Origin of the sequence: Arthrobacter roseus (assembly GCF_016907875.1) — a bacterium.
Lineage (GTDB): Bacteria > Actinomycetota > Actinomycetes > Actinomycetales > Micrococcaceae > Arthrobacter_J > Arthrobacter_J roseus.
The window spans coordinates 1,995,904-2,226,589 of record NZ_JAFBCU010000001.1; the positions used below are offsets into that span (position 1 = coordinate 1,995,904).

A 230,686-nucleotide genomic window follows, 5' to 3' on the forward strand; every position below is an offset into this window, starting at 1 on the left:
CCACACGACCGAGCTGCTCGCGGCACTGGAACGCGCCGAAGCCACGCTGTCCAGCACACTGCCGACCATCTCCGGAACCGTGCACCTGACCATGTTCCAAAGCACCGTGCTAGCCCTGATGCCAGCCACCCCTGGAAACCTTGCGCGCCGAACATCCCGGCATCCGCGTCGAGATCACCCAATACGAACTTGAGACGACTCTACACAAGCCGTGGGCGCGTGACTTCGACCTCGTGGTCACCGAACAATACCCATGCCACGCGACACCACACTACCTGGGCTTGGATCGGCGTCCCCTAACGCTGGACTCCATTCAGCTGGGAGTGTCCACGAACACCACCAGCCCACAGGCGGTGGACTCACTGAAGCAGGCGACCGCCCTGCCCTAGGTCATGGAACCGCACGGGACCGCGGTTGCGGCGGATCGAGGTGCCCTCGCGCCCGCTGCGGACCAACCTTCACCGCGGCCCATGAATCCAGTACTCAGAATCCCGCCATCACGGCGGGCGGTGCACAAATCACTGGAGAACCACCAAAGCACTCGGCATCCCCCGAAATGGCGACAGAAATGGCCGTGCTCAGGGCAGGGATATGGGTACTTGAAAGATGACCAGGTCGGGCCGGTAGGCCTGCCCCGACTGCTGGAACCCATCCATGGAATCCAGCTCTTTTTCCCATCCGCTGGCCGAGCTACTGACATCGTTATGTTCTTCGTGGCTGAAGAAGGGGTGACTTGTGAATTCGTCGAATATCCGACGCCAAGCCGCCACCGCGCCCGGTAACAATCGTATAGGGAACATCTCCGGCAGAGACGATCCGCTCCTGCGCTGCCTTGCCTTGGTAGTACCCCATTCCGCTAAGGGCGGGAGCCGCCACGTTGATGATGGAGAGCAGCACGAGATGGGAGACGTGAGCTCGTTTCGCGGCGGCGACGACGTTGGTACTCATCCAGCCCAGGACATTGATGGCTTTGCGGGCGCTCATGGTTGTGTAGTTGGTGCAGTCGACGACGGTATCAGCGCCGTCGAGCGCTTGATCAAGGCCTTTCCTCGATGCCGTGTCCACACCGTTGGCGCGCATAGCTGGGACGGCGTCGTGCCCCTGGTCCCGCAGTCGCTCCGCGACGAGCGCGCCCATGGTTCCGGATGCTCCGAGCACGACAATTTTCATGGGACCTTCTTACCCCATAGCTTGGTCAGGCGCGATGACAGCAGCGGATGGAATTGTTCCAGCCTCCGTACAGTTGGCATCAGTAATCATCACGACGTCGAAAGGGTTCCGGCATGACCGTCAATTCAGCCCAAGACAGTGCTTCTCAGGACCGCGCGTCCCAGGACAGCGCAGCCTTCATCCCGGAAGCGGGAACTATCACCATGTTTACAACGAGCTGGTGCGGTTACTGCCGACGTCTGAAGTCGCATCTGGACACGCAGGGCGTTGGGTACCGGGAGGTCAACATTGAAGATGTGCCCGGTACTGCAGAGCTTGTTGAATCGCTCAACTACGGCAATCAGACTGTACCCACGGTTCTGTTCCCGGATGGCAGCGTTGCCACTAACCCCTCGGCCGCAGATGTAGAAGTGCGATTAGGGCTTTAGCTCTCACCTCGTCATACTTCAAACCGCCTAAGATGAAATGGCAGGCGCGCAGTTGCGGGCTAAGCCGCAAGTGAGAGGACAAACCGTTGGTTCACAAGGTCAAGGCAGCAGTGGCTCACGCCAAGAACGAACCGGTCAAGATCGAGACGATTCTGGTCCCGGATCCAGGACCAGGTGAGGCTCTGGTAGACATCCTGACCTGCGGTGTCTGCCACACGGATCTTGCGTATCAGCAGGGCGGCATCAGCGATGACTACCCGTTCCTCCTTGGACACGAGGCCACCGGTGTTGTCAGCGCCGTAGGTGAGGGCGTTACCGAAGTTGTGGCAGGCGACCGCGTCATCCTGAACTGGCGCGCTGTCTGCGGCGAATGCCGTGCCTGCAGACGGGGTGAACCCCAATATTGTTTCGATACGCACAACGCCACGCAGAAGATGACCCTCGAGGACGGCACGGAGCTCAGTGCCGCACTCGGCATCGGTGCCTTTGCTGAGAAAACCCTCGTTGCCGCTGGACAGTGCACCAAAGTTGATCCCGAAGCGGATCCGGCAGCTGCCGGGCTTCTGGGCTGCGGGATCATGGCCGGCATCGGCGCCGCCATCAACACCGGCAACGTCCAGCGCGGCGACTCCGTTGCCGTCATCGGCTGCGGCGGAGTGGGCACAGCGGCTATCGCGGGCGCACGCTTGGCGGGCGCGACGACGATCATCGCCGTCGATCTCGACGACGCAAAAACCTCGAGGGCCAAGGAATTGGGCGCCACCCACACCATCAACTCCAAAAACGAAGACCCGATCGAGGCCATCCGGAAGCTCACCGGCGGTAACGGAGCTGACGTCGTCATTGACGCCGTCGGGCGCCCGGAAACCTACAAGCAAGCCTTCTACGCGCGCGACCTCGCCGGTACAGTGGTTCTGGTAGGTGTGCCGACGCCAGAGATGAAACTTGAGCTGCCGCTGCTGGATATTTTCGGCCGGGGTGGTTCGTTGAAATCGTCCTGGTACGGTGACTGCCTGCCCTCGCGCGACTTCCCGATGCTCATCAACCACTACCTCAACGGAAATCTCGATCTGGACGCTTTCGTGTCTGAACGCATCGGAATCGATGACATTGAAGTGGCGTTCGACAGGATGAAAGCTGGCAAGGTACTTCGATCGGTGGTGGAACTCTGATGATCACTATTGATAACGCTGTTACGTCAGGAACGTTTTCGCTCGACGGCGGCACATGGGATGTGGATAACAATGTCTGGATTGTGGGTGACGACAATGAGTGCATCATCATCGACGCACCACACGACATCCAGCCAATCCTGACAGCAATCTCGGGACGTACGGTGAAGGCGATCCTGCTCACCCATGCCCACGACGATCACATTGGGGCAGCACTGGAGCTACAAAAATCCACGGGCGCACCGATCCATCTCCACAGCGAGGACCGCATGCTGTGGGACCGGGTCTACCCGGATCATGCCCCCGATGGTGACGTCGCCGACGGTGACACCTTCGACGTTGCTGGAGTTCAACTAACAGCGCTGCATACGCCGGGGCACTCCCCCGGTTCAGTCAGTTACCACTTACCGTCAGAGAAAGCGGTGTTCACCGGCGACACATTGTTCAACGGCGGACCTGGGGCCACTGGCCGCTCCTACAGTGATTTCCCGACCATCATCAATTCAATCCGGGACCGGCTCTTCGTGCTTCCTGGCGAGACTGTGGTCCGGACAGGTCACGGCGATTCAACGACCATCGGAGCAGAATCACCTCACCTTGAAGAGTGGATCCGGCAGGGAGCCTGAATCTACCCAACCCGCTCGGTGAGCCAAGGCCAGGAACGTTCGTGCAGTGACGCATAGTCGGCGTAGGCATCCAATACTGCTGCCCTAACGTCCTCAACACAAAGCCCTGGCACCAGGTCTTCCGCGGCACCCGCCGTCGTCGTGTCCCAGACGAGGTCAAGCGCCGAATAAACGTCGGTGAGGACATTCCGGATCGGAGCTGAATTTTCGACGACGATTACAGATGAGAACATCCACGCGCCGGCAACAATGCGCTGGGCTGTCCCTACCAGTTTCACCTCTGGGCCCGACGACGGCGTGCCGTGGACACTGAATTCCCCAGGGCAATACTCCCCGGGGATCTCTCCCATGGCAGCGTTCACGCCGACGCCGCGCAGCGCTCTGGCCAGCAGCTCACCGAAAAAGCGGAACCGGTCGCGAGAACCGGCCACGGCGTCGTCGTGCGGTTCAAGGTGATCTACCACGAGGCAGCCCGGGTGGTAGGCGGCCGCGCGCCCGCCAGCCTTGCGCACGAGCGGTTCGTATCCTGCCGACCGGCTAACGTCCTGGGCCTCGACGAAACCCGACAACCGCACATCACGTTGCCCAAAAGCCATCGTTTCAACCGGCCGATAAACCCGCAATACCGGTCCCAGACGCCCCGTTTTTACCGCGCTCAGGATACGCAGTGCGTAGTCCAGATCCTCTGCGGCTCCGAGCGGTTGGGACTGGAAGATAGTGGATAGCTGATCGACCTGGGCGAATAATTTTCTGCTGTTGTTATCCGCAGTGCCGGCCATGTGGCTCAGGTCTTCCGGACGGTCAGGATCTGCTCCGCCCGGCCAAACGGTCCCCGAACGTCATGCAGGATAGTAGACGTCAGGCCGATCCCGTCCTCACCAAACGTCACGCGGTTGTCGAGACCGAGCCAGGGGCCCTTCGGCTTCCGGTGCATGTGAATTTGCAGATCCAGATTGGGAAACATGTAGCTGTCCTTGCCCGGCCGGACCCTGGAGGCGATGCCGTTGGCCGTATCCACTAGCCCCATCAGCCGCACCAGGTCCGACGTCGGGACGCCCTCCACCATGTCGTAGGGGCTACGGATCCACACCTGGCCACGCCCGGGGCGATGGCCTTCTGCCACCCTCAGGTCGAGGGACTCAATATAGCCACCGGGCCATTCGCTCATGCCCGTCCAAAGTTTTGCTTCGTCTGGACCCTGCATCGCATGGTCCTCAACGGCGGCGACGTCAGAGGTGTCCGCTGTTTTCAATCGCCATGCCGTAGCGCGGATGGCCGTGCGTCCCTTGGCAACTATTTCTGCCTGCACAAGTTCGATGGTCTTGCCCGGACGAATAACTTCCGCGGACACTGTGAACTCACCAGCATGGATCATTCCGAGAATGTCATAGCTGATCCGGGCCATCCGCATATCTTCGCGGGGGCTGCACTGCTCCAGTGCGTAGGCCAGAATTCCGGATGCAGGAGCCATGTGCTGCTCCTCGGGATTCCATGCGCCCTGCGCGTGGATAGTGGACTCAAATGTGTTGCCTCCCAGATGGCGGTAATACGATTCGGCGGTCATGGGGCTCCCTCAACGATGGCTGCTTCCAATCTATTTGACCCGGCGAAGCCGGACAAATCCGGGTGAGGTTGCCGAGTACCGTCTAGAAGTCCCAGTCGTCGTCTTCCGTGTTGACGGCCTTGCCGATGACATAGGACGAACCCGAACCTGAGAAGAAGTCGTGGTTCTCATCCGCGTTGGGTGAGAGCGCCGACAGAATGGCCGGATTCACATCCGTCACGGTGGCCGGGAACATCGCTTCGTAGCCAAGGTTCATCAACGCCTTGTTCGCGTTGTAATGCAGGAACTTCTTGACGTCCTCGGCAAGCCCCACGCCGTCGTACAAGTCGTGCGTGTACTGAACTTCGTTGTCGTAGAGCTCGTACATGAGTTCGAACGTGTAGTCCTTGATCTCCTGCCGTTTCTCAGGACTGACCTTTTCTAGCCCGCGCTGGAACTTATAGCCGATGTAGTAACCATGGACTGCCTCGTCCCTGATGATGAGCCGGATCAGGTCTGCCGTGTTCGTCAGTTTGGCCCGTGAAGACCAGTACATGGGCAGGTAGAAGCCGGAGTAGAAGAGGAAGGACTCCAATAGAGTCGAAGCCACCTTGCGCTTCAGCGGATCATCACCCTGGTAGTAGTCCATGACAATCCGCGCCTTCTTCTGCAGATTCTCGTTCTCTGTGGACCAGCGGAACGCCTCGTCAATTTCTTTGGTGGAGCACAGCGTGGAGAAAATCGACGAGTAGCTCTTGGCGTGTACGGACTCCATGAACGCGATGTTCGTGTACACCGCTTCCTCATGAGGTGTCAGGGCATCGGGAATCAGGCTGACGGCACCGACGGTTCCCTGAATCGTGTCCAGCAGCGTAAGCCCCGTGAACACCCTCATGGTCAACTGCTGCTCCTGCGGCGTCAGCGTTGCCCAGGACTGCACGTCGTTGGACAGCGGGATCTTCTCTGGCAGCCAGAAGTTGTTGACCAGCCGGTTCCAGACCTCAACATCTTTCTCATCCTGGATACGGTTCCAGTTGATGGCATCAACGTGGCTAACCAGTTTCAACTTTTCGGTCATGGCTACTTACCTCTCAAAAAATGTATGGGTGGAGCTGAAGCGGGGGAAGTTACAGCATGCAGCTGACACAACCCTCAACTTCAGTCCCCTCCAGGGCCAGCTGCCGCAGGCGAATGTAGTAGAGGGTCTTGATTCCCTTCCGCCATGCATAGATCTGGGCCCTATTGATGTCACGCGTGGTTGCCGTGTCCTTGAAGAACAGCGTCAGCGACAGGCCTTGATCAACATGCTGCGTAGCGGCGGCGTAAGTATCAATGATCTTCTCGTACCCGATTTCGTACGCGTCCTGATAATAATCCACGTTGTCATTTGTTAAGTACGGGGCCGGGTAATAGACGCGGCCGATCTTGCCCTCTTTACGGATCTCGATCCGCGCGGCAACAGGATGGATCGACGACGTCGAGTTGTTGATGTAGCTGATCGAGCCTGTTGGCGGCACCGCCTGAAGGTTCTGGTTGTAGATTCCGTGCTTCATGACGGATTCCTTCAGCTCGCGCCAATCATCCTGAGTGGGGATGTGCAGACCCTCGAAGAGTTCTTTGACGCGCTCCGTCTGGGGCACCCACTCGTTATCCGTGTACTTGTCGAAGAACTCACCCGAGGCGTACGTGGACTTCTCGAAACCGCCAAACGTTTGTCCGGTCTCCATCGCCAGGAGATTGGATGCACGAACGCAATGGTAGAGGACCGTATAGAAGTAAATATTCGTGAAGTCCAGACCCTCTTCGGAGCCGTAATGGACACGCTCCCGCGCCAGAAAACCATGCAGGTTCATCTGGCCCAGACCGATGGCGTGAGACTGCTCATTGCCCTTGGCGATCGAGGGAACCGAGGTGATGTTGGACATCACGGATACGGCTGACAATGACCGGATGGCCGTCTCTATGGTGGATCCGAAGTCCGGTGAGTCCATGGTCTTCGCGATATTGAGCGAACCCAGATTGCACGAGATGTCCTTGCCTATATCGGCGTAGGAAAGATCGTCGTTATAGGTGGTTGGCTGCGAAACCTGCAAGATCTCAGAACACAGGTTGGACATGATGATCTTGCCGTCGATCGGGTTGGCCCGGTTCACCGTGTCCTCGAACATGATGTACGGGTAGCCCGATTCAAACTGGATCTCCGCCAGCGTCTGGAAGAATTCACGCGCCTTGATCTTAGACTTCTTGATCCGCGAATCATCCACCATTTCGTAATACTTCTCAGTCACAGAAATATCGGAGAAAGGAACGCCATAGACCTTTTCGACGTCGTACGGCGAGAAGAGGTACATGTCCTCGTCAGTCTTGGCGAGCTCGAAAGTAATGTCCGGAATGACCACGCCTAGGGAGAGCGTCTTGATACGGACCTTCTCATCCGCGTTCTCGCGCTTGGTGTCGAGGAAGCGGTTAATATCCGGGTGGTGCGCATGCAGGTAGACAGCCCCGGCGCCCTGTCGTGCGCCGAGCTGGTTTGCGTACGAGAAGCTGTCTTCGAGTAGCTTCATGACAGGGATGACACCGGAGGACTGGTTCTCGATCTGTTTGATCGGGGCACCGACCTCGCGGATGTTTGTCAGGGCAAAGGCGACGCCGCCGCCGCGCTTGGACAGCTGCAGTGCCGAGTTGATGGACCGGCCGATCGATTCCATGTTGTCTTCGATACGCAACAGGAAGCATGAAACCAGCTCACCGCGCTGCTTCTTTCCCGCATTGAGGAAGGTGGGCGTTGCGGGTTGGAACCGGCCTTCGACAATCTCGTCCACCATACGGGTAGCGAGATCCTCATCCCCACCGGCCAGGTGCAGCGCCACCATGCACACACGGTCTTCATAACGTTCTAGGAAGCGCTTGCCGTCGAAAGTTTTCAGCGTATATGAGGTATAAAACTTGAAAGCGCCAAGGAACGTCTCAAACCGGAACTTCTTCTTGTACGCGTGAGCATAAAGGTCGCGGATGAAGTTCATGGTGTACTGATCCAGCGTCTCGCGCTCGTAGTACTCGTTCTTGACGAGGTAGTCGAGTTTTTCCTCCAGATCGTGGAAGAAGACAGTGTTGTTGTTGACGTGCTGGAGGAAGTACTGGTGTGCTGCCTCGCGGTCCGCCTCGAACTGGATTTCGCCGTCGGAACCGTAGAGGTTCAACATGGCGTTCAGCTCGTGGTACCCGAGCCCCTTGTAGGCGTCCGGCAACGGAGTCTCCCCACCGACGTTGATCATTTCTGGTTCTGCCACTGTTGTGTCCAAAACTTTTCCAATCCCTTGTTTACACGGTCCACATCCTCAGATGTGCCCATCAGTTCAAATTTATAGAGGACGGGGACGCTGCATTTTGCGGCCACTACATCGGCCGCCCGACAGTAGGTTTCCCCGAAGTTTGTGTTGCCGGCGCCTATAACTCCGCGAAGCAATATCCGGTTTGATTCGACGTTGAGGAACTTGATGACTTGCCTGGGCACGGCCCCTTTGCCGGAGACTCCCCCGTATGTGGGAAGTACAAGGACGAAGGGGCGCGAGGCGAGCAGAGTTGATTCACGCGTAAAAACCGGTATACGTGCCATGGACACATCGAGTTTTCGGACAAATCTGTGGGTGTTCTCTGAAACTGACGAAAAGTAAATGAGAGAAGACCTCGTCACCGACGCGAGATCCTCGTTGACCTCTGCGCTGCGTTCATTAATGAGTTCAGCTTTCATCAGACCCAGCTCCGGAGGACTACGTCAGGCTATGCGACGGATGTGGCCGCGCTGAGGCCGAGGGAATCGATTTTGTCCGGGCGGAAGCCTGACCAATGATCCTGCTCAGTGACCACAACGGGTGCTTGCATGTACCCCAATGCGCGCACCTGCTCAAGCGCCTCCGGGTCCTGGGAAATGTCTACGCTGCGGTAGGTGATTCCCTTCCTGTCCAGCGCGCGGTAAGTAGCGTTGCACTGCACACACGCTGGTTTCGTGTAGACCGTAACAGTCATGTCGTTCTCCCCTTGTGAAGTCACTGATTTTTGGGTTGCGCCGAAAGCCTAAACAACGCGTTTGCCGTATTTCCAAAAGGCGAAAATCGTTGTCCTGAAACCGGTTCCGCAAGCAACCGTTTGCATACCTAGATACTACATCTAGTGCATGCCATCATCCGGAACCCCAAGATGATGTATTACACGTATGTCATTCCCGCCGGTGATCGTCCACAAGAAATCCACAGGCATGAGTGCCCAGAAACCGCGTGAACAGCACGTTCTGAGCGCCTCGTCCACAACCTGTGGACCACGTTGCGCACAGGTAAATAACTTAAAGTCATGACCGTGTCGGATCCACCCCGGCGTGTCGCCACTACGTCAGCCGGAGACACTACTGCATCAAAAAAGGACGGGTACCAGCTATCACCGGTACCCGTCCTATCCCACGTAAATTACTTAGTCACGGCCACACGGGCCCGTGATACCAGCGAGCCGGTAGACGAACGCCGCCATCGCTTCCCTACTTGTTCCTTCCAGCCTGTGATATATGCCATCAGGGTAGCCGGTCGTGACACCGACATCCTTGAGCCAGGAGATTTCATGGTGGAACTGATCCCACGTCGGCACGTCTCCGAACGGGCGGGAATCAGGTGCCTCATAGGTACGGGCTGATTCCACATCACAGACATCGCCAGCGAACCGTTTCATGAAGGCTGCCATTGCGTCTCGGTTGACCGGAGTAACTGGACGGAAGGTTTTGTCGTGGTACCCATTGGTGAGTCCAACTGATTCCATCCAGGAAATCTCTTTGTAGAACAGGTTGTTAGTCGGTACATCCTTAAACGGTGACACCTTCGGCGCATCGAACGTGGGTTCGCCAGCCAGCCTGTAGAGGAAGGCCGCCATCGCGTCCCGGTTGACCTTCACCAACGGCCGGTATGTTCCATCCGGGTAGCCCGTCGTCAGAACCTGATCCGACATCCAGTTGATCTGTTCCTCGAACTTCGTACCGGGAATGTCACGAAAACGTGGCCCCGGCGTCGGCGTCGGAGTGGCCGTCGCGGTCGGGGCCGGCGTCGGCGTCGGAGTGGCCGTCGCGGTCGGGGTCGGCGTCGGCGTCGGTGTCGGAGTCGGTTCCGAACCCTCGCCCGAATCGATGACTACAGAGGTTGAACCCGGATGATCACCGTAGGTGATCATGCCTTGGTACGTCGTGTTTGGATCGAGGTCTTTCCACGAAATATCGAATTCTGTAGCCTCCCCCTTCTTCACATTGACTTCTGTTGGGGTTACCGTCAGCGGGTGTTCGCTCGCGCCGTCCGTCACCAACATGGTCGACAGGTCAAAGGGAACGGTCATACCCGAGCCCATGCTCCACGCGTAGATATTGAACCGGTATGTTCCTGCCGCGGGGTCTTCCAGAACAAGCTTTTCATCGTCGGCAGCAGATGCCCCGTCGTTGAAAAATTCTGCCCAGAACTTGCCGGACTCAGCCATCCTGAACCCGTAAAAGTCCAGGTCAGCCCCTTCGATAAGCCCGTCGAGTGTCACTGTGAGTTGCGATACCCCCTCCGGAACCTCCATGGAGAAACTCAGTGTTTCCTCCGTTGAGGCAAGCTCACCGCTGTGTTCGCTCTCAGGAGCGCTCGTATCACCTTCAACCGGGAAGCTGAAGCGCCCAGAGACAGGGTATCCGTCAGTGGCAGCGAAAGCTTTGGCGCTGAACAAGCCAGCAACCTCAGGAACCACCACACCGTCAGCACCAGCAGTGATCCCGACCGTCGCGGATCCGTTCGTACCAGTGGCCGCAATAGACTCCGGAACAATCAATGCACTGGGCTTCACTGCGAGCGGCATGCGAACGTTGCGCGCGTTGTCACCTTCCAGCGTCAGGTATCCGGTAGAGAATTCATTCACGGGTGCGGTGGTGTGGGCGAAGGCGATGGTGAAGAACTTTTCCTGCCCGGCCTTATCGAAGGTCAGAGGTGACGGGCTAACGGTGACGTCGAATCCCGGCAGGTCAGCACTGGCTGTATACGTTCCGGCCTCGGTGGCCTGGACCGTTCTGGTGATTTCTCGGACGCCGGCCATCGATCCGACGGCGATGGAGGGAAGGTTCAGATCCGTTCCGTTGATCGGTTCGGCGCCCGTATTGAATCCTGCCCATTTCAGGTAGCCGTCCCAGTCCGCTATCCCCGCGGGGAAGTACAGCCCGGGGTTGAGGAACTCTTCGGGGTTGACCTGCCCGGCACGCTGCGCGAAGACGTCCTGGGTGGACTCGCCGGCCTCGTTGACGAGGTCATAGGCGCTGGTCATCAGGGCCGATTTCACTTCGGCAGGCGATGCGTTCGGCTTGTTTCCCAGATAGAGAGCGCCGAGACCTGCGACGTGAGGTGACGCCATCGAGGTTCCCGACATGAAGACGTGCTGGGATTCAGCATCCGCAGCGTTCGCCCCAGCAGCGAGAACTCCTGTACCAGGGGCCCCGACGTCGGGCTTGAGCAGGTTCTGCCCATCCACGGTGATTGGTCCCCGACTGGACGAGGGAGCGATCTGCGGTGCTGGGATATCGAGTGGAGTTTCAGGTTCTGCCACGAACGCCGCCGTGGCGCCGGCGGTTGCCGCATACGTTTTGACCGCGTCATAGTAGTCCACTTCAAGGTGGACGGTTGGGACAGCGAATCCAATCGCATGAATGCCGGTTGATCCCCCGGGAGCGTTGATCATGACCATGCCTATTCCACCGGCGCGCTTGACCTCAGCGGCCTTTTCAACCAGCGCCACTGCACCACGGTCGCAGACAACGATGGTTCCTGTAGCCTTTGCAGAATCCAGTGATTTGGCGGCGCAGAGCTCCGGAGCTTCCACTCCAACGGAACCGACGACGGCGGCATTGACGAGCGATGTTGAGGGTACCCCGTCAAGGGGTACACTCACCGATGCGCCGGTGATGCTAGTACCGTCGCCCAGATTAACACCGGACTGCGGGGTGGTATACGTGGTGTTGGCTACGGTGGTAATCCATGGTGATGCGTTGTCCAGTGTTGAGGCACCGGGTCCGGAGTTACCGGCTGCCACGGCTACAAAGATTCCTGCATTTGCGGCGGCGAGAAATGCCCTGTCCGTGATCTCGACGGTGCTGCTGGCTGCAGCACCACCCATGGAGTAGTTGAGGACATCGACGCCGTCCTCCACCGCTGCATCGATGGCGCCCAGGATGTCCAGCATGCTGCATCCTGCGGAGTCGATTCCCGTCCAGCACGCCTTGTAGGCAGCGATTTTAGCTGCCGGCGCGACGCCGGAAATCTTCTGGACAGCGCCATTATCGAGTACCGCGTCTACGCCGAAGTTCCCGGCTGCAGTGCTGGCGGTGTGCGAGCCGTGACCGCTTCCGTCCCGGGGCGACTCGTACTCACCGGCGTCGACTGGTGCGATCTTGCCCACGCCGTATCCACCGACGAAATACCGGGCTGTGATGAGTTTCGTGTTGCAGTCATCAGCCGTGAACTGCACGCCGGTCTCACACGCACCAGAGAATGTTCCGCCGTCGGATTTCTCGAAGACTATGGAGTCTCCGTCAAGATGAGGGACTGCGCCGGGATCACTTGTCAGAGGCGCACCCGCAAACGAAGGATTCTCGGGAGCGATTCCGCTGTCAATAACTCCCACGACAATGCCTTTGCCAGCATTGTCGACGCCGCCCAGGCTCTCCTAGACCCCGCCTTTACCGTTGGCGTCATCACCTAGTCCCAGAAAATCGGTAGTTGAACGCTGCAGTTGAAGCATCGCGTCAGGTTCAAGACCGGCAACATTCTCGTTGGCGGCCAGGCGGGCGGCTTGGTCTGCCGTCAATTCCGCCGCGAAACCATTGGTTGCCATTGTGTAGTGGTACAGCGGGGCCACTCCCACGGCGGCTGCGACGCTGCTCTGCTTTTTCTCCAGAAACGCCGAGTAGCTCACGACCGGAACGGAACTGGCCTCGAGGACCTTACCGTTCGCGGGCGCAGTTGCCGCCATACCGTTGATTCCGCCATCGTAGGTGCTGACCGCTGGGGACTTCAGCGTGATGAGGTACTTTCCGGCGGCGAACGCGGACGCACCTGAAACGTCATCGGGCAGGATCGTTCCCGGTGCGGCCTGGGCTGCACCGGCAAGGCTAGCCACCGTCATGGACAACGCCGCCACTGCGGCAAGTGTCCGCAACGATCGGGTTCTGGTGCGCCGGTCAGGACGCAAGGGCATGTGCTCGTTCACAATTCTCTATTGATTCGTAAGACGAGTTCGGCTCCTGACGAGGAGCGACTCCTAATATCTACCGCCATGCCGGATCGTGTGATCCACAATACATAACGCTCGTCAGTCTAAGGTGGATACAGCAGCATGGGACCAAATTTTGTGGACGGACTACGCTGAACTACTGAAGCTCAGGGAAAGGAACACTGGTGGTAAATCCGATTCACCTGCGTACGCTGCTTGAAGTCATCCGTTCCGGCTCGTTCGCCGCCGCAGCAAACCGCCTGGGATACACCGCATCAGCTGTATCCCAGCAGATGTCCGCGCTCGAGCGTGACAGCGGCGTCCGCCTCTTTGAACGGGCGGCCAGAAGCATTGCGCCCACGGAAGCCGCCGTCGTCATGGCCCGCCACGCCGCGAAGGTCCTCACCGACCTTGACGCCCTGATGGCAGCAACCACCCGAACAGAACAGGGCACCTCACAGGAACTTCGGCTAGGCATCTTTCCGTCCCTGGCCACCTATGCACTCCCCCGACTTCTGCGAGCCCCAGAATGGCGCGACCTCGGCATCAATCTGAAGGTATACGTTGCCGAACCGTCGCAAACCATTCAGGGGCTGCGCTCGGGTGGTGAACTTGACGTCGCCCTTGTCTATCAGGTGGGACAGGGCGGGCTCGCCTGGCCCTCCAGCGTGAGCCGGCAGTGGATTGGCGACGATAATTTCAGGGTAGTCCTCCCGGAATCCTGGGGAATCCGCCCGGGCTCAGAGGTTACAGCGGCGCAACTGAGCGATATGCCATGGATAGTTCACCACCCAGGCACCAGCGACGCCGCCGTCATTGAACGGCTCTTTGCCAGCTGCAACCTCCACCCACGTGTGGTCTCGTACTGCGACGATTTCAACGCGTGTCTGGAAATGGCATCGGCCGGCCTCGGTGCGTCGCTGGTGCCCGAACTTGCCATGGTTCACAAAACCGAGGGCGTGGTGGTCCTCGATGTTCCGGAGATCCGTCTGGCCCGCAGCATTTTTGCTCTACTCATCAATGACAAGCAGACGGCGCGTGTCCGCCTCTTCATGGACCGGCTGGCCGATGTGCTGCGGGAGCAGAGCATAGCGCCCCGCCACGGTCCACTCAAACGCTAGCGCCCATCCTTTCCCGGATCTGAGAAACCGCTTCGACAAGGTTCGCCAAGGATGCCGTCGTCTCGGCATAGCCCCGCGTTTTGAGACCGCAGTCTGGATTGACCCACAGTTGACGTTCCGGCAGGTTCTGGACAGCAGTCTCGAGCAGACTGGCGATTTCCTCCGCCTCTGGGATTCTTGGAGAGTGAATGTCATACACGCCAGGGCCTACACCACGCCCGTAACCATGCGCGGCCAGGTCAGCGACCACCTCCATTCGCGAGCGCGCGGCCTCGATACTGGTCACGTCGGCGTCGAGCGCATCGATCGCGCCGATGATCTGACCGAACTCTGAGTAGCACAAATGGGTATGGATCTGCGTGCGGTCCCCCGCTCCGGAGGTAGCCAAGCGGAAGGCCTTGACTGACCAGTCCAGGTACTCGGCCCTGTCGACTTCCCGCAGTGGCAGAAGTTCGCGCAGCGCAGGTTCGTCCACCTGAATGATGGGGGTGCCTACATCCTCAAGGTCGGCAATTTCATCACGCAGGGCAAGAGCGACCTGCCTGGCAGTTTCATCGAGGGACTGATCATCGCGGACAAACGACCAAGCGAGGATGGTTACGGGGCCAGTGAGCATACCCTTGACCGGTTTGGTGGAGAGCGATTGTGCGTATTGGGTCCACTCCACGGTAATCGGTGTCGGACGGTGAACGTCGCCCCAGAGAATCGACGGCCGTGTGCAGCGGCTGCCATAAGACTGGACCCAGCCGTATTCGGTGACAGCGAATCCGTCCAGGTTCTCGGCGAAGTACTGAACCATGTCGTTGCGCTCGGGTTCGCCATGCACGAGAACGTCCAGTCCGAGGTTGTCCTGAAGTTCAATGACGCTGCGGATTTCTTCCTTCATGATCGCTGTGTACGCCGAGAGCGCGATACGGCCGTTTTTTACTCTGGCTCGTGCCGACCGGACAGCGGGTGTCTGCGGAAAGGAACCGATGGTGGTGGTCGGCAAGAGAGGGAGCCGGAGCGCTTTCGTTTGGACCAGCTGTCTCAGTGGGTAGGGCGAACGGGTGAAGTCCGCGGGTGCCAGGGCCGCTATACGGGCTCGGACATCGGTTCTGCGTACTCCGTCAGCGGTGGAGCGTTCGCCGAGGATCCTGTCAGATTCATTGATTTCTTGATCGATTGCGTGCGGGTTGCCGACCAGCCGCGCCAGAGTGAGCGTCTCGTCCACCTTCTGGTCCGCGAATGCCAGCCACGTCCGTAAGCGAGGAGGGAGCCCGCTCTCATCCTCGACGTCGTGGGGTACATGCTGCAAGGACGTTGACGTCGACACGGACAGATTCCGGGTTACCGCCTCCAACCGCGCCAGTCGGCGTGCGCCCAACGACAGATCGGCCTTCCAGACGTTGTGCCCGTCCACGAGCCCGGCGACGAGCACCGTCTCGCCTAGTTCTGCCAGGTCATCTGTGGAGGGAAGCCCGCCCTTGAAAATATCCAGATGCAGCGCATCAATAGCAGTACCGGCCAGAGCTGGCAGCAAGGGTCCAAGCGATCCGTAGGAGGTTGTGACCAGCAGTTTCGGTCGCTGCTGACACGCCGCGAGCCTGGTATAAACGGACGTCGTCACGGTGGCCAGTTCTTCCGGTGAAATGCGTTGGTCCGCGGTCAATGCGGGTTCTTCAAGCTGCACCCACTGTGCTCCGGCGGTCTTCAATCGTTCCAGAAGTTCTCCATACAACGGGAGAAGATCGTCGAGCCTTTCCAGGGGGTCAAACCCCTCAGGGGCGGAAGAGCATGCCTTGCTCAAAAGCAGGAACGTCACGGGCCCGATCAGGACCGGCCTCGTGGTGAACCCGGACTCGAGGGCCTCTACGAAGGTGTCCTCTATCCATCGGTTGGCCAGGCGGAATGGTGTCGCGGGACCGATCTCGGGAACCAGGTAGTGATAGTTGGAGTCAAACCACTTGGTCATTTCCAGCGGCGCGCGCTTACTGTCCCCGCGTGCCAGCGTGAAGTATGCGTCCAGCCCCAGCGTGCCGTCGTCGAACAGGTCGGAAAAGCGCTCAGGGACAGCGCCCAACGCGACGGCTGTGTCGAGCACCTGATCGTAGTAGGAAAACGTGGCGGGTATGGATGAGTCGTGCGGCCCCAGACCGCGGCGGACCAGATGACGATAGGTATCGAGACGCAACTGCGTAGCTACTCTGTGGAGCTCCGGTGCATCAGTGGTTCCATCCCAGTAGGCTTCCACTGCTCGTTTGAGCTCCCGACGCCGGCCAATGCGGGGGTAGCCGTTGATCGTTGCTGTGGGGAATTCGTGGCTCATGGTCGTGTACCTGTCTGTGTAGTGGTTTTTTGCCTGCGCGTCGTTGCCGTGTGCGGACGCTTGAGATCGAGCTGTTCCAGTACCTCTAACGCGGCAGAATGTTCGTTGAACGTGTAGAGATGGAGCCCCGGGGCGCCAGAGTCTAAAACATCACTGATGAGATCGACGGTGGCGCGTATCCCCATTCGCTGCTGGTCGCCCCGGTCCCCCGCGCTGATGAGCTGGTCCCGGAGTTTTTGATCCATTTCCAGCCCAGCGAGCTCAACCAATCGGTCGAGCCGGCGGACGTTGGTCAATGGCATGATGCCGGGAATGATGGGGATGACCACGCCCGCGCGACGGGCGGCGGAGACAAGGCTTTTGTACTGCCCGGGTTGGAAGAACACCTGCGTAATGGCAAAGTCCGCTCCCGACCCCTGTTTTGCCAACAGGACCTCGATGTCGTGGCTGAAACTTGGCGATTCCGGATGCTTGACGGGATAGGCAGCGACACCGACTGCCAGCCGCCCGGCGCAGAGTTCCGCGGCACGGCGTCGCTCTACCTGCCGGATAAGCTCCACCAGCTGCTGGGCATACCGCAGGCCATGACTCGGCGTCTGTTCGTCGTCCATCCGGTCCCCACGCAGGGCGAGAACTCCCCTGACACCACTGGTGATGAGCTCATCAACTATTCCTGCGAGCGTTGTCCGGTCTGCTCCGGTGCAGGTCAGATGCGCCAATGGTTTCAATGTCGTTTCATGGCGCAGCCGGTCAAGGAGGCCGACGGCGATGTCTCGGTTGGACCCAGATGATCCGTAGGTGACGGAGACAAAATCCGGTGCCGTGGTTTCGAGTCGGCGGATGGTGTCCCAGAGATGTGTATTGGCTGTGGTGTTCCGTGGCGGATAGAGCTCATAGGAGAGCGCCAGGTAGCTGACTGATGCTTGGTCCAGGCCTTCTGGAGGTGATTTCGGGTATGGCGGTGCCAGAGTCGGTGGAGACATGTTTTTGTCCTTGGTGTGGGCCGAGCGGTTCCGATGCGGGCGTGACGCGAATAGCGCCGAGCGCACTGAAACCGATTCGGTATTGGCTGTATGGAAAGGCGCAAGAGTTTTTTGGCGTGCGACCGCACCACCACATTTATCCTGCGCGTGCATCAAATGTCAGGCCCACATGGGGGCACCCACACCTTCGTCAGAGAAGGTCGCTGACCCGTTACCTTGGTAACTGTTGAGAACGCTATCGGGGGTTGATAGCAGGTTCAAATTTTTTGGTCACAGATTACGCCAACATGACGTACCTAGGGGGGTGCCCCTATCTGCTTCGTCAAGGGTTTTGCTGGGTAGTTCCAGATTTCATTCGATGCAGATTCTAGGCATGGCGAGGCGGACCCTCTTGGCTGGATATCGTTGCCAATCGGGCCAGGCGAGGTCTCGTATCAGGCTGCCAGTGCTACCCGTTCCTGGTAGATGGTCCCGTCGCGCAGCATCGCGAACAGGACATTGCAGCGGCGTCTGGCCAAGGCGATAACGGCTTGGTTGTGTCTCTTGCCTTCGGCGCGTTTGCGATCGTAGTAGGCCCGACAGACAGGGTCATGCAGGGACGCGAATGCTGAGAGGAACAGTGCCCGTTTCAGGATCTTGTTGCCTCTGCGCGAGGAGTGATCTCCGCGAATGGAAGTACCCGATCTCCAGGTCACCGGGGCGAGCCCGGCATAGGAACCCAGATGCCCGGCGGTCTTGAAGTCCTTGCCCGTGACCTCGGTGAGGATCCTGGCTTCTGTCCTGACGCCGACCGCCGGTAGAGACGTCAGGAGGACGTGAAGAGGGTGAGCCTCCACGATGGCCTCGACCTGTTCCAGGACTTCGGCGCGGGCGGTGCGGGTTTGCGCGAGGGACTTGGCGAGCTGCGGCAGCACAATCGCGGCTGCGTTGGTGCCCGAGACGACGACGCTCTGCTCGTCAAGGGCCGCGAAGACCTCGGCTGCCCAGCGTTTACCAGCCCGTGGCGCGTGCTTGCGCAGCAGGGTTTCGACCCTCGCGTGGCCGGCCTTGCGCAGTGCTGCGGGGGTTGGATATTTGGCCAGCAGTTCAGGCATCGCCTGATGGGCAAGGTGCGGGCCGATGACCCGTTCCAGGGCCGGGTGGATCTGTGTGAGCAGGCCACGGATCCGGTTGGAGGAGGCGGTGGCTTGCTTGGCTAGATCATCGTCGAAACCGCAAAGCATCGATAGCTCCGCAACCTGCTCATCGGCAACTTTCACCGAGCGCAGGGTATGGGGCATCGTGCGTGCTGCTTCAGCAATTATGAATGAGTCTCGAGCATCCGTCTTAGCCTCGCCGGGGTGCAGGTCAGCGATGCGGCGCATCGCTAGTCCGGGAAGGTATCCGACCAGGATGCCTTCGGCCTGGGCCACGGCGACCGGCAAGGCGCCGATGGTCGCCGGCTGGTCGACCACGAACAGCGCGCGGCCGTGCTTGGCAAGGGAGCAGATGATTTCCTTGAGTTTGGCTTCATCCTGGGGCAGGGCCTTGTCCAGGAGCTTCTTTCCCGCCCGATTCAGGGCAACTGCGTGGTGGTCGGTCTCGCCGACGTCGACACCGATGAAAACATCGATGAGTTCATGTTCGTTAATCAATGCCAAACCTCCGAAAACCTTGGTCGTGCCCACGGATGTGACGGTGCTGGCATGTCCTACGGCTCCAAGGCTCGGCATCCACGTTACGGCCGATCTCGACAGTGTTTCCCGCCCTAATCCGGCCCCTATTAGCGATATCCCTGGCGCCTATCGGTCACCGGTGACAGCACCCCCCGGATCATCGATGACTGGGGGAATTAATCATGCCGGGACCGACAGGCCAGCAACCCCAATTCTTGCTCACTGAGGGGCTACTAAAAAGGTAACGGGGGTTACCATCCAACCCGTGGTGGTGCGTCTCCGCTGCGTCCTGGAGCTGTTCGTGGCGGCGGGTGTCTTCACGCAGCTGCGCCGAATCCCTTTTTTGCTGTTGGATTTTTTTGAGCTTGCCCGTTGATTCCTCGGGTTCGGCTTTCGGTGGTTGAGCTGTGGTCTCTGCCGGGTTGTTCTTGGTTGGTGTGTTCTGTTCTAAACGCTTCCGTGCAGATTCGAGTTTCTTGCCGGCTTCAGCGTTGTCCTTCTGAAAGCAGCGCTCGGGTGTGGCTTCGATGACCTCTAGTTCGCGGGTATAGGCGCTGTGTTCTCGACTGGAGTGCTGATCGCCCATCGATTCCAGGCTGAGAACGAGGTTGGTGCGGACTCTGCACTCGAATGGCCCACTGGCGTGGTTCAGCGCTGATTCAAAATTCTCAACGGCCTCAGTGTGGTGGGAGTTGTCCGCGCTGGAAATAGCGTCCTCACCGGTGTCCGGGTCCGTGATGTAATCCCCTGGTTGAGTTTCGCCGGCACCATAATTCTGCAGCATGGGCCCGCCGTCCGGTGTCCCCTAGCCGAGGACGGCCCCTCCGGTAACCAGGGAACCCACGACGTCGAAGCGTTCCGGAGGACTGCTGGTCGTATGTTCGCCATCGCCCAGATAGTAGACAAGCCGGGCCCGGTCCGGTCTCCGCTCGTAAGCAGCCGAGAGTGAGTCCCGTAGCAAATCCCTGCCCCGTGACACGCTGCTGCCCTGAGAGTAGAAGGCGATCTCCGGTTCCGTCGTGTCCACGAGGATGAACACGTCTACGTCGGCTGCCGCCGCCGGCCCGGTATCGGCATCGCCCACTCCCGGACGTAGGAGGGCAAGCGCCACGAGGACTGCGATTCCCGCCCGCACCAGCCAAGCTCCCGACCGCAAACGGCGCTGCCGGCGCGCCAGCATCCACTGAAGCAGCGCGAACCCGAGCATCAAAAGCACCATCGCGAGCAACACCGGCCATCCGCTGCCAGGATCCAGACTCACCGTTCCGCCCTCCACACCAGCACCAGCACCAGCACCAGCACCAGCACCAGCACCAGCACCATGAAGAAGTCTTGGCCACAGCATGAGAATCATTGACCAGGTAGTACCTGCCGCCCGTGCCCTCAACAGACTCCTGCATCTCCATCGATTCGGCATTACCTCGGGACTGCATTTCCCGTTGGTCGCCATTGATGCCATAGACCCGGATTCCCCGCTCCAGGGCAAGAGCAGCAGCTTCGGGGAGAGTGAAAAGTGACTTACCGGTCAGTTGATTGTCAGTGGCCAGGATGACTGAACGCGAGCGCTCCTGTTCCGGCAGGTCAAAGGACGTGAGGCAGGAGGCAAGGCCATCGCCGATCAGAGACGTTCCCGTTCCGCCATAGGTTCCCGCGAAGTAGCGGTAGCTGTCCTTGGAGTGGGTGAGCGCATCGTGGGCTTTGTCTAGCTGTTGCTGGATATACACGTCATTGTCGGTCAGCGGAAATACTTGGACGGCGGCGCTGTCGAAGATCACCAGGCCCACTCGTGAGGATCGCCAAAATCCGTTGGCGTATCGAGCACGACTACCGCGAACTGAAAACCGGCCTCGGCCTGGACCACTTCGAAGGCCGGACCTGGCTCGGCTGGCACCACCACGCCACCCTCGTCACCGCAGCCCATCTGTTCATCACCACACTGCGCCTAACGCGCCCAAAAGCGCCTGGGGCAGCCTGAGTCTCAACGGTATCCTCCGCGAGCTCCAACACCTCGTCGCCGTCAGGACCGGATACTGCCCCTACTGCCACCCACGAACACCAACCTAACTAAGTACTGCTAGGCGCCGCGGACAAAGAGGTGGCTTCCCTGTCGGACCCGACAGGGAAGCCGACAAACGCCGCGACGTCGTCGATTACTCCTTCAACACCTTCAAGCAATGGCGAGGACTCGCTATACGATACGCAAATTCGACCTCACCTATGGCGGCGGAGTCGTCCTCCGCACCATCACCATCTGGCTCAAGGAATTAGGAGACACAGGTTGGGTCCCTTGGTGCTGGAACAGGACGATTCCCTGGCCGCCGCTGACCGGCGCATCATTCCCGCACAGCTACGTGTCCACGACAACAGAGGCCTGCGGTACACGCATATACGCCGTAACGAGGAGCCCCTGCTGTGGGCCGGCGACGTCGTCGCGTGGTGCTTCCAAAACGGCGGACCCTGGGGGCAGGCCTCGAACCAATGACTGCCTCGCCGCGGTCTGAGTTCCACCGACCAGCGGAGCACCCGACGGGCTTCCACCAGGACCGATGGACGTCCGATAAGCCGATCCCCTTATGCAGTGCGTTGTCCCTCCCCTTTCGGGCTATTCCCAACGTCGAACAGCGGCCCGTACGATGAAACTTAGGTCGCTTTGAGAGGAGCGCAGGTGGTACTCAGCGATGCTGACCATAAAGATTCCAAGTCCATCGCAGGACCAGTGAAACAACGACTTCGATGGCCACTTGCTATATGCATTCTCCTCATTGGAGCGGCCAATGGTGTTCTGATCTTGGTTTCGGCGCCGGTTTGGGCAAGGCTGATTCCGGTCTGGGTCGGTTTGGTCATTCTGATCGCCCTGCTGGCGGTAATACTGAGCCAACATGCCAAACGGAGCGGTATACAGCGGCGGGGGTCCGAGGAGAAGTCGTATTGGGGGTGACCAACGTGGATGGGGCTGCATCCAAACGTCGAAAGTGTGTTGCTCTGAGGGATGGCAGATTCTGGCGGTCAACCGGAGCTGCCGTGCCGCTCACCCCTGGACCGGTTCCGCCGCAGGTGGCCCTGCCAGGGAGTCTTGGTCTCCGGGGAGTGGGCCATGCACGACCTATACCGGGCAGTGAGATCGTTCGGCAACCGCGGAACTGACCGAGCCTAGATGCAGTCCCGTGAAGCCACCGTGACCCCGGCTTCCGACCACGACCATCGAAGCGTTCTTACTCTCCTCGATAAGTACCTGCGCAGCCGAGCCGCACCTGATGACATTTTCCACTGGACGGGGTGGTTCTGCCCCGAAGGCGGATTCCAGTGCCTCGGCAAGTACGCTGCTGGCGATCTCATCCGGATGCCAATCAACAGGGACATAAGCATCAAACGTCATCGGATACTGCCACACCGCGACGGCGCGCAGTGAGCTGCCAGCCAGTGGAACAAGATGAGCAGCCCACCGTAAAGCGGCAATTGACGATGCGGACCCATCAACCCCCACCACGATAGTGCCCTTACCTGTGGTCTCTGTGCCCTCACGCTCCATAAGTACCTCCGTGCATGTAGATGTTGATCAATTCCAGCTTTCACTCAGTCCTAGGCGTTAATCATTACCTTGAGCGCTTTGGTTTCGGCCGCGCGGCTGAACACATCGTAGGCCTCAACGATTTCCGCGAGGTTGAACGTGTGGCTCACGAAGTCTTCCGTGACGATCTTTTTTTGCGCCACCATTTTCAACAATATGTCCAGCGTGTTCGTGTTGACGAGCCCCATGCTGATGTTGATATTTGAGATCCACAGTTCCTGCAACGGCAGTTCCACCGGCTTGCCGTGCACGCCAACATTTGCCACATGTCCGGCGGGTCGAACGATGTCCAAGCACATCGCAAAGGTTTGCGGAATGCCTACCGCCTCGATCGCGACGTCAACGCCGAGCCCGTCGGTCAGGGCCAACACCTGCTGCTTCCAGTCCTTATCACTGGAGACGACCGCATCCGTGGCACCAAGCGCCTTGGCCTTCTCCGTCCGATTAGAGTCCAAGTCAATGGAGATAACCTTGGACGGACCGTACAGCCCGACCGTGGCGATCACCGCAAGGCCGACCGGACCCGCTCCAATCACCGCGACCACGTCGCCAGCCTTGACCTGCCCGTAGCGGACCCCGATTTCATGACCGGTTGGGAGAATGTCTGATAGCAATGTGCCCTGCTGCGGGGACACTTCCTCGGGCAGTAGATAGACCGACGTCTCGCCGAACGGTACGCGCACGTACTCCGCCTGCGTGCCGTCTATCAGGTGGCCGAAGATCCAGCCGATGCCGGGTGCGCCCTCGGCCGCGAGGCAATGTGAGAATACACCCTGTTTGCAGTATCCGCAGTGGCCGCACGCCGAAACGCAGGAGAGGATGATCTGGTCTCCAACTTTCAGAGTGGTCACGGCCGCTCCGACCTCGGTGATCGTGCCCACCCCCTCGTGGCCAAGAATCCTGCCTCGCGTGACGGCAGGAACATCACCCTTTAGAATATGCAGATCGGTTCCGCAGATCGTCGTCGTGTCGATTTTCACGATAATGTCGGTCGGCTCCTTGATGACCGGATCCGGCACATCCTCCCACGACTTTTGATTCGGTCCTTTATAGACGAGTGCTTTCATTTTTATTCGCCATCCTTCATGGGCTGGATATGCTCCGTTATCTCCTCTCATTCTTGCTCCTACGGCTGCGGCTGGCTAGGGTAACGGGGCCGGTTACCCGCCCGCGCCGTTTGCGAGCACTCTGGACCCGCCCCATCGCATCGGCCGCTGGCCGCGGCCAGCGGACTTAAACTTGTCGCACCCACTGGGAAGACGCGTCAGACAGCCGCTATCCCTGGCTGTAGGCGGCGGATTCCTTGGCGCAATGCTGGCCGGAGCCTGGCTGCGGTAATAGGGAAGCGAACCATCTCCTCGCGTGCGCGCCAGCACACGGGGACAGAGAAAGCTCTTCCGCAGATGAGAGCGGGTACTGGGGGTGCGTTTGGGGGTGCAGTCAAGGCGCTCTTCCGTGCGATTGCCGATTTGATTGCCGCGATCTTCAGCATCTAGCCACCGTGTTTCGTGCGCGATGATGGGATGCCCGTTCCTGGTTGAACGGTGCCGTGAAAGTACCAATGCCATGCTGACCCCCTGTAGTTCACTCCTCCGCGTACTGGCCTGTGATCGCTCGTAGCTTGAGGAGGGAGCGGGCGCAGTTCATCCCACTCTTCAGTGCCAAGGTGATCGCGCCACTGGCGCTCAATGCCTTCCTCCTCCTACCCGGCGCTTGCGATGGCGGGATTCTATTGATCGAAGCAACACCTACTTTCAGGGTGGTTCGATATGTATCTCAGTTCCGTATCAGCAACAGGTGTCGGGTTTCTTGCCGCGACCAGGGACGGGCATGGTCTCAAACGCGCCGCCCGGGAAGCGGGCATCAGTGACGACTTCACAGAGGATCACCATGTCCCGTATCGCAGAACGCAAACTGACATTGGACGCTACTAATGCTCCGGCAGGTGTGCTTGGTGCTACCGCACCCTAACGATGCCCTGCAGTCGACGGCCAGGATTCGGCACCTACAGGGTTGCCGGAATGACCTGCCGCACTGCGGGCATCGCGTCGCCGCCGTGGTGCCTCAACGTCAAGTTATTTGTGTAAGTGATGAGCATCTTTTTTAGTTGAGGTATTCGTCGAGTCGTTCCGGGTAGGTGATGGCGAGGTGGCCCAGAGCCTGGGTCCAGCCCGATGTGGCGGCTCCTTCGACGAGGTGGTTTCCAGCGGATTCCTTGTTAGTTTTCCGGCTCTTGCGGCGTTCGGAGGCCCGTTTGTCCTCGATGTTGCAGATCGAGAGTCAGAGCAGTTTCACGGCGGCCTGGTCGTTGGGGATCGACCACGAGTGCTTCACCTTCGGCCTGACAGCCGATGAGGTAGCTTGCCTGGGACAGGTCTTCGTCGTAGATGCGCCCCCGCCAAAACGGACTCGCCACCGCGTTGCGGGAACTAGGAAGACTGGAACGGACCCTCTTCCTGCTGGACTGGCTCCAAAACCCCGGCCTGCGCCGGAAAGTCACCGCCGGACTGAACAAAGGCGAGGCCCGGAACACCCTGGCAAGAGCGGTGTTCTTCAACCGGCTCAGCGAAATACGCGACCATTCCTTCGAACAACAGCGCTACCGTGCCAGCGGACTAAACCTCCTCACGGCAGCCATCGTCCTCTGGAACACCGTCTACCTCGACCGGACCATCACCAACCTGAACAGCGACGGCCCCACCACGGACCCGGACCTCCTGCGGTTCCTCCCTCCCCTGGGCTGGGAACACATCAACCTCACCGGCGACTACACCTGGCCACGCGCCAACCACATCAAACCCGGCAAATACAGGCCACTACGACGATCCGGAAAACCTTAGCGTCGGATATTTCACTTTTTCACAAGCCACCCCTAGGTGCGCGCGGGCAGTTGCTCTCTGGACGCTCGAGACCGGAAGGCAACAAAAAGTCCGGCGCCTGTCAGAAGCACCAGCAGGATCAGCCCCAGGATCAACCCCACCGGCGAGTACTGCTCCGGTGGGAACAGTCCATCCGTTGCGGTACAGGGAAACGAAAGACTCAAGGGGTGCCCCGCCGGTGCTTCTCGAGCAGCGCGATCGCACCCGCCACCAGCTCCGGCGTTCCACTGATGCTCGATGACGCCGTGCCCGTCCTACGCAGCAGGGACTCCATAGCTTCCCGACGGGCATTCTCAGCTACACGGTATTGTGCAACAACTGAGGCACGCAGACGTCCCAGCAAGGCCTCCAGTCGCTCACCCGCTTCGGGCTCATCGGCAATCACCACCAACAGAGTCCGACGACGGATGTGCCGGCTCACATACTCGAGCTGAGTCAGCAACGCTCCTGAGGCATTGTCAACCGAATGAGGGTCGATGTCACTTATAGCGCGGAGCAGCACCTCCAACTGCGTCTCACTACCGTTGAACGGATGGACCGTGGTCGATGTTGCTGGACCCGAGACCATGCCGATGGGATCTCCGTGGCGGATGGCGATATGGCGCAGCACACCGAGTGCATTCTCGGTGGCATCGAGCCGGCTCTCCCCTGCCTCAGTGACGGCAGACATCAGGCAGCCAGTGGGCACCACAAAAAGGACATTGTGGTGTCGCGCCGCAACATAGCGCCGGATCAGTGGGGCGCCGTGTCTGGCCGTCGCTTTCCAGTCAATATCGCGAACCTCATCACCCGGCGCGTAAGCCCGCAGGTCCTCAAAGTCCAGGCTGCGCCCCTTGAACGTCGATCCGTACCCGCCGTCAAGAAGTGCTCTCGATCGTCGATGCGCATGAATGAACACCCGCGACCTGACATCGTTCAGCAGTGTAAGCATGCGTTCAGGGTGTCCGGACGGTGGCCAAGAGGGCGTCCACCACGTCATCCTGTGTGACGCCCGCAGCAACAGCCTCGAATCCGAGAATGATGCGATGCCTCAGGACCCGGTGCGCCAGTTCCTTGATGTCCTCCGGCAGAACATGATCCCGGCCCTGGAGAAGTGCCACACACCGTGCGGCTCGACTGAAGGCGATACTTGCCCGCGGGCTGGCCCCCCACTGCACCATGCGGACAAGCTCAGGGGTCAAGAGCCCTCCGGGATATCTCGTGGCATGAACGAGAGACACAATGTACTCGACCAGCGATGCATCGAGATAGATCCGCGGAACGTCGGCCTGCAGGCGAAGGATTTCATCACGCCCGACCACCGGATCCATGTGGCCCTCCAGCCGGCCATCATGCACCCTGCGTACTACCTCGGCTTCCTCGGCCGCAGAGGGATACTGCAGCCGTTCCTTGAACAGAAACCGGTCCAACTGCGCCTCCGGCAACACGTAGGTCCCCTCCTGCTCGATCGGATTCTGGGTTGCCAGCACCAGGAAAGGCGACGGCATCGGGTAGACGGCACCGCCAATGCTCGTTTGGCGCTCCTGCATCGCTTCGAGCATTGCGCTCTGCGTCTTGGAACTAGACCGGTTGATTTCATCCAACAGGACAATGCTGGCATGCACCGGGCCCAGCTCGGTCTTGAATGTTCCCGTGCCAGCGTTATAAATCTGCGTTCCCACAATGTCGCTGGGCAACAGGTCAGGCGTGCACTGGATCCGGCTGAACGACACCGCAATGGCATCTGCGAGAGTCTGAGCCGCCGTCGTCTTCGCCAGGCCTGGAACGGCTCGTGCATTCATGACTCCCAAAGTAGAGGCTCTCCAGCACCCATAGCCTAACGAACACGCTGACACGGCAACGTTTGCAACCTGCATACTTAGGACATGGCAACCCCTCCCCAAGCGGCATCCACGGCGCGCTGGTTCCGTCAACGGTTCATGCCGTTAGCTACCCACCACAGACTTCTACTGGCCCTGAAATCTGCCCTGGCTGGAGCCCTCGCCTGGTGGGTTGCGCTCCTCATGCCTGGAGTGGCCGCGGAATTCCCGTACTATGCGCCAATCGGCGCCATGGCCGCCATGTACACGACGGTAGGCGGCTCCATCAAACAGGGCATGGAGACACTCGTCGGGCTGGGATTTGGAATCCTCGTGGCGTTCCTCGTCACGCAGGTTGCCGCGCCGAATATGTGGACAGTCGCACTTGTCGTCGGTATCGGCGTCCTGGTTGCCGGACTGCCACGCATGGGTGCGGGCAAAGACCTCATACCGACAGCGGCACTAATCGTCATGCTGCTTGGGGACCAAGACCCCAACGGATTCTCTCTTGGCTACTTCATCCAGATGCTCGTGGGCGTCGCTGTGGGACTCCTGGTCAACTCAACTCTGTTCCCCCCGCTCCACCTCAACGGCGCCGTCAATGGTCTTGCCGAACTGCGATCAACCCTGAGCCTCCAGCTCGACGACATGTCAGCGGCCATTCTGGAATCATGGCCGCCTGAGCACCAGGAGTGGTCCAAACGCGGCGACGGTCTGTCTCAGCTGAGTCGGAAAGTGCACGACGCCGTCGCCCTCGCAGAGGTCAGCCAGAAGGGAAACTTCCGCCGAAAAATTAACAGACGCGATGTCAACGCGGACGTCGATCTGCTCAAAGCCCTCGAACGCACAACATTCCACGTTCAGGATGTTACCGAAATTCTGGCCAGCGCCATTTGGGACAGTCCGGATGAAACCCCGGTCAGCCAATCGACAGCAGACCCGTTGTCCAACGCCTTCGCCGCATGTTCGACAGCCATCAGCGAATGGGATCCCGAATCAGAGAGTTACCGCGTAGCCGAGGACGCCGTCCATGAACTCCAGCGGGCACTCAACACAACAGCACGCAAGGACGAAGCCATACAAACCACGGCATCGCTGGCCGTGAGCCTGCGCCGCATGCTCTGGGCCATCAGAACATAATCGACTTAGGGGCTCGTGTCAGCGGCATCTTCGGCATCAGGGACCTCTGGAACTCGGTCACGATCCGAGGCAAGGAATCCCAGATCTTCAAGCTTCTCAGAAATACCCGCGCCGTCCGGCGCGTAAATCCATGGTGCATCCGAACTGTGATCCGCTGTGTCGCTGGACCGGCCACCAGCCAACACCGCTTCTCCAACAGAGAGCTGACGAATCGCCACCGCTGTGACGTTCTCAGGATGGGTGCGGCTGAACTCAGCGTAAATCGCTTCGTCGTGCTGCCCGTCATCTCCTATCAGCAACCACTTGATATCTGGAAACTCGCGAGCCAGCCGTGCCAAAGAAGACCGCTTATGTTCCAGTCCGCTACGGAACCAACGATCGAGGGTTGGGCCCCAATCCGTGAGAAGCAACGGTCCCGCCGGATACAGGTTCCGAGACAAGAACCGCGTTAATGTAGGTGCAACATTCCAGGCGCCCGTGGACAAGTACAACACTGGCGTCCCTCGATGCTGCTGTGTGACTCGCTCCATCATCACAGCCATCCCCGGAGTGGCATTACGTGCGTGCTCATCCACCACAAATGTGTTCCACGCCGCCAATAGTGGACGCGGCAATGCCGTCACCATGACCGTATCGTCAATATCCGAAACGACACCGAATTCCGCGTCATCGGAAATGACAAACACCGTGGACTCAACTGTTGCTGAATCATCTGAGGTCAGTCGTACAGTATTGGCACCGAGTTCCAGCCGAACGGGAATCCGAACATCTATGACTCCCCCGCGGTCCGCGCTGACACGATGGGTTTCACCGGCAACTTCCACTGTGACCGTGGCGTAGCGAATGGGCGGGCTCATGAAGTTGCGCCACCCACGGATTCCCTCCCGGAGAGTTTTCAACGCTTCAGGGCCGTCTTTGCGCACTGATTTGGACAAGACCACACGACCCAGAACACGAATCCACGATGTACTGCCGTAGCCGGTATAGGGCAACACGGTGCGCACATAGCCTTTTGCGAGCGAACGGCGGATCTGCCAAGCTTGCAGAGCGCTTTCAAGCCGAACTGCCAGGTGTTGTGGTTCTTCCGGGCCCTCTACATGGGTCTTAGATTGCATGGGGTCAGTCTTTCACGATTCTGTACCGCACCGCCGAGCGCCGTTGTACCTCAGGGCGGAAGAACGAAAAAACCGCCTCGGATTATCTCATCCGAAGCGGTTTGTCCTTGGTACTGATGGTTCGTGTAAACCAAACCCATCTGGTGGAGCTGAGGGGACTCGAACCCCTGACCCCCTGCATGCCATGCAGGTGCGCTACCAGCTGCGCCACAGCCCCGTTTCCGGTGTGCTTCCAAGCAAGGACTTGCCTCATGTTTCATGGAGGCCCCTCGAAGCAACTCCTTTACTTTAGAGGATTGGCCCCTGCGATACAAAATCGTCCCGAGCTAACCCTCCACTGGGGATGCGGGAAGCCCCGCTAACCCCACATTGTGTTCGGTAAGGTGCCATCGGGTGAGCAGAGCGCCCCTACCAGGGATCACTGACGTGGATACCTCAGCGCGTTCATCCAATTCCTCAAGAACGGACCAATGACAGTTCGTGACTCCCGAAATGACGCCCCAGTACTCCTGAGGTAGGCCAAGGACGGCAGCAAGAGCTACCCGGATGGCCCCTCCGTGGCTGACTATCAGCAACGTTTCATCCGGTGCCATTTCTTCTACCGCCTCCAGCACAGCGGCTGCCATTCTTTGCCCAACGTCTACACGCCGCTCGCCTCCGCCTGCCCGAGCTGTCACGGATCCGGCATGCCACTTTGCCTGCTCCTCCGGAAACTGCTCACCGATCTCTGCGAACGTTTTGCCTTGCCACCGCCCCGCATATGTCTCTCGGAGCCTAGCGTCCGTTGTTAGCTCAAGCCCGCAAAGCGACGCCAGCGCGGTGGCCGTCTCCTGTGCCCGAAGCAGGTCCGAGGAGACTATCCGGGACGGCGCCAGTTGCTGGAGCAACAGCGCAGATCGCCTCGCTTGGTCGCGACCAGTGTCATCGAGCGGGATATCCTCCTGCCCCTGAAATCGTCCTTGAGAGTTCCAATCGGTGCGGCCGTGCCGCCAGAACACGACGCGCCGCCGGACCCGATCCGGGTCCCACGACGGCCTGCCGCTCATTGGTCGACCGGACCTGAAACTGGTGCGCTCAATCCCAACTCAATGAGGGGTGAGTCATTGTACAAACGCTCAAGAGCGTAGAAGATGCGGTCTTCTTCGTGCTGGACGTGCACAACAATGTCGCCGAAATCCAGTAGCACCCAGCGTCCCTCGCGACGCCCCTCGCGTCGAATGGGTTTGCGATCAACCTCCGACAGTGCCTCTTCTACCCCGTCGACAATTGCGTTCACCTGCCGCTCATTTGAGGCAGATGCGACGAGAAAGATGTCAGTGATCGCAAGACGGGCACTCACATCGATCGCCACTATGTCCTGCGCGAGTTTGTCCGACGCAGCCTGGGCCGCAGCCTTCGCCAGGGCAATCGATGAATCAGTAGCGCTCACAGTTCTCCTTGTTTTCAATCAACGGCCCATGCCGCCGAAAATCATTAGCATTCCAAACACTATGGCCACAGCACCAAGCCCGATGACAGCAATTTGCATCAACAGATGACTCTGGATTCGCGCACCCGCTGCCGTAACGGCATCCAACGGATCTAGCCCGTGGGCTGTCTTGGCACCAATCGGACCTGCTCTCGGTCCGGTATCTTCCGGTTCAGGATCCCAGTAAGTTCCGGATTCGTCCGTTGTGGGTACCGGTGAACCCGTGGGAACTTTCGTCGCCGTGGTGGATGGCCGAACTGGCGGCAGACTTCCGGTGCATACAGGAATATGCGTTGTCCCCGGCGCCCGCAGGGTGACTGAGCGGTCGACGCCGGGGCGATGAGCGTAGTCAATCGGTGCGATCATTCCCAGGTTGTGTGCGGTGGTCGGGTCATTGCGTTCGGAACGCGCTTGCTCATTTTCGCGTGACAGACGCTCCATGTTCTCAGCCCGCCGGTTCAGGACTGCAGCACGCTCCGCCAACGCCTTCTGCTCGGCGAGGACTGCTAGGTCCACCGAGAACGGGTTTTCTTGTTGCTGTGAGGCCAGCGCCGCCGCTTGATTCTGAGCCTGCCCCATGAGAGCTTCCCGTGCAGCCAGCGCTTGCTCGATACTCATCCGCTCCTGGGACTCACCCTCCGGGGATGTAGAAGGAGAACTGTCCGGTACCTGACGTCGATGTCGTCGGCCTCCGCTGGCTCCCAATGATTGGGTGTCCAGCGGCGCTTCTGCGGACTCAATCTCATCGGGTAGGGCTTCGGCCTGAATGTCATGGTCCGACGGCAGCTGGCCATCACTCTGCGAATCCTCCGCTGACGAGTCCAGATCCGTGTCCACTTCAGCGGTCTCTGCGCGTCTCATCCGCAACTGACGGCGAGTTGGTGGCTCGGGGTCTACTGGGCTTGACGGCTCTGCCAACGATTTGTAAGCCTGCAACGCTTCTCTGCTACGCGCCCTTGCCTGCGACTCTCGTTCTACAGGAGCGGAAATCTCAGTGCTTGGGTCGACGGATGAACCGGTTTCGACGTTGGGCGCGACGGATAAAGGTTCCGGAGCCGGCACTGCCGATTCCGGTAGCGACTCCGCTTCCACGCGACGCTGCCTCAGGGCCTTCCGACTGGGAATCGGCCCGTTACCCTCACTCATTTCCTCATCACCCGGAATTGATCGTTACATTCTGACTGTTGATGTGACCGGACAGATCTGCTGGCCGGTACAGACGGTGTTTGGCGATGTATTGAACCACACCGTCGGGTACGAGGTACCAAACAGGTGCACCGTCAGCCACCCGGTCACGACAGACCGTTGAAGATATCGCCATGGCGGGTACCTCCAGCAAGCTGACGTCGCTCCGACCCAAGTCGTGCAGTTCATGCCCTGGTCGGGTTACCCCCACAAAGTGTGCCAACGACCACAATTCCTCGACGTCTTTCCACGAAAGGATCTTCGCCATGGCGTCCGCTCCAGTGATGAAGAAGAGATCCGCTTCCGGACGCGCCGCCTTCAGATCCCTCAGAGTCTCTATGGTGTAAGTCGGTCCGGCTCGGTTGATGTCCACTCTGCTCACCGTGAAGCTCGGGTTTGAAGCCGTGGCGATAACTGTCATGAGGTACCTGTGTTCGGCCTCACTCACACTCTTGCCGGCCTTCTGCCACGGTTCTCCCGTGGGCACAAACACCACTTCATCGAGCTCAAACACCGAAGCCACCTCGCTTGCTGCAACGAGGTGGCCGTGGTGGATTGGGTCGAATGTGCCACCCATAACCCCCAACCGAAACGGCCGGGAGCTCGCGTTATCCGCGACACTTCGCCTCGACTGCCTCACTTCAGGAATGTGATCCAGGAACATCGTGATTGCTGGGGTGCTGCTTGTGCGGATCCGTGTGCTCAGGAACGACTTCGTGGCGTTTACCAACACTCGTGAACGCGATGGTGACAAACATCAGGAGTAGCAAGGCACCCATGATGATCGCCGCGTACATGACAGGCGGCATAGGCAATTCTGTGTGATGCTCGGCCTTCTCACTCACCGTAAGCGCCGCGCCGTATAGCTGGTTCAGCATGGATCTCCCCTTGAGAGCACTGTTCGGCCGGTTACCCCGACCCTTGACGTTTAGCTCTATGGTACGCCAATGCTACTGACGGACGTGCCCATCTCCCTGTACGATCCACTTGGTTGTTGTGAGCTCCCGCAAGCCCATGGGGCCACGCGCATGCATCTTCTGGGTGGAAATTCCCACTTCCGCGCCGAGGCCCAACTCACCGCCATCAGTGAAACGCGTGGAAGCATTGACGATCACCGCAGCCGATTCGATATCGGAAATGAACTGCTCCGAATTCGCAAGGTTGTTGGTCACAATCGCCTCAGTATGCCCTGAGGTCCACCGACGAATATGTTCAACCGCTTCGGGTAGCGAATCCACCACTGCTACGGCCATATCCAGATCCATGTACTCCATGGCCCAGTCCGCGTCAGTCGCAGTTTCGGCGTTGATTCCCGCGGGCAACAGGGCACGGGTTCTGCTGTCCACGTGGAGGCGGACCCCAGCTGCATCGAGCGCCGCCAGAACAGCAGGAGCAGCAGCGGCATCCTTATGAATCAGCAGCGTTTCAGCTGTGTTGCATACGCTCGGACGGTGAGTCTTCGCGTTGACAATGATACTGACGGCCATCTCTTCGGAGGCTGATTCATCCAGGAAGATGTGAACATTGCCCTCCCCCGTTTCAATAACGGGAACGGTAGATTCTGTGACGACGGTCTGAATCAAGTCGTGGCCTCCGCGGGGAATGAGCACATCCACACGGCCTCGAGCCTTCATCAGGGCATTCGCGCCCGGGCGTCCATACTCGTCAACGCTCTGGACCGCGTCGGCCGGAAGGCCCGTGCGATCGAGGGTGTCCCGGATGATCCCGAGTAGCGCCTCGTTGGTGTTTGCGGCGGCACTGCCCCCACGCAAGATGACGGCGTTACCGCTCTTCAGGGCCAAGCCCGCGATGTCCACGGTGACGTTGGGCCGAGCCTCGTAGATGGCTGCCACAACCCCCATCGGTACGTGTACCTGACGCAACCTCAACCCGTTAGGCAGTGTCTGTCCCCGAGCAACTGAACCCACGGGATCCGGCAACCCCGCTAGATTCTCCAGTGACGCGGCAAGGCCAGCAATACGCTCCGGTGTGAGGCTGAGCCTGTCCAGCAGCGCTGCCGAGGTGCCCCGTTCCTTGCCGTTTGAGATGTCTTTTTCATTGGCAGAAAGGATGGCTGCCTGCCGGGCCACGAGTGCCTCGCCGATGGCTCGAAGTGCTCGATCCTTCCACGACCTGTTTGCTTTAGAGACAATCCGCGAAGCCGTACGGGCACGGTCTGCGATGGTATTGACGGCCGCTATTACATCGACCTCGTTGGTTTCGCCTGCTGTGGCGTCTATCTGCTGTGTACTCACGTTATTCACCTTTCAGATTGGCACGGAGAGGTTGAAAAGTTCAGGACGTCGGGAGACGTTTTCGGAGCAACACCAGGTCATCTACATGGACGACCGATCGCTCATATTCATGGCCCAATTCTTTTGCCAGTTCACGGGTGGAACGGCCCAGCATCTGAGGCAGCTCCTTGGAGTCATAGTTCACCAGCCCATGTGCGATGGCGACGCCGTGCTGATTAGTGATTGCAACGGGGTCACCCGACTCGAAATTCCCTTTGACTTCCACTATGCCGGCAGGTAATAGAGACCTTCGCTTTTCTCCCACTGCCTTGGCTGCGCCGTCGTCGACAATAAGTGACCCCTGGATACGAGCCACATGTTCAAGCCACAATTTCCGGATAGGTTTACGGCGTCCCTTGGCACTGAACCACGTACCGACGTCCTTTCCGGCGAGAGCGTCTTCTGCGTTATCGGTTGACGTCACCAGCGCTGGGATGCCCGAGCTGGCCGCGATGATCGCAGCTTCAACCTTGGTGGCCATCCCGCCGGTGCCGGTACCTGCAGCACCGGTGCTTCCGATGTTGACCCCTTCGAGGTCTTTCGGTCCACTGACCTCAGGGATACGCTTTGCTCCGTCCTTCGGAGGCCCGTCGTAGAGAGAGTCGACGTCCGACAGGAGCACCAGTACGTCAGCCTTGACGAGGTGAGCCACCAGCGCCGCGAGTCGATCGTTGTCTCCGAACCTTATTTCCTGACTTGCGACGGCGTCATTCTCGTTGACGATCGGCACCACACCAAAATTCAGCAACCGCTCCATGGCGCGGTGGGCGTTGGTATGATGCGATCGTCGCATCAGGTCATCAAGGGTCAGCAGTACTTGCCCAACGATCACGCCGTGCGCTGCGAACGCATCGTGATAGCGGGCCATGAGGAGTCCTTGGCCAACGCTGGCTGCTGCTTGCTGAGAAGAAAGATGCCTGGGCCTCGATGTGAGACCCAAGGGTGACACCCCCGCAGAAATCGCGCCGGATGAGACCAGGATGATCTCGATGCCTTCTTTGCGTCTTGCGGCAATCACGTTGGAGAGCTTCACCAAGGCTTCATCCGATATGCCACCGGCAAGGGACGTCAGCGAAGACGAACCCACTTTCACGACTATGCGTTTTACCTGCGGCAGGGACGATCGGGTCTTTATGGCGCGTCTTGCGGTCATCGATTCCTTTGGGTTGTCGTGCCGGCATGAGGAGCACAGTTGGTTCGTTCGGTTGGGCCCCCGTCCCTCGGGCTCGGGGCTCATGCCTCTCAGACTGGCCGGCTAGTCGGTCGGTCCGGATTCTGTTCTGGGTTTGGGTTCGGGTTCATCGGCCTGCTCCTCTGGCCACACGCCGGTTTTGCGTTCCGCTTCTATGTCGGCGCGAGTGGCTGCGCGGGCGTCTTTGCGTTCCTGATGCTCTTGGCGCTTCTGATCGCGAGTTGGGCGAACTAGTTCTTCGAGGCGTACGTCCATTCCGCGCGGAGAAGACAACAGCTCAGCACCGGCCATCATGGTTGGTTCCCAATCAAAGACGACAGCATCATCATCACCAATGACCACGGTATCGCCAGGAACGGCTCCGGTCTTGAATAGCCGTTCTTCGACCCCGAGCTTCGCCAGACGGTCGCCCAGGTACCCAACTGCTTCGTCATTACTGAAGTCGGTCTGCTTAACCCATTTCTCCGGCTTTTCACCCAATACCCGGAACAGCGGCTCCAGGTTTTTTTCTTCTTTGCGTATGGTGAACGCAGGCGCATTCACAGAACGCGGTCTGAGGACCACGGGAGCGATGACAGGAGGAGCAGTTTCAACGGCCTTCCGAGCTTCACCAACAATCTCGGCCATGGCGAAGCCCAGTTGACGAAGTCCCTCATGACTCGAAGCGGAAACCTCAAAGACTCTGTACCCGCGCTTCTCCAATTCAGGACGCACGAATCCGGCCATATCGCGGCCATCGGGAACGTCCACCTTATTTAGTGCGACCAAGCGTGGTCGTTTGTTCAGGGGAACAACTTCGCCGTCCGAGCCCGCATAACTCATATCCACCGCATAGCGGTCCAGCTCCCCCTCAATGATTTCGAGGTCTCCAATGGGATCGCGGTCCGTCTCCAGTGCAGCGCAATCCAATACATGGACGATTGCTGCGCACCGTTCAACATGGCGTAGGAAGTCATGCCCGAGGCCGCGCCCTTCACTGGCGCCCTCAATCAACCCAGGTACATCAGCAACGGTGAAACGTACTTCTCCGGCCATCACTACACCGAGATTCGGAACGAGGGTCGTGAAGGGATAGTCGGCTATTTTTGGCCGGGCAGCACTCATGGCCGCAATCAAACTCGATTTGCCAGCTGAAGGGAACCCCACGAGCGCCACGTCCGCAATGGACTTGAGCTCGAGGAGAATGTCGCGCTCGTCCCCTTGCACACCGAGGAGGGCGAATCCAGGAGCCTTGCGTTTCTGCGATGACAGGGATGAGTTCCCAAGCCCGCCTTGGCCACCTGAACTGGCTACGAACTCTGTTCCGTCACCGACGAGATCCGCGAGGACCGTTCCGTCCTTCGTTTTGACTACGGTCCCTTCCGGAACCGGCAGAATCAGAGTCTCGCCTGTTTTGCCGTTACGCCAGTCGCCCATTCCGGGTCCACCGCTCGGTGCATGACGGTGCGGTGCATGGTGGTAATCAAGCAGGGTGGTCGCCTGCGAATCCACCCGCAGGATGACGCTACCGCCGTCTCCACCATTTCCTCCATCGGGTCCACCCAATGGCTTGAATTTCTCGCGCTTGACCGAGACGCAGCCGTGCCCGCCGGCGCCGCCGGATACGTGCAGGACAACTCGATCAACGAAGTTAGCCACGCGATTCTCCTCTGTTGCATTCACATGCGATGAAACTACTGATGAGTCTAATGGACGCCATGGGGCACCCAAAAAATGACCTCTTAAAAGCCAATGGGACGGACCAAAAGTGGTCCGCCCCATCGCTGAGGTCCGAAAAACTACTCGGCGGAAACAGCCGATTCCGCGCTGACAGCTGCGGTGTTCACGATGTTCACTACGCGGCGACCACGGCGGGTACCAAATTCCACGGCTCCGGCTTCGAGGGCGAACAGGGTGTCATCCCCGCCACGGCCTACTGCAGCACCTGGATGGAAGTGGGTGCCACGCTGGCGAACGATAATCTCGCCCGCCTTGACGACCTGTCCACCAAAGCGCTTCACGCCGAGGTACTGGGCGTTGGAGTCGCGTCCGTTGCGAGTGGAACTCGCACCCTTCTTATGTGCCATGTGCTTTGCCTACCTTTGGTGACTTCTAAATCTACGGAATATCTGAATGGGAAACGTCCGCAACTATGCGATGGACGTGACCTTGACCTTCGTCAGTGCTGAACGGTAGCCTTGGCGCCGCTTGTACCCGGTCTTGTTCTTGAACTTCTGAATGACAATCTTCGGTCCACGGAGGTTCTCGACGATCTCGGCGGTAACCGTGACCTTCGCGAGATCTTCAACTGCGGACGTAACCTTGTCGCCATCAACCAGGAGCAGAGCAGGCATCTCAAAGGTGCTGCCGGCATTACCGGAGACGCGGTCAAGGGTAACTAGGTCTCCGACAGAAACCTTTTCCTGGCGGCCGCCAGCGCGGACAATCGCGTACACCACTTGGGAACTCACTTCTCTAGACGTTTAGTACTTTTCTGCGCACTATCCCCGGCCTTTTTGGTAACCGGATCTGCGCTGTGCATTCACGCCCCGGCAAATGCGGCTGGAAGACGTTCGCACCGAAGATCAAGATTACGCGAACCCGCCTCACTTGAGCAAATCATCAGGTGGACAGCGAGTCGAGAAATTGGATTTATGGAAACAAATGATGGAAATGATGGATGGGGCCGTTGCCAAGACCAACCTTCAGTTCCTCCGCATGCTGCAATGAACCGTAGAGCCAGGGTTTGACGATGGCGAGCGAGGCCGCCCAATCCTGATGCCGTACCTGCTCCGTGGCCATGGCCGCTGACAGTGAGCAGCCGGTACCGTGCGTGTGGCGTGTCAGAACACGTTGCCCCGGTACCTCCTGAACAATAATATCGGCTGCACTATTGACTATCGCGTCGGGGCATTGGGCGCCGTCGAGGTGTCCGCCCTTGACCAAGACCGTGGTTTTTGTCTGCTCCGAGAGAAGGCGGCCCTGCTCCAGCGCATCCGGCCAGGTAAGTGCGCGCGCAGTACCTGCCAACACCGCGAGTTCCGCAAGATTGGGCGTGACAAGTCCGGCACTCGACACAAATGCGCGAAGAGCCTCCTCCGCGGCGGGTTGCAGAAGCCTGTCACCGCTGGTTGCGATCATGACGGGATCAAGAACGACGACAGCGGGGCGGATACGGTCCAGCCATTTTTGCACCGCAGAGATAATCCCGACGTCAGCAAGCATGCCGATCTTGACAGCATCGATGACAACGTCATCGCTGACGGCATTCAGCTGTTCCTCAAGAAACTCGATGGGCGGCGTATGAACGGAACGCACTCCACACGTGTTCTGCGCGACGAGGGTGGTCACCACCGCCATGCCATAGCCACCTCTGGCCGCAATACTCTTGAGATCTGCCTGGATACCGGCGCCGCCGGTTGGGTCCGTCCCAGCAACACTCAGTACACGAGGCACTGCAATGGGAGTGCTTGCACTATGCGAACCCTGGTCGACCGTGACTTGGCTCTGCGTGGTATCCAAGGACGGCAACCTCCGCTGGTGACTATATGACGCCCTTCACCCTATAGCACTCAGGCCCTGTGATGCGGGGCTGATAGCCGCACCACAGGACCAATGAGCCTCAACTACAGTACCAATGAGCCTCAACTACAATTCGGACGCAGGCACACCAACGCCAAGGATCAACGGCTCCGCAGCGGAAACAACGGGCCGGTCCTTCTCAGCGGTCTTCTCCGGCACTCGTTCGGTGCTCGTGAAGCGACTGCCCGAACCTTGAGGAACTGAAGACTCCTCGCTGACGGTGGTGATAGCGACGGAGTCACCTGCGCCCTGTGCACTGCTTGCGACGCGCCGCGGTCTCCGGCGTCCGGTTCGTTGCGGTGCAGCCTCTTTGACCACCCCTGATCCTTTGGCAGGATGCCGGTCGAAGGCCTCCGTGAGGCTGTCCAGCGTGAGTCGTTCGCCGTCGCTGGCCTCTTGATCTTTGGCTGAATCAGCGGATTGCGGAAGCACCACCGACTCGCCGTTCAGCGTCACGACGTGGGTTTCATCCCCGGCTTCGTCAGACGTTTCGTGACCGTGATGCGTCGCTGCAGCGATACTGGTCAACGCAGCACGGGTCGCTTCAGCGCGGGCATCCCGCTCAGGATCCTGAGTGCGAGGCTCCGCAGGCAGGGCTTCCTGGGGTTCAGCCTGCTGCTTTGGCTGCTTGCCACGTCGCTTGCGTTCGTTCCTGGACTGCTTTTCTTCCTGGTGCTGTTGGTGATTGTCAGTACTGACTGCTGGGCCACGCTTGTGCTCCACGGGCTCGTCATGAGTGACAACGCCCCTACCCGCACAATGCTCACAATTCTCTCCGAAGACCTCTAGAAGTCCTGTGCCCATGCGTTTACGGGTCATCTGGACCAGGCCCAGAGTGGTCACCTCTGCGACCTGATGTTTGGTGCGGTCGCGGCCCAGGCATTCGACCATTCGACGGAGCACGAGGTCACGGTTAGCTTCCAGGACCATGTCAATGAAGTCGATAACGATGATTCCGCCAATATCCCGCAGACGCAGCTGGCGGACAACTTCCTCCGCTGCTTCCAGGTTGTTCTTGGTGACCGTCTCCTCAAGGTTTCCGCCGCTGCCGGTGAATTTCCCGGTATTGACGTCAACGACAGTCATGGCTTCCGTGCGGTCAATCACCAGTGATCCACCAGAGGGCAGGAATACCTTCCGCTCCAGAGCCTTGGCAATTTGATCGTCAATGCGGTGAGCGGTAAAGATGTCCTCGTTGCTCGTCCACTTTTCCAGCCGACCAACTAGGTCCGGGGCAACATACGTTACGTAGGCTTCAATGGTGTCCCACGCTTGTTCGCCAGAGACCACCAGCCGGGAGAAGTCCTCGTTGAACACGTCGCGGACAACTTTGATGGTCAGATCCGGCTCGCCATAGAGCAGCTCTGGAGCAAGCGTCTTGGTCGAAGTAGACTTCTGCTCAATATTCTCCCACTGGGCGCGAAGACGGTTGATGTCATTCATCAACTCGTCCTCGCTGGCACCCTCCGCGGCCGTACGGACTATGACGCCCGCATTGGCGGGAAGATGGTCCTTGAGGATCCGCTTCAACCGGTTTCGCTCGACGTCGGGCAATTTGCGGGAAATGCCCGTCATGGAACCACCTGGCACATAGACCAGATAACGCCCCGGCAACGAGACTTGGCTGGTCAGACGCGCGCCCTTATGGCCCACAGGGTCCTTTGATACCTGCACCAGAACAGAATCACCGGACTTCAGTGCGAGCTCGATCCGGCGCGGCTGTCCGTCGAGTCCCGCAGCGTCCCAATTCACCTCGCCGGCATACAGAACGGCGTTGCGCCCGCGTCCGATGTCAACAAATGCTGCTTCCATGCTGGGCAGCACGTTTTGCACCTTACCGACGTAGACGTTCCCGATCAGTGAGTCCTGTTGTGTGCGGGACACAAAGTGCTCGGCCAGGACACCGTCTTCTAGTACGCCGATCTGGATCCTGTCGTCCCGTTGCCGGACAACCATGTGGCGGTCCACGGATTCGCGTCGAGCAAGGAACTCAGCCTCAGTGATGACCTGACGGCGTCGTCCAGAATCCCTGGAATCGCGGCGCCGTTGCTTTTTAGCCTCAAGTCGGGTTGATCCCTTGACACTCGTGACCTTGTTGTTGACCGGCGCTTCTGCAGGCTGCCGAGGAGCGCGGACGCGGGTCACAGTGTTGGGTGGATCGTCGTCTCCGCCACCGGTCAATTCCAAGTCCTGTTCACCTCGACGACGGCGACGACGCCTACGTGAGGTAATCGATCCGGCGTCCTCGGCTACTGTCTGCTCTTCAGGACCGTCACTTGCGGTGCTTGCAGTGGTTGGTTCTTGATCCTTGGTTTCGGTTTCCGTACTTTCCTTACCCCGGCCGCGTCCGCGCCGACTACGACGGCGTCCGCGTCCTGACTCTGCGTCGTCTTCGGCAGAGCTGCCGGAATCATCCGGTGCGACGATCTTCGCTGCTGACTTGCGCGCAGCGGCAGCCTGTACCGCCGTGAGGTCCGGGGCTTGGAAAAGCAGAGACATGCCGGATTCAGGCGCTACCGAATCTTCAGATTCAGCTTGTGCCACAGGAGATTCCGTATTCGGTGCCAGCTGCACCATCGATTCCTGGGTTTCGGAGTCAGGGTTAGTGTCTGCCTCAGTTTCCTTCGGGACCTTTTTCACTGCAGTCTTTTTTGGAGGAGACTTCTTGGCTGCTGTTTTCTTGACCACGGTAGTGCGACGACGGACCGGTTTTGCTGTGTCCGTCTCGCCGGGCTCACCTGCCGCTTCGGCTGTGTCGGTGGAGTCCGGCGTGGCGGTTTTCGAAACCGGCTTTTTGCGGGCTCGCGGCGCCTTTTTTAGCGGCGCAGATGTTTCTTCTTCGCGGTTGTCCGACTGATTCTCGGACTGAGCGGATGATTCCACTGTTTCATTTTCCATTTTTAACTATGCCTTAACCCGTGCGACGCCAGCCACATTCTGGTGTACCCGGGTATTCTCAGCCGGCCGTCCGCAGGATCTATGCCCATGCGCCAGCCGGAAATCGTCAACATATCATCCGAGGTCGTGCCAACTATGGGGCACGGAATCACTCTGAGACCAACGGCGCTTTTCCTTGCTACCCGAAACCTATTGAGCGGTAGATCGACCGGCGGACTTTGGGCCGCGCCATTACTATTGACGCGTGCGACCAAAGGCATCGCTGGCAGAACTGGAAGCGTGTCGTTGGACCGTAGACGGTATGTGGTCCCGTCTCCAGCCAATGACATTGTCTCATACGCTCGATCAAGAGGCTGTTGCTATGCCACCGTGGCGAAAAAGCTCAAAGACCACCCCGACGGCGTATCCTTGCAACCAGCATGAAGTCCGAAATGCCCCAGACGAAAAGAGAGAATACGTGGCTGCCCCCGCTAACGGTTCCACCGAAATATCTAGTGATGAAGTGGATACTGCCACTGGTCCGGGCTTCGCGCGGCAAAGAGGATTCGCTGTCCTGCTCTTGGTCACCGGCATTTTCTCCTGGTTCGCTGCCTCCTTGTTGGTTCTGGAACGTCTTGCACTCTTCAAGAATCCAAACCACGTAACAGCCTGTGACGTCAACCCGTGGATTTCATGCGGAGCCGTCATGGAGACCCCACAAGCTGCGGTCTTTGGTTTCCCGAACCCACTCATAGGTGTGGTGGCATTCGCCGTCGTCATCACCACCGGCGTGGCGATGTTGGCGGGCGCGCAGTTCGCTCGTTGGTATTGGATCGGGATGCAGGCTGGGGTCACCCTCGGAATGGCATTCATTGTCTGGCTGTGGTTTCAAGCTCTTTTCGTTATTCATGTTCTCTGCCCCTACTGCATGGTTGTCTGGGCCATGATGTCCTTCCTCTTCGTGTTGCTGACCGCAAGAAACGTCATACACGGGGTAATTCCAGCCCCCACCAAAGTCACTAGGTTTTTGACGGACTGGGCATGGGCTCTGGCGACGCTGCTGGTCGTAGCCTGTGCTGCGTCGATATTCTTCAGCTTCATTGGAGTTTTCAGCGCTGCTTGAACCATGGGAACAATCTCAAACAGCGAAGGCCCGGAGCTAATGCTCCAGGCCTTCTTGCTGTCTTGATGTTTATCCGAACCAGATACCGATTTCGCGTTCCGCCGACTCCACCGAGTCCGAACCGTGAACGAGGTTCTGCTGGACCTTCAGGCCCCAGTCACGGCCGAGATCACCGCGTACGGTCCCAGGGGCTGCCGCGGTGGGTTCCGTGGACCCAGCCAGTGAACGAAAGCCCTCGATGACGCGCTCACCCTCGAACACCGCTGCTACAACGGGCCCTTCGAGCATGAACTCCACCAGGGGCTCGTAGAACGGCTTGCCGACGTGCTCGGCGTAATGCTTTTCGAGCTGTTCGCGCGTCGCGTTCATCATCTTCAACTCCGCGATCCTGTAACCCTTAGCCTCCACTCGGGACAAAATAGCGCCGCTGAGCTGACGCCTGACGCCGTCGGGCTTAACCAATACCAGTGTGCGTTCAGTAGTCACATGTACTCCTTGGTCTTTGTCCTGAATCACTGCGTTCCAGCTTATCCCGGTTGTTGTCCCGGGGTTTCCTCCGGCTGCGCAGCGGCCCACTCGCGCTGAGCTTCATCACGTTCCACATTTTCCCGATCAAGGCGACTACCAGTATTCAAGGCGTACCACCAGGCAGCCGCGAACAAGATACCCACAAAAAACATCATCGGTTCCACGAACCCAGTTGCAACGATAAGCACCTGTAGGACCCAACCGGTCTTCAGTCCTGCCGAGCGCGATATGAAGGCGCAGGTAGCGATCAGAGCCACACTGAGGAGAGCACCGCCGGCCAACAGTAGTCCTACCGGGTACTCATCTCGGTGCAGGCCAAAGGAGACCAGAGTGCCGAACAGGACCGCAAATGCTTCGAGAACCAAAACGGTCGATGCAAAAAGTGCTTTGACCGAACGCCGTTTCTTCGGCATGTCCGGGTGCCATTCGCGCTGGGCCTTCGTCATTCTTGCCATGGTGTCACTTCCCCAGCAGAGTTCGGGCTTCGGCCACTACCGTGATGGAGCCGGTGATGAGAATACCGCCTGCCAAGTCATTGCCAGCTTCCGCCCGCTCAACCGCCCACTCTAGGGCGTCATCGAGCTTCTCGGCTACGTGGACGTCCTCGGACGGGAAGCCGGAAGCAACAGCCATTTCGCCAAGCTCACCCGCCGGGATGGCGCGGGGAGAACTCGACTGAGTCAGACAGATTTCCGCTGCGAGATCGCCAAGTTCCTGTCGCAGCTCGGCCAGAATTGACACGGCATCCTTCTCCTGAAGAACGCCAACCACCAGAATCAGTTTGCTGAAGCTGAATGCTTCCTTGACCGTCTCGGCAGCAACTTTGGCTCCGGCAGGATTATGAGCGGCATCCACCAGAATCGTCGGCGCAGTCCTGAGTACTTCCATTCGGCCAGGTGAGGTGACCTTGAGCAGTCCTTCCCGCAGGACCTCGAGGTCAAGTTGGCGTTCACCACCACCGAGAAACGCTTCAAGGGCAGCCACTGCCACAGCCGCGTTCTGCGCTTGATGGGCGCCATGTAGTGGCAACATCAGGTCGGCGTACCTTCCTGCTATCCCATTAATCGTCACCATCTGACCGCCAACAGCGACGGTTCTGGATTCGAGGCCGAATTCCACGCCCTGAAACTTAAACGGGACGTCAACCTCTCGGGCTTTCTCCAGCAAGACCTGCGCTGCTTCCGGTGGTTGTCCGGCCGAAATCAGATAGCCTCCGGCCTTGATGATCCCGGCCTTTTCAGCGGCTATGTTCTCAACGGTGTCACCCAGCAGTTCAGCATGGTCAATGGAAATTGGAGTAATCACCGAAACAACGCCGTCGGCTACATTCGTTGCGTCCGTGATGCCGCCTAGGCCCACCTCAATAACCGCAACGTCTACCGGTTCGTCGGCAAAAACAGCGAATCCCAGAACAGTCAGGCACTCGAAATACGTCAGCCGGGGCTCTCCCGCGGCTTCCAGTTCGGCATCAACGATGTTCAGATATGGACGGATTTCGTCCCAGATGCGCACAAACGTTTCATCACTGACCGGTTCACCGTCAATGCTGATCCGCTCCGTGACACTCGAGAGATGAGGGCTGGTAAAGCGCCCCGTTCGTAGATCGTGTCCGCGCAGAACGGTCTCGATCATCCGTGCAGTAGATGTCTTGCCATTGGTGCCCGTGATGTGGATGACCGGCACAGCTCTCTGCGGCTCACCCAGAATCTCCATGACCCGGAACAGTGGCGCGAGCCGTGGCTCCATCTTGTTCTCCGGCGCCCGGCCCAGAAGCTCCGCATAGACACTCTCCACCGAAAATTCATCGATCATTTGACTACCTCCACGCGGACTTCGACGGCAGCGGTGCCCGTGTCATCCAGTACCAGTTCATTGGTGAGCGTTTCTGTTGTGATGAGATCAACATTGCGGTCCAGGGCTCGCGCTGTTCCAGCATCCGTGCGCACCGTGGTGGTAACTCGGTCGCTGATGTTCAAACCGGCGTCGCGCCTAGCCTGCTGGATAGCCCGGACAACATCGCGAGCCGTGCCCTCTGCGGCGAGCTCTGCCGAAACATGGGTGTTCAGGACAACGAACCCGCCACCTGGTAGGACACCCACCGCCTTCGAATCCCCCGTGTTTCCGGTCTGCACCACGGTCTCCAAGCTGTACTCGTGTTCCTGCAGCACCAATCCGCCAGCGGTGACGCCGCCTTTGTCGTTGACACTCCAGTCACCAGATTTGGATGCCTTGATGGCGCTCTGCACATTCTTACCCAACCGTGGACCGGCTGCGCGCGCATTGACCACAAGCTTCTGGGTGATGCCGAACTCGGCTGGTTCAGCATCTGCGGAGTCAACGAGCCGAACGACTTTGATATTGAGTTCATCGGCCATTATCGCTTCAAAATGTCCCGACAGCGACGTAGCCTCTGGGGCTACCACCGTCATGGAGCCCAACGGCAGCCTGACTCGAAGGTTCTCGGCCTTACGCAGGCTGGAACCGACCGAACAGATCCGGCGCGTGAGCTCCATCCGGTCCACGAGATTTGGCTTTGCCGGGAAGAGGGACACATCAGGCCAGTCCTCAAGGTGCACGGACCGGTTGCCGGTCAAACCGCGCCAGATCTCCTCGCTGACCAGCGGCAACATGGGGGCGGCAATACGGCAGAGCGTCTCGAGGCACGTGTAGAGGACATCGAAAGCCTCTTCATCCTCATCGAAGAACCGCTGGCGGCTGCGCCGGATATACCAATTCGTCATGGTGTCCATATAGGAACGCAGTGCGTCACACGCCTCTGAGATCTCATAGGTGTCCATTGCGACAGTGACAGCTTCCACGAGCTGACCCGTTGCCGCCAGCATGTACTCGTCCAACGGGTCCGACGACGCATGACGGATCTGCGCGTTATACCCACCTCCACCGTTGGCGGCGTTGGTGTAAAGGCCAAAGAAGTACCAGACACTCCACAGTGGCAGGAGAACCTGCCGGACACCGTCCCTGATGCCCTGTTCGGTGACGACCAGATTACCGCCACGCAGTATTGGGCTGGATATCAGATACCAGCGCATCGCATCCGAGCCGTCCCGGTCGAGTACTTCAGAAACATCCGGATAGTTCCGCAGGGACTTGGACATTTTCTGTCCATCGTCGCCGAGCACAGTGCCATGGCTGATCACGTTGCGGAACGCGGGCCGGTCAAAGAGCGCTGTGGCCAGGATATGGAGTGTATAGAACCAGCCACGCGTCTGTCCTATGTACTCCACAATGAAATCACCCGGATAGTGGTTCTCGAACCAGTCTCTGCTCTCCATCGGGTAGTGAACCTGCGCATACGGCATGGACCCGGAGTCGAACCACACGTCCAGAACATCCTCGACACGTCGCATCGTGGAGCGTCCCGAGGGATCATCCGGGTTGGGACGTGTCAATTCGTCAATGAACGGCCGGTGCAAGTCCGGTTGGCCTTCCTTGTTCAACGGTAGGCGCCCAAAGTCAGCCTGGAGTTCGGCGAGCGATCCGTAGACGTCCGTACGAGGATAATCAGGGTCATCCGATTGCCACACTGGGATAGGGCTGCCCCAGTACCGGTTGCGGCTAATGGACCAGTCCCGCGCGTTCTCCAGCCACTTTCCGAACTGTCCATCTTTGACATTGCCCGGGATCCAGTTGATGTCCTGGTTAAGTTCAACCATCCGCTCCTTGACCCGCGTCACTTCGACGTACCAGGAGGACACCGCACGGTAGATCAGCGGATTACGGCATCGCCAGCAATGCGGATAACTGTGGTCGTAGCTGGCCTGCCTGAGCAGGCGTCCGCTCTCTCTGAGCACTCGCGTGATCGGCTTGTTGGCCTCAAACACCTGCTGACCGGCGATCTCGTGAAGCGGACCCTCAGCAAACAGTGGCAAGAATTTTGCACCTTCATCAACGGAGAGGACCACAGGAATGCCATGTTTCTCGCAGACCAGCTGATCATCCTCACCGTAGGCGGGAGCCTGATGGACCAGCCCCGTGCCGTCCGTTGTGGTCACATAATCGGCCAGCAGGATCTGCCAGGCATTCTCGGTGTTCCACTGGTCTGTGTCTGTGTAGTAGTCCCACAACGGCTCGTATGAAAGGCCCGCTAGTTCGTTGCCCTGATACGTGGAGTCCACCGCGGCTTCCGCTGCAGCAGCGTCTGCATAACCGAGGTCCCCGGCATAGGCGCCCAGCAGGTCGCGCGCAAGGAGAAACCTCTCCGCCCCTGCTACCGGAGTCCCCTCGGGTCCCGCGGGCACGACGGCGTACGTGATGTCCGGGCCGACGGCGAGCGCCAGGTTGGTAGGCAGGGTCCAGGGTGTGGTGGTCCAGGCGAGGGCGTGGACACCAACCAGTTCACGCCCGACGGCCGTTTCCCCACCGACCAGGGGGAACGTCACGGTGACGGTCTGGTCCTGGCGCATCTGGTAAACGTCGTCGTCCATGCGCAGTTCGTGGTTCGATAGCGGCGTCTCGTCCTTCCAGCAGTACGGCAGGACGCGGTACCCGCTGTAGGTCAGACCCTTTTCGTGGAGCGTCTTGAACGCCCACATGACGGATTCCATGTACTCGACGTTCAGGGTTTTGTAGTCGTTGTCGAAGTCCACCCACCGTGCTTGCCGGGTGACGTAGTCCTGCCACTCCCCCGCATACTTCATGACAGAGGACCTGCATGCATCGTTGAAGCGGTCGATGCCCATGGCCTCGATCTGCTTTTTATCGGTCATGCCAAGTTGTTTCATGGCCTCGAGCTCAGCGGGCAGGCCGTGGGTATCCCAGCCGAAGCGGCGTTCGACTCTGCGTCCGCGCTGGCTCTGGTAGCGTCCGACGAGGTCTTTGGCGTAGCCGGTGAGCAGATGACCGTAGTGGGGCAGACCGTTCGCGAAGGGTGGGCCGTCGTAGAAGACGAATTCGTTGGATCCGTTCTCGCCTGCGTCGCGTTGATCGATCGAGGCCTGGAATGTGCCGTCGTGCTTCCAGTAGTCGAGAACGCGCTCTTCGATCTCGGGAAATACTGGAGAGGGCGCGACGCCGTCAGCGGCACTTTGTCCGGCGGTGGCTTTGGGGTACTTTTTCTGCGACATGTGCACTTCCTGGGACGACAAGCGTGTGGAAAGGTCCTGCGAGGACGTGTACGCCTGTTTGCGGCCTTACCTGCCGCACGGGGCGAACCCGCGGTACCACCTCACTTGCCGCCATCGTCGGCAGTTTAATTTCTGCCAGCAGGGCTGCCGCTTCGTGACTGCTGTGACGGGCTTACCCGTCCGGATCTACTGGGCGTCCCGTGGAACGCTGTTCTGCCGGAGGCTCACCGGTGATCGCCGGGTCAAAGCCTGTGCTGCCAGTGTATCGCTCACCGGCGGCGCTGCGAAACATTCATGGGTGTGTTTTAGTCGCGCAGCAGCTTGTGGTTGGCCGGCTGCGCCAGCGGGCGCACCACCACTGTGTCCAGGTTGATGTGGTGCGGCAGGTTCAATGAGTAGGCGACGACGTCGGCAACGTCGCTGGCCCTGAGTGGGTGTTGCACACCCTCATAAACACGCTGTGCTGCCTCGCTGTCGCCACCCAGCCGGTTCAGTGAGAACTCCTCGGTCTGAACCATGCCCGGGGCGACCTCGATGACGCGAACGTTGTTCTCTGCTTCCTCCAGACGAAGCGTATTTGCTAGAGAACGCTCAGCGAACTTAGCGGCACAGTAGCCAGCGCCACCTTCATAGGCTGTATGCCCCGCCGTCGACGTCAGGTACAGAACGGAGCCGCCATCGTCGGCCCTCAGGGACGGAAGGAGTGCTTTGGTCATACGCACAGCGCCAAGAACATTCACGTCATACATGTGCTGCCAGTCCTCCAGAACCGCCGAGGCCACTGGATCGATGCCAAAGGCTCCCCCGGCGTTATTGACCAGCGCATCAAGGGGGGCATCGCCAAGATACTGAACCAGCGCATCGACATCTTCCTGCGAGGTCACGTCACAGGCAAACACCCGGGCTCCTGTTTCGGCTGCCAGAGACTCCAGTTTCTGCCGGCGTCGGGCAACGGCTACGACGTCCCATCCTGATGATGTTAACGATCTGACGGTAGCTGCTCCGATCCCTGAGCTCGCCCCGGTAACCACTGCCGTTTTGATGTTTGTAGACGTCATGGAAACCAGACTAACCTGCCCGCAGCGGTTACCTGGAGCGGCCCAACAGATAGTTCCGGAGGACAACCGCTTGATTGTGCTCGGTGTCTGCCGCGCCGTAGAGCAACACCATATCGGAACCTGAGCGCGCTTCATCGCGGAGCTCCAGGGCTGCCCCGCTTTCCGTCAGCTCATGGTGGTAGCGGTCCGCGAACTCCTCGAACTTCTCGGCCTGATGCCCGAACCATTTCCGCAACTCATCGGAGGGGGCAACCTCTTTGCACCACTGAGCCAGATCGGCATCCGCCTTCGAGACCCCGCGTGGCCAAACCCTGTCCACCAGAACTCGGTAACCGCCGTCGGGCTCCTCGTAGATACGTCTAATACGGATACTTGCGGCATATGGCATCTCATGTTCACCCATAATCTGGATCCTAGCCCCGCGTGGCACAATAAACGGCATGGCTAACAACGAACTGGGCACAGACACGCCCACAACTGTCAACGTTCCCGACAAACCAGCGCTCGAGGGACTCGAGGACCGGCTCTCCCGCCGCTGGCGTGATGAGGGGGTATACAAGTTCAACCCGGACACGGACCGCTCACAGGTCTACTCCATCGACACTCCTCCGCCCACAGCATCCGGATCACTTCACGTAGGTCACATGTTTTCCTACACGCAAACGGACGTGCTGGCCCGTTTCCACCGGATGAACGGCAAGAATGTATTCTATCCGATGGGCTGGGATGACAACGGTCTACCCACGGAGCGCCGGGTCCAGAACTATTACGGGGTTCGCTGCGATCCACGCACCCCCTACGAGGCCGATTACCAGCCTCCTGAGAAGCCTGCCAAAAACCAGCGGGACTTCGACGTTGTATCCCGCCAGAACTTCATCGAACTCTGCGAAGAACTCGCCGTTGAAGACGAAGTGGTCTTTGAAAACCTTTTCAGCACCCTTGGACTCTCCGTGGACTGGGATCTCACATACCGCACCATTGACGACACTTCACGCGCAGTCTCGCAGCGGGCCTTTTTGATAAACCTCTCTCAGGACGATGCCTATCTGGCAGAAGCTCCCACGCTCTGGGACGTTTCCTTCCGCACCGCCGTTGCGCAGGCGGAACTCGAAGACCGGGAGGTACCCGGCGCGTATTACCGCATCCCCTTTACGATCAAGGGCACCGATGGCGATGAGCAGATCTACGTGGAGTCGACCCGCCCGGAACTCCTTCCAGCATGCGTTGCCCTCGTGGCAAACCCGGATGACGAACGATACAAGCACCTCTTCGGCACCTCTGCTGTCTCACCGCTATTCGACGTATCCGTTGAGATTATGGCGCATCCCATGGCCAAACCGGACAAGGGGTCCGGTATTGCCATGGTCTGTACTTTCGGCGACCTGACCGACGTGACGTGGTGGCGTGAACTCCAACTGCCCACCCGTGCCATCATCGGCAGGGACGGAAGAATCCTGCCCGAGACACCGTCGTGGATCGAGTCCGCTTCCGGCCGTGAACGGTACGAGGCGATCGCGGGCAAAACCGTGTTCTCCGCCAAGGAAACGCTCGTGGCCCTCTTGCAGGAACAGAACCTGCTCGACGGAGAGCCAAAGAAGATCATGCATCCGGTGAACTTCTTCGAAAAGGGCGATAAGCCCCTGGAAGTCGTCACCTCCAGACAGTGGTATATCCGCAATGGAGGACGCGATGCAAACCGCCGTGAGAAACTCATCAACCGCGGACGCGACATCGACTTCCATCCTGCGTTCATGCGTTCCAGATATGAGAACTGGATCCAGGGTCTCAATGGAGACTGGCTAGTATCACGTCAACGGTTCTTTGGCGTTCCCATTCCCGTATGGTACCGACTGGACAGTGCCGGGAATCCCAACTATGACCATCCGATCCTTCCAGCTCTGGATTCCCTGCCGGTAGATCCAGCGGCGGAACCAGCGCCGGGGTTTGAAGAATCGCAGCGCGGCATCGCTGGCGGATTCACCGGCGACGACGACGTCCTGGATACATGGGCAACGTCATCGCTGACACCCCAAATTGTTGGTAAATGGGGACGCGATGACGAGTTTTTTGCCAAAATATTCCCGTTCGATCTCCGCCCACAAGGGCACGACATCATCAGGACCTGGATGTTTTCCAGTGCGGTACGGGCGGACTCCCTCCAGGATTCCATCCCGTGGAAACACGCAGCACTTTCCGGGTGGATTCTGGATCCGGACCGGAAAAAGATGTCCAAGTCCAAGGGCAACGTGGTAGTCCCCAACGACGTCCTTGATGAATACGGTGCAGACGCAGTCCGCTACTGGGCCGCATCAGCCCGACTCGGAGCGGACACCGCGTACGAAGTTGCCCAGATGAAAATCGGCCGGCGACTGGCGATCAAACTGCTGAACGCTTCAAAGTTTGTCCTGAATCTCGGTGTCACCGAAGCGGACGTTGCCTCTGCTGACCCATCCCTGATCTCAAATCACCTGGACCGGGCGTTGCTGGCACGGCTAGCCGATGTTGTGGATCAGTCTACGAAGGCGTTCGAGAAGTATGACTATGCACGTGCTCTCCAAATCACGGAATCGTTTTTTTGGTCATTCACGGACGACTACGTAGAACTGATCAAGGACCGTGCCTACGGCTCCGCTGGCGAAAGCGAACAAAAGTCCGTCCTCTGTACGTTGGCGACTGCACTGGATGCGCTCCTTCGCCTGTTCGCTCCGTTCCAGCCCTTCGCTACCGACGAGGTGTGGGGGTGGTGGCGGCAAGGTTCCATCCACCGTGCACCGTGGCCTTCTGCGTCGTCCATGCCCGTATCTGCCGGCGAGACGGATGCCAGCGTGCTGTCCACGGTTGGCGAGGCGCTGAGCGGCATTCGTAAGGCGAAATCAGAGGCGAAGGTCAAGCAGCGCACTGAGGTCATCAGTGCCGTCATCAGCGGCCGTGCAGCAGAGATACTGCGCCTCAAGGCAGGCTTGGGAGATCTGAAGGCGGCGGGCAATGTCCGCGAGCTCTCGCTGAAGGAACACGATGGCCAGCTGACCGTCTCCGATGTTGTGCTCGCAGATCCGGACGAACCCTCCAGAGCCTAGCGCGACCGACGAAGGAGGGGGCCGACCGCATGAACTGCAGCCAACCCCCTCCTTCTCTAACTCGGCTCTTCGTCTGGTCTATCGCTCAGGTAGCGGGCGCGTCGATCAGTCGAATTGCGGATTCTCAGTCCGCGAACGTTTCAGTTCAAAGAACTGTGGGAAGTCGGCCATGAGGATGGCGCCGTCAAAAATGCGGCCCGCTTCCTCACCGCGCGGAATGCGCGTCAGGACCGGACCAAAGAACGCGGTGCCGTTGAACGCTACAACTGGCGTACCCACCTCATCACCGACCTTGTCGATAGCTTCCTGGTGTGATGCCCTCAGCTGTGCGTCATAATCTTTGGAGACTCCATATCCGGCAAGCTCAGCCGGCAATCCGGTTTCAGCCAGAGATTCCGCGATGACCGTCTCATAGTCACGATTGCCATCCTGATGGATTCTGGTGCCCATGGCATCGTAGAGGCGCTTGACGTGCTCCTGGCCATGTAGCTCCCGCGCAGCAGTTATCACGCGCACGGGGCTCCAGGCCTTGTCCATACTTTCGCGATAGTCAGCCGGGAGGTCTCGTCCTTCATTGAGGATACTCAGACTCATGACATGCCATTGGACGGCGATGTCACGGACTTGTTCAACCTCATCGATCCATCTCGACGTAATCCACGCAAAAGGACAGGTGGGATCGAACCAAAAATCGGCTGGTGTGGCAGTTGGTGATTCAGTCACTGATTTACCTCCTGGATTGAAAAGATTGTCAGATATTAGAACCCCGTTGCTAGGCCGATTTGTTCCTTCGTTTGGCAACAACATCATGGGAGATCAGGGTTGGCTCCGTTTGATGAAGAACCGTTTCTCCCGTAATCACCACCGAGGCAACGTCGTCTCGGCTGGGGAGGTCGAACATGACAGGTAGAAGCACCTCTTCCAAAATCGCGCGCAGTCCACGTGCGCCGGTCCCCCGGGCCAGTGCCTGCTCCGCAATAGCATGAAGCGCGTCCGGCTTGAATACCAGTTCAACGCCGTCCAGAGCAAACATTTTTTGGTACTGCTTGATCAACGCGTTCTTAGGCTCCGTGAGGATTTGGATCAGTGCTTCCTGATCCAAATGGTTGACCGTGGTGATGACGGGCAAGCGGCCGATGAACTCTGGGATCAACCCAAATTTGAGCAGATCCTCCGGCATGACATCTCCGTAGGATACGTCGTCGTTTTTAAGTGAACTCAGTGGTGCACCAAACCCGATCCCTTTTCGACCAGCCCGAGAACCAATAATCTCCTCAAGCCCAGCAAATGCGCCTGCGACGATGAACAAAACATTGGTCGTATCGATTTGGATGAACTCCTGGTGCGGATGCTTCCGACCACCTTGGGGAGGAACCGACGCAACAGTTCCCTCGAGGATCTTCAGCAGAGCCTGCTGTACACCCTCACCAGATACGTCACGCGTAATCGACGGATTCTCACTCTTGCGTGAAATTTTGTCGATTTCATCGATGTAGATAATGCCCTGTTCGGCCTTCTTGATGTCGTAATCCGCTGCCTGAATGAGCTTCAGAAGGATATTCTCGACGTCTTCACCGACATAACCTGCCTCAGTCAAGGCAGTGGCGTCGGCGACGGCAAAAGGAACGTTTAGACGACGCGCAAGCGTCTGTGCCAGATATGTTTTGCCACACCCGGTGGGGCCAACGAGCAAAATGTTGGACTTGGCGATCTCCACTTCCTCCGCCGGCGCATGATCCGTGAACGTTTCAGCGGTCTTGGGCGCGTGTCCGGACTGGATGCGCTTGTAGTGGTTATAGACGGCTACAGCCAGTGACCGTTTAGCTGGTTCTTGGCCAATGACGTATTCCTGCAGAAAATCAAAGATCTCTTTAGGCTTGGGCAACTCAAAAGTGCCAAGGTCCGCTACTTCCGACAACTCTTCTTCGATGATCTCGTTGCAGAGTTCTATGCACTCATCACAGATGTACACGCCGGGGCCAGCTATGAGCTTCCGAACCTGTTTCTGGCTCTTGCCGCAGAAGGAGCACTTCAGCAGATCCGTGCTCTCACCAATGCGCGCCATATTCAGTCCCCTAACGTGATTTCACCATTGCCGGACGGCGTCGTTGAACAACACCACTCTAGGTCACATGGCGCTGCAATTCACTGACCGCAATGCCTGTTCGGTCAGGTTTACCTGCGCCGCAGGCGCGATCGGTTCCTAAGGCTTGTTGATCTTCGGCGGCGTCACTTTACGGGACGTCAACACTTCGTCCACCAAACCATATTCCGTGGCTTCCGCGGCTGTCAGAATTTTGTCACGCTCGATGTCCCTGTTGACCTGTTCCGACGTCTTGCCACTGTGAAGGGCCAGAGTATCTTCCAGCCAGGCACGCATGCGCATGACCTCGGCGGCCTGGATCTCCAGATCCGATGCCTGCCCCTGTCCGCCGCCACCCAATGCAGGCTGGTGGATGAGAACCCGGGCGTTGGGCAATGCTAGCCGCTTGCCCGGAGCTCCAGCGGCGAGCAGCACTGCTGCGGCACTCGCGGCTTGACCAAGGCATACGGTCTGTACCTCTGGCCTGATGAACTGCATGGTGTCGTAGATGGCGGTCATTGCCGTGAACGACCCACCAGGTGAGTTGATATAAAGGGTTATGTCGCGCTCAGGATCCGTTGATTCCAGCACCAGGAGCTGCGCCATGATGTCATCGGCTGAAGCGTCGTCCACCTGCACACCAAGGAAAATAATGCGGTCCTCGAACAGCTTGGTGTACGGGTCCTGGCGTTTGAAGCCATAGGGCGTCCGCTCTTCGAACTGCGGCAGGATGTACCGGTCGTTTGGCATCTGAGGTGCGTGGCCGCCGGCGGCGGTCCCAAAATTGAAGTTCACTGTCTCTCCTACATAAGTCTGAACTGGGGAAAGTTCCGGTGGGTTTAGCTGCGGCTCGTCCCGCCACCGCCGGAAACATTGCCGGCATATGCGGAAATCTGGTCGAAGAAGCCATATTCAAGGCCTTCCTTCGCCGTGAACCACTTGTCGCGGTCGTTATCGCGCAGGATCGTCTCAATGCTCTGACCGGTCTGCTCAGCGGTCAACTCAGCCATGACCTGCTTCATATGCAGGATCAATTCTGCCTGAATACGAATATCCGAAGCTGTACCCCCGATACCGCCTGACGGCTGGTGCATCAGGATGCGTGCGTGCGGAGTTGCGTAACGCTTGCCTTTAGCCCCGGATGACAGAAGGAACTGACCCATAGATGCGGCAAGCCCCGTTGCAACGGTGACAACGTCGTTCGGGATGAACTGCATGGTGTCGTAAATCGCCATGCCCGCGGTAACAGATCCACCAGGCGAATTGATGTACAGGTAGATGTCCTTCTCGGGGTCCTCAGCGGACAGCAACAATAGCTGTGAGCAGATGGCGTTCGCGTTTTCGTCGCGGACTTCTGAACCGAGCCAGATGATGCGCTCTTTGAGGAGCCGATTGTAGATATAGTCATCCCTGCTTGCGGGATCAACTGTTGCCATTCGCGGTGTGGTGGGTTCGTTTGCCATGATCTCTGACCTCTCGTTGGACCAGTACGAAACTTTTCTCACTCTGGACACTAACCTGTTTCAAACGTCGTCGTGCGTCCAACTCGACGCTGTTCGCTGTTGGCGCACGATGGAGCACGGCCACAGCTCATCGCCTTCTCGGTGCGCATAAAATTTGGAACTCTCAAGCGGAAAAATAAAGCCGCCACCCCGATAAGGATGGCGGCTCTACCGATGTTTGATCAGGACTTGGCTGAGGTCTCGTCTGTTACCTCAGCTGTCTCTGCCCGCTCAGCCTCCGACACAACCTCGGCCTCGGCCGCTGTATCTTCGACTTCTTCTTCTTCCTCTGCAGGACGAACGAAGTCGCTGAGGTCAACAGTGTTGCCCTCAGTGTCCGTTACGACTGCCAGTTCAAGGACCTTAGCCAATGCCTTACGGCGGCGTACTTCACCGACCATCATGGGAACTTGACCACTCTGATCGATGATCTGTGCAAACTGGTTGGGTTCCATACCGTACTGGCTGGCGGTGGTCACGATGTAGTCGATCAGCTCGTTCTGACTGACGCCAACTTCTTCCTTATCCGCGATGGTGTCGAGAATGACTTCGTTGCGGAAGGCACGTTCAGTGTTGCTGCGAATTTCCGCACGGTGCTCTTCGGAGTCGTGATCTTCGCCAGACCGCTCGTTGGCTTCGTCGCTGAAGTGCTGTTCGAGCTGCTCGTCGATGACTGACTCCGGTACAGACACCTCGATCATCTCGACGAGCTTGTCCAGTACCTTGTCGCGGGCCTCGACGCCCTGTTCTACGACCTTGCCTTCTGCAGCCTGCTTGGCGAGATCCTCGCGGAGCTCAGCGATAGTGTCGAATTCGCTGGCGAGCTGGGCGAAGTCGTCGTCGGCTTCGGGCAGTTTGCGCTCCTTGACCGCCTTCACCTCGACCGACACCTGGGCGACCTTGCCTTCGTGGTCCCCACCGGCCAAGGTGCTTTCAAAGATCGCGGATTCGCCGGCGCTCAGACCGGTGATGGCCTCGTCCATGCCTTCCAGCATGGTCCCGGCTCCTACCTGGTAGGAGAGGTCTGTGGCCGAGTCAACAACTTCATCCTCAACCTTTGCCGTGAGGTCCAGTGTCACGAAGTCGTCCTGGTCGGCAGGGCGTTCAACGGCGGTCAACGTGCCAAACCGACCGCGCAGATCGTCGAGGGCCTTATCGACGTCGCCCTCAGACGCTTCAGTGGCCTCGACGGTGACCTCCAGACCGGAATACTCGGGCAGTTCGATCTCGGGGCGGACGTCCAGCTCTACGGTGAACGCGAGCTGGCCCTTGTTCTCTGCAGGGTCCGGTACCTCATTGACCTCTACCTCGGGACGGCTCAGAGGACGAATGCCCGTTTCCTGAACAGCTGCCTGGTAGAACCCGTTGAGACCTTCATTAATAGCGGTCTCGATGACGTAGCCGCGACCAACACGCTGATCAATGAGGCGGCTGGGCACCTTTCCCTTGCGGAAGCCCGGAACCTGAATCTGGCTGGCGATCGTCTTGTAAGCCTCATCGATGCTCGGCTGCAATTCCTCAAGTGGAACCTCGACGTTGAGCTTGACCCGGGTGGGAGTGAGGTTGTCGACAGCGCTCTTCACAGCGTAGTACTCCTGAAATGATTGGGATTGGGACTGGTCCGTCAAGACACAGAGTCGGGGTGACAGGATTTGAACCTGCGACTTCCTGCTCCCAAAGCAGGCGCTCTCGCCAAGCTGAGCTACACCCCGATAGTGCAGTTGATAGCCTATCGGCAATGGTTACCCAGATACAATTCGTGGTGGCATAAACCCGAAAGTTGGGGCCGCGCCGGAGGACCTCACCATCGCCAATTCGGTCCTCACCAGAGCGCATAAGCGATGGATTTCCGGCTGATTCCCGATCCGCCCACCGGACGTGCTAATCTAATTTCTGCCTTCGGGCACCGGGGACGTAGCTCAATGGTAGAGCCTCAGTTTTCCAAACTGATCACGCGGGTTCGATTCCCGTCGTCCCCTCCATACGAGATCACCCCGCACCGCCTAATTCATAGGTGTGCGGGGTGATCTGTCGGTTAAGAGGTGACTTCAAGGCGAGTTTGCCCAACATTTGGGCGTGCGCAGGTGACGCCCAACGATCAGGACTGACAGTCCGGGCACCAGTACAACTTGCGGGCCGCCAACTCTGACACCAGGACTTTTGCATTACAGACCCTGCATTGCTTGCCCGCACGCCGGTAGACGTAGTGTGCTTCCTCAGGCGTCGCCACGCCTCCACCCCATATCAGCGGATCAGTTGTCACTATCCGTCCATTACGTACACCGTTAAGCATCGCAGCTACCGCTTCGCTCCACAGGGCCTGGACGTCGGTCGTTGACAGTTCACGTCCAGGGGTCTGCGGATTCAACCGCCGCCGAAAGAGGACTTCCGCCCGGTAAACGTTACCGACGCCAGCAATCACTGACTGGTTCATCAGCAAGGCGGCGATAGGAGTTCTGCTTCGGCGCACCCTGGCGGTGAAGGCCTCTGGATCGGCATGGGGATCCAATGGATCTGGGCCGAGTTTTGACTCAATCATGGCGCTCTCGCCGGAGGTAAGGACCTCGCAGGCTGTGGGCCCACGCAGATCTGCCCATCCGTGTGATGCCACGAGCCGGACACGCACCGCTCCAACGGGCGTAGGAGGGCCCGCATATGTGAGCTCCTCACCGTCGTCGGACGTCTCCTGCTCCCCCACCCTCCGCGGCGCGCCGATGCTGGAGGCACCCCTGAATGTATCGTCGCCGCCGAAGCTCCAGGCGCCGTACAAACCCAGATGGACCCGCAGCTCCAGGTCGTTGTCGAACGTCAAGAACAACTGTTTACCGTGTGCCCGAGAGCCAACCAGGGTTTGGCCATCAATTCGGCGGGCGCCAGCGGCAAACCGTCCCTGGGGACTGCTGATGGAGAGCCTTTCGCCCACGAAGACAGAGCCGAACTGGCGTGCCAGTCGGTGAACAGAATGGCCTTCAGGCACAGACTTACTCCGCTACCTGTCCGGTCATCTCGAATTCCGCTATCTGCTCAATGCGTCGTTCGTGCCTCTCATCACCGCTGAACGGCTCGGCGAGGAACACGTCCACAAGCGTCGTCGCCTCCCCGAGGCTATGCTGGCGTCCACCGAGCGCCGCGACATTCGCGTCATTGTGCTGGCGTGCCAATCTGGCCGTATCCGTGCTCCAGATCAACGCGGCACGAATACCGCAGACCTTATTCGCCGCGATCTGTTCGCCGTTGCCCGACCCGCCGAGAACAATGCCTAGTGCGTACAGACCCGCTTCGATGTCCCCGGCTACAGCCTTCGCTGCGTTGATGCAAAAGCGCGGGTAGTCATCTTGCGGATCGTAACTCTGGGGACCATGGTCATGGACGTCGTGACCGGCGGCGCGAAGATGCGAGATGAGGTGGGAACTGAGTTCCATGCCTGCGTGATCGGTTGCAATGTGTACGCGCATCAACATGGTCCTTTGCGTTCAGTGGGAGGCATCGCCTAAAGCCTACCGACCCGCGGCGTATCCCTGCATTCCACGCGGGTTCGCCGCGGCAAAAAGAACACCATCCTCATCCCTGCCGACAGCGCAGAGCCTGCCCAGAGACCAATCCCCTGCCCTGGTGATCCTGTGTCCACGGCTGGCTAGTTCAGATACACATTCAAGTCCAAGCCTGTCCTCTACGACCAGTCCTGCGGGCTCCCATGTCCGGGGCCAAAATGAAGCTGCCAACGACGTCGTGTGGAAGGCGGGCGCGTCGATCGCTTCCTGAGGCGTGTATCCACCGACCAGACGACGCAATAGGTACAGCAGCTGCCACTGTTCTTGTTGATCACCGCCCGGAGAGCCCAGTGCTTCAACGACGCGTCCATCACGACTGACCAGAGTAGGCGTCAGGGTAGTTCGCGGGCGTCTGCCGGGACGTAGCGCCGACGGTGCTGATTCGTCGAGCCAGGTCATCTGAAGGCGGGTGCCCAGGCAAAAGCCCAATTCTGGAATCGCTGGCGAAGATTGCAGCCAACCTCCTGACGGCGTGGCGGCGATCATATTTCCCCACTGGTCCACCACGTCAAGGTGGCACGTATCGCCCCTCGTCTGCCCGTGGTCACCCACTGTCGGTTCGCCGACCGCCGCGCCACCGGCCGCGTCACCCCGGGATTCGTTCCACTCCTCCAGCGTGATCAGTGGGGGAACATACGCCTCACATCCGTCGATCCTCCCAGGACGAAATTCCTCAGAGGCAACTTCGCCAATGAGCGTCCGCCGCTGTGCCGCATAGTCCGGGGACAAGAGTGTTTCGAGAGGGACCGCGTTGGGATCCGCAGGATCGCCATAGAACGCATCTCGGTCCGCCATCGCCAGCTTCAATGCCTCGGTAATAGTATGCGCACCCAACGCCGTTGCCGGGTCCAACTGAGAGTCCTTAAAACCATCGAGAATCGCCAGCGTTTGCAGCAAGACCGGCCCCTGCCCCCACGGTCCGGTTTTCGAAATCTCATACCCCCGAAAATTCAAGGTCGCTGGTTCCTCCCAGCGGGCGGAAAAGGATCCGACGTCGGTGGCCGTTATCACCCCGGCATGATCGGTTCCGCTGGAGTGGCGATGAACGCGGGCAGCACTGGCCCCTATCGCGTCCGCAACGAACCCATGAGCCCACGCTCTGCGGGCTGCATCAATCCGGTGGGACCGCGTCGGTTTGCCGTCGCCAGCTTCGATAAGGCGCTCGAGCGTGTCTGCGTAGCGGGGGTTGGTGATGAGCTCCCCCGGCTGTGGAAGCCGGCCCTGAGGCATCCACAACTGTGCGGAATCGGGCCAGTGCCCAGTAAATAAGTCCTCAACCGCAGCTATGGTCCGGCATACTCGTTCCAGCACAGGGTGACCATGGCGCGCGTAGTGGATCGCGTAGGAGAGCACCTCCCGCAGTTCCATAGTCCCCCGGTCCGCCAATAGCAGGAGCCAGGCATCCACGGCGCCGGGGACAGCTGCAGCCAGAGCACCGGAACCGGGAACGGCGTCGAGCCCCTCAGAGAGGTAGTGCTCGATGGTGGCGCCGGCAGGAGCGGGGCCCTGTCCCATGAGCACCCTCGTACCACCACTTTCGGTGGATACCAGTGTGGACATGTCTCCGCCCGGACCGTTGAGGTGCGGCTCCACCACGTGGAGCACGAAACCGCCAGCCACGGCGGCGTCGAACGCATTTCCCCCGCGCTCCAGAACGCTTTGAGCGGCGGCGCTGGCAAGCCAGTGCGTACTCGAAACCATCCCGAACGTCCCGCGGAGGGTAGGGCGAGTCGTGAATTCGGAGGGTTGCTTGAAGGATAAATTCATGGAGGTGATCCTACGCGACCAGCACCTCAAGTGGTGGAGAAGTGCCAGAACCGCGTAACGTAGCTCACGCCGCCGGGGAGCGGTCCGTGACCACCCATCACTCACTACTGGAGGCATTACCTTGCCAGGAATGAACCTGACGCGCACCGAAGCCCAGGAGCGCGCCAACCTGCTCAACGTCGAATCTTACGATGTGTTCCTTGACCTCACTCGGGGTGACACGATCTTCGGATCCACTACCGTCGTGCGGTTTTCCGCATCAACGGGAGCCTCCACTTTCATCGACGCGGTGACCAGTGCTGTTCACCGCGTGACGCTCAACGGCGTGGAGCTGGACCCCGCGGACGTGTCCGACGGCGTTCGCATCAGGCTTGATAACCTTGCATCATCCAACGAGCTCGTTGTCGAAGCCGACGGAATGTACATGAACACCGGCGAAGGGCTCCACCGTTTTGTGGACCCAGTAGATAACGAGGTCTATCTCTACAGCCAATTCGAGGTCCCGGACTCCCGGCGCATGTTCGCCGTCTTCGAACAGCCTGATCTCAAGGCAACGTTCCGGTTCCAGGTGACAGCTCCCTCGTACTGGGATGTGATCTCCAATTCGCCTACCCCCCACCCTGTCGACGCAGGAAGTATCGACGGCGGCGAGAGCAGGTCAACGTGGTCATTCGAGCCCACACCTGTGTTGTCGTCCTACGTCACCGCGCTCATCGCCGGGCCCTATCAGGCAGTTCGCAGCGAGCTGACCAGTTCAGACGGCCGAATCATTCCCCTGGGAATCTTCGCCCGCAAGTCGCTGATGGAGCACCTCGACGCACAGAATATCTTCGACCTCACGCGGCAGGGTTTTGAGTTCTACGAAAAGCAGTTCGGCACGCCGTATCCGTTCTCGAAGTACGACCAGTTGTTTGTGCCTGAGTTCAATGCCGGTGCCATGGAAAATGCCGGGGCGGTCACGTTCCTGGAGAGCTACATTTTCCGGTCCCGCGTGACGGACGCCATGGTGGAGCGCAGGGCTATCACCATCCTCCACGAGCTGGCGCACATGTGGTTCGGTGACCTCGTCACTATGCGCTGGTGGAATGACCTCTGGCTCAATGAGTCGTTCGCGGAATTCATGTCTGCTCTCGCTGCTGCGGAAAATACCGAGTGGAAGCAAGCGTGGACAACCTTTGCTTCCATGGAGAAAGCGTGGGCATACCGGCAGGACCAGTTGCCCTCCACGCACCCGATTGTCGCGCCCATCAATGACCTCGAGGATGTTCAGGTCAATTTTGATGGCATCACCTACGCCAAAGGCGCTTCCGTTCTCAAACAGCTCGTCGCCTGGGTAGGTCAGGAAGAATTCATGTCAGGAGTTCGTGAATATTTCGGAAAGCACTCTTGGAAGAATACTGAGCTGGTGGATCTGCTCTCCGAGCTCGAAGCCGCCAGCGGCCGGGACCTGAAGGAATGGTCTTCGCTCTGGCTTGAGACTGCCGGGGTGAATACGCTTCGCCCCGAAATCGAAACGGACGACGACGGCGTCATCACGTCATTTGCCGTTCTTCAGAGCGCTGTCGAGAAGTTCCCAACACTTCGGCCGCACCGGCTCGGCGTCGGTTTCTACGACCTCACCGACGAGGGCAAGCTGGAGCGCAGCCACAGGGTAGAACTCGATGTCCACGGCGATCGCACAGAGGTTCCGGACCTTATCGGCATGAGGAAGCCCAGCATTGTTCTGCTCAATGATGATGACCTCGCGTACGCAAAAATTCGTCTGGATGCCGGATCCCAGCGCACAGTCACGCGTCATCTCAAGGACTTCACCGAGTCCCTGCCGCGGACCCTGGTGTGGGCTTCGGCGTGGGATGCAGCACGCGACGGCGAGACACCTGCCCGTGACTATGTGGAACTGATCCTGCAGAACGTCGGTTCGGAATCGGATTCATCCGTGGTGCTGGTGCTGCTCGGGCAGCTCGCCACTACTTTGACGTACTACGTCAATCCGGATGATCAGACGGCCATGGGTGTTGCTGCCGCTGACAGTCTGTGGGCTCTGGCCCAAGAGGCGGTGGCGGAATCTGACTCCCAACTCCAGTTCGTCAAGGCCTATTCACGCCATGCGAAGACCGAAGAACAGCTGGACGTCATTGAAGGTCTCCTCACCGGCAATCGGGAACTTGCCGGGCTCAGTGTGGACGCAGATCTCCGGTGGGAATTGCTCACCTCGTTGGTAGTGGGCGGTCGCTACGGCCAGGACCACATCGACGCCGAATTCGCCCAGGATTCCACCGCAACAGGTCAGCTCGCAGCAGCCCAGGCCAAGGCCGCTATTGCCACGCCTGAGGCCAAGGCCGCCGCATGGGAGTCCATCGTGGTGAGCACGGATATGCCCAATGCCGCCCAGCGTTCTGCAATCGCAGGGTTTTCTCGTGTCCATGACCAGACTCTTCTGGAACCGTATGCCGGAAAATACTTCGAGGCCGCGCAGCAGGTGTGGAGGGACCGTACTCACGAAATTGCTCAGCAGATCATCGTGGGACTTTACCCCTCGCGTTTGACGTCCACTGGAACGCTGGAACTGACGGACCGCTTCATCGAGAATCTTGGGCAAGAGAGCCCTTCACTTCGCCGTCTTGTGGTGGAAAGCCGGGACGGAATCGTCCGAGCGCTGAAGGCACAGTCCGCCGATATCTAACCGGCCAATGTGCTCAAGGTGCCGTCGACCGGTATGGTTGGCGGCACCTTTGATTTAGGCAGGAAATTCTCATGGATCTTTCGCAGCACCATTATCAGGTTCAGGTTCAGTGGACGGGCAACCGTGGCACAGGAACCTCTTCATACCGGGCCTACGGGCGCGATCACGTCATCCGTGGCGATGGCCTGCCGGACCTCGCGGGCACAGCAGATCCAACGTTCCATGGCGACCGCGACCGATGGAATCCGGAACAACTGCTTCTTGCAGCTCTTTCGCAGTGCCACATGTTGTCCTACCTCCATCTCGCGGTTAAGAGCGGCATTACCGTCACCAGCTATTCTGACGCCGCAGAAGGAACGTTGCAGCTCGACCGCGATGGCAGCGGACAGTTCACTGACGTGGTGCTGCATCCACACGTTGTGGTCCTTGACAAAGCACACGCAGGAGACGCACAGACACTCCACGTTCCAGCCAATCGTGTGTGCTTCATCGCCAGAAGCGTGAACTTTCCCGTCCACCACCAACCCAAGACAGGTGTTGAGTAGGTTTTGACTATGGAAACCGACAACTTCTACGAGGCCATCGGCGGTCACCCAACGTTCGTGAAACTCATAGATGTCTTTTATGACGGCGTTGCCCATGATGAAGTTCTGCGTCCCATGTATCCCGAGGAAGACCTCGAACCGGCAAAGGAACGCTTCCTCATGTTTCTGGAGCAATATTGGGGCGGCCCAAAAACTTACAGTGAGACCAGAGGCCACCCTCGCCTGAGAATGCGTCATGGGCCTTTTCAGGTGACACCACTTGCTCGGGACCAATGGTTGTTGCACATGAGAACCGCCGTTGATTCCCTCGAGCTCCCACCGCTTTACGAAGCGACACTCTGGGACTACCTAGACCGCGCCGCGCACTCCCTCGTCAACTCGGCTTGACCGAAGCCGTCACAATCAGCGCTCAGGCAAAGCCGCAGGACGCCGCACCAAAACGTGGCCACGGCGACTGGTTAGCCGCAGCCATCTACCCGTTTCCAACACGACGGCGGGTTCTTCCGGATCGAGGAACCCAAGCGTATACGCAGCAAAGGCGGCGCCGGCAGGTAGCGATCCAGGAGCACCCTCAATAGGCGATCCCCACACCGCGCTGCGGACGCTGCTGAGAACTGGGGAGCCCGGATTCTCCGGAAGCGCTTGAGCAACTTCTCGCACTCCGTCGCGGGCCGCCGATTCAAGAGACGCAGCCGTCATATCGCCGCGACGTTCCCACCCTGTACGAGGTGCAGCGATGCCCGTCCACGCCTCCTGAACGGTGACCGAGGGAACTGGTATCCTCATGTCACGAGGTCCTAGACGAGCCAAGCGGTCGGCCATGGAAGCCAAAGAAACCGTCCGGTCAATAGTGAGTGCACGTTGGAGCGGCATGGTCCGCAGTCCCATAATCGTGGGCGCGTCCTGCCCCAGAAACGAAGGTTTCACTACGCACACATACGCGGCAAGTACCTTCCCTGTAGCTACCAGCCGCACCGCACCGTCATCGACCGTTCTACTGCGAGTAATGAAGGTGTTCAGATCCGCGGTCACTTGAGGATCAGGGAACTCCAACTCGTCTGTTTCAGAAGCTGCTTCACGACTCATACTTTCCATCGTCCCAGACTGCCGAGCCGTGCTGCACCACACATAAGGAGCCCACGTATTGGAAGGTAGTGCCACGTACGTTTAGGGTCATAACATGCCTGCAGATGAATATCCGGATCCCACGACCTCGCTTCTTGAGCTGTTGAACCTCAGTGATGCAGACAGCGCGCACACGGACGAAGAGATTTTCGTAGGGGCTCGGCGCAGCCAACCCAATCAGCGCGTATTCGGCGGTCAGGTCCTCGGACAAGCGCTCATAGCCGCCATGCGCACCGTGGATGAACGCCCCATACATTCAATGCACGGCTACTTCCTTCGGCCAGGTGACCCCGATCAGCCCATCACGTTCGGGGTGCAGAGGCTTCGCGATGGCCGTTCATTTTCGGCCAGGCGCACGCACGCCTACCAAAATGGTGTGCCCATTCTTTCGCTGATCGCATCCTTTCAGGTGGACGACGTCGGCCTGGAACACTTCGAGCCCATGCCTCAAGGCATGCCAGACCCCGAGTCACTTCCGAGCACCGCCGAACTCTTGGGTAAATTCGACCATCCGGTCGCGCGGGCATGGGCGTTCGAGCGCCCATTCGACATCCGCCATATAACTCCGGCCCTGTACGTCCAGTCCAAGGGCAAGCCCACGGCGACCAACGCCGTCTGGATGAAGACAACCGCTCCTATGCCCGCAGACCAGAGCCTTCATCGTGCTGCTTTGGCTTTTGCCAGCGATTACACCCTGCTGGAACCGATCCTGCGCAGACACGGCATGAGCTGGGTAGCTCCGGGAATGAGCGTTGCGAGTCTGGATCACGCCATGTGGTGGCACCGCCCCGTTAGAGTTGACGAGTGGTTACTGTACGTTCAGCAATCGCCGAGTGCTTCGGGAGCTCGTGGTCTTGCTCAGGGCAGGATCTATAGTCAGGATGGGCTGCTTGTCGCTTCGGTGGCGCAGGAGGGAATGATTCGTGTCCCGCGCGATGGGAAGAGCAAAGTCATCGGGGCACTGCAGAAGCAAGTCATGGCCCAGAAGCTGCGACGGATGGCCTCCCAGAAATAGGCGAGGCCACCCTCTAGCGCCGGCCCCCTTCTTCTGGGATGACATCGATGCCTGAGGATGACCTCCGCGGTACTGAGTTCTATTAGCCCCGCGTCAACCGGCGGTGAGTAACGCGGTGGGGTTTCGCCGCATCTGCCCCCAGGCGTTCCACCTTGTTCTGCTCGTATGAATCGAAGTTGCCTTCAAACCAGTACCAGTTCGCCGGGTTCTCTTCCGTGCCCTCGTAGGAGAGAATGTGCGTTGCCACCCGGTCCAGAAACCAGCGGTCGTGCGATACAACGACGGCGCACCCCGGGAATTCGAGCAGTGCGTTCTCCAGACTCGACAGCGTTTCGACGTCGAGGTCGTTGGTCGGTTCGTCGAGCAGAAGGAGATTGCCGCCCTGTTTGAGAGTCATGGCCAGGTTCAGTCGGTTTCGCTCACCACCAGAGAGCACTCCCGACTTCTTCTGCTGGTCCGGGCCCTTGAAGCCGAAAGCCGACACGTAGGCACGTGAGGGCATCTCAACGTTTCCAACCTGGATGTAATCCAGGCCATCTGAGACGGTCTCCCATACGGACTTGTTTTCATCGAGCCCACCGCGGGACTGATCCACGTAGGAGATCTTAACTGAATCTCCGATTTTCAGCTCCCCGTCATCGAGTGGTTCCATCCCGACAATGGTCTTGAACAATGTAGTCTTTCCGACGCCATTCGGGCCGATCACGCCCACGATGCCGTTGCGCGGAAGCGTGAAGGACAGGCCGTCGATCAGGACACGGTCGCCATAACCCTTTTTAACGTTGTCGGCTTCGATGACCAAGTTGCCAAGGCGCGGTCCCGGCGGAATCTGGATCTCTTCGAAATCGAGCTTGCGGGTGCGCTCCGCTTCAGCTGCCATTTCCTCGTAGCGCCCCAGGCGAGCCTTGGACTTTGTTTGCCGTCCCTTGGCGTTAGAACGAACCCATTCGAGTTCTTCCGAAAGACGCTTGGCCATCTTGGCGTCCTTCTTGCCCTGGACTTCCAGACGAGCGCGCTTCTTCTCCAGATAGGTGGAGTAGTTGCCCTCGTAGGGGTAGAGGTGACCGCGGTCTACTTCCGCAATCCATTGCGCAACGTGGTCAAGGAAGTAGCGATCGTGGGTGACCGCTAGCACGGCACCGTGGTAGGACTTCAGGTGCTGCTCCAGCCACAGGACGCTCTCGGCATCGAGGTGGTTGGTCGGTTCATCAAGGAGTAGCAGATCAGGTTTCTGCAGAAGTAGCTTGCACAGGGCCACGCGGCGTCGTTCGCCACCCGAGAGTACGCTGACATCCGCGTCTCCTGGCGGGCAACGAAGTGCGTCCATGGCTTGCTCGAGCTGGGAATCAATGTCCCAGGCATCAGCAGCATCGATGGCTTCCTGAAGCTTACCCATCTCCTCCAGCAGCACTTCATAGTCCGCATCTGGACTGGCCATTTCCTCAGAGATCATGTTGAACCGCTGAATTTTTTCGTAGATCTCACCAACGCCCTCTTGGACGTTTCCAAGAACCGTTTTCTCTTCATTGAGCGGCGGTTCCTGAAGCAAAATGCCCACAGTGTAACCGGCGCTCAGCTTCGCTTCGCCATTAGATGGCTGGTCGATGCCCGCCATGATCTTGAGAATGGTGGACTTTCCCGCACCATTGGGCCCGACTACACCGATTTTTGCACCGGGGTAGAAAGACATGCTCACGTCATCAAGGATGACTTTATCGCCAACGGCTTTACGGGCCTTGGACATTGTGTAAATAAATTCCGCCATGCCTCTAAGGCTAGTCCGTCAGCAGGAGGAAAACACATTTCATCCAGGTTCGACCGGTCTACCCTACCGTTCGTCTCCGATGAAGCAGAGGCCGCTGTCCAGAACGGGCAGTCTTGTCACCGTGACCTCATTTTCTCGGACCTGAGCAACGACACACCTTCCTTCCACCGGCGCCGCCGCCTCTAGCGCAGCAACAGCTAACCCAGTAGGCGTGGAGTCACGGGATAATTCAATGGCAGCAGGATCAACCCCCGCTGCCTCAAATGCTCCGCTCAGCTGGACCGCCGTTGTGATCCCATCAGCCTTCGCTGTCGATTCCAGTGCCGTCCTCACCTCGTTGACGAGCGCATCAACGGCACGGTCCTGCTCTGAGGCAGGGGAAGGGCCCGGAGTGTTCCCTCCGCTGACAGGGGACTCCCCCGACGGTGCGGATGGCGGCAAAGTCGCTGTATTCGCCGACGGTTCCGTGGAGCATCCGGCAAGAAGAGATAAGGACACCAGGAGCACGACCGCCCTCGCGGCCGCGCTCCTGCCGAAAAGCTGTTGCGGAGTGGTCATCCCCACATTCTTCCATGTCAGAAAGGCGCTTCGGCACCTACCAGCACCGGCTCCTTACCGGCGTCTGCCTCGCCACTGTCGGTCGGCGTGGCGTGCGTGCTGGTCAGTTCCCCGGTCATCGGATCGACGTCCTCCGGCAGGTCGTCGTCGCCGTTGTCAGAAACGTCCCGCGCGGCACGGGACTGATCTTCCTTGTCTGCCGTATGGCGCGTGAATCTGGCGGTACCCCAGGAAAGATCATGGCCCACCGACTCAGCATCGACGTCCACGCTCGTTCCTGACCGGCCGGAAGAGTCAGTCCACGGCCGTACCTTGAGCCGTCCTGTGACTACCACGCGGTCCCCTTTGTTCAGGCTGAACGCCGCATTGGCCGCAAGGTATCGGAACATCGAAACCGTATACCAGTTAGTCTGGCCATCCGACCAGGTTCCCTTATCGCGGTCGTAGCGGCGGTCCGTTGAACATAAACGGAAACTGGCGATCTGCAGGCCGGAGTTCTCGGCCATGTTCAGTCGTACATCCGTGGCCACAAGACCCCGGACGGTAATGGTGTCGCTCATGTCGTTCCTCCCATCAACGCCGGACCTTCCGGCTCTTCCAGTGTTCTTGGGCCAGGGAGGTCACGGAAGGCAACAGTGCCATGTGTGGATAACGCCACTGCGATGAGTCATTGTGGAGGACTAGTGAAGCGGCTCTTGGTGCCGTTGGAAATTGCTAGACTAACTATCGGTCTGAACCGCAGAGCAGTTATTCTGCCTCATACCATGCCTCGGTAGCTCAGCGGATAGAGCAGGAGCCTTCTAATCTCTGTAGGCGAGACGAGGCCAAGCACAGTGAACAGGCTAGTTCCCTTGCAAACAAAGGGAAGTAGGCCCAAGACACCACAAGACTTGACTTTGTAACATTCCCGTGTATTCCCGTATTTACTCCCCCATTCTCAGAATGATGGACAGTAAATGGACAGTTCCAACGTTCCGTCCTTGTCCAAAGTCAGCGACTTGGACGGGCGCCGCAATGCTGCCCCGTGACGTGAGTGGTGGAGAAGCGCAGGGGCGACGCACGGCGGCGGTTGTCCGTTGAAGCCGTCAACCGACGTGCCGTGATTAGATGACTCCATGAAAAGACTATGGGGAATACTTGCCGTTGGCGTTCTAGCTTTATCCGCGTGCAGTTCGACGGAGGCCGAACCGACAGAAAAGGTGCCAGCGGAAACAACGGAATCGACCAAGCCAGCCGCTGCTCTGGAATCAGCATGCACCGACGCATTAGGGGATTCGGAATCTGCTGACCTGCCAGGCGTCAGACTGTTGAGCGACGGCTCACTCATGTTTGTCACGTATATGTTGGACGGTGAGCTTCCCACTGCAGGCACGGTTCTCTACTCGGTCACCGCATCGAGCAAGGATGGCAACACTGCTTATCAGATGGGATCGAAGTTCCAAGACGGGCAAGAGGTTGCCAACTTCGTCTATGACATGGGCTCGGCAACTCAAAAGAACATCACCAACGGTGTGACGGCGGTTGATGGTGAGGTTGCCAGCCGTTATGCGTTGGGTGATCTTGAAGGATTGGGCGACGATTTTGAGTGGTCCGCGTCGGTCACCGTGGATGGAACAGACGTGGACCGTTGCCCTGACGGCGACGGAAAGACACAGTTTCCCAACAGTTAGGCGCTAATTACTGACAGGGACCACACCGCGAGGTTTGGTCCTTCCTGTTAGGCGTCGCCGAGGTATTGACCTTTGGCGGTGGTCGATGCGAGGACGGCTTTGATGGTGGAGGCATGCCACTTGGTGCCACCGCGTGCAGTTGTCACGCCCCCAGCCTCAAGGGTGGCACCGATCGTCCGCAGACTGGACCCGCTGGTCTGCATGTTGACGATCCGGTGGACCAGTTCGGCGGGTAGTTCCCGTCGCCGTCCGACGTGTACGCCTTCGGCTCTCCGTTGGGCCATTCCTTCTTTGGTGCGCATGCCGATTAGTTCGCGCTCATACTGTGCGGCTGAGGCGAGCACGTTTGAAGTGAACCGTCCGGCAGGGTCGGACGTGTCCACGTTCGGGGACAGCATGACCATGCCCCAACCTTTACGAGTCGCCCTGTCCATTAGCCCGGCAAAGTCGCTTACCGACCGGCTCACGCGGTCGATACGTGTGGACAGAAGAAACTGTGCATCCCCTTTGTCGAGTCGATCGAGTGCGGATTGCAGGCCGGGGCGTTTCATGTTTTTGGCGCTGAGTCCTTCGTCGGCGACAACCTCCACTGCCCATCCCCGGCGTTCCGCTTCATCGGTGAGGGTGCGCCGTTGTGCTTCAAGGCTTGCCCCGCTGTCCGCTTGTTCAATGGTGCTGACGCGGACGTATGCCAGGGCGAGCGGCTTCGCTTTTGTGGTGGTCATGTACCTACCGTACACAAAGCGAGCCCTTTGTGTACAAGTTTAGAGTCAATCGTGTTGTCTGGTTCGGTGTTGCGGGTGTTGCTCTTGTTGCTCGGTCATACTGCGGAGCGCGTCAAGCGCTCCCGCAATGTAGGCGCGCTGTGCCGTAGTCGCTTCCAGCTGTCCGGCGTCGATTTGCTCGAGTACCCGCTCTAGCGCTTCTGCCGTGGTGGCGTTGGCACTCGTGACGACTGGGACCAGGATCGGCCCCTTTCGCTCGCTGTTAGCTCGTGTCATGGCCAAACATTACCGCGAGCACTGCCCGCCTGATAAGTTCCAGCCATGAGCAGGGAGAAAAAAGACACGGGTTTCGGCGAGGTGACATTCGAGGAAGTGCAGGCGTTCCGCAACTCTTCCGAAGAGTCGCAGTTCCACTTACTGCGCGCGTGCCGCGCGCACCTCTCCCAACTGCAGGAGTTAGGCCAGTTTTGGAGGTCGTGCAGTGTTGTAGTCGCGGTTGTCATTGCCCTGGGTGCGATCACCGCAGCTATTGATCCGGGCACTGAATCCACGATTGGCTTGTGGGTCTTCGGTTTCGCAATGGCTTCGGCCATCGTCATAAGCGTTGCTTCCCTGTCGGATCACCTGACGCGGTCGCCGCTGATTACGGCGCTTCGCAGTCGCATAGCCGCATACGAGGACGTTCTACATGCGCCAGCGATTCAACGGAAACCAACGGGCTGGCTGTCGAGACTGTCCGCTCGGCTGCGTTGACCGAGGGGGAAGGGGCCTCCCCGCGTGCGCGTGGCCGCCCCGCTAGTCCTTAGCCTTTTCTTGTTTGAACGGTTCAAACCTTTTTTCTGATCAGCCTGCTTACTGTTTCACCTTGTCTGGCCTGATAGTCGGTTCACATCGGGTGGAACATTCTATGTTGCGTTACTGCGGGGCAGGGCCAGCCCGAAAGCTGGCCCCACACCACGGATCGCCGTCTAGTGGCGGTGCAGGTCGTCCGGTATCGCTTGCAGCTCGGCCGGTTCGCTGTAGTACGCCGGGGCCGGTACGGCCCTTGCGTCGCGGTCCAGGGCTGCAGCCATGTCAAGACGGTTCAGCACGTCAGACTCCCAGCCTTCCGGGTCGAGTCGGTGGACGCGCCGACCGTCAAAGTCCAGGTAGGTGCCGTACGCGGCGTCACGGTCCGCCCACACTTCACCTATACCGTCCGGGATGGAGGTATGCGGTAGCGCCGTCAGCAGGAGATCGAACTCAGTGTTGGACGCCTCCACTGTTTCGGCCAGCTTCACCAGCTCGGCGCGTGTGGCATCCGCTATCCGGTCAAGGATCACCTGAATGTCGGACGCCTCCATGAGCGGGGACCGCTTGTCACGGAGCCGCAACTCAAAGTCGCCGGTTCGAGCTTCTTTCAGTTCGCCACGAGCGGTGTCTAGCTGTCGTTGGACGGCTGTTGTGATGGCGGCGGCCGCGTCAGCTGCAGGGCTGGCCGCTGCGATCTGTTCGACGGTAACCGACGTGTCACCTTCCGCGAGTCGGTCCGGTAGGCTGTCGGCGAAATGTCGGGCCTCGACTGCGGCAGCGCTCGCCTCAGCGAGCCGGGCCTGTAGGTCGCTGATCTTCTGTTCGATTGCCTCAGCGGCGGTAACAGTTTTCTTGGTCATGATGATGAACCTTCCGATTGTGTTTTGGTGGACGGGGTCGCGTCCCCCGGTGGTGCTGTTTTCTAATGCGAACCGTTGGCCCGCTGTGTGCCGTTCTAACGGCACGAGAGATAGATGGATAGACATGCACTCATGTTTGTGGTAAGGAGTAGCCCTGACCCCTATAGCGAGGCTGTGAGGATACGTGCCGGTTTGCTGGCCATATCAGCTTGGATCGTGGGCGCTGTTCGCAGTGCCTCCGGCGCCTGCCAAACCGTCGGCAACCCGTACTGCATCCCATAGACACTCTCGAACAGGGAGCGGTGCTTTACCGGCCCCCGCATGACCGTCCCCGCTGGCGGCTCATAGGCCGCCCGCATGTAACGTAAACGCAGGTTCGTTGACCTGCTGGCCGGCTGCATATGGCCGGGGCGAACACATGACGGGTTCTCACAAATATGGTCCAGGTCAGCATCCGGCAGCGGCAGCCCTGCGACGTTCGCCCACGCCCAACGGTGCGCCCTATACGTTGCGCCCCGATTGCCCCATGATCCATAACCGCGCACCTTCGAGCCCGTCCACTCCCAACAACCCGTTTCCCCATTGCCACGAACATATGAGAAAAACAAGTCCATCGGGTTCTTGTGCGTTGGCGGCGTGGCCGTGGAGCCGTGGTCACGCAAACGCCTCCAATGCAACCGACACAGGTCTAAAGCGTGGTGTTTGCGTTCGCAATCTTCCAGACTGCAACGGCGATCTAATGGTGCGGACATGGTTGATTCCTTTGGTATGAGCCAACGCGCCAGCGTTGGCCTTCAGTGTTTGCTGTGGCAGGGCTGACGCCCTGCCAGCCAAGACCAGAAAATGGGTTCAGACGTAGCAACTGGGTTGACTAGTTGACATGTCAGTACGTCGTGGCCGTGACGGGATGACATTGCCTTGACCAGAACAGAACCGGGACAGGAAGCGAGGCGGAGCCTCGCACTGCCTTGACCAGAAATTCGGGCGTCGGGCGCCAGCCCGTAAGGCCGGTTCTTGCCTTTTGATTGGTGGCGGCATCGACTTATTAACATTGCTGCCATGGCTCAGGGGTGGAATGGGACCCCGGGCACTCTCGCTGACGCTTCGTGCCCGGTCCTTTGCCACCATGGAGCAGGGGCAGTAGTAGTTACTTATATAGGGAGAAAAAACTGTTTGGTGTTCACCATGGCGGCGACCCTCCGCTGTCGATTGGAGGGTTGGGGGGCCACGGTGTGTCAGCTGGGTAAAGTTTGGCCCAGCCGACGAATTCGGCGGGATTGTCAGGCGCCTGTCGTCGCGGCCAAGTCAGCCAGTGATCTGACGTTCTGCGGGCGCTCATTGGGTAGTCGTAGCTGGTCAGGTAGCCCGCCTTTCGGGCTGACTTCCAGTGGGCCTGAACGGTCCTTGTGGTGGTTCCCGTTTCGGATGCGATTCTTGCCCGACTGATGCACGTCCATCCGGTCGTGTCGGCGTGGTCGATCATCACGGACAGAGTTCTGACGCCCTTCTTGAGTTCGGATTTGTTCAATTCCCGGCGCATGGTTTCCGCGTCGAAGTGGTGCGGCGCCTGTAGTCTGGCGGCGCGGGTTGCCGTTGTCAAGCTGCCTGCCAGAGCACGGTTAGTGGGTCTAGTTCGGGTAGCGTGCATGCGATCCCGGCAGGGTGTTTGTCGGCGCTCACGTAACCTTTACTGCGGAGTTCACCCAAGGCCCTGCCGATTTCGGCGGGGTCGGTGTCGAACCTGCGTGCCATTTGGCTGATAGTGGTTTGAGAAACTGCGTCGCGGCGAAGTTCCCTCGCCAGTTCGATGCCGACGGATCGGGCCTTGTCGCTCAGGTTGCGGCTCGCTTGCACAGCGGTTTTGTACTGTTGGCGGGAGACGATCCCGGTGGGGTTCTCCCAGATTACTTTCGTCATGCTGCGGTGTCCTCTTGCTGCTCGGCGGGGTGTGTGAGGGCGTGGCTTCCACCACTGCCCGTTGCGTAAATGGTTGCCGGGTGTTCGGCGAGCCAACCGGTTTCTTTGAGGTCTTCCACTGCGTCCAGGATGGTCTGCCTGTTGTATCCGGTGGTTTTGTTCAGGTGCCGGGTGTTGGCGTAGGAGACGGGCGACAGTCCGGTGACTTTGTGGGCGATGGTATGGGCGACCGTGTGGGCGTACACGTCAAGTTGGGTGTCTGCGGTGACGCCTGTTAGCCAGTTGTCGCGGTAGCGGTTCATCGTGTCACCGCCACGGTTTCGGCGGTTTTGCGTGTGCGCCGTTTCAGGATGCTGGACACGTTTTGTGGTGTTGTGTCGAATCGTTCGGCTAGTGCTGACATGGTGACGGTGCCGGGTTTGTAGGTTGCGCGGATGGTTAGGACTGCGTGGTCGGTGATGGTGGATTGTGGGTGGTGTTCGCCGTTGAGTGCTGGCATGGGCGCGCCTTTCTGTTGGTGTTTGTTGCAGTGAAGGTCAAAAAGATGGAGCAGTGAGGCAACCCAGCTCCACACTGGGTGGCACTTCGCTACTCGTTTCCTGTCTTGACTTATGGGAGCCGTCAGGCTCCCCCGTGGTTTAACATGTTGGTTTGGCAGTCATCGCTTCATCTGCTGCCTTGCCCAGTTGTCCAATTCGTCCAGCCTGTATCTGACGCTGCCGAAGAATTTCGCATACGTCGGGCCGTCGTGGACATGGTTGGCGAGAGTTTTCGCTGAGATGCCCAGATATGTGGCCGCGTCCTTCCGGGATAGCCAGATGTTGCCGGTGATCCCTTGGGCGGTTGTCGGGTCGATGACGCTGGCTAGATCGTCTGATGGGCGAATGATGGGACTGCCTTTCGTTGGATGCGTTAACGCAAAAAGGCAACCAAAGACCGCCTATGGGTCTTCAACTGCCTTCTATGCCTCTTGGTAAATTCAGTTATGCAGGGCTGGAAAGTCAAGTCCAGCCTAGGAACCCAATATTGTACCATACGCTTGACGGTTCAGTCCTCTGAGGCCGTCGAAGTATTACAAGTAGTTTCTTTTGCGCGTTGACACTCCCATGATTGCGCTGTCCCATTATGGCTCCTGCTAAACTTAGACGATGACTGTCTACGATTCCCGTAAAGAACGGCTGTCCGCTGGTATTGGTTCGCCAAGTAAGCCGTGGGTTGCCGACTTCCGGCTACCGGGTGGTGGCAGGAAACGAAAACCTTTCCGACTCAAGAAGGAAGCGGAAGCCTATGAGTCGGCCGAGCGCTCGAAGATCAACGCCGGATCTTATATTGATCCTCGGTCAGCGGAGAAGATGACGGTTGGCCAGTTGTATGCGGACTGGATGCAGCGCCTAGTCACTGCGGGCGCTCGCGGCCGGAAACCTATTGCCGCGTCGACGCAACACAACTATGAGAAGAACTGGGCTAGACACATCGCTCCCCAGTGGGAGCACACGCCGGTATCAAACGTTCATCACAGGGAGGTTGCCAGATGGGTGGCTGGCATGGATTTCAGCCGAGCAGTCGGCTCTGGTGCGAACACGCGGCGCCGTGTCGCGCTGATGTTTGGACGGCTAATGAACCACGCGGTTTACTTGGAGCTGCTATCTAGCAACCCGGCCAAGGATGCAACGGGACGTGCTGAGTACGTTCCTGCCGCGTCCGTGGTGAAACAACACGTCTACTTGACCATGCCAGAGCTTCAAGCCTTTGCGGCGCGCTGTGAGCCGTGGGAGGACCTAATCATGTTGGCCGGGACCACGGGTCTACGGTGGGGCGAAATTACGGCGTTGAGGCACGGCGATTTCAAGACTGTCACCCAACCGAACGGGACGGAGGCGACTAGCCTCCGGGTTGCGCGAGCTTGGTCTAACGATGGTTCCAAAGTTGTTGAGTCGACGACTAAGAGCGGTGAGACCAGGACCGTTCCGGTCCCGACCAAGGTTGCGCAAATGCTGTCGAACAGACGCGAAGGTAGCGGCCTGCTATTCCAGTCACGACATGGTGCCCAACTGCATCACAGTAACTTTGCTTCGCGGATACTCAGACCGGCAGGCGCTGGTATGGACACTCCCCCGACGTTCCACGATCTCAGGCACACGGCTGTGAGCCTGATTCTAGCTAACACTGGAAACGTGAAAATGGCGCAGCGTATTGCTGGCCATAAGGACGCCACGATGACGCTCAACGTGTACGCGGAACTGTTTGAGGGTGATGCTCATATTGCTGCTGATGCCCTCGACTACTTGATAAGGTAGTTGCCGGGTTGTTGTCCGTTTGCGCGGGCAGCAACTGTCCGGTGACAGTCCATTTATTTAGGAGTGGACAGTAACCGGACAGTAAAAGCCCGAACGCCTCGGTAGCTCAGCGGATAGAGCAGGAGCCTTCTAATCTCTTGGTCGTGGGTTCGATTCCCGCCCGGGGCACAAGATACGCCAGCGTTCCAGAATACAGCCCGCAAAACGTCACGTCGGGCTGTTGAATGTCACCTGAAGTTCAAGGCGGTGCTGACCAGAAGCATCCTGACTGTAAATTGCTTTCCCCGCGATGCCTGCGAGTTCGTCCGTGCCGGAGCCCGGGATGATGTGGCCTGAACTTGCTGCTGCGGTTCCTTCGGCCAGGCCCCAGTGCTGAATGATCATTGAGCCAGTGAGACCATCCACGGTTCCTGAGAAGATTTCAGAGGCAACATAGCCTGCGCCGTGCGGGTTGCCCGCCATGAGCAAGTCCGCGGTACTCGCTCCGCGGATAGCCCCCTCAAACTGCTTGACGACCCTCACCTTCGAGAGCTCACTGTTCGTTCCCTCGACCTCATAGGCCTCGGGTTGCCAATCCGTAATATCAAAATCGGCATCGATCGTACGTTCGTCTGCATCACTCATGCACAACAGTATCCCGGTTAACCTCCGGGATTGCATGCTGGGACATCACGGCCGGTAGCCTTTATGCGGTGCCCCGTGGGAAAGCGTCCCCGGCACAGCATCCCTAAGGAGCCCGTTGAGCATGATCACGAGCCAGTCAGAGCCGCTGATATTCCGGCACCGGAAAAGTACCCTGTGGGGCGCCTTCGTGCTGATGCACGTCGTGTCCCTGCTCACGCTTCTTCCGTTGATTGTCAACGGACAAGTCCTCAGCGATATCCGGTTCTACCGCGAGTGGGCCTACCTCGGTCTCGACGACGGGGTATGGCAGGGAATTAGCAACGACTGGGTTTATCCGGTGGCCGCATTGCTACCCATGCTGCTGGCAACTGTTTTCGGATCCTATCTCTATCAACTCGGCTGGTTCGCTCTCTTCACCGCACTCAACGCGGTGGGCTTGACCGTTCTGACCGACCGCGGACGGCGAAAGGACCGCTATCACGCGGCATATTGGTGGCTGCTGGCGACCGCGCTCCTGGGACCCGTTGCACTGGGACGAATCGACGGACTCACAGCACCCATGGTCATTGCCGCTCTCTTGCTCCTCGGAAGCCGTCCCATCATGGCTGCGGCGCTCCTGAGCTTGGCCACATGGATCAAGGTATGGCCCGCCGCCGTGGTCCTCGTAGCCCTGACCGTCTCCCCCAAGCGCATCAGGCTGCTGCTCACTGGTTTTGCTGTATCAGTGCTCATCACCGCGTTTGTGGCCGTCAACGGGGGCATCAAGTATCTGCTCAGCTTTATCAGTGCGCAGGGCGACAGAGGGATGCAGTTGGAGGCACCCTTCACCACGCCAGGATTGTGGCAGGCCATCACGGGCGGGGCAGGTGCATACATCTATGAAGACAAAGACATCAATACCCGTGAAGTCCGAGGGGCTCTGGGCGAGCCGGTGGCGACGCTGATGAGCCCGCTGTTATTCCTCGCGGTCACCGCCGTCGTCGTCCTCTTGTTCTGGGCTCTACGCCGCGGCGTAGAAGTGGAGCGGCTGATCACCATCGGTTCATTAGCTGTAGTTAGCGCCATGATTGTCTTCAACAAAGTCGGTTCACCGCAGTTCATGCTGTGGCTAGTGGCCGTAACCACTGTTGGGCTAGCGATTGAAGGCGGCCGATGGAAATTCCCCGGCGTGACCATGCTCGCGATTAGCGCGTTGACAACTCTTGTCTACCCAATATTTTACGCTGAGCTGTACAACGAGTTGAATCCGTGGGTCGCGCTCTTGCTGACGCTACGCAACGGCCTGGTCGTTGCCCTTTTCGTGTGGGCTGTGGCCATGCTCGTTCGGTTGGCGCGCGCGTCCTCGCCTAGTCGAGTTGGCCAGGAGCAGGCTCACTGAACCGCTTGCGGAAGAGGGCCTTGGTTTTAGGGTCAAGGAAAATCAGGTAGAGCGCAAACGCGATCGCCACCCCCGCCGCAATATTCCGCGCCATGGTAAGGCTGAATTCAAAGTACGGGAAAATGTCGAGCTGGTCGGTGATGGCATAGACCATGAAGAACGACACGATGAAGTACATCGTCTTGATCTGCCAGTCATTGCGTATTCCCGTGACCGCGAACAAGGGAATGAGCCAGACAAGGTACCAGGACTGTATCATCGGGGCCAGCAACACTATTGCGGCAAACGCCAGGGTGAGTCGGCGCACTATCCGGCTGTAGTCTCCACGGAACATGAGCCAGAAGATGATCCCGACGGCCGCAATTTTTCCGGCGTCGTGAATGAGCCGGCCGAAGAACCATCCGTCGAAACCGACGGCATCACCGAGCGTTGCTACAACGAGGCCCATGAAACCGACCGGCGCGTACCAAATCCAGACGCTGCCTGGAGTACTCAATGCCCCAACCCAGCCGAATCCGAATCCGTTGATCCATCCCATCACTGCGAGCAGTGCCAGGGACAGAGCGGCCGTCAATGCCCAGAAGACAAACTTCCTGCCCCAACCTGCCTTATTGCCAGCCCAGAGCAATCCGAGAAACGGAAGAAAAATGATGGTGATCGGTTTGATGGCGATTGATAGCGTCACCACGATTATTCCCAGGATGGGTTTGCGCGTGGCCGTCAGATATAGACCTGCCAGCGCGAGTCCGATCATGAGGGCATCGTTGTGGATGCTGGCGATGAAGTTGGTGAGGAACAACGGATTTGCTGCAGTCAACCACAGGGCGCGATTAGGGTTGATGCCGTGGAGCTCGGCCAGTTTTGGAACATAGTAAACACTGAGAAGTACGCCGATGACCGCGATCAGACGAAACAGGAGTATTGAAAACTCCGGTTGGCCTCCGGTCAGCAGTACGACACCTTTTTCCAGCCACAGAAACAACGGTCCGTAGGGCGTTGGACTCTGTGCCCAGAGGTCATCGGCACCGGTCTGAAGGTAGTTGGAGATCTGGGAGTAGCCATCCACATAGGGGTTAAGACCACTGATCATGACCTTGCCCTGGGCTATGTAGGCAAAAACATCGCGGCTGAACAACGGAAGGGCCAGGCAAAGGGGTGCACCCCAGGCAGCTACGGCCTTGAGGACCACCGACCTACTGCCGGGCCCCCAGTCGTTGTTGATCCTCTGCCCCAGCCTCAGCCACGATCGCACCAGTAACATCCCGCCCAGCGCAAGGACAACGACGGACGCGGCAGCACCAGCAGGCTCAAATCGAAGCCACATGATGAGCGGGATTCTGCGCAGCTCGATCGATGCCAGGGAAAGCCAGCCCACTCCGAAAGATCCGAGCATCATCAACAGCGATCCCACGAACCCCTGAATGATTGCCACACCGGGACGGTCCATAGTCGGTTGGTCGACTTTCAATGATGCCGGCTCGGCCTGCGGGACCTGGGCAGTCATCTGGGCTGTTTCCAATCTCTGGATTACTGGGCGGGTCCTGCTGCACCCGGCCCACGACGCGGGGCGCGTGAGCGGTCTGGGGAAGCCCTGAACGCTCTCAAGATCTTAGCATCGCAGGCGGATGCTACATCGGTTCTATAGAGGACTGACATCTAGGATCAAACCGCCGCTGCACTTCCGCAGATAAGTGCTCGCGGCTGCATAAACTGGATCCGATGTTCCGATGACACAGGCCGTCGTCGACACTCTTGGGCATTGGTATGGAAAGGGCACTATGGGACGCCATAGCGGACAATCTCAAGTGGAGAAGCACCGAGACGGTTCGCTGCTGGCATGGGGGCTTTTCCTTGGATGCGCAACGGTTACTGCGGCTGCGATGACCGGCTTGGACCTTGTCAGTGCAGGGCTAGCCGGCGCAGGATTAGTGGCGATCTTTTCCGTTCTGTGGATTTTCTCGCTTCGATCACGGCAGGACGGGTGACTCTCGCGGTACATTGGACCCGTGCCAATTTCACAGGAAAACATAGTCTGGATCGATTGCGAGATGACGGGGCTGGACCTCACCGCAGATGCGCTCATTGAAGTCGCAGTGCTGGTGACAGACTCGGAACTGAACATTCTTGGTGACGGGGTGGATGTAGTCATCAAAACTGACGACGCCGCTGTGGCCCAGATGGGCGACTTCGTGCGGACCATGCACACAACGTCGGGCCTGTTGGACGAGCTCCCCGACGGCGTCAGCATGGCGCAAGCCCAAGACATGGTCCTGACGTACATCAAGCAATGGGTACCCGAACCCAATAAGGCACCGCTGGCCGGAAACTCGGTGGGGACGGACCGAAACTTCCTGGCCCGCGATATGCCGGCCGTTGTGGAACACCTCCACTACCGGATCATTGATGTGTCTACCATCAAAGAACTCTCGAGGCGCTGGTACACCCGGGCGTATTTCCAGTCACCGGCGAAAACCGGCAATCACCGGGCGCTTGGCGACATCCGCGACTCCATCAATGAACTCCGGTACTACCGTGATGCCGTTCTCGTTCCGAAGCCGGGGCCGGACTCCGCCACGGCAAAGAAAATAGCTTCCGCACTATCCGATTAGTTTGACCGGTTCGGTTCCGACTCATGGCCAGTGTCCGCTGGCCTCAGAAAAGCATGTAGACTCGTATGCGCTGCCTTGAGTACGTGAACGGAAGCGGTTCCGCTAGCGCGTAACCATCCGATCACGAAGACAAGGCACATGGTGGGTATAGCTCAGTTGGCAGAGCGCCTGGTTGTGGTCCAGGAGGTCGCGGGTTCAAGCCCCGTTACTCACCCCATGGGAATTGGCGGCATGAGCCGGATATTCCGCAGAGGCCGCCCGGATTTTAGTCCAAGGCGGCCTTTTTTGTTTCAATGTGATCTAACTATTTCCTGGCGGTCTCGCTGACTAGACCCGACTGATAGCGGAGGTACAACGGCATGGAACGTAACTTTTTCGAGGAAGACCACGATCTTTTTCGCGAAGTGGCTCGCGAGTTCAACAACCGCGAAATCGCCCCCAAGTACGCAGACTGGGATCGGAATCACATGATGCCTCGTAGCATGTGGACCGCTGCTGGTGAGCAGGGATTACTGGGTCTTGCCGTACCTGAGGATTTTGGCGGCATGGGGATGACTGATTACCGATTCCGGGCGGTTATGGACGAGGAATTCGCCCGGAGCAACCATCTTGCGGTCGGCCTTGCCCTGCACCTCCACGATGACATGGTGCTTCCACATCTCCTGGCGTACGGTTCAGATGAGCTGAAGGAACGCTGGCTGCCGCCTATGGTGTCCGGCGAGAAGGTCACCTCAGTAGCCTGGACAGAACCAGGCGCGGGCTCCGATCTTCGTGGCGTTCGGACCAAGGCTGTTCGCGAGGGCGATGACTATCTCATCTCGGGTCAGAAGACGTTTATCGGAAACGGCATCAGCGGCGATGCGTCTTTGGTTCTGGCACGCACAGACGGCAGCACCGGACGAGGCTCCGCGAAGTCCTTCTCTCTATTCATGGTGGAAAAAGCAGAGGGCTACAGCACGGGCAAGCAACTGGACAAGATGGGCCTCAAAGCCTCAGACACCGCCGAACTGTTCTTCGACAATGTACGGGTGCCGGCCAGCAACCTCGTCGGTGAAGAAGGCAACGGACTGAGGTACGTCACGGAGCAACTGCCACAGGGCCGCCTCGCGATCGCTGTGGCGTCGTCGGCCGTCGCCCGGGCAGTTTTTGACGCCACCGTCACCTACACGAAAGAACGCAATGCGTTTGGGGAACGGGTGGTGGACTTTCAAAATAGCCGGTTTGCCCTCGCCGACATCCGGACTGAAGTCGAGGTCACAGAATCTTATGTGGACCAGGCGATGCTTGCGTTCAACGAGGGAAAGCTCGACGCCGCCTCGGCCTCTCAAGCAAAGTTGTGGGCCAGCGAAAGAGTGAAGTCGATCACGGATCGCTGTCTACAGCTTCACGGCGGCTACGGATACATCCTTGAATACCCCGTTGCCCAGGCGTACCTTGCGTCCCGGTTGCTCACTATTTTCGGTGGAACGAGTGAGATCATGCGCGAGACTATTGGCCGTGACATCGCCCGTTGACCGGGTTGCTACTGAGGAGAATGAGCGCACTATGACTGTACGCGCCGTGACCGTGACCGGGGAACCTGTCCTCCATCGTAGGGCTGAAGAGGTTCTAGAGTTCAACGATGAGCTCAGGCAACTCGTCAATGACATGTTTGACACCATGGACGCCGCCCATGGTGTGGGGCTGGCTGCCCCACAGGTTGGTGTCGGTCTGCGACTGTTCACGTATGACTCTCCACATGAGGACGAAGCGCCGTCGCGAGGCGTGGTGATCAACCCTGTTCTGACGTTGTCTAAAATTTCCGGCGCTGATCCTGATGTCGACGACGAGTCCGAGGGCTGCCTGTCAGTTCCCGGGTTGAGTTACCCCCTGAAGCGGGCTGGTTGGGCCCATGTGAAAGGGTTCGACGCGGACGGAAATCCATTGGAGTTTGAAGCGACTGATTGGTTCGCCCGAGTGATTCAACACGAGTTCGATCATCTGGACGGCAAATTGTACGTTGACCGGCTGAATGAGAAATGGGCTAAACGCGCCCGCAAGCAAGTGCGTGCCGAGGGATGGGGCATTCCATCCCTGACCTGGTTGCCAGGAGTCGACCCCGACCCATTCGGTCACTAGAGGCCACACATCACACAGGGGTGAACAGATACACATGGGTGGGTAATTTCCGGAGTTCGGAAGTACCCACCCATGTGTAGGTACGAGGTTAGACAGGGACCGCGTCGAGCTCGATAACCCGCGGATAGGCCGGCGGATTCACATGCGCCATCTCCTCCAAGACCCTGACGACCTGGCAACTGTAGCCGAATTCGTTGTCATACCAGACGTATAAGACGGCATTCTTATCCGTGCAGATAGTTGCCAAACCGTCAACGATGCCGGAACGCTTTGACCCCACAAAATCTGTGGAAACGACCTCAGGCGAATCGATGTAATCGATCTGCTTATGGAGTTCCGAGTTGAGCGACATATCGCGAAGGTAGGTGTTCAACTCCTCCTTGGTTGATCCATTAGCCAGGTTCAGGTTGAGGATGGCCATGGAAACGTCCGGGGTTGGAACGCGGATGGCATTTCCGGTGAGCTTGCCAGCGAGCCCGGGAAGCGCCTTAGCGACAGCTTTAGCAGCTCCGGTTTCGGTGATCACCATGTTCAGGGCAGCCGAACGTCCACGTCGATCACCCTTGTGGAAGTTGTCAATGAGGTTCTGGTCGTTTGTGAACGAGTGAACGGTTTCGACGTGACCATGGACGATTCCGAATTTGTCATCAATCGCCTTGAGCACTGGCGTGATCGCGTTCGTGGTGCACGACGCCGCAGTGACGATAGCGTCCTCATCCGTGATGGTTCCGTGGTTGATACCGTGCACAACATTTTTCAGTGCGCCCTTGCCCGGAGCGGTCAGTAGTACGCGTTTTACGCCAGGGCACTCGAGGTGCTGCGACAGGCCTTCTTCATCGCGCCAGCGACCGGTGTTGTCCACCACAATCGCATCCCTTATGCCATAACCGGTGTAGTCCACCGTTGAGGGATCGTTTGAGTAGATGACCTGAATAAGGGTCCCATTTGCCAGAATGGTGTCGTTGTCCTGGTCAACCGTGATGGTCCCCTCGAAGGATCCGTGAACGGAGTCACGGCGAAGAAGCGATGCCCGCTTCACCAAATCGTTGTCAGACCCCTTGCGCACAACAATGGCACGCAGTCGGAGACCATGGCCGCCGCCAGAGTGGTCAATGAGAATTCGAGCGAGCAGACGCCCGATTCGTCCGAAACCGTAGAGAACGACGTCCGTACTGGTGCGCTCGTCAGCCCCCCAGCGTCCGGTGATGTCCTTCAGCTCGTCTTCGAGGAATCCCTCCAGAGAGCGCCCAGTTCCCTCCTGACGGTACTTGATGCAGAGTTTGCCAACATCAATAGACGCCGCACCGAGATCAAGCTTCACAAGCGCTTCGAACAGGGGCAGCGTTTCTTGAACGGGCAGTTCTACGTCGTTCAGGTGCCGTGCAAAGCGGTGCGCCTTGAGGATGCCGATCGCTGACTGGTTGATCAGGCTTCTGCCATGAATCGAGGTGACCACGTTGTATTCTCGGTACAAACGGCCGATCAGCGGGATCATTGCTTCGGCGATGCCTTCCCGGCTCATCCAGGTATCAAGACAATCGTCTGACTTCAGCGTCACAGATTTTCACTTCCTTTGGTTCAGCCGGTAACTTCTTCGTAGCCGGTTGGTTCCGCCTCGCACAATGAGCATCGGCGTCGCCCACACTGGGCACGGTAGGTTTCGCAGTCCATCCCGTTCCAGGCTCAGAACAGTGAGACTCAATACTCCATTCTATTCGCTGCAGGGCGTGCTTGCAGCCGGGCAGTGGAGAGATGGGCCACAAAGGAACCTGTCAGGACTCCTTGATGCACCGTCGCAGATCTTCGGCGGCCACCTCCCGCAGACGCCGCAGGTCATCCAGCCGGTGATCATCGATGGAGCCCTTCCGGTGATCTTTCTCAGCTTTTTCGAGCTGCCGCTGGGCTTCCTTAAAATTGCTCTCTGCCATTTCAACGAATGATGGAGTTTCCATGGATCCAGAATGGTCCTGAACGGGAACAAAGTCCAGTATTCAGCGCGGTGCCGGTGATGCTGAGCTTCCGGTGTCGGCAGGGGGGTCGGGCTCCAGATCTTCAAGACGTTTGACGTTTCGAAGTTTCCCGAAGATCGCAGTCAGCGGTGCCATTGCGGCCACGATCACACCAACGAGAACTGCGTTTTTGACTCCTATGACCTCAGCAAGTCCACCAGCTATGATTCCGGCTATTCCCAGCATGCCCCAGCTCACCATCCGAGTGGCTGACCCAAGTCGTCCCATCATCTCCGGGGGGCACACTCTCTGCCGGAAACTCGTGGCCATCACTATATTCCAGGCCACCGCGATTCCCATGATGAAGAGGCCAGCAACGCCGATGATCATTCCTGTTCCCGGGGTCATGAACAGCAGCGTGGCGTAACCACAAACAGCTGGAACCATAGACCATCGCCAGAGCGGGCCGGAGCCGATTTTCTCACTGACCCGTTTGACAGTGATGCCTCCGATGGCGCCGCCGACGGAGGCTGCGGCCATCAAGATGCCAAGCCAGATCTCAGACTCGTTGATGACTCGGACGATGAGTAGAACCAGCAAAGAGACGATGATGTTACCGCCAAGATTCCACAGGGCGGCGTTGAACAAAAGAGCACGCAGTGGAGCAGTTCCGAACGTGTACGAGAGCCCCTCGCGCATTTCATGGAGAATCTTGCGCGGTCGGATCTCACGTTCCGGTTCGCGTACTTTCAACGACGAGATGGCCACGATGGACACTACTGACGTCGCGACCTGGGCGAGAACAGAATTGGACGCACCCACCGCAACCGTCAACGCACCGGCCGTACCCCTGCCGGCTGCGTCGGCTGATGCTGAAGACGCAGTGAGGATTCCGTTGCCTTCCACCAACTCATCTTTGGAGACAGCCTGCGGTACGAGTGCATGCTCTGCCAGGGCAAACGACACCGCGGAGAGTCCGACGACGAAAGCCACCAGATAGAGCTGCGCGACGCTGAGTTCACCCAGCCAGTAAGCAACCGGCAGCGTTGCCAGCGCGGCAATTCTTAAAAGCAGCGATCCAACGATGATGGGTTTGCGTTTCAACCGGTCAACCCAGACACCGATCGGTAGTCCGAACAAGAGCCACGGAAGGAACGTCATTCCGGCCAACGCCGCGACTGCAAAGTTACTGGCGTGGAGCTCTACCGCGGCGATGATGGGCAACGCTACGGATGTGATCGCGCTTCCGAAGATTCCAACCGTTGCGGACAGCCATAAGGCCCGGAAATTGGCGTTCCGGACAAGCAGCGGCTTCCGGGTCGTCTTCGTCTCGGTCATTGAATCAGCTTAACCTGAACTCCCGGGCGGAAGTTACGCGCATCACATGCCTGTGGATTAGTGGGATGGGTTGGTCTGTAAGCCGGGTCCTGTCATCCGCGCGGGTCACCCCGGCGGAGTAGCGATCATCCATCTGGAACCGCCGTTGCCGACGGTCTCGAGCAGCCTACCCAGACACTCAGGCGGGCAGCCTTCGAACGTGTCCTGTCTGGCCTTGCTCCAAGTGGGGTTTACCTAGCTTTCCCGGTCACCCGGGAAACTGGTGGTCTCTTACACCACCCTTTCACCCTTACCTGCTGCCGACCCTACGGTAGATGGCAGGCGGTTTCTTTTCTGTGGCACTGTCCTGCGGGTCACCCCGAGTGGGCGTTACCCACCACTTTGCCCTGTGGAGCCCGGACTTTCCTCGGCGGCTGAATCCGCAAAGATCCGCCGTCGCGATCACCCGACCAACCCATCCCCGGTCAGTATACTGCCCTGCTGACTGCGCGCCCAACGACCGATAGGACGGCAGCTCCGGCGGGTAGGATCAATTGGTGCTCATTCTGCTTCCCCCCTCCGAAGGCAAGACGGCCCCGGTCGACGGCGACCCAGTCAATGTGGCCGGGCTTGCGTTTCCGGAACTCGCGGGCCCACGACGAAGCGTCCTCAATGCCCTTGAAAAGGTCAGTGCAGACCCGGAGGCACTGACCATGCTCGGCGTGGGTCCGTCGCTGGCTGACGAGGTCAAGCGGAATATCAGTATCCGGAGTCAGCCGGTTGCGCCTGCCAACGAGGTTTACACAGGAGTGCTCTACGAGGCATTGTCCTTCCGAACGCTCACCGGCGAACAGCAGGCGGAAGCGCGTAGCTCCATCCTCGTCATTTCAGCGCTGTGGGGAGCCGTCAGATTTGATGACGACATTCCGGCCTACCGCCTGTCCATGTCGGCAAAGTTACCCGATCTTGGAAGGCTGGCAAGCTACTGGAAGCGCAGCCTCGGATCGGTGCTGGACGAGCGATCCGAAGGAGAGCTCCTTGTCGATTGCCGTTCTAGTACCTATGCCGCGGCGTGGGTACCACCGATGGAGCGAACGGTCACGGTAAACGTATTCCAGGTGCGCGATGGCAAACGAACCGTCGTCTCGCATTTTGCCAAGCACACCCGCGGAGAGTTTGTCCGTCAGCTTCTTCAGCGAAACGGCAAAGCCCCGGAGACACCACACGAACTTGCGGAAGTGGCAGCTGAGCGATGGGACACTGAACTTGTTGCTCCGCAGGGCACCAAGTCCTATCGCCTGAACCTCGTGCTATCCAGCCGCTGAGACACCGTACTGTCTAGTCCGCGACGATCTCAATTTCAAAGCCGTCCTCATTCTCGAGGTACGCAGCGTAATGATCAGCACCACCGGCATGCGGATGCTTATCAGCGAACATGAGCGACCAGCCGTGACTGGTGGCGCGACGGGCGAGCAAGTCCACTTCGTTCCGGTTTCCGCCCCTGAACGCTAGATGGTTCAGACCAGGAAGACGACGTCGGTGTGCCTCGCTTTCGACGTCGGTGCCGCTCTCGATCACGATGTACTCGCCGGCGCCGTTCCACGCTGCACCACTGGACCACGATGTGCCTCGTTGATACCCGAGCCGCTCCAGCATCCATCCAAGGCTGGATTCGGCCACCGAGAAGTTATTCACCCATAGTTCCACGTGATGGAAGCGCCCCGTGGCTGCTCGGCTGGGCTTATCGCGGGTCACCTCTGGTTCTGTTGCCGTTGCCGTTGCCGTAGGAGGTGGCCCTTTGGATGTCGGCGTCCAGTCTCGGCCCGCTTCGCCGGCATCCATGGCCTCATTGGACAGCCTGTCTGCATCCTTGTTTTTTTCGCGGGGTATCCACTCGTAGCGGACGCGGTGCGGGTTGACCGTCGATCTGGCCTCCGTGGCGAGCTTCCGCATGTCCTCGTGCTTGATTTTCCAGCGTCCGCTCATCTGCTCGACAGCTAGTTTTGAATCCATCCGCACCAGAATCCGGCAGGCTGAATCAATGCTGTCAACGAGCTTCAGGCCAGCAACGAGACCGGAGTATTCGGCAACGTTGTTCGACACCTTGCCCAGATACCGTGCCTCTTCAGCGATTACTTTTCCGGTAGATGGGTCCCGGACGAGAGCGCCGTAGCCGGCATGACCCGGATTGCCGCGGGATCCGCCGTCGGTCTCGACGATGAGGTATCGCTTTTCGTCTTGGGGGGAATCCTCGGCCAGAACCTGGCCGGTTTCAAATAATGCATCCGCTGCCGAGCCCACGGGCCTAGTTGCCCCAGTCTTCAGAGCGGACCAGAATGCAACCCGAGTCCGGGCACATGACCACATCGTCGGGGTTTGCTTTACGAATATCGGCAAGGTCACCGGGACTCAGCTGCATACCGGAGCCCTCTGACCGGCCATGGAAGAGCCGAGCCGCCCCGATGCCACGGTGGGCCATTGATTTTTCGTACACCGCGAGGAGGGATGGATCAAAGGTAGCGGCGCACTCGTCCCGCTGTCGCAACAGATCGTTGCGCTCGACCTCAATCTCAACGAGTTCGGCGTCGCGTTTTTCTTCCAACGCTGTCAGCTCTGTCGTGATGGTCTCGACTACATCCTGATCCCGTCCCTGTTGGGTGCGGCCCGACTCAAGACGTTCCATAACTTCCAGTTCGGCATCCTCGAGGTCAATCCGCCGCTTCTTCAGGGACTCAACTTCGTGCTGCATCGCTGAGAGGTCCTTGGGGTTTCCAGCACCGCTCTCTAGCCTCGATTGGTTCCGCTCCAGTCGAGTCACGACCGTTGCGACGTCGTCTTCTGCGCGGGTAAGCGCGCGTGTCGCGTCCGAGACTTCGGTGTCGGCGGCAACCATTTGGCTGTTCGCTGCGGCAAGTTTGCCCGCAACAGAGGCGATCTCCGGATTTTCTGTCACGTTCCGTGTGCGACGCTTCAGTGACGTCAATTTGGAATCGATTGCCTGCAAGTCCAGGAGCTTGAGTTGCTCGGCTGCCGGTGCTTTAACCACTAGATACCTCCACATTATGACCAAGCCATGACGGCCGCGGCTCCCCCAGCCTATGACAACGAGAAGCCGGACGTGTAGTCACAACCGCTCTCCTGTTGGATCAACGCCCTAGCTGGGCGTCAGAACAAAATCCCAAGGATCAGTGTTGACGGTGCTGACACGCGTTTCCACGTCGAATCCCTGATCGAGCAGCACGTTCCGGAGTGCAGCTGCAGCTGGTGTAAGCCACAGCCATTCGCTACCGAAATGCGAGACGTCAATGAGGTAGGGCCGCCCACCCATGGCGGCTTCACGAGCCTCCGACGCGGGGTGATGACGCAGGTCCGCGGTGACGAACACGTCAGCTTCGGATTTCTGGACCTCGTCGAACAGGCTGTCCCCCGCTCCACCGCAAACAGCTACTCGATTGACGATGGCATCTTTGTCTCCTGCAACCCGCATCCCTCCCGCGACCGCGGGCAGAAGCTTGAAAACGGACTCAGCGAACTCTCCCAGGGTGAGGGCCTTCGCCAGAACGCCAACCCTGCCAATTCCCTCTTCCGGGAGCCCGTTCGGAGCCTGAGCCAACGGTTCCACGTCCTGTAAGCGCATGGCATCTGCCAAAACATCGGAAACACCACCAACGGCGCTGTCGCCGTTGGTATGAACTGTCACGAGTGCGCACTGAGATTCGATCAACCGATGGACTGCCCGCCCCTTGAAGCTAGTGGAGGCTACGGAATTGACGGCCTTCAGTAGCAGGGGGTGGTGAGTCACCAGCATGTGGGCACCCCATGCCACGGCCTCTTCAATGACATCAAGTGTTGGGTCAACGGCGAAGAGGATCTTCTGTACGGTTTTGTCCGGGCGGCCCACCACCATGCCAACGGCATCCCATTCTTCGGCCAGCGATTCTGGCCACAGTTCTTCAATAGCCAGCAAGACATCGCCAGCGGACGGGGTGTGCGGTTCGGCGATGTGTTCGTCGTCGTCCTGGGGCTCCGGTTCAGATTCCATAGCCTATTTCTACCCTGCGTCGGCCCTGGTGTTCCAATCAACAGGCATCGGTAGCTTGTTCAGGAATCAAAGAGGCCGTCTTTGCATTGTTAACTGTCATGATGACATTTGTTTTGGGCGGAGGCTGTTTCTGGTGCCTCGACGCCGTTTACCAGCAAACTCGTGGTGTGACCAGTGTGGTCTCTGGCTATACGGGCGGGAACACGCCGAACCCTACGTACGAATCAGTGTGTTCCGGCACTACCGGCCACGCGGAGGTGGTGGTGGTCACGTTCGATGAGGAAGTTGTGCCATCGGAGGTCATTCTCGATATGTTCTTCACCACCCACAACCCCACAACGCTCAACCGTCAGGGATACGACGTCGGCACGCAGTACCGGTCTGCGATGTTCTATGAAGACCCCCTGCAGAAAGAAATATTCGAACGCGCCGTTGAACGCGCCCAAGAACACTGGGCAGATCCGATCGTTACCGAGGTTGTGCCAGCCACGCGCATCCATGTGGCCGAAGACGTGCACAACGATTTCTACCAACGCAGGCCCGAAGTGGGTTACTGCCAAGTCATTATCGACCCCAAGCTTGCCAAAGTCCGAAAGTATTACTCCCAGTGGCTTACTGCCTAGAAGGCACAACAACCGCTGGATAAAATGGCCGCACTTCACATATTGATTCAGAGGCAGGATTACATGGCACGTATATACGACGACGTTACTCAAATTGTGGGCGGTACCCCGCTCGTGCGACTGAACCACTTGACCGAAGGCCTCGACGCTGAGGTGGCCGTGAAACTGGAATTCTACAATCCAGCCAACAGCGTGAAGGATCGTATTGGCGTTGCCATCGTCAATGCTGCCGAAGCGTCCGGCCAGCTCAAGCCTGGCGGCACCATTGTTGAGGGAACGTCCGGGAATACGGGAATCGCGCTGGCCATGGTTGGCGCTGCCCGCGGGTATCGGGTCATTCTGACCATGCCCGAAACCATGTCCACCGAGCGCCGTGTCATGCTGCGTGCCTATGGTGCGGACATAATTCTGACTCCTGGTGCTGAAGGCATGAGCGGAGCAGTCGAACGGGCACAGCAGATCGTCGCGGAGACGGACAACGCTATCTGGGCCCAGCAGTTCGCCAACGAAGCCAACCCAGCCATCCACAGATCAACCACTGGTGAAGAAATCTGGGAAGACACAAATGGTGAAATCGACATCTTTGTTGCCGGCATTGGTACTGGTGGAACAATTACCGGAGTGGGTCAGCTGCTCCGCGAGCGTAAGCCCGGAGTTCAGATTGTGGCGGTGGAGCCCAAAGACTCTGCCATCCTGACCGGTGGCGCACCTGGACCCCACAAGTTGCAAGGCCTCGGCGCAAACTTTGTTCCCGAGATCCTCGACACGGACATCTATGACGAGGTCTTCGATGCGCCATTGGAGGAATCGATCCAGGTGGCGCGAGACCTAGGCCGACGCGAAGGCATTCTCGGGGGTATCTCATCCGGTGCCATTGTCTGGGCAGCACTTGAGCTGGCGAAGCGGCCGGAGAATAAGGGCAAACTGATTGTTGCGATCGTCTGCGATTTCGGCGAACGGTACATTTCGACCCTGCTCTACGACGACATCCGCAACTAACGTTCTTCGCCGCATAGTGACTGCGGCAACCCCTAGCCTGGACGAGGAGTCCCGTGACCCTATTTGGCGCGTCGTTTGCGCGGCTGCAGGAAGACCTTGAGACCGCGCGCACCCACGATCCTGCGTCGCGGGGCCGCGTTGAAGACGCACTGTCATATCCGGGTCTGCACGCCATCTGGGTGCACCGGCTGACTCATCGTATGTGGGCCAAACCGGGCCTGCGGACAGCGGCGCGCGTTCTGTCCCAGGTAGCCAGAACCGCAACAGGTGTGGAAATCCATCCAGGGGCAACTATAGGGCGGCGCTTCTTCATTGACCACGGCATGGGGGTGGTCATCGGTGAGACGACTGAGATCGGTGACGACGTGATGATGTACAACGGCGTTAATCTTGGTGGGCGGTCGCTGGCCAGGATCAAGCGGCATCCGACGATCGGGAACAAAGTCATGATCGGCGCCGGTGCCAAAATTTTAGGACCAATCACTGTTGGCGAGGGAAGTGCGGTGGGCGCCAACGCCGTCGTCGTCAAGGACGCCCCCGCTGATTCCATCATCACCGGGATCCCAGCGACCTGGCGACACCGGGACAGCCGGCGCGAAACCCAGCCGGCTGTTGATCCGGCCGTCTATGTGGACCCGGCCATGTATATCTAGGCCGGGCCCCATCGGTGGAGCCTAGTGAGTGTCCGCAGCCTCGACTTCGGATAGGTCGCCGCCCCATAGTGTGTGGAACGTGCCTTCCTTATCGTTGCGCTGGTACGTGTGCGCACCGAACAGGTCTCGGAGCCCCTGGGTGAGTGCTGCGGGGAGTCGCTTGCGACGCAGAGCATCGTAGTACGCCAGTGACGATGAGAACACAGGTACGGGGATGCCCAGCTGAACGGCGGCGGCAACCACCCGTCGCCATGCGGGCACTGCTGCTCCGATTGCTTCGGCGAACGCAGGCGCAAACAGGAGGTTCGATGGTTCACTACCACTGGCGTATGCCTTGGTAATGTCATCAAGCAGCTCAGCCCTGATGATGCAACCGGCCCGCCAGAGTTTGGCTATCTCATCGAGTTTGAGTTCCCAGCCGTATTCCTGGGCTGCTCCGGTGAGCATGTCCAGTCCCTGCGCGTAGCTGACCAGTTTCGAGGCAAAGAGTGCCTGCCGAACGTCCTCAACGAAGTTCTCCGGCAGTTCGACGTCAACCTCGTGTCCGGCGAGGAGCTCCTGGGCTTCAGCGCGCTGGCTGCGCTGTGATGACAGTGCCCGAGCAAATACGGACTCCGCAATCCCCGAGACAGGCGAGCCGAGCTCCAATGCGGAGACCACGGTCCAACGGCCGGTTCCCTTCTGCCCTGCGGAGTCCACGACAACGTCGATGAACGGCTTACCTGTTGCGGGATCCTCATGCCTGAGCACTTCTGCCGTGATTTCAATCAGGAACGACGACAGCGGGCCGGAGTTCCAGTCGGTGAAGATGTCAGCTTGGCGTGCTGGTTCGATACCTGCCCCGTGACGCAGGAGGTCTGAGGCTTCACCAATGACCTGCATATCGGCGTATTCGATGCCGTTGTGCACCATTTTGACGAAGTGGCCAGCGCCATCGGTTCCTATCCAGGTGCAGCAGGGCTCGCCGTCGTACGTTGCGGCGATCTTCTCCAGCATGGGGCCGACTGAGTCATAGGATTTGCGTGAGCCACCGGGCATGATGGACGGTCCTAGCAACGCGCCCTCCTCTCCCCCGGATACGCCGACGCCAACAAAGTGAATACCCGATTCGGCGAGTGCGGCTTCCCGCCGGCGGGTGTCGGCAAAGTGAGAGTTACCGCCGTCGATAATGATGTCATCGGTGTCCAGCAGCGGCGTCAGCTGCTCGATGACGGAATCCACCGGTGCTCCCGCCTTGACCATAAGGAGCACGCGGCGTGGTTTTTCCAGTGAATCAACTAATTCCTCGAGCGAGTCTGCACGAACGAAATCGCCCTCGTTGCCGTGAGCCTCCAGCAATGCGTCCGTTTTTGCTGCTGTCCGGTTGTGCACGGCAACGGTGTATCCGTTTCGAGCCAGGTTTCGGGCCAGATTGGCCCCCATCACGGCGAGTCCTGTGACTCCTATTTGTGCGCTCATGAACATTTCCTTTCGTCATGGGTAAGGACCACACTATTGCCCGGAGCGCAGGCGTGGCTATTGTGACCGTTCCGCCGATAGACTGGTGAAATTATGAGTTGTTATACCTCCGTCCTTGAGCTTTTCAGTATCGGCATCGGCCCGTCTAGTTCGCACACCGTCGGCCCCATGCGCGCCGCCCTGTTGTTTGCACATCAGTTGAAGGACAAGGATCTGCTGCCCCGCACCGCAAGCGCGCGTGTTTGGCTGTACGGTTCCCTGGGTGCCACTGGTATTGGCCACGGGACCCCGAATGCGATTCTGGCGGGCCTCGCAGGTTTCAGTCCCGAAACTGTTGATCCAATGGTCCCCGGCAAGCTGGCAACCACCCTGGCCGGTGCGGGAACACTGGAGTTACTCGGGGCGCAATCGATCTCCATGTCCCCCAGAGACATCATGCTGGAACCGCGGACGGTCCTTCCGCGTCATCCCAACGCCATGAAGATTTCGGCTTTCGACGCCGACGGTGCTGAAGTCCTCACCGAGACGTACTTCTCGATCGGCGGTGGGTTTGTTGAGGTGGACTCAGACACTGCGGTCAGCGACCCCACCCCGGCCTCACCGGCAGCCGAGCTGCCCTATACCTTCCAGTTTGCGGATGAACTTCTGGAAATCTGCAAGCGTGAGAATCTTTCAATCTCCGACGTCGCGTGGGCCAATGAATGTGCTCTGCGGCCGGAGGATGAGGTGCGGCGCGGCATCGACGCCATCTGGAACACCATGCGCGAGTGTGTGGAGGCAGGCCTGTCCGTAGGCGGAACCCTTCCCGGCGGCCTCAGAGCGCGACGTCGGGCGGCCGCTATCGCAGCACACCTTGAGGCTGTCGCCGATGAGCGGGAAACGTCACTCGAGTGGCTGCAGGCGTTCGCAATTGCCGTCAATGAGGAAAACGCGGCTGGCGGGCGCGTAGTAACGGCGCCCACGAATGGTGCAGCCGGCATCATCCCAGCGGTTATGCACTACTTTGACCGGTTCATTCCGCAGGACCCGGAAACGAAGAAAGACAACATCCGGCGCTTCCTGCTTGTGGCAGCCGCTATCGGATCCCTGTACAAAGGGAACGCCTCGATCTCCGGCGCTGAGGCTGGTTGCCAGGGTGAGGTGGGGTCCGCTTGTTCCATGGCCTCTGGCGCCCTTTGCGAGGTCCTCGGCGGGACCCCAGACCAGGTGGAGAACGCTGCAGAGATTGGCATGGAGCATAATCTAGGCCTGACCTGTGATCCCGTTGGAGGGCTCGTCCAGCTGCCATGCATTGAACGCAACGCGATTGCTGCGGGGAAGGCTGTTGCTTCCGCCCGCATGGCTCTGTATGGAGACGGGCAGCACATCGTCTCCCTCGACACCGTCATTGAAACCATGCGCCAGACTGGCCGTGACATGTCCAGCAAATATAAGGAAACGTCCGAGGGCGGTCTTGCTGTCAACGTGATCGAGTGCTGAGCCAGGATTACGTTTTGCCGTAGGTTTCCGGTAAAGTAATTCATCGTGAAGTTCAGCGGAAACGCTGTCATCACGGGTCTTTAGCTCAGCTGGTAGAGCGCCACGTTTACACCGTGGATGTCATCGGTTCGATCCCGGTAGGACCCACCAATTGCCCCGCCGTATGAAGCGAATTGCTTGGTTCGGTGGGGCTTTTTACTGACCCGATGGAGACGCGGCAACGCATCTCAGAGCGCTGGCAGGACCTGAGCCAGGTGCGTCAGTGCTGTCGAGGTTCCCATGTCGATTTTTAGCGTTGCGTGGTCATCTCCCCGGGTCCATCCTCGATTGATGATGACCACCGGTCCCCCGTTTTTGGCCATTCGGCGCACGAATCTTAGTCCGCTCATCACTGACAATGACGAACCAGCCACGAGCAACGCATCAGCATCGTCGACCATGCGAAAAGCCCGTGCCACCCTGTCTTTGGGCACGGACTCACCGAAGTACACAAAGTCGGGTTTCAGCATTCCGCCACATACTGGGCAGTCGGCCACGTTGAAGTCCAGAGTCTCTTCCACGTCTGCATCGGCGTCAGGGGCGACGTCGCCGGCGCTTCCTACACTCTCCGCATAGCCAGGATTAAGGTCCTCCAGAATTCCCGCGAGCACCGAACGAGGTATTCGTGTACCGCAGCTCAAACACACCACGGTATCGAACCGCCCGTGGAGGTCAACCACGTTGACGCTTCCGGCTGTTTCGTGCAGACGATCGACGTTCTGGGTGATGAGACCGGTGAGGATACGTTTCTCTTCGAAGCTCGCCAGAGCATAATGGCCTGCGTTGGGTTCGGCCTGCCGCAGATAGTGCCAACCAACGTGATTGCGCGCCCAGTAACGCTGCCGCTGATTATCATCGCGGCTGAACTCCTGAAACGTCATGGGTTTGCGCGGAACAGCGTTGGGTCCGCGGTAGTCAGGGATGCCCGAATCCGTGCTCAGGCCTGCCCCCGTCAGGACGGCGAGACGTCGTCCACCCAGAAGATCCTGGGCCTGCTGCAGCAATTCCTGCTCGTACAGTTCCGGTCCCGGCAGCTCAGCGTCAGCGTCCCTGGTAGGAAAGCCTGTCATGCCAACTGGAACGATTCGCGGACTCTCAGTCATCCGGGCACCTCCGCCCGCAGGCTCTCCAAGGCATCCAGGTACTTCCCGAACTCTCTCGCCTCCCCCCGCCCGGACGAGACAACGCTGCGCACCACTCCCAGGCCGTCAATGAAGAACGTTCCGCGTCCGGCGAAGCCATGCTCATCATCGAAAACCCCGAACTGGCGTGATACCCGACCGTGCGGCCAGAAATCGCTGAGCAGATCGAAGTTCAGCCCCTCGGCGTCCGCGAAAGAACGTAGCGCGTACTTGTGGTCCGTCGAGACAGCCAAAATCCGCACCCCCGCCTCATCAAACACGTGACGGTTGTGCTGCAATTCTGCTAGCTCCCCCGCACAGACCGAGGAAAAGGCGAAAGGGAAGAAAACTATTGCGGTGGCAACACCGCCAGGGGTGGACAGCTGTATGGGCTCCCCAAACTGATTCGACAACTCAAAGCCGGAAACCGTTTCCCCGACTACCGGCCGCCCCATTGATCTATGACTTGCGTCGCGCAACCAAGCGCGCGGCCGCCCAGTCATCGCAGACGCCGGCTGACGTCGTGGAATGGAGCCCGGCTGTGGGAGCGGCCTCCTGGATATCGTTTGGAGCCACGTACCCCTCACGACCAGACTTGGGCGTCAGCAGCCAGACGACTCCCCCGTCGTCGAGCGTGGTCAATGAATCTACGAGAGCATCAATCAGGTCGCCGTCGTCGTTCCGCCACCACAGGATGACGCCGTCAACAACTTCCTGATCCTCCTCAGTGAGAAGTTCCGAGCCAATGAGAGCCTCGAGGTTTGCCCGAAAGTCGAAGTCAACGTCTTCGTCGTAACCCAACTCCTGAATCAGGTCTCCATTTTTGAAACCCAACTTGCCCGCCAGATTTTGATCCGTGGCGGCTTCGGCCTCACTCACTGCGTTCCTCCTGCGATCCTTGTGAAAAGTTTGACAAAGCCCACAGACCCCTTTCCGGGAAACTGTGTTCCTATAAGCCAACACCCTAATGCCCTCTGCATCAAGCCATTTGGATGCTCGTGGCCGTGTTGTCCCTGCTAAGCATAGGAGCGATAGAGTGGCAATGTGACGATCAGCAGTTCAACACCCCTGACGTACTGGTCGATTTCTGCACTTGAGAGAGGTTGAACGTGGCCACTGGAGAAGACACCAATGACATCCTGAGCGGACTGACACATCAGCTGCGGGATCGCGATCCGGAAGAAACCCAGGAGTGGATCGAATCGCTGGATCAGCTGATTAAGAGCGGCGGTACCGAACGCGCGCAGTACATTATGCGTTCGCTGTTGCAGCGGGCCGGTGCGCAGAGCGTCGGTGTGCCAATGGTCACCACCACCGACTACGTCAACACCATCCCCACGGATCAGGAACCGAAGTTCCCCGGGGACGAGGAAATCGAGCGCAAGTACCGTTCCTGGATGCGTTGGAACGCTGCGGTCATGGTGCACCGGGCGCAGCGACCCGAGGTCGGCGTGGGCGGACACATTTCCACCTACGCCGGCGCCGCAACGCTCTACGAGGTGGGGTTCAACCACTTCTTCCGCGGCAAGGACCATGCCAGCGGCGGCGACCAGGTGTTCTTCCAGGGCCACGCTTCGCCGGGCATGTACGCCCGCGCCTTCATGGAAGGCCGCCTGTCCGAAGAAGACCTGGATGGTTTCCGCCAGGAGAAATCCCGCAAGGGCCACGCTCTCTCTTCCTACCCGCACCCCCGCAATATGCCGGACTTCTGGGAGTTCCCCACCGTTTCCATGGGCATCGGCCCCATGAACGCTATTTACCAAGCCCAATCCAACCGCTATTTGCAAAACCGTGGCCTGAAAGACACCTCCGACCAGCAGGTGTGGGCGTTCCTGGGCGACGGCGAAATGGACGAACCAGAGTCCCGCGGCCTGCTACAAGTAGCGGCGAATGAGAACCTGGACAATCTAAACTTTGTGATCAACTGCAACCTGCAGCGCCTCGATGGGCCGGTGCGCGGCAACGGCAAGATCATGCAGGAACTCGAGGCGTTCTTCCGCGGTGCGGGCTGGAATGTCATCAAGGTAGTCTGGGGCCGCGAGTGGGATGACCTGCTCGAGCGCGATAAGGACGGCGCTCTGGTGGACATCATGAACACCACGCCCGACGGCGATTACCAGACCTACAAGGCTGAATCCGGCGGTTTCATTCGGGATCACTTCTTTGGAAAGTCCCCGCAGACCAAAGAAATGGTCGCGGACATGAGTGATCAGGAGATCTGGAACCTCAAGCGCGGTGGCCACGATTACCGCAAGGTTCATGCCGCCTATAAGGCTGCCACGGAGTTCAAGGGCAAGCCCACCGTGATCCTCCTCAAGACGGTGAAGGGCTACGGCCTGGGTACACACTTTGAGGGCCGTAATGCCACGCACCAGATGAAGAAACTCACCCTGGATGACCTCAAGGAATTCCGCGACCATCTGCGGATTCCGATCAGCGATGAGGAGCTGGAGAAGAACCCCTACCTGCCGCCGTACTACCACCCCGGTGCCGATGCGCCGGAGATCAAGTACATGATGGAACGCCGCCGTGAGCTCGGCGGAAGCCTGCCAGCCAGGTCGAGTGATCACGAACCGTTGCATCTGCCCGGCGATGAGGCGTACGAAGTAGCCAACCGTGGTTCCGGGAAGCAGCAAGCTGCCACCACCATGGCGTTCGTTCGGTTACTCAAGGAGCTGATGCGGGACAAAGAGTTCGGCAAGCACGTTGTGCCGATCGTCCCCGATGAGGCCAGAACCTTCGGGATGGATTCATTTTTCCCGACCGCGAAGATTTATAACCCGCACGGTCAGAACTATCTCTCCGTGGACCGTGATCTGATCCTGGCGTACAAGGAATCTCCTCAGGGACAGATCATCCACGTGGGCATCAACGAAGCCGGATCAGTGGCCGCATTCACGGCAGCGGGCAGTTCCTATGCAACACACGGTGTTCCGCTCGTGCCGGTCTACGTGTTCTACTCCATGTTCGGATTCCAACGCACCGGAGATTACATCTGGGCTGCCGCAGACCAGATGAGCCGCGGATTCCTGATTTCCGCGACCGCCGGCCGGACCACCCTTACCGGTGAAGGACTGCAGCACGCGGACGGACATTCACCGATTTTGGCGTCCACCAACCCAGCAGTGAAGACCTACGATCCAGCGTACGGCTACGAGATCGGACACATTGTCCGCCACGGGTTGGAGGAGATGTACGGGGAAGACTCGGAAGACCCCAACGTCATCTACAACATCATGGTTTACAACGAGCCGATCCTTCAGCCGGCGGCACCGGAGAACCTCGATGTCGAGGGCATTATCCGTGGGATTTATAGGCTGGCACCAGCCCAATCCGAGGGGCCGCGGGCACAACTGATGGCCTCCGGCGTCGCTATCTCGTGGGCATTGGAAGCGCAGCAGATGCTCGCCGACGACTGGGGCGTGTCAGCAGATGTCTGGTCCGTGACGTCGTGGAACGAACTGCGCCGTGACGGTCTCCAAGCGGAAGAGGAAGCTTTCCTCAACCCTGAGGAACCAAAGCGGACTCCCTTTGTCACCAAAAAGCTCGAGGGCGCGGAAGGGCCAATCGTCGCATCAACTGACTACATGCATGCGGTTCCGGACCAGATCCGGCAATTCGTTCCCAACGATTTTGCGACGCTCGGCGCAGATGGGTTTGGGTTCGCCGACACTCGCGCGGCCGCACGTCGATTCTTCAAGATCGACAGCGCATCCATGGTCGTCAGGACGTTGGAGATGCTCGCAGATCGCGATGAAATCGACTCCTCAACGCCTCGCCAGGCGATAGACAAGTACAGCCTACTGGACGTCAATGCGGGCAACGATGGTGAGGCCGGCGGCTCGGAGTAAAGCACGCCGAGCGTTGGTCCGTTTTTTGTAGCCTTCTCACAACTCGTCGATCGGCGGGGCGCGGCAGTATGCTCGAATAATGCCTGAGCCCCGCACGTCGACCAGCAAGGCTCGATCCCACCGCATGCCCGTAGCCGATCCGCGGACGGTGGATCGGCTTCGCGCGAATATTGGTGGTCTCTCCACAGCCACCCTGAAGCAGCTTGACCGTTCACTTCCCTGGTATCGAAGCCTGACACCGGACGAGAGGTCTGCCCTCGGCCTTGTGGCGCAGAAAGGCATCGCCTCGTTCGTCAACTGGTACGAAAAGCCCGCCTCCCCTGCATGGGTGCTCAGCGACGTCTTCGGAACGGCACCGACAGAGCTCACTCGATCAATCAGCCTGCAGAAAGCGCTCCAACTTATCCGCGTCGTCGTGGAAGTGGTCGAAGACAAAGTCCCGGAGCTCACGGCCGAAGCTGATCAGGTCCTCGTGCGGGAAGCCGTCCTGCGATACTCCCGCGAAGTGGCGTTTGCTGCCGCCGACGTCTACGCACGGGCAGCTGAAACCCGCGGCTCCTGGGACACGCGGCTGGAGGCCCTTGTTGTTGATGCCATTCTGCGTGGAGAAAGCTCGGATGCATTGCGAAGCCGCGTTGCCGCAGTCGGCTGGAAGTCAAAGGCTAACGTCACGGTCTTCGTGGGAAGTTCCCCCGCAGAACCCAGTGCCTCATTTGTCAATGAATTGCGCCGGGCCACGGGCCGGTTGGCGGAAGACACGCTGGTCGGAATCCAGGGTGACCGCCTGATCCTGGTCCTTGGCGGGGTAGAACCGAACGATGCCGCGTATCTCAGGCTCAGCGAACTCTTTGGTCCAGGTCCCGTGGTCTACGGACCTATTGCTGCTTCCCTCGTAGAGGCCAGTGCGTCTGCTCAAGCAGCGTTTGCGGGCTTGGCGGCTGCGCCGGCGTGGCCGCAGGCACCCAGGCCCGTGGCCGCCGATGACCTCTGGCCCGAACGGGTCATCTCCGGCGATGACTCCGCTCGACGGTCCCTGATCAAGGGTATCTACCGGCCGCTGGTCAATGCCTCCAACGGACTCGCCGTAACCGTGTCCACGTACCTGGTTCTTGGCCATAGTCTGGAGGCTACAGCCCGCGAACTATTTGTTCACGCCAATACGGTTCGCTACCGTCTGAAGCGCGTTTGCGACATCACCGGATGGGATCCGTTACTCCCCCGTGAGGCCTTTGTCCTTCAGACAGCACTGGTTGTTGGGCGTCTTTCAGCCCCTCCCTCATCCTCTCCTGAACGCCACATATCGAAGGGAACCGATGGTCGCTGAGAGCTGTGCAGGAGGCGTCAGATCCACCCACCGTTGTAGACTTCCTACAAGAGCGTGCCTTGAGCTTGGTTCACCGAAACACCCCATAAACCCTCCTAACTTTGGAAAGCTGGTTAAGTGCTTGCAATAGTCTGCCCTGGACAGGGCTCACAAACCCCAGGGTTCCTGACGCCCTGGCTCGAGTTGCCCGGTGTGAGGGACCATCTGGGGTCCCTCGGCGAGCAGGCGGGGCTGGATCTGGTCCAGCACGGCACCGTCTCAGATGAGGAAACCATCAAAGACACGGCGGTTGCCCAACCGCTGATCGTTGCCGCAGGCCTCGCCGCGGCACGTGTGCTCCTGAACGAGGAGAAACTCACCTCGTCAGTCATCGTCGCCGGGCATTCCGTCGGTGAGATCACAGCCGCCGCGCTCTCCGGTGCACTTGATGAGGCAGATGCCCTCTCTTTTGTCAGGACTCGGGCGAATGCCATGGCAACGGCAGCATCTGCTACGCCGACCGGCATGAGCGCTGTGCTCGGTGGAGCTCACGAGGACGTCATGGCAGCCATCAAGACAGCTGGACTGACTCCGGCGAACGTCAACGGCGGTGGCCAGATCGTTATCGCGGGGACGCTCTCCCAGCTCGAAGCATTCGCTGCCGCCCCGCCTGCTAAATCCAGAGTCATTCCGCTCAAGGTAGCCGGCGCATTCCACACCGACCACATGGCCACGGCCGTTGCCGCGCTGGAGGATCTCCGACCAGAGTTACGCCCCGGCATCCCCACTGCCACCTTGCTCTCGAATTACGACGGCGCTCCGGTCACCTCTGGCGAGGCCAACCTGGACAGCCTGATCGCACAGGTCTCCCGGCCAGTCCGATGGGATCTATGCATGCAGACGATACTGGACGGCGGAGTCACCGGGCTGCTTGAACTTCCGCCAGCCGGAACGCTGACAGGTTTGGCACGCCGCGGGCTCAAGGGCGTAGAGACCCTAGCCCTGAAAACACCTGAGGATCTGGACGGCGCGCGTGAATTTATTGCACGCCACAGTGCCTCAACAACTATCGCAGCAGAAGGTAGATAAGGACACCAGTGAGTACACCGACCCTGAACCAGGCACCCCTTCGTGAATTTACGCGCATCCACGGAATTGGCGCGTACAGACCAGATGTCATCGTCACCAATGAAGACGTCTGCCAGTGGATCGAATCCTCCGATGAATGGATCCGGAAGCGCACCGGAATAGCTACACGCCATCGGGCCAGTCCCGACGTTGGCGTCACCGACATGGCCGAGGGTGCAGCTCGCGAAGCCCTGGAAAAGGCTGGCATCGACGCATCGCAGCTTGGTGCCGTTATCGTTTCCACCGTGACGCATCCTTACGCCACACCGTCAGCCGCCGCGGACCTTGCGCACCGGATAGGTGCTACTCCAGCCCCTGCCTTCGATATTTCCGCTGCCTGTGCTGGTTACTGCTACGGCATTGCACAAGCTGATGCTCTGGTCCGCTCCGGCGCCGCAGACTACGTGTTGGTTGTCGGCGTCGAGAAGCTTTCAGACATCATCGATAACAGTGAACGGAGCATTTCGTTCCTGCTCGGTGACGGAGCAGGCGCCGCCATCATCGGTCCCTCTGACACCGCTGGCATTGGCCCCTCAGTGTGGGGATCCGACGGTAGCAAGTGGGGCGCCGTCGGAATGACCGGCTCCATGCTGGCCCTCCGGGACCTTGCGCTGACCGACGAATCAGGCTCGGATCCGGACGCAGCCGCAGTCGCCGCCGCTTGGCCCACCCTGCGCCAAGACGGGCAGACCGTGTTCCGCTGGGCCGTGTGGGAGATGGCCAAGGTTGCCCAGGAAGCCCTGGACCGTGCAGGAATCGAGGCCAAAGATCTGGCAGCATTCGTCCCGCATCAGGCCAACATGCGCGTCATTGACGAACTGGCAAAAGTCCTCAAACTTCCCGACCATGTTGCTGTTGGCCGGGACATCGAGGACGCAGGAAATACTTCCGCAGCTTCTATCCCGCTAGCAACACACCGGCTCCTGCGTGAACAACCACACCTCTCGGGCGGCCTCTCGCTACAGATCGGATTTGGCGCTGGGCTTGTATTCGGCGCCCAGGTCGTAGCGCTTCCCTGAGAAAAACCCTCAGCTCAAGCTGTCAACCGCGGCTTGTACAACCACCGGAAAACCGGTAACAACAGAAAAGGAGCCACCATGGCTAGCAACGAAGAAATCCTGGCCGGTCTAACAGAAATCGTCAACGAGGAAACGGGGCTCGCACCGGAGGCCGTAGAACTCGACAAGTCGTTCACCGACGATCTCGACATTGATTCGATCTCCATGATGACCATCGTGGTCAATGCCGAAGAGAAGTTCGGCGTCCGTATCCCCGACGAAGAGGTCAAGAACCTCAAGACTGTTGGCGACGCTGTGGACTTCATCGCCAACGCCCAGGCCTGAGACCAGTTGCTCCGCACCCCGGAGCCCAGGTGGCCGCCCGGATGATCCGTGCGGCCACCAGAACCGCGTAACTTCACGCTTCCGTCACGACGGTGGCAACTGTTTGAGAAAGTGAAAAAATGGCCCGCAAAGTAGTCATCACTGGACTGGGAGCTACGACGCCTATCGGCGGCGATGTCCCAACCATGTGGAAAAATTCCCTCCAGGGCGTTTCCGGAGCCCGGACCCTTGAGGATGACTGGGTAGAGAAGTACCAACTTCCTGTCACCTTTGCCGCGCGAGTCTCCGTGCCCGCCAAGGACGTTCTGGAGCGATTTGAAGCCAAGCGCATGGACCCCTCAACACAGTTCGGAGTCATCGCTGCCCGCGAAGCGTGGAAAGACTCCGGCCTCTCTGACATTGACCACGACCGTTTCGCCGTGGCTTTTGCAACCGGCATAGGCGGCGTCTGGACTTTGCTTGACGCATGGGACACGCTGCGCGAGAAGGGTCCGCGACGCGTCCTGCCCATGACGGTTCCCATGCTCATGCCCAACGGTGTCGCAGCTACAGTGAGCCTCGATCTTGGCGCACGTGCAGGAGCACACACACCCGTCAGCGCTTGCGCATCCGGCACTGAGGCTGTCCACCAAGGACTCGAGCTCATCCGCTCCGGAAAAGCTGACATCGTGATGTGCGGCGGCGCCGAAGCAGCCATCCACCCCATGCCCATGGCAGCATTCGCCTCCATGCAAGCGCTCTCCCGTCGTAACGATGACCCAGAACATGCTTCACGCCCCTACGCAGTGGACCGCGATGGGTTCGTCATGGGCGAAGGAGCAGGCGCGCTGGTTCTTGAAGCCGAAGAGCACGCGAAGGCTCGCGGAGCACGGATCTACGCTGAGCTCGCTGGAACCTCGATCACAGCAGATGCCTTCCACATTACGGCTCCTGACCCGCAAGGACTGGGCGCCACCCGTGCGCTGAAGGCGGCAATGTTTGACGGCAGAATTCAGCCTGACGACGTCGTCCATGTCAACGCCCACGCAACGTCTACACCGGTTGGAGATAAGCCGGAGTACGTTGCTTTGAAGGCAGCTCTTGGCGATCGGGTCAACAACGTGGCGGTATCGGCAACGAAGTCCCAGACCGGCCACCTCCTCGGAGCATCAGGTGCCGTGGAAGCGGTCATGGCGGTCCTGGCCGTTTACCATCGACAGGCACCCATCACGATCAACCTCGAGAATCAGGATCCTGAAATCCCTCTTGACGTGGTTACATCTGAACGAAGCCTGCCCCAAGGCGATATCGTCGCTCTGAGCAATTCCTTCGGTTTCGGTGGACACAACGCTGTTATCGCGGTCCGAAACGTATAACGACGAAAAACGCACCGCAGCCCCTCCGGACTGCGGTGCGTTTTCTACGGTTCAATCGATGGTCAACCGTGACTCTGATTCTCTAGCCCACCTGGTGTAGCCATCTAACTGGGGCACCCTCACCAGCGTGCCGGAAGGGCTCCAGCTCCTCATCCCACGCTTCGCCGAGCGCAAGAGAGAGTTCGTGGTAAACAGCCGCAGGGTCGCCCGCGCCTGCCTCGTAGGCGTATCGAATGCGATCCTCGGAGACCATAATATTTCCGTGGACATCCGTGGTTGCATGGAATATTCCGAGCTCCGGCGTATGGGACCAGCGCCCGCCGTCGGACCCTGGGCTCTGTTCCTCAGTGATCTCGTAGCGCAGATGCGCCCAGCCCCGCAACGACGACGCAAATTGAGCGCCCGTCCCCTGTGGACCAACCCAAGACAACTCAGCACGGAACATTCCGGGCGCAGCCGGCTGTGGACACCACTCAAGGTCCGTCCGCTTATCCACGACGGATCCAATTGCCCACTCAATATGTGGGCACAATGCCGAGGGTGCTGAATGTATGTACAGCACTCCGCGAGCCATCACAACAGTCATTACATCCTCCATAGCTGTAGATACGTCTTCCCCAACGACCTTCAGCGTGGATGCGTTGCATCAGCTAGGGTCCATTGTGCCTCAAATATCACGTTTGTGCTACTGGAGAGGCGAGCGCCGACAGAAAGGTATATCATGCGTAAAATCGCTTAAGCTCTGGGATGGGCCTGCTGATAGGTTGTGCGAAGTCGGTCAACCGAAACGTGCGTGTAAATCTGGGTTGTGGCCAGCGAGCTATGCCCCAGCAGTTCTTGCACGCCGCGTAGGTCCGCACCACCATCGAGGAGGTGGGTAGCGGCTGTGTGGCGTAGTGCATGGGGACCGCTCGCCGACGTGTCCGGCAAGGCACCGAAAAGACTGGCTACAACGGCTCGGACTTGTCTCTGATCCACCCTCTTACCTCGTCTGCCCAGAAACAGTGCTGCTCCGCTGTGCTCATTTGCTATCGCTGGACGCCCACGGCGCAGCCAATCATCGACGGCAGTGCCTGCAGGCACGCCGTAGGGAACGAACCTCTCCTTGTTGCCCTTACCGAGCACCTTGACCATGCGCCTGTCATGGTCGACGTCGTCCACATCGAGGCCTGTGAGCTCTCCCACCCTGATACCAGTTGCGTAGAGAAGTTCTAGGAAGGCCCTGTTTCTGACGGCAATCGGCTCGCCCTCTGTTGCTTCGCTTTCCAGAGACTCAAACAGAGTCGACAGTTGAGCGTGAGCAAGGACGTGCGGTAGCGTCTGCTCTCGCTTGGGTGCACGGAGCCTCAATGCCGGGTTGACGGATATGAGCTCTTCGCGAACGGCCCATGCGGCGAAACTGCGTGCCGCAGCCGCTCGTCGGGCAAGGGTGGATCTCGCTTGGCCCTTGGTGTTGAGTGCTCCCAACCAGCCCCTTAGCATGTTCAGGGATATGTCTTCCAGCACACTCGCGCCACCGGCAGAACAGTACAGTAGCAGCGACGTGAGGTCAGATTCGTAGGCTCTGCATGTATTGATAGAACGACCACGCTCGGCGACAAGGTACCGTAGGAAGCCCTCTACCGCGTGTCTGAACTCCTTCGGCAAACGGATCTGCCCTTGCTGCCTCCCCTCTGCTGTCATGGGACTACTCTGCGCCTACCGGGGCACATGCTCAAGCCGACTCGCTGAACAGCAGCCACTCTGCACCGGCTGTGTTGTGAGAGCCGCCAGATGTGTAGTGCGATTCGAGTTGCAACAAGCGCTTTTTGACGATCATTTTTTCGGTTGACGCATCCGGGTTGCTGCCAGAACGTACAACCCTATGGCCGGGGAAGATGATGGGTATGGGGTGCGTTGCTATCGCCTGACCGACAGCACGAGCCCGGTAGGGATCCCCAAGAGCCTCCGCTATCTGGCGATACGTTTGTTGCTCTCCGTAAGGCACGCGCTGCACCTGGGACCAAACGCGTTGTTGGAAGTCTGTTCCCGTTATCTGCGTCTCTACGTCAAAACCGGCCGACCTGCCCGCAAAATAGTTTGTGAACTGGTTTTCGAGGTCGAACCAACGCAACGGTGCCTCAACTCCGATGTCCGTCCCCGCGGGAGCATTGTCTCCGGCCCAGAGCCGGATCAACGCCCCGCCGCTGACAACGCAGGTCAGACAGCCCACTGGTGAGTCGATCAAGTAGTGCATTTTCATGGTCTTTCACTTTCTGTTCTTTCAACGGTTTTTGCGCCATTCATCGCTGGCGTTTCGGGCTGCCAGTCCTGCCAGTTCCAGTCGTGCCAGACCAACTCGGACGCCCTGTAGGCTCAAACCGGACACCTTCGCCAATTTGTCGCGGGTCGAGAACACGCGTATGGGTAGTGCGTCCAGGAGCAGTAGATCTTCCACGCACAGACCGTCATGGACGGCACGCTCCGCCACCTTTTCCGGTGCCACGCGGGTTTCCTCCAATTCCTGTCCCATTGGCCCACACAGTTCCTTTACTTCAGAGGCATCCGTGACGCACACAGCATCTGCTTCCCGCAGAAGCCGATGGCAGCCCGCTGAGTTCGCCGAGTGCACCGGTCCAGGAACGGCTCCGAGCGCCCGGCCCAGTGACGCTGCATGATGGGCGGTATTGAGTGCCCCGGAGCGCCACCTCGCCTCCACCACAACCGTTGCCGCACTCATTGCGGCGATGATCCTGTTCCGCTGCAGGAATCTCCACCGTGTTGGCGATACACCCGGGGGCACCTCAGCGAGCACGATGCCCCGCTCGCAAATGGCACGTAGCAAATCCTCGTTCCCCGCAGGGTAGAAGCGATCCAGACCACACGCCATGACGGCGATGGTGGGAATACCCGTCTCCATTGCGGTAGCGGCCAGGGCCGCCCTGTGTGCGTGTGCGTCGATACCGTAGGCTCCGCCGCTCATCACGGTGTAGCCACTGCCAGCCAGTTCTCCCGCGATGTCGCCAGTGACTGACGCGCCATAGTGAGTGCTGTCGCGCGAGCCGACGATGGCAACTGTCTTTTCATGGCGGGGAAGGCCATCGCCTGGGTTGCCTCTGGCCCATAAACCGATTGGAGTATTGAGCTGAAGGTCCTCCAGTGCTGCCGGCCAGAGATCATCGCCGGGTATCAGCAGCGTGCCGCCGAGCCGTCGGATCGTCTCCAGATCTCTTTGTGGCGCCAGGTCCGCGACGCGCGGACCCCAGCGGTCCATGGATTCGGAGAGCAGCGCCCGCCTGCCGGTTAGACCATGCTCGGCGAGGACCTCTGTTACGAGTTGCTGAACAGCCGCGCTCACCGGAACTTCCGCCGTCGCCAGACGCAGAGCATCTGCCGCCCCCACCGCCCTGATCAAGGCCATCCCCACGAGATCCGAGGGTTCGAAGAGCCGAGACAAGGCAGCCCTAGACTGCCGTTCTGAGAGAGCTCCGGTCATGACGCCACCTGTTGGCGCAACTGCTGTGCTTCAAGAATCTCATCGGCACCAGGCTGGGTCAGCCCGCGCAAATCGCCCATGGTCCAGGCAACTTTGAGAACCCGGTCATATCCTCGCGCCGTGATCGTCTCTCGGCGCATTGCCTCGTTGAGAGGCCGCAGAACCGATTCAGGCAGTTTGAGCTCTTTCTTCAAGACCGTGCCTGGCACTTCGGAGTTGGTCCACAGGCCCCACGGGCGCAGCCGCTCCCGTTGGGCAGCCCGGGCCTCCGACACCCGGTTGGCCACAGTTGCCGTTGTCTCGGCATCAGTAAACGTTGAATAGTCTGCCATCGACACGCGTTGAACAGTCAGCTGCAGGTCCACTCTGTCGAGCAGAGGCCCGGAAATCCGACCAAAGTATCGTCGTCGTTGCTGCGCTGTGCAGGTGCAGTCCACTCCTTTACCCGAGGCCAACCCGCAGGGGCACGGGTTTGCAGCCAGCACCAGTTGGAACCGCGCCGGATACGACGCCGTACCGACAGCCCGATGGAGCACAAGGGATCCACTCTCCAGGGGTTGGCGCAGGGCGTCCAGCACCCTGCGCTCGTATTCCGGCGCCTCATCCAAAAACAGCACGCCACGGTGTGCTCGTGACGCCGCCCCCGGTCTTGGAATGCCTGATCCGCCGCCGATGATTGCGGCCGGTGTTGCCGAATGGTGCGGGTTCTCAAACGGGGGCCGTCTGAGCAGTTCCGTACAAGATGCGGCAGCACCAGATATTGAATGGATGGCCGTGGCTTCCATGGCATGGCTGTCACTGAGGTCTGGAAGGATGCCGGGCAGCCGCTCCGCCAACATGGTCTTTCCTGCGCCGGGCGGTCCCATCATCATGAGATGGTGTGCGCCTGCCGCGGCAATTTCCACAGCAAAGCGAGGTTCAGCCTGCCCAGCAATGTCCGCCATATCAAGCCGCCGCGGTTCGGCCAGAGAAGGCACAGGCTCAACATCTGGTGCGAGCCTCCCCACGGCGGGCATGATGAGCTCTTTGGGATTAGCGCCAAAATGCAACAGGGTGGCAGCGACCGAATCAAAGCCACGTACCCTCACGCCCGGAACCAGTTTTGCCTCAGCCAGGTTTTCTCTGGCAACTACCATGTCCAGGTGTCCGGCTGCCACCGCTGCAATGACTGACGGGAGTACTCCTCTAACGGGCCGTAAACGGCCGTCAAGCCCTACCTCGGATAGAAAGACTGTTGTCCCGGTATCGCGGATATCACCGTTGGCCCGCAGCGCTGCCATCAGGATCGCGAGATCAAATCCGCTGCCTCGTTTGGGAAGCGATGCAGGAATGAGGTTGACGGTAATCTTCCGTGCACTCAGTGCGATGCCGGCGTTCTTTGCGGCCGCTCGAATTCTGTCTCTTGATTCATTCAGCGAGGCATCAGGAAGTCCGAGGATGACAAAATTCGGCAGGCTCTGGCCGATATCAGCTTCGACCTCAATCAGAGAGCCGTCCAGCCCCATCAGGGCTACTGCATACGTTCTGCCCAGAGACATTCAGGACACCGCCCGCAAGTGTTCAATGCGCGGTGCGTCCTCGCCCGTGTCCAGGACGGCGATAGCGTCTACGCGGAAGCCGGCGAACCGCAGATCATGGGCACGGGCCCATTGGGAAGCCAACGCGTAGAGCCTCGCCAGCTTGGCTGCGTTGATCGCCTCGAACGGATGGCCGTAGTTCAGGCTGGACCGTGTTTTGACCTCCACGACGACAAGCGTTCCGCGGTCGATGGCAACGATATCGATCTCCCCGGAAGAGCACTTCCAGTTTCGGTCAATAACCCGCAGACCCAGATTTGTCAGGTAGTCGGCAGCAACGGCTTCCCCGCGCCTGCCCAGTACATCTTTGGCTTTCATCAAGCACCTCCACACCCAGCCTGCGGGTGGGAGGACGCCTGTCTTTCACCGATGAACAGCTATGTGGACAAACACCTACTGGATAGGCACTGTGGAGGAAAAGTCAGCGTTCTAAACCGGCATCTTTTGGAAGTGAAAGGTCATCATTTTTGACCAGTTCCTCAACGTTTACGTCTTTGAACGTGATGACACGCACGCTCTTGACGAATCGCGCGCTGCGGTACACATCCCAGACCCATGCGTCTTGAAGGGTGAGGTCAAAGTAAATCTCGCCATCGGCCGATTTGGCCTGCAAGTCAACATGATTCGCTAAATAGAAGCGGCGCTCAGTCTCCACGACGTAACTGAAAAGATTGGCGACGTCCCTGTACTCCCGGTAGAGCTGCAGCTCCATATCCGTTTCGTAGTTCTCCAGATCATCAGCACTCATACGTCCATCATCCTCTCTGACCACTGATGTTTACAGTTGACCGTTCAGCTGTCGTTTCCGCCACCAGCCGCCAGGTCTTCCGGTGATACTCGGAGGCACCGTGTGCGGCAATTGCGGTCCTGTGAGATTGCGTCGCGTAGCCCTTGTTGGCATCCCACTGAAAGTGCGGATAGGGTCCGGCCAGATCCTCCATCATTGCATCGCGTTCAACCTTCGCGAGCACAGACGCTGCCGCCACAGAAGTGCAGTGCATGTCTGCCTTGATCCTGGTGAAGACCGGCGAATCGCAACCCGGCTCAGATTTCACCAGCTCCTCCTCGAACAACGACGACTGATAAGCCGGTGACAGCCAGTCATGATTGCCGTCCAGCAGGACAGCATCCGGACGAACGGTCTCCGCCGCCGTCCGCCACGCCCTCGTGCCTGCACGCCTTAACGCGGCGATCAATCCGACGTCGTCGATCTCCGCTGCTGACGCATGCCCGACGGCGGAGGCGACCGCCCAGCGCGCTATCTTCGGCGCGAGAATCTCACGGTTGGACGGACTCAGGAGCTTACTGTCGCGAACACCCTTCAGGCTCCGCACCACCGAGAGGTCGATGACCACGATTCCCACGCTCACAGGCCCCGCAAGGGCACCGCGCCCCACTTCGTCGCAGCCTGCCACATACCGGTGACCGTGTAAGGAAAAAGTACGCTCAAATCGGAGCGTGGGTGCGCCCATGACCATTCAGGGAACCAGCGACCCTGCCGGCGCATCTGCAGGAGCCGGTACGTCGTCGAACACGTCCGGGTAGCTGCCAAGAAACCCTAGGTGATTGAGCGGCCAGGCGATCACTCCCGCCTTGCCTTCGACGTCGTCAATATCAATGAAACCCTGGCCTTCACCCTGACGGTGTTCCCGGGAATCGGCTGAAGCGTTGCGGTGATCTCCCATGACCCAAATCTTTCCCTCGGGAACGGTCACGTCAAAGGGAATGTCCGACGGCGAGGCGCCCGGATAGATATAAGGCTCGTCAATCGCTTCCCCGTTGATGGTGAGTTGGCCCTGTGCATCGCAGCAACGTACCCGGTCGCCGGGCATACCAATGATCCGTTTGACCAAATGCTGCTGCGACTCATCCGGCTGCAGTCCCACGAAAACCAGGGCCTCATGGACCCAGCTCCCGGGACCATCCGGAGCAACTTCTTGAGGCGGCAACCAATTCTTGGTGTCCTGGAACACCACAACGTCCCCCCGTTCAAGCTCAAACGGCCCCGGAACCAGAAGATTGACAAAGATACGGTCATCGATTTGGAGAGTGTTCTCCATCGATCCGGACGGAATGAAGAACGCCCGGAACAAGAACGTCTTGATCAGGAAGGACAGCAGCAGCGCAATCGCAATGATGGTGATGATCTCTTTGAGCCACCCTGTGAAGCCGCGGCTCCCGCCGTCGTTCGGTCCCTCTGCAGAGTGACGACCGGAACCATTCTCCTCCGGTTGCCCGAACTGCTGGGGCTCATCCCGGGAATCACCGGGGACAGACTGCGACATGTACGCTGCTTCCTCTATTGGTTCTGCGACTGCACTGGAGCCGTCAAATGAATGCTCTCAAGTTTGCCCGCAGATGAAAATGGCCAGATGATCGCCACCGGTTGGCCGATAACTCGATCCTCAGGGACCATTCCACCGCCGGGAGCGCCGAGAAGGGAACGGGAGTCAGCCGACACAGACCGGTGATCGCCCATCACCCACAATCTACCCTGCGGGACCTCTGCCTCGAACTCCACACTGCTCGGTTTGTCTCCGCTGAACAGGTATGGCTCATCAATCGGTTCTCCGTTCACCATCACCTGCCCCGTCGGCGAACAGCAGGCAACTGTGTCCCCTCCAACGCCAATAACGCGCTTCACGTAGACGGTGTCACTGCTGGTCAGGCCGATCCAGCGCCCCAGTGCTACAACCCCGTCAACGACATCGGACCGGCCGCTGCTGATCGGCGCAAATGATCCGCGGCCGTCAAAGACCACAACGTCTCCTCTGTGGATGTCCTGGTCCAGTCTGGAGACCAGCACTCGGTCCCCCTCGTCGAACAATGGGGCCATTGAACCTGACGGAATGTAATAAACATCGAACACCAAAGCACGCACGAACCCGCTGATCAATATTGCGAGTAAAAGAGCACAGACCACAAAACGCCAGCCCGGGAAACCGGACCGGCGTTTTGGCGGTGTCCCCGGCAAGGCCGGAGAACCAGGTGATTTCGACACCCGAAAGATTTACTTTCCGGCGTTGAAGTTGCGCTTTTCCTTGATCTTTGCTGCCTTACCGAAGCGTGCACGCATGTAGTAAAGCTTGGCGCGGCGGACATCGCCCTTAGACACAACTTCAATTTTGTCGATGATCGGAGAATGTACCGGGAAGGTACGCTCCACGCCGACGCCGAAGCTGATCTTACGGACGGTGAAGGTTTCGCCTACGCCGCGGCCCTGACGGCCGAGCACGTAACCCTGGAAGACCTGAACACGGGTGTTCTTGCCTTCAATGATGTTGACGTGAACCTTGAGGGTGTCACCGGCCCGGAAATCCGGAACATCACTGCGCAGCGAGGCTGCGTCAAAATTGTCGAGGATATGCATCTGTATCACTCCTGGCGAACGCCACAGGTCATCCGCGTCGGTCACGACGGGTACCGGCCGGTAAACCGGATAGTATCCGCCGAAGATTTTTTACCAGCGGACCAAATGATGACGCTGGCGTGTTCAGACTGTTGACGCCGCTCCCCCTGTGGCAGGTTCGGGCCCAGTAAACACAATTTCCAATTTTGCCACATGCACTCCACTCAGTGCCAATCAGCGGTTTACGGACGGGAGTTCGCCGTCCTCACCACCAACGCTGCGCCGCCCCCACGACGGACCGGTTCGGACACCGCAGTCAGGGTACCGTCCTCCCCGAATCCGATGGCGGTTGCGGCGCCAATCTCTGCGGCACTGGTGAACTGATCCCCCGAGGCGACCAACCGGTGCCCAAAGGGAGTGAGCGCCTGGCCGTATTGCGCGATGAATTCAGGTTCAGCCGTCACGCCGGGGGTGTTGCGCTGTGAAGCGCGCGGAGCGGCGATCGCCTCCGGAAGAGACATGCCCCGGTCCACGTGATTGAAAATAATCTGGGAGACGGTAGTGATAATGGTAGATCCGCCGGGCGACCCCAATGCCAGGAACGGCTCACCATCTTGGAGTACGATCGTTGGCGCCATGGACGACCGCGGCCTCTTGCCAGGCTCAATCCGATTGGGATCTTCTTGGTCATATACGGTCGAGAAGTCGGTCAACTCATTGTTCAGCAGGAACCCACGGTCCGGCACCAGCATGCCTGAACCACCCGTCTGCTCAATGGTCAGCGTGTACTCGACAACGTTGCCCCACTTGTCCGCGACGGTCAGATTCGTCGTGGAAATGTTCTCAGTATCCTCGTCAATGGACCCCGACTGTGCGACACCAGCGCACTCGCCGTCGTAATTCTCAGTATCGCCGGGAGCAACCGGCTTCTGCGCGGCAGTATTGCCGTCAATGGAGCAGGCGCGCTCCGCCGCGAACTCATCCGAGAGCAAGTCATCGAGCGTAACATCGACAAAGGCCGCATCGCCGAGGTAGGCACCTCGGTCTGCAAAAGCCAATGCGCTCGCTTCAAGGTAATGGTGCAGTGCTGCGCCGTCGTTCATCTCTTCAACGTCAAACTGCTCCAGAATGTTCAAGGACTCACCCACCGTGGAACCGCCCGACGACGACGGCGCCATCCCGTAGACGTCGAAGCCCCGGTACTGAACGTGCGTGGGGTCCTGCACAATCGCCTCATAATCAGCCAGATCGGTGGTCTGCATGAATCCCGCTGGCACCGGAAGGTCCGTCGTCGGACTCTTGGGCGGATTCCGGACCAGGCTGGCAATCTCGTCCGCGATGGGCCCGTTGTAGAAAGCGTCCATTCCGGTTCGGCCAAGCATCCGGTACGTCTTCGCCAGCGCTTGGTTCTTGAAGACCGATCCAACCTTGGGTGCATCACCACCGGGCAGGAAGAGCCCTGGTGTGGTCGTATACGCCTCGAATCGCTTCTTGTTATCGAGAGTTTGCTGGCGGAACGTCTCGTCGACGATGAATCCGCGGCTGGCCAGTCTGCCAGCAGGGTGCAGCGCTTCACGCAGCGAATACGTTCCCCATTCGTCCAGCGCAGTTTCCCACGTTGCAGGCGTTCCCGGGACCCCCACGGAGACACCGCTCGTGACGAGTTCCGGCGTGAATTTGTACGGATCGCCCGTGGACGGGTTGATAAAGGCGTCGCTGGGCATCGCCATCGGTGCGGTTTCGCGGCCGTCGATGGTTGTTACCTCGCCCGTCGCTGCCTCGTAATGGACAAAATACCCTCCCCCGCCGAGCCCTGCACTATACGGTTCGGTGACGCCGAGCGCGGCTGCCGTGGCAACAGCGGCGTCCGTGGCATTGCCACCACGTTTGAGCACCTCCAGCCCAATTTTTGAGGCCTCTGGGTCAACCGAAGTGACTGCTCCGCCATGACCAATACTGGTAGGAGTCTTCTCTGGATAGCGAGGATCGGCTTGTGCGTTCCCTGTCCCAACGAGTCCAAAAACGATTGCGGTTGCACCCACTGCGAAACTGGCGATGATCCGTTGCCCAGGTTTTTTGTGGTGAGTGCGCTGGAATGCGTGTGCCATAGCTCTCCCGAGTGATATTGGATGACGACGTTGTCATCCTGCCTCACACCCTATGCACAGCTTTACGCCGCTGTCACTGGTTCGGGGCAATACCGAGCGAATTAAGTAGGGCGATGTCCGCTGTATTCAGACTGGCCATATTGAGGCCTCGAATCAGATCTGGGCGCCGTTCAGTGGTCCGCCTCAGTTGTTCATCGCGGCGGAAGCGAGCGATCTTTGCATGATTGCCGCTGAGCAGGGTTTCCGGGACGTTGCGATCACGCCAGGACGATGGCTTTGTGTAGACGGGATACTCCAGCAGACCGTCCGAGTGGGACTCTTCAACGAGGGATTCCGGGTTCCCGATCACACCTGGAAGCAGGCGACCGACTGCCTCAACCATGGCCAGCACGGCGACCTCTCCCCCGTTCAGCACGTAATCACCCAGGCTCACCGGGCGCACTCGGAACCGCTCCGCCGACCACTGAAGAACCCGCTCGTCAATACCCTCGTAGCGTCCGCACGCAAAGACAAGGTGATCTTCTGTGGCGAGTTCATAGGCCAGCTCTTGGTTGAACACTTCTCCGGCGGGCGAGGGAACAATCAGGGTTGGCACCGACTCAGAATTTCCGTGCACCGGCTGCGCGGCTACGGACTCCAGGGCCTGTGCCCACGGCTCCGGTTTCATCACCATTCCCGCGCCACCGCCGTATGGGGTGTCATCAACGGTACGGTGGCGGTCCGTTGTGAACTCCCGCAGATCGTGTACCGCTAGGGAGAGCAGGCCGTCCTGCCTGGCCTTACCGATCAGCGAGAGCTCTAGGGGCGCCAGATACTCGGGAAAAATGGTGACAACGTCAATCCGCATGTCAGAGGTCGCCATCCACCGCTTGCGCGTTGATGGTGAACAAACCGGGCGGAGGCGTCAGTTCGATGGCACCGGCTTCCAGATCAACCACGGGCACAATTTGCTCAACGAACGGCACTAGAATCTCCGTCCCGTCCTGGCCTTCTATGACGAGCAGATCCTGTGCCGTCCCCGTGCGCAGGCCTGTCACTGTGCCGACAACTTCACCGTCGACCTTCGCGATCAGGCCCTTCAGCTCGTGCTCGTACCAGCCCTCGGCGCCGTCGTCGTTCGCTTCCTCGGTCTCGATGAACAAGGAAGCACCTCGCAAGGTTTCTGCACCATTGCGATCACTGAACCCGCTGAAGCCGACCAAGAGGATGTCTTTGTTCCAGCGCGCCGATGTGATGGTCAGTGGTCCCAGAGCAGCTGGTTCGACGATGATATTGGATCCCGGCACGAAGCGATCCTGTGGTGCATCGGTAAGTACCTGAACCGTCACTTCGCCACGAATGCCGTGGGGTTTTCCGATCCGTGCAACCTGTAACTGCATTTTTCTCCCTGAACCGTGGCCTGGCGGCCTGCGTTAAGACGTCCGGCCCCTCCACCAGTAACAGGTAGAAGGGCCGGACGGCATGTATTTGATCAGTTGCCGTGGCTATTTAGCGACGACGGTCGGTGTCTACGACGTCAACGCGGACGTTCTCGCCACCGGCGAGTGCCGCCACGACAGTTCGCAGTGCGCGGGCTGTGCGGCCCTGCCGGCCGATGACTCGGCCCAGATCTTCCTGGTGAACGCGGACCTCGAGGGTTTCTCCCCGACGGTTGTTCTTGGCGGATACCTTGACATCATCCGGGCTATCAACGATTCCACGGACCAGGTGTTCGAGTGCTTCTGACAGCAACTTACTCTGCCTCGGTGGTCTTTGCTTCTGCCGGAGCAGCCTCATCCGAGGTTTCGTCGGACTTCTTGGCCTTCGGCGTGATGGCCTCGGGGACGATCACGGAACCCTTTTCGGGAGCAACGAATGCTTCCTTGGGTGCCTTGGTCTTCAGAGTGCCTTCCTGGCCCTCGATACCCTTGAATTTCTGCCAGTCACCGGTGATCTTCAGGATCGCGGCAACCTGCTCGGTTGGCTGTGCGCCAACGCCGAGCCAGTACTGCGCGCGGTCCGATTTGACCTCAATGAATGAAGGCTCTTCGGTGGGGTGGTACTTACCGATCTCTTCGATAGCACGGCCATCACGCTTGTTGCGTGCGTCCATGACGACGATGCGGTAATGCGGTGAGCGGATTTTTCCGAGGCGCTTAAGGCGAATCTTTACGGCCACTTTTGTGGTCACTCCTGGTTCTAAAGAATGGGCAAACCCGATTTCTGCACCCGTGGGGCGGGCCATACTCAAGGGCTCTAAGGACAAGAGACACGCTCGGAGAGAGGGGCCGGACGGCTCAAGTACCCTCCCATTGTGCCAGATGGACACTACTTCGCGCGACTTGGCGCGCCGCGGCCGCTTTCCCATGGCCCACATCAGGGTTTAACCCGCCAAGACACCCCGCACGTGGGTGATCTGGCGGACAAAGGGTGACTTCGGCCGGATCGCGAGAAGTGACCCTGCCTTCGGCCGGATCGCGAGAAGTGACCCTGCCGCGGCCGGGACAGCGCTAGGGCTTCTTGGTGGAACGCACAATTCCGTACAGCATGAGGCTGGCCGCGGCGTCGGCGGCGAAGAACGCACCGCCAGCCCGGAGCATTCCGCCTGCACCCAGCTTTCCACCGCTGCTTCGTCGCGCGGCACTGGAGAGTACGACGGCGGCCGTCGCGCTGACAGCCGATGCCGCCACGAGCAGCTGTGGCCGAGCGAGAACGGCACGGTGAAGCCTGGCCAGCGGCGACTTTCCCGGAGAAGGGATGACCATGGTTTCGGCCAGCGCCCTCGGTAGGGGGTGGCTCGGCACGGTCTGGAATCCTGCGACGTCGTCGAGGGAAATGGAACCATCGGCGAGCGCACCGGCTCGGGCAGGAAAACCGAGACTTGAAGCTGCTGCGGCCAGAATCGAATCACTCTCTGGGCGTCCCAGCACGTCTCGGAAGGCTTCTTCATTTTCTGGGGTGAGGCCAGCGGCCCTGACAAAATTGTGGGTCTCGGGGACCTCGGCGGCAAGGAGTGTGGTCATCACCTCCTGCAGTTCGAGGTCAGCGTATGAGGGAAGGGCCAGAGCCGGAATTGGCGGGGACGTCCAGGCATGCCAGAAGTCGGATCCGGGACGGGCACGACGCCGGCCACCGGCCCAGACCTCAATGGTCCGGAAATCTCCGAACGACGTGAAGGCTGCAACAGGCCGCGATGACGGTTCCCATACCTGCCAGGTCAGGACTGAGACGTCCGGCACCAGCACAATGCGCCACGGGCCCTCATCGAGATACTTGAGCGGTTCACCCCAGGAGGAGGCGGCAAGAACCAGTTCAGGCAGCGCAAATTTTCCGACAACAACTGTGGGAACAGCGTCCTCGAATTCATCCGTGTCCAGATCCACGGATTCATCCTCAGATGCTTCGGGCTCTGTCGCGTTGTCGGCGTCTTTGAGATTTTGCGAGTCCTCGGAAGTACCTGCTTCAACGTGAATATCCAGCAGCGCGACACGGGCTTCCAGCGATTCGGCAACCTGTGCGGCAAATTCAGCGTAATGCAGGCCGTGCCGAAGCGTCCCGTCCTTACCTGCCGTAGCCAGCAGGCCGCCGTCGTCGACCGCGCACCGGAAAGCAACGTCGGTGTGTTCGGCGTCCGGCTCGTCGCCATCGAAGGCTGTCAGCACGCCGGAGTCCTGGATGTAGGGTCGCAGCGATTGGGCTCGTGGACGCTCCATCCAGGAGATGACACCGCTGATCACGGTCCAATTGTTGATGGACTGCCCGCTCATGCTTTGCCTCCGTGGTGCTCTAGAAATTCTCTCAGGTATTGCATGCCCTCTGGTGTGTCGAGCGGCTTGTGCCCACCACCCAATTGATGATGCGCGGCTCCCGTGGACGCAAGGAACGCCGCGACTTCCTCGTACATCGGCTCCCATCCGCCTGTAAGAACCATAGTGGGCACACCGGGAACAATACTCAAGGGTGCCTCCCACGGCGGTGCCTGAAGTTTGAGTCTGGCCGCGCCCCGGCGTGCCAAGGCAGTAACTGGACGCGTTGCCGGTACCCCGTAGAGCAGCGACACGAATTCGCTCAGGAACGCTTCGTCGTCGAGCTCCCAACGCCGTGCAAAAAGGTTGGACACCAACTCGATATGTGTCCGCGTAGCCGGCAGTTCCCGGGTAAGTGAGAGGCAGGCGGGCTCTGCAAGGGTCAAGGACCACACCAGCTCAGGACGATCCACGGCAGCCATCATTGCAGAGACAGCTCCCTGGCTCGCGGCAACCAGGTGGCCCCCGCTGCCCAGGGCCTCCACGACGATCTGCACGTCAGCGCCGAAATCCGTAGGCACAGGAGGCGCAACAGGATCGAACCCGTGTCGTCGCAGGAACAGGCAGTCGTAGGTACCTGCGAGAACATGCTGTGTTCGCCACGCAGCGGCACCGAAAGAGCCGCTGCCATGAACAAAGACGATCCGCTCCTGCCTCATGTCACCGGCCACGGCGCCATGCCCCGATGATCACTTACCGAGGTACTTTTCGAAGCCCTTGGGCAGATTCAGGGACGCTGGATCGAAGTCTTCTTGCGGCTGGCCAAAGGAGGCACCCGGCGCGGATGCCTTGTCCTTGCGCTTGGTTTCGGCCGCAGCCAATTCCTGCGCCGCTTTGGCTGGATTGCCCGAACGGGCCTTCTTCTTCTTGACCTGTTTGCCCTTACGGCCTCCGCTGAATCCGCCTGGTCCGGCCATGCCGGGCATTCCTGGTACACCGCCGCCCGCGGCCATCTTTTTCATCATCTTCTGTGCCTGACCGAAACGTTCCAGGAGCCCATTGACGTCCGAGACCTGCACTCCGGAACCACGGGCAATACGCGCACGGCGTGAACCGTTGATGATTTTCGGGGCCACCCGTTCGTGGGGTGTCATGGAACGGACGATCGCCTCAACGCGGTCAATTTCGCGTTCATCGAAGTTCTCCAGTTGCTGCCGTATATTGGCGGCACCGGGCATCATCATGAGCATCTTCTTCATGGAGCCCATGTTGCGGATCTGCTGCATCTGGGCCAGGAAGTCATCCAGGGTGAAGTCTTCCTGGTCAGCGAACTTCTTCGCCATCCTGGCTGCTTCATCTTTGTCCCACGACTTCTCAGCCTGTTCGATCAGCGTCAGGACGTCGCCGAGGTCCAGAATGCGCGAGGCCATGCGATCGGGGTGGAAGAGTTCGAAGTCGTCCAGTGCCTCACCGGTAGAGGCGAACATGACGGGCTTGCCGGTGATAGACGCTACGGAAAGCGCCGCACCACCTCGGGCGTCGCCGTCGAGCTTGGTCAGCACCACGCCGGTGAAGTTGACGCCCTCATTGAATGCCTGCGCCGTGTTGACGGCGTCCTGTCCAATCATGGCGTCGATGACGAAGAGGACTTCGTCCGGGTTGATGGCGTCGCGGATGTCCGCGGCCTGCTTCATCAGTTCCTCGTCGATACCCAAACGTCCGGCCGTGTCCACAATGACGACGTCGTGCAGTTTGGACTTTGCTTCCGCGATGCCCTGTCGAGCAACAGCAACCGGATCACCGCTAGCTGACTCGGACTCTGAGCTGACGCCTGGGTGTGGGGCGAACACGGGGACACCCGCGCGCTCCCCATTGACCTGCAACTGCTTGACGGCGTTGGGGCGCTGGAGGTCGCAGGCCACCAGCATGGGGCTGTGACCTTGGTCCTTCATCCACTTGGACAGCTTGCCCGCGAGTGTGGTTTTACCGGCGCCCTGAAGGCCTGCGAGCATGATGACCGTGGGTGGGTTCTTGGCCAGCCGGATACGGCGGGTCTCTCCACCGAGGATCCCCACCAGTTCCTCGTTGACGATCTTGACGACCTGCTGCCCGGGATTGAGGGCCTGGGAGACTTCAAGGCCGAGCGCACGTTCCTTGACCTTGGCGGTGAACTCCCGGACCACCGAGACGGCGACGTCGGCATCGAGCAGGGCACGGCGGATCTCCCGGACGGTGGCATCAATGTCGGCATCGGACAACCGGCCCTTGCCACGGAGGTTCTTGAAGGTTGTTGTCAACCGGTCGGAGAGTGAATTGAACACGCGGGGTGCACTTCTTTCATCAGTTTACGTTCGGCTGCCAAGCCAGGACTCAGCTCTTAAGGGTATCAACTGCCGCCCGGCGGCGCGCGCGGCCGACTCGCTGTGGTTCACTGCATTGCTGTCAGGATGACACGGACTTGGCGAAACCACGGACAAGCCGCGACTGGGATGGCAGGCTAGGAACGTGAGCACACCAACTGAGGACGCCAACGTAACGTATACGCCATCGCCGGAGGGCGCAGTGAAAACGCTGCTGATCCTCGGTGCTTCTGGTGATCTAACCGGCCGCCTCCTCCTGCCGGGCCTCGCCCGCCTCATCACCCGTGGCCGCGCAGATGGCTTGCAGCTGGTCGGGGCAGGATCGGATAGTTGGTCCACCCAGGACTGGCAGGGGCGGTTGGCGGAATCTTTTGCCGCCGCGCAAGAAAAAGCGGACGACGCCGGTCGGGCGGCGCTGGAGCGCATTTGTGAGGACAGCACCTATCAGCCGGTCGACGTCACAGTAGAGGGAGAGCTGGCGAAACTTCTGGATACCCTTACCGGACCTGTCGCCATCTATTTCGCCCTTCCGCCAGCTATCAGTCAAAAAGCGTGCGAGCTGCTTGAGCCCGACGACGTCCCAGCTGGTACGCGGTTGGTCATGGAGAAGCCGTTCGGTTCAGGCGAGGAATCGGCCAGGCGCCTGAACAAGACGCTCAAGGCGCTCGTGCCGGAGGACCATATTCATCGGGTAGACCATTTTTTGGGCAAGGCCACGGTATTCAACATCCTTGGCCTGCGCTTTGCCAACCGCATGCTGGAACCGGTCTGGAGTAATCAGCACATTGAGAAGGTGGAAATCTTCTTCGACGAGAAGCTCACGGTGGAAGGACGGTCCCGCTACTACGACAAAGCGGGCGCGCTGAGGGACATGATCCAGAGCCATCTGCTGCAGATCATGGCGCTGATGGCTATCAACGGTCCGGCCACCATCCATGAACGCGACCTCCGCGACCATGTGGGAAGCACGTTGCGCGCGGCCTCAATAGGCCCGGACTTTGCCCGGTGCACTCGCCGCGCCCGCTACACGGCCGGGAGTATCGGGGATCGCTCCGTTCCTGATTACGTTGACGAAGACGGCATCGATGCAGAGAACATGACCGAGACACTTGCGGAGGTAGAGGTTGCGATCAACAACGAACGCTGGGCGGGGGTACCGTTCATCCTGCGCTCGGGCAAAGCTGTGGGACGCAAGCGCAAGGAAGCGGTGGTGACGTTCAAACCCGTCAATCACCTGCCCACCGGCTTCACCGGCGCTGATGCACCCACGCGGCTGCGCATCGGTTTTGGCCCGGATACACTGCAGTTGGAAATGGACGTCAATGGTCCGGGGAACATTTTCAGCCTTGACCGCGCGGTACTCAGCGCGGAACTCAACGCCTCTGATCTGCACCCCTATGGCGAAGTGCTCGACGGCGTCCTGTCCGGTGACCCGCTGCTGTCCGTCCGCGATGATATCGCTGAGGACTGCTGGAGAATTGTCGAACCCGTACTGGAGGCATGGGCCAACAATGAGGTCCCGATGGATGAGTATGAGGCCGGATCCAGCGGCCCGTCGGCCTGGGTGACATCGCAGGAGGACGTGCCGCTGGAGTCCTGAGAGCTACCGGGTGCCCGCGCCCGTTGTACCGAATACGTAGGCAGACTCAGCATGCTCGGCACGATCGATGCCGCTGATTTCATGCTCGCTCGAAATACGGAAGCCGATCGTACGCGCAATCAGCAGCCCAAGGACGGTAGTAACGGCACCGGCCAGAACCACAGCGAGCACCACGGACACAATCTGAGCAATGAGTTGCCCTGCTCCCCCGCCATAGAAGAGGCCTCCGCCTTCGCCGTCGACCGGCAAGGCTATAAATCCGAGAGCCAGAGTGCCGACGATACCGGCAGTAAGGTGGACTCCCACCACATCCAGTGAGTCGTCGAAACCCAGCTTGTACTTCAGACCCACTGCGAGCGATGCCAGGATGCCCGCGACGAGTCCAAGCCCGAGCGCGCCCGCAGGACTCACATCCGCACACGCGGGAGTTATAGCGACGAGTCCGGCAACCACGCCCGACGCCGCACCGAACGATGTGGGACGCCCAGTGCGAATCAGTTCGGTGAAGAGCCATCCCACCATGGCGGCCGCAGGGGCGGCGAGTGTATTGATCCAGATCAGACCAGCCTGCTCGGCACTACCGGCTGCGCCACCGTTGAAGCCGAACCAGCCGAACCAAAGGAGCGCTGCTCCGACCATCACCAGGGGCATGTTGTGTGGCCGGTGACCTGGGTCGCTGCCGAAGCCATGCCGCTTTCCCAAAATGATGGCCAGCACCAGCGCTGATACGCCCGCGCTAATGTGCACCACAGTTCCACCAGCGAAGTCGATGGCTTCCCCGACCACTGAACCGATCATGCCTTCCTCGTCGAGGAGTCCGCCACCCCACACCATGTACGCCAGCGGGCAATATACGGCTGTTACCCAGAGCGGGACGAATAAACACCACGCGCCAAACCGCGCCCTGTCGGCTATGGCTCCGCTGATCAGGGCTACAGCAATAATGGCGAACGTTGCACTGTACCCAGCACCGATGAGTTCCACCCCACCGACAAGGTCTCCCAGTCCCGCATGGGTTAGGGGACTGCCGACAATTCCGGCGAATCCGACGCTGGAGGTCATTGAATAGCCCCACAAAACCCAGACCACCGCCGTCAGGGCAGCCGCCATGAAGCACATCATCATCATATTGAGTGCCGATTTTGCCCGCGTCATACCGCCGTAGAAGAAGGCGAGACCCGGAGTCATCAGCAGCACCATGGCAGCCGAGGCCATCATCCAGACTTGTCCTGCGCTCAATTCCATTTGGTGTCCTCTCGCCTGTCCGGTCTTACCGGACCGGGATTTTCCCGTGTTGATCAGATTAAGGGGATTCGGTTGCGAGAATGGCGACTATTTCGATTGTTACGTCGAATCGGCCCGGAGAAATTTGTGGCCGGTGACTGAGTGAAGCTGTCGCGTCCGTGCCAGTTTCCTCGATTGCCCAAGCACCTCGGTAGACTCGGTGACAATGAATACGCCTCCGGATTCGAGCCCAGCCGAACACTTTCGCCCACGCCGCACCAAGGATCAAAACCCACGGAACCGCCGGATGAAATGGAGTGCTGCCGGGGTGGCCGTCGTCGTCGCCGCCTCGATCGGAACGGGCATCGCCGTCAACGGCGGCGAAGAACCGGTGGCGGCGCCGTCGCCCATCATTCAGACAACGACGGCGGCACCGACTCCGACGCCGACCCCTTCCCCAACGCCCACCAAAAAACTGGGCCCCGAGTACAAGCAGCCGGGTCCGCCCAAGGGGTCCCCGCTCAAACCCGTGGAGCCCATGCAGATCAGTGTTTCCGGCTCACCGGTGGGCACGGAACTGAATCCAGGACTCATAGGATTATCGCTTGAGGCCACGGACCTAGGCGATCCCCGACTCTCAGGCAGCAACAAGGAAATTGTCAGCAGTCTGCAGGGCCTGGGGAAACCCATGCTGCGTTTTGGCGGCAATGCAGTGGACCGTAGATTCTTCTGGACATCGAGTAACGAGCCACTTCCCGGCGGGCTCGACGGCGACGATGCTCACCCGGTGCGGGCGGTTGGCCCTGAGGACTTGACGCGGATCAACACCCTGCTCGAGGCTGCGGACGCAACGATCAGCCTTACCGTGGATCTTGGTCACTACGATCCACAACGGGCAGCAGACATGATGGGCTACGCCTCGAAGACCTTCGGTGACAGGCTGGTCGGGTTCACTGTGGGCAACGAGCCAAACGGCTACCCCAAGACCGGCCTGCGGCCCTCCGACTGGGGTATCGACGACTACCTGACCGAGCTGAACGCCTATGCGGACGCCATCTACAAGAAGGCACCGAAGGTGCCGATCGTTGGGCCAGGCACGTACTCCGAGTCATGGTGGGCACCCTTTGCGAATGCTGACCTGCCACAAAAGAAAATCCTCTCGTTCCATCACTACCCGCTTTCTCAGTGTGACGGCTCCAAAGACCCTCAGGGTGAGCCCATCATCGAGAACCTGATGGACCGCACCATCCACGTCAGAGCGCAGGATTACCGTAAGCGAGCCATGGCGCCAGCGAACGACGCCGGTCTGCAGACCTGGATCCCGGAAACAGGCATTTCGGCCTGCCCCGGCTCCAACGAAACCACTGAGACTCATGCGTCGGCGCTGTGGAGCGTGGACTATGCGCTCAGCGCAGCGCAGCTCGGGATTCCGCGGCTTGGCTTTCACAGTTCGCTACTGACGTGCACCGGTGGACCGCCCATGTCGGCCATCTGCGCCGGTGGACCATACCTGAAGCCAGATGGCACCTTTGATGAGCGAGCCAACTACTTTGGGCTGTCTTTGGTCTCGGAGCTGCAACCCGGAAAGTTCCTGAAGCTCGAACAGGCCGGTGGCGGCCTCTCCTTTGCCTACGCCCTAAAGCAGAAGGACGGAAGCGTCAACGTCGTAGTTGTCAATGAGAACAATCCGGCACAGCACGCGCAAACCAAGGTCACCGTGAAGCTGCCGAACAAAGCAGCTACTGGCACCATGACGCAGCTGGCAGGTGCCAACTACACGGTCGAGAACGAGTCACAGATTGATGGCAAGGAAGCACCCGCCATCGATCCTGCGAAGCGCCCCCGAATCCCAGGTTTTCAGCCGGGGACGGATTCGGTGACGCTGCCGGTGACGGCGGGGACGGCGTCGGTCTTTCACTTCACGTTCAACGGTTAGTTGAGAAGGGCGTCCACGAACTCTTCGGCGTCGAACGGCGCCAGATCGTCGGCGCCCTCCCCCAGACCGATCAGCTTCACCGGAACGCCCAGTCCACGCTGGATGGCGACGACGATCCCGCCCTTGGCTGTACCGTCCAGCTTCGTCAGGACAATACCAGTGATGTTGACAACTTCTGCGAAGACTTTTGCCTGAGCCATGCCGTTTTGCCCGGTGGTGGCGTCAAGGACCAACAGGACCTCATCTACTGATGCCTGCTTTTCTATAACCCGTTTGACCTTGCCGAGCTGGTCCATGAGCCCAACCTTGTTCTGCAGGCGCCCGGCGGTGTCGATCATGACGACGTCGACTTCCTGTTCAATCCCCGTCCGCACCGCCTCAAAGGCGACAGAGGCGGGATCAGCGCCGTCGACGTCGGACATGATGGTGGGAACGCCCACACGCTGGCCCCACGTTGCCAACTGCTCGGCTGCGGCCGCCCGGAACGTGTCAGCAGCGCCGAGCAGGACGTCCTTGTTCTCAGAAACCAGCACGCGTGCCAGCTTGCCGACAGTTGTGGTTTTGCCCACCCCATTGACACCTACAACCATCACGACTGCGGGCAACGAATCATGGCGGTCAACGGCCAGAGACCGGTCCATGGTGGGGTCCACAAGCTTGATGAGTTCCTCACGGAGCATCGCTTTGACCTGCTCAGGGTTGCGGCTTCCTTCAACCTTCACCCGTTCGCGCAGCGCGTCCACCAGCTCCAGGGTTGGCTCCGTACCAAGATCGGCAAGCAGCAGAGTCTCTTCGATTTCGTCCCAGACGTCCTCGTCAATGTTGTCGCTGGAGAGCAGAGCCAACAGTCCCTTGCCGAGCGCGTTGTTGGACTTGATCAGGCGGGCACGAAGCCTGGCGAGGCGTCCCTGGGCTGGCTCTGGTGTCTCAATCGACGGTCCATCGGGCTCAACCTCGTGGATAACGTCTGCAGAACCGTCAGCATCCGGGCGTTCGGTCGTTACGCCAGCACCGTCAACATCCGTGGAACCACCGCCGGGAACCGGATCATTGGCATCTCGCGTGGTGGTGTATTTCTCCCCGGGCGCCTTCCTGCCCTTGAGGAGAACAAGGGCCAGCGACCCGACGATCCCGATAGCGACGACAACGAAAATAATTACAGCAAGAGTCTCATTCACGCTTTCAAGCTTCTCACAACCAGTCCTGCTGACGAGGAGAAAGCAGGCATCTGTCCAGGCAAGGTGAAAGACTGGTTGGCACCATGACCCCTCGATTGCCGCTCGGCCGCGCGCGTACAGCCGCCGACTCACAAGAACCAGCCCGCACGGTCCGCATAGCCACCCCGCGTGAAATAAAGGTACTGATCGCGGCGGCCTTCGTCATCGCCATTGGTTTTGGTCTCGTTGCGCCTGTTCTGCCGCAGTTCGCGCAGAGCTTCGACGTGGGGACGACGGCGGCGTCGATCATCATCAGCGCCTTTGCGTTCGCGCGCCTGGTATTTGCCCCGGTCAGCGGAAAATTGGTAGGCAAACTCGGCGAGCCGTCCGTCTATGTGACCGGGCTCCTGATTGTCGCGGTGTCCACCGGTGCCTGCGCATTCGCCCAGAACTACTGGCAACTGCTCATCTTCCGCGGCCTGGGCGGTATTGGCTCCACTATGTTCACCGTCTCGGCCATGGGCCTGATCATCCGGTTAGCGCCGCCAGCTATCCGCGGCCGCATCTCGGGCACGTACGCGACGGCGTTTCTCCTGGGCAATATCGGCGGGCCTCTGATCGGTGGCCTGTTGGCAGGGTTCGGGTTGAGAGTGCCGTTCATCGTCTACGCGGTGGCGCTCCTGGTGGCCGCGACCATCGTGTTCACCCAACTTCGCGATGTATCCCTGGGACGAAAGCGAAAAACGCCCTCCGGGCCACAAATGGAGGTGCGCGAAGCCGTTGCCCATCCGACGTACCGTTCGGCACTGGTCTCCGGCTTTGCCAACGGTTGGTCCTCCTTCGGGGTGCGGATGGCCCTGTTGCCGCTATTCGCCGTCACTGTTCTCGGGGAAGGCCCGGAAGTGGCCGGGATTGCGCTGGCAGTTTTTGCCATCGGCACGGCTGCAGCCATGTCATTTTCCGGGCGGCTCACCGACAGCCTCGGCAGACGGCCCATGGTCATATCGGGGCTGATTATCAATGGCTTGTCGACGGCGGCGCTGGGCTTCACATCAAGTGTGAGCTGGTTCATCGTGCTCTCGATCGTGGCCGGTTTGGGGGCCGGCATTCTGAATCCGGCACAGCAGGCCGCCGTCGCCGACGTCATCGGACCCGAGCGAGGCGGCGGGAAGGTGCTCGCTACATTTCAGATGTCACAGGACAGCGGCGCGATTCTGGGACCGATCATTGCGGGCGCACTGGTCGACCTCGGCTACTCCTTCGGCTGGGCATTCGCACTGACCGGGGCAACGGCGATCCTAGCGGCTGTTGCGTGGATCTCCGCCAAGGAAACCCTCCCGCCCCGAACCTGATGATCACCGATTGTAGGGACCGCTTACACCGAGCCGAACCCAAACTCGAACAACGGTATGAGAAACCGCAGGCGTTAGACGGCGTCGGCCAGGCGCTGGCTGATGACCGTTGTGACTCCGTCACCGCGCATGGTCACCCCGTAAAGCGCGTCGGCAATTTCCATCGTGCGCTTCTGGTGCGTGATGATGATGAGCTGGCTGGATTCCCGCAGTTCCTCAAACACGGTAATGAGCCTGCCCAGGTTGGTGTCGTCCAGGGCTGCTTCCACTTCGTCCATGACGTAGAACGGAGACGGTCGGGCCTTGAAGATTGCCACGAGAAGTGCAACGGCGGTCAGGGACCGTTCGCCGCCGGAGAGCAGTGAGAGCCGTTTGATTCTCTTGCCGGCGGGCCGTGCTTCGACGTCGATGCCGGTGGTGAGCATGTCCGCGGGGTCGGTGAGGATCAGGCGTCCCTCTCCCCCGGGAAACAGCCTCCCAAAAACCCGTTCAAACTGTTCCGCGGTGTCCCTGAAAGCCTCAGAGAAAACTTGTTCCACACGTTCATCGACTTGCCGGATGATGTTCAGCAGGTCTTTACGGGTTGCTTTGAGGTCTTCGAGTTGGGTGCTGAGGTACTGGTGTCGTTCTTCCATGGCCGCGAATTCCTCGAGCGCCAGCGGGTTCACTCTTCCCAGCGAGGAGAGATCCCGTTCGGCGCGTTTCAGCCGCTTCTCCTGTTCGGCACGCACAAAGGGTTTGCCTTCCGGAAGCGCGTTGCCGTCGTCGTCGACCGCGGTTCGCAGCGCCGCCCACTTATCCGTGGTTTTCGCAGACTCCGGAACGGGCACCTCCGGCCCATATTCGCTCACGAGGTGATCTGAGGTCAGTCCCAGTTCATCGAGCGCCCGAGCCTCCAACGCTTCAATCCGCAGTCGTTGTTCGGCCCTGATGAGTTCATCGCGGTGTACTGAATCGGTGAGGGCTGCCAGGTTTGTCTCGAGTTCCTGGTTGGTGGCCCGTATCTGTTGTAACTCCTGTTCCACGCCTGCCCGGGCTTCTTCGGCGGCGTCACGGTCCCGGGCTGCGGCGCTTAGGGAGCGCCCGATGCTTTCCAGAACCAGCCCGACGCCGTGAGCGACGTTGGCTGCACTACGTGCTTGTCCAGCGCGGACTCGTGCCCGTTGAGCGGCTGCTTCGCGTGCCTGCAGTTCAGCCTCAGCGGAACGTTCAAGCGAAGCCGCCCTGGTGCCGAGGGCCACCAACTGCTCTTCGGAACTGCGCAGATCCAGTCGCGCTTCGAGCTCGGATTCCCGGGCCGCGCGCGCACGGATGGTCAGCTCATCACGTTGATCGGTGGACGGTTCCTCTTCCTCGGGTGATTCCTGGGCCGCAGCGAGACGGTCAAGGACTTCGGCGAGGCGGCTCTTCTCGGTTTCCACGTTGGATTCCACCACGGCCAGGCGTTGCTGGAGACGTGTCGCTTCGTCGTTGGCATTGCGCAGTGCCGACCCGAGGTTCCCGAGCTTTTCCGCGATGGCCGCCAGCCCGGCGTCGGATTCGTTGAGAACCTCCAGTGCCGCATTGGTCTGGTTCCGGGCTTCCTCGCCGCGGGTTTCTGCGGCTTTGATGGTGAAGCGGGTCTGCTCGGCGCGCGCGCTGGCGGCCTCAAGCCTACGCACCGTCTCATCAACGGTCGCCTGCAGTTCTAATAGTCCCGGTGCGCTGGCCGATCCTCCCTGGACCGTCAGTGCACTCAGAAGGTCACCGGCCGTGGTCACGGCAGTGAGGTGCGGGTAGCGCACGACGACGTCGGCTCCCTCCGCGAGCGTGTCCACGATGACGACGCCGGCCAGCAGCGCACGCACGGCTGGCTCGACAGAGGCCACAACGCCTACATAGGACAGTGCGGACCGGACATCGTCTGGAAGTTTCGCTGCCCTGGACGAGGGCCCGATGCCATCTATGGGCGCCAGCAGCATCGAGGCCCTGCCGGCGTCGTTGTCTTTGAGCTGTTCCAATGCCTGAACCGCGATGTCCTGACCGGTCACCGCGAGCGCTTCGGCGGAATTACCCAGGGCTGCGGCTATGGCTGTTTCATAGCCTGGGTTGATGGTGAGGTGTTCGACGACGGTTCCGAGGACTCCGTTGAGGTCTGATTCGAGGAGCAACCCTGTTCCGTCTTTGCGCTGGAGTCCTGTTTCAAGGGCTTCGCGGCGGGCGATGAGGGAGTCGCGTTCGCGTTCTGCAGTGTGTTGTTCTTCGCGTAGCCGGGTGAGGTGGGCTGTGGCGGCGTCGAGTTTTTCCTGCGCGTCTTCGTAGGCTGCGTCGAGGCTTTCTTCGCCTTCTTCTGCTCCGGCGACCTGGCTTTCCAGGACGGCAAAGTCGCTGTGTGCTGCGCTGCGGCGCTCGTGGGCCTGTTCGATGGATTCCAGGAGCCGTCCGAGTTCAGCTTCGGCGGATTCGACGCGTGAGCGGGCTGTACCGACTTGTCCGGTGAGTCTGGCGAGGCCTTCCCTGCGGTCTGCGGCTGCTCGGAGCAAAATGGTGAGTCGTTGTTCTTCGGCGGTGGCAGCGTGCTCGGCGGTTGTTCGTTCCTGGGTGGAGTTTTCGAGGATGCGCCGCAGGGTGTCGAGTGTTTGCGTGAGAGTTACTTCCTCACTCCGGAGGCGTTTGGCGTCCTGCGCAAGGTGCTCCGGGTCCCGGCCGGCCTCGCGGGCGGGTTCTGTGGCTGAGAGCAGTTGATGGCGGTCTACGGCGCGTGCTTCGAGGGAGCGGAAACGTTCCTGGATAGATCCAAGGTGGTACCAAATGTCGCGGGCAGCGTTGGCTGCGGGGGTGGTCTTGGCTGCGCCCCCTTCGAGTTCGCTCTGACGTAAGCGGCAGGCGTCGAGCATGAGTTCGGTGTGTTTGCGCCGTTCTTTCAGCGCTGCTTCGTCTGCGGTTTCCTTATGCAGCGTTGTGCTCAGCTGCACGAGTTCGTCGGCGAGGAGCCGCGCTCGGGCGTCGCGGACGTCGAACTGGACCTGTTGTGCACGGCGAGCGACGTCGGCCTGCTTTCCCAGTGGGGTGAGCTGGCGGCGGACTTCGCCGGTGAGATCGGTGAGCCGAGCAAGGTTTGCCTGCATGGACTCCAGTTTGCGGACAGTTTTTTCCCGGCGTCGGCGGTGTTTGAGAATTCCGGCCGCTTCCTCGATGAATCCGCGGCGGTCTTCGGGGGTGGCATGAAGGATTTTGTCCAGTTGCCCCTGGCCCACTATGACGTGCATTTCGCGGCCAAGACCAGAATCGGAGAGCAACTCCTGGATGTCCAGGAGCCTGCAGCTGGTGCCGTTGATGGAGTACTCAGAGCCGCCGGCGCGGAACAGGGTGCGCGCAATGGTGACTTCGGTGTATTCGATCGGCAGGGCGCCGTCGGCATTGTCAATGGTGAGCGAAACGTGTGCTCTACCCAGCGGAGGACGTTTTGCGGTACCGGCGAAGATGACGTCTTCCATTTTGCCGCCGCGCAGGGTCTTTGCCCCTTGCTCCCCCATCACCCAGGAGAGTGCGTCCACAACGTTGGATTTCCCAGAACCGTTGGGGCCGACGACGGCGGTGACGCCGGGTTCGAAGTCAAACGTGGTGGCAGAGGCGAATGATTTGAATCCCCTGACGGTAAGACTTTTCAGATGCAACGTTCGGCCGGCTCTCTCGGGTTGGCTGTATAGCCCAATCTACTGTGTATCAGGTTCTTCCGGCTGAAGCACGCGGTAGGAAACATCATATAATTGTGCATTCTCCATACTTAAGGAACTAGTCTTTCAGGGGGAGTCGTTAGATTCCGGGGCGCACACGCTAGTGAACAAGGCAGGAAATTTGACCGGTAACGCGACGTTTCGACATGAAAACACGGCCCTGCTGGCTGTTACGAGCGTAGAAGCTCCGGTGGTTGTCAGCTCGGCCGAGTTTGATGAGCGTTTGGCTCCGAGCCTGAAAAGGCTTCGGCTGTCCAAGCGCCTTCTTGAACGTGTTGCCGGTGTTGTTGAGCGCCGCTGGTGGTCTCCGGGAACGGATTTCGATGATGCTGCGATTGAGGCCGGTGCCAAGGCTATAGCTGAGGCTGGCATTGAGCCGGGACAGGTGGGCTTGTTAATCAATACGTCCGTCACCCGCAGAAACCTTGAGCCCTCTGTAGCTGTCAAGATTCATCACCGGCTTGGCCTGCCGTCGTCGGCCCTCAACTTTGATCTGGCCAATGCCTGCCTGGGGTTTGTCAACGGAATAACTCTTGCCGCGAACATGATTGATTCTGGTCAGATCAAGTACGCACTGATTGTTGCCGGCGAGGACGCGCAGGGCACTCAGGAGGCCACGTTCAAGCGCCTCAACCGCGAAGACTCCACGCGGCAGGACTTCCTGAACGAATTTGCCACTCTCACGCTGGGTTCAGGCGCTGCTGCCGCGGTCATCGGCCCGGCTGACGCTCACCCCGGGGCTCACCGCATTCTGGGCGGCGTCTCCCGTGCGGGGACAGAGCACCACGGGCTATGCGTGGGCGGGGTGGACGGCATGTTCACCGATACCAAAGGACTGCTCGACGGCGGTCTGGAGCTTGTGGTGAACGCCTGGAACGAGGCATTCATCGACGGATGGGACTGGCGGAGCATGGACCGCTATGTCACCCATCAGGTGTCCAACTCCTACACGAACGCCATCATTAAAGCGGTGAACCTGGTCCGTGACCGGGTTCCCATGACGTTCCCCCTGTGGGGCAACGTCGGTCCGGCTTCACTTCCCATGACGCTGGCACAGGAGGCGCAGACCCTGAAGAGCGGAGACCGCGTTCTGTGTATGGGTGTGGGTTCGGGCCTGAACACCACGATGATGGAGATTGCGTGGTAGCACTGCCGGGCGTGGAGCCGGGTTGGTCCTGCTACATTGACGTTCCTTCATCTGCTCCTGTTGACGGCTCCGGGGTGGTGAACCGGTGGCATTATCTAGATAACGCCAGCAGTCTGGCTTCTGCGGATACAGATTTACCGACGCTACTGTGTGTCCATGGCAACCCCACCTGGTCCTACGGGTGGCGTTCCCTACTGTCAGAGGGTGCAGCTGCCGGTTACCGGGTAGTGGCTGTTGATCAGCTGGACATGGGCTTCTCTGAGCGCACCGGCAGGTTCCGTCGTCTCACCGACAGAGTGACCGACCTTGAGGACTTCGCGGTCGCTGCTGGCATCACAGGTTCTATCATCACCGTGGGCCACGACTGGGGCGGTGTCATCAGCCTGGGATTCGCCCACAGAAACCGGGACCGTCTAGCCGGTCTGGTGCTCACTAACACTGCTATCCATCACAACGATGCCGAACAGATCCCGGCGCCGCTACGTGCCGCCCTTCATCCGCTGATTCACCGCTGGGGCACCCAGCACAGCAAAGCGTTCCTTTCGATTACCCACTCTCTGGCACAACCGGCACTGCCTAAGGACGTTCGCCGCGCGTTCGAGGCCCCCTACCAGACATCGGCGCGCCGGCAGGGGATCGCCAACTTCGTTGCAGACATTCCAGCCTCACCGAATCACCCCAGCCATGCGCCTCTCAAGGAGATCGCCGAGGGTATTCGTACCCTTGATGCTCCGGCTCTGATGCTCTGGGGACCCAAGGACCCGATTTTTTCGGACCGCTACCTTGAGGATCTGTGCCGGCGACTCCCCCACGCCGCTGTCCACCGTTTTGAGCGGGCCAGCCATCTGGTCACCGAAGACGCTGACGTTGCAGGCACCCTGTTCCGCTGGCTCCGCGCCCAGCCGGGTCAGCCGGGTCAGCCGGGTCAGCCTGAGAAGCCAGAGAACTCGGGCAAGGAAACGCCCGACGACGACGGCAGTTTCACCCCGATGTGGCACCACCTTGATGAACTGGCTGCCGGTGCCACAGCACCGGGTATTGCCACGGCTGATATGGGCGCAGACGGAGCGATCAAGCGATCGCTGTCCTGGCAGCAACTCGCCGCCAGCGTCTCTGCCTTGGCGGAGTCCTTGCATGCATTAGGTGTTCGCCGCGGCAGCCGAATCAGCCTGATGGTCCCGCCCGGCGTGGATCTCACGATTGTGCTCTACGCCTGTTTGAAGCTCGGTGCCGTGATCGTGGTCGCCGACGCAGGGCTGGGTGTGCGTGGCATGAGCCGCGCCGTCAAGAGCACCTCACCGGAGTTCCTGATCGGCATCAGCCGTGCCCTGATCGCCGCAAAGACCTTCAGCTGGCCAGGACGCCGAATCAGCGTTGACCCACTTCCGAAGGCGCAGCGCAGGCTCCTATCGGTGGAAACCTCCATCGCTGAGCTCACGGCCGCACCGACGCCTGCCCAAACGTCAGGAGCCATTACTCCGACAGCGGATCCCGACGCCGATGCAGCCATCCTTTTCACCTCGGGTTCCACCGGTCCAGCCAAGGGCGTCGTATACACCCACCGGCAGCTCACTGGTATGCGCGATACCGTGGCGTCGACGTTTGGTCTGGGACCCGGACATGGCCTCGTAGCCGGATTTGCGCCGTTTGCTCTGCTGGGCCCGGCCCTTGGAACCACGTCCATCACACCAGATATGGATGTCACTGCCCCGCGGACGCTCAGTGCGCAGGCTCTGGCGGACGCCGCCGGTGCCATCGACGCCACTACAGTTTTCGCGTCCCCCGCTGCCCTACAGAACGTGCTCGCAACAGCGCCCGATCTTACGACGGAGGGCCGTGGCGCGCTGTCCTCGGTCAGGCTACTGCTTTCAGCCGGTGCCCCCGTCTCGGAGCGCTTGTTGACCTCTCTGCAGGAGATTCTGCCCAAGGCGTCGCTGCACACCCCGTATGGCATGACAGAAGCCCTGCCCGTGAGCGATATTGATCTGGAACACATCCGTTCCGCAACCGCGGACGTGCTGGCTGGGAACGTGGCTGGAGCCGGAAACGGTGTCTGCGTGGGACACCCCGTTCAGGGTGTCAACATTGTGCTCAGTCCCCTGGACCACACCGGCACGGCCAACGGACCACTCACCAGTGACGTCCAGGTCACCGGCGAAATCCTGGTGCAAGCACCCCATGTGAAAGATCGATATCACCGATTATGGCTGACTCAGCAGGACAGCGCCCGTAATTCTGGTTGGCACCGAACCGGCGATGTAGGACATTTTGATGCGAAGGGCCGGTTGTGGGTGGAGGGCCGGATTGGCCACGTTCTGACCACGGCCGACGGCGTCGTTACTCCGGTGGGGATCGAACAAGCACTGGAGGGCTTGCCGGGAATCACCATGGCCGCCGTCGTCGGTGTTGGCCCGGCCGGAACGCAAGCAGCGGTTGCCGTCCTGGTCACTGATCCCCCGATTACCCGCGCAGGGTTGGCAGCACCAGAGGTTGCCGCGGCCGCGCGTTCAGCCGCTAAAACGGCGGGGGTTCCGCTGGCAGCGGTGCTGACCGTCCGATCTCTTCCCACAGATATCCGGCACAACGCCAAGATCGACAGGACGCGCGTTGCGCTCTGGGCCGAGCGCACTCTGGCCGGTGGAAAAGTACAGCGGTTGTGAAAGTTCTTGTCACAGGTGCCAGTGGCATGCTCGGCGGTGCCGCTGCTGCGCAGATCATCGCCGCTGGCCATGATATTCGCACTTTTCAGCGCCGTCCCTCCGGTGTCAAGGGAGCCGAAGATGTGGCGGGTTCAATCACCGATGCAGGGGCCGTTGCTACGGCTGTTGAGGGTATGGACGCCGTCGTTCATCTGGCCGCGAAAGTCTCTGTGGCCGGGCGTCTTCATGAGTTCCAGCGAATCAACGTGGATGGGACACTCCTGCTGCTGGACGCCGCTCGAAGGGCCGGCGTTGGGAAGTTACTTTTCATCTCCTCTCCGTCAGTGGCCCATACCGGCGCCCCAATTTCCGGTGACGGCGCCGAGCCTGCAACCCCAGATCTGGCCCGCGGCAACTACGCGAAGACAAAGGCGAAGGCCGAACTCGCCGTGCTCGCCGCTGATGCCCCGAATTTTCAAACCTCTGCTCTCCGACCCCACATTGTGTGGGGCCCAGGAGACACGCAGCTGGTGGAACGGGTCTTGGCTCGCGCAGCTGCTGGCCGGCTTCCGCTGATGGATTCTGGCACTGCACTGATCGACACCACGTACATTGACAACGCGGCGTCAGCGATCGCTGCGGCGCTGGAACGGATGTCAGCTATTCGCGGACGTGCGCTCGTGGTGACCAATGGTGAACCTCGCCCGATCGGTGAGCTGCTGGCCGGGATTTGCGCAGCAGGTGGCGTGCCCGGGCCGAGGTTGCGCTTGCCCGGCGGTGTTGCCCGGATTGCCGGCGTTGTGGTTGAGAAGACTTGGGAGAGGTTCGGGCTCAAGGACGAGCCCCCGTTGACCAGGTTCCTGGCCGAGCAGATGTCCACTGCGCACTGGTTCGATCAACGCCGGACGCAGGAACTGCTGGACTGGAAGCCATCGGTCAGCATTGACGAGGGTCTACGGCACCTCGCAGCGCACTACGGCCGCTGAGCCTGGCTACCAGCGGGCGTTTCGGGGGCGCGGTTGGCACACCGGGCACGTGTATGAGGATCTGTTCATGAACTGATCGCGGCGCATCAGCGTTTCTGTGCCGTTCGCCGCGCATCGCGGGCATGGCTTACCGGCTCGGCCATACGCGTTGAGGGATCGCTCAAAGTATCCGGACGCGCCGTTCACATTGACGTAGAGCGAATCGAAGCTTGTTCCCCCTGCGTCGAGAGCCCGTGCCATGACATCGATGCACGCGTTCACGAGCCGCTCGGCCTCCGCACGACGCAGAGTGTCAGTGGGCCGTGCAAAGTGGAGCCTGGCAGCCCACAGCGCTTCGTCGGCGTAAATGTTACCAATGCCCGAGATCAGGCCCTGGTCCAGAATGGCCCGCTTGATGCCGGTTTTCCGTAGACGCAACCGGCGGTAGAACTCGTCAAACGAGAATTCGGGATCCAACGGATCGCGCGCTATGTGCGCGGCGGCTTGGGGAACCACGGGCCACGGCTGGGTGGACTGACCACCAGGCTTTCCGTCTGAGCACGGCACCAAGGGGGAGAGGAACACTCCGCCGAAAATTCGTTGGTCCACAAAACGCAGTTCACCAGGCATGCCGCCGGAGGGACTGAGCGTAAAACGAACCTTGAGGTGCTTCTCATCAGGCTGGTCCGCGTTTTCCACCAGTAGTTGGCCGCTCATGCCCAGATGTGCCATGAGCGCTAGTGACGGCGGCCGGTTTGTGTCATGAGGACCATGAGTCAGTGGAAGCCACAGGAATTTACCGCGGCGCACTGCGTCGGCTAATCGTGCCCCCATTAGTTCACTGCGCAGTGCTGCGGGGCCTGGCAGGTGGCGCCGGGTGGAACGTGGGTCCAGGATGTCGACGTCAGTGATGGTTCGTCCTGCGACCCAGCTGGCCAGACCGCGGCGGACTACCTCGACTTCAGGCAGTTCAGGCATTTAGTCTGCGGGTATTTCGGCCGGCGCGCTGAACATGCTCCAGGTGGCCGAGGCGGATTCTTGCTCAGCTTCTTTCTTGGAGCAGCCGGCGCCGGTGCCGTAGGGTTGCCCGCCAATGTAGAGGGTGGACTCGAAGACCCTGGCGTGGTCCGGTCCAGTGCCTGTGACCTGGTAGTCGATGGCCCCGAGTTTACGGTTGGCCGCGAATTCCTGGATGTTCGTTTTCCAGTCCGTTCCGGCACCGAGCGTTGCGGCGTCCTTGAGCAGGGGCGCAATCAGTCTCATCACCATCTGCCGGACGGTTTCGATGTCGTGGGAGAGGTAGGTTGCCCCGATGATGGCTTCCATGGTGTCCGCAAGGATGGACGATTTGTCCTTGCCGTTGGTCAGGATTTCGCCCTGCCCCAGGAGGATGTAATCGCCGAGGCTCAGTGAGCGGGCAACACCGGCGAGAGCGCGGGTGCTCACGACGGCGGACCGCAGTTTGGCGAGTTCGCCTTCGGAGCGGTCTGGGTTGTCCCGGTACAGGGCATCCGTCACGGCGAACCCCAGCAGTGCGTCGCCGAGGAACTCCATGCGTTCGTTAGTGGGGATACCACCGTTTTCGTACGCGTAGGAACGATGCGTGAGGGCAAGACGAAGCGTCCCGGGGTCAATAGTGACTCCGAGACGCTTCAAAAGCTCTTCAGTTGAAGGCATGACGTTCAAGAACTAAACGTCGGCTACCTTGCGGCCCTTGTACTCAAGGAACAACTCCGTGCCAGCTGAGTCGGTGACGACCTTGGCCTGGTGGGGAAGGCTGTAAGTAACGCGGCCGTTCTCAACAGTCTTCACCAGGTTCGGCGCAGTGGCTTTCCACTGCGAGCGGCGGGAATGTGTATTCGAGCGGGACATTTTCCGCTTTGGAACAGCCACGGCTAACTCTCTTCTCTCTTGTCTGACTCTGTACTTGCTGCAAATGCATCTTCAACATCTGAGCTGCCGGTTAGCCCTGCGAGGGCCGCCCAGCGTGGATCCAAAACTTCGTGATGGTGATCAGGGTTGTCCATCAGGCGCACTCCGCATTCGGAGCACAGGCCCTGGCAGTCTTCCTGACATACCGGCTGGAACGGCAGCGTGGTAACAACTGCGTCCCTCAGCACGGGTTCGAGATCGATTGTACCGTTCTCTATCCGGTGCTGATCTTCCTGCTCTTCACCTTCGAACACCTCAGTGTCCGCGTAGTAGAACAGTTCCTGCACCTTGGCGTCCAGCGTGTACGTTATAGGTTCGAGGCACCGGCCGCACTGTCCCGCCACGTGGACGAAAGCGCTACCGGAAACCAGAATTCCCTCATGTACTGCCTCTAGCCGCAGTTCAAGGTCCACGGGGGAACCTTCCTGCACACCAATCAGCGCCACGCCGAGGTCACCCGGCGCAGACACCTGCTCTTCCAGTGTTCGCATACTTCCCGGGCTACGCCCGAGATCCTTGACGTTGAAAACCAACGGCGAACTGAGATCGCTGCTAATGAGAACTCCTGTAGAACATATGACCGACATGCCATTCTAGCCTGAGACGACTGTCAGACCCAAACCACCTATGGTACTAGGCTGGTTGGCGTGTCGAATTCCGCTGCCGCCAAGTCTGGTCCGACGCACGGGATCTTGACTCCGGCATATCTCCCCTTTCGGCTCGTATCCATGGTGTCAGCCCTTGTTGTGCTCTGGCTACTCGCCTGCTGGTTTCTCTTCTTCAACCCGGAGGTCGAGGAGCCTGTTCCGGCGGACGCCATCATTGTCCTCGGTGGTGCCAGCAATGAGCGTCTCCCGCGGGGTCATGAACTCTATGCGTCCGGTTATGCGCCGGTCATTGTCCTCTCGCAGACCAACTCTCCGGGCAATGCCCGCGCTGACGACGCGTGCACGGGACAGCAGTCAGAGGCGATTCTTTGCTTTGTTCCGCCACAGATGACCACCCGCGGCGAAGCACGGGCCATTGCACGCCTGAGCGCGGACCAAGATTGGGAGCGCATTCTGGTGGTCACGTCCACCTATCACCTGGCCCGCGCGGAACGCAATATCGAGCAGTGCTCAACAGTCGACGTCGTCATGGCGCCCTCGAACCCGGAGTTCGGCCCCGCGGAGTGGCTGGGCCGGTTCGTGGAGGAATCTGTTGCGCTGGCCGCCTCGTATGTCCGTCCTGCCTGCGAAACACCGCTTCTTCAGTAGAGTTGCGCCATGACCGTCTATACCCGAACCGATGATGCCCAGCCCTGACGTGCGTCAGCGGCGGTCCGGTGCGCTGCTGACGACACTGTTGACCGCGCTGGCCGCTATCGGCCTTCTAGCAGGATGTGAAGGCACGGACAACGGCAGCCGGGCTGATTCTGGCCAAACGTCCGGAACCCTCACTGTGTTCGCTGCTGCGTCGCTCAAGGATTCGTTCGAGGAGATCGCTGACGGATTTGAGCAACAGCATCCCGGGGTATCGGTGCGGATGAGCTTCGCAGGGTCTTCGGATCTGGCCACGCAAATCATCTCCGGTGCCCCGGCGGATGTTTTTGCGTCCGCTGATGAGGACACGATGTCCACGGTCCGCGCGGAAAACCTGATCGCGGAAAGACCCCGTATCTTCGCCACCAACACGTTGACCATTGCGGTGCCCGCAGGGAATCCGGCTGGTATCCGCTCTTTTGCCGACCTTTCATCAGCTGACGTAACAACGGTGGTCTGCGCGCCGCAGGTCCCCTGTGGTTCGGCGGCGCAGACTCTTCAGGACATCACCGGAATCCAGATTTCCCCGGTCAGTGAGGAATCCTCGGTGACGGATGTCCTGGGGAAAGTCCGTACGGGACAGGCCGACGCCGGCCTGGTGTATGTCACGGATATTGCCTCGGCAGACGGCGCCGTTGACGAGGTCCCCATTTCTGAAGCAGGCCAGGCGGTCAACCGCTATCCAATTGCTGCGATCAAAGACGGGAACGAGGAACTGGCGGAGGCTTTCGTTGACTTCGTGACCGGTGAAGGCGGACAGCAGGTTCTCAGCGGCCACGGATTCGGTGAGCCGCAACCGTGAGTCTCCGCACGCGCCCTGCTATCCCCCGCTGGATCTTTGTTCTGGCCTTAGTCGGCGCCCTGTTCATCCTTCTGCCTCTGGCTGCGATGGTCTCGAGCGTGCGGTGGTCCGAGTTCGGTGCTCTCATCACTTCGGAATCCTCGGTGGATGCGCTGCAGCTGAGTCTGCAGACGTCGCTCATCAGCACTGTGCTCTGCGTGCTCTTCGGTGTGCCCATGTCGCTTGTCCTGGCGCGCAGCCACTTCCCGGGCCAGAGGGTGCTGCGCGCGTTGGTGCTGCTGCCGTTGGTGCTGCCGCCCGTCGTCGGCGGTATTGCACTGCTGTATACGTTTGGGCGCCAGGGTCTGCTGAACTCCGGGCTGCAGGTGCTGGGGGTTGAGATCGCATTCTCCACGACGGCGGTGGTGCTGGCACAGACCTTCGTGGCGTTACCGTTCCTAGTCCTCACCCTCGAGGGTGCGCTTCGCTCGGCCGGCGGCCGGTACGAGGCCGTTGCCTCAACTCTGGGGGCCAGCCCGACGACGGTTCTGCGCCGGGTCACACTGCCGCTGGTCCTGCCGGGACTTCTGTCCGGGGTCGTGCTGTCTTTCGCCCGCGCGCTCGGAGAGTTCGGCGCAACGCTGACCTTTGCCGGGAGCCTGCAGGGTGTCACACGGACACTCCCGCTGGAAATCTACCTGCAGCGCGAGACTGACCCGGATGCCGCCGTCGCGCTTTCACTGGTTCTGGTGGCGGTGGCCGTCATTGTGGTGACGCTCGCGCACCGGGTCCGGGACGGGGAGGCGCGCCGATGAGCCTGCAATTCAGCGCGAAGGTCCAGTCCCGGAATTTCGAGGTGAACTTTGAGCTGGCCGACGGCGAAACGCTGGCCGTCCTTGGACCCAATGGCGCGGGTAAGTCCACGTTGCTGGCTCTGTTGGCAGGTTTGTTGACGCCCGACGTCGGCGCTGCTGTTCTGGACGGGCGCACCCTTTTTGATGATGGCCGGTCACTACCAGCGCACTGCCGCGGCGTCAGTCTCCTGGCCCAGGAACCGCTGCTCTTTCCGCACTTGAGCGTGCTGGAGAACGTAGCGTTCAGTCCGCGAAGCACCGGGGCCGGGCGCCGGGAATCGCGGATAACTGCACTGCGCTGGTTGGAGGAGGTTGAGGCGACGGAGTTCGCGCAGCGGAAGCCGGCACAGTTATCCGGTGGTCAAGGACAGCGCGTTGCGGTGGCGCGGGCGCTTGCGGCGGCTCCTGGTTTGCTGCTGCTCGATGAGCCCATGGCAGCTCTGGATGTTGCTGTGGCTCCTGCCCTGCGCCGCACTCTGCGACGGGTGCTAACCGGCCGCAGCGCCATCATAGTCACCCATGACGTGCTGGACGCGTTGATGTTGGCCGATCGCGTCATGGTGCTCGAGGACGGGAAGGTGGTGGAACTGGGCCCAACCCGGGAGGTGCTGGAACACCCCAGAAGCGAATTTGCGGCCGGACTTGCCGGACTGAACCTGATCATCGGCACCGCCGACGCAACGGGACTGGTCACGGCCCACGGCGAGCGCCTGAGCGCAGCTACCGGTGACCCGTTGGCTGCTGGCACCGCTGCGGCGGCCGTCTTCAGTCCGGGGGCTGTTTCGGTTTTTGTCGACAAGCCGGTTGAGGGCAGTCCACGCAATGTCTTTCCGGTGACAATCACGGATCTGGAATCTCACGGGCGGGTGATGAGCGTCCGGGCCGGTTACCTAGCAGCGGATGTCACTCCGGCATCGGTTGCGGAGCTGGAATTGGCGCCGGGCATGAGGGTGTTCTTCGCCGTGAAGTCCACCGAAGTTCAGCTGTACCCGCTCTGAGCAGAGTTTAGGCGCCGTCGTTCTGTTGTTCGGTCAGTGCACTGCGCTGTGCCTGAAAGCGTTTTTGCACCGCGTGCGGGACGCACCCGGAAATGTCCCCGCCCAGTCTCTGTACTTCCTTCAACAGCGACGATGACAAATGTGTGTAGCTACTTTCAGCCGGCAGAAACACGGTTTCGACGCCGGTGAGGTGCCGGTTCATGGTGGCCATGGGCACTTCGTATTCGAAGTCGACGCTGGAGCGCACTCCCTTGACGATGACATCCGCGCCGTGTTCACGACAGAATTCCGCCAACAGCCCCTCGCCCATGGGAACCACGGTGATGCCGCGCAGGTAACCGAGCGTTTCGGACGCCATGGCAATCCGCTCGTCCACGGAGAAACGGTACTTCTTGGAGTAGTTAGTGGATACGGCCACAATCACTTCATCGAAGTGGCTTGCCGCACGGGCAATCACTTCCACGTGTCCGTTGTGTATGGGGTCATATGATCCTGGGCATACGGCGCGTCGCATACATCGAATCTACCCGTAAAGTGCGTGGATGGTTCTCCCCTGGCCATGCTGTCTTGCAATACTGGGGTCTATGAACTCCTCAGTAAGCGAACCATGGCAGCGGACAGCCGCGGGTGCAAACCTGCTGGGCGACGACGGACAGCTGACTTTCACGATCTTTGAAGAGGTCACGGCGCTCGCAGGGCAGCATCAGGCGATCAATCTGGGGCAGGGTTTTCCGGACGAGGATGGGCCTGCGGTCATCAAGGAAGCTGCGCAGCGCGCCATTGCCGATGGGCATAACCAGTACGCGCCGGGCAAGGGCGTTCCGGAGCTACGGCAGGCGGTCGCGGCGCATCAGCAGCGCTTCTACGGGTTTTCTCCTGACCCTGAGACCGAGGTCATCATCAGCACCGGAGCTACGGAAGGGTTAGCCGCAACCATCCTTGCCTTGGCGGGCCCAGGCGATGAGGTGCTCACGTTTGAACCGTTCTATGACGCGTACGGCGCTATTGCGGGGCTCTCCGGGGCCACTCACACCACCGCTCCCCTGCGAGCGCCGGATTTCCAACCGGATCTTGACGAACTTGAGGCGGCTTTCAGCGAGCGGACGCGGATCATTGTGGTGAACAATCCGCATAATCCCACGGGCGCGGTGTTCAGCAGGCAGTCGTTGGAGGGGATTGTGGCGTTGGCGCAGAAGTACGACGCCGTCGTTGTCACCGATGAGGTGTACGAGCACCTGACGTTTGGCGTGCCCCATATTCCGGTGGCGACGCTCCCGGGTGCGGCGGAGCGCACCATTACGATCTCGTCTGCGGGGAAAACGTTCTCGTTCACCGGGTGGAAAGTTGGGTGGCTCAGTGGTCCTGCCCAGCTCTTGGAGCGAGTCCGCACCGTCAAGCAGTACCTGAGCTATTGTTCTGGCACGCCGTTTCAGTTGGCCATTGCCACGGGGCTCGGTTTGGAGGATCCCTTTTTCACTGATCAGGCTGCCGCGCTCCAGCAGAAGCGCGACATTTTGTTGACCGGGTTGCGGTCAGCGGGACTGGAAGCGAACGTTCCGCAGGGCACGTACTTTGTGACAGCTGACACAGCGCCGCTGGGGATCTCGGACGCGGCAGAGCTGGCATTGAGGCTACCGGAGCTGGTAGGTGTTGGTGCCATTCCGGTGTCGGCGTTCTGTTCGCCGGAGAACACCCAGTATTCGTCGCTGCTGCGGTTTGCGTTCTGTAAGCGGGTGCCTCTCCTGGAAGAAGCGGCTGAACGGCTCTCGCGGCTCCGAGACCGCTTGTGATCTGCTCAGACGGTGTGGCTGTGCTGTGAGTGGCCACGCCGGAGGCCCTGGTGGAGCTGTTCCATCGCGCTTCCTGAAGTCGCTCGGCGCACACGCAGTCATTGACCCGGATGCCCTGGTTGATGGTGCCTACATCCTCAGCATGGGTGATGCTCAGCAATCGCATGTGAATCTTGCCAGCCCGGATGAGGTCTTCTACGAGTACCTGCGGCGGATCGCTCATGTGGTGGATCTGGTGGCCCCGGCCGAAGCTCCGATCGATGTGCTGCACCTTGGCGCTGGAGCGCTCACGCTGGCCCGCTATGTTCAGGCGACGCGGCCCGGCTCTGTCCAGCATGTCGTGGAGTTGGAGCGGGAATTACTCGATTTTGTGCTGGCGCACCTGCCGTTGCCTCCGGGGACAGACCTCACAGTGCGCATCGGAGACGCCCGGAGCGAGGCTGACGGGTTTGCTGCCGGCACGTTCGACGTCGTCGTTCTCGATATCTTTGCTGGCGCGGATGCACCGGCGCATCTAGCCTGCGCAGAGTACTACGGGGAGCTCCTGCGGTTGCTCTCCCCCGGCGGCGTACTGCTGGTGAATGTGGGCGATGATCCTCCGCTGGATTTCGCGCGGCGGCAGGCGCACTTGCTGCTGGAAACAGCTGGCGATGTGGCCGTGATGGCGGACGCTTCAGTGTTCAGCGGACGTTACCCGGGAAATCTTGTGTTCGCCGCGGTGAACGATCGATGGCGTCATGATTGGACGGCTGCCCTGTTGGAGAGGGGTCCGCATCCGGCGGCAGTTCGTACGGGTGTGGACGCGGCAGTCTTTGGCCACTAGATGCATCAGGGCCGACGTCGATTAGTGCGGTGGGAGCTCGCCACGAACCCGAAATCGGTGGACGCTGTAAAAGATGAGGCTAAAGGCGATGAGACCGGAGATGACAAGGCTAATACCAACCCCGACGCCGCCAAATAGCCACCATTCATCCTTCAGTGGCCACCAGCCCGGCGCGGGCGGCTGGAGGAACCAGTAGACGCCGATTAGCGTGCCGGTGAGGGCGCTGAGGCAGGCGACGGTGATGCGGAAGGTGGTGCGGACGCCTTCTTCGGCAGCTCTGAGCGCTTGGCGTTTGATGGGGTGGAGGCGGCGTTCGGCCCAGGCGTACTGCTGGGAGAGAACAAATAGGCCTGCGCTGACCATCAGCAGGCCAGGACCGGGCAGAACCAGCGCGGCGAGACCAACAACCACGAGGGACCAACCCAGTATTTCGATGCCGGTTCGACGCGTCCAGTGGTGATTGCGTCGACGCTCCGTCATGGTAGAAATCATGCCACAGCTGACATCGCGCTAGAAATCGTGCATCCGTGACTCACGGACGCCGCAAGCCTCAAGAGCGTGTGGGGACGGGGACGCCTTCGCTGGGCTGGACCACGACGAACCCGGGACCGTGGAAGGCCAGTTGGAAAGCTTCGCCTGAGCCTCCCCGCAGCATGGAGCGCACGTTCATGGAGTTGTGAACCTGAGGAACCAGGTTCCCTGACCAGCAGACGACAGCCTGGGCGTCAACGAAGGTTGGCTGCACACTGCAATCCAGGATGAGGGGTTCACCTTCGCAGCAGATGGCGGCCGTACCGTGGCCCTGCAACAAAAGGTTGAACAGTCCGCCACTGGCCATACCCGCGCCCTGGACTCGCTTGATGTCCCAGTCGATACTGGCGTCCATGGCCAACAGGTTCTTACTGGCAACCGAGATGGAATCACCTTCGAGGAGCATCAGGAAAATGTTGTTGGCCTGCCGGGAAAAAAATACTTCCCCTTGTCCGGAGACGCGCATCATGGGGGCGTCCTCGCTGGTGAGGAGTTTCTTCATCATTTTGCCTACGCTGCCGGCGCCCTCGTGGTTGAACGTGATGTCTCCCTGAAACGCCACCATGGCACCCTTGGTGGCGATCATGTCATCGCCGAGGACGGTGCGGAGCATGCGGGGTGACTGTAATGCCCACCGCTCTGTGGTCTGCGTTTCCTGGTTACGTTCGTTGAAGAGGTCGCTGCGCATGAAGTGTGGTCCTTTGTCGATCGCTGCCGGTATTGCTGCTCGCCTTAGTATGCCGTCAGGGTGCGCTCACGTCGAGGCTGGCAGGCGGTTCAGCGAACCAGAGTTTTGTTTCGCCGTAGGCTTTCTCGGCGAACAATTCCAGTCCACTGGGCCAGCCTGGTTCATTGGATCGTTTGGAACGTTCGACGACGACGAGGGCGCCTTCTGCCAGTCTGGGCGTGAGCGCTTCGAGCATGGAACTCAGGGCATAGTCGCTGAGCGGGTAGGGCGGGTCCATGAATACGACATCCCACGGTCCCCCGATCTGGGCGAGGAATGTTTCCACTTTGGTGCGGGTCACCGAGACGACGTTCCGGCGGAGGGCTTTGTTGACAATGCGGGCGTTGCTGCGGCAGACGTCAGCAGCCTTTTCCGCCAGTTCCACCAGTTCCACGGAGGCCGCTCCGCGACTGGCGCTTTCGACGCCGAGGGACCCCGATCCGGCAAAGAGGTCCAGGACGCGTGCGTCCGCCAAGACCCCGTAGGCGTCGAGCCGCGAAAAGAGAGCTTCCTTGACTCTGTCAGTGGTTGGCCTGGTGGCGGTTCCGGGGACACTGTTCAACGTTGTGCCGCCGGCAGCTCCGGCGATGATGCGAGTCATGGCTTCAGCCTATCCTCGGTCTTGAGACAAGGTATGTATGGGGGTACCATACAGTCATGGTAACAAGCTATTTTGAGGAGCTTCTCGAAGAAGCTATCAGTTGCGCGGATGAAAGCGAGAGCGCAAGGGTCGCCATGATGAATGCGTCCCGAAGACGTCAGGAAGCAATATTTTCCCTCCATATGGAGGGTCTGCCCATCCGGCAGGTGGCAACGCACATTGGCGTTAGCCCAGCAGTGGTGCAAGCAGCGGTCAAAGCTGCCAAGCTCCGGCGGCATCACCTTCGGCGCCGTGAAGAACGGATACCTTATGAACTGCACGTGGAACTCAGTAGGAAGCTGCGTTCAGATGAGCAGAACTTACGCAGCATTGGCCTGCGCAATTTGGACCTCATGCAACAGAGACAGCGCAACCCTCTAGCGCAACAATGGATAAACGATTGGCGAGAGTTGTTAAACGCAACGTTGGAAACGCTCGACAGCCGGATGCTGGCAGATGATGCCAACGCTGTCGAAATGAGGCAAATGAGTCCGTTTGCCGGTGCCCTGAGCGAAGTGGAGCGGTTGGCGGCCATCAGGAGAGCGACTGCCCTTGCGTAGGAGTGAACTTGAGCGTGGCCTATCCTCGCTCAAGGAATGCTTCCTTCTCGGGGTCCATGTAGGCCATAATCGCAGCCCGGAGTGCTGGCTGTTGTTCCAGGTGCAGATCGGCGTCGATGATTTCGCGGGCTTCGATACGAGCCTTGTTAATCGTCTTCTCGTCTTTGATGACGCGCAGCAGCTTGAGAGTGGATTTGCCGCCTGACTGTGAGGCTCCCAGGATGTCGCCCTCTCGGCGCAGCTCAAGATCCTTCTGAGAGAGTTCAAAACCGTCCGTTGTCGAAGCCACTGCATCGAGGCGTTCGCGGCTGGGATGGTCCGGTTCCAGTTGGGTCACCAGCAGGCAGGTCCCGGGAAGCCCGCCGCGGCCAACTCGTCCGCGGAGCTGGTGGAGTTGACTCATTCCGAACCTGTCAGCGTCGAGTATGACCATGACCGTTGCGTTGTGGACATCAACTCCCACTTCGATGACCGTGGTGGAAATCAGCAGGTCGATCTCCCCAGCGGTGAAGGCGGCCATGGTCTCGGTCTTCTCCGTGCTGTCGAGTTTGCCGTGCAGCACACCGATGCGGGTGCCCTGAAGTGATGGAACGGTCATGACCAGTTCGGCGATGGCGGTTACAGAGGCGATGTTCCGCTGTTTGTCCTCGGCTGTGTCTGCACCATCTGCCGGGAGCGGCATGTCGTCATCGTTCGCTTCACCGATTTTGGGGCACACCACGTAGACCTGCCTACCGGCGTCGATCTCTTCACGGGCGCGCTGCCAGATGCGGTTGACCCAAGCGGGGTTCTCTACCAGCCCCACCACGTGCGTCGAGATGGGCGCGCGTCCGGCCGGTAACTCGGAGAGGGTGGAGGTTTCCAGATCACCAAACACCGTCATGGCAATGGTCCGCGGTATGGGGGTGGCCGTCATGACCAGCAGGTGCGGTGGCCGGGCAGCTTTGGCGCGCAGGAGATCGCGCTGCTCAACGCCGAACCGGTGCTGCTCGTCCACCACAATCAGCCCAAGGTCGTAGAAGGAGACGTTCTCGGAAAGCAGCGCGTGGGTGCCGATGATGATTCCTGCGTCCCCGGAAGCCGCCTCAAGCAGCGCCACTTTTCGCTGCGCCGTCGTCATGGAACCGGTCAGCAGAACCACGCGTGTTCCGTCCGTGTCTCCACCGAGCATGCCGCCCTCGGCCAGGGGCCCTAGGGTTTTACGGATGGAGTGGTAGTGCTGGACGGCGAGGACTTCCGTGGGAGCCAGCATCGCTGCCTGCCCGCCGGCGTCGATGACCTGCAGCATGGCCCGCAGCGCGACCACCGTTTTTCCCGAGCCAACCTCACCCTGTAAGAGACGGTTCATGGGATGCGGTTGCGCTAGTTCAGTGCTGAGGGTCTGACCGACGTCGTCCTGTCCCCTGGTGAGGGTGAAAGGCAAGCTGGCGTCGAAGCGATCCAGCAGGCCGGCGGGGTGTTGAGGGCGGTCAATGGCCTCTTGCTGGGCGGACAGCGCACGACGACGGGCCAGTGCGGTCTGGAGGACGAGGGCTTCCTGAAAGCGGAAGCGGCTTTGCGCACGGTAGGCTTCCTCGATTTCGGTGGGCCGGTGGATGAGTTCGTAGGCGCGGCGCAGCGGCATGAGGTGATGGCGGTGCGCTACATCTTCGGGTACCGGGTCCCGGAGTGATTCCCAATCCATGCTGTCCAGGATGAGCCCGATGCTGCGGGCGATGGTCCAGCTGGGCACTTTTGCGGTAGCGGCGTAGACGGGGACCGGTTGTAGCGCCAAGGAGGGGTCCTGGTCATCATCGGCCAGCAGCACAAAGTCAGGGTTGGTGAGCGTGAGACGGCTTCGGTAGAGGTCCGATTTGCCGGAGAACATGGCTCGTGTTCCCACACTGAGCTGCTTCTCTGCGGTGTAGCCGTTGAAGAAGGTCAGCGACATGGAGCCGAATCCTGTGCCGCTGTCATCGGCGATCGTGACTTCGACGAGCATGCCTTTGCGCTGACGCATCCGGCGCGAGCTGATGGCCTGCACTCGGGCTATGAGGGTGACTTCTTCACCGACTGGCATATCGGCGATGGGGGTGAGTTCGCCGCGTTTGAGGTACTTGCGCGGGAAGTGTTGGAGGAGCTCTCCCACCGTTTCAAGGTGTAGATGTTTTTCAAGCTTGCTGGCGGTGGGCTTGCCGAGCCTGCGTTCCAGCGGGAAATCCAGTTCTGCCGGGAGCCTAGTGTCCATCGTTGCCGGGGACGTCCCCCGTGTCCGTTCCGGCGGTGTTTCCGGCGGCGGCGAGTGAGGTGACACTGACGTTGGTGGGTTCCCCAGTGGCTCGGATGAGCTCGAGGGCAGATTCCGCGTCGGGGAGGTGGACGTGGACTCGCCACCGGTGCGTAGTGTCATCGATGGCCTGGACGGCGCTCATGATGACGGAGTCGCCGAGTTCGTCCAGCTTCATGCGTAGGGTGGCCGCATCCAGCGGGGTGAGGTTGATGGTGCACATGACCTCCACGCCGTCGTCGTCTGGCATGGTGCCGTGGATGTGTGGGTCCTGGACACCGTAGCCATGGAGGCCGTCGAGGAGTGTTTCGAGCCGTTCTTCGTGGAGGGAGGCGGCGCGCAGGGCGTCGAGGATGAGCAGGAAGCCCACTCCCCCGGCGTCGACTACTTTGGCGGCAGTGAGAGCACCGAGTTGAGTTTCAGTCAGGATCACTGCAGCAAGCGCGGCGTCCACCGCTGCGGTGAGGGTGGTGGCGAGGCCGTTGTTGCTGTCATCCCCACTCTGCGCCGCTTCCGCGGTGGAGGCGGCGTGGGCGCATTCTTCCAGGACGGAGAGCATGGTTCCCGGCACGGGGTCACTGAGAGCGGACCAGCTGCGAAGCTGAGCGCGCTGGAGGCCCGCGGCGAGGAGAGGGCCGGTGAGCCGTGTTACGTTCTGCAGGGGCTCTGCCATGGCCGTGAGGAATACAGAGAACAGGGTGCCGGAGTTGCCACGCGCTTCTTCCATGGCGGCGCGGCCACCAATGCCGAGTAGCTCGCCGATATCCTGCGTCTCTACATCGTGGACAGCTTTGGATGCGGCCTTGACCGTGAGGTAGAGGTTGGTACCGGTGTCTCCGTCCGCGACCGGGAAAATGTTGATGGCATTGAGCCGGTCACTGTGGTTGCCGAGAGACTCTTCCGCCTTGGCGAGCCATCGCCGCATAGCCTGAGCGTTAGCGGTGATTCTAGTTTGCACGGTGGTCCATCCCCAATGACGGTTGCGGCTCATGTTGCACGACGAATGTGGCTTTTCAGGCCAGTAAGAGCTTACAGCAGGGGTGGGACAGCCGCGGGTAACGGTTTGGTGGCGCGGTTGGTAACTGCGGCAAAACTGTGCGGTCGCTATAGTTGACCGGGATGCAACACGTATTGAGGAGCGGCGATGCCTAAGGACCGCTATGCGGACCAACCCGCGGCCCGCCACATGGTCACCCCGGTGACCCCGGGTAAGCGCAACTCCGGTGGTGGAATCACGGACCAGACCAGCACCGCCGCCACGTTCCCAGAACGTCAGGCGGAGCGCCAACGACGTCTGCGCAAACAGAAATTCATTGCCGGCTCCGTTTTTACCCTCGCTGTCGTCGCTGCTGTCTCATTGCTGATCCTGCTGGTCGTGACGTGACGACAAATCTACCGGGCAGTCAGACGAATACCTTCTGGTTCGTCGTAATACCACAATAAGCTCGTGTAGATGTTGTACACCGTCCGAATGTGTCGTCTATTGTTAAGCTCCGCAGTCATGAGACGCATCAGTATCTTATAATTGAAGTTTTCTTCGAGACGTTGTCGTCCAATCCCCTGTAGCATTTCGCGGCATTGTTCGCGAACCACTCCCAGACCAGCAACCTGCTGAACCGACGCGCGCAATTTCGTCGCCTTCTCAACCTGCGCTTCCGTTGCTCTAGGGAACGCTGCACCTGGGCTTCCCTCTGGTGCAACCACTTTACGATTATCGTATTTAGGTGAACCTCGAACATCAAAATCATTCAATACAGGGATACCTTGCAGTGCAACATACTCATCACTGTACCTCGGCGTATCGAAAGGAAGGCTAGCGAGGTGTGGATTGAGTTTAATCATCAGATCGAACCCCAGTACGTTAGCGGCCCTGGACACGACATCCATTGATAAGGCCGTAGCCGGACCAGAAAGGGTATAGAGCGGATCAAATCTCGCCACATCGCTGCTCCAAAGTCGAGATATTTCCCCAACGTAGTACCGATTTCTCGTATTCAAGTACAGGTAGTCCAAGACCGCTTCGTCACGAATACCCAGCATTTTAGCGGACTTGATCAGTAGACTAAGTTGATCGACAAGATGGTCCTGAAGTCTCCGGGATAGTAGCGAATTCGAAGCGTCTTCCGAAAAACCGGTGTTTCCCCACATACTTCGCGCTGCCTCTTGAGCACCCTTCCGCCCTACCAGACCGCCACCCGCCCCGTAGAATGACCGTAAACATTCACCGTAGCCACCACTCAGTATGATCGAGCCTCCGATGTCCGCTGTGATAGGACCCATGAGTTGGCCTGGAATTATTCCGGCAGAGTACTGCATAGGCTTCAAGAAATTATCTTTGAAGGAAGACGGAGCCACGGTTGCGCGTCCGCCCGGGTGCTCTGTCATCGTCAACGAAAATTCCGCCGCGAGCTTCTCCGCGACCGATTTATCCGGCGAGTCTTTCCGTCCGGAACAGAAAAATCTATAGCGGTCGCTAGAACCTGTAGCGGTGAGTCCCGCAAGGACGAGACGAGAATCGAAACCGCCAGTCAGATGAGCGGTTTTAGACTGATACTCGGAGGAGGAAGCTACCTCCAGGTTCATGCGAATTTCGCCTGCGGTTATGTCAACCGAATCGTGGAACGAAATATTGCGCTCAAAGAATTCGTTCTTGGCGGTATAGGTTTCAATTCGAACTCCTTCGCGGTCGATTTCGGCGAAATCAAACTGTTCGAGGACACTAATATTCTCGTAACTTGCCGGAACTAGGCCTCCATTACCTGTCGAGATTATGGATGCTAAGTACGCCAAAGACTTTGCCGGCTTCTTTCCGAGGGAACCCAAAAATATGATGAGACTATGCAGATCAGATGACATGGAAGTACCGTCTTCGTCGTCGTGCACGAAAACGAGGCCACCACCAAGAGGATCGGGCAGGATACTCATCAGGCGTTCACTTCGGTCCCATACATAGAGACACAATGACCCCCGAATGTTCTCACCGAGCGAGTGCGTATCCACCTGATCCGGACGAAGGAGAGGTGCGAGAGTGTCAGGGCTGTCGACGAACCGCCCATATACTCGTCCTGCTCCATGGGCACCGATAGCCGAGTAACGGCTTCTCGACAACGAGCCAGCAAAGTTGGCTACGTATACGTTGTCATCAATACGATAGATGTCTAGGTCCGGGTTTGGTCTACGACTACAATGGATTACTGGCGCGTTGAGCATTAAATTACCTTGACTCATAGGGTGATGCTGGCAGTCCCGCTGCGGAGCGATGCCACCATATCAGGTGGCCATCGCGAGAGTTCGAGTGTCCATGAATCGAATCGAGTCTGTAGACTCAGTGGGACTCTTTAACTACCTATGTGGGGGACTACATGCCTGTCGTCATGCCGATCTACGGAACTCGGCCAGAGGCCATCAAAATGGCGCCCATCATTAAGGCGCTCGAGCAATCTGAAGTGCTGGACTGCGTTGTGACAGTTACTGGGCAGCATCGGGCGATGCTGGATCAGGTGAACGAACTCTTCGACATTGTTCCTGATCACGATTTAAACATCATTCAGCAGCGACAAACGCTGAATTCAATCATGACGAAAACCATTGGTGGGCTGGACAAGCTCTTTGAAGCAAATGCTCCGGATGTCGTTGTTGTCCAAGGCGACACCACTACGTCCACTGCAGGGGCTATCGCTGCCTTTTATCGTGGTATTCCAGTAGTCCACGTTGAGGCTGGGCTGAGGAGTGGAGACCTGTTTTCTCCGTTTCCCGAAGAAGCCAACCGAAAGATGACTTCCCAGATTGCCAGCCTGCATCTGGCACCCACGGCCATCAGTAAGGCGAACCTCCTCGGAGAGAACATCGCGGTGTCAGACATAGTCGTGACCGGAAATACCGTCATTGACGCACTGCTGGAAATAGTACAGAAACAGATCCCCTTCACGGATCCCAAGCTCGAGGAAATAGCGGATACAGGGCGACAGATCTTATTGGTGACGACGCACCGCCGCGAAAACCAGGGTAACGCGATGCGCGGAATGGCGCGCGCCATCGCCCGCATAGCCACAGACAATCCAGACCTCTTGGTTGTCCTTCCGATGCACAAGAATCCCGCTGTTCGCGAAGCGGTATTGCCGGCGCTTCAGGGGTTGGACAATGTACTCACCACCGAGCCCCTGGCCTATGGCGAATTCACCAGACTACTTTCCCTGTCACACATTGTGCTGACCGACTCCGGCGGTGTGCAGGAAGAAGCGCCTAGCCTGGGAAAGCCTGTACTGGTGATGCGTGAAAACACAGAGCGCCCGGAGGCCGTCACTGCAGGAACAGTGCGCCTAATAGGTACGGACGAGGGCCGTATCTACGACGAGGTCTCGAGTCTATTGACGGACGCAGCACATTTCGATTCGATGGCAAACGCCGTCAATCCATATGGTGACGGAGCTGCCGCACGACGAAGTATTGCTGCAATAGAGGCACTGCTAGGGCTCGGAAATCGTGCGGACGAGTTCACGAGCAACTGAATGTTCGAGAAAGAACAACTACCTGTCCTCCGAACCATTGTGGAGCCGTTGCTTCCACGGAGCAGGGGCGACGCAGCTCGGGACCGAGCACAGCAGTTCCTCGACTCACATATCGTCGCAACGTCAGCCTTCGGTTCTGTCCCCTATGCAAACGGCGCCATGTGGGCCACCGAGGAGAATCGCAGTCTTGGGCGATTCCTCCATGGCTTTATTTTCTTCGGTGACTGGTACGGCACCGTGTTCGAGGACCCCTCGGATAGCACTCGACAGAACGCCGTGGAGGCCGCACTCGGCATAGTTCAGCGCTGGAGCGGCTTGTATGAAGAACCCGCAGACTCATCCACGATGGCCTTTCACGATGAAACAACGGCCCAGCGGCTCATAGCTCTGATCTCCCTCGAACTCGCCCTGACGCCGTTAGCGCCGGAGGGCGTTGATACAATCATTGCTCCACTGATGCGATCGACAGCGGAGCTGTTGGCCAAGCCGAACTTCCATGCTTCGGGCAATAATCACGGCATGTTCCAGGATCTTGCTCTCGCCTATTACGCCGTCATGTCGTCGACCGACAGCCTGGGTATCCGTGAAGATTATTTCACTACGGCCATGCGCCGGCTCAAGGAATATTTCAGCGAGTGTTTTACCGCAGAAGGCGTACACGTTGAGAACACACCCACCTATCATCTAATGGTCTCCCGCCATGTGGCCTCTGTGCAGCGTATTGCAGCAGCCGCCGGTCATGAAGACGCCGCCTACTACGCCACACTGATAAGCAATGCCGAGACGTATGCCACGCACGCCATCATGCCCAACGGCGTTTATCCTCCAGTCAGCGATACGCAACAGCTGGACCTCTCACGTTCGGGCATGCAATCGATTTTCCAGAGCCCCGAGTTTGCTTTCGCGTCCACCCAAGGACGGAAGGGCACCAAGCCAAAAAAACGGATGCTCGTCCTTCCCAAGTCTGGATATGCCATGTACCGTTCAGCGTGGGGTGATTCCGCGAGCACCTTCGCTTTCTTCTCAGCAGCGTACAACGCCGACTATCACAAGCACTCTGATGATTTGAGTCTGTTTTTGCGGTCCGGCGGTGTTGACCTTCTGAGTGAAGCAGGTCCATATGGTTACAACTACCAAGACCCCTTGACGAAGTATGGGTTCTCACAATTTTCACACAACAGCCTTGTCGTAGACGGCCGGAGCCTTCCGCGGACGGACGCCAAAAAGGACAAGGTGACGCTGACCTGCACCGGAGAGCGTCCCGATGGCTTTAGCGTAGTGGGGACAAATGCGAGGTACGAGGATGTCGTTCATCAACGGGTCCTGAATATTCGTGAGGTCGAAGGCGTCTCCGAGCTCGACGTCACAGACATCATCACAAGCGAGAACGAACACAACTATCAACTCCTGTGGCATCTGGGCACGGAGGTAGAAGTAGTTACCCATGGACACGGATTCGAACTGTTCCACGAGGGCGCCAAGGTGTTGGATCTGATGGTTCGTGCGAACTGCCCACTCCGCCTGTCCTTACACGAAGGCCGCATGAAACCGCGGCCACTGGGCTGGCGATTCCCGAACTTCGGTGAAGCTGTCCCCACAACCACCATCGCCCTCAACTTCGAAGGAACCAACGCCGAACTGAAAACGACCATTCGGTTATCGGGAGGTTGCTTCAATTATGTGGATCGCGGGCTGTCGGGTGTCGATAGCGAGTGGCAGAGATTCGACGCTGAGATACCAGTCAACTATCTTTTAGAACGTGCAGCCTCCGCGAGAGGTAAAACTCGCCTAGTGGTGATTTTTTCCGCTATCAACCAACCGGGAGACTTTACCTACAACTACAAGGCGACCGTTGACGAAGTAGACGTCAATGCGCTCTACATCCTCGACGACTTTGGCGATCAAGGGTCCTACTACCACTCAGACCATGGATCAGAGGCGATATTTCGGAGCGTTCAGCGTCTCATCAGCGATGTAGCGAAGAATTTGGGAATCGAAGCAGATCACATTGCCACCGCTGGCTCATCCAAAGGCGGCACAGCAGCACTTATTCACGGCATCAGCTTGAATGTGGGCCGCATCATCGTAGGAGCGCCCCAAACACGGATCGGCTCTTTCGTCGCTGAACCGCACTCGAATATTCTCGAGTTCATGGCTGGTGGGACCTCCGCTGAAGACGTTCAGCGACTGAATTCAATAGTGCCCGAGATAGCACGGACGGTTACACCTGATAGTCAAATATTTATTCTGGTCGGTGAAAAAGACCACCACCTCCTAAACCATGTCGTGCCTCTGGTCGACGGGATGACGTCGACGCCAAATGTCACAGTCCTCCCAAACGTGACTCACGGGGACATTGGAAGACCGTTCCGATTGTATTTATCAGCGAGCCTCGAACAATGGATGGAGGGGCAGAGTGAATTTTTTCTACCCTATGCGCTCACTGAGGGCGAAGAAGTAGATAGCGTCAGACTTAGGGTGTATTTGCCAACGAACTTGCAGGCTGCCTTTAGTCTATTTAGAGGAACTGAATTAGTCGAAAAGATACACTATTCAGCCAATGAAGTGGTCGCATTCAACGAGCTTGAACCTGGTCGGTATCGAGTGAGAATCTATTGTCGTTCTAGTAGCGATCGCAAAACCTGCGCGTTTACAACACGATTAATAAACATTGCTTCCAAGGATAGCTAAGAAGCTTCGGTTGTCCTCTCACTCTCTCAGATGTATCACCCGTCAATCATTTAGCAATGAGTCGATGATTTTCTGTGTTGTCCGGCTGGCATTGAAAGACCCTACTGAAAATTTCTTTGCGGCATCCGCGGACTGACCCCATGCAGTCAGAGATTGAGTTCCACTATGTATGGCTAAGGCCATCGCCGACGTTGAACTGTAGAGCCACTCTGTTGGGTATATCTGATCCGCGCCAGGCCAAGCAATGCTGCAAGGGATCGCGCCAGAGGCCGCACCATCAGCCAAGGTCAAATGGAAAGATTCGAAGTCGCTCAGCGAGAGCACCACCCCAATTTTGCGATACCAACCCGGCATGTCCTCACCATGTGGATCAAACGTGACCGCGCCATTGAGGAAAGGATCAGCTTCAATGCGCCTAAGCTGCTCGGAGTAGAAGTCCATCTCCTCGGTGCGTTTGGCCATCCATGGATAATCTTCCGGGCGCTTTCCCTTGATGTACAGATGGAACCGGTCATCTTCTCTCCTCAATTTGCTGAGGAGGTCAAGTGCACGATCCAGCCGCTTTCTGCGTGGAATGATCCCAACCAAGCCAAGATTGAAGCGAGCGCCTGATACTTTGTCGTTATCAAGACCTTCTATGTCGACACTGTTTCCAATAACTCGCGTCTGTTGCTCTGGGATTGAGTAGTCTCGACTGGCAATACTTCGAAGGTGCTCGCCGACGAAGATGAGCTGGTCCACCGCAGCCATATTTAACCTGCTTGGAAAAGGTGTATATAGCTCTTGCAGATGAAAACGCGTCACTAAGCGCTGATGTGGCAGTTTGTTCTGCGAATACCAAACAGCATTCCCCAAAGTCCACTCGCAGAAAATGACATCTGCCTGTTCCAATAAGTTACGGCTGTGAGCTTCATCGTGCTTGTTGTGATCGGTCCACTTGTCAACGAGCACCGTGTGTCCCGTGGACTCCAATTCTGCGATCAGTGCAGTGGCGAACTTCAGGTCATGTCCAGCCACAACGACCATCTTGGGCTCCGTCGGACGCGACGAAGTTGCCAGTGACGCACCTTTCGGGGCCACAGCGTGAATACGTCGACGAAGCCGCACTGCGTGGTCGGAAGTGGATGCTCTGTCTGTCATGACCGGATAATCGCCGGTCACCGAACCAACTACCTGGACCATACTCGAGCCCGCCGCGTCCACATCAGATTCGTCGACAGTTGCCTGCCTCCACGAGACGTAGAGTCTAGACGTCAGAAGATCTTCGAAGTAGGTACGGTCAAAGACCGAAGTGCTTTCTAGGGCGGCGATCAGAGATTCGTCCGGTTTCAGCGCGTGGTCGAAGCCCTGTTCCCCGATTACCCGGACATCGAATGGGAGCCCGGCAACGTCCTCAACTTGCGCAGTTCTACAGAACACGACGCCCGGCAGCACCGACTGAGCGGACAGCTCAGACGCCAACGCTTCCGTCAATGTCTCGACGGTGACTACGTAGCTTTCAAGCTCTGGCGCTTTGACAACAAGTCCGGCGGTGCGAAGTGCATACGTCAGACGATGCCCGCCCGTGTGTGCCCTGAAAACGGTTCGCATCGCGAGCCACGCATCGTCATTTCGGACTGATTCATCGCTCATCCACAGTTCCATGAGGGCTGCGGCAGTGTCAGTGTTATCCAGCACAGGAACTGTTCCCCCAAGTACCCGTTGCGCGCCCCGTCCAGGACCACTGATGATGGCCCCACCACTGGCGGCAATCTCAACGACCCTGCGGGAAAACATGGTCTGCGATTCAGTCACGGAATTTACATTGATGTGAATGGGGTGTGCCTTGTAGGCCTGCACCATCTCTGCGTAATCGAGGCCACCGGCCACGTGTCTGGCCAGGTGCTCTGGAAAGTGGTACGGGCTATCAGGGTTTAGATGCTGGCGGTCGTAAATGGTCAATCCCAGTGGCGACGCCGCCCCCAGCAATCGATCGAGCTGACGAGAGCGGTCCGCGTACCGGTCGCCGTAGTAGCTCCCCGCATAGCTAATCGTGTGTGAGTACTCGCGCTCGCTCGCCAAAGGATTGTGGAGACGAGGCTGCGCATAAAAAGGCAGAGAAGCCACAGATTTCAGATGTTTACCCGGATGCTCAAGATAGCGAGGAATGCAGCTATCGTCAGTCGTGAAGACATGATCAAAGTACTTCGCAGTGACACGAAACCGGTTGAAGTGAACAGGATCTTCCTTATTCCAGAAGATCGTTGGAATTCCCTCACGGCGGCAGTGGGCCAGAAGAGCTTTGAGATGGGCAAAGGACGCTTCGTCGTAGAAGCCAATTTTTCCCGTCCAGAGTCCATCGCCGCCCTCCCATGCTGACTCCACCAGTAATGCGTCCAGACATGTTTCCTGCATTTGCTGCTTCCAGCGGTCAGGTGTCAACTGCAGCAGGTTGGTCTCCGGTAGAAGTCCGCTCGTGGTAAACCTGTCCGCAATAATGCCGATATTCAGCGATGCCAAAGATTGGGCCATCACCGCATCACGACCACCCAGCTGTGAGTAGACCTTCTTCAGGGTGGCCGCGGCCTTAACCCAGGTACGGTCCTTGACGGTCCAGAGGCGCGCTCTGCGCGTCATGTCGGCAGTACCGGACGTGTCGCGGAGTGTAGCTTCGATAGCATCCGCCAGTGATTTGGAACTTTCGGAATCGCATAGGCGGGCTCGCTCCCCGTCAGCCCCGGCTAGATCACGCAGTGGAGGCAGATCGGTCAGAATAACCGCTTTCCCTGACGCCATGGCCTCCAACGGCTTCAGCGGAGGAACCAATTCTGTTACCGGAAGCCGGCGTCGGGGACTGGGGACGACGTCGAAGCAGCTTAGGTAGAGCGGCACGGAAGACGACGGTACGCGACCAGTGAATGTTACGTGGTTCTCAAGCTGCAACTCGTTGGTCAACGCCCGCAGGCCATCTAGTGAGGGGCCATCACCCACAATGACGGTACGAACATCAAGACCTCTGCTCAGCACTTCGCCGGTTGCCCTGACGAGCAGGTCCAGACCCTCGTAGTCAACAACACTTCCCGCATAGCCGATGACGGGAATTCCATCCGGGATTCCCAATTTGGCGAGAGTCTTCTGGTGAGCAGGTAAGGGGGAAAATACATGCACATCTACGGAATTGGGTAGCAGTGTGATGCGCTCCGAAGCTACTCCCCTGCTGACCAGTTTGTCCGCTACCTGTAGCGTGATCGCCAGAACCTGATCGGCTTCATTGGCTACCAACGTCTCAAGTTGCAGCGCCAGGGCGAAGCGGTCTGTGTGCTCCCAACCAGGTCTGGAAGATTGTTCGGTGATTTCCCAGAACCCGCGGACCTCATACACGAACGGCAAGCCAAGTCGGCGAGCCGCAATGAGGGCCGGCAACGCTGTCACATGGTTTGAGGCAGCGTGGATAATCGAGACTCGGTTCTGCATTGCCACCTGAACGTACTGGTCCGCCGCATACTGCACATACGAATCCAGTGGTTGGCCCGTCCAACTCGGCCCTGCGGAGAAAAGATGACGTACACCATCGATTTCTTCTTCGAAAGAAGACCGGCTAGCAGTTCCCCTGTCCGTTTTGACGTCCCACGGATATCCAGGGCGCACCGCCACGACGAAATCGGCTCCCTGCTTTCTGAGTCCTTGAACGATGCCGTGCGAACGAGTGGAGTATCCGTTCGAGTTATACGGTGCCGCACTGTGCACGCAGTACATGGTGCGCCTTGGTTCGGCTACGTACCCCGGATTTGGTTGACGTTCAGGGAGAAAGATTCCCTCAGCCAGGACGCGGGCACCACCGAGGATCGTATCCATGGTCCTCCGCTGCTGTACAGCAGCTTCTGCGACCAGCTCTGCGTGTTCCTCCAGCATCGTGGCCGGCTCGCGCAGTTCTCCAAGTTGGAAGTAGCGGAAGGCCACGAGGTTATAGAGGTGCTGAAGAGTGGGTTCAGCGTCAAAAGCGCTGGTCCATTGACGTAGCTTCTCATCGCGAGCAGTCGTGGCTTCGTTCGACGGTACGCTCGCTTCCATCACCAATGCGCTCTTGGACTCAGCCTTCGTTGAGCTGGACCGTCGGGACGCCTCACGCAGCAGACGTTTACTGGCTCGCCAAGGAAGCATGACAGCTTTTCCAACCTTCAAGCTGCTGGATTTTCGCAAGGTCTCAGCCACAGTCACGAGACGAGCCTTGTCCGCCGCCAGTTTCTCGATTTGGCGCTGTTGACCGGCTACGTGTTCTTCCGCTCGGCTCAGTTGCTGACGGACTGTGCGCAACTCGTGGGATGAATGGCGTTCGTCCTCCACCAGCTCCTCGTAATCCGAGATGAGTTGGTGCACGTTATCCAGATAGTGGGCCTGCTTAGCCAGAGCCATTCCCGACGGCGACTGCGCCTCATCATAGGTCGACACGATGGTTGGTCCTCACTGCTGTCTACGGCTAAAAACGAGAAACATGCTGGAGACGTGTCTACCGAGCCACTGGTTGGAACTGTTCCACTGCCATACGCCACATCCCTCGGGTATCCACAACGTCCTTGGACGCAAGGAGTGATTGATTCAAGTTCTTGAACACATCGTGGTCTACCAGGAGCGTCACTACATCGGCGCTACGGATCGCTTCTTCTGTTGATACCAGTTCGACGTTCGGCAACCCCGCGAGCTCTTTCGGCAACTGATCAATGTGCGGTTCTGACACGAGGATTTTGGTCTCGGGAAGTTCTTTCGCCAGCTTCGCCGTGATAGCCACAGACGGCGATTCGCGTAAGTCATCGATATTCGGTTTGAAGGCAAGACCGAGAATGGCCACGGCCCCAGCGGATGTGTTCTTCAGGTGGCTCTTGACCTTTTCAATAACCCATTGGGGCTTGGCATCATTGGTCTCCCGTGCCTGGCGGATGATTTTTGCTTCGTCCGGCGCAGCCGCAACGATGAACCACGGGTCTACGGCAATGCAGTGGCCACCGACACCCGGACCGGGCTGCAGGATATTAACTCTCGGATGGAAATTGGCGAGCTCAATAAGCTCCCAAACATCGATATCCAGCTTGTCGCTGATGACCGACAGCTCGTTAGCAAACGCTATATTCACATCCCGATAGGAGTTCTCCACCAGCTTGGCCATTTCAGCGGTCGTCGCACCAGTGAGGTGAATTTGCCCCTGACAGAAGGTTTGGTACAGGGCGCTTGCCATCTGCGCAGCCGCAGGCGTGATCCCGCCGACGATGCGGTCATTCGTGACCAATTCGATCATAACTCTGCCAGGCAAGACCCGCTCCGGACAGTGCGCTACGTGGACCAAAGGCTTGCCGTCTGCCTCATCAAGGCTGAGATCCGGGCGGAGACTGATCAGGTAGTTGGCGAGGTGCTGGGTGGTCCCAGGAGGCGACGTCGACTCGAGGATCACGAGTTCGCCACCTTTCAACGTCGGCGCCAAGCCTCGGGCCGCGGCTTCAATGTAAGACAGGTCGGCGCTCTTGTCAGCGTTGAACGGGGTGGGTACGGCCAGAATGTAAGCCTCCGCGTGAGGAGTCCGGGTTGTTGCCCTGAGGCTCCCCTTGCTGACGGCACCAGCTACGTGAATGTTCAGATCTGGCTCCACAAAAGGAACCTCGCCACGGTTAATGGCCTCGACATTTGCTTCTTTGACATCAACGCCGATGACGTTGAGACCATTGGAGGCTAGAATCGCCGCCGTAGGCAATCCGATATACCCAAGGCCAATAACAGCTACGTTTTCAATGTTGTTCACAAAATTTCCCCACTCTAGACATTCACTTCATTTTCAGGACTACCACGGAAGAGGTACTCCCCGGTAGCCAGCAATTCATGATCTCCCACAGACCAGGTATGGCCAGCGGCCTTCCGCCTTTGATAGAAACTAAAGCGGTCAGCAGCATAGACCGACGCACCATCGCGGACAGCTCGCCGCAAGAGGTCCGAATCCTCCCCTGATCCCAGATCAGCAAATCCAAGATCAGACAGCAACTCGCGGGACGCCATCAACGTTGGGCCCATCACCATACTGGTGAAGCAGTGCTCTCGATGGGCAAACCGGAGAATGCTGGCGTCCAACGATTCCAAGTACATGTAGTGTGCCTGCTTACCCACGATATCCGCTCGCGAGTAATTCATTGCGTGGAGCTGATCCTCAAGGTAATGAGGTCCGTAGTAATCGTCGTCATCCATCTTGGTCACCACAGCGGAACTTGACGTAGCGACGAGACTGTTCAAACACTCGCCCAGTGAGACATCCGTTGCTGCGGACATATTCACTGAGTGTTCAATTCCGTACTTATCGGCCAAGCGAAAAAACTCTTTATTGTCGTTTTCATAGCCGTGGCTGAGGACTATGAGCTCCACATTCCGATGCGTCTGCCGACCAACGTTTTCGAAGATGTTCGTGAGCTGGTCAGGACGCCGCGTGGCTACCACAACAGAAACAGGAGGCGGACCCACCTCCTGCCGTGCAGACGGAATGACGTCGCCGATGACCTGCTCCGCGCGATGGGCGTAAGTATGCTCGCGCCAGATACGCCGTTGTCCACGATGCCCGGAAAGCTCGGCGAACCGCGGGTTAGCCGCGACTGCTCTGATGACCTCTTGCGTCTCCTCCGGAGTCTGAGCCACACAAATTTCGTTTGATGCGAAGTACGTCTCAATGGCTTGGCTCGGCGTGCTAATCAAGGTACTGCCGGACGCTATGACCTCAAAGATCCTGCGCGAACACATCGTTGGAGATTCCGTTACCGAGTTAACGTTGAGGAATATTTTGTAGGCCTTGTAGGCAGTGAGCATCTGCCGATAGGTCAGGCTTCCGACGACGTCGTCCGTATACGGGGCAGGGAACTGGTACTTCTCGTCTTCCCCCAGGTACCGAGAAAAGATCTCGAGACCAATGGGCAGCTGTGCGCTTTGTGCACCACTCAGCAGCACATCCAGTTGCTGACGCCTCTCCGGGTACTTGTGGCTGAAGTACATTCCCGCAAATGTAACGTCCCGCCGGTGCCAGCCGTCGCGGGGCCGGACAGGATTATGGACCACCGGCTGGGCGCCGAAGGCAAGAACCGACACGTGGCCATGTCCCAGATCTCGCTGATAGTCCGGCAGCTTGTTCGAGTCCGTGGTGTAGACGTGATCAAACAAACGGGCGGCTTCCAGAAAGTCTTTGTAGTGGGGTGGATCTTCCTTGTTCCAGAACACCGTGGGAATGCCCGCTGTGTTGAATGCAGTGACCAATTCCCTCAACGGACCACTCGAGTGGGTACCCTGCGCTACTTTCCCTGCCCACTTCCCCGCTTTGCCGTGCCACACTGACTCAACGAAAAGCAGGTCAAAATCGTTGTCTGACAAGTGCTCCGCCCAGTCATTGGGCCCGAGTTGAACAATGTTCCATTCACACCCGAAGGCCATAGCACTGAAATCATCAGCGATCAGGGCGACAGTCAGGTCCGGTCGCCGCGGTGCACCCTCCGGCATGGGCATCTCTGCGAACGTCAGGCGGCGCTTTCGACGTCGGCCGTACCAACGACCTTCTGCCCCGCGGAGTTGACCCGTTCGTTGCTGTCCAGCTTCGGCGTCGAGTCTGTCCGACCATTGCGCTACCCGTTTCACTCCACCTTTGCGGAGGTGCCACAGCGCTTGTCTCGGATTTTGGATGATGCGGTCAATCACGAGGTCAACTTCCGCCGCCCTGATGAACGATCTTCGATGATTACACGGTGATGGTCATTTAGTATCCGTCTTCGAACCTTCGCGGCAGCAAACCTGTCTCCGGATGCCAGAGCTTTCATGTACATGCGGTACCACTTGACGACGTCCGACGTCGGTCCATCGCGAATCACTTCGCCCTCGTCAATCCAAATGACGCGGTCACACAGTTCGGTAATGGTAGGGATACTGTGGCTGACCAAAAAAACGCACCCGGCCTGTCCCAAAAGTTCGTGCATCTTCTTCTTGGTTTTTTCCTTGAATTGATCATCGCCGGCGTTCAACGCTTCATCGATGATCAGGATCTCCGGCTCCACGGCTGCCCCGATAGCGAACCTGAGTCGGGAACCCATACCGGAGGAATAGGACTTCATGGGGAGGTAGATAGCGTCCTCCAAACCTGAGAGTTCCACGATGGAATCGTATTTGTCTCGAATCTGTTTTTTTGTCATGCCCATGGCCAAGCAACCCAACCAGATGTTCTGGTCTCCAGACAGGTCTGGCATAAGAGCAGCATTGACGCCCAGCAGGATGGGCGTGGAGGCAGCATAGACCGAACCAGAAGTCGGCGGCAACTGTCCCGCGAGGATTTTCAGTAAGGTGCTTTTCCCCGACCCGTTCTTACCCATGATGCCCACGGCCTCACCGCGTCCCACCACCATGGAAACGTTTTTCAGAGCATGAACATCCACCGTCGAACTACCCAGCTGTCCGCTCTTCTTGGTGGTCCTGGTCCGGAACGACATGGAAACGTCGTCGATGACGACCACCGGCTCATCCAGGTAAATGTCAACGTCAGCTGTCACGACCATACCTCTCTTCCTCTCGCCAGAAGAAGACGAGTCCGACGACGATAGCGCCGAGCGCCCATACCGCGAGGGTGGCCCAGGATTCCCACGAGGGCGTGGTGGCATACAGCAGCGAGTCTCTGGAGATGTCGAGGACGATGAACAGCGGATTCACCTCCATGATCTGCTGGATAACCGGAACCGATTCAAAGCGGTCAATGGAGAAGAACACTGCCGAGCCATAGAGCCATAGCCGCATGACGAAGCTAATGAGTTGCCCCAGGTCATTGAAGTGGTGGACCAACCGGGCGAGTAAGAGTCCCACGCCCAGATTGAAGATGAACTGCAAGGCGAGCACTGGGGGGATCAACAGAATCCGCCAAGTGATAGCCTCCGTTGGCGGCAACACGAGGATCATAACGATCATGGTGATCACCACGGGAATATTGCTGAGCAATTCCCGGACGTTGATAGCCGCTAGCAGAGTGGCTCGCGGGAAGTTGAATGCCTGGATGACCGTCTTGTTGGCCCGGATAGCCTGAGCACCCGCGGAAATGGCCCGGGAACTCATCTGAAAAAGAAAGACGCCGATGATCAAATAACCGATGAAGTTCTCTATGCCTTTACCAGTCTTGAGCAATAGCCCAAAGATCAAGAAAAACGTGAGGCCATTGAGTAGCGGACTCAAGATAATCCAGGCGTTTCCCAGCTTTTCCTGACTATTCGCAGACCCCACGCGAAAGCGGGAGTCATAGAGAACAAAGTGTCTGTACCGCCAGATGGACACCAGATAATCTAGGAATCCCTGCCGGGCACCCACCCGGTTCAGGCTCTTCAGATCTACGTAAGTGCGAACTTCGTGTCCACCGGGCGCCGGAGCTACGCTCATGCGCTCATCACCCCAAGGTTCTGGTAAGCCTCTGTCAATGCCTGTGTCCCGGAGGCCCACGTGCGTGAAGCCATAACCTCGCTACGGCCAGCGCTTCCGTGTGTCCTGCGCAACTGAGGATCACTCAGATAACCGGAGATGGCTTCCGCCAGAGCAGCAGGATCGTCCGGGTGTACTGATGTCCCTGAAAGCCCGTCCACAACAATCTCGCGGAGAGCCTCGAGGTCACTGAAGATCACAGGACGCCCGCTCGCCATTGCTTCAACGGGCTTCAGTGGCGTGACAGCTCGGGTGACGTCGGTGTCCTTACGGGGTAGGACAAATACGTCCAGTGCCTGGTGATAGAGGTGGGCCTGATCACGGCGAACGCGGCCGGTGAAAATGGTCCGACTTTCAATCCCGAGCTCGGAGGCCAGCGACCGCAAAGATGGTGCTGCAGCGCCTTGGCCCACTACGAGGCAATGGAGGTCGGGATGGTCCGGAGCCAGCAACGCGACGGCGCGCAGGAGCGTGTCCAGCCCCTCGTAATCCACCAGAGAGCTCACCGTGCCAACAAACATTCCACCTTCCGGGAGACCCAGGGTGGTTCGCGCGTCGCGAGCGTCGATCGGATCCTTCAGAAACTCATCTCCCACGGCGTTCGGATACAGCAGTACGTTTTCTGGTTTCACACCCTGGTTGGTCAGACGCCGCTTCATGGCTTCTCCCAGTGTAAGGACCAGGTCCGCCGTCTGGCTGACCTCTGCTTCACGGTCATTGAAGAGCCTATAACGCTCACTGCGAAGGGCAGAAGGGGATCGCCGGGAAGCCCACGTATCTGCCAGCTGCCCCCGGACTTCGTAAACCCACGGTATGCCCAGGGCTTTCGCCACTGTCCGCACCACCAGACTGTTGACAAAATGCGTAGTCGTGTGAAGAACCGCTGGTCGTAGTTTCAGGCACAATTCCAGCAATAGCTCTGCCTGCTGCTGGAGACGCTGGTCCATTCCGTTGGCAAGGCGTGCCGGCAGGGGCCGGTAGTAGTCGATGCCATCCACTGTGTCTAGGCGTTTTGCAGCAATCTTGCCCACCTGAACCGGATACCCAAGACGGGTAACGGCGTTGACGGACCAGCCGAGATCTCGCAGAGCCAGAAGTACGGAATGGCTTCGTTGCGCATATCCGCTCTCCGTATGAGGCAAAGAATTTGTCAGTACATAGAGCATGCTGGCGGGCTTCGGAGTGTAATTTTCGACCGGGACAACGCTGGGAGACCAGCCCTGAAAGACCTTCAGTTCACTTCGGAGCCGGTTGGCGAAAGTACGCTGCCCCTTCACTCCGGAGACGGCGGCAACGGCAGCGGTCATCCGGCCGTCGTACCAGTACCGGCGTGCGATGGTTCCGGCGAGCCCTGCGGTACCAGCGGGAATGCGGGACATCAGTTGATCAGCACATTCGGGCAGATCGGCAGCCAACGCGATTTCTGCGAGCAACCTGTTGCGGCGAGGAGAACCGAACGAATCTGATCCGATGGTCTCCTTGACAGCCAGCGAATCTCCGGAGATAAGGCCGGACAACGCCAAAGCCACTGGGTTTTTGGCCGCATGGCCGAGGCGAGAGATGACGGGTGCCACAGCGCGAGCGATACGCCCCGGCAGACGACGCGAAACCAGCAGGACCAACACGAGTGGATCATCCTGCAGATGATCACGGACCGTCGCCGTCATCAACCACACATTCCGGACTATCTGCACTTGCCTCTACCCCTGCCCCACGACGCTGCGCAGAACGTCGATGTATTCCAGCGACAAGGATTCGTAGTCCGCATTGACGCGTACCCAGTCCCGACCGCCGTCACCAACATTCAACCGCGTGCGGTCTTCGCTCAGCTCGCGCCACAGGTCAGCAATGGCTGCCGGATCAGCAGCCACCACATCGCCTGCACCCGAGCTCTCGATGATGTTCCGTGCCTCCCCAAGGACGACGGCGGTGATGTGCCTGCGAATGGACAGCACTTCATACGTCTTTGACGGAATGGTGGTTTCAAAGGATTTCCAATCGTCCCGCAAGGAGACCACGCACGTGTCGGACTGCTCGTAGAAACGCCTCAGCCAGTCCCCATGGGCCGGGGGGAAAAAGTCGACGTCGACGTCCAGCGACTGGGCGAGCGCCACCAGTAGCTCCTTGTTCACGCCGTGACCAACCATGGTCAGTTTGACGGTATCGCCAGCAAGGGCAGCGGCGCGGATGATGAGACCGAGTTTCTGACTCTCCCCATGGTTGCCCAGGTACAACACGTTCAGCGGTCCTGTTTCCGAACAAGGTGGCTCAAGGGGTGCAATGGAACTCAGGCGGACGCCGTTGGTGACTGTGTTGACTTGCTTGATGCCCCGGTCCTTGAGTGCCTGCGCAAAACCATAGGTTACGGTGACCACTCGGTCTGAGCGGGACTGAATGGCGGTGACAATCTTTTCGACGAGCGATTTGGCGTTTCCCTTGATGATGCGCGCATCACGGGCAAGGTCGGGCCACGCATCACGCATATCAACCACGAGAGGGCGGCGGCAAAGCGTCGACACAACATAGCCGGCACCGAGAATGGGCAGGCTGGGGACGGTGACAACGACGACGTCGGGGCGGGGACCCATTAACGCTGCCGGGACGCTCAAAGCTGCCGAGAATAGGTGGGACATCAGTTTGCCTAGGCGGGAGTGCCGGTGTGGAATGACCGGGACGCGGCGCACGCGTTCTCCAAACTCTCCCGTGTCGCGACGGAACGCTCGGCCGCCTACATCCTTGGGCAGAATTCGTGTGTGTGGAACGCGATACGCGATGGGCGCAACAACATCCACATTCCACCCCTCCTTTCGAAACGCATGGATGAACTGCGTCCAGCGTCGCTGGGGTGGGCTATGTTCGGGCGCATACGAATGCGTCAGAAGTAATACGCGCAACGGAAACCCCCCGGTTTGTGGCACGTGAATAGATGAGTAATGACTCTTCAGCATAGACCGGACGGCACCTACTCCGGTTTCTTACCGCTGGCCGTACCACCGCGAAGTTTGGTGTAGTACAGGGCACCGAGTGCAAGAAGCCCCAGAATCACTGCAATTCTGGTTGCCGGATGCGTGGACCAGGATTCGCTACTCTCCCCTGCTTTGTCTGCTTCCAGCGCTGACGATGATTCCGTGCCAGTTGGGGAGGGCGACGGCGTCGCGGAAGCGGAAGCGGACGGAGTGGCAGATGGGGTGGGGGTCGACGATGGAATTGGGGTGGGTGTCGGCGTAGGTGTTGGAGTTGCCTCGTTGGGATCAACTACCAGCCCGGTGTCGAATTCGTAGCGAAAGCCCGTGTAGTAGTAATTATCCGGATACACCAGATTTCCCGTACCCGGCTCAATGACATAGCCGGTACCCGGGTGAATGAGCCAACCAGTGGTGGGATCCACGGCGAAACCGGTAACCGGATCGATCCGCGGTCCCGGCTCAGGCACCGGCAGAACAGGGGCTGGTTGCTCAGGCGGCGGGGCCGGAGCCTGTTGGGGCGGTGGCGATGGTTCGGCTGGAGGGGGCTGGGGCGTCGTTGTCGGCGGTGGCGTCGGCTCCACAGTCTCGGGAGGGTCAGTCGGTTGAACAGGGGCCACCATCGGCAGTATCGGGTTAGCTGGCACATCCAGCGCCACAGCAGAGGGCGCGGTGGCCCCAAGGACTATAGCCCCTATAGCGATTCCCGCTCCCCAGCGTTGTCTCATCATCACTACCTACTGGTTATCCTGCTCAAGCTCTTCAACATACTGGTGCAGAGTGTCCTTTTTGAGAGCGTCTGACACAGCATTCACCGCGGCCTCGTCCAACAGCACAATGGACTGGCCATCGGCGGAGGTTCCAATGCCCTGCGTTGGCAGGGTGAAGAAGTCCACGTTGCTGGTCCGTACGTTCTTCAGGCTGAAGGCTAGCTTGCCGGCGGCCACGGCTCCGAACGAATCCGAGACGGTGAGGTAGGGAGACATCTCGGAGACCACGTTGTTGACCCGAACAGGGTTAGTCAGAGTTTCGGCAGTGAGGAACTTGGACATGATGGCCTTGATGAACAACTGCTGGTTCTGCACCCGGGTGTAGTCACCGTCAGAGAAAGCCTTGCGCTCCCGGACAAACTTCAGTGCGGACTCACCGTCCAACACCTGCGGACCAGCTGGGAACGCTTCGCCCTCGGATCCAGCAGACTGAAACGCCTGTGGATTATCCACCTTGACGCCGTCGAGTGCGTTGGTCAGCGCCTTGAAGCCTTCAAAATCGATGATGGTTACGTGATCAATGGGGACCTCGAACAGGCCTTCCACGGTCTGCACCATGAGTGGTACGCCGCCCAACGCCATTGCTGCGTTGATTTTACTGGGCCCGTGCCCTGGGATATCAACCCAGGTATCGCGCATGATGGACATGACTTGGATGTTCTTGCGGTCACCGGGGATGTGCATCAGCATCAAGGTGTCCGAGCGCGCTCCAGCCGTGGTGTCCGCATTGCCTTCGCCCCGGCTATCGCTGCCCATCAGCAGAATATTTACTGCGTCTCCGGCCTCAGCGGGTTTTTCCGGACGCGTGGATTCCGCTGGGAAGGCTGTCTCGATGGTCTGCGTTGTGGAATTGAACGTGTTTGCAAGGTTCGCTACGAACAACCCGGCAACCACGGCGCCCACCAGGACGATGCTGAGCATGACCACAATGGTTACCCGGACGGGATGCTTCTGGCGTTGCCGGCGGTCAGGCTCGTCGTATTCCTGCATAAAATCGGACAAGTGTGTATCCCCCAGGGGTTAGGCGAAATGCCATTTTATCGCACGAGTGCCTCGTTAGGAGAACGATAGAGTGTGGACCATGCGAAATCTCTTGGTCACGGGCGGGGCCGGATTCATTGGATCGAACTTTGTGCACCATGTATTGGCACATACGGATATGCGTGTCACGGTGCTCGATAAGCTCACCTACGCCGGGAACCGCGCTTCCCTAGTGGACCTTCCCCAAGACCGCTTCACCTTCGTTGAGGGTGACATTGCCAACGCCGATACCGTGGACGCCGTCATGTCTACCGCCGACGCCGTGGTGCATTACGCGGCGGAATCCCACAATGACAATTCCCTGCATGACCCAGCGCCTTTTCTGCAGACAAACATTGTGGGAACGTACACGCTGCTAGAGGCTGCCCGGCGCTACAGCACCCGCTTTCACCATGTTTCCACGGACGAGGTTTACGGAGACCTTCCGTTGGAGGGCGGGGAGCGATTCACCGAAGCCACGCCCTACAATCCTTCGAGCCCCTACTCCTCCACCAAGGCCGGCTCCGACATGTTGGTGCGCGCCTGGGTGCGCTCGTTCGGGGTGCAGGCCACCATCAGCAATTGTTCAAACAATTACGGTCCTTACCAGCACGTTGAAAAGTTCATCCCCCGGCAGATCACCAATATCATCGATGGCCAACGCCCCAAGATCTACGGACAAGGGCAGAACATTCGTGACTGGATTCATGCCGATGATCACTCCTCGGCTGTGCTCACTATTCTGAGCAAGGGCGTCATCGGTCAGACGTATCTCATCGGCGCCGACGGCGAGTTGGGTAACCGGGACGTCGTAGAGAGAATCCTTGCCCATATGGGTCAACCCGATGATGCATTTGATCTGGTCACGGACCGTGCTGGACACGACCTGCGCTACGCCATTGACCCATCGAAACTCCGCAACGAGCTCGATTGGCGTCCGGCTTTCGGGGACTTTGACCGCGGACTTGAGCAGACCATCGAGTGGTACCGCGCGAATGAAGCGTGGTGGCGACCGCAGAAGGCCGCCGCAGAAGCCCGCTACGCAGCGCAGGGCCGGTAACTCATGGAATATGGGACAGGTCTGCACGTCACGGAAACGAATATTCCCGGGCTTCTAGTCCTCCACCTTCCTGTTCACGGGGACAACCGGGGCTGGTTCAAGGAGAACTGGCAGCGGGAGAAGATGATGGCCCTTGGTCTGCCGGATTTCCGTCCCGTTCAGAACAACGTTTCCTACAACAGACATGCGGGGACCACCCGCGGTATTCATGCTGAGCCGTGGGACAAGCTGGTCTCCGTGGCCCATGGACGGATCTTTGGCGCGTGGGTGGACCTTCGGGCGGGCGAATCGTTCGGCACAACGTTCACCCTGCAACTAGATCCGTCCACTGCCGTCTTTGTGCCCTATGGCGTGGGTAATTCTTTTCAGACGCTGGAAGACCACACCGCGTATTCCTATCTAGTAAATGACCATTGGTCCCAGGAGCATCAGCAGCACTACACGTTCCTGAACCTGGCAGATGAATCGGCAGCCATCGCGTGGCCCATTTCTTTGGACAACGCCGAGCTCTCTGAGAAGGACAAGCTCCATCCTCGGCTTGCGGACGTCTCCCCCATGAAGCCGCTACGCACCCTCGTGATCGGGGCAAACGGCCAGGTGGGAAAGGCACTTCGGCGGCGGTTCGTTGACAGAGCCGACGTTAATTTCCATTCGCGGGAGCACCTTGATCTGGAAGACCATGATGCGGTACTGGCGTATGACTGGAGTGCGTATTCTACGATCATCAACGCGGCCGCATATACAGCCGTCGATGCTGCGGAATCCCAAGAGGGCAGACGGCGGGCCTGGTCGGTTAACGCGGCGGCTCCAGGGGTTCTTGCCAGGGTGGCAGTCGAACACCAGCTCACGCTGATCCACCTTTCCAGCGATTACGTGTTCGACGGCGACACCCCAGTACATGATGAGAGTGAACCGTTCTCGCCACTGGGCGTCTACGGGCAGAGCAAAGCAGCCGGTGACCTTGCGGTACAGTCACTACCGCGTCACTACATTCTCCGAACCAGTTGGGTGGTGGGTGATGGCACTAATTTTGTGAAAACCATGATGCGACTGGCCGAAAATGGTGTGTCCCCTTCCGTGGTGGAGGATCAGTTTGGTCGCCTTGCCTTTGCCGATGACATAGCCCGTGCCATTGACCATCTGCTCGCGACGCGCGCAGCCTTCGGCACCTACAACGTTTCCTGTGACGGCAAATCGGCCAGTTGGGCTGAGCTGGCCGGGGCGGTCTATTCTCTGTGCGGAAAAGATCCGACGATGGTCACAGGAGTGAGCACCGCGGAGTACTCCAAGAACACCTCGGCCGCCCCGCGTCCCCGGCATGGCACTCTCAACATCGCGAAGATCGTGGCCACTGGGTTTGTGCCGTCAAACATGCACCAGGCCCTCGTTGATTACGTGACGCGGATCCGTTCACAGGAAGCTAGCAAGGACACCCATTAGGCTGAGATTATGCCCCGCACTTCGTCACCGCTTCTGCGTGTCCTGATGCCCCTTGCCACGCTCACTCTACTGGTGACCGGATGCTCCCCTGTTGTTGACGTTGAACCCGCCGCTGAGGCAGCAAACCCCGTGTGTGCGGAAGTGATGGTGGCTTTGCCGGACGAGGTATCGGCACACGAGCTGCGGCAGACGGACAGTCAGGCCACGGCGGCTTGGGGCGAGCCGTCCAAACTTATAGTTCGATGCGGCGTCACTCCCCCGGGGCCGACGACGGACCGTTGCGTCACCGTCAACGGTATCGATTGGGTACTCACGGAAGGTGACCCGGCGTGGACGGCGACAACGTATGGCAGAGATCCAGCGGTAGAAGCCGTATTTGATCCCAACGAAATACCTTCCAGCACCGTGTTGGTGAGCCTCGGCGGCGCGGTAGATGCAGTGCCGCAGACCAACAAATGCCTCTCAGTGACCAAGGATCAAACCATCCCCGATAAGTGACGGGGGCTGCGTTAGCGCGCGGGTACGCCCTTGACGACAGCATGGGGGCACACTCCGTTGACGACGACGGTTCCTGCCCCAACTATGGCACCGTACTCCACGCGCAGTCCCTCCAAGATGATGGAACCGGATCCCAACAGTGCCCCGGTTTCTACCGTGACGTCACCGGAGACAATGGCGCCAGGGTTCACCGTGACAAATGATTCGAGGATGGCGTCATAGCCAATAATCGAGTTGGCGCTCAACTGAACGTAGCGTCCCAGTTCAACGTTGACGGAAATCTGGACTCCCGCGCACACGATGGTGCCCGCCCCGATGACCACTTGCGAGCCAATAATAGCCATGGGGTGCACAGCCGTGGCCGGTGACAATCCAGCTTCTTCCAGCATTGCCGCTATGCGCCAGCGAACAGAGGGGTTGGCCACCCCGATGAGGTAGTCAGCGCGCAATCCAGAGGCGAGGAAATCTGCGACTGTACCGAGATGAATGATCCCTCGATCCCGCAGATACCGGATGTGTCTGGGATTGGGATCATCATCCACCACTCCGAGCAGGCGGTACGTTGGGCGGTCCGAGTTCAGAGCGTCTACAACATCCAGAGTGTCGCGACCAAAACCGCCGGAGCCAATGACAACCAGGGGTTGCAACCTGACAGCACTGGCCGTCCTGCTGCGTTGCCCCATAAGGCTACCTCAATCCTGTCTTTCTGGTCAGTGCCAGGTGGATCAATTCATCGATCAGTTCCGTGTACGGAAGGCCGGACTTTGCCCACATCTGCGGGTACATGCTGATGGGGGTGAACCCGGGCATGGTGTTGATCTCGTTGATGATCAGGGTGCCGCTGGGAGTGTAGAAGAAGTCCACACGCGAGAGGCCCTCCGCACCAACGGCGTCGAAGCCCTCCGCCGCGAGACTGCGAACTTCGGTTGAAACATCAGACGGGAGATCTGCGGGGCAACTGAGTTTGGCCGCTGTTCCGTCTACGTACTTGGCCTCAAAATCATACCAGTCGTGTTGGTCATCGTGAACATCTATCTCACCAGGCAAACTGGTGCGCGGATCTTGGCCATTTCTTCCCTGCAGGACGGCAACTTCGATTTCCCGGCCCTCGATGCCGGCTTCCACCACCACTTTTGGATCGAGTTCTCTCGCCAACTCAATAGCTGCGCGCAAACCCTCCGCTGTTGTCACCCGAGAGATCCCCATGGAGGACCCTGCCCTAGCCGGCTTGACGAACACTGGAAAAGACAGTTGATTGGCCCGCTTGAGGCACGCGCCGGCGTCGTTCTGCCATTGTCTGTCAGTAATGACCTCATAGGGCCCCACGCGCAATCCAACGGACTCGAAGACCACCTTCATGAAGTGCTTGTCCATGCCGACTGCGGAGGCCAGTACGCCAGCACCAACGTAGCGGACGTTGGCCATTTCCAGTAGGCCCTGGAGCGTGCCATCCTCACCGAACGGGCCGTGCAGCAACGGCATCACCACGTCGATGCCGCCCAGGCTGCGTGGCAATCGGTCTGGGGCTGTGGCTACCAGCTCTTGCCCCGAATCTGCCTCGGAAGTGATGCCAACGGCGGAGAGGGTGATGGTCTCCTCGGAGCCCGTCACTTCCGGCAGAGTCTCTGACCGCAGTGACCACTGCTTGGGATCTCCGGACATCAGGGACCACTGGCCCTGACGGCTGATGCCGATGGGGACGACGTCGTACTTGTCCTTGTCGATGGCCTCCAAGACACCGGCGGCGGTCACACAACTGACAGCGTGCTCACTGGAGCGGCCGCCGAACAAGACGGCAATGCGGGGTTTACGGCTGGAGGTCACTGTGCCCCTTCGGCTTTCAAGTCTCTGGCCAGCAGACGCGGGCCCAATTCGGCAACGGAAATATCGCCGCGGAGGACGGCTACGACGTTCTCGGTGATCGGCACTGACACGTTGAGGTTGGTGGCGGCGTCCAGAACGGCCTGCGCTGATTTGATGCCCTCGGCTGTCTGGTTCATGCGGTCGGTGACTTCATCCAGCGTCAGGCCCTGCCCCAGGAGCCGGCCAGCGGTGTGGTTACGGGACAGTGGTGAGGAACAGGTGGCGATGAGATCTCCCAAGCCGGCCAGACCTGCCAGGGTCTCCGCCTTACCACCCAGGGCCAGTGCAAGCCGGGTGGTCTCGGCAAGTCCACGAGTGATGACCGAGGCCTTGGTGTTGTCCCCCATCTGGCGTCCTTCACAAATGCCAACCGCCAGCGCAATGACGTTCTTCACGATTCCGCCAATTTCCGTTCCGACAACGTCGGTGTTGGTATAGGGCCGGAAGTACGACGCCGTGCAGCAGTTGGCCACGCGGACGGCTACTTCCTGATCGGTACAGGCCACCACTGATGCGGTGGGTTCCCGACGGGCGATCTCCATGGCCAGATTGGGACCGGACACCACTGCGATCTGACGATCCGGTAGGCCCAGTTCTTCGGCAATGACCTGACTCATGCGGGAATCAGTTCCCAGCTCAAGCCCCTTCATCAGCGATACCACCAGCACGTCCTGGCCGATCAGCGGCTTCCATTGCCGTAGTTGCGCACGCAGCGTCTGCGCGGGAACTGCCAGAACCACCATGGAAACGCCGTCAAGGGCATCGGCTACCGCGGGGTAGGCCACGATATTGGTGGGTAGCGCAATGTCGTTCAGGTACTGCCGGTTACGATGTTCCGTGTTGATCTGATCGGCTACCTCGGGGCGCCGCGCCCATAACCTGATGTCCGCGGACGGGTTGGAGTCCGCCAGAACCTTTGCGAACGTGGTCCCCCAGCTTCCGGCACCCAGAACGGCAATGCTGCTTTCAGCCGCCGGGCCGGTCATGGCTTCCCGTCCTCGAAATCGCGCCCCGTGAGCCGCTGCTTCTTGACCCGCGGATCCCAGCGTTCCGTGGGAGCCGGCTCCTGACGTAATTCGGCGACCATCACGGTCAACGCGCTCATGATTCGCTCCGTCACCTCGTCCAGGACAGCAGCGGTCAGTGGACGGTCCCGGAATTCTGAGATATCCACTGGTTCACCGACAACAAGACGGACCGTCTTCCGCGGCCACACGTGCAAGCGCTTGGCGTAGCGGGGAAAAACGTCCTGGGCTCCCCAGTGCGCAATGGGCACAATGGGAGCGCCAGTGAGCAAAGCGAGGCGGGCCGCGCCGGTGCGGCCCTTCATGGGCCACAGGTCTGGATCCCGTGTCAGTGTACCTTCGGGATACACGATGATGCCCCCACCTTCGTCCACAATTTCACGGGCGAGGGCCAGCGTCCGGCTTGCCCCTGACGTCATGCGCTCAACGGGGATCATCCGGGCCGCGCGCAGCGTGGAACCAACTACGGGCACGTTGAACAAAGATGCTTTGGCCATGAAGTGGGGCATGATGCCCTGGTTGTACAAGAAGTGCCCCACCGCCACGGGATCAATCTCCGTGACGTGGTTGGGGCACACAATGAAACCGGTGTCCCGCGGGAGCTTCTCACTACCTGACCACTCCCTGGCCATCAGCAGGTCCATGACCGGCCTGAGGGTGTTGGCCAGAAACATGAACGTGAGCCGTGATTTTCGGGTCCCGCTCATTCGGCGTTCCTACACGCCACTGGTACGCAAATCGATGTCTACTCCAAGACCTTCGAGCTTTTCCTGGAAACGCTCATAACCACGGTTGATCAGTTCGATTCCGGTGACGTGGGAGACTCCGTCTGCGGCCAGGGCAGCAATCAGGTGACTGAACCCGCCGCGGAGATCAGGAATATCGATGTCCGTGCCCTTGAGCTGAACAGGCCCGGAGATGACGGCGGAGTGCTGGAAGTTTCGTTGCCCAAACCGGCACGGGACACTTCCCAGGCATTCGCGGTGCAGTTGAATATTGGCACCCATGCGAATGAGGGCTTCGGTAAAACCAAAGCGGTTCTCATACACGGTCTCGTGCACTATCGACACGCCGTTTGCCTGTGTCAGCGCTACCACCAGGGGCTGCTGCCAGTCCGTCATGAAGCCCGGGTGCACGCCCGTTTCCAGGACCAGAGGCTTCAAGTCTCCCCCGGGGTGATAGAAGCGAATGCCTTCGTCGTTGACGTCGAAGGCACCACCAATTTTGCGGTAAGTATTGAGAAAGGCCGTGAGGTCCTGCTGATCTGCGCCTTCAACATAGATGTCCCCGTGGGTGACCAACGCGGCAGACGCCCAGGACGCTGACTCGTTTCGGTCCGGCAGGGCGCGGTGGTTATAACCACTGAGCTCTTCCACACCCTCGATGCGAATCACTCGGTCCGTCTGCACGGAAATGATGGCGCCCATCTTCTGCAGAACAGCAATGAGATCCATGATCTCTGGTTCCACCGCCGCACCAGCAAGTTCCGTGATGCCCTGTGCGCGGCAGGCAGTCAACAACACCTGCTCAGTGGCGCCCACCGATGGGTACGGCAATTCAAGCTTGGCTCCATGAAGACCCTTGGGTGCCGAGATGGAGATCCCGCCGGGCCGTTTTTCGACGACGGCGCCGAAGTTCCGAAGCACCTGTAGGTGGTAGTCAATGGGGCGGTCGCCGATTTTGCAGCCGCCGAGGTCCGGGATGAAGGCCTCTCCGAGGCTGTGCATCAGCGGTCCGCAGAACAGGATCGGGATCCGTGAGTCTCCGGCGTGCGCGTCGATCTCTCGAGAGGGTGCCGTCTTGGCGTTCTGGGGATCCATGGTGAGGTCCCCGGTCACGGGGTCCTTGGTGACCTCCACGCCGTGGATGGTCAGCAGCGAAGTGACAACATCGACGTCCTTGATTTCAGGGACGTTGCGGAGAATGGACGGTGTGTTGCCCAGCAGCGCAGCAACCATGGCCTTGGGGACAAGATTTTTTGCCCCGCGCACGGCTACTTTTCCATTGAGCGGGACACCGCCGCGAATGGTCATAACGCTATCCATGAACACCTGTTTTCCTCGAAATATGCAAGCCTCCCTACACTAGAGGCTCCCGGTAATCATAGGAGCTAGAGTTACCAGACAGAAATGCAGCGCGCCGATGCGTGCTTGGCCTTGGGCTCAGGTCCGTACCGGCAGCGTCTTTGGTTTCCAGCTGGGGCGCGTCGATTCATAGGCGGTGATGTCTTCTTCGTGGCGCAGGGTGAGACCAATGTCATCCAGTCCCTCCATCAGCCGCCAGCGGGTGTAGTCATCGATCGTGAAGGGCGCCACCAGCGTGTCGCAAGTGACGGTTTTGGACTCGAGGTCAACGGTAATCTCAGTGCCGGGATGGTTCTCCAGGATTTTCCAGACCTGTTCAATATCTTCCTGAACCATCTCCGCGGCCAGAAGTCCCTGTTTACCGGAGTTGCCTCGAAAAATATCGGCGAAGCGGGAGCTGAGCACCACGCGGAAGCCGTAGTCCTTCAGCGCCCAGACGGCGTGCTCACGGGATGATCCGGTACCAAAATCGCGGCCAGCTACCAGCACCGAGCCCCGCGTGAATGGTTCTTTGTTCAGAATGAACTCTGGGTCCTTGCGCCAGGCTGAGAAGAGGGCGTCTTCAAAGCCTGTCCGGGTGATTCGTTTCAGGTACACCGCGGGGATGATGGTGTCGGTGTCAACGTTGGACTGACGCAGGGGGACGCCGATGCCGGTGTGGGTAACGATGGGTTCCATGGCGCGCTCCTAGGCTGCGTTGCTGGCGGGTTCGGTGGTTGCTGCGGCTGTAGGCAGCGGGTCGAGGTCCGATGGCGAACTCAGAGTGCCGCGCACAGCGGTGGCGGCTGCAATGACCGGTGAGACCAGATGCGTACGGCCACCCTTGCCCTGGCGTCCCTCAAAGTTGCGGTTGGACGTGGAAGCGCAGCGCTCTCCCGGCGCCAGCTGGTCCGGATTCATGCCGAGGCACATGGAACAACCAGCGAATCGCCATTCCCCACCGAAGTCGGTGAAGACCTTATCCAGACCTTCGGCTTCTGCTTCCAGACGGACCCGGGCTGATCCGGGAACCACCATGAACCTGATGTTGGGGTCCTTCTTGCGGCCGCGAATGATGTCCGCCGCAATGCGCAGATCCTCCACGCGACTGTTGGTGCAGGATCCTAGGAACACTGTGTCTACACGGATGTCCTTCATGGGCGTGCCCGGAACCAAATCCATGTAGGTCAGTGCCCGCTGGCAGGCAGCCTGGTCATTCTCGTCGTGGAAGTCTTCCGGTGCTGGCACCGATTCGGAGAGTGAGACTCCCTGACCCGGGTTGGTTCCCCAGGTGACAAATGGTTCCAGGGTGTCTGCATTGAGGTAGACCTCGGCGTCGAACACGGCGTCGTCGTCCGTTTTCAGGGACTTCCAGTATTCGACGGCGGCGTCCCAGTCTTCGCCCTGCGGTGCGTGCGGCTTGTCCTTCAAATAGTCGAAGGTGATCTGGTCCGGGGCGATCATGCCAGCACGTGCCCCTGCTTCGATGGACATGTTGCAGATGGTCATGCGGGCTTCCATGGAGAGGCTGCGGATGGCGGATCCGCGGTATTCCAGCACGTAGCCCTGACCGCCGCCGGTGCTGATCTTGGCGATCACGGCCAGGATGATGTCCTTGGAAGTGACACCGGGCTTGAGAGTGCCTTCCACGTTGATGGCCATGGTCTTGAAGGGGTTGAGCGGCAGGGTCTGGGTGGCCATGACGTGTTCCACCTCGGAGGTACCGATCCCCATGGCGAGCGCCCCGAAGGCGCCGTGGGTTGAGGTGTGGGAGTCGCCGCAGACAACCGTGAGCCCGGGCTGCGTAAGACCTAGCTGAGGGCCGACCACGTGGACAATGCCTTGTTCAGCATCTCCAAGGGAGTGGATCCGTACGCCATACTCTTCGCAGTTGTTGCGTAGTGTCTGGATCTGCTTACGGCTGGTGGGCTCAGCGATCGGTTTGTCGATGTCGAGCGTGGGGGTGTTGTGGTCCTCGGTGGCAATGGTGAGGTCCGTGCGCCGCAGGGGACGGTCCGCCAGGCGCAGACCCTCGAACGCCTGCGGCGAGGTCACCTCGTGAATGAGATGGAGGTCTATATACAGGAGGTCCGGCTGACCATCCTCGCCCTTTCGGACCAGATGGTCATCCCATACCTTTTCGGCGAGCGTCTTCTTTGTATGACCGGCCATGGCCAGCTCCCTCCACGTCATGTGAGCAGCAACTTGATACCTGCACTGACTTGCATCTCAGATAATGAGACGGCAATATCAGTCTATGGACAACTCTAGCGGTGTCGGCGTGATTGATAAAGCAGCCATGGTGCTGAACGCTCTGGAAGCAGGCCCTACCACCCTCGCCCAACTGGTTGCTGCCACCGGTCTAGCGCGCCCTACGGTGCACCGGCTCGCCCTGGCGTTGGTCCATCACCGGTTGGTTGGCCGCGACATGCAGAACAGGTTTGTTTTGGGTACCCGCGTAGTGGAACTGGCAGCCGCGGCCGGTGAGGACCGGTTGATTGCCTCCGCTGGGTCTGTGCTGCTGGCCCTGAGAGATGTCACCGGCGAGAGCGCTCAGGTGTTCCGTCGTCAGGGCGAATGGCGCGTATGCGTTGCCTCCGCCGAGCGGCCCATCGGACTCAGGGACACCATTCCCGTGGGCACCCAATTGACCATGAAGGCCGGGTCCGCTGCCCAGGTACTGCTCTCGTGGGAGGACCACGACCGCTTGGTTGAAGGACTGCACCATGCGCGATTTACGCCTACGGTCCTGGCTGGTGTCCGACGTCGGGGTTGGGCCCAGAGCCTGGGCGAGAGGGAGCTGGGGGTAGCGTCGGTTTCTGCCCCAGTTCGCGGACCATCCGGGCGGGTGATTGCTGCTGTCTCGATTTCTGGTCCCATGGAGCGCCTGACGCGGCAGCCCGGCAGGCTGCACGCCGAGGTTGTCTGCAAGGCCGCTGCAGAGCTGACCGAAGCTCTCAAGGTTCCAGGCGACGTCGCGGTCTAGCGTTCAAAATGATCCCAGCCGGATGTGCCCGGCTGGATACCGTCAACGCTCACACCACCACCGTTGAGCACACGCCCGACGCCGACGAATCCTTCCGGCAGCTCCGTACCGTCGGGGAAGCATGCCAGCAGTCCGTGGTCCTCTCCCCCACCAAGCACCCATTCCATGGCGTTGACTCCCAGGTGGGCTGAGGCTTCGCTGAGTTCATTGGCAAAGCCGCGTAGCGCGGCGTCTTCGTAGTCGATGCTCACTCCACTAGCCTCGGCGAGGCGCCGACCGTCTCGGACCAATCCGTCGGAGATGTCCATCATCGCCGTAGCTCCAGAAGCCGACGCCGCCGGCCCCAATATCAGTGGCGGCCTTGGCCTGGACTGGCGGTGGACCAAAGAGCGTAAGGAATCAGGCAGGGCCGCTTCGCTTCGACTGTCTTCGAGGAGGGCCAAACCCGCTGCCGCCTGGCCCAGCACACCGCCAACGGCAACGACGTCCCCGGTCTTAGCCCCAGATCGCCGCACTGGATCTCGACCTTGCAGGTCCCCGGTCACGGCAGCGGTAACGACGATGGCCTTGCCCCGGCCGAGGTCTCCACCCACCACTGAGCAGCGGCTGGCACCAAGTTGCCTGATAGCAGCGTTGAGACCGTCCGCGAGATCTTCAACCCATGACACCAGCGTTTCCGCCGGCAGTGTCAGGCTGACGACGAGGGACGTGGGTACAGCACCCATCGCGTTGATGTCTGAGAGGTTTTGAGCAGCGGATTTCCAGCCAACGTCAAACCCGGTGGATCCGTAGCCGCTGGCCCACGTCAGGCGAAAATCCTGATCCTGGACCAGGGTGTCGATGGAAATGACGGTTCGAGCATCTGGCGCCGAGATCACTGCGGCATCGTCCCCGGGCCCCACGAGCGGCGTTCCCGGGTCCAACCGGGGGAAGATGCGTTCGAGTAACTTGCCCTCGCTGAGCTCGCCCACCGTTGTGTTGGTCATCTGCCGCCACCGGCTCTGGCCAGAGCATCCCGGAAGTTGTTGTAGCGGGATATCTCAGCCGTTACCGGTGCCACCACCTCGCTGTTGGCCACTGTGCCGATCGCCGTCGTTAGCTTCTTGCGAGCACGTCTAGCCCGGCGTTTAGCTTCGAATCGGGCGATGACGGCCGAGAGAATGCTGAGGACTATACCCAAGACCAGTCCTGTGGCCACAAGGAGGGTGGGTACGGGAAATCCCTCTACCTCTGGTGTGGGACCAAGGCTGAACTGGAAGTAGCCGGCGGCGAAGATCGCGCTCAGCCACAACAGCCCTGCCAGCGCAGCAGCGAGTGCGAGCCACTGAATGGTACCCACCAGCGGCCACCACCAAGACTTCTTCTGCGCGCCGAGGTCTGTTCCTGCTATGGCCTGATCCAGTGAATCCGGCAGCGTTTCGGAGTTTGACCGAGCCGCACGAGTGAGCGCAGTCTTCCACGGCTGTGGAATCCCGTTGCCTGCCTCTTCACCGAATCGACGTACGGCTGAATCGGCTTGGGCGCGCTGAGCAGGCCCGGCGTGTGGCAGGGAAGTGCGGTTGACCAGCGGGTTGACGTCCTCCCGGTGGAGGTTCAAGCGCCTCAGAGGATCCCGGCGGAACCTGCCCAACCAGCGGGTGACAGGCCACCCGGTTCCGGCGTGGGCCCGGCGCCGATAGGAGTGTTCAACGGCGTCGACGACCACGTCCACGGACGACGCCCCGGCGAGGTCGGACGTCAGTCGACGACACTCAGCCTTGTTCGGTTCCGAGACTTTCCTAGCAGCGTTCTCACTACTCTGTTCCGCGCTGCTGCCCAGGACCTTTGCCGCGGCCGCGGCATCGGCGGCCAAACGCTCAGTAGCGGCTGACCTTTGATCAGCGAAGGCGCGGATCGCGTCCCTGAGTTCAGAGACGCCGTCGCCTGTTGTAGCGGAGGTGGTACGAATAGTGACTTTTTTCAATCCGTCGTCAGCGAGGATGCCGCGCAGGGAGGCGACAACTGGTTTGACCTCTTTTTCGGCAAGCTTGTCGATCTGGTTCAGGACCACCAGAGTGACTGCGCCGTGGGAGGCAAGCGGTCGCAGAAAGTCATGGTGAAGTGCCGCGTCAGCGTACTTCTGAGGATCGAGAACCCACACCAAAACATCCACTTGTCCCGCTAGTCGTTCCACTACATCCCTGTGCTGAAGGGCTGTTGAGTCGAAGTCTGGAAGGTCCAACAGGATGATGCCGCCCGGGGCGTTCTTGCTGGACCGGTTTTCTGGTGCATCGTCGCTCGGCATAACGTGGCGATGCGGTACTTCCAGCCAGTCCAGAAGTGGCTCGCTGTTCTCGGCACCCCACACGGCTGCCAGTGGTTCGGACGTGGTGGGCCGCCGTGCAGCCACAGAGGCCAGTGTTTGGCCAGTGACTGCGTTGAACAAGGAAGACTTGCCACTTCCCGTTGCTCCAAAGAAGCCCACCACGGTGTGCTCTGAGGAGAGTGAACGCCGTCCGGAGGCCCGCTCCAAGACTCCCCTGGCCTTGTCGAGAGCTTCTTCCGGCAGTCTGCCTTCGGCAAGGTTTCTGGCTTCGTCGAGTGCTTCGAGCTGGGCGCGTAGCGGTGATCCCTGCGCGGACCTCCGATGTCGACTCACTGCTGATCTCCGGTGTTGGGCTCGTCGGGGGTCGCTTGACCTGTCAGCTGGGCAAGCTCTTTGAGCTCTGCCGCGAGAGCATGGAGGTTCTGTGCCTGGCCGTCCTTGCTGGCGTCTCCCAGCAGCTCCAGGAAGCGGCGCTTTTCTTCACCCAGCAGCGTGACGCAGCGTGCGTGGAGATCTTTGCGCGCGGTGGCCGCGAGTCTGCGTACGGCGTCCTCGCCGAACACTGCTTCCAGAACTTTTTGGCCGACGATGGCCGACCCGCCAGCTATGCCGATTTCCAGTCCTGTGAGTCCCGCAGTAGTCGCGAAAACGACGACCATGAGCGCGACCGCCAATCCGTTAACGCCAAAAGAGAGCATTCGCGCGGTAAAGCGCTTGTTGGCGCCTTCTTTCTGAATCATGGTGAGCAGATCGCCCTGCCAGGCACGAATTTCGCTGGCAGCGCGCTCACTAAAGTTTGCTGGAAGCCGCGACATGTCTGTGGTTTTCAACAGCGACCGACCGGCTGGATCGTCGCGCCAGCGCTGGTCTGCTTGTTCCGCGGCTTTGGCTGCCTGGTCCACAATGACGGCTTGCAGACCCGTTTCGATAGCAGTTTCCACGGTGATTGCCGGAGTGGGTTTGCCGGTGAAGAAGGAGCCAATCCGGTCGCGGAGGCGACCAATTCCCGACTCGAAGGAGCGGAAAAATTCTCCAGTGCCCACGAAGTCCTGCCACCGTGCCAGTACTTCTCCGCGGAGGAGGGTGCCGTCTTTGGTTGAATCGAGGATGCGCTGGACGGCGTCCTGATAGGCGGTTTCTGCGTCTTCGGCCAGCCGGTTGGCCGCTTTCTGTTGGCTGTCCGCGGCTTCGGCGATAACGGTGACTTTGTCGGCTAGCCCTTTGACGGCCCCTGTGAGGGTTCGACGGGCGATGGCCGCGCGGCCTGCAGCGTCTTTGGTGATGTCGATGAGCCAATCCCTGATGGGCTGGACGGATTCCGGTGGGAGCATTCCGAGTTCGTCCAGGGGTGTTTCGGGCACCACGAACACCTGGGCTTCTCCCAGGCCTTGCCGCTGGAGCATGTGTGTCAGGTCTTCGGTGATTTCGTCCGCGACACCTTCGGGTACCCGGTCCAGGACGACGGCAACGAGGATGTCTCGGGAAGCGGCGTCGAGGAGCAGTTTCCAGGGGACGGCATCCGCGTACCGGTTGGCGGTGGTCACGAAGAGCCAGAGGTCAGCGGCGGACAGTAATTGTCCGGAGAGACGCCGGTTGTCATCGGAGATGGAGTCGATGTCCGGTGCGTCGAGGAGCGCTACCCCTTCAGGGATCTGTTCGTCACCAACCATGACCAGCGAACCGATAGCGGAAGCATCCGGGTCAGCACCTGCTTGATCTGCGGCTTTGCTCGGTTCCCCTGCACCGACGACAACCCCTGTGACTCGGCTCAGGCTGGGCAGTATGCGCTGATCAGCGAACCAGCGGCGGTCTGAGGGGTGATGCAGCAAGATGGGCTGGCGCGTTGTTGGGCGAATGGCACCGGACCGTGTCACGGGGTGGCCAGCTAGGGCATTGACGAGTGTGGACTTCCCTGCGCCGGTGGAACCTCCAACGACCGCGAGTAGCGACGCGTCCAGACTGCGGTAGCGCGGCAGGATGTAGTCATAGATCTGGTCCACCGCTGCTTGAGAAATGGCGCGAGATTCTACGACGCCGGGGAGTTCTAGTGAAAGGGTGACGCCGCCGAGGACTCGGCGCCCGTTGTCCAGTATGGCCGTTGGGGATCCGGCCGCAGAGTCTCTCGGACCGATGATGACGTTCGCATTCATTAAACCATCATGTCAGGAACGACGCCAGACGAAGTGACGCCGAGAGCCAGCCCCATGAATCAACCAATTAGTCCAGACCCAACCTGCCCTTCCGCCTCGACCAAACGCACCATGAACGTCAGGTAACATGCAGGTAAACAAGATCGACCGAGTCGGCTCAGCCATTAAAACTAGCTACGAAGAGGGGCAGCAATGAATGAGATACAAGGAATAGTTGCTGACATCACTATTCCACCAAAAAAGCGGAGAGCCTACTACATTTTTGCACATGTCATGTTCGAACTTTTGGAACACTATGGGATCGAGTATTTTGCCCACTCTGGGACGATGTTGGGAGCAATGCGTCATCAGGGCTTTATCCCCTGGGATGACGACGTGGATGTGATGATTCCTGAATCAGACTCAGGCAAACTCGAGAACCTAATGGACGACATACATTTATATGGAATAAAGTTGGGTACCTCGAACGCTGTCGAAAGTGGCTTGGTACAATTTGTGCCGTTCGGCGACCGGATTCTAAACGGCTCAAAATATTTCATGGGATTCGACATATTCATTGGCGAGCGAATTCAAAAAGGACCAGACGAAGCATTTCACTACAAAAGCCCAAGCTTCCGAAGATGGTTTAACGACAGATATGTACTAGTTCACGACGTTTTCCCAAGAAAACGCTACGACTTTGGCCCACTCAAGATATGGGGAATGTCAGATCCAACCGACTATTTTAGAAGAAGCGGCTTCAAACTGAACGAGGCGATTATTGGTGTCCACAAGGGCGGACAAGCGGCCGCTACAAAGGCAATCGAGAAGCTAAAATCTATTCAACAATACCCGATAGTTGATCCCGAAATCTTAACAATGGTGGCCCCGTATCAGGATCTTGAGCTATTTGAGTTGAATTACTACTCAAACAAAGATATAGCATCATAGGCACCATATTGTGCCGCAAGGAGTCGCACACAGCCACAGCGGTGACAGAAGGATCACACCCCATGAGGAGTTCGAAGTGTTAGTACTGCATTATGCAATTTAAGGTACAGGTGACCGTAGAATTTCTCCAGTCGCTATACGACAACACAATCCTACTCAGGGCAAACTCAGATCAGCCTAAGAAAGGCGCCTACGGATGGCTTAGTGAAGGTCAAGTAATCAGAGTCAACAAAGAACTCTCGATCGAACAAAACACAGGTCTATACGGTGGACCGTATAAACCACTAGTCGGAGGGACACCAGCTTCGGGGCTAGCTAGTATCGGTGCTTTCAGCTACTCATATTCGCCACTTCCCAGCGGAATTGAAGTTGGCAGATATTGTTCCATTTCATCGGGCTTGAAATTTGTAGATTCGGTGCATCCTTTGGACAAGATAACCACCTCTGCCATAACTTTTAGACCCAGCAATCTTTTGTTTAGGGATTACGCGACTGAGAACATCGCAGAGTATGCAAAATCATTCAAGGCCTCAGGTGAAAAACCCTACCCCAAAATTCGCCACGACGTATGGGTCGGCGCCGACGTCACGTTGTCCATGGGAATAACCATCGGCACGGGAGCCGTCATCGCGACAGGTAGTACCGTCACGAGAGATGTACCGCCATACTCGATAGTGGGTGGTAACCCAGCTAAACTCATCCGGTCGAGATTTCCCGCGGAAATCGTCCTGAGACTTCTTGCGTCGGACTGGTGGGCCTTTGAACCAGCGGCGATATTTGAAGACATACAGTCTCCACTCGAGTCGATACTAGAGAACATTGAAAACGGTGGAGTTCCTAAACTTGAGATATCCACATTAGATCTATTAGCGTTCTCTGTTACATGATGCACATAGCCAAAAACTGAGTCTCTTTTTACTAGTAACTCACGCAACCAATGGTATAAAGGTGCATGTGCTCCAATCGTCGACTTTGGGTCTTTAGCTGAGATGCCTGCCTGATTTCAAGTAAAGAAAGGCAGCATGATTTCGTCCCTGTCTTCATTGGACGGGCTGAACCAAACCTAGCGGACATTATTACCCCCTGGTTACTCGATCTACGACTCTCGGCACGGAGCTGCATAGCTAGTGATTGAAGGGCATACGATAGATATTCACAACTAACATCGAGGTTAAACCTCACCAACAAGATAGGGCAGCCAAATGAGTAAGACTGTAATTACCTACGGTACGTTTGATCTATTCCATATTGGCCATTTGAACATCCTCAAACGTTTGCGCGGACTGGGGGACCGGCTGATAGTGGGTGTATCGACTGACTCGTTCAACGCACAGAAGGGCAAAAGGCCACTTGTACCTTTTGAACACAGACTCGAGATTGTGAAGTCCTTACGTTTCGTCGATGAGGCTATTGAGGAGAATAGCTGGGAACAAAAACTCACCGATATTAGTGCATACGATGTAGATATTTTCGGAATCGGCGAAGATTGGAAGGGTAAGTTTGACAGCCTGGGGGAAAGGGTGGAAGTCGTCTACTTACCTCGCACTTCTGGTATCTCGACAACGGAAATGAAACGCATTCTTAGTGCATTCGACGAGAAACACGTATCAGAGCTGAAGCGTACCCTGGATAGCATTAGCCAGATAGTCAAAGAGCTAAGTTAGGACTCCGTTCCTCACGGAGAACCGAACTGAACCTTCTCCTGATGGCGCGCCGCGAGCGTCACCCCCATAAAGGCCCCCGACATTGACTTCTCAGTTATCCCCAACTCTTTTGCTCTATCAATTTCACTATCGGACGAAAAATGCAAGAAGTCGGGCTCTTTAGGAACGACTCGTTCTCGAAATCTCTGAATTGCCCAGTGGCCGTACCAAATGGCCTCCCACGGAGAGTATCGAAGTAAGTCTGAAAAAGTTATTCCCTCATTGTTTAGGGTCGTCCACATGTCCTGCAGAACCTCGCTGCTCCACGATATTGGAGTCGGCAGGAAGTACAGTTGATTCGAATCGATACGACCAAAGGCGTCGCCTATTAAATCCGAAACTTCCGAAGGCCGGCGCGCGGCGTGGCTAGCATCGCGAACAAGAGACCTCTCGATCTCAAAGTGACTATTCGACTTGAACTGGATGGCGTCTAGGCGCAAGTGACTGGACTTGTGTCTCCGCTCATTCGCCAATTCCACAGCGAATTGATGGCTGGCTCGAAAGAGGTAATCATTCTCCGTCACGGTCAATGATATCCCTTCCCCTGCACAAAATAGTTCTGGCTCAGTAAAGGGTCTTATGAAATAAGAATCAGAATCGAGCACTAGGAAGTTCTTAAACCGACCTTGCACTCCAAACATCATCTTAATGAGCTGCTGCTCGCGCCAAACTCCCACTCTACTATTTATGTCAAACCGTGCCATCGACGTCTCATCGTATACCTCAATCCATTTAGGCATCGAAGTTCGAAAGAGCTGCACATCATTAGTCGGACAAGCAACAACAAAAGGACAGGAACGGCCGGTCATGTGGGCCTCGACACTGGCAACAAGAATTTTGATCCGTTGGAGATCACCCCGAAAGGATTTGCAAAAAAGGGCGTTCTCCATCATAAAACCTTTCATGAATAGTGCGCGTTGAAAATTAATAATAAATCCGTCTACCCGCGCCGTAGGCAGCCGACCTATGAAGCCGAGACGAAGCGGAATCGTCGAGGCTTACCTTTCAGTCCACATATTATCGCCGAATCGTGCCTTCTAGTCGCCCCACTAGGTCTTTTCCGAATTTGGCGCTTACAATTTCTGGATCCAGATCATTCATGTGTCCCATGAGCCCTCGTAGCCGACTCTGATCCCCAAAACTCGAAGCGGCCTCCAACATCGATTGTGCAAACGCCTCGGGAGAAGCATCTTCGACAAAGGTCGTCGAGTCTTCATGAAGGCCCTCACGGAGTGGAGGAACGTCTGCAGCAACAAGTGGAAGACTAAACGTTCCGTAAAGCAAAGCCGCGCCACTGTTTAATAAGCGCTCATAATTCACCAATCCAACATCAGCGGCACGTAAGAAATACTGTGCCCGTTCGTTGGGCACCTTGTTACTCTCCAGCAGAATCTTCGGATGAAGGAGTGCCGCATCAATAAAGTTATGCGCTTCAATAGACCCGTCAGATCCTCCAGCTACCAACACTCTAAATCGAAGCTTCGGAGCGATTTTTGACAAAATATCTATGGCGCTAATGAGCCTTGATAGACCCTTATACGGCTTAATTGCCCCAAAGAGCAGAAAAACAACCTCATCTGCTTCTAGACCAAGCATTGCGCGCGACTCCGCTCGAGAAACAACGTCCGCATAGGCTCCTCTATAATTGGGATGAGGCGCATAAATGATCTTCCGCTCGTCGAGGGCACAATACTCCCTCATTACATCGACAGTACTATTGGACATGACGTGCACTACATTACTTATCTCTGCGATTCTCTGTTGGAGATTCAATTCTAGATCGATGTGAATAGCATCATGAGGATAAACGTTGTGGACTGTCCAAATGATGTTTACACCCTTAGCTCGCAGCTGTTCTAGTCTTGCCACCATGCCCATGCCGAGAGTGCGAGCCCTGGATTCATCAGACTCCCCAAAAGTCATCCAAGAATTCCAGTGAAGATGAAGTGAAGTTGTTTCAGCCATTCCCTTGAAGTCAAGAATGCTTCTGAATTTATCCGGGCGCAGTATGGGAGCCACAGCAATATTTGATCCCGAAAACTCTTTATATAGTAGCGCTTGGAATGGATTTAGTCTGGCTGCAGGAGTGTACCCGAGAAGATGTGGTCTTTCGTTATAATTCGAAACCGATCTAAAGGCCGACATCAACTCGAGTGCGGGTGACTGAGGCCCTGCGGTAAAGCTTCGATATTCTACTCTCACTTGACTTCCTGACTTTGATCAAGATGACGGAATTCCTCAACGTATCGAGAGCCGTTGCTGTCCCACGTACGCTCAGTTCTGACCCACTCGTAGGATCGTTCGGACATACGTCGACATTCTTCTTGGTCATTATATAGCCGTTGAAGTGTGTCAGCCAAGGACTCAGGATCTCCGGCGACAAACGATTCACCCCTAAGCGGTGGCTCAGCGATTTCTACAAGTGCTGGCAGATTGCTCACAACCAGCGGAATTCCTGATGCCATGGCTTCAAAAGGTTTCAGTGGCGTAACGTATGTGGCCGCACGCTCTCGAATCCGCGGTACGACAAAAATATCAATCAGCGAATAATATTTTGCAATATCTTTATGGTCGATCGCTCCCGTGAAGACGACTCTGTCCGATACTCCCAGGTCTTCGGCCATCTTTCGAAGCAGCGGAATACGATTTCCCCCCCCAACGAGCACGCATCTTGATTCCGAGCCCATATCTTTCATCAGCGCGCATGCCTCGATAAGCGTCTCTTGCGATTCTCTGTAGTGATCCATGTTTGAAACGTATCCAAACGTTTGGAATCCATCCAAATGGTATTTGGCCGAGAGTTCCCCATCACGGGTCTTTGGTACAAAATCGGCTAAGTCAACTGCATTTGGGATGATTCCAATCTTACTCTCTGGAATTCCCCGACTTATGAGTTCCTCTTTCATGGCGACACCTATGGTCAGGACACGATCGGCCCCGTGCATACACATTTCCTCGACCCACATTCGCCTGTTGAACACCTCCCCAGATGTCTCCCAAGCCACGTCACCGGTCCAATTTGCTTCAAAGAAGGATCGTACTTCGTAAATAAAGGGAAGGCCGGTTTTCTCTTTAAGCGACAACCCAACTAGAGCCGTTTCGTAGCCTCGGCGCCCAGAACTCGCGTGAATAACGGATGGCCGGGTACGGAGAACTTCCTCATAAGCAAGCTGTGCGAAGTATTCCAAATATTCATCCACCGGCATCTGTTTATAATCAATATCTCCGAGATCTAGACGAACATGAAGGATGTCATCGACTAACTCGCGTCTCTTGAAATCGGAGCCAACTAGTTCGCGTGGAAAGCCTGGTTCCGTGACTACAATCGGTTCCAATCCTGCCTTAGCCTCCGCGATAAAGTTCCTGTGGCTCCGCGACGTAAATCCGTTTGAAAGAAACGGTCTACTTTCCTTCACCAAGTGTAGAACCCTGCCGGCAATGGGGGGCTCGAGTTCTCTTTTGCCGCCCGTGATCGACGGAACCCAACCTGAAAGTTCGCGTAGGCGCCCCTCAAGCCTTCTGATGGACCTGGGCGGGATACTTTTATCCTTAGCCGCAATCGCGTTAGCCAGCAAGAGAGTTTGGCTAATTTCCCCGCGCTTTACCTGTAGATCCCGTAAGCCTCGTAGAAAGTGGGTATTTCCGTTCATGCGTTCACGCATAGCGCAAGCCCATATATACGCCTTGTCATATTGCTTCACGTCCATGTATGACCGCACTGCAGATAGACCGGACAAGGGAGACTGCGAACCAATCGCGGATGCTGCGTCTAAGCGTGTTATCTCCTGATGAGCCGCATCCAATTCGGCCATGGCAAGTTCCAGCATTTCTCGGTCAGTCAACTGGCGAGAGTACTCGTTCATTCATTTCCGCCCTGTCTTTCGTACTTCTTACGTATTACACGGTTGTGCCGCTCTCCTGAACTGCCAGTTGCAGGTCGCGCAGCCCCATCCCTTCTATAACGACCTTACCAAGTGGGCTGAGACTCGTTCACTGAAGGCATGCTGCCACTGGACAATATATCGTCGTTCCCGTCTTTCTTCGCCTGTCACTCTTCTCATTGAAGGGTCATGGGTAACAATCGGATTACGGGCGGAGATTGCTAGGAATAGAATAGGGCCCCGAACCGAAGTTCGGGACCCTTCATTTGTGACCCCAGCGGGATTCGAACCCGCGTTACCGCCGTGAGAGGGCAGCGTACTAGGCCGCTATACGATGGGGCCCTAGTACTAAACAACCGTGTAAGCCTACACGATCTATAGCGCTGGGATACCAGGACTCGAACCTAGAATGTCGGTACCAGAAACCGATGTGTTGCCAATTACACCATATCCCAAAGCGGCTTCCGAGCTGGATCTCTGGGCAAAACCCGGGCGTTCCAGCGCCTCAGCACGAGTGATAACTTTACCCGATGAAGAGGCGGAAGCACAAAACGATCATCACAACGCCTCCGCGTCCTTGAACGCCCGCAGCCGGCGCAGCGATGAGTCCTTCCCGAGGATCACCATTGACTCAAAGAGCGGCGGCGAGATTCGGCGGCCAGCCATCGCTGTCCGAACCGGGCCAAACGCCAACTTGGGCTTCAAACCCATTCCGTCCACTAAAGCTTCACGCAGTGCTGCCTGAATATTCTCCGCGTTCCATTCCTCCAGCGGCTCCAGTGCTGCCAGCGCAACGTCTAGAACCTCGCTGAGGTTCGCCGGGAGCCCCTTGCGGGCATCGGCAGCAACGTCAACGGCGTCGTCGTTCTTGAACAAGAAAGCAAGCATCTCCGGAGCCTCACCCAGCAACGTGATGCGCTCCTGCACCAACGGCGCTGCCTCGCGAAGAATCTCCTCCTCGCGAAGGTTCAGTGTCTCCCCCACCAGTCCGGCATGCCGTAGGTACGGCACCAGGCGGTCGCGAAAGTCCTCAACTTCCAAGAGTCGCACATGCGTACCGTTGATGGCCTCAGCCTTCTTCAGGTCAAAGCGGGCAGGATTGCCCAGCACATCGTGGATGTCGAAGTTCTTCACGAGTTCATCAACGGTGAAGATGTCCTCATCAGCAGATAGGGACCATCCCAGTAGGGACAGGTAGTTCAGCAAACCCTCGCGGATGAAGCCACGCTCACGGTGCAGGAACAGGTTGGACTCAGGATCGCGCTTGGAAAGTTTCTTGTTCCCGGCACCCATAACGTACGGGAGGTGACCGAACAACGGGATGTACCGAGCAACACCAATCTCCACCAGCGCGCGGTACAGGGCAATCTGACGCGGCGTCGAGGAGAGAATGTCCTCGCCCCGCAGCACATGCGTGATCCCCATCAGGGCATCATCGACCGGGTTCACGAGCGTATACAGCGGTGCCCCATTGGGCCGCACCAGCGCGTAGTCAGGAACGGTGCCCGCCTTGAAGGTGATCTCACCGCGCACCAGGTCCGTGAAGGTAATGTCCTCTTCCGGCATTCGCAGACGCAGGGCCGGCTTGCGCCCCTCGGCACGGAACGCCTCAACCTGCTCCGGTGTCAGGTCGCGATCGAAGTTGTCATAGCCTAGCTTGGGATCCCGCTCGGCAGCCTTGTGCCGCGCCTCGGTTTCCTCCGGCGTCGAGAAGGACTCATAGACATAACCACCATCAACAAGCTTGGCAATGACGTCCTGGTAGATGTCCCCACGCTCAGACTGCCTGTACGGTCCGTGCGGACCGCCGGTTTCCACACCCTCATCCCAGTCAATGCCCAACCAGCGCAACGCCTCGAGCAACTGCTCGTAGCTTTCCTCGCTGTCCCGCTTGGCATCGGTATCCTCGATGCGGAAAATCATCTTCCCGCCCGTGTGCCGGGCATACGCCCAGTTGAACAAGGCCGTCCGGATGAGCCCCACATGTGGGGTACCCGTTGGGGAAGGACAGAAGCGAACGCGCACCGGCGTAGCGTCGTCGACAATCGGAAGCATGGAGGAATCAGTAGAAGTAGTCATGATGTCCTCAGTTTAGACTGCACCAGAACAAGACTGTTCCGGACAAAGCAAAACCGGCCCCGAACCGAGTTACAACATGGTGGCAAGGTTCGAGGCCGGCTTCTTTAGTTAGGAAGAATGAGCCAGAATTAGTTGGGCCAGCTACCAACCCCATTAGGCCAGCTACCAACCTGGACGGTGTACGCGCCCGCACTTTGCTGGTCGGCTGACGCGTCGCTCGCCGAAGCAGCTGAAGCGCCCCCCATTGCAACAAGACCAGCCAACAACAACGATGCAGAAAGTTTTTTCATGATCGAGACCCCTCATGGATAGCAGTATTTCCAGGAAGCGAATCCCCCCAGAAGATGTAACTCGTTCATCATAAGGTGCCGCGCATAGACTCACAACGGAGCCGTGCGAAGATTATTGACATGGAGGGACATTCCGCCCAGTAGAGAGAGCTTCACCATGGCAAGGGACACCGACTCGTCGAGCCTTATCACCTTCGAGCTGAGAGCACACGAGGCATGGCGCCAGCGCGAGTACGACAAAGTTTACTCAGTTGCGGAACAAGGTATGGAAGAGGCACGCGCTGCTGGAGATGAGGCCGCGTGGTGGAATCTGGCGTTTCTCCGGGCGCAAAGTCGGCGTGAAACGAATAACTTCCAGCACTGCGTAATGGAGTCGCAAGAGCTCAAGTCTCATTCGTTCACGGCCACATCCCCGGCGTTGGCAGCACGGGTATCCACATTGTTGGCGATGGCCCTCCAGGGTTGTGGACACCTTCAGGACTCAGTTGATGAAGCCCGGCACGCCGTTGAGATGGCATACCTCGATGGTGCCGTGGCCGAGGTGGGGATAGAAGCGTTGCAAGCACTCATCGCTGCCCTCGCGGAATCAGGGCATCTTGACAAAGCATGGACTCACTGCCAAAAACTCTCACAACAGCTGACCTCCTCGATCAGCACCCAGACGGCTGGTAAGGCGAACTGGGTCATTGGCAACGTTGCGTTTCTCCGCGGTGCACTCGATGATGCTGTGGCTTACCACCGGAAGGCAGCGACCGGCCTATCCCCCATGAATGACCTTGAGCTGTGGGCGCGATTCAATCGTGCGTCCGCAGACATGCGTCTTGCCGCAGGTATTGCCGGCGAGGAAACGCTCGAATTCATTGACCGTGCTGAGGTTGCCCAGTCTATTGTCCAAGGAAGTGCCGCGGAAAAGCTTCAGCTGCACATCATCCGGGCTCATTGGCTGCTTCTCGAAGGCCGAGCCCACGACGCCGCCGTCATGCTGCGCTCCATCTGCCAGTCAACCGAGTCACTCGCTACGCATACCTCAGCGGAAGCGCACCTCCTGCTGGGACAAGCACTCCACCAGCAGGGCCATACGGCGGAAGGCATCAAAGAGATGACCATGGGCGAAATGCTGTTCGAAGACGCAGGCGCCCTGCACCGCGCCGAACAGGCGCGAAGCGCCATCAACGACGTCGCAGAGTCAACACCTGCATCCCCTTAGTCTCCGCTTTTGTCCTTGCCCTTGGCGGGGGAGGTTGGCTTGACCGTTGTTTTAGCGGTAGCCCCGTCTGTGGCAGAGGAGGTCTCCAGAGTTCCGTCCTCCAGCTGTTGCAATACAGTCTCATCCTCCAGCATGCTCCACGCCGAACTGTCCGCACCCTGTAGCGCCGCCTGCGGGCTATCGCCCTTGCTCCACCACTTGGCCTCAAACGCATGGCCGTCAAACAGGATCTTGCTGCCCTTCAAGTAGGTGATCTCCGCATCCCAGTCTGGGAACGTACCGGCAGGCACGGTGACCTCCGGCAACGGCGTCTCTCCCGGAAGGACCGGGCCAATAAGCTGCCACGGAGTCTCCTCAGCCTTCAACACCGGATTATCCGGAACGGCCTCCTTGGCCCACCACTTGGCCTCATACACGTTGCCGTGCCACACCACGCGGTCGCCCTCAACATACGTGGCATCCTCAAACCACACCGGATACGGGCTGGTCGCGGGATCATCGACCACCGTGGTGGCAGTCGCAGTAGCGGAGGGCTCCGACGTCGTGGGTGCAGTACTGAGCGTCAGGCCACGACCAGAGAAACCATTACCCAGGACCTCGGCAAATGAGCGGCCCTGCTGATCAATGCCGCTACAACTATCAGAAACCACGGAAAGGTCCGGGTAGTTGGCGCTGCACGTGGCATCCCGGTTCAGGGACCACATGGACATGCGGCCAACACCCTTCTCCCGAGCAAAAGCGTTCAGCTTCTCAGCCGCGTCCAGATCAAAAACTTCACCGACGACGTCGTTCTGTCCGATCATTGGTGTAATGCCCACCTTGCCCCACAGCGTCTGGGGACCCAGTTCAATACCAGCACGCTCATAGAGAATGCCCAATTGACGGTGCGTAGACACGGCCGCCTGCTTGGATGCCTCAAACATCGTTGTGGTGCCGGTACGGCTAGCACCGTAATCCATGGTCATGATGTTCACCCCGGCAAGATCCACCGACGCATCCAGGAACTGGCTCACCGCCGTCGTCCCCACTTCAGTGAGTCCCGTCGGCGCGACCGGCAGAGTGATCCAGACATTCAGCGGCTTGTCATCCTGCCGAAATTCTTTCTGCAACTGAGAAACCGCTTGCGCCCGCCGCTTCCCGGCAACTGTGTCTTTGAGGTTCTCACCCTCGATATCGAAATCCAGCGTAGAAACTTCATAACGCTCAATCACCGAGCGGTAGGCCGAAACCAGATCATCGACGTCGGTGCAGGACGTTGCCAGCTCATCGTTGAGCAGACCACCAAAAGAAATGACTACCTCGCCGCCCTCTTGCATGAAACGGGCAATGCGGCGGTCCAGATCCATCGTGGCCGCGGCATCGTCAAAACCGTAATAACCGCCCCAGGACGGTTCACAGGGATTCTTTGGGTCCGCCACAATGAACGAGAGAACAACGCTGCCGCCAGCTTCCGTGGCCGGTGTCTCAAACGCGTAAAAGGGCGTGGCCGTGGCATCCACATAACCAGCGAACCAAGACTGACCATCCGCTGCAGCCCGCGTATCAGTGAACCGACCCCACCCCACAAACGACGCTCCCACCAACGCACCGGCTAACAGAACAACGAGCGCAAGACGCGGAACCGACAGTTTGCGACCCGGAAAATGCTTAGACACTGATCCCCCAACAAATAAATACAGCCCGGCCCCGACTGGCCAGACACTATAGTTCCCACCCAGCAGGAACCACAAAAAACAATGATAGCGTTATCTGCGTCACGCTGATGCATGTCGGCATCAGACGTCCTGGGGGCGTACGTGGCGTTTGTTGGGGAGGACGGTAAAACCGTCCGTTAATGTCGGAGTGCAGATGCAACACCAGACTGTCAAAACGAGCTCGGAAACGCCAGAACAGGTCCAGGGAACAGCCCGCCGTCGCCAATGGGGGGCGGAAAAACGATCCGAGCCACTCTCGATAGTTCATCCCACTCCATCCCGCGGGAAAATCGCGCGTGGCCGGGTAGGCATCGTCATCACCATCCTCGCCTGGCTCACCTACGTGATCTCCACGATCCTTCGCCAACTCTCCGAGAACCCGAACGCAGGGTTCCGGTTCGAGCTTGAAGCGGCGTCGTACCTTGTAGTGGTCACCTTCCTGACCTTCTCCGCGCTCATGTACCTCGTGGCACGTCAGGGAGCGCTCTACCGCTTCCGCGACCACCGGCGAGTCCCCCGCGGCGAACTGGACCGCCACTTCGCAACCTACGACGACGGCATCACCGTCCTGGTCCCGTCTTACGCCGAAGAACCACAGGTAGTCCGCGGCACCCTCTGGTCCGCTGCCCTCCAGGAATTCCCGGACCTACGAGTGGTGCTCCTCCTCGATGACCCGCCCAACCCCACGGACCCTGCCATCCGCGAGCGCCTGGACACTACACGCGCCCTCACCACTGAAATCGAAGCCCAGCTGCTGGCGCCTGCCGGACGGTTCACTGCGGCGCTGGATCGTTTCCAAGCTCGGGTCGAGGACGGCACCACCATCGCTTCCGAAGAACTTCCCGTCCTCATCGGTGAGTACCATGCGGCCGCCCAATGGCTTGAAACCATGGCGGAGAATGAAACAGTCGAGGACCACGTAGACGAGTTCTTCGTAGACCTCGTTCTCATGGGACTTGCCCGCGAACTCCGGCTCACCATCCTGGCCCTCGAAGCCGCACAGGCACAGCAGGACGCACCGAGCGCCGGCCGAACGCTGGAACTGTACCTGCGGCTGACCCGCATTTTCTCAGCACGCATGGAAACGTTTGAACGCAAGCAGTTCGCCTCTCTCTCGCACGAAGCGAACAAGGCGATGAACCTCAACGCGTACATCTCCCTGATGGGCAAACGCTGGCGACGAGAAGAAACATCTGCCGGCCAGACCGTCCTGCGGCCAGTTGCTGCTGACGCGTTTGCAGCAGCTGACATCGTAGAGGTACTGGATTCTACGTACCTGCTAACGCTCGACGCCGACTCCTTGCTGCTGCGCGACTACTGCCTCCGGCTGGTGTACCTGCTCGAATCACCCGGCAACGAGCGCGTAGCAGTCACGCAGACCCCGTACTCATCCTTCCGCGGCGCACCGACACGCATTGAACGCGTGGCCGGCGCCACCACGGACATCCAGCACATACTCCACCAGGGCATGACCTACTTTGGCGCCACCTTCTGGGTAGGAGCCAACGCTGTTATCCGCAAAGACGCCATTGAAGACATCGTTGAAGTCGAGGATGTGGGAGGATTTGAAATCCGCACCTATATCCAAGACCGCACCGTCATCGAAGACACCGAATCCAGCGTGGACCTGGGCACCCACGGCTGGTCATTAGTGAACTACCCCGAACGCCTCAGCTACAGCGCCACTCCCCCAGACTTCGGGTCCCTGGTGGTCCAACGACGCCGGTGGGCCAACGGCGGACTGCTCATCCTGCCCAAACTATGGAACCAGTTGCGCGAACGCCGGTTCCGCCGGGACCGCATCCTCTACCGTGAGGTGCTCCTGCGGGTCAACTACATGGCGTCCATCGCCTGGGCCAGCTTTGGCCTGGTGTTCCTGCTCGCCTACCCCTACGACAGCCGGCTCCTGAGCCCCGTGGTATTCCTCGCCGCGCTGCCCTACTTCCTCGCCATGGGAAGTGACCTACGCGATTGCGGACACCGGTTCAGCGACATCTTCCGAATCTATGGCTTCAACCTGGTTCTGCTTCCCGTCAACCTGGCCGGCGTCCTCAAATCGTTGCAGCAAGCATTCACCGGCGAAAAGATCGCCTTTGTCCGCACCCCGAAGGTCAAGGACCGCACTGCTGCACCTGCCCTTTACGTTGTTGTACCGTACGCGATTGTTGCGTTCTCACTGCTGACTCTCTGGCGCAACATCGACGACGGCAGCTGGGGGAACGTCATCTTCGCCGGGCTCAACGCACTGCTAGCGGCTTATGCAATACGCGCTTACATTGGCATCGGCAATTCTGTCGTTGACATTACGCTTGGTATGTTGAACTGGTTGTATGTAGGCCCCCGCAAGAAGCGCAGCACCGCCTCACCGGTAGTTCCAAAAACTCCGGAAGAGGTGGACTGGACATCCATCCTGTACCACGGGGACCGCCGCCTGAACAGAGACCTCCGAGGGGAGAACGACCGCCGTCGACGTGTTTCGCTACGCTAACGGCCAATCATCGAACGCAACCGAAGAGGTGGGGGAGAAACAGTGGCAATTGTCACGATGACCGAGACAGGCAATGTTCCTGAGCCCAGCTATGAGGGCATCACGCGGATTGTGCTGCCCGCTGGCGCCACCATCACCGGAGACATGGCCACAGCAGCAAGTGCCGCAGTCATAAAGGCTGCAGATGGAGGACGCCGTCCCCTCATGCTCGTGATCAGCGGCGTCTCCTCCATCACCCGCGAAGCTCGCACCGTCTACGGCGGGGCCACAGTATCAACTGCCATAGCCGTTGTAGGAGCCAGCCCAGTGGACAGGGTGATCGGCAACTTCCTGCTCGGCGGAGCAGCGCCAGCTTGCCCCAACCAATTCTTCTGCTCAGAAGCGGACGCGCTGGCCTGGCTGGAAAGATACCTAGATGAGCAGTGATCCCAGGTTGGCCAACCTCGTAGACTGGATCGTTGGGGTATCTCGAGGAGATCTTCGGCACCAAATGTCCCCCTCGGATGCCCGAGACGACGTCGACGCCGTGATTACCGGCGTCAATCTCCTCGTCGAAGAACTGGACCTGGTCTACCAGCAGTTCGAAGACCGCGTAGAACAGCGCACTGCCGAGCTCCACGAAGCCCACCTGCAGATGCAGAAGATGGCTATGACAGACCCACTCACTGGCCTAGCCAACAGGGTTGCCCTCGTCACCGAAATCGACAAAGCGCTCACGTCCTTTGCGAACGGAAGCGCCACGGCACCGGCGCTGCTATTGCTGGACCTCGACTCCTTCAAAAACGTCAACGACAGCCTGGGGCACGACGCCGGTGACCAGGTTCTGAAAATCGTGGCGGAGAGGCTACGCGAAGCCGTGCGCCTCACCGACGTCGTCGCCCGGCTGGGCGGCGATGAATTTGCCATCCTGATCCCCGACGCCACGATGGGGATCGCGCAGGGCATTGCCAACCGTGCCCTCGACGCGCTCAGTGCGCACATAGAACTCGAAGACCTCAAACTCTGGGCCCGCGCCAGCATTGGGCTGCGCCTGGCGGATAAGGACCAGAGCTCCTACAGCCTGCTTCTCGACGCCGACACCGCCATGTACACGGCCAAAGACCAGGGCCGTAGCCGCCTCAGCGTGTTTGAGCCCGTTATGCTCTACGCCCGTCAGGTCCGCAATCAGACAGCCGCCGAACTCCGCGAAGCTATTGCCTCTGACCAGCTGGATATTCATTACCAACCCGTCGTAGACCTCCGCGACGGACATATCCAGGGCGTAGAGGCCCTGGTCCGCTGGAACCACCCCACCCGCGGCCTGGTCATGCCAGATGACTTTGTCCCGGTGGCCGAGGAAATTGGTGCCATCGTGGATCTGGACCGATGGGTCATGACCGCCGCCCTTCGGCAATTTCAAGACTGGAGAACCCGCTTTGACCTGGACGAAGACTTCCAGCTCCGCATTAACGTCTCAGCGATAGACCTCCAGCAGTTGGACCTCATAGACTTTGTTCGCGGAGCTTTGAAACAGAACGCCATCCCGCCACGTAACGTGGTTCTGGAAATCACCGAAACGGCCCTCATCACCGGTGCCGACGTGGAGAGGTATTCCCTGCTCAGCCTGCAGAAGCTCGGCGTGTGTATAGAAATTGATGACTTCGGCACCGGGTACTCTTCCATCAGCTACCTGCGCAAGCTACCGGTGAGCATGGTGAAAGTAGACCGCACGCTCGTGGCGGAACTGGCCGATGGAGCCAAGCAGAACGCCTTTGTGGCGGCCATCCTGCAACTCATCCGCGCAGCTGGGCTAGACGCCGTATTTGAAGGAATCGAATCCTGTGAACAGGCCGCCCAGCTACGCGACATGGGCTGCATTTCCGGGCAGGGATATTTCTTCAGCCGACCGTTGCCGCTGGCGCACATAGAAGAACTACTCGTGCCAGGCGTGGTGCTGCCGCTCTCGCTCGTTCCCCACCCCTGAAGTCCTTACGATCCACCACGAAGAGAGTCTCACAACATGTCGGCTATCACCTACCTGTTGTGGTTCTTCTTCGGGTCCCTGGGAATCCACAAGTTCTACCTCAATCAAACCGGGCTGGGAATCCTGTATATCTGCCTTACGCTGGTCGGCGCGGCAACAACCTTCATTCTCATCGGTTTTGTGTTCCTCGGGGTCGTTGTCCTGATGCTCTTCATCGACCTGTTCCTCATTCCAGGCAGGACCAACGCCGTGAACCGGCAGTCCATGGCACACGGCGTTCGCTAACCGACCGCCTGCAGCAGCGCACCGCCTAACTGTAGATTGGGGCTATGGGTACATCACTGGTCTGGCTGCGCGACGATCTGCGACTGGCAGATAACCCGGCACTACACGAAGCCATTCAGCATGGCGGCACGGTCTGTGTGCTGTACGTTTTTGATCAGTCCCCGGACATTCGCCCGCTCGGCGCAGCGACCCGATGGTGGCTGCATCATTCACTCGAAGCCCTGCGCACGCAAATAGAGGACGTCGGCGGGCAGTTGATCCTCCGCAACGGAATCGCCGCCGACGTTGTCAAGGACTTGATTGCTGAAATTGGTGCGGACGCACTGTTGTGGAACAGGCGCTACGGACTCCCCGAACGCACCACTGATACAGCCCTCAAGAACTGGGCACACGAGCACGACGTCGAAGCACACAGCTTCCAGGCTAACCTCCTGTTTGAACCGTGGCAGGTGCAGACCAAACAGGGCGAGAACTACAAAGTATTTACACCCTTCTGGCGTGCCTGCCTGGAACAGCCGCAACCACGACAGCCACTGCCTGCGCCGTCGTCGCTCACCCCAGCCACCCTGCGGGACAGCGCCACGCATCCTTCCTCCGATGCACTGGATGATTGGGGGCTGCTGCCGAGCACCCCTGACTGGGCCGGAGGTCTGCGTGATGAATGGACGCCGGGCGAAGCCGGAGCGCACAACCGCCTTACGACGTTCTTTGACGAACGGGTAGAGGACTACAGCCAAGGCCGCGAAAAGCCCGGTCAGGAAGCCACCAGTCGACTCTCCCCGCATCTGCGGTTTGGAGAGATCAGTCCCTTCCAGATCTGGCAGGCCGCAAAAGAAAACAAGACAACCGGACTTGAGCACGAGATTCGGGTCTTCGGCAGTGAAGTGGGGTGGCGTGAATTCTGCTGGCAACTGCTCTACCACAACCCAGATCTGGCCACCCAGAATTATCGCCGAGAATACGATGCTTTTGAATGGGAGCAGGACACTGCCGACGACGTGAGTGCCTGGCAGCAGGGGCACACCGGATACCCCATGGTCGATGCAGGGATGCGGCAGCTCTGGAACACCGGGTGGATGCACAATCGAATCCGCATGGTGACGGCATCTTTTTTGATCAAGAACCTCATGGTGAACTGGCGTACCGGTGAACAATGGTTCTGGGACACCCTTGTTGACGCCGACGCCGCCAGCAATCCCGCCAACTGGCAGTGGGTAGCAGGCTCCGGAGCCGATGCTGCGCCATACTTCCGGATCTTCAACCCCGTCACGCAGAGTAAAAAGTTTGACCCCTCCGGCGGATACCTGAGGCGTTTTGTTCCTGAACTGGCAGCCCTGGATGACTCATCCGTCCACGAGCCCTGGAAAAATCCGGAGGTTGCCCCGGACTACCCGGAACCCATCGTTGACCTGAAGGAAACCCGGCACCGGGCACTGGACGCCTACGCCCGGGTCAAAGACCACTAGGAATCTGCTAGCTAACCGCCTGCAGCAGGGCCGCATAGGTGCCGCCGCAGATCACGGCTCCGGTGATCAGTGCGGCCAGTAGCCGCCGTCGTGCTGGCTTCTTTTCTCCCTGAAAGCGAACCCACGCTGCTACTGCCAAGACCGCGAGCGCGGTCAGCCCCCACCAGCCGAGCATCAGCAGGAAGACTACCGCTGCTCCCCCATAGGTCATCATGGGCCAATCCAGCTGAACCTGCCGCTGGATGACGAGGACGACGGCGTAGCCTGCGAAGATCGCGAATATCACGGCGGCCAGTCCGAGCGGGCCATCCAGGTAACGGATCAGCCGCAACGTCATGTACATGAGGGCGCCGGCCGCTACCACCACAGGCGTCGCGCCGAGCCTGCTGATGCCGCGCCGTAGATCGTTGCGCCGGTCCAACCAGGTGACGATCGCCCACGGCACCAGGGACACAAGTATGGCGGTGCTGATGCCCCAGATGATGCTGGCGGGCCAGCCGTCCTCAACGATGGGGCTCAGCAGCAGGGCGACCGCCCAGACCACTGCGGGCGGCGTTGAACGCACGACGGCGGCTCCCACCCGTTGCTGCGTAGGATCCGCCGTCGTCATCTGTTTCTGTACTTTCCGCGTGTCAGCGACGTACGGGGTTCGAGAGGCGGCCGATGCCGTCGATCTCGATCTCGTAGCGCTGGCCGTCCGTGATCAGTCCAACACCGGCTGGGGTGCCCGTCAGGATGAGGTCACCGGGCAGCAGCGTGAAGGCCTGCGAGACATAGGAGACGAGTTCCTTCACACCCCAGATCATGTCGCTGGTATTACCATTCTGGGTCAACGTGCCATCCAGCCAGCCGCGGACACCCAGGGTCTCGGTGTCCAGCTCTGTCTCGATCCACGGCCCAATGGGGCAGGAGGTGTCAAAGCCCTTGGCCCTGGCCCACTGATTATCCGTCTTCTGGACATCCCGCGCTGTGAAGTCGTTGGCGCAGGTGTACCCAAAAATGACCTCATCGACGCGTTCGGGCGGAACGTCCTTGCAGATTCGACCAATGACGACGGCGAGCTCTGCCTCGAACGAGACCTGATCGGAAAACGACGGCAGAATCACTGGATCTCCGGGGCCCACAACCGCGGTATTGGGCTTGAGGAACATCAACGGCGCCGGCGGAACCTCATTCCCCAGCTCCTGGGCGTGCTCGGCGTAGTTCCTGCCGATACCCACCACCTTGCTCCGCGGAATGATCGGCGCCAACAACCGCACATCTTCGAGCTTGTGCCGGACGCCGGTCAACTGGACTCCGGAGAAGAATGGGTCCCCGTTGATGACGGCAACCTCCTCCTGACCATCGTTTCCCTGAACGACACCAAACGCAGGATCACTATCAACAACAAAACGGGCTATACGCATGGAATAAGGCTACAGGGCCTGCAGCACACCCCACTGCGAAGGATCGCAGTTACAGGCCTGGCTCTCATAGGCGGACGGCTGCCATCCCGGAGAACTTAGGCCAGTCGGGTCAACCAACCATTGGTGTCCTTGACCGCACCCGTCTGGATTCCGAGCAGTTCCTCACGGATCGACATGGTGACATCACCGGCTTTGGCCTCAGGAGCGCCGATGACAGAATCGCCGTCCTTGAGCTCACCGATAGGCGTAATAACCGCAGCTGTGCCACACGCAAACACCTCGGTGATGTCCCCGGAGGCAACGCCGTCGCGCCATTCATCCAACGTGATCTTGCGTTCTTCAACCTTCAGTCCACGCTGCCGGGCCAACTCCAGCACGGAGTCACGGGTAACACCCTCGAGGATGGTCCCGCTCAATGCAGGCGTAGCCAACGAACCGTCCTTGAACACAAAGAAGACATTCATGCCGCCCAATTCCTCAACGGCATTGTCATTGAACTGATCCAGAAACAGCACCTGCTTGCAGCCGTGGGCCTCCGCCTCCAACTGGGCCGCGAGCGACGCCGCATAGTTGCCACCACACTTGGCTGCGCCAGTACCGCCACGGCCAGCACGCGCATAATCACGCGAAAGCCAGATCGACACAGGCTTCAGGTCCCCACCAAAATAGTTACCGGCAGGAGAAGCGATAACGCGGAAAGACACCTCACGCGCCGGACGCACACCCAAAAACGCCTCCGTGGCGATCATGAACGGGCGCAGGTACAGAGCCTCACCGTCGCCCGAGGGAACCCACGCCTTGTCCGCGCCAACCAACTGGCGTATTGCCTCCACGAACACATCCTCAGGAAGTTCCGGAAGCGCCAGACGGCGGGCTGATCGGTTCAAACGCACCGCGTTCTTATCAGCACGGAACGTCCAGATAGAACCATCTGCGTGGCGGTAAGCCTTCAATCCCTCAAAAATTTCTTGACCATAGTGCAGCACTGCGGCCGCAGGGTCCAAAGCAATAGGCCCATACGGCTCCACCCGGGCATTGGACCAGGAACCCTGGCCGTGCTCGTCCACCGAGTAATCCACCACCGCGGTGTGATCCGAGAAATAGTCCCCGAAGCCCGGATTCGCAAGAATCTCAGTGCGCTCGGCATCCGACTTTGGATGGGTAGTCAACGTCTGGGTGAACTCCAGAGAACTGGCAGTCATATTTCCTCCACGAGTACCGCCACAGCAGCATCGTGCCGACAACGGGTCATTGGGTTAATGGTCGTTAACAACTGTAAGTCACAACACGAAAATTATTACCCCAAAGCCCCAACAATGGTGTCGCCCACTTCCGACGTCGAACGCGGCCCATTCCCCCGGTTCGCCACATCCTTCTCAACCGCCGCCTCAATCCGTGCGCCGGCGTCGTCGTACCCCACATGGTGAAGCAGCAAAGCTGCCGAGAGGATGGCCGCCGTAGGGTCCGCCTTCTGCAGGCCTGCAATGTCCGGAGCCGAACCGTGAACCGGCTCAAACATGGATGGCGCCGTGCGGTCCATATTGATGTTGCCGGACGCAGCCAAGCCAATACCGCCCGTCACCGCCGCGGCAAGATCCGTGATGATGTCACCGAAAAGGTTGTCAGTCACAATCACATCGAAGCGCGATGGGTTGGTGGCCAAAAAGATCATCGCCGCATCCACGTGCAGATAATCGTGCGTGACCTCGGGGAATTCCTGCGCCACCGCCTCCACCGTGCGCCGCCACAGATGCCCCGCATAAACCAGCACATTGTGTTTGTGCACCAACGTCACATGCTTGCGCTCACGAGCCGACGCTCGGCGGAACGCATCACGGACCACACGCTCCACACCGTGCGCTGTGTTGATCGAAACCTCGGTGGCAATCTCATGCTTTGTCCCGCTGCGCAGCACGCCACCGTTGCCAACATAGGGACCCTCAGTGCCCTCGCGCACCACCACGAAGTCGATGATGCCCGGATTAGCCAACGGACTCTCAACGCCGGCCATGAGCTTGGACGGACGCAGATTCACATAATGGTCAAGGGAAAAACGCAGCTTCAGGAGCATCTCGCGCTCGATGATTCCCGAGGGGATCCGCGTATCACCAGGAGCAGCACCGACCGCGCCGAACAGGATCGCGTCATGGTCGCGCAACTTAGCGAGCGTTTCATCCGGCAACGTCTCCCCTGTGGCAAGCCAGTGCTCCGCCCCCAACGGATACTCGGTGAGCTTGAGCTCCACTCCGTCCGCCTCAGCCACCTTCCGCAGGACCTTCACTGCTTCGCTGATGACCTCCGGACCAATACCGTCGCCGGGGATAACTGCCAGATTCATGGATGCACTCATACCCCCAGCATAGGAAACCCCGCCACATCGTGGTCACTCGGTTCCACATTCTGGACGCTTCCTCTTTGCTGTCCCCTGCTTTCTCCCTGCTTCGCCCCGTTCCTTTGGCCGAGGTCAGGGTTTAGCCGACGAGATCACCCCCAGCGTGGGGTATTTTGTGGGCCAGGGGTGATCTCGGCCCGGGTGGTGGGGCGGGTGGCGGGTGGCGGGTGGCGGGTGGCGGGCGGCGGGCGACTCAGCCCGTGGGTGGATGCCGGGCGGCTCAAGGACGGCATAGAGTTTTACCTCATGGGTCTGCACCACCGCTTTGTCCGCTGGATGGGAAATCACCGTCAACTTGTTGACGCACTATTTGCCGCTGCTCTCTTCCTCACCTTCGGCCTACTCCCCTATGCGTCCATGGGTTATACGCTCCAGTTACCCGCCTCTGCAGGGCTGCTGATCCCCCTGACCTGGCGCCGCACCCGTCCGGTCTTCGCCGGAGCCGCCGTCGCGCTGGTCTGCATTGTGCAGTGGGCTACAGGCGTTGAACCCATGCCGGCACAGTTCAGCGTCCTCATGGTGGTGTACGCCCTTGCAGCGTACGGACCTCGTTGGGCCAGTCTTGGCGCGCTGGGGCTGGCGGTGCTCGGCGTCGTCATGGCGCTGACCCGCTACAGCGATTTGCTGGGAGTGAGCCAGAACCCGGTGGCCTTCGTCATCATTTTCGGCTTCTCCGTCTCCCTGCTGCTTGCCTGCTGGGCCTTTGGCGACCTAGCGCGCAACCGACGCCTCATCGTCCAAGCTCTCGAGGACCGCACACGCAGGCTCGAAGTCGAACGGCAACAAGAACGCGATCTCGCCGCCGCAGACGAACGCAGTCACATTGCCCGCGAAATGCACGACATCATTGCGCACTCCCTCTCAGTCATCATCACCCAGGCCGACGGCGCGCGCTACGCCAGCGCAGCAGACCCCAACGTCGCGCCGCAAACCCTGGAAACAATCGCCGAAACCGGCCGCGCTTCCCTGCGCGAAATGCGCCGCCTACTCGGAGTGCTACGCGGCGACGAAGCATCCTCCACCCGCCCCCTGCCCACCCTCGCGGACATCCCCATCCTCGTTGAAACGCTCAACTCCTCAGGACTCGACGCCCAGTTCACTCTCCACGGACAGCCCCGCAGACCCCTACCACCGGGCGCCGAACTCACCGCCTACCGTGTGGTTCAGGAATCCCTCACCAACATCCTCAAACATGCCGGCCCCAACATTCACGCCAACATCACCCAGACATGGACCGCCCGGGGACTCGAACTCCACGCTGACGACAACGGCCGCGGCGCCGCCCCCGACCCCACCAGCGCAGGTCCAGGCCAGGGAATCCGCGGCATGAGCGAACGTGTAAAACTTTACGAAGGCACCCTGACCGCCGGACCAGCGCGCAGCGGCGGATTCTCCGTCCGCGCGTTCATCCCCTACACGGAGGCATGATGACCACCCCCGCCCCACCCATCCGGGTAACCCTCGTCGATGACCAACAACTGGTCCGCAGCGGCTTCAGCATGCTCATCAACTCACAACCCGACCTCGAGGTCGTCGCCCAGGCCGGCAACGGCGCCGAAGCCGTCGCATCGCTGGCGACCACCAGGGCCGACGTCGTCCTCATGGACGTCCGTATGCCCGGCATGGACGGGATCGAAGCAACCCAACGCATCCTGGACCACGCCAGAGAAACCAGCGACGGCGAACCAACCGTCCGCATCGTTGTCCTGACCACTTTCGACCTCGACGAATACGTGCTCGCCGCCATCCACGCCGGGGCCAGCGGATTCCTCCTCAAGGACGCGCCCCCGGAAGAGCTCCTCGAAGCCATCCGCACCGTTCACCGCGGCGACGCCGTTATAGCCCCCTCCACTACCCGTCGACTCCTGGAACACGTTGCACCGCTGCTGCGCCAACCCTCCCCGGCAAAAGACACGCACAGCGCCGCCGTCGCCACCCTCACACCCCGCGAGCGCGAAGTATTCACCCTCATGGCGCAGGGTCATTCCAACCCAGAAATCGCGGCTTCTCTTTTCCTGTCCGAGGCCACAGTTAAAACGCATGTAGGGCATATCCTCGCGAAACTGCAGGCTCGAGACAGGGTTCAAGCCGTCGTCATTGCTTACGAAACCGGGATTGTTTCAGCCGGAGGATGACTCCCGGGAAGGCACGCTCATCCCGTGGGATGAGAACGGGCCACTGAGGATCGCGACCACAGGCCGATCCGCTGGCCCACAACATTTCCTAATCTGGATTCATGACCACTTTTACGAACGAATCCAACTCCGTACCACCGGGAGCGTCCGCCCCCTCGGGAGCTGCCGTATCGACGTCGGGCCTGATTAAAACCTACGGCACGGGCGAAACCCGAGTTGAAGCGCTGAAAGGCATCAACCTCAGCTTTGAACGCGGCCGCTTCACAGCCATCATGGGCCCCTCAGGCTCCGGCAAATCCACGCTCATGCACTGCCTCGCCGGCCTGGACAACGCCGACGGCGGGACCATCCACATTGGCGACACCGAAATAACCGCGCTCAAAGACGCCCAGCTGACCCGCCTGCGCCGCACCCGCATCGGCTTCGTGTTCCAGTCCTACAACCTCGTCCCCACCCTGACCGCCGAACAGAACATCACCCTGCCCGTCTCCCTAGCCAACGGCACCGTGGACAAAGAATGGTTCAACTACATCACCACCACCCTGGGCCTCACCGACCGCCTGACGCACAAACCTCACGAACTCTCCGGCGGACAGCAACAACGCGTCGCCGTCGCCCGCGCACTACTGACTCGACCCGACGTCATCTTCGGCGACGAACCCACCGGAAACCTCGACTCACGCTCCGGCGCTGAGGTCCTCTCCCTACTGCGCCGCAGCTCCGCGGAAATGGGACAGAGCATCATCATGGTCACCCACGACCCCGTCGCCGCCTCCTACGCGGACCGCGTGATCCTCATGAACGACGGCGCGCTCGCCGGCGAACTCACCAACCCAACAGCGGACGACGTCCTTGCCGCACTCGCCGGGCTGGGGGCCTGAACACCATGTTGCAGATAGCTCTCTCCCAACTCAGAACCCACTACCGGCGGTTCCTGGCGGTCGCACTCGCTGTCATCCTCGGCGTCGGATTCCTGTCTGCGACCCTCATGGTCGGCGGCACCACGACGGCGTCCCTGCAGAACAGTATCGGTGCCACCTACGCCAAAGCAGACCTGGTCATCAACTCATTGGATGGCTTGCCCGACGAAGCACTGGCTGCCGTCGCGGAGGTCGATGGCGTCTCCGGTACGTATGCCGTGCGGACAGCGAGCGCGCCACTAACATCGGGAAACACCGCCACCTCCGCGATGCTGCAGAGCCTCTCGCCTGTGCCCTCGATGGAACCGGTTTCGCTCGCCAAGGGCGACTTTCCTGCGGCGGCGAACGAGGTCACCGTTGACTCCGATTCCTCCCAGGACCTGGGCCTCGACATCGGGGACACCGTGGAACTGGGCCTGGCACCTTCTGTTGAGTCGACGCCCGCAGAAGACGGTGCGCCCCTGGAGGCTGCCCCCACCCGCGACGTGCTCATTACCGGGATCACCGTCCCGTCCGCGCAACCCTACATGGCCGGTGCAGTACAGATTGCGGCCACGGATACACTTCTCTCCGCCGTTGCTGGACCAGATGCACTCGCCCAGAGCGCGCAGCTGAAACTGGCCGTTGACGCGGACATGGAGGCGACGACGTCGGCTGTAACCGCCGCGCTCTCAGCCAACGGCACCGACGGCGCTACCGTACTCACCGCCGAAGAACAGACCCTCTCCGATGTCGCTGCGTTGTCCGGCGGCCAAGATCAGCTCACCATCGTGCTGCTGGCCTTCTCCATCGTTGCCATTCTGGTGACCGCCCTCGTCATCTCCAACACGTTCTCTGTCCTCGTGGCCCAACGCACGCGGGAACTCGGACTGCTGCGCTGCATCGGAGCCGACAGGAAACAGATCCGCAACTCCGTGCTCGTTGAGGCCGCAATCGTCGGATTCGTATCCTCCGTCCTTGGCGTGCTGCTGGCCGCAGGGGTCATGGCGCTCCTCGTGGGATGGGTGGCACAGAACCCCGATACGGAATTCGCTACCCTGGCCATCCCGGCGTCGGCCGTCGCCACAGGAATCAGCGTTGGCCTCGTCATGACCCTCGCCGCCGCGTACCTGCCCGCCCGTGCCGCCACCGCCGTCGCACCGTTGGCCGCCCTCCGTCCCGCGGAAGAGGCTGGAATCCGGAACAAGCGAGGGCGGATTCGGCTGGGCATAGGATTGTTCCTGGCCCTGGTTGGTGCCGTCCTTCTGGCCTACGGTGCATCAACTTCTGCTCTACTGGTGGCGCTGCCGGGCGGGCTTCTCTCCTTCCTCGGAGTCCTCCTGTGCGCAGGGCTGTTCGTTCCCTCGCTCGTGTCGGTATTCGGTCGAGCCGCGTCGCCGTTGGGTGTCCCGGGGAAACTCGCAGCCGTCAACGCCGTGCGCAACCCGGGCAGGACCACGGCCACAGCCACAGCGCTCCTCGTGGGAGTCACCCTGGTGACCATGATGATGACCGGCGCGCAGACCTCACGAAACTCGTTCAATCAGGAGCTCGCCGGCGCTTACCCGGTGGACCTGTCCATCAGCGAAGTCCAGGACGAGTCGAGTGCATCCAAACAAGCTCTGGACCTCGCTGGTGTCACCGCTACTGCCGTCCTTGCCCCAGCAGGTTCCTCGGATGACGGAATGCCCGTCTACTCCGGATCTGCCGCCGACGTTACCTCAGTGCTACGGGACGATTCCGTGCAACTCACAGACGGAATGGTGCTGGTACCCAAGGGCTTCCCGGCCTCAGAAATCACCGTCACCGGAGCAACCGCAACGCTCACCCTTCCAGTGACCCAGATGGACACCTACAGCTTCACTCCACTGATGACCACCGCAACCGCGGCGCAACTAGGTAGCGCTCCTGCCGACATGCCCGGCGAAGTCTGGATTGGCGTCGATGATTCACTGGACGCAGCCGCCATCATGGACCTGCGCAGCGAGCTGGTGGAACGACTCGGAATAGATGAATATCAAGTCAGCGGCGCTGCTATTGAACGAGCCACGTTCAACCAGATCATTGACGTCCTGCTTCTGGTCGTGACCGGATTGCTCGCTATCGCGGTGCTCATCGCTCTGATCGGTGTGGCCAATACGCTGTCCCTATCCGTGTTGGAGCGCACCCGGGAATCGTCGCTCCTGCGAGCACTGGGTCTCACCCGGGGACAGCTTCGCGGGATGCTCGCTGTTGAAGCGGTACTGATCGCCGGCGTTGCCGCCCTCATCGGCTGTGTGCTGGGCTCCGTGTATGGGTGGCTCGGGGCCCAGGCTGCCCTTGGCTCGTTTGCCATCGTGGAGCCCTCCGTCCCGTGGCTGCAGCTGGCCGCGGTACTGGCGGTCGCCGTCGTCGCCGGGCTCCTGGCCTCCGTGCTGCCGGCCCGCCGTGCGGCGAAACTTTCACCGGTGGAGGGGCTTGCTGCGCAGTAGGTTTCACCGGGGCTCGGTTGGGCGGGGCTGGGTTGGGCGGGGCTGGGTTGGGCGGGGTTGGGCACCACCTGGGCCGAAGTCGGGGTTTGTCCGCGAGATCACCCCCTGTGTGGGTGGCTTTGCGGACAGGGGGTGACCTCGGCCGACAATGCCGCCCCGGATCCCCGGTCCCCGGCCCTCGCGGACATAACCCACTTGTCCTCCACGACTGGGATTGGGTCCCGCCTCACTCACATGCTGAACCCGACAGATGCGCACGACGACGGCGCCCGGCAAGCTGGGCCCATGGAACCTGTGCATCAGCCACTGACAGCAAGCGATGTTTTGACGTATCAGCAACTCCGGCGCACCGGCCTATCAGAGAGGGAGATAGCAGCGGATCTCAAGGCTGCGCGTTTGCGAAGGATGCGGCGCGGGGTGTTCATCGATGCTCAAAGGTGGAACGACGCCCCGTTTTGGGAGCAAAACGTCGTTTCAGTGGTGGCGCATCACGCCGTATCGCAGGAGCGGGGCATCTACTCGCATGTCTCCGCTGCCAGGCTCATCGGCGTCGATCTTTGGAACGCCCCATCCGCTGTCCATGTCATGCATCTGGGGCGCAGGGGCGACCGAGGGCCAGTCGGTGACGTTATCCGCCACAATCAGAGCGTCCCTCCACAACAGGTGATCCTCGTCAACGGCATTCTCACTACATCCGTGGAGCGGACCATTGTTGATTGCGCCCGGATACTCAGTCCGGAAAGTGCACTGGTGATGGCGGATTCCGGTCTCAGACTGGGTGCCTCGATCGTCGAATTGCGAGAGCTCGTCAAGGCAGGGGTTGGTAGCCGCAATATCAACAGGGTTCGCCGGGTTCTTGACATAGCAGACGGCCGCTCCGAGTCCGCTGGTGAATCACGACTCCGGCTCAAGCTTCTGGACTGGCAATTCCCGGTTCCCGTCCTGCAACTCGAGGTTCCAACCGTCGTCGGACTCTTCCGCGCCGACATGGGCTGGCCCGAGCTCAGGCTCATCGCCGAATTCGACGGCGTCGGCAAGTACACGGCGTACGGACCAACGGAGCAGACTCTGATCGACGAGCGCCGCCGGGAGACGCACCTGATGGAGGCCGGCTGGCAGATCATTCGGGTTCGTTGGCAGGATCTGAACGACGACGTCGGCCTCCGTCAGCGTTTCGATGCTGCGTTTGATCGTGCGCGCCTTCGACCACCCCCGGCCCAGATCACCCCTTAGCTGCAAAAGTTTCCTTGTGCGGGGTGATCTCGGACGGTAACCCCCGATCTCGACCAGTGGGGCTCGGCGGAAAGGTCTAGCTGGGTGAAAAGGCGGAGCCAGCGCCTTACATTACGTAGGCTTATGAACGAGAGGCTATACGCGCATCGAGACTCCAGGAGACGGCTATGAAGCAAAAAGCCCCGGCGACAATGGACGAGAAACTCCTCGAAAAGTATGTACTGGGCCATATGGTGGCTGCTCAATCGGGGGCTCAGCTCTTCGCCGAAACGAAGAAGGTCTGGGCAGGTACCGACATCGGACGCAGACTCAAGAACCTTGCCGCGGAGGTCGAGAGTGACAGGGTCGAGCTGAACAACATCGCCTCCAGGCTCAAGATCAGAATGCACCTGTCCACAAAAGTCTTGTCGCGAGCCGGCCGCACGTTGTCACGACTCAACCCGCTGAATCCAACCGGTTCTCGCGACGGCCTTCCAGGCCAACTCGAACTCGAGGCGCTGCATGCCGCCGTCGCCGGTAAAGAATGTCTCTGGCACACCCTTGCGGAACTCTCCACCCGAGACCCACGGATCAGTGGTTCGCGGATCCAGAACCTGTTGGGTCGAGCTCAAGATCAACAATCCCGAATCGCGGAGATCGTGCGAGAAACAGCCGCGATTCGTTTCCGCACAGATCGGTCGTTCACAGCGCAGCCGCCACCGCGCCAGATCACCCCTTAGCCACAAAATTACCCTTGTACGGGGTGATCTCGGCGGCAAACCCCGACTTCAGCCCAGATCCGGGCAGGGCCGCGCCACCCAGATCCGGGCAGAGCAGAGGTCAGTCCTCGTACTTCGGGAAGATCGGGGCCGGCGCAGGAAGCTCAATACCCGGTACCAAAGGCGTACCCAGCGATGAGAACGTGCGGGCATCGTCGTCGGCCTGTCCCAATACGTGCAGCAACTTATCAGCCCCACCGGGCATCACCGGTTGAATCAGCAGCGCCACTACGCGCAGCACTTCCATCGTCACGTACAGCACCGTGTTCATGCGGTCGACGTCGGTCTTCCGCAAAACCCACGGCTGCTGTTCCGCAAAATAGGCGTTCGTTTCCCCGAGCACTGCCCACACCGTCTCAAGGGCGCGGCTGAACTCCTGACGCTCAAAGAAGTCGCGGCAGATCGCGGGAAGCGCATTGGCCTGGTCCAGAATCTGATGATCGGCGTCCGTGTAAGCACCGGGCGTCGGCACCCGTCCGTTGCAGTTCTTGCCCACCATCGACAGTGATCGCTGTGCAAGATTGCCAAGGTTGTTGGCAAGGTCCGAGTTCATCCGCCCGGTAATGGCCTCGTGACTATAAGAGCCATCTGCCCCAAACGGCACTTCGCGCAGGAGGAAATACCGCACCTGATCCAACCCGTACTGGTCAACCCAGTCACGCGGTGCCACTGTGTTGCCGAGCGACTTGGACATTTTGATGCCCTTGTTGTGCAGGTGGCCGTGGATCATGACCCGCTTCGGCAGCGCCAGGTCAGCGCTCATCAGAAATGCTGGCCAGTACACTGCATGGAACCGCGAGATGTCCTTGCCAATGATGTGAACGTCGGCTGGCCAGTACTTGGTGAACGCCTCAGAGTTGGTGTTCGGATAGCCGACACCGGTCAAGTAGTTGGTCAATGCGTCCACCCAGACATACATCACATGCTGAGGGTTGCCCGGAACCGGCACTCCCCAATCAAACGTTGTCCGGCTGATGGAGAGGTCTTCGAGTCCGCCACGGACAAAACTAGCCACTTCGTTGCGCTTGGTGGCCGGCGCTGCCCAGTCCGGCTGCTCGTTGTAGAGCGCCAGCAGCTTGTCCTGATAAGCCGACAACCGGAAAAAGTAGGACTCTTCCTCGGTCCAGGTGACCTCGGTGTCGCTCTCTTTTGAGTAGCGGACGCCGTCGTCGCGAACCTCGGTCTCGTCTTCCGAATAGAACGCTTCGTCACGCACGGAATACCAGCCCACGTACTGGTCCAGATAAATGTCACCCTTGGCTTCCATCTTCTTCCAGATGTCCTGCGCTGATGCCAAGTGGTCTTCATCAGTGGTCCGGATGAAGCGGTCATACGAGCTGCCGACGTCGTCGTTCATTTCCTTGAACGCCCGTGCATTGCGGGTGGCAAGGTCCACCACAGCCACGCCCTCGCGGTCCGCCGTCTGCTGCATTTTCAACCCGTGCTCATCAGTTCCCGTAAGGAACATGACGTCGAATCCGTCGAGTCGCTTGAAACGCGCCAGGGCGTCTGCGGCGATGGCCTCATAGGCATGCCCAATGTGCGGGACACCGTTGGGGTAGGAAATGGCCGTCGTTACGTAAAAGGGGGTCTTCTGTGGTGATGTCACCCCAAAAATCTACCGCACCCGGCCGCGTAGGTGCCCATCGGTGTTACCGGTAGGGGTCACAGGAGCGTCCTCGAACCTCCCCTGAAGATGCGCGAGATCGGGGGTTACCCACCAAATCAGCCGTATGACCCCTGACCTCGACGGCAAAACCCCGACCTCGCGCCAAAAAAGAGGAGACCGCTAGTCCTGCAGATCCACCTCGCGCGCAAGGGTTGCCCCAACCTCAGTTTTCACGGCCTCGAGCAATTCCTGCGGAACCGACGAGTCAACGGTTAGCAGGCACAGCACCTGCCCGCCGTCGTCGTTGCGTGCAACCTGCATCCCCGCAATATTGATGTTGTGGTCCCCCAGGATCCGTCCTACTGTGCCAACCACGCCCGTACGGTCCTGGTAGACGAAGAGCAGCAGGTGGTCGCTGATGGGAATCTCAATCTCGAAACCGTTGATCCCCACGAGTTTTTGGATTTGACGGTGCCCGGTCAGCGTTCCGGAAACGGAGATTTGCGACCCATCCGAGAGCGCCCCACGCAGCGTGAGTACGTTGCGGTACTCCTCGGATTCCAAGGTGGTGATCAGCCGAGTCACGATGCCGCGCTGTTCGGCGAGCACCGGGGCGTTGACGTAGGAAACCTGCTCGGAGACGACGTCGGTGAACACGCCCTTGAGAGCGGCCAGTTCCAGCGCCTTCACGTCCAGAGCAGCGATTTCACCCGCCACTTCAATGTCAATGGCCGTGGGTGAATCATGGGTTAGAGCGGTGAAGATCCGGCCCAGCTTCTCCATCAGCGGAATGCCGGGACGGACCTCCGGTGCAATGACTCCCCCGGCAACGTTGACGGCGTCGGGCACCAGTTCCCCAGCCAGAGCGAGCCGCACCGACTTTGCAACCGAGACGCCCGCCTTTTCCTGCGCCTCATGCGTGGATGCTCCCAGGTGTGGTGTGACCACCACGTTCTCCAGGGCAAAGAACGGCAGATCGGTGCTGGGCTCATCGACAAAGACATCGATCGCAGCCCCGGCAATCGCGCCTTCCGTGAGCGCTGTGTACAGGGCGCTTTCGTCAACGAGTCCACCGCGCGCCACGTTGATGACAAACGCAGTGTCCTTCATTTTCGCGAAAGCCTCCGTGCCGAGCATCCCCAGAGTTTCCGGTGTTTTGGGCATGTGAATCGTGACGAAGTCCGCTTGCTCCAACAGTTCATCCAGGCTCACCAGTTGCACTCCGAGCTGGGCGGCCCTGGCGGATGTCACGTACGGGTCATAGGCAAGGATCTCGGTCTCAAAACCCTGCAGCCGGGCCGCTACCAGGGCGCCGATACGGCCCAACCCGATGATGCCGATCTTCTTCTCATACAGTTCCACGCCGGTGTACCTGGAACGCTTCCACTCGCCGTTCTTCAGCGAGGCGCTGCCCGCGGAAATGTTCCGGGCAAGGCCCAGAATATGTCCAACGGTCAGTTCCGCTGCTGAAACAATGTTCGACGTCGGCGCGTTGACCACCATGACGCCGGCGCGAGTGGCCGTTTTGATGTCCACGTTATCCAGTCCGACACCGGCGCGGGCGATGACCTTCAACCTCGGTGCTGCCGCGATCGCCTCCGCATCAACCTGTGTCGAAGAGCGAACCAGGATGGCGTCAACGGTCGCTATGTCGTCCAGTAGCCGTCCGCGGTCAGCACCATCGGTAAATCGGATCTCAAAATCGGGTCCCAGCGCCTCAACGGTGGCGGGAGAGAGTTCCTCAGCAATCAGGACAACGGGTTTCATGGAGGTCAAGGCAGGATCCTTCCGGGATCTCTTGTCAGGCGGGATGAAAGGGCCCATGGCAGCGGCGTAATAACCGCTGCCATGGACCCGCGTGGTCAGCGGGCTACGGAACCCTCTGTGTAGTCATCATCTGACTTGATCCACGAGAAGAGTTTGCGCAGTTCGCGTCCGGTGGACTCGATGGGATGGTCTTCGCCCTTCTTGCGCAGTTTTGCGAACTCGGGAGCTCCAGCGTCCTGATCGTCAATGAAGCGCTTGGCAAACGCACCGCTCTGAATATCCGCCAGGACGGCCTTCATGTTCTCCTTGACGCTCGGGTCAATGACGCGAGGCCCTGAAACGTAGTCGCCGTACTCAGCCGTGTCCGACACTGACCAGCGCTGCTTGGCAATGCCGCCCTCCACCATGAGGTCCACAATGAGTTTGAGCTCGTGCAGCACTTCGAAGTATGCGACCTCCGGCTGGTATCCGGCCTCGATGAGCGTCTCGAAACCGTACTGCACCAGCTGCGATGTTCCGCCGCACAGGACAGCCTGTTCGCCGAAGAGGTCCGTCTCGGTCTCCTCGGTGAACGTGGTCTCGATAACACCGGCGCGTGTGCCGCCGATGGCTTTGGCGTAGGACAATGCCAGTTCCTTGGCTGTACCTGACGGGTTCTGTTCGACGGCGATCAGGTCCGGTACACCGCGGCCTGCTTCAAACTCGCGGCGGACAATGTGACCCGGTCCCTTGGGCGCAACGAGCGCGACGTCGATGTCGGCGGGCGGCTGAATGAAGCCATACCGGATGTTGAAGCCGTGCCCAAAGAAGAGGGCGTCTCCAGACTGTAGGTTTGGGGCAATGTCTTCCTTGTAGACGATCCACTGCGTCTGGTCCGGGGTCAGGACCATGATGAGGTCCGCTTCCGATACCGCCTCGGCGACGGTGAGGACACGCAGGCCCTCCGCTTCTGCCTTGGCCCGTGACGCGGAACCTTCCTTGAGACCGACGCGGACGTCCACCCCTGAATCGCGCAGGCTCAGCGCGTGGGCGTGTCCCTGGCTGCCGTAGCCGATGACCGCTACGGTGCGGCCCTGGATGATTGAGAGGTCTGCGTCGTCGTCGTAATACATGTCTGTCACTGTTTTTCTCCTCGTGTGGGTGGATAGGTGGAATCAGGCGCTTCGGAGAGCCCGGTCGCTCATGGACTTGGCGCCTCTGCCAATGGCAAGGGTGCCCGACTGGACAATTTCCCGTACACCGAAGGGCTCAAGGATGCCCAGCAGGGCCCCCAGCTTTTCGGCGGTACCGGTGGCCTCAATGATCAGTGAATCGGTGGAGACATCCACCACGGAGGCGCGGAACAAATCGGCTGCCTGGGTTACCTGCAGTCGCGTTGCCGCATCCGCGCGAACCTTGACCAGGATGTGGTCACGCTGCACGGAGGATTCGGGAACAAGCTCAACGATCTTGATGACGTTGATGAGCTTGTTGAGTTGTTTGGTGACCTGTTCGAGGAGGTCTCCCTCGGCCTCGACGACCACGGTGATCCGGGAAATTCCGGCGGTCTCGGTGGGCCCAACAGCCAATGAGTTGATGTTGAAGGCGCGGCGGGCAAAGAGGCTGGCTACCCGGGTCAGGACACCCGGAACGTCTTCAACCAGCACGGATAAGGTATGACGTGCCATGGTCTAGTCCTCCTGCTCCCACTCGGGTGTCATGTTGCGGGCTATCTGGATGAGGTCGTTGCTCACACCGGCGGGAACCATGGGCCAGACCATGGAATCGCGACTCACCACAAAGTCGACGACGACGGGGCGGTCGTTGATCTCCAGTGCTGCTGCAATGGTGGCGTCAATGTCCTCGTCGCGTTCACAGCGCAAGCTGGCGCAACCGTAGGCATCGGCGAGCTTCACAAAGTCTGGAATACGAACTGTGTCATGACCGGTGTTCAGATCAGTGTGGGAATAGCGGCCGTCGTAGAACAATGTCTGCCACTGGCGAACCATGCCCAGGGAGGAGTTGTTGATGATCGCTACCTTGATGGGGATGTTATTGATCACGCAGGTGGCCAGTTCCTGGTTGGTCATCTGGAAGCAGCCGTCGCCGTCGATTGCCCACACCACACGGTCCGGGTTGCCCACTTTGGCGCCCATGGCTGCCGGTACTGCGTAGCCCATGGTTCCGAGGCCAGCGGAGTTCAGCCAGGAGTGCGGACGCTCATACTTGATGAACTGAGCGGCCCACATCTGGTGCTGTCCCACGCCTGAAACATACACACCCTCGGGACCCGTCATTTCGCCGATCCGCTGGATGACCTTCTGGGGAGCTGAGTGCCCGTCGGGCGGACTGGTGAACCCAACCGGGTAGGTCTCTTTGAGCCTGTTGACCATGGACCACCAGGACGAGATGTCCGGGCGTCCGTGCTCGGCGAAGTAGGCCCGGCAGGCTTCGCTGAGCTCCGGGAGAATCTGCTTCACGGAACCGACAATGGGCACATCGGCCGTACGGTTCTTGGAAATTTCAGCCGGGTCGATGTCGGCATGAATGACCTTTGCCCCCGGAGCAAAGGTATGGAGGATTCCGGTGACGCGGTCATCAAAGCGTGCGCCGAGGGTGATCAAGAGGTCCGCCTGCTGTAGCGCGGTCACAGCGGCGACCGATCCGTGCATTCCGGGCATGCCCATGTGCTGCGGGTGGGAATCCGGGAACGCGCCGCGAGCTGTCAGCGTGGTCACCACCGGCGCATTCACCAGTTCCGCCACTTCCAGCAGTTCCTGGGACGCGTGAGCGTGAATGACCCCGCCGCCCACGTAGAACACTGGCCGCTGTGAAGCCGTTATGAGTTTGGCAGCTTCGCGAACCTGCTTGGAGTGGCCTTTGACCACGGTCTTGTAGCCGGGAAGCTCAAATCGTGGTGGCCACGAAAACGTGGTTTTGGCCTGCTGTGCATCTTTGGTGATGTCAACGAGCACTGGTCCCGGGCGGCCCGTGGACGCAATATGGAACGCTTCTGCCAGCACGCGGGGAATGTCTTCAGCCCGCGTCACGAGGTAGGAGTGCTTGGTAATGGGCATCGTGATTCCCACGATGTCCGCTTCCTGGAAGGCATCCGATCCAATGACCGCACTGGATACCTGGCCGGTGATGGCCACCATCGCGACTGAGTCCATGTTCGCGTCCGCTATGGCCGTCACCAGATTGGTGGCGCCGGGTCCAGAGGTTGCAATGCAGACCCCGACCCTTCCGGTGACCAGCGCATAGCCCTCCGCAGCATGTCCGGCACCTTGTTCGTGTCGAACCAGAATATGCCGCAGCCGTTTTGATGCCAGCAGTGGGTCATACGTTGGAAGGATGGCGCCCCCGGGCAGACCGAAGACCTCATCGACTCCGAGCTCTTCGAGGGTGCGGACAATGGCTTCAGAGCCCAGCATTGGTGTTGCCGATACCACGTTGTTTGGTCCCTGGACCAGGTTGACTGCCGCGGGTGCCCCGTGGACATTTCCGGTCTTTGTCTGGCCTGCGGCTGACGCTGCCTGGCCTGCGGCTGACGCTGCCTGGCCTGTTCCTGCTGAGCCGTGCTGAGCCTTTGGTGGCATCAGCGCCGGACTGATTGGCGATCCCTTGCTCATCTGGGCCTTCCCTTACCGAAATACTACGGTGGTGTACCCCGTAGCCGGGGTACGTGTCTTGCTGTTGCGCTATGTCCCTGTGGGAACAAAAAAACCCCTCAGGCCGGTTGGCTCCTTGGGGTTTGCGCGTGGTGTAGTGCTACCAGGTGGGGCGGTTAGGCCACGCGCCTGCTAATAAGGACTACGGATACGAGCTGCATATAAGTAGTCTTTACCCTCCCCCATGGAGAGTCAACCGGAGACGCCCTTGTCTCATTATGTGGACACAATGTCCAGTTAGTGGACATTAACCGAACGCTGTGCACCTCAACGTTCTAACCGCAGTAAGCGCCTTCCGACGCCGAATGAACGAGCTTTGCATACTTAGCCAGCACACCCTTGGTGTAAATGTGCGGCACGGGCTGCCAACCCTCGCGACGGGATTCAAGCTCCACCTCATCAACCAACAGATCGAAGGACTTATTGGGGATATCCACACGAATTCTGTCCCCGTCCCGTACAAAAGCTATGGGGCCGCCGTCGGACGCTTCCGGGGCAACGTGCCCAATACACAGCCCGGTAGTGCCTCCCGAGAACCGACCGTCAGTGAGTAGCAAGACATCCTTACCCAATCCTGCGCCCTTGATTGCGCCGGTGATGGCCAGCATCTCCCGCATCCCCGGACCGCCTTTGGGCCCCTCATAACGGATGACGACGACGTCGCCGGCCTTGATGCCACCAGCGTCCAGCGCATTCAGGGCACCCTGCTCACGCTCGAAAACCCTCGCGGTCCCTTCAAACACCTCGGCGTCGAAACCCGCAGTCTTCACGACGGCGCCGTCCGGCGCCATAGAGCCCTTCACAACGGTCAAGCCGCCCGTGCTGTGGATGGGGTTATCCATTGCGCGCAGAATTTTGCCGTCGAGATCCGGTGGATTAATGGCTTCCAGGTTTTCAGCCAGAGTCTTGCCGGTCACCGTCAACGCGTCACCATGGAGAAGACCGGCGTCGAGCAACGCCCGCATGATGACGGGAACGCCACCAACCCTGTCGACGTCGTTCATCACGTACCGGCCAAATGGCTTCAGATCACCCAGGTGCGGAATCTTCTCGCCGATGCGGTTGAAGTCATCGAGGGTGAGGTCCACTTCAGCTTCCCGGGCGATCGCCAGCAGGTGCAGTACAGCGTTGGAGGAGCCTCCGAACGCCATGGTCACCGCTATAGCGTTCTCAAACGCGTCCATGGTCATGATGTCGCGGGACGTTATGCCCAGACGCAGCAAATTGACCACCGCTTCACCGGACTGGTGCGCAAAGGCATCACGACGACGGTCCGCACTGGGAGGGGCAGCCGAACCCGGCAGCGACATTCCGAGCGCCTCACCGATGCACGCCATGGTGTTGGCCGTGTACATGCCGCCACAAGCGCCCTCACCAGGGCAGATAGCGCGTTCAATTCGGTCAAGATCTTCGGTGGACATCCGCCCAGCCGCACACGCTCCGACGGCTTCGAAAGCATCGATCAGCGTGACGTCCTTCTCCGTGCCGTCCTCGAGCTTCACCCATCCCGGCATGATCGAGCCCGCATAGAGAAAAACGCTCGCAAGATCCAGGCGCGCAGCAGCCATGAGCATGCCCGGAAGAGATTTATCGCAGCCGGCGAGTAACACGGACCCATCGATGCGCTCGGCCTGCATCACCGTCTCGACCGAGTCCGCGATGACCTCCCGGGAGACCAAGGAGAAGTGCATGCCCTCGTGTCCCATGGAAATGCCGTCAGATACCGAGATGGTTCCGAACTGCATAGGGAATCCGCCGCCAGCGTGAACACCCTCTTTGGCACCCTGGGCCAGCCTGTTCAGTGAGAGGTTACACGGGGTGATCTCATTCCATGAGCTCGCTACACCGATCTGTGGTTTCGCGAAATCATCGTCACCCATGCCAACGGCACGGAGCATCCCGCGCGCCGGAGCCGCGTGAATCCCATCGGTGACAATTCGGCTACGGGGTTTGATATCCGGTGTCTGATTCTTCGGGGCAGTGCTCATGCCTGAAAGTCTAGGACGCCCCAGCCCGGAACTCGATAATTGCCACCCTCATGTGACGCTTTCTCCAGCGCCTGTTACGATCGCTTCGGCTTCGGCCTGTAGCATCTCGACGACTCTGCGGACGGACGTCCGCTCGGATACGTCCTTGCGCATAAGTACGGCGATGGACCGGTGCGCACGGACTCCGGTCAATTCACGAAGCTCCAACTTCTCGGAAATGTGGCCGCGCGCGGTGTAACGGGGCAACATCGCCAACCCATGGCCTGCCGCCACGAGCGCCTCCATGACTCTTAGGTCCGGGTACTGCTGGATGCGGGTGGCCAACCGTCCAGCGCGCACCTCTATCTGTGACAACACGGTATCGAGCGGGAACCCCCTGGCTACGCCAACCCACGGATAATCAACAACATCCTCCGGGGTCACTACGTCCTTGGAAGTCAAGAGGTGCCCGGCTGGCATGGCAATGTCCAGTGGCTCCTGCATCAGAGGAACAACGACGATGCCCGGTTGAATGAACATATCGACGCCCTCGATACTGTGCGCCAGAACAAAGTCGTAGTCTGCAGTCAACGGTGGAAAGTCGCGCATGGACGGGTCCTCAAGGACCGCCTCCACCTTCACACCGTCGAGCTCGACTATTCGGGTGAGGAGCCCCGGCAGGAGCATCTCCGCGGAACTGGGAAAGAATGCACCACGGATCTCTGTCTGCCAGCCCCGCCGATAAATATCAACGGTGGATTTGACCCGTTCCATGGCTGCGGACAAATCGGCCGACGCCGCCGCCATCGCCACACCCGCCTCAGTCAAACGAACACGGCGGCCAGTCCGCTCCACCAGCTCGATACCCACCTCCTCCTGAAGCACCTTGAGTTGCTGAGACACGGCCGATGGCGTGACGTTCAAAGCGATGGCAGTGGCAGCAATAGTCCCCCGGTCCGCTAGCTCACGGAGAATCTGCAATCGCTTCAGGTCCATCCTGAAATCTTATAGTTCCGGAAAGGCACCACACGATTCTGACCCTTTCGAAGATGGCGAGGAGGTAACAATAAGGGTGAGGCACTGAAATTATTCGTGCAGCGTCCGGTAGGCTGAGCTCTCCGGAACATACCCAAGTAGCAAGGCATGGGCAGCTGACGCGCAGTCGAACGCCGCAGCTCCAGCGCCGCCAAAGAGGTCCCGTCCTACATGACACCTGCCAGCGTCTCCCCGATCAGCCCCCAAGACAGCACGCGCCTGAAAAACCTGTTGCGTCAAGTGTTCGATTCTCAAATTCCCAACTACGGTGACTACAACCTCGTGTGTGCTCGTAGATCTCCGCTCTCGGACACAGACCGCGACGTCGCTGGCCCCGAGTACTATGTGGTGGGCTATCGCTGGCAGCCGCTGGAGATCATGATGGCGCCCTTCGAGGCCGGCGAAATGAGTCCCGCGGGCACTCCGGTGGAATTGAACATGACCAACCTTGCCCACGCCGTAGAACTAGCACCAGATCACTATGAAACGGCCACCAGTACCGGGGCCATCTTCTACTTCGAAGTGCCCACAACCATCGACCTACCGCTGCTGGATTCCGTACGCACCCTTGTCCAGTCAGAAGACTACGAGGACTTCACAGCATTCATGACCCAATTCGTTACCGTGGACTGAGACCGGACTATCTGCGGCGCTAACCCCGCTCACACAGCGGGGAATGGGCCTGACTGCACAAGGTTCTCCGGGCTGCGGCCATTATTCAGCGCCTCAAGCTGTCTACGAAGCAGCGCACGAATCCGGGGATCAAAGGCTTCCGTGTTCCCTCCCGTATGAGGCGTAATGATGACGCCGTCGGCACCCCACAGCGGATGGTCCGCTGGTAAGGGTTCTGGATCAAACACATCGAGGGCCGCGCGCAATCGGCCCGCAACGACTTCGCGGGTTAGCGCCTCCGAATCCACCACACCGCCACGGGCAACGTTGACAACGAGGGCACCATCAGGCAGAGCACCCAGAACCTCGGCGCCGATCAGTTTGCGGGTGGCCTCCGTCAGAGGCGTGATGATGATGAGCACATCCGTCTGTTCCGCCAGCGCCACCAGGTCATCGGGTCCGTGAACTGTGCCGTCGTCGTCGTTCCTGGCTCTGCTGCCCACCCTGGCGAGCTCCACCTCGAACGGATCCAAGCGCCGGGCTATTTCGCGTCCAATACCGCCCACACCGATCAGCAGCACTCGTTTGTCCGCCAGTCCTGGATAGCGCCGGTGGTTCCACGCTGCCTGTCCCTGATCACGCACGGCATGTGCGATTCCACGTTGGGATGCCAGAACCAGTCCGACGGCGAGCTCAGCCGTTGCAGCCGCATGGACACCAGCAGCGCTGGCCAGACCAACGGCGGGCCCGATAATCTCCGGTAACCCCTCATATCCAGTGGACTGCGTCTGCACGAACTTCAACGCGTCGATCCGCGACAACGCCGGAGCGCAGTCCGCCCCGTTGGCATAGGGAAGTACGACGCCGTCGATCTCTCCAAGGCTCAATCCCACGGGAGCTGACTTCAGGTCCCACAGACCCAGCCGAACCTGACCGGCGTGGGGACTCAATGCCTCCAATAACTCTGGTGTGGGAACGGTAAGGGTC

At 59.3% G+C, this 230,686-nt stretch carries 207 protein-coding genes, 8 tRNA genes, 1 other RNA gene and 3 pseudogenes (2 of these 219 running past the window's edge); 75 read left to right on the forward strand and 144 right to left on the reverse strand.

Going from position 1 to position 230,686, the window contains the following annotated elements; translation table 11 throughout:
* Positions 1-193, forward strand: the 3' portion of a protein-coding gene (locus JOE65_RS09715) for a LysR family transcriptional regulator (protein WP_205162986.1). 218 nt of this gene lie to the left of the window's left edge; only the last 193 of its 411 coding nucleotides appear in the window; its start codon lies beyond the left edge, outside the window; the stop codon is at positions 191-193.
* 509 nt (positions 194-702) lie between these two features.
* Here the strand turns inward: JOE65_RS09715 and JOE65_RS09720 are convergent.
* Positions 703-1,170: an SDR family oxidoreductase gene (locus tag JOE65_RS09720; protein ID WP_205162987.1), complete on the reverse strand. Its 468-nt coding sequence runs from the start codon at positions 1,168-1,170 to the stop codon at positions 703-705.
* 203 nt (positions 1,171-1,373) lie between these two features.
* Here JOE65_RS09720 and JOE65_RS09725 point away from each other — a divergent pair, with 203 nt between their 5' ends.
* The 3 genes from JOE65_RS09725 (at position 1,374) to JOE65_RS09735 (ending at position 3,396) form a co-directional block, all read left to right on the forward strand.
* Positions 1,374-1,598, forward strand: a complete 225-nt coding sequence (locus JOE65_RS09725; protein ID WP_239537098.1) for a mycoredoxin — start codon at positions 1,374-1,376, stop codon at positions 1,596-1,598.
* 86 nt (positions 1,599-1,684) lie between these two features.
* Positions 1,685-2,770: an S-(hydroxymethyl)mycothiol dehydrogenase gene (locus JOE65_RS09730; protein WP_205162989.1), complete on the forward strand. Its 1,086-nt coding sequence runs from the start codon at positions 1,685-1,687 to the stop codon at positions 2,768-2,770.
* A complete protein-coding gene (locus JOE65_RS09735) occupies positions 2,770-3,396 on the forward strand; it encodes an MBL fold metallo-hydrolase (protein ID WP_205162990.1) in 627 nt (208 codons plus the stop codon). The genes JOE65_RS09730 and JOE65_RS09735 overlap by 1 nt, the downstream gene beginning before the upstream one ends.
* A 2-nt stretch (positions 3,397-3,398) precedes the next feature.
* On the opposite strand, the gene JOE65_RS09740 is transcribed toward JOE65_RS09735, so the two are convergent.
* The 8 genes from JOE65_RS09740 to JOE65_RS15165 form a co-directional block, all read right to left on the reverse strand.
* Complete coding sequence (locus JOE65_RS09740; protein WP_205162991.1) at positions 3,399-4,175, reverse strand: lipoate--protein ligase family protein; 777 nt, start codon at positions 4,173-4,175, stop codon at positions 3,399-3,401.
* A gap of 5 nt (positions 4,176-4,180) precedes the next feature.
* On the reverse strand, positions 4,181-4,960 hold the full coding sequence (locus JOE65_RS09745; RefSeq protein ID WP_205162992.1) for a thioesterase family protein: 780 nt from the start codon (positions 4,958-4,960) through the stop codon (positions 4,181-4,183).
* A gap of 82 nt (positions 4,961-5,042) precedes the next feature.
* Positions 5,043-6,017 carry a class 1b ribonucleoside-diphosphate reductase subunit beta gene (nrdF, locus tag JOE65_RS09750; RefSeq protein WP_205162993.1) on the reverse strand — a complete coding sequence of 325 codons (975 nt, stop codon included), beginning with the start codon at positions 6,015-6,017 and terminating at the stop codon, positions 5,043-5,045.
* 49 nt (positions 6,018-6,066) lie between these two features.
* Positions 6,067-8,214: a class 1b ribonucleoside-diphosphate reductase subunit alpha gene (nrdE, locus tag JOE65_RS09755; protein WP_205164132.1), complete on the reverse strand. Its 2,148-nt coding sequence runs from the start codon at positions 8,212-8,214 to the stop codon at positions 6,067-6,069.
* Entirely contained in the window at positions 8,211-8,690 is a 480-nt protein-coding gene (gene nrdI, locus JOE65_RS09760) for a class Ib ribonucleoside-diphosphate reductase assembly flavoprotein NrdI (RefSeq protein ID WP_205162994.1), read from the reverse strand. The genes nrdE and nrdI overlap by 4 nt, the downstream gene beginning before the upstream one ends.
* A 29-nt stretch (positions 8,691-8,719) precedes the next feature.
* Entirely contained in the window at positions 8,720-8,965 is a 246-nt protein-coding gene (gene nrdH, locus JOE65_RS09765; RefSeq protein WP_205162995.1) for a glutaredoxin-like protein NrdH, read from the reverse strand.
* Positions 8,966-9,403: 438 nt separating this feature from the next.
* On the reverse strand, positions 9,404-12,652 hold the full coding sequence (locus tag JOE65_RS09770; RefSeq protein ID WP_239537100.1) for a S8 family serine peptidase: 3,249 nt from the start codon (positions 12,650-12,652) through the stop codon (positions 9,404-9,406).
* A 6-nt stretch (positions 12,653-12,658) separates the two neighbouring features.
* Complete coding sequence (locus tag JOE65_RS15165) at positions 12,659-13,201, reverse strand: protease inhibitor I9 family protein (protein ID WP_205162997.1); 543 nt, start codon at positions 13,199-13,201, stop codon at positions 12,659-12,661.
* Positions 13,202-13,389: 188 nt separating this feature from the next.
* On the opposite strand from JOE65_RS15165, the gene JOE65_RS09780 reads away from it, so the two are divergent.
* Complete coding sequence (locus JOE65_RS09780) at positions 13,390-14,325, forward strand: LysR substrate-binding domain-containing protein (protein WP_205162998.1); 936 nt, start codon at positions 13,390-13,392, stop codon at positions 14,323-14,325.
* On the opposite strand, the gene metE is transcribed toward JOE65_RS09780, so the two are convergent.
* From metE to JOE65_RS15170, 5 genes are all read right to left on the reverse strand, one after another.
* Entirely contained in the window at positions 14,315-16,633 is a 2,319-nt protein-coding gene (gene metE, locus JOE65_RS09785; protein WP_205162999.1) for a 5-methyltetrahydropteroyltriglutamate--homocysteine S-methyltransferase, read from the reverse strand. The two genes, JOE65_RS09780 and metE, sit on opposite strands and share 11 nt — an antisense overlap.
* Positions 16,630-17,616, reverse strand: coding sequence for a methylenetetrahydrofolate reductase (locus JOE65_RS09790; RefSeq protein WP_205163000.1), 987 nt, complete (start codon positions 17,614-17,616; stop codon positions 16,630-16,632). The genes metE and JOE65_RS09790 overlap by 4 nt, the downstream gene beginning before the upstream one ends.
* A 434-nt stretch (positions 17,617-18,050) precedes the next feature.
* Positions 18,051-19,250: an IS110 family RNA-guided transposase gene (locus JOE65_RS09795; RefSeq protein ID WP_476693095.1), complete on the reverse strand. Its 1,200-nt coding sequence runs from the start codon at positions 19,248-19,250 to the stop codon at positions 18,051-18,053.
* Positions 19,251-19,428: 178 nt separating this feature from the next.
* Entirely contained in the window at positions 19,429-20,055 is a 627-nt protein-coding gene (locus tag JOE65_RS09800) for a hypothetical protein (protein WP_205163001.1), read from the reverse strand.
* Between the two features lie 21 nt (positions 20,056-20,076).
* Positions 20,077-20,616 (reverse strand): hypothetical protein, encoded by a 540-nt coding sequence (locus tag JOE65_RS15170; RefSeq protein WP_239536679.1) that lies wholly within the window; start codon positions 20,614-20,616, stop codon positions 20,077-20,079.
* Between JOE65_RS15170 and JOE65_RS15175 the strand changes: the two genes are divergently transcribed.
* The 3 genes from JOE65_RS15175 to JOE65_RS09815 all read left to right on the forward strand — a co-directional run bounded on the left by JOE65_RS15175 (position 20,615) and on the right by JOE65_RS09815 (position 21,753).
* Positions 20,615-20,788, forward strand: a complete 174-nt coding sequence (locus JOE65_RS15175) for a hypothetical protein (RefSeq protein WP_239536680.1) — start codon at positions 20,615-20,617, stop codon at positions 20,786-20,788. The genes JOE65_RS15170 and JOE65_RS15175 overlap by 2 nt on opposite strands.
* Positions 20,789-21,015: 227 nt before the next feature.
* Positions 21,016-21,246 carry a transposase gene (locus JOE65_RS09810; protein WP_420827522.1) on the forward strand — a complete coding sequence of 77 codons (231 nt, stop codon included), beginning with the start codon at positions 21,016-21,018 and terminating at the stop codon, positions 21,244-21,246.
* 315 nt (positions 21,247-21,561) lie between these two features.
* Positions 21,562-21,753 (forward strand): hypothetical protein, encoded by a 192-nt coding sequence (locus tag JOE65_RS09815; RefSeq protein ID WP_205163003.1) that lies wholly within the window; start codon positions 21,562-21,564, stop codon positions 21,751-21,753.
* Between the two features lie 621 nt (positions 21,754-22,374).
* Here the strand turns inward: JOE65_RS09815 and JOE65_RS09820 are convergent.
* The 3 genes and pseudogenes from JOE65_RS09820 to JOE65_RS15180 form a co-directional block, all read right to left on the reverse strand.
* Positions 22,375-22,800 carry a universal stress protein gene (locus JOE65_RS09820; protein WP_205163004.1) on the reverse strand — a complete coding sequence of 142 codons (426 nt, stop codon included), beginning with the start codon at positions 22,798-22,800 and terminating at the stop codon, positions 22,375-22,377.
* A gap of 50 nt (positions 22,801-22,850) precedes the next feature.
* Entirely contained in the window at positions 22,851-23,906 is a 1,056-nt protein-coding gene (locus JOE65_RS09825) for a zinc-dependent alcohol dehydrogenase family protein (RefSeq protein ID WP_205163005.1), read from the reverse strand.
* A gap of 1,036 nt (positions 23,907-24,942) precedes the next feature.
* A pseudogene (locus JOE65_RS15180) lies at positions 24,943-25,155 on the reverse strand (IS256 family transposase); the annotation flags it as partial.
* A 77-nt stretch (positions 25,156-25,232) separates the two neighbouring features.
* Between JOE65_RS15180 and JOE65_RS09830 the strand changes: the two are divergent.
* Positions 25,233-25,679: pseudogene (locus JOE65_RS09830) on the forward strand (Tn3 family transposase); the annotation flags it as partial.
* 199 nt (positions 25,680-25,878) lie between these two features.
* On the opposite strand, the gene JOE65_RS09835 reads toward JOE65_RS09830, so the two are convergent.
* Both JOE65_RS09835 and JOE65_RS09840 read right to left on the reverse strand, forming a co-directional pair.
* Positions 25,879-26,649 carry a DUF58 domain-containing protein gene (locus tag JOE65_RS09835; RefSeq protein ID WP_205163006.1) on the reverse strand — a complete coding sequence of 257 codons (771 nt, stop codon included), beginning with the start codon at positions 26,647-26,649 and terminating at the stop codon, positions 25,879-25,881.
* A gap of 4 nt (positions 26,650-26,653) precedes the next feature.
* Positions 26,654-27,511, reverse strand: a pseudogene (locus JOE65_RS09840) (AAA family ATPase); the annotation flags it as partial.
* 72 nt (positions 27,512-27,583) lie between these two features.
* Between JOE65_RS09840 and JOE65_RS09845 the strand changes: the two are divergent.
* Entirely contained in the window at positions 27,584-28,657 is a 1,074-nt protein-coding gene (locus tag JOE65_RS09845; protein ID WP_239536682.1) for an FUSC family protein, read from the forward strand.
* A gap of 5 nt (positions 28,658-28,662) precedes the next feature.
* On the opposite strand, the gene JOE65_RS09850 is transcribed toward JOE65_RS09845, so the two are convergent.
* The 14 genes from JOE65_RS09850 to JOE65_RS09915 all read right to left on the reverse strand — a co-directional run bounded on the left by JOE65_RS09850 (position 28,663) and on the right by JOE65_RS09915 (position 42,370).
* Positions 28,663-29,772, reverse strand: coding sequence for an App1 family protein (locus JOE65_RS09850; protein ID WP_205163008.1), 1,110 nt, complete (start codon positions 29,770-29,772; stop codon positions 28,663-28,665).
* 141 nt (positions 29,773-29,913) lie between these two features.
* Positions 29,914-29,989: transfer RNA gene (locus JOE65_RS09855), tRNA-Ala, on the reverse strand.
* 109 nt (positions 29,990-30,098) lie between these two features.
* Positions 30,099-30,818 (reverse strand): histidine phosphatase family protein, encoded by a 720-nt coding sequence (locus JOE65_RS09860; RefSeq protein WP_205163009.1) that lies wholly within the window; start codon positions 30,816-30,818, stop codon positions 30,099-30,101.
* Positions 30,815-31,201 (reverse strand): ribosome silencing factor, encoded by a 387-nt coding sequence (rsfS, locus tag JOE65_RS09865; RefSeq protein WP_205163010.1) that lies wholly within the window; start codon positions 31,199-31,201, stop codon positions 30,815-30,817. The genes JOE65_RS09860 and rsfS overlap by 4 nt, the downstream gene beginning before the upstream one ends.
* An 18-nt stretch (positions 31,202-31,219) precedes the next feature.
* Positions 31,220-32,386 carry a hypothetical protein gene (locus JOE65_RS09870; protein ID WP_205163011.1) on the reverse strand — a complete coding sequence of 389 codons (1,167 nt, stop codon included), beginning with the start codon at positions 32,384-32,386 and terminating at the stop codon, positions 31,220-31,222.
* Between the two features lie 7 nt (positions 32,387-32,393).
* Positions 32,394-33,089, reverse strand: coding sequence for a nicotinate-nucleotide adenylyltransferase (gene nadD, locus JOE65_RS09875; protein ID WP_205163012.1), 696 nt, complete (start codon positions 33,087-33,089; stop codon positions 32,394-32,396).
* Positions 33,067-33,303 carry a hypothetical protein gene (locus JOE65_RS09880; protein ID WP_205163013.1) on the reverse strand — a complete coding sequence of 79 codons (237 nt, stop codon included), beginning with the start codon at positions 33,301-33,303 and terminating at the stop codon, positions 33,067-33,069. The genes nadD and JOE65_RS09880 overlap by 23 nt, the downstream gene beginning before the upstream one ends.
* A gap of 72 nt (positions 33,304-33,375) precedes the next feature.
* Entirely contained in the window at positions 33,376-34,680 is a 1,305-nt protein-coding gene (locus JOE65_RS09885) for a glutamate-5-semialdehyde dehydrogenase (protein WP_338021605.1), read from the reverse strand.
* A gap of 40 nt (positions 34,681-34,720) precedes the next feature.
* On the reverse strand, positions 34,721-35,872 hold the full coding sequence (gene proB, locus JOE65_RS09890) for a glutamate 5-kinase (RefSeq protein ID WP_205163015.1): 1,152 nt from the start codon (positions 35,870-35,872) through the stop codon (positions 34,721-34,723).
* Between the two features lie 102 nt (positions 35,873-35,974).
* Positions 35,975-37,549, reverse strand: coding sequence for a GTPase ObgE (gene obgE, locus JOE65_RS09895; RefSeq protein ID WP_205163016.1), 1,575 nt, complete (start codon positions 37,547-37,549; stop codon positions 35,975-35,977).
* A 140-nt stretch (positions 37,550-37,689) separates the two neighbouring features.
* On the reverse strand, positions 37,690-37,977 hold the full coding sequence (gene rpmA, locus JOE65_RS09900; RefSeq protein WP_205163017.1) for a 50S ribosomal protein L27: 288 nt from the start codon (positions 37,975-37,977) through the stop codon (positions 37,690-37,692).
* Between the two features lie 63 nt (positions 37,978-38,040).
* Positions 38,041-38,349 (reverse strand): 50S ribosomal protein L21, encoded by a 309-nt coding sequence (gene rplU, locus JOE65_RS09905; RefSeq protein WP_205164135.1) that lies wholly within the window; start codon positions 38,347-38,349, stop codon positions 38,041-38,043.
* Positions 38,350-38,542: 193 nt separating this feature from the next.
* Positions 38,543-39,412 (reverse strand): bifunctional hydroxymethylpyrimidine kinase/phosphomethylpyrimidine kinase, encoded by an 870-nt coding sequence (gene thiD / locus JOE65_RS09910; RefSeq protein ID WP_338021606.1) that lies wholly within the window; start codon positions 39,410-39,412, stop codon positions 38,543-38,545.
* A 126-nt stretch (positions 39,413-39,538) separates the two neighbouring features.
* The gene (locus JOE65_RS09915; RefSeq protein ID WP_205163018.1) at positions 39,539-42,370 is read right to left on the reverse strand and encodes an Rne/Rng family ribonuclease; all 2,832 of its coding nucleotides are present in this window, start codon (positions 42,368-42,370) and stop codon (positions 39,539-39,541) included.
* Between the two features lie 502 nt (positions 42,371-42,872).
* On the opposite strand from JOE65_RS09915, the gene JOE65_RS09920 reads away from it, so the two are divergent.
* A complete protein-coding gene (locus JOE65_RS09920; RefSeq protein ID WP_338021607.1) occupies positions 42,873-43,472 on the forward strand; it encodes a vitamin K epoxide reductase family protein in 600 nt (199 codons plus the stop codon).
* A 69-nt stretch (positions 43,473-43,541) separates the two neighbouring features.
* On the opposite strand, the gene ndk is transcribed toward JOE65_RS09920, so the two are convergent.
* The 6 genes from ndk to JOE65_RS09950 form a co-directional block, all read right to left on the reverse strand.
* Positions 43,542-43,958 (reverse strand): nucleoside-diphosphate kinase, encoded by a 417-nt coding sequence (gene ndk / locus JOE65_RS09925; protein WP_205163019.1) that lies wholly within the window; start codon positions 43,956-43,958, stop codon positions 43,542-43,544.
* Positions 43,959-43,999: 41 nt separating this feature from the next.
* Positions 44,000-44,455 carry a DUF4233 domain-containing protein gene (locus tag JOE65_RS09930; RefSeq protein ID WP_205163020.1) on the reverse strand — a complete coding sequence of 152 codons (456 nt, stop codon included), beginning with the start codon at positions 44,453-44,455 and terminating at the stop codon, positions 44,000-44,002.
* 4 nt (positions 44,456-44,459) lie between these two features.
* On the reverse strand, positions 44,460-45,812 hold the full coding sequence (locus JOE65_RS09935; protein WP_205163021.1) for a bifunctional folylpolyglutamate synthase/dihydrofolate synthase: 1,353 nt from the start codon (positions 45,810-45,812) through the stop codon (positions 44,460-44,462).
* The gene (gene ileS, locus JOE65_RS09940) at positions 45,809-49,084 is read right to left on the reverse strand and encodes an isoleucine--tRNA ligase (RefSeq protein ID WP_205163022.1); all 3,276 of its coding nucleotides are present in this window, start codon (positions 49,082-49,084) and stop codon (positions 45,809-45,811) included. The genes JOE65_RS09935 and ileS overlap by 4 nt, the downstream gene beginning before the upstream one ends.
* A 305-nt stretch (positions 49,085-49,389) precedes the next feature.
* On the reverse strand, positions 49,390-50,142 hold the full coding sequence (locus JOE65_RS09945; protein WP_205163023.1) for an SDR family oxidoreductase: 753 nt from the start codon (positions 50,140-50,142) through the stop codon (positions 49,390-49,392).
* Between the two features lie 28 nt (positions 50,143-50,170).
* A complete protein-coding gene (locus JOE65_RS09950; protein ID WP_239536684.1) occupies positions 50,171-50,545 on the reverse strand; it encodes a DUF488 domain-containing protein in 375 nt (124 codons plus the stop codon).
* A gap of 37 nt (positions 50,546-50,582) precedes the next feature.
* Between JOE65_RS09950 and valS the strand changes: the two genes are divergently transcribed.
* Complete coding sequence (gene valS, locus JOE65_RS09955) at positions 50,583-53,219, forward strand: valine--tRNA ligase (RefSeq protein ID WP_205163024.1); 2,637 nt, start codon at positions 50,583-50,585, stop codon at positions 53,217-53,219.
* A gap of 105 nt (positions 53,220-53,324) precedes the next feature.
* Here valS and JOE65_RS09960 read toward each other — a convergent pair whose 3' ends face one another.
* From JOE65_RS09960 to JOE65_RS09985, 6 genes are all read right to left on the reverse strand, one after another.
* Complete coding sequence (locus JOE65_RS09960; protein WP_338021608.1) at positions 53,325-53,942, reverse strand: mycothiol-dependent nitroreductase Rv2466c family protein; 618 nt, start codon at positions 53,940-53,942, stop codon at positions 53,325-53,327.
* Between the two features lie 49 nt (positions 53,943-53,991).
* Positions 53,992-55,284 (reverse strand): ATP-dependent Clp protease ATP-binding subunit ClpX, encoded by a 1,293-nt coding sequence (clpX, locus tag JOE65_RS09965; protein ID WP_205163025.1) that lies wholly within the window; start codon positions 55,282-55,284, stop codon positions 53,992-53,994.
* A 138-nt stretch (positions 55,285-55,422) separates the two neighbouring features.
* Positions 55,423-56,097, reverse strand: a complete 675-nt coding sequence (locus JOE65_RS09970) for an ATP-dependent Clp protease proteolytic subunit (protein ID WP_338021609.1) — start codon at positions 56,095-56,097, stop codon at positions 55,423-55,425.
* Positions 56,098-56,141: 44 nt separating this feature from the next.
* Positions 56,142-56,738 (reverse strand): ATP-dependent Clp protease proteolytic subunit, encoded by a 597-nt coding sequence (locus JOE65_RS09975; RefSeq protein ID WP_205164141.1) that lies wholly within the window; start codon positions 56,736-56,738, stop codon positions 56,142-56,144.
* Between the two features lie 248 nt (positions 56,739-56,986).
* Positions 56,987-58,387: a trigger factor gene (gene tig, locus JOE65_RS09980; protein WP_205163026.1), complete on the reverse strand. Its 1,401-nt coding sequence runs from the start codon at positions 58,385-58,387 to the stop codon at positions 56,987-56,989.
* A gap of 54 nt (positions 58,388-58,441) precedes the next feature.
* A tRNA-Pro gene (locus tag JOE65_RS09985) sits at positions 58,442-58,516 on the reverse strand.
* A gap of 196 nt (positions 58,517-58,712) precedes the next feature.
* Between JOE65_RS09985 and JOE65_RS09990 the strand changes: the two genes are divergently transcribed.
* Positions 58,713-58,786 (forward strand) — tRNA-Gly (locus JOE65_RS09990).
* Positions 58,787-58,902: 116 nt separating this feature from the next.
* Here the strand turns inward: JOE65_RS09990 and JOE65_RS09995 are convergent.
* Genes JOE65_RS09995 through JOE65_RS10005 form a run of 3 tightly spaced genes read right to left on the reverse strand, consistent with a single transcriptional unit; the run spans position 58,903 to position 62,122 of the window.
* Positions 58,903-59,781 (reverse strand): Fpg/Nei family DNA glycosylase, encoded by an 879-nt coding sequence (locus JOE65_RS09995; protein ID WP_205163027.1) that lies wholly within the window; start codon positions 59,779-59,781, stop codon positions 58,903-58,905.
* Positions 59,782-59,785: 4 nt separating this feature from the next.
* Complete coding sequence (locus tag JOE65_RS10000) at positions 59,786-60,259, reverse strand: ribose-5-phosphate isomerase (protein WP_205163028.1); 474 nt, start codon at positions 60,257-60,259, stop codon at positions 59,786-59,788.
* A gap of 42 nt (positions 60,260-60,301) precedes the next feature.
* Positions 60,302-62,122 carry a gamma-glutamyltransferase family protein gene (locus JOE65_RS10005; protein WP_239536685.1) on the reverse strand — a complete coding sequence of 607 codons (1,821 nt, stop codon included), beginning with the start codon at positions 62,120-62,122 and terminating at the stop codon, positions 60,302-60,304.
* A 130-nt stretch (positions 62,123-62,252) separates the two neighbouring features.
* On the opposite strand from JOE65_RS10005, the gene pepN reads away from it, so the two are divergent.
* The 3 genes from pepN (at position 62,253) to JOE65_RS10020 (ending at position 65,737) form a co-directional block, all read left to right on the forward strand.
* Positions 62,253-64,805, forward strand: a complete 2,553-nt coding sequence (pepN, locus tag JOE65_RS10010) for an aminopeptidase N (RefSeq protein WP_205163029.1) — start codon at positions 62,253-62,255, stop codon at positions 64,803-64,805.
* A 71-nt stretch (positions 64,806-64,876) separates the two neighbouring features.
* Positions 64,877-65,350: an OsmC family protein gene (locus tag JOE65_RS10015; RefSeq protein WP_205163030.1), complete on the forward strand. Its 474-nt coding sequence runs from the start codon at positions 64,877-64,879 to the stop codon at positions 65,348-65,350.
* 9 nt (positions 65,351-65,359) lie between these two features.
* The gene (locus JOE65_RS10020; RefSeq protein ID WP_205163031.1) at positions 65,360-65,737 is read left to right on the forward strand and encodes a globin; all 378 of its coding nucleotides are present in this window, start codon (positions 65,360-65,362) and stop codon (positions 65,735-65,737) included.
* A gap of 15 nt (positions 65,738-65,752) precedes the next feature.
* On the opposite strand, the gene JOE65_RS10025 is transcribed toward JOE65_RS10020, so the two are convergent.
* A complete protein-coding gene (locus tag JOE65_RS10025) occupies positions 65,753-66,436 on the reverse strand; it encodes a DUF8185 domain-containing protein (protein ID WP_205163032.1) in 684 nt (227 codons plus the stop codon).
* 94 nt (positions 66,437-66,530) lie between these two features.
* Here JOE65_RS10025 and JOE65_RS10030 point away from each other — a divergent pair, with 94 nt between their 5' ends.
* Positions 66,531-67,490, forward strand: a complete 960-nt coding sequence (locus JOE65_RS10030) for an acyl-CoA thioesterase (RefSeq protein WP_205163033.1) — start codon at positions 66,531-66,533, stop codon at positions 67,488-67,490.
* A gap of 82 nt (positions 67,491-67,572) precedes the next feature.
* Here the strand turns inward: JOE65_RS10030 and ettA are convergent, their stop codons facing one another.
* The 3 genes from ettA to ssb all read right to left on the reverse strand — a co-directional run bounded on the left by ettA (position 67,573) and on the right by ssb (position 70,373).
* Positions 67,573-69,255 (reverse strand): energy-dependent translational throttle protein EttA, encoded by a 1,683-nt coding sequence (gene ettA, locus JOE65_RS10035; protein WP_205163034.1) that lies wholly within the window; start codon positions 69,253-69,255, stop codon positions 67,573-67,575.
* 63 nt (positions 69,256-69,318) lie between these two features.
* Positions 69,319-69,813, reverse strand: coding sequence for a DUF6993 domain-containing protein (locus JOE65_RS10040; RefSeq protein WP_205163035.1), 495 nt, complete (start codon positions 69,811-69,813; stop codon positions 69,319-69,321).
* Between the two features lie 17 nt (positions 69,814-69,830).
* Positions 69,831-70,373 carry a single-stranded DNA-binding protein gene (gene ssb / locus JOE65_RS10045; RefSeq protein WP_205163036.1) on the reverse strand — a complete coding sequence of 181 codons (543 nt, stop codon included), beginning with the start codon at positions 70,371-70,373 and terminating at the stop codon, positions 69,831-69,833.
* 555 nt (positions 70,374-70,928) lie between these two features.
* Here ssb and JOE65_RS10050 point away from each other — a divergent pair.
* Positions 70,929-71,483: a hypothetical protein gene (locus JOE65_RS10050; protein WP_205163037.1), complete on the forward strand. Its 555-nt coding sequence runs from the start codon at positions 70,929-70,931 to the stop codon at positions 71,481-71,483.
* A gap of 47 nt (positions 71,484-71,530) precedes the next feature.
* Here JOE65_RS10050 and JOE65_RS10055 read toward each other — a convergent pair whose 3' ends face one another.
* Complete coding sequence (locus JOE65_RS10055; RefSeq protein WP_205163038.1) at positions 71,531-72,208, reverse strand: recombinase family protein; 678 nt, start codon at positions 72,206-72,208, stop codon at positions 71,531-71,533.
* A 45-nt stretch (positions 72,209-72,253) separates the two neighbouring features.
* Complete coding sequence (locus JOE65_RS10060; protein ID WP_205163039.1) at positions 72,254-72,484, reverse strand: hypothetical protein; 231 nt, start codon at positions 72,482-72,484, stop codon at positions 72,254-72,256.
* A 45-nt stretch (positions 72,485-72,529) separates the two neighbouring features.
* On the opposite strand from JOE65_RS10060, the gene JOE65_RS10065 reads away from it, so the two are divergent.
* The gene (locus JOE65_RS10065; protein ID WP_205163040.1) at positions 72,530-72,961 is read left to right on the forward strand and encodes a hypothetical protein; all 432 of its coding nucleotides are present in this window, start codon (positions 72,530-72,532) and stop codon (positions 72,959-72,961) included.
* A gap of 215 nt (positions 72,962-73,176) precedes the next feature.
* On the opposite strand, the gene JOE65_RS10070 is transcribed toward JOE65_RS10065, so the two are convergent.
* The 6 genes from JOE65_RS10070 to JOE65_RS15625 all read right to left on the reverse strand — a co-directional run bounded on the left by JOE65_RS10070 (position 73,177) and on the right by JOE65_RS15625 (position 76,666).
* A complete protein-coding gene (locus JOE65_RS10070; protein WP_205163041.1) occupies positions 73,177-73,860 on the reverse strand; it encodes a hypothetical protein in 684 nt (227 codons plus the stop codon).
* Between the two features lie 161 nt (positions 73,861-74,021).
* The gene (locus tag JOE65_RS10075) at positions 74,022-74,612 is read right to left on the reverse strand and encodes an HNH endonuclease (protein ID WP_205163042.1); all 591 of its coding nucleotides are present in this window, start codon (positions 74,610-74,612) and stop codon (positions 74,022-74,024) included.
* An 844-nt stretch (positions 74,613-75,456) separates the two neighbouring features.
* Entirely contained in the window at positions 75,457-75,777 is a 321-nt protein-coding gene (locus JOE65_RS10080) for a hypothetical protein (protein WP_205163043.1), read from the reverse strand.
* Complete coding sequence (locus JOE65_RS10085; protein ID WP_205163044.1) at positions 75,774-76,079, reverse strand: hypothetical protein; 306 nt, start codon at positions 76,077-76,079, stop codon at positions 75,774-75,776. The genes JOE65_RS10080 and JOE65_RS10085 overlap by 4 nt, the downstream gene beginning before the upstream one ends.
* On the reverse strand, positions 76,076-76,276 hold the full coding sequence (locus JOE65_RS10090) for a hypothetical protein (RefSeq protein ID WP_205163045.1): 201 nt from the start codon (positions 76,274-76,276) through the stop codon (positions 76,076-76,078). The genes JOE65_RS10085 and JOE65_RS10090 overlap by 4 nt, the downstream gene beginning before the upstream one ends.
* A 159-nt stretch (positions 76,277-76,435) precedes the next feature.
* Positions 76,436-76,666, reverse strand: coding sequence for a helix-turn-helix domain-containing protein (locus JOE65_RS15625; protein WP_205164143.1), 231 nt, complete (start codon positions 76,664-76,666; stop codon positions 76,436-76,438).
* A gap of 259 nt (positions 76,667-76,925) precedes the next feature.
* Between JOE65_RS15625 and JOE65_RS10100 the strand changes: the two genes are divergently transcribed.
* Both JOE65_RS10100 and JOE65_RS10105 read left to right on the forward strand, forming a co-directional pair.
* Positions 76,926-78,074, forward strand: a complete 1,149-nt coding sequence (locus JOE65_RS10100) for a tyrosine-type recombinase/integrase (protein ID WP_205163046.1) — start codon at positions 76,926-76,928, stop codon at positions 78,072-78,074.
* A 95-nt stretch (positions 78,075-78,169) separates the two neighbouring features.
* Positions 78,170-78,242: transfer RNA gene (locus JOE65_RS10105), tRNA-Arg, on the forward strand.
* Between the two features lie 39 nt (positions 78,243-78,281).
* Here JOE65_RS10105 and JOE65_RS10110 read toward each other — a convergent pair.
* Entirely contained in the window at positions 78,282-78,698 is a 417-nt protein-coding gene (locus tag JOE65_RS10110) for a DUF3224 domain-containing protein (protein WP_205163047.1), read from the reverse strand.
* Positions 78,699-78,819: 121 nt separating this feature from the next.
* Here JOE65_RS10110 and JOE65_RS10115 point away from each other — a divergent pair, with 121 nt between their 5' ends.
* Entirely contained in the window at positions 78,820-80,076 is a 1,257-nt protein-coding gene (locus JOE65_RS10115) for a glycosyltransferase family 87 protein (protein ID WP_205163048.1), read from the forward strand.
* Here JOE65_RS10115 and mptB read toward each other — a convergent pair.
* Positions 80,045-81,580 (reverse strand): polyprenol phosphomannose-dependent alpha 1,6 mannosyltransferase MptB, encoded by a 1,536-nt coding sequence (gene mptB / locus JOE65_RS10120; RefSeq protein ID WP_205163049.1) that lies wholly within the window; start codon positions 81,578-81,580, stop codon positions 80,045-80,047. The two genes, JOE65_RS10115 and mptB, sit on opposite strands and share 32 nt — an antisense overlap.
* A gap of 223 nt (positions 81,581-81,803) precedes the next feature.
* On the opposite strand from mptB, the gene JOE65_RS10125 reads away from it, so the two are divergent.
* The 5 genes from JOE65_RS10125 to def all read left to right on the forward strand — a co-directional run bounded on the left by JOE65_RS10125 (position 81,804) and on the right by def (position 84,803).
* The gene (locus JOE65_RS10125; protein ID WP_205163050.1) at positions 81,804-82,061 is read left to right on the forward strand and encodes a hypothetical protein; all 258 of its coding nucleotides are present in this window, start codon (positions 81,804-81,806) and stop codon (positions 82,059-82,061) included.
* Between the two features lie 21 nt (positions 82,062-82,082).
* Positions 82,083-82,685 carry an oligoribonuclease gene (gene orn / locus JOE65_RS10130; protein ID WP_205163051.1) on the forward strand — a complete coding sequence of 201 codons (603 nt, stop codon included), beginning with the start codon at positions 82,083-82,085 and terminating at the stop codon, positions 82,683-82,685.
* A 141-nt stretch (positions 82,686-82,826) separates the two neighbouring features.
* Positions 82,827-82,902, forward strand: a tRNA-His gene (locus JOE65_RS10135).
* A 142-nt stretch (positions 82,903-83,044) separates the two neighbouring features.
* A complete protein-coding gene (locus tag JOE65_RS10140; protein WP_205163052.1) occupies positions 83,045-84,199 on the forward strand; it encodes an acyl-CoA dehydrogenase family protein in 1,155 nt (384 codons plus the stop codon).
* A 31-nt stretch (positions 84,200-84,230) separates the two neighbouring features.
* Positions 84,231-84,803: a peptide deformylase gene (gene def, locus JOE65_RS10145; protein WP_205164144.1), complete on the forward strand. Its 573-nt coding sequence runs from the start codon at positions 84,231-84,233 to the stop codon at positions 84,801-84,803.
* A gap of 88 nt (positions 84,804-84,891) precedes the next feature.
* Here def and JOE65_RS10150 read toward each other — a convergent pair whose 3' ends face one another.
* From JOE65_RS10150 to rnpB, 4 genes are all read right to left on the reverse strand, one after another.
* Positions 84,892-86,361, reverse strand: a complete 1,470-nt coding sequence (locus JOE65_RS10150) for a glyceraldehyde-3-phosphate dehydrogenase (RefSeq protein ID WP_205163053.1) — start codon at positions 86,359-86,361, stop codon at positions 84,892-84,894.
* 214 nt (positions 86,362-86,575) lie between these two features.
* Positions 86,576-86,755, reverse strand: coding sequence for a hypothetical protein (locus JOE65_RS10155; protein ID WP_205163054.1), 180 nt, complete (start codon positions 86,753-86,755; stop codon positions 86,576-86,578).
* Between the two features lie 39 nt (positions 86,756-86,794).
* On the reverse strand, positions 86,795-88,090 hold the full coding sequence (locus JOE65_RS10160) for an MFS transporter (RefSeq protein ID WP_205163055.1): 1,296 nt from the start codon (positions 88,088-88,090) through the stop codon (positions 86,795-86,797).
* Between the two features lie 62 nt (positions 88,091-88,152).
* An RNA gene (gene rnpB / locus JOE65_RS10165) (RNase P RNA component class A) lies at positions 88,153-88,547 on the reverse strand.
* A gap of 79 nt (positions 88,548-88,626) precedes the next feature.
* Between rnpB and JOE65_RS10170 the strand changes: the two genes are divergently transcribed.
* The gene (locus tag JOE65_RS10170) at positions 88,627-89,394 is read left to right on the forward strand and encodes a peroxide stress protein YaaA (RefSeq protein WP_205163056.1); all 768 of its coding nucleotides are present in this window, start codon (positions 88,627-88,629) and stop codon (positions 89,392-89,394) included.
* A 13-nt stretch (positions 89,395-89,407) separates the two neighbouring features.
* Here JOE65_RS10170 and JOE65_RS10175 read toward each other — a convergent pair whose 3' ends face one another.
* The 3 genes from JOE65_RS10175 to JOE65_RS10185 form a co-directional block, all read right to left on the reverse strand.
* A complete protein-coding gene (locus JOE65_RS10175; protein ID WP_420827501.1) occupies positions 89,408-90,370 on the reverse strand; it encodes a reverse transcriptase-like protein in 963 nt (320 codons plus the stop codon).
* Positions 90,371-90,374: 4 nt separating this feature from the next.
* A complete protein-coding gene (locus tag JOE65_RS10180) occupies positions 90,375-91,115 on the reverse strand; it encodes a CT398-like coiled coil hairpin domain-containing protein (RefSeq protein WP_205163058.1) in 741 nt (246 codons plus the stop codon).
* A 108-nt stretch (positions 91,116-91,223) separates the two neighbouring features.
* Positions 91,224-92,111 carry a Nif3-like dinuclear metal center hexameric protein gene (locus JOE65_RS10185; protein WP_205163059.1) on the reverse strand — a complete coding sequence of 296 codons (888 nt, stop codon included), beginning with the start codon at positions 92,109-92,111 and terminating at the stop codon, positions 91,224-91,226.
* 98 nt (positions 92,112-92,209) lie between these two features.
* Between JOE65_RS10185 and msrA the strand changes: the two genes are divergently transcribed.
* The 3 genes from msrA (at position 92,210) to epsC (ending at position 94,386) form a co-directional block, all read left to right on the forward strand.
* A complete protein-coding gene (gene msrA / locus JOE65_RS10190) occupies positions 92,210-92,734 on the forward strand; it encodes a peptide-methionine (S)-S-oxide reductase MsrA (RefSeq protein WP_205163060.1) in 525 nt (174 codons plus the stop codon).
* Positions 92,735-92,797: 63 nt separating this feature from the next.
* Entirely contained in the window at positions 92,798-93,733 is a 936-nt protein-coding gene (gene cysK / locus JOE65_RS10195) for a cysteine synthase A (protein ID WP_205163061.1), read from the forward strand.
* Between the two features lie 53 nt (positions 93,734-93,786).
* Entirely contained in the window at positions 93,787-94,386 is a 600-nt protein-coding gene (gene epsC / locus JOE65_RS10200; RefSeq protein ID WP_205163062.1) for a serine O-acetyltransferase EpsC, read from the forward strand.
* A gap of 21 nt (positions 94,387-94,407) precedes the next feature.
* Here the strand turns inward: epsC and gndA are convergent, their stop codons facing one another.
* Entirely contained in the window at positions 94,408-95,844 is a 1,437-nt protein-coding gene (gndA, locus tag JOE65_RS10205; RefSeq protein ID WP_205163063.1) for an NADP-dependent phosphogluconate dehydrogenase, read from the reverse strand.
* A gap of 93 nt (positions 95,845-95,937) precedes the next feature.
* On the opposite strand from gndA, the gene JOE65_RS10210 reads away from it, so the two are divergent.
* Positions 95,938-97,323, forward strand: a complete 1,386-nt coding sequence (locus JOE65_RS10210) for an L-serine ammonia-lyase (protein ID WP_205163064.1) — start codon at positions 95,938-95,940, stop codon at positions 97,321-97,323.
* Positions 97,324-97,397: 74 nt separating this feature from the next.
* Positions 97,398-97,473 (forward strand) — tRNA-Val (locus tag JOE65_RS10215).
* A 77-nt stretch (positions 97,474-97,550) separates the two neighbouring features.
* Here the strand turns inward: JOE65_RS10215 and JOE65_RS10220 are convergent.
* The 3 genes from JOE65_RS10220 to JOE65_RS10230 are packed head-to-tail and all read right to left on the reverse strand — an operon-like array spanning position 97,551 to position 99,362.
* Entirely contained in the window at positions 97,551-98,465 is a 915-nt protein-coding gene (locus tag JOE65_RS10220; protein WP_239536687.1) for an NAD-dependent protein deacetylase, read from the reverse strand.
* Positions 98,462-98,938, reverse strand: a complete 477-nt coding sequence (locus JOE65_RS10225) for a redoxin domain-containing protein (protein ID WP_205163065.1) — start codon at positions 98,936-98,938, stop codon at positions 98,462-98,464. The genes JOE65_RS10220 and JOE65_RS10225 overlap by 4 nt, the downstream gene beginning before the upstream one ends.
* Positions 98,939-98,942: 4 nt before the next feature.
* Complete coding sequence (locus JOE65_RS10230; RefSeq protein WP_205163066.1) at positions 98,943-99,362, reverse strand: DUF3052 family protein; 420 nt, start codon at positions 99,360-99,362, stop codon at positions 98,943-98,945.
* 230 nt (positions 99,363-99,592) lie between these two features.
* Here JOE65_RS10230 and aceE point away from each other — a divergent pair, with 230 nt between their 5' ends.
* From aceE to fabF, 6 genes are all read left to right on the forward strand, one after another.
* Positions 99,593-102,334, forward strand: a complete 2,742-nt coding sequence (gene aceE, locus JOE65_RS10235) for a pyruvate dehydrogenase (acetyl-transferring), homodimeric type (RefSeq protein WP_205163067.1) — start codon at positions 99,593-99,595, stop codon at positions 102,332-102,334.
* A gap of 79 nt (positions 102,335-102,413) precedes the next feature.
* Positions 102,414-103,658, forward strand: a complete 1,245-nt coding sequence (locus JOE65_RS10240) for a PucR family transcriptional regulator (RefSeq protein ID WP_205163068.1) — start codon at positions 102,414-102,416, stop codon at positions 103,656-103,658.
* A gap of 117 nt (positions 103,659-103,775) precedes the next feature.
* The gene (locus tag JOE65_RS10245) at positions 103,776-104,726 is read left to right on the forward strand and encodes an acyltransferase domain-containing protein (RefSeq protein WP_205163070.1); all 951 of its coding nucleotides are present in this window, start codon (positions 103,776-103,778) and stop codon (positions 104,724-104,726) included.
* A gap of 8 nt (positions 104,727-104,734) precedes the next feature.
* Positions 104,735-105,784 carry a beta-ketoacyl-ACP synthase 3 gene (locus JOE65_RS10250; RefSeq protein ID WP_205163071.1) on the forward strand — a complete coding sequence of 350 codons (1,050 nt, stop codon included), beginning with the start codon at positions 104,735-104,737 and terminating at the stop codon, positions 105,782-105,784.
* Between the two features lie 78 nt (positions 105,785-105,862).
* Positions 105,863-106,108, forward strand: coding sequence for an acyl carrier protein (locus JOE65_RS10255; protein ID WP_205163073.1), 246 nt, complete (start codon positions 105,863-105,865; stop codon positions 106,106-106,108).
* Positions 106,109-106,227: 119 nt separating this feature from the next.
* Entirely contained in the window at positions 106,228-107,463 is a 1,236-nt protein-coding gene (gene fabF / locus JOE65_RS10260) for a beta-ketoacyl-ACP synthase II (protein ID WP_205163074.1), read from the forward strand.
* 82 nt (positions 107,464-107,545) lie between these two features.
* Here fabF and JOE65_RS10265 read toward each other — a convergent pair whose 3' ends face one another.
* From JOE65_RS10265 to ffh, 19 genes are all read right to left on the reverse strand, one after another.
* The gene (locus JOE65_RS10265; protein WP_205163075.1) at positions 107,546-108,049 is read right to left on the reverse strand and encodes a DUF3145 domain-containing protein; all 504 of its coding nucleotides are present in this window, start codon (positions 108,047-108,049) and stop codon (positions 107,546-107,548) included.
* A gap of 149 nt (positions 108,050-108,198) precedes the next feature.
* Complete coding sequence (locus JOE65_RS10270) at positions 108,199-109,146, reverse strand: tyrosine recombinase XerC (RefSeq protein ID WP_205163076.1); 948 nt, start codon at positions 109,144-109,146, stop codon at positions 108,199-108,201.
* A gap of 31 nt (positions 109,147-109,177) precedes the next feature.
* Positions 109,178-109,705: a methylated-DNA--[protein]-cysteine S-methyltransferase gene (locus JOE65_RS10275; protein ID WP_205163078.1), complete on the reverse strand. Its 528-nt coding sequence runs from the start codon at positions 109,703-109,705 to the stop codon at positions 109,178-109,180.
* Positions 109,706-109,726: 21 nt separating this feature from the next.
* Entirely contained in the window at positions 109,727-110,938 is a 1,212-nt protein-coding gene (dprA, locus tag JOE65_RS10280; protein WP_205163080.1) for a DNA-processing protein DprA, read from the reverse strand.
* Complete coding sequence (locus JOE65_RS10285; RefSeq protein ID WP_205163081.1) at positions 110,935-112,476, reverse strand: YifB family Mg chelatase-like AAA ATPase; 1,542 nt, start codon at positions 112,474-112,476, stop codon at positions 110,935-110,937. Before JOE65_RS10285 ends, dprA begins: the two co-directional genes overlap by 4 nt.
* Positions 112,477-112,833: a YraN family protein gene (locus tag JOE65_RS10290; RefSeq protein WP_205163082.1), complete on the reverse strand. Its 357-nt coding sequence runs from the start codon at positions 112,831-112,833 to the stop codon at positions 112,477-112,479.
* Between the two features lie 103 nt (positions 112,834-112,936).
* Positions 112,937-113,263, reverse strand: a complete 327-nt coding sequence (locus tag JOE65_RS10295) for a DUF2469 domain-containing protein (RefSeq protein WP_205163084.1) — start codon at positions 113,261-113,263, stop codon at positions 112,937-112,939.
* A gap of 7 nt (positions 113,264-113,270) precedes the next feature.
* On the reverse strand, positions 113,271-113,987 hold the full coding sequence (locus JOE65_RS10300; RefSeq protein WP_338021610.1) for a ribonuclease HII: 717 nt from the start codon (positions 113,985-113,987) through the stop codon (positions 113,271-113,273).
* 6 nt (positions 113,988-113,993) lie between these two features.
* Positions 113,994-114,800, reverse strand: coding sequence for a signal peptidase I (gene lepB / locus JOE65_RS10305; RefSeq protein WP_205163086.1), 807 nt, complete (start codon positions 114,798-114,800; stop codon positions 113,994-113,996).
* A gap of 14 nt (positions 114,801-114,814) precedes the next feature.
* On the reverse strand, positions 114,815-115,489 hold the full coding sequence (gene lepB / locus JOE65_RS10310) for a signal peptidase I (RefSeq protein ID WP_239537131.1): 675 nt from the start codon (positions 115,487-115,489) through the stop codon (positions 114,815-114,817).
* A gap of 36 nt (positions 115,490-115,525) precedes the next feature.
* Positions 115,526-115,885, reverse strand: a complete 360-nt coding sequence (gene rplS / locus JOE65_RS10315) for a 50S ribosomal protein L19 (protein ID WP_205163087.1) — start codon at positions 115,883-115,885, stop codon at positions 115,526-115,528.
* Positions 115,886-116,106: 221 nt separating this feature from the next.
* The gene (ggt, locus tag JOE65_RS10320; RefSeq protein WP_205163089.1) at positions 116,107-117,972 is read right to left on the reverse strand and encodes a gamma-glutamyltransferase; all 1,866 of its coding nucleotides are present in this window, start codon (positions 117,970-117,972) and stop codon (positions 116,107-116,109) included.
* Positions 117,973-118,045: 73 nt separating this feature from the next.
* Complete coding sequence (trmD, locus tag JOE65_RS10325) at positions 118,046-118,819, reverse strand: tRNA (guanosine(37)-N1)-methyltransferase TrmD (RefSeq protein ID WP_205163091.1); 774 nt, start codon at positions 118,817-118,819, stop codon at positions 118,046-118,048.
* Position 118,820: 1 nt separating this feature from the next.
* Positions 118,821-119,351, reverse strand: coding sequence for a ribosome maturation factor RimM (gene rimM, locus JOE65_RS10330; RefSeq protein ID WP_205163092.1), 531 nt, complete (start codon positions 119,349-119,351; stop codon positions 118,821-118,823).
* A 109-nt stretch (positions 119,352-119,460) separates the two neighbouring features.
* On the reverse strand, positions 119,461-119,703 hold the full coding sequence (locus tag JOE65_RS10335) for an RNA-binding protein (protein WP_205163093.1): 243 nt from the start codon (positions 119,701-119,703) through the stop codon (positions 119,461-119,463).
* Between the two features lies 1 nt (position 119,704).
* Positions 119,705-120,130 carry a 30S ribosomal protein S16 gene (rpsP, locus tag JOE65_RS10340; RefSeq protein ID WP_205163094.1) on the reverse strand — a complete coding sequence of 142 codons (426 nt, stop codon included), beginning with the start codon at positions 120,128-120,130 and terminating at the stop codon, positions 119,705-119,707.
* Positions 120,131-120,461: 331 nt separating this feature from the next.
* A complete protein-coding gene (locus JOE65_RS10345) occupies positions 120,462-121,718 on the reverse strand; it encodes a hypothetical protein (RefSeq protein ID WP_205163096.1) in 1,257 nt (418 codons plus the stop codon).
* On the reverse strand, positions 121,715-122,416 hold the full coding sequence (locus JOE65_RS10350; RefSeq protein WP_205163097.1) for an alpha/beta fold hydrolase: 702 nt from the start codon (positions 122,414-122,416) through the stop codon (positions 121,715-121,717). Before JOE65_RS10350 ends, JOE65_RS10345 begins: the two co-directional genes overlap by 4 nt.
* Positions 122,417-122,446: 30 nt before the next feature.
* Positions 122,447-124,018, reverse strand: coding sequence for a signal recognition particle protein (gene ffh / locus JOE65_RS10355; protein ID WP_205163098.1), 1,572 nt, complete (start codon positions 124,016-124,018; stop codon positions 122,447-122,449).
* 184 nt (positions 124,019-124,202) lie between these two features.
* Here ffh and JOE65_RS10360 point away from each other — a divergent pair, with 184 nt between their 5' ends.
* The gene (locus tag JOE65_RS10360; protein WP_338021611.1) at positions 124,203-125,657 is read left to right on the forward strand and encodes a glucose-6-phosphate dehydrogenase; all 1,455 of its coding nucleotides are present in this window, start codon (positions 124,203-124,205) and stop codon (positions 125,655-125,657) included.
* Between the two features lie 3 nt (positions 125,658-125,660).
* On the opposite strand, the gene JOE65_RS10365 is transcribed toward JOE65_RS10360, so the two are convergent.
* Complete coding sequence (locus tag JOE65_RS10365) at positions 125,661-126,902, reverse strand: ammonium transporter (protein ID WP_205163099.1); 1,242 nt, start codon at positions 126,900-126,902, stop codon at positions 125,661-125,663.
* A gap of 205 nt (positions 126,903-127,107) precedes the next feature.
* Here JOE65_RS10365 and JOE65_RS10370 point away from each other — a divergent pair, with 205 nt between their 5' ends.
* Complete coding sequence (locus tag JOE65_RS10370; RefSeq protein ID WP_205163100.1) at positions 127,108-128,817, forward strand: hypothetical protein; 1,710 nt, start codon at positions 127,108-127,110, stop codon at positions 128,815-128,817.
* Here JOE65_RS10370 and ftsY read toward each other — a convergent pair.
* Positions 128,814-129,995, reverse strand: coding sequence for a signal recognition particle-docking protein FtsY (gene ftsY, locus JOE65_RS10375; protein WP_205163101.1), 1,182 nt, complete (start codon positions 129,993-129,995; stop codon positions 128,814-128,816). The genes JOE65_RS10370 and ftsY overlap by 4 nt on opposite strands.
* Before the next feature lie 83 nt (positions 129,996-130,078).
* On the opposite strand from ftsY, the gene JOE65_RS10380 reads away from it, so the two are divergent.
* Positions 130,079-131,326, forward strand: a complete 1,248-nt coding sequence (locus JOE65_RS10380; RefSeq protein WP_205163102.1) for an MFS transporter — start codon at positions 130,079-130,081, stop codon at positions 131,324-131,326.
* 74 nt (positions 131,327-131,400) lie between these two features.
* Here the strand turns inward: JOE65_RS10380 and smc are convergent, their stop codons facing one another.
* Positions 131,401-134,982, reverse strand: a complete 3,582-nt coding sequence (gene smc / locus JOE65_RS10385; RefSeq protein ID WP_205163103.1) for a chromosome segregation protein SMC — start codon at positions 134,980-134,982, stop codon at positions 131,401-131,403.
* Positions 134,983-135,163: 181 nt separating this feature from the next.
* Between smc and JOE65_RS10390 the strand changes: the two genes are divergently transcribed.
* The 3 genes from JOE65_RS10390 to JOE65_RS10400 are packed head-to-tail and all read left to right on the forward strand — an operon-like array spanning position 135,164 to position 139,814.
* Positions 135,164-136,189, forward strand: coding sequence for a 3-oxoacyl-ACP synthase III (locus JOE65_RS10390; protein WP_205164148.1), 1,026 nt, complete (start codon positions 135,164-135,166; stop codon positions 136,187-136,189).
* Positions 136,183-138,849, forward strand: coding sequence for an alpha/beta fold hydrolase (locus JOE65_RS10395; RefSeq protein WP_205163104.1), 2,667 nt, complete (start codon positions 136,183-136,185; stop codon positions 138,847-138,849). Before JOE65_RS10390 ends, JOE65_RS10395 begins: the two co-directional genes overlap by 7 nt.
* Positions 138,846-139,814, forward strand: coding sequence for an NAD-dependent epimerase/dehydratase family protein (locus tag JOE65_RS10400; protein WP_205163105.1), 969 nt, complete (start codon positions 138,846-138,848; stop codon positions 139,812-139,814). The genes JOE65_RS10395 and JOE65_RS10400 overlap by 4 nt, the downstream gene beginning before the upstream one ends.
* A gap of 6 nt (positions 139,815-139,820) precedes the next feature.
* Here the strand turns inward: JOE65_RS10400 and mutM are convergent, their stop codons facing one another.
* The 4 genes from mutM to JOE65_RS10420 are packed head-to-tail and all read right to left on the reverse strand — an operon-like array spanning position 139,821 to position 142,258.
* Positions 139,821-140,771, reverse strand: coding sequence for a bifunctional DNA-formamidopyrimidine glycosylase/DNA-(apurinic or apyrimidinic site) lyase (gene mutM, locus JOE65_RS10405; RefSeq protein WP_205163106.1), 951 nt, complete (start codon positions 140,769-140,771; stop codon positions 139,821-139,823).
* Positions 140,772-141,470 (reverse strand): ribonuclease III, encoded by a 699-nt coding sequence (rnc, locus tag JOE65_RS10410; protein ID WP_205163107.1) that lies wholly within the window; start codon positions 141,468-141,470, stop codon positions 140,772-140,774. It lies immediately after the preceding gene.
* 12 nt (positions 141,471-141,482) lie between these two features.
* Entirely contained in the window at positions 141,483-141,686 is a 204-nt protein-coding gene (gene rpmF / locus JOE65_RS10415; protein ID WP_205163108.1) for a 50S ribosomal protein L32, read from the reverse strand.
* Between the two features lie 2 nt (positions 141,687-141,688).
* The gene (locus JOE65_RS10420) at positions 141,689-142,258 is read right to left on the reverse strand and encodes a YceD family protein (protein ID WP_205164149.1); all 570 of its coding nucleotides are present in this window, start codon (positions 142,256-142,258) and stop codon (positions 141,689-141,691) included.
* A gap of 114 nt (positions 142,259-142,372) precedes the next feature.
* Between JOE65_RS10420 and JOE65_RS10425 the strand changes: the two genes are divergently transcribed.
* From JOE65_RS10425 to JOE65_RS10440, 4 genes are read left to right on the forward strand one after another with little or no spacing between them, the layout of a single operon-like run.
* Positions 142,373-142,981 carry an ElyC/SanA/YdcF family protein gene (locus tag JOE65_RS10425; RefSeq protein ID WP_205163109.1) on the forward strand — a complete coding sequence of 203 codons (609 nt, stop codon included), beginning with the start codon at positions 142,373-142,375 and terminating at the stop codon, positions 142,979-142,981.
* 31 nt (positions 142,982-143,012) lie between these two features.
* Complete coding sequence (modA, locus tag JOE65_RS10430) at positions 143,013-143,828, forward strand: molybdate ABC transporter substrate-binding protein (protein WP_239536691.1); 816 nt, start codon at positions 143,013-143,015, stop codon at positions 143,826-143,828.
* Positions 143,825-144,622, forward strand: coding sequence for an ABC transporter permease (locus tag JOE65_RS10435; protein ID WP_338021612.1), 798 nt, complete (start codon positions 143,825-143,827; stop codon positions 144,620-144,622). Before modA ends, JOE65_RS10435 begins: the two co-directional genes overlap by 4 nt.
* Positions 144,619-145,659 carry a sulfate/molybdate ABC transporter ATP-binding protein gene (locus tag JOE65_RS10440; protein WP_205163110.1) on the forward strand — a complete coding sequence of 347 codons (1,041 nt, stop codon included), beginning with the start codon at positions 144,619-144,621 and terminating at the stop codon, positions 145,657-145,659. The genes JOE65_RS10435 and JOE65_RS10440 overlap by 4 nt, the downstream gene beginning before the upstream one ends.
* 7 nt (positions 145,660-145,666) lie before the next feature.
* Here JOE65_RS10440 and coaD read toward each other — a convergent pair whose 3' ends face one another.
* A complete protein-coding gene (gene coaD, locus JOE65_RS10445; protein WP_205163111.1) occupies positions 145,667-146,173 on the reverse strand; it encodes a pantetheine-phosphate adenylyltransferase in 507 nt (168 codons plus the stop codon).
* A 70-nt stretch (positions 146,174-146,243) separates the two neighbouring features.
* Between coaD and JOE65_RS10450 the strand changes: the two genes are divergently transcribed.
* A complete protein-coding gene (locus JOE65_RS10450; RefSeq protein WP_205163112.1) occupies positions 146,244-147,449 on the forward strand; it encodes an aminotransferase class I/II-fold pyridoxal phosphate-dependent enzyme in 1,206 nt (401 codons plus the stop codon).
* Between the two features lie 25 nt (positions 147,450-147,474).
* Positions 147,475-148,272 (forward strand): spermidine synthase, encoded by a 798-nt coding sequence (locus JOE65_RS10455; RefSeq protein WP_338021613.1) that lies wholly within the window; start codon positions 147,475-147,477, stop codon positions 148,270-148,272.
* Between the two features lie 21 nt (positions 148,273-148,293).
* Here the strand turns inward: JOE65_RS10455 and JOE65_RS10460 are convergent, their stop codons facing one another.
* The 3 genes from JOE65_RS10460 to rsmD form a co-directional block, all read right to left on the reverse strand.
* Positions 148,294-148,752 carry a PGPGW domain-containing protein gene (locus JOE65_RS10460; RefSeq protein WP_205163113.1) on the reverse strand — a complete coding sequence of 153 codons (459 nt, stop codon included), beginning with the start codon at positions 148,750-148,752 and terminating at the stop codon, positions 148,294-148,296.
* A 70-nt stretch (positions 148,753-148,822) separates the two neighbouring features.
* Positions 148,823-149,491: an AIM24 family protein gene (locus tag JOE65_RS10465; RefSeq protein WP_205163114.1), complete on the reverse strand. Its 669-nt coding sequence runs from the start codon at positions 149,489-149,491 to the stop codon at positions 148,823-148,825.
* Between the two features lie 55 nt (positions 149,492-149,546).
* Positions 149,547-150,131 carry a 16S rRNA (guanine(966)-N(2))-methyltransferase RsmD gene (gene rsmD / locus JOE65_RS10470; protein WP_205163115.1) on the reverse strand — a complete coding sequence of 195 codons (585 nt, stop codon included), beginning with the start codon at positions 150,129-150,131 and terminating at the stop codon, positions 149,547-149,549.
* A 56-nt stretch (positions 150,132-150,187) separates the two neighbouring features.
* Between rsmD and JOE65_RS10475 the strand changes: the two genes are divergently transcribed.
* Complete coding sequence (locus tag JOE65_RS10475) at positions 150,188-150,730, forward strand: hypothetical protein (RefSeq protein ID WP_205163116.1); 543 nt, start codon at positions 150,188-150,190, stop codon at positions 150,728-150,730.
* 19 nt (positions 150,731-150,749) lie between these two features.
* Here JOE65_RS10475 and JOE65_RS10480 read toward each other — a convergent pair whose 3' ends face one another.
* Together JOE65_RS10480 and JOE65_RS10485 are read right to left on the reverse strand one after the other, a co-directional pair.
* Complete coding sequence (locus JOE65_RS10480) at positions 150,750-152,957, reverse strand: ATP-dependent DNA helicase RecG (RefSeq protein WP_205163117.1); 2,208 nt, start codon at positions 152,955-152,957, stop codon at positions 150,750-150,752.
* Positions 152,947-153,921 carry a DAK2 domain-containing protein gene (locus tag JOE65_RS10485; protein ID WP_205164153.1) on the reverse strand — a complete coding sequence of 325 codons (975 nt, stop codon included), beginning with the start codon at positions 153,919-153,921 and terminating at the stop codon, positions 152,947-152,949. The genes JOE65_RS10480 and JOE65_RS10485 overlap by 11 nt, the downstream gene beginning before the upstream one ends.
* Before the next feature lie 219 nt (positions 153,922-154,140).
* Between JOE65_RS10485 and JOE65_RS10490 the strand changes: the two genes are divergently transcribed.
* Entirely contained in the window at positions 154,141-154,380 is a 240-nt protein-coding gene (locus JOE65_RS10490) for a hypothetical protein (RefSeq protein WP_205163118.1), read from the forward strand.
* Between the two features lie 8 nt (positions 154,381-154,388).
* On the opposite strand, the gene JOE65_RS10495 is transcribed toward JOE65_RS10490, so the two are convergent.
* The gene (locus JOE65_RS10495; RefSeq protein ID WP_205163119.1) at positions 154,389-155,921 is read right to left on the reverse strand and encodes a hypothetical protein; all 1,533 of its coding nucleotides are present in this window, start codon (positions 155,919-155,921) and stop codon (positions 154,389-154,391) included.
* A gap of 437 nt (positions 155,922-156,358) precedes the next feature.
* On the opposite strand from JOE65_RS10495, the gene wecB reads away from it, so the two are divergent.
* A complete protein-coding gene (wecB, locus tag JOE65_RS10500) occupies positions 156,359-157,504 on the forward strand; it encodes a non-hydrolyzing UDP-N-acetylglucosamine 2-epimerase (protein ID WP_205164154.1) in 1,146 nt (381 codons plus the stop codon).
* A complete protein-coding gene (locus JOE65_RS10505; RefSeq protein ID WP_205163120.1) occupies positions 157,505-160,195 on the forward strand; it encodes a heparinase II/III domain-containing protein in 2,691 nt (896 codons plus the stop codon).
* Positions 160,196-160,237: 42 nt separating this feature from the next.
* Here the strand turns inward: JOE65_RS10505 and JOE65_RS10510 are convergent, their stop codons facing one another.
* From JOE65_RS10510 to JOE65_RS10550, 9 genes are all read right to left on the reverse strand, one after another.
* The gene (locus JOE65_RS10510; protein ID WP_205163121.1) at positions 160,238-164,623 is read right to left on the reverse strand and encodes a glycosyltransferase; all 4,386 of its coding nucleotides are present in this window, start codon (positions 164,621-164,623) and stop codon (positions 160,238-160,240) included.
* Positions 164,624-164,681: 58 nt separating this feature from the next.
* A complete protein-coding gene (gene wecC, locus JOE65_RS10515) occupies positions 164,682-165,962 on the reverse strand; it encodes a UDP-N-acetyl-D-mannosamine dehydrogenase (RefSeq protein ID WP_205163122.1) in 1,281 nt (426 codons plus the stop codon).
* 14 nt (positions 165,963-165,976) lie between these two features.
* A complete protein-coding gene (locus JOE65_RS15510; RefSeq protein WP_338021614.1) occupies positions 165,977-167,884 on the reverse strand; it encodes a glycosyltransferase family protein in 1,908 nt (635 codons plus the stop codon).
* Entirely contained in the window at positions 167,881-168,726 is an 846-nt protein-coding gene (locus JOE65_RS10525; protein WP_338021615.1) for an ABC transporter ATP-binding protein, read from the reverse strand. Before JOE65_RS10525 ends, JOE65_RS15510 begins: the two co-directional genes overlap by 4 nt.
* Positions 168,716-169,597, reverse strand: coding sequence for an ABC transporter permease (locus tag JOE65_RS10530; protein ID WP_205163124.1), 882 nt, complete (start codon positions 169,595-169,597; stop codon positions 168,716-168,718). Before JOE65_RS10530 ends, JOE65_RS10525 begins: the two co-directional genes overlap by 11 nt.
* Complete coding sequence (locus JOE65_RS10535) at positions 169,594-171,303, reverse strand: glycosyltransferase family 4 protein (protein WP_205164156.1); 1,710 nt, start codon at positions 171,301-171,303, stop codon at positions 169,594-169,596. Before JOE65_RS10535 ends, JOE65_RS10530 begins: the two co-directional genes overlap by 4 nt.
* 33 nt (positions 171,304-171,336) lie before the next feature.
* On the reverse strand, positions 171,337-172,584 hold the full coding sequence (locus JOE65_RS10540) for a glycosyltransferase family 4 protein (RefSeq protein ID WP_205163125.1): 1,248 nt from the start codon (positions 172,582-172,584) through the stop codon (positions 171,337-171,339).
* Between the two features lie 14 nt (positions 172,585-172,598).
* Positions 172,599-173,069, reverse strand: a complete 471-nt coding sequence (locus tag JOE65_RS10545) for a hypothetical protein (protein WP_205163126.1) — start codon at positions 173,067-173,069, stop codon at positions 172,599-172,601.
* A gap of 267 nt (positions 173,070-173,336) precedes the next feature.
* Positions 173,337-174,371, reverse strand: coding sequence for an LCP family protein (locus JOE65_RS10550; protein WP_239536692.1), 1,035 nt, complete (start codon positions 174,369-174,371; stop codon positions 173,337-173,339).
* A 79-nt stretch (positions 174,372-174,450) separates the two neighbouring features.
* Between JOE65_RS10550 and rfbB the strand changes: the two genes are divergently transcribed.
* From rfbB to JOE65_RS10565, 3 genes are read left to right on the forward strand one after another with little or no spacing between them, the layout of a single operon-like run.
* On the forward strand, positions 174,451-175,449 hold the full coding sequence (rfbB, locus tag JOE65_RS10555) for a dTDP-glucose 4,6-dehydratase (protein ID WP_205163127.1): 999 nt from the start codon (positions 174,451-174,453) through the stop codon (positions 175,447-175,449).
* A 3-nt stretch (positions 175,450-175,452) separates the two neighbouring features.
* Positions 175,453-176,889 (forward strand): sugar nucleotide-binding protein, encoded by a 1,437-nt coding sequence (locus tag JOE65_RS10560; RefSeq protein ID WP_205163128.1) that lies wholly within the window; start codon positions 175,453-175,455, stop codon positions 176,887-176,889.
* A gap of 9 nt (positions 176,890-176,898) precedes the next feature.
* Positions 176,899-177,387: a DUF3515 family protein gene (locus JOE65_RS10565; protein ID WP_205163129.1), complete on the forward strand. Its 489-nt coding sequence runs from the start codon at positions 176,899-176,901 to the stop codon at positions 177,385-177,387.
* 11 nt (positions 177,388-177,398) lie between these two features.
* On the opposite strand, the gene JOE65_RS10570 is transcribed toward JOE65_RS10565, so the two are convergent.
* The 7 genes from JOE65_RS10570 to leuC all read right to left on the reverse strand — a co-directional run bounded on the left by JOE65_RS10570 (position 177,399) and on the right by leuC (position 184,510).
* A complete protein-coding gene (locus JOE65_RS10570) occupies positions 177,399-178,070 on the reverse strand; it encodes a PglD-related sugar-binding protein (protein WP_205163131.1) in 672 nt (223 codons plus the stop codon).
* 4 nt (positions 178,071-178,074) lie between these two features.
* Positions 178,075-179,211, reverse strand: a complete 1,137-nt coding sequence (locus tag JOE65_RS10575) for a D-alanine--D-alanine ligase family protein (RefSeq protein WP_338021616.1) — start codon at positions 179,209-179,211, stop codon at positions 178,075-178,077.
* A complete protein-coding gene (locus tag JOE65_RS10580; RefSeq protein ID WP_205163132.1) occupies positions 179,208-180,236 on the reverse strand; it encodes an NAD(P)H-dependent glycerol-3-phosphate dehydrogenase in 1,029 nt (342 codons plus the stop codon). The genes JOE65_RS10575 and JOE65_RS10580 overlap by 4 nt, the downstream gene beginning before the upstream one ends.
* Entirely contained in the window at positions 180,233-180,982 is a 750-nt protein-coding gene (locus JOE65_RS10585; protein ID WP_205163134.1) for a lysophospholipid acyltransferase family protein, read from the reverse strand. The genes JOE65_RS10580 and JOE65_RS10585 overlap by 4 nt, the downstream gene beginning before the upstream one ends.
* Positions 180,983-180,991: 9 nt before the next feature.
* On the reverse strand, positions 180,992-182,320 hold the full coding sequence (gene murA / locus JOE65_RS10590; RefSeq protein WP_205163135.1) for a UDP-N-acetylglucosamine 1-carboxyvinyltransferase: 1,329 nt from the start codon (positions 182,318-182,320) through the stop codon (positions 180,992-180,994).
* Positions 182,321-182,437: 117 nt separating this feature from the next.
* Positions 182,438-183,037, reverse strand: a complete 600-nt coding sequence (leuD, locus tag JOE65_RS10595) for a 3-isopropylmalate dehydratase small subunit (protein ID WP_205163137.1) — start codon at positions 183,035-183,037, stop codon at positions 182,438-182,440.
* Positions 183,038-183,046: 9 nt separating this feature from the next.
* Complete coding sequence (gene leuC / locus JOE65_RS10600; RefSeq protein ID WP_205163139.1) at positions 183,047-184,510, reverse strand: 3-isopropylmalate dehydratase large subunit; 1,464 nt, start codon at positions 184,508-184,510, stop codon at positions 183,047-183,049.
* Between the two features lie 85 nt (positions 184,511-184,595).
* Here leuC and JOE65_RS10605 point away from each other — a divergent pair, with 85 nt between their 5' ends.
* On the forward strand, positions 184,596-185,324 hold the full coding sequence (locus JOE65_RS10605) for an IclR family transcriptional regulator (RefSeq protein ID WP_205163140.1): 729 nt from the start codon (positions 184,596-184,598) through the stop codon (positions 185,322-185,324).
* Here JOE65_RS10605 and JOE65_RS10610 read toward each other — a convergent pair.
* From JOE65_RS10610 to JOE65_RS10620, 3 genes are read right to left on the reverse strand one after another with little or no spacing between them, the layout of a single operon-like run.
* On the reverse strand, positions 185,321-186,310 hold the full coding sequence (locus JOE65_RS10610) for a thiamine-phosphate kinase (protein WP_205163141.1): 990 nt from the start codon (positions 186,308-186,310) through the stop codon (positions 185,321-185,323). The two genes, JOE65_RS10605 and JOE65_RS10610, sit on opposite strands and share 4 nt — an antisense overlap.
* Entirely contained in the window at positions 186,307-187,962 is a 1,656-nt protein-coding gene (locus JOE65_RS10615) for a GTPase (RefSeq protein WP_205163142.1), read from the reverse strand. Before JOE65_RS10615 ends, JOE65_RS10610 begins: the two co-directional genes overlap by 4 nt.
* A complete protein-coding gene (locus JOE65_RS10620) occupies positions 187,959-189,779 on the reverse strand; it encodes a dynamin family protein (RefSeq protein WP_205163143.1) in 1,821 nt (606 codons plus the stop codon). The genes JOE65_RS10615 and JOE65_RS10620 overlap by 4 nt, the downstream gene beginning before the upstream one ends.
* Positions 189,780-189,971: 192 nt before the next feature.
* Between JOE65_RS10620 and JOE65_RS10625 the strand changes: the two genes are divergently transcribed.
* The 3 genes from JOE65_RS10625 (at position 189,972) to JOE65_RS10635 (ending at position 192,373) form a co-directional block, all read left to right on the forward strand.
* Complete coding sequence (locus tag JOE65_RS10625; RefSeq protein ID WP_239536693.1) at positions 189,972-190,709, forward strand: LicD family protein; 738 nt, start codon at positions 189,972-189,974, stop codon at positions 190,707-190,709.
* A gap of 110 nt (positions 190,710-190,819) precedes the next feature.
* Positions 190,820-191,596, forward strand: coding sequence for an LbetaH domain-containing protein (locus tag JOE65_RS15330; RefSeq protein WP_205163144.1), 777 nt, complete (start codon positions 190,820-190,822; stop codon positions 191,594-191,596).
* A 315-nt stretch (positions 191,597-191,911) separates the two neighbouring features.
* Complete coding sequence (locus JOE65_RS10635) at positions 191,912-192,373, forward strand: adenylyltransferase/cytidyltransferase family protein (RefSeq protein WP_205163145.1); 462 nt, start codon at positions 191,912-191,914, stop codon at positions 192,371-192,373.
* Positions 192,374-192,384: 11 nt separating this feature from the next.
* Here JOE65_RS10635 and JOE65_RS10640 read toward each other — a convergent pair whose 3' ends face one another.
* The 6 genes from JOE65_RS10640 to gltX form a co-directional block, all read right to left on the reverse strand.
* A complete protein-coding gene (locus JOE65_RS10640; RefSeq protein WP_205163147.1) occupies positions 192,385-193,305 on the reverse strand; it encodes a DUF6492 family protein in 921 nt (306 codons plus the stop codon).
* A 124-nt stretch (positions 193,306-193,429) separates the two neighbouring features.
* Positions 193,430-194,614 carry a glycosyltransferase gene (locus JOE65_RS10645; RefSeq protein WP_205163149.1) on the reverse strand — a complete coding sequence of 395 codons (1,185 nt, stop codon included), beginning with the start codon at positions 194,612-194,614 and terminating at the stop codon, positions 193,430-193,432.
* A complete protein-coding gene (locus JOE65_RS10650) occupies positions 194,611-196,254 on the reverse strand; it encodes a glycosyltransferase family 4 protein (protein WP_205163151.1) in 1,644 nt (547 codons plus the stop codon). The genes JOE65_RS10645 and JOE65_RS10650 overlap by 4 nt, the downstream gene beginning before the upstream one ends.
* Positions 196,255-196,562: 308 nt before the next feature.
* Positions 196,563-196,635, reverse strand: a tRNA-Glu gene (locus JOE65_RS10655).
* Between the two features lie 41 nt (positions 196,636-196,676).
* A tRNA-Gln gene (locus tag JOE65_RS10660) sits at positions 196,677-196,748 on the reverse strand.
* A 103-nt stretch (positions 196,749-196,851) separates the two neighbouring features.
* The gene (gene gltX, locus JOE65_RS10665; RefSeq protein WP_205163153.1) at positions 196,852-198,372 is read right to left on the reverse strand and encodes a glutamate--tRNA ligase; all 1,521 of its coding nucleotides are present in this window, start codon (positions 198,370-198,372) and stop codon (positions 196,852-196,854) included.
* Between the two features lie 447 nt (positions 198,373-198,819).
* Here gltX and JOE65_RS10670 point away from each other — a divergent pair, with 447 nt between their 5' ends.
* The gene (locus JOE65_RS10670; RefSeq protein WP_205163155.1) at positions 198,820-199,869 is read left to right on the forward strand and encodes a hypothetical protein; all 1,050 of its coding nucleotides are present in this window, start codon (positions 198,820-198,822) and stop codon (positions 199,867-199,869) included.
* On the opposite strand, the gene JOE65_RS10675 is transcribed toward JOE65_RS10670, so the two are convergent.
* Entirely contained in the window at positions 199,866-201,524 is a 1,659-nt protein-coding gene (locus JOE65_RS10675) for a glycosyl hydrolase family 18 protein (protein WP_205163157.1), read from the reverse strand. The genes JOE65_RS10670 and JOE65_RS10675 overlap by 4 nt on opposite strands.
* A gap of 193 nt (positions 201,525-201,717) precedes the next feature.
* Between JOE65_RS10675 and JOE65_RS10680 the strand changes: the two genes are divergently transcribed.
* The 5 genes from JOE65_RS10680 to JOE65_RS10700 are packed head-to-tail and all read left to right on the forward strand — an operon-like array spanning position 201,718 to position 207,765.
* Positions 201,718-204,051 (forward strand): glycosyltransferase family 2 protein, encoded by a 2,334-nt coding sequence (locus JOE65_RS10680; RefSeq protein ID WP_205163159.1) that lies wholly within the window; start codon positions 201,718-201,720, stop codon positions 204,049-204,051.
* Positions 204,052-204,093: 42 nt separating this feature from the next.
* Positions 204,094-204,477, forward strand: a complete 384-nt coding sequence (locus JOE65_RS10685) for a DUF7793 family protein (RefSeq protein ID WP_205163161.1) — start codon at positions 204,094-204,096, stop codon at positions 204,475-204,477.
* Positions 204,467-206,014, forward strand: a complete 1,548-nt coding sequence (locus JOE65_RS10690; RefSeq protein WP_205163163.1) for a putative bifunctional diguanylate cyclase/phosphodiesterase — start codon at positions 204,467-204,469, stop codon at positions 206,012-206,014. Before JOE65_RS10685 ends, JOE65_RS10690 begins: the two co-directional genes overlap by 11 nt.
* A gap of 36 nt (positions 206,015-206,050) precedes the next feature.
* Complete coding sequence (locus JOE65_RS10695; protein WP_205163165.1) at positions 206,051-206,299, forward strand: TM2 domain-containing protein; 249 nt, start codon at positions 206,051-206,053, stop codon at positions 206,297-206,299.
* Positions 206,300-206,343: 44 nt separating this feature from the next.
* A complete protein-coding gene (locus tag JOE65_RS10700; RefSeq protein ID WP_205163166.1) occupies positions 206,344-207,765 on the forward strand; it encodes a cryptochrome/photolyase family protein in 1,422 nt (473 codons plus the stop codon).
* A gap of 7 nt (positions 207,766-207,772) precedes the next feature.
* Here JOE65_RS10700 and JOE65_RS10705 read toward each other — a convergent pair whose 3' ends face one another.
* The 4 genes from JOE65_RS10705 to JOE65_RS10720 form a co-directional block, all read right to left on the reverse strand.
* A complete protein-coding gene (locus JOE65_RS10705; RefSeq protein WP_205163168.1) occupies positions 207,773-208,375 on the reverse strand; it encodes a hypothetical protein in 603 nt (200 codons plus the stop codon).
* A gap of 22 nt (positions 208,376-208,397) precedes the next feature.
* A complete protein-coding gene (locus JOE65_RS10710) occupies positions 208,398-209,171 on the reverse strand; it encodes a fumarylacetoacetate hydrolase family protein (protein WP_205163170.1) in 774 nt (257 codons plus the stop codon).
* Positions 209,172-209,266: 95 nt separating this feature from the next.
* Positions 209,267-210,373, reverse strand: coding sequence for a branched-chain amino acid aminotransferase (locus JOE65_RS10715; RefSeq protein WP_205163172.1), 1,107 nt, complete (start codon positions 210,371-210,373; stop codon positions 209,267-209,269).
* Between the two features lie 95 nt (positions 210,374-210,468).
* Positions 210,469-211,521 (reverse strand): 3-isopropylmalate dehydrogenase, encoded by a 1,053-nt coding sequence (locus JOE65_RS10720; RefSeq protein WP_205163173.1) that lies wholly within the window; start codon positions 211,519-211,521, stop codon positions 210,469-210,471.
* Positions 211,522-211,689: 168 nt separating this feature from the next.
* Between JOE65_RS10720 and JOE65_RS10725 the strand changes: the two genes are divergently transcribed.
* From JOE65_RS10725 to JOE65_RS10750, 6 genes are all read left to right on the forward strand, one after another.
* Complete coding sequence (locus JOE65_RS10725) at positions 211,690-212,991, forward strand: sensor histidine kinase (protein ID WP_338021617.1); 1,302 nt, start codon at positions 211,690-211,692, stop codon at positions 212,989-212,991.
* The gene (locus JOE65_RS10730) at positions 212,988-213,698 is read left to right on the forward strand and encodes a response regulator (RefSeq protein WP_205163175.1); all 711 of its coding nucleotides are present in this window, start codon (positions 212,988-212,990) and stop codon (positions 213,696-213,698) included. Before JOE65_RS10725 ends, JOE65_RS10730 begins: the two co-directional genes overlap by 4 nt.
* Before the next feature lie 101 nt (positions 213,699-213,799).
* The gene (locus JOE65_RS10735) at positions 213,800-214,579 is read left to right on the forward strand and encodes an ABC transporter ATP-binding protein (protein ID WP_205163177.1); all 780 of its coding nucleotides are present in this window, start codon (positions 213,800-213,802) and stop codon (positions 214,577-214,579) included.
* 5 nt (positions 214,580-214,584) lie between these two features.
* Positions 214,585-217,068, forward strand: coding sequence for an ABC transporter permease (locus JOE65_RS10740; RefSeq protein ID WP_205163179.1), 2,484 nt, complete (start codon positions 214,585-214,587; stop codon positions 217,066-217,068).
* A gap of 234 nt (positions 217,069-217,302) precedes the next feature.
* Complete coding sequence (locus tag JOE65_RS10745) at positions 217,303-218,301, forward strand: hypothetical protein (protein ID WP_205163181.1); 999 nt, start codon at positions 217,303-217,305, stop codon at positions 218,299-218,301.
* 167 nt (positions 218,302-218,468) lie between these two features.
* A complete protein-coding gene (locus JOE65_RS10750) occupies positions 218,469-219,020 on the forward strand; it encodes a hypothetical protein (RefSeq protein ID WP_205163183.1) in 552 nt (183 codons plus the stop codon).
* 100 nt (positions 219,021-219,120) lie between these two features.
* Here the strand turns inward: JOE65_RS10750 and metG are convergent, their stop codons facing one another.
* The 7 genes from metG to JOE65_RS10785 all read right to left on the reverse strand — a co-directional run bounded on the left by metG (position 219,121) and on the right by JOE65_RS10785 (position 229,048).
* Positions 219,121-220,668 (reverse strand): methionine--tRNA ligase, encoded by a 1,548-nt coding sequence (gene metG / locus JOE65_RS10755; protein ID WP_205163185.1) that lies wholly within the window; start codon positions 220,666-220,668, stop codon positions 219,121-219,123.
* A 180-nt stretch (positions 220,669-220,848) separates the two neighbouring features.
* Positions 220,849-222,435, reverse strand: a complete 1,587-nt coding sequence (serA, locus tag JOE65_RS10760; RefSeq protein ID WP_205164161.1) for a phosphoglycerate dehydrogenase — start codon at positions 222,433-222,435, stop codon at positions 220,849-220,851.
* Between the two features lie 95 nt (positions 222,436-222,530).
* Positions 222,531-223,556: a ketol-acid reductoisomerase gene (gene ilvC, locus JOE65_RS10765; protein ID WP_205163187.1), complete on the reverse strand. Its 1,026-nt coding sequence runs from the start codon at positions 223,554-223,556 to the stop codon at positions 222,531-222,533.
* Between the two features lie 33 nt (positions 223,557-223,589).
* Entirely contained in the window at positions 223,590-224,102 is a 513-nt protein-coding gene (gene ilvN, locus JOE65_RS10770) for an acetolactate synthase small subunit (RefSeq protein ID WP_205163189.1), read from the reverse strand.
* 3 nt (positions 224,103-224,105) lie between these two features.
* On the reverse strand, positions 224,106-226,046 hold the full coding sequence (locus JOE65_RS10775; RefSeq protein ID WP_205163191.1) for an acetolactate synthase large subunit: 1,941 nt from the start codon (positions 226,044-226,046) through the stop codon (positions 224,106-224,108).
* 314 nt (positions 226,047-226,360) lie between these two features.
* Positions 226,361-228,073, reverse strand: a complete 1,713-nt coding sequence (ilvD, locus tag JOE65_RS10780; RefSeq protein ID WP_205163193.1) for a dihydroxy-acid dehydratase — start codon at positions 228,071-228,073, stop codon at positions 226,361-226,363.
* Positions 228,074-228,121: 48 nt separating this feature from the next.
* Positions 228,122-229,048 carry a LysR family transcriptional regulator gene (locus JOE65_RS10785; RefSeq protein ID WP_205163195.1) on the reverse strand — a complete coding sequence of 309 codons (927 nt, stop codon included), beginning with the start codon at positions 229,046-229,048 and terminating at the stop codon, positions 228,122-228,124.
* 210 nt (positions 229,049-229,258) lie between these two features.
* On the opposite strand from JOE65_RS10785, the gene JOE65_RS10790 reads away from it, so the two are divergent.
* Complete coding sequence (locus tag JOE65_RS10790) at positions 229,259-229,720, forward strand: hypothetical protein (RefSeq protein WP_205163197.1); 462 nt, start codon at positions 229,259-229,261, stop codon at positions 229,718-229,720.
* Between the two features lie 29 nt (positions 229,721-229,749).
* On the opposite strand, the gene JOE65_RS10795 is transcribed toward JOE65_RS10790, so the two are convergent.
* Positions 229,750-230,686: the 3' portion of a 2-hydroxyacid dehydrogenase gene (locus JOE65_RS10795; protein ID WP_205163199.1), read on the reverse strand. Its footprint extends 23 nt past the window's final position; the window shows 937 of its 960 coding nt (coding positions 24-960); its start codon lies beyond the right edge, outside the window; the stop codon is at positions 229,750-229,752.

What these genes read in the sequence shown, in the direction of transcription:
- JOE65_RS09930 (WP_205163020.1), bottom strand. Translation starts at nt 44,455, where the DNA reads ATGGCAAGAATGACGAAGGCCCAGCGCGAATGGCACCCGGACATGCCG.
- JOE65_RS10750 (WP_205163183.1), top strand. Translation starts at nt 218,469, where the DNA reads ATGAAGCAAAAAGCCCCGGCGACAATGGACGAGAAACTCCTCGAAAAG.
- JOE65_RS10585 (WP_205163134.1), bottom strand. Translation starts at nt 180,982, where the DNA reads ATGAGCGGGACCCGAAAATCACGGCTCACGTTCATGTTTCTGGCCAAC.
- JOE65_RS10275 (WP_205163078.1), bottom strand. Translation starts at nt 109,705, where the DNA reads ATGAAAATGCACTACTTGATCGACTCACCAGTGGGCTGTCTGACCTGC.
- def (WP_205164144.1), top strand. Translation starts at nt 84,231, where the DNA reads ATGACTGTACGCGCCGTGACCGTGACCGGGGAACCTGTCCTCCATCGT.
- JOE65_RS10115 (WP_205163048.1), top strand. Translation starts at nt 78,820, where the DNA reads ATGATCACGAGCCAGTCAGAGCCGCTGATATTCCGGCACCGGAAAAGT.
- ggt (WP_205163089.1), bottom strand. Translation starts at nt 117,972, where the DNA reads ATGGCACACGCATTCCAGCGCACTCACCACAAAAAACCTGGGCAACGG.
- msrA (WP_205163060.1), top strand. Translation starts at nt 92,210, where the DNA reads ATGATGACATTTGTTTTGGGCGGAGGCTGTTTCTGGTGCCTCGACGCC.
- cysK (WP_205163061.1), top strand. Translation starts at nt 92,798, where the DNA reads ATGGCACGTATATACGACGACGTTACTCAAATTGTGGGCGGTACCCCG.
- JOE65_RS10100 (WP_205163046.1), top strand. Translation starts at nt 76,926, where the DNA reads ATGACTGTCTACGATTCCCGTAAAGAACGGCTGTCCGCTGGTATTGGT.
- pepN (WP_205163029.1), top strand. Translation starts at nt 62,253, where the DNA reads ATGAACCTGACGCGCACCGAAGCCCAGGAGCGCGCCAACCTGCTCAAC.
- JOE65_RS10240 (WP_205163068.1), top strand. Translation starts at nt 102,414, where the DNA reads ATGCCTGAGCCCCGCACGTCGACCAGCAAGGCTCGATCCCACCGCATG.
- JOE65_RS10450 (WP_205163112.1), top strand. Translation starts at nt 146,244, where the DNA reads ATGAACTCCTCAGTAAGCGAACCATGGCAGCGGACAGCCGCGGGTGCA.
- wecB (WP_205164154.1), top strand. Translation starts at nt 156,359, where the DNA reads ATGCCTGTCGTCATGCCGATCTACGGAACTCGGCCAGAGGCCATCAAA.
- JOE65_RS10640 (WP_205163147.1), bottom strand. Translation starts at nt 193,305, where the DNA reads ATGATGGAGAACGCCCTTTTTTGCAAATCCTTTCGGGGTGATCTCCAA.
- JOE65_RS10790 (WP_205163197.1), top strand. Translation starts at nt 229,259, where the DNA reads ATGACACCTGCCAGCGTCTCCCCGATCAGCCCCCAAGACAGCACGCGC.
- modA (WP_239536691.1), top strand. Translation starts at nt 143,013, where the DNA reads ATGATGCCCAGCCCTGACGTGCGTCAGCGGCGGTCCGGTGCGCTGCTG.
- JOE65_RS10370 (WP_205163100.1), top strand. Translation starts at nt 127,108, where the DNA reads ATGAATACGCCTCCGGATTCGAGCCCAGCCGAACACTTTCGCCCACGC.
- serA (WP_205164161.1), bottom strand. Translation starts at nt 222,435, where the DNA reads ATGAAACCCGTTGTCCTGATTGCTGAGGAACTCTCTCCCGCCACCGTT.
- valS (WP_205163024.1), top strand. Translation starts at nt 50,583, where the DNA reads ATGGCTAACAACGAACTGGGCACAGACACGCCCACAACTGTCAACGTT.
- JOE65_RS10380 (WP_205163102.1), top strand. Translation starts at nt 130,079, where the DNA reads ATGACCCCTCGATTGCCGCTCGGCCGCGCGCGTACAGCCGCCGACTCA.
- JOE65_RS10580 (WP_205163132.1), bottom strand. Translation starts at nt 180,236, where the DNA reads ATGACCGGCCCGGCGGCTGAAAGCAGCATTGCCGTTCTGGGTGCCGGA.
- JOE65_RS15170 (WP_239536679.1), bottom strand. Translation starts at nt 20,616, where the DNA reads ATGCTGTGGCCAAGACTTCTTCATGGTGCTGGTGCTGGTGCTGGTGCT.
- JOE65_RS10705 (WP_205163168.1), bottom strand. Translation starts at nt 208,375, where the DNA reads ATGACGACGGCGGATCCTACGCAGCAACGGGTGGGAGCCGCCGTCGTG.
- leuD (WP_205163137.1), bottom strand. Translation starts at nt 183,037, where the DNA reads ATGGAACCCATCGTTACCCACACCGGCATCGGCGTCCCCCTGCGTCAG.
- ettA (WP_205163034.1), bottom strand. Translation starts at nt 69,255, where the DNA reads ATGGCGGAATTTATTTACACAATGTCCAAGGCCCGTAAAGCCGTTGGC.
- JOE65_RS10535 (WP_205164156.1), bottom strand. Translation starts at nt 171,303, where the DNA reads ATGACGGCGACGGTCCGTGATCATCTGCAGGATGATCCACTCGTGTTG.
- JOE65_RS09950 (WP_239536684.1), bottom strand. Translation starts at nt 50,545, where the DNA reads ATGGGTGAACATGAGATGCCATATGCCGCAAGTATCCGTATTAGACGT.
- JOE65_RS09870 (WP_205163011.1), bottom strand. Translation starts at nt 32,386, where the DNA reads ATGAGTGAGGGTAACGGGCCGATTCCCAGTCGGAAGGCCCTGAGGCAG.
- JOE65_RS10475 (WP_205163116.1), top strand. Translation starts at nt 150,188, where the DNA reads ATGGTAACAAGCTATTTTGAGGAGCTTCTCGAAGAAGCTATCAGTTGC.
- ilvD (WP_205163193.1), bottom strand. Translation starts at nt 228,073, where the DNA reads ATGAGCACTGCCCCGAAGAATCAGACACCGGATATCAAACCCCGTAGC.
- JOE65_RS10005 (WP_239536685.1), bottom strand. Translation starts at nt 62,122, where the DNA reads ATGAATTTATCCTTCAAGCAACCCTCCGAATTCACGACTCGCCCTACC.
- JOE65_RS10090 (WP_205163045.1), bottom strand. Translation starts at nt 76,276, where the DNA reads ATGCCAGCACTCAACGGCGAACACCACCCACAATCCACCATCACCGAC.
- JOE65_RS10140 (WP_205163052.1), top strand. Translation starts at nt 83,045, where the DNA reads ATGGAACGTAACTTTTTCGAGGAAGACCACGATCTTTTTCGCGAAGTG.
- JOE65_RS10290 (WP_205163082.1), bottom strand. Translation starts at nt 112,833, where the DNA reads ATGAAAGCCAAAGATGTACTGGGCAGGCGCGGGGAAGCCGTTGCTGCC.
- mptB (WP_205163049.1), bottom strand. Translation starts at nt 81,580, where the DNA reads ATGACTGCCCAGGTCCCGCAGGCCGAGCCGGCATCATTGAAAGTCGAC.
- rimM (WP_205163092.1), bottom strand. Translation starts at nt 119,351, where the DNA reads ATGCAGTTACAGGTTGCACGGATCGGAAAACCCCACGGCATTCGTGGC.
- JOE65_RS10075 (WP_205163042.1), bottom strand. Translation starts at nt 74,612, where the DNA reads ATGTCCGCACCATTAGATCGCCGTTGCAGTCTGGAAGATTGCGAACGC.
- JOE65_RS09745 (WP_205162992.1), bottom strand. Translation starts at nt 4,960, where the DNA reads ATGACCGCCGAATCGTATTACCGCCATCTGGGAGGCAACACATTTGAG.
- rpmA (WP_205163017.1), bottom strand. Translation starts at nt 37,977, where the DNA reads ATGGCACATAAGAAGGGTGCGAGTTCCACTCGCAACGGACGCGACTCC.
- JOE65_RS10060 (WP_205163039.1), bottom strand. Translation starts at nt 72,484, where the DNA reads ATGACACGAGCTAACAGCGAGCGAAAGGGGCCGATCCTGGTCCCAGTC.
- trmD (WP_205163091.1), bottom strand. Translation starts at nt 118,819, where the DNA reads ATGCGGATTGACGTTGTCACCATTTTTCCCGAGTATCTGGCGCCCCTA.
- JOE65_RS09820 (WP_205163004.1), bottom strand. Translation starts at nt 22,800, where the DNA reads ATGGAGCGTGAGGGCACAGAGACCACAGGTAAGGGCACTATCGTGGTG.
- JOE65_RS10265 (WP_205163075.1), bottom strand. Translation starts at nt 108,049, where the DNA reads ATGACTGTTGTGATGGCTCGCGGAGTGCTGTACATACATTCAGCACCC.
- JOE65_RS10670 (WP_205163155.1), top strand. Translation starts at nt 198,820, where the DNA reads ATGGCAAGGGACACCGACTCGTCGAGCCTTATCACCTTCGAGCTGAGA.
- leuC (WP_205163139.1), bottom strand. Translation starts at nt 184,510, where the DNA reads ATGGCCGGTCATACAAAGAAGACGCTCGCCGAAAAGGTATGGGATGAC.
- JOE65_RS10440 (WP_205163110.1), top strand. Translation starts at nt 144,619, where the DNA reads ATGAGCCTGCAATTCAGCGCGAAGGTCCAGTCCCGGAATTTCGAGGTG.
- JOE65_RS10460 (WP_205163113.1), bottom strand. Translation starts at nt 148,752, where the DNA reads ATGACGGAGCGTCGACGCAATCACCACTGGACGCGTCGAACCGGCATC.
- nrdF (WP_205162993.1), bottom strand. Translation starts at nt 6,017, where the DNA reads ATGACCGAAAAGTTGAAACTGGTTAGCCACGTTGATGCCATCAACTGG.
- JOE65_RS09735 (WP_205162990.1), top strand. Translation starts at nt 2,770, where the DNA reads ATGATCACTATTGATAACGCTGTTACGTCAGGAACGTTTTCGCTCGAC.
- JOE65_RS10710 (WP_205163170.1), bottom strand. Translation starts at nt 209,171, where the DNA reads ATGCGTATAGCCCGTTTTGTTGTTGATAGTGATCCTGCGTTTGGTGTC.
- JOE65_RS09835 (WP_205163006.1), bottom strand. Translation starts at nt 26,649, where the DNA reads ATGCTTACACTGCTGAACGATGTCAGGTCGCGGGTGTTCATTCATGCG.
- JOE65_RS10110 (WP_205163047.1), bottom strand. Translation starts at nt 78,698, where the DNA reads ATGAGTGATGCAGACGAACGTACGATCGATGCCGATTTTGATATTACG.
- JOE65_RS10620 (WP_205163143.1), bottom strand. Translation starts at nt 189,779, where the DNA reads ATGAATGCGAACGTCATCATCGGTCCGAGAGACTCTGCGGCCGGATCC.
- JOE65_RS09945 (WP_205163023.1), bottom strand. Translation starts at nt 50,142, where the DNA reads ATGACGTCTACAAACATCAAAACGGCAGTGGTTACCGGGGCGAGCTCA.
- JOE65_RS10480 (WP_205163117.1), bottom strand. Translation starts at nt 152,957, where the DNA reads ATGGACACTAGGCTCCCGGCAGAACTGGATTTCCCGCTGGAACGCAGG.
- murA (WP_205163135.1), bottom strand. Translation starts at nt 182,320, where the DNA reads ATGGATAGCGTTATGACCATTCGCGGCGGTGTCCCGCTCAATGGAAAA.
- clpX (WP_205163025.1), bottom strand. Translation starts at nt 55,284, where the DNA reads ATGGCGCGCATTGGTGAGAGCACGGATCTGCTGAAGTGCTCCTTCTGC.
- JOE65_RS10565 (WP_205163129.1), top strand. Translation starts at nt 176,899, where the DNA reads ATGCCCCGCACTTCGTCACCGCTTCTGCGTGTCCTGATGCCCCTTGCC.
- metE (WP_205162999.1), bottom strand. Translation starts at nt 16,633, where the DNA reads ATGAGCCACGAATTCCCCACAGCAACGATCAACGGCTACCCCCGCATT.
- JOE65_RS10210 (WP_205163064.1), top strand. Translation starts at nt 95,938, where the DNA reads ATGAGTTGTTATACCTCCGTCCTTGAGCTTTTCAGTATCGGCATCGGC.
- nrdI (WP_205162994.1), bottom strand. Translation starts at nt 8,690, where the DNA reads ATGAAAGCTGAACTCATTAATGAACGCAGCGCAGAGGTCAACGAGGAT.
- ileS (WP_205163022.1), bottom strand. Translation starts at nt 49,084, where the DNA reads ATGTCGCAGAAAAAGTACCCCAAAGCCACCGCCGGACAAAGTGCCGCT.
- JOE65_RS09800 (WP_205163001.1), bottom strand. Translation starts at nt 20,055, where the DNA reads ATGCTGCAGAATTATGGTGCCGGCGAAACTCAACCAGGGGATTACATC.
- rsmD (WP_205163115.1), bottom strand. Translation starts at nt 150,131, where the DNA reads ATGACTCGCATCATCGCCGGAGCTGCCGGCGGCACAACGTTGAACAGT.
- JOE65_RS10495 (WP_205163119.1), bottom strand. Translation starts at nt 155,921, where the DNA reads ATGAGTATCCTGCCCGATCCTCTTGGTGGTGGCCTCGTTTTCGTGCAC.
- JOE65_RS10465 (WP_205163114.1), bottom strand. Translation starts at nt 149,491, where the DNA reads ATGCGCAGCGACCTCTTCAACGAACGTAACCAGGAAACGCAGACCACA.
- JOE65_RS10080 (WP_205163043.1), bottom strand. Translation starts at nt 75,777, where the DNA reads ATGACGAAAGTAATCTGGGAGAACCCCACCGGGATCGTCTCCCGCCAA.
- JOE65_RS10125 (WP_205163050.1), top strand. Translation starts at nt 81,804, where the DNA reads ATGACACAGGCCGTCGTCGACACTCTTGGGCATTGGTATGGAAAGGGC.
- JOE65_RS15175 (WP_239536680.1), top strand. Translation starts at nt 20,615, where the DNA reads ATGAGAATCATTGACCAGGTAGTACCTGCCGCCCGTGCCCTCAACAGA.
- JOE65_RS09825 (WP_205163005.1), bottom strand. Translation starts at nt 23,906, where the DNA reads ATGAAAGCACTCGTCTATAAAGGACCGAATCAAAAGTCGTGGGAGGAT.
- JOE65_RS10605 (WP_205163140.1), top strand. Translation starts at nt 184,596, where the DNA reads ATGGACAACTCTAGCGGTGTCGGCGTGATTGATAAAGCAGCCATGGTG.
- JOE65_RS09725 (WP_239537098.1), top strand. Translation starts at nt 1,374, where the DNA reads ATGTTTACAACGAGCTGGTGCGGTTACTGCCGACGTCTGAAGTCGCAT.
- JOE65_RS10270 (WP_205163076.1), bottom strand. Translation starts at nt 109,146, where the DNA reads ATGACAGCAGAGGGGAGGCAGCAAGGGCAGATCCGTTTGCCGAAGGAG.
- JOE65_RS10700 (WP_205163166.1), top strand. Translation starts at nt 206,344, where the DNA reads ATGGGTACATCACTGGTCTGGCTGCGCGACGATCTGCGACTGGCAGAT.
- gltX (WP_205163153.1), bottom strand. Translation starts at nt 198,372, where the DNA reads ATGACTACTTCTACTGATTCCTCCATGCTTCCGATTGTCGACGACGCT.
- JOE65_RS10155 (WP_205163054.1), bottom strand. Translation starts at nt 86,755, where the DNA reads ATGGAAACTCCATCATTCGTTGAAATGGCAGAGAGCAATTTTAAGGAA.
- JOE65_RS10070 (WP_205163041.1), bottom strand. Translation starts at nt 73,860, where the DNA reads ATGACCAAGAAAACTGTTACCGCCGCTGAGGCAATCGAACAGAAGATC.
- JOE65_RS10735 (WP_205163177.1), top strand. Translation starts at nt 213,800, where the DNA reads ATGACCACTTTTACGAACGAATCCAACTCCGTACCACCGGGAGCGTCC.
- JOE65_RS10715 (WP_205163172.1), bottom strand. Translation starts at nt 210,373, where the DNA reads ATGACTGCCAGTTCTCTGGAGTTCACCCAGACGTTGACTACCCATCCA.
- JOE65_RS10285 (WP_205163081.1), bottom strand. Translation starts at nt 112,476, where the DNA reads ATGTCTCTGGGCAGAACGTATGCAGTAGCCCTGATGGGGCTGGACGGC.
- JOE65_RS10350 (WP_205163097.1), bottom strand. Translation starts at nt 122,416, where the DNA reads ATGAGGCAGGAGCGGATCGTCTTTGTTCATGGCAGCGGCTCTTTCGGT.
- JOE65_RS09845 (WP_239536682.1), top strand. Translation starts at nt 27,584, where the DNA reads ATGGCAACCCCTCCCCAAGCGGCATCCACGGCGCGCTGGTTCCGTCAA.
- JOE65_RS10160 (WP_205163055.1), bottom strand. Translation starts at nt 88,090, where the DNA reads ATGACCGAGACGAAGACGACCCGGAAGCCGCTGCTTGTCCGGAACGCC.
- JOE65_RS10015 (WP_205163030.1), top strand. Translation starts at nt 64,877, where the DNA reads ATGGATCTTTCGCAGCACCATTATCAGGTTCAGGTTCAGTGGACGGGC.
- JOE65_RS10185 (WP_205163059.1), bottom strand. Translation starts at nt 92,111, where the DNA reads ATGGAATCTGAACCGGAGCCCCAGGACGACGACGAACACATCGCCGAA.
- JOE65_RS10690 (WP_205163163.1), top strand. Translation starts at nt 204,467, where the DNA reads ATGAGCAGTGATCCCAGGTTGGCCAACCTCGTAGACTGGATCGTTGGG.
- JOE65_RS10560 (WP_205163128.1), top strand. Translation starts at nt 175,453, where the DNA reads ATGGAATATGGGACAGGTCTGCACGTCACGGAAACGAATATTCCCGGG.
- JOE65_RS09880 (WP_205163013.1), bottom strand. Translation starts at nt 33,303, where the DNA reads ATGCTGAACCAGCTATACGGCGCGGCGCTTACGGTGAGTGAGAAGGCC.
- JOE65_RS10785 (WP_205163195.1), bottom strand. Translation starts at nt 229,048, where the DNA reads ATGGACCTGAAGCGATTGCAGATTCTCCGTGAGCTAGCGGACCGGGGG.
- JOE65_RS10570 (WP_205163131.1), bottom strand. Translation starts at nt 178,070, where the DNA reads ATGGGGCAACGCAGCAGGACGGCCAGTGCTGTCAGGTTGCAACCCCTG.
- mutM (WP_205163106.1), bottom strand. Translation starts at nt 140,771, where the DNA reads ATGCCTGAACTGCCTGAAGTCGAGGTAGTCCGCCGCGGTCTGGCCAGC.
- JOE65_RS09860 (WP_205163009.1), bottom strand. Translation starts at nt 30,818, where the DNA reads ATGAGCGGCAGGCCGTCGTGGGACCCGGATCGGGTCCGGCGGCGCGTC.
- nrdE (WP_205164132.1), bottom strand. Translation starts at nt 8,214, where the DNA reads ATGATCAACGTCGGTGGGGAGACTCCGTTGCCGGACGCCTACAAGGGG.
- JOE65_RS10720 (WP_205163173.1), bottom strand. Translation starts at nt 211,521, where the DNA reads ATGAGTGCATCCATGAATCTGGCAGTTATCCCCGGCGACGGTATTGGT.
- JOE65_RS10730 (WP_205163175.1), top strand. Translation starts at nt 212,988, where the DNA reads ATGATGACCACCCCCGCCCCACCCATCCGGGTAACCCTCGTCGATGAC.
- JOE65_RS10255 (WP_205163073.1), top strand. Translation starts at nt 105,863, where the DNA reads ATGGCTAGCAACGAAGAAATCCTGGCCGGTCTAACAGAAATCGTCAAC.
- JOE65_RS10040 (WP_205163035.1), bottom strand. Translation starts at nt 69,813, where the DNA reads ATGACCACTCCGCAACAGCTTTTCGGCAGGAGCGCGGCCGCGAGGGCG.
- coaD (WP_205163111.1), bottom strand. Translation starts at nt 146,173, where the DNA reads ATGCGACGCGCCGTATGCCCAGGATCATATGACCCCATACACAACGGA.
- fabF (WP_205163074.1), top strand. Translation starts at nt 106,228, where the DNA reads ATGGCCCGCAAAGTAGTCATCACTGGACTGGGAGCTACGACGCCTATC.
- JOE65_RS10065 (WP_205163040.1), top strand. Translation starts at nt 72,530, where the DNA reads ATGAGCAGGGAGAAAAAAGACACGGGTTTCGGCGAGGTGACATTCGAG.
- JOE65_RS10540 (WP_205163125.1), bottom strand. Translation starts at nt 172,584, where the DNA reads ATGCTGAAGAGTCATTACTCATCTATTCACGTGCCACAAACCGGGGGG.
- JOE65_RS10300 (WP_338021610.1), bottom strand. Translation starts at nt 113,987, where the DNA reads ATGGGCGCACCCACGCTCCGATTTGAGCGTACTTTTTCCTTACACGGT.
- JOE65_RS10680 (WP_205163159.1), top strand. Translation starts at nt 201,718, where the DNA reads ATGCAACACCAGACTGTCAAAACGAGCTCGGAAACGCCAGAACAGGTC.
- JOE65_RS10085 (WP_205163044.1), bottom strand. Translation starts at nt 76,079, where the DNA reads ATGAACCGCTACCGCGACAACTGGCTAACAGGCGTCACCGCAGACACC.
- JOE65_RS09720 (WP_205162987.1), bottom strand. Translation starts at nt 1,170, where the DNA reads ATGAAAATTGTCGTGCTCGGAGCATCCGGAACCATGGGCGCGCTCGTC.
- JOE65_RS09975 (WP_205164141.1), bottom strand. Translation starts at nt 56,738, where the DNA reads ATGGCAACAGTTGATCCCGCAAGCAGGGATGACTATATCTACAATCGG.
- JOE65_RS10505 (WP_205163120.1), top strand. Translation starts at nt 157,505, where the DNA reads ATGTTCGAGAAAGAACAACTACCTGTCCTCCGAACCATTGTGGAGCCG.
- JOE65_RS10030 (WP_205163033.1), top strand. Translation starts at nt 66,531, where the DNA reads ATGCCTGCAGATGAATATCCGGATCCCACGACCTCGCTTCTTGAGCTG.
- JOE65_RS10345 (WP_205163096.1), bottom strand. Translation starts at nt 121,718, where the DNA reads ATGAGCGGGCAGTCCATCAACAATTGGACCGTGATCAGCGGTGTCATC.
- ilvN (WP_205163189.1), bottom strand. Translation starts at nt 224,102, where the DNA reads ATGGCACGTCATACCTTATCCGTGCTGGTTGAAGACGTTCCGGGTGTC.
- JOE65_RS10625 (WP_239536693.1), top strand. Translation starts at nt 189,972, where the DNA reads ATGAATGAGATACAAGGAATAGTTGCTGACATCACTATTCCACCAAAA.
- rfbB (WP_205163127.1), top strand. Translation starts at nt 174,451, where the DNA reads ATGCGAAATCTCTTGGTCACGGGCGGGGCCGGATTCATTGGATCGAAC.
- JOE65_RS10295 (WP_205163084.1), bottom strand. Translation starts at nt 113,263, where the DNA reads ATGAGTGCTGATGATCTGGAGAACTACGAAACGGATATGGAGCTGCAG.
- ssb (WP_205163036.1), bottom strand. Translation starts at nt 70,373, where the DNA reads ATGAGCGACACCATTACCGTCCGGGGTCTTGTGGCCACGGATGTACGA.
- JOE65_RS09740 (WP_205162991.1), bottom strand. Translation starts at nt 4,175, where the DNA reads ATGGCCGGCACTGCGGATAACAACAGCAGAAAATTATTCGCCCAGGTC.
- JOE65_RS10025 (WP_205163032.1), bottom strand. Translation starts at nt 66,436, where the DNA reads ATGAGTCGTGAAGCAGCTTCTGAAACAGACGAGTTGGAGTTCCCTGAT.
- JOE65_RS09850 (WP_205163008.1), bottom strand. Translation starts at nt 29,772, where the DNA reads ATGCAATCTAAGACCCATGTAGAGGGCCCGGAAGAACCACAACACCTG.
- lepB (WP_205163086.1), bottom strand. Translation starts at nt 114,800, where the DNA reads ATGTCGCAGTCTGTCCCCGGTGATTCCCGGGATGAGCCCCAGCAGTTC.
- JOE65_RS10745 (WP_205163181.1), top strand. Translation starts at nt 217,303, where the DNA reads ATGCTGAACCCGACAGATGCGCACGACGACGGCGCCCGGCAAGCTGGG.
- JOE65_RS10740 (WP_205163179.1), top strand. Translation starts at nt 214,585, where the DNA reads ATGTTGCAGATAGCTCTCTCCCAACTCAGAACCCACTACCGGCGGTTC.
- rplS (WP_205163087.1), bottom strand. Translation starts at nt 115,885, where the DNA reads ATGCATATCCTCGACAATTTTGACGCAGCCTCGCTGCGCAGTGATGTT.
- JOE65_RS09935 (WP_205163021.1), bottom strand. Translation starts at nt 45,812, where the DNA reads ATGATCGATGAATTTTCGGTGGAGAGTGTCTATGCGGAGCTTCTGGGC.
- dprA (WP_205163080.1), bottom strand. Translation starts at nt 110,938, where the DNA reads ATGACCGGAGCTCTCTCAGAACGGCAGTCTAGGGCTGCCTTGTCTCGG.
- JOE65_RS10000 (WP_205163028.1), bottom strand. Translation starts at nt 60,259, where the DNA reads ATGCGCGTACACATTGCAACCGATCACGCAGGCATGGAACTCAGTTCC.
- gndA (WP_205163063.1), bottom strand. Translation starts at nt 95,844, where the DNA reads ATGAGCGCACAAATAGGAGTCACAGGACTCGCCGTGATGGGGGCCAAT.
- JOE65_RS10050 (WP_205163037.1), top strand. Translation starts at nt 70,929, where the DNA reads ATGAAAAGACTATGGGGAATACTTGCCGTTGGCGTTCTAGCTTTATCC.
- JOE65_RS10220 (WP_239536687.1), bottom strand. Translation starts at nt 98,465, where the DNA reads ATGACTGAGAGTCCGCGAATCGTTCCAGTTGGCATGACAGGCTTTCCT.
- JOE65_RS10775 (WP_205163191.1), bottom strand. Translation starts at nt 226,046, where the DNA reads ATGAGCAAGGGATCGCCAATCAGTCCGGCGCTGATGCCACCAAAGGCT.
- JOE65_RS10020 (WP_205163031.1), top strand. Translation starts at nt 65,360, where the DNA reads ATGGAAACCGACAACTTCTACGAGGCCATCGGCGGTCACCCAACGTTC.
- JOE65_RS10225 (WP_205163065.1), bottom strand. Translation starts at nt 98,938, where the DNA reads ATGGGGCGGCCGGTAGTCGGGGAAACGGTTTCCGGCTTTGAGTTGTCG.
- JOE65_RS09915 (WP_205163018.1), bottom strand. Translation starts at nt 42,370, where the DNA reads ATGGAAAATGAAACAGTGGAATCATCCGCTCAGTCCGAGAATCAGTCG.
- JOE65_RS10635 (WP_205163145.1), top strand. Translation starts at nt 191,912, where the DNA reads ATGAGTAAGACTGTAATTACCTACGGTACGTTTGATCTATTCCATATT.
- JOE65_RS10055 (WP_205163038.1), bottom strand. Translation starts at nt 72,208, where the DNA reads ATGACCACCACAAAAGCGAAGCCGCTCGCCCTGGCATACGTCCGCGTC.
- JOE65_RS10610 (WP_205163141.1), bottom strand. Translation starts at nt 186,310, where the DNA reads ATGACCAACACAACGGTGGGCGAGCTCAGCGAGGGCAAGTTACTCGAA.
- proB (WP_205163015.1), bottom strand. Translation starts at nt 35,872, where the DNA reads ATGACCGCAAGACGCGCCATAAAGACCCGATCGTCCCTGCCGCAGGTA.
- nrdH (WP_205162995.1), bottom strand. Translation starts at nt 8,965, where the DNA reads ATGACTGTTACGGTCTACACGAAACCAGCGTGTGTGCAGTGCAACGCT.
- JOE65_RS10365 (WP_205163099.1), bottom strand. Translation starts at nt 126,902, where the DNA reads ATGGAATTGAGCGCAGGACAAGTCTGGATGATGGCCTCGGCTGCCATG.
- nadD (WP_205163012.1), bottom strand. Translation starts at nt 33,089, where the DNA reads ATGTTCCTGGATCACATTCCTGAAGTGAGGCAGTCGAGGCGAAGTGTC.
- JOE65_RS10490 (WP_205163118.1), top strand. Translation starts at nt 154,141, where the DNA reads ATGCCTAAGGACCGCTATGCGGACCAACCCGCGGCCCGCCACATGGTC.
- rnc (WP_205163107.1), bottom strand. Translation starts at nt 141,470, where the DNA reads ATGCCTTCAACTGAAGAGCTTTTGAAGCGTCTCGGAGTCACTATTGAC.
- JOE65_RS10485 (WP_205164153.1), bottom strand. Translation starts at nt 153,921, where the DNA reads ATGCGGCGATGGCTCGCCAAGGCGGAAGAGTCTCTCGGCAACCACAGT.
- JOE65_RS10695 (WP_205163165.1), top strand. Translation starts at nt 206,051, where the DNA reads ATGTCGGCTATCACCTACCTGTTGTGGTTCTTCTTCGGGTCCCTGGGA.
- JOE65_RS09790 (WP_205163000.1), bottom strand. Translation starts at nt 17,616, where the DNA reads ATGTCTCCACCGACTCTGGCACCGCCATACCCGAAATCACCTCCAGAA.
- JOE65_RS10530 (WP_205163124.1), bottom strand. Translation starts at nt 169,597, where the DNA reads ATGAGCGTAGCTCCGGCGCCCGGTGGACACGAAGTTCGCACTTACGTA.